Consider the following 230,686-nt stretch of genomic DNA (forward strand, 5'->3'; position numbering starts at 1 on the left):
GGAGGAGCGCGAGTGTTTAAGCGCCTAAAAGATTCGGCCTTGTTATTTTGGTCACTTGAGATTTTAATTGTGGCGACCTTGATCTGGGTCTGCACGAACATTGGCTTTTTATTTCAGCCGATTGGTACCTTTTTAAGTGTCGTGTTCATGCCAATTGTGATTTCAGGATTTTTATTTTATATGTTGAATCCCCTAGTCAAATTATTGACGAAGGTTCATTATAAGAAGTTTCGGATTTCGCGAACCGGGGCTGTTGCGATTGTATTTGTGCTATTATTTGGCCTATTAGCGTGGGGGGCCGTTTCCTTGTTGCCGCGGTTAGTCAGTCAGGTCACCCAACTGATCTATAACCTGCCAAGCATTGCGACTGAAATGCAAAAGGCCGCGACTAAGATGATCAACAATAGTTCGGTGTTACAAAAAATCGACATCTCTTCGTATACTAAGCAGTTTAATGGGGAAATCAGTAAGTACGCCCAGAACTTTTTGTCATCATTGTCAAGCAGTGTTGTGACCGTGATTTCCACGGTGACGAGCGTGACAATCATGGCGATTACAATTCCAGTCGTGTTGTTCTACATGTTGAAGGATAGTGAAAAGTTCATCCCGGCCATTAGTCGGTTCTTGCCTAAGAAGCAACGGCCCGAAGTCATTGGTTTATTACAAAAGATGGGCGATACGATTTCAAGTTACATTAGTGGTCAAGTGATCGAATGTCTATTCGTGGGGACGTTTACGGCTATTGGTTATATGTTAATTTCCCAGCCATACGGGTTATTACTCGGGGTGATTGCTGGGTTAACGAATATTATTCCATATGTTGGTCCGTACATCGGGATTGCGCCATCATTAATTGTGGCGTTTACCAAGTCACCGATGCAGGTAGTGTACGTAGTCATTGTGGTGGTGATTGTGCAACAGGTTGATGGTAACTTGATTTACCCGAATATTATTGGGCGAACACTCAAGATCCATCCGTTGACAATTATTATTTTGTTGCTGGCGGCGGGAAATATTGCCGGTATTTTGGGCATGATCCTGGCGATTCCATTCTATGCCGTGGTACGGACCGTGGTCGTGTACCTCTATAATATTGCTGAGCTACGTAATGAGGAGCACTTGCGTAAGCAAACAACGGTCTATCAACCACAGCCACCCAAAGCGACTAAGGCTGATTTGACGGCGAACTCAAAATTAAAGAAGTAGCCTGTGCTATAATGGGTGAATTAATCTTGAACGCGTCACAAGGAGTGATTTTTTGAAGAAAGTAATTACGTACGGGACATTTGATTTGTTGCACAAGGGTCATATCCGGTTACTCAAACGTGCACGCGCTTTGGGTGATCATTTGACGGTGTGCGTCTCAACCGACGAGTTTAATGCCGAAAAGGGAAAGCATGCGTATACGTCGTATGAAGACCGCAAGTATATTCTACAGGCGATTCGCTATGTTGATGAAGTGTTACCTGAGAAAAGCTGGGATCAGAAAATTAGTGATGTTGCCGATAATGATATTGATGTTTTCGTGATGGGAGACGATTGGCGCGGTAAGTTCGACTTTTTGAAAGATTATTGTGAGGTCGTCTATTTGCCCCGCACCGCGGGTATTTCATCAACGCGTATCAAGCATGATTTAGGTAGTCATCTAGACGAACAGTAGCATCGTTTGACATTGAATTAAGCGACTATCAAATACCGTCGTTACTCAGCAAGTGGATTGTGAGTAACGACGGTATTTGATTTAGTGCGGTTTAAGCTGACATAATGGTTAACTGGTTACCAGATTAACTGATATGTAGCTGTCACCAGGCTGGACTCATAGATTTAATGGAAAATAGCATTTAAGGCCAACACGCCACCGAGACCACAGAAGGCAATAATGGTTTCCAACATAGTCCACGTGAGCAAAGTCTGCTTGACGGTTAGGTCGAAATATTCTCGGAACATCCAGAAGCCAGCATCGTTAACGTGTGAAGCGGCGACACTCCCAGACCCGATGGCAATTACCATTAAGGCCGGATCGATACCTGCTTGAGTCATTAATGGGGCAACCAGACCGGCTGCAGTTAAGGCTGCGACGGTCGCTGAACCGAGTGAGACCCGCAAGATGACGGCGACTAACCAACCTAAAATCAGTGGTGAGATGCTGCTGCCGCTAAATAACTGGGCAACGGCTTTGCCGACACCACCATCGATTAGAATCTGCTTGAAGGCCCCACCACCACCAATGATTAGGAGCAGCATGGCGATTGATTTCGTAGCATCTTCAATAGTGGCTGTCATCGCTTTATTGGTCTTGTGTTGATGAATCCCCATAGACCAAAGTGCGAATAAGAGTGAAATCAGCATGGCGATACCTGGGGCCCCAATCAAACGGATGATTTGATCCGTTGTTGAGGGGTTCTTAGGTGTGACACCATGGTCGACGACCAATTCATAGACAGTAGTGATCGTCATTAAAATCACGGGGAACAAAGCAGTCAATACACTCAGACCAAAGCTTGGTGCTTCGGATACTTTGAATTGCCGTTTATTACTGTTGAGTGGTAAGTGTGGTTTGGCTGCGAAGGCCTCTGGCACCATTTTTTGTGCCCACCGTGAGAAGAGTGGGCCCGCAATATAAACAGTGGGGATCGCGATAATAATCCCAAATAATAACACGTGCCCAACGTTAGCATTTAACGTAGTCGCAATGGCCGTTGGTGCCGGGTGGGGTGGTAAGAAGCCGTGGGTGACGGATAGGGCCGCCCCCATAGGTATTCCTAGGTAGAGAACTGGAACTTGGGCTTCAATGGCAATGGCAAACACGATTGGAATCAACAGGACGATACCCACTTCAAAGAATAGTGCAATCCCAATAATGAAGGATGCAATCACAATGGCAATTTGTAGACGTTTGCGACCAAAGATATCAATCAACGTGGTCGAAATTGTATACGCACCACCAGCATCTGCCACTAAGCGGCCAAGCATCGCGCCGAAGCCAAAGACGAGGGCCAATTCACCGAGCTGTCCGCCAATGCCGTTTTGGATACTAGTCGCAATCTTTGTCAGGGGCATTCCTAGACCGATCCCGACGACAACCGCCGTAACGATCAAGGCGATATAAGTATTCAATTTGAACTTAATAATGAGAATTAATAATAATAAAATGCCGAGTGTCAGAACAACGAATGGCATGATGGTCACTTCCTAACGGTTTAAAGTTGCAATTTCATGGTATAAAGGTGCTAATTGCGCCGTAACGTGGTCAAAGACGACTTGATGTTGATGATAGCGTTCGTGGTTGACGGCATTAGGTTGATACGTTTCGGTAGCCCCAATCATGGCATGAATGGCATTTAAATCATCAATGTGGCCAAGTGCTTTTAAACCAATGACCGCAGCTGCCAAGCAGGAACTCTCAAAACTAGCCGGGATCGTGATTGGTTGGCCTAAAACGTCCGTTAAGATTTGACGCCAGAGACTTGAACGTGCAAAGCCCCCGGTCGCCCGAATCGCGTGAACGGGTTCGGCAGCGGCGGTCAGTTGTAAGACGGTGTTCAAGTTCATCACGATGCCTTCCAAAACAGCCCGGGCAATGTCAGCTTTGCTCGTCGTGGTCGTCACTCCGAGCAAAGAACCGCGCGCATCGGCATTCCAGAGTGGTGCCCGTTCGCCACTTAAGTATGGGTGGAATAATAGGCCATGGGCACCGACGGGAACGGTCGCGGCAAGCGCTGTCAATTGATCATAAGGATCTTGTTGATTAGCACGGGCCGTTTGACTTTCCGTGGTAAATAGTTCGTCGCGAACCCAGCGAAAGACTTGGCCACCGTTGTTGATCGGTCCACCGACAATCCAGTGGTGGGGGGCGACGTAGTAACAAAATAGACGTCCCTCGGGATCTAAGTACGGCTGCTTAGTCATCACACGCACTGCCCCAGAAGTACCGATCGTAATAGCCGCGACACCAGGTTCATCGGCACCAACGCCTAAGTTAGAGAGGGCACCATCGCTGGCTCCCATGATGATTTTAGTGCGGGCTGTCAAGCCAAGGGTTGTAGCGGCGTCAGGCGTTAGACCATCAATTACGGCATCAGTATCAACTAACGGTGGCAGTTGAGTTCGGGTGATGTGAGCATAGTCTAGGGCAATTGGTTCCCAGTCAAAATTATAAAGGTTGAATAAACCAGTGGCGTTGGCCATCGAATAATCCATTTGAAGTTGACCAGTCATTAAGTAAATCACGTACTCTTTGATGCCGACCACGTGGCAGGTTTGTGCCAGTAATTCGGGTTCATGGTGAGCTAGCCAGTGTAATTTGACGAGTGGACTCATCGGGTGAATCGGCGTTCCTGTGAGGTGATAAAGCTGGTCACCGAGTGGTTGAGTCTTCAGCTTGGCCGCGTCTTGGGCCGCACGATTATCTGCCCAAGTGATGACTCGGGTCAGCGGTTGTTTGTTGTCATCTAGCAAGATCAAACTGTGCATGGCGGATGAGAAGGCGATGCCCTCGATTTCATCAGCATCAATGCCAGCGCTCACTTGATGAATTGTTTGTTGAACCGCCCGCCAGATTTCACGGGGGTCTTCTTCAGCTGTCGTAACGGTATCGTGATAGAGTGGGTAGCCAACGTTGGCACTCGCAATTACGTGCCCCTGATGATCGTATAAGACAGACTTGGTACTAGTCGTTCCTAAATCAGTTCCAATTAGATAAGTCATGGTGCTAGGTTCCTCCTATTCGTGATCGACAGCGTGCCCGCCAAATTCGTTGCGTAACGCAGCGACAACTTTACCAGTGAAGGTATCATCAGTCTCTGAACGATAACGCATCATTAAGGCCATCGCAATAACGGGAGTTGCAACTCGCTGATCCAAGGCGGTGTCTAAGGTCCAGCGGCCTTCTCCGGAAGAATGCATGACGCCTTTGATTTCGTCTAAGTTGCCATCCTTGCTGAAGGCATCTTCTGCGAGGCCCATGAGCCAGCTGCGAATAACCGAGCCGTTATTCCACATCTTGGCAACGGCGGCGTTGTCGTAAGTGAACTGGCTATGCTGTAAAACATCAAAGCCTTCACCTATTGCTGCCATCATACCATATTCGATTCCGTTATGGACCATCTTCAAGTAGTGACCACTACCAGTAGGACCGGTGTACAAATAACCATCGGGGGCGGCGATTGCTTTAAAGATTGGTTCAACTATTTTGAAGATAGCGAGATCTCCACCAATCATGAAATTACCGTCTTGCCGCGCGCCAGCTTGACCACCGGAAGTACCGACGTCTAAAAAGTTAATATGGTGCGTAGCTAATTGTTCGCCATGGCGAATGCTATCTTGATAGTGCGAGTTACCACCGTCGAGGACGATATCACCAGCACTTAGCGTAGTTGTTAATTGATCAATGACACTAGTTGTTGCTTTGCCAGCGGGTACCATGATCCAAATAATCCGGGGTGTTGGCAATTGGTCAAGTAAATGACTGAGATCGGTTGCCGTTGCAATCCCCTGATTGGAAGCGGTCTGGAGATTGGTTGGATTTAAATCCATACCGACGGGCGTGTGTCCGTTGTCTTGCATATTCAATGCCAAGTTCATACCCATTTTTCCTAAGCCAATCAATCCTAATTTCATAATGAAACCCCTCTTTTAATTGAAAATTATAAGTGCTTTTTGTATTCGCTTACATTGTAATAAAATTATTTACATAAATCAACCTTATATTTGTAAAATGTTTTCATGCTCAGCCAAATAATGGCAACTAAGCCCAATTTGACGGGCTTAGTTGCCATGTGGATTTTTTGTTAGATTGCTGACCAAACCGCTGCGCCGATACTTGGGAAGAGGGTGACTAGTTGTTCACGTTGTGCCGGAGTCAGTTGATATTGAATAGCTGGTAACAACGCATTGATGGTGTTTTCAGCTTGTTCACCTAATTCGGCCGCACCAATTAAGCGCTGTTCGTTATCGGTGACAAGTAGGTTATGGCCCACCACGTCGCGCGTAGTTTGCCGGAACCAGTCGTCTTTTAGATCATTGACGGTCACCGTTGCGTCGCTGGTTGTATCGGTCGGAATGGTGCCGACTTGGGCTAGGCGTGGTGACGTAAAGACGACCGATGGAATGGCCGGATACTTGATAGGGGCAGAGGTATCGCCCGTAAACAAGTGGATTAGATATTGTGATTCGAAGATGGCCGTCGGGGTCAGTTTCGGTTGGTCTTTAGCAAGGACGTCACCAGAGGCGTAGATCCCAGCAACACTCGTTTGTAAATGATCATCAACGGTAATACCGGCAGCGGTGTAATCGACACCAATCTTTTCAAGACCTAAGTTGGCTGTGTTCGGTTGGCGACCGGTAGCATCTAAGATCCAATCAGTTGTAACCGTATCATCGTCACTGATCACAGCTAATTGATCACCTGCAGGCTGGATGGCAGTCGGAATCCATTCCCGTTTGAGATTCAAGCCCTGGTCAACGAGCTTGGCCAGTAGTCGCTCAACAAAGGGTTGGTGGAAACTACGGAGCGCTTGATCGCCACGCATAAGGAGCGTAACTTGACTGCCCGCGGTCAACGCCATGTTGGCAAATTCAAGACCGATGTAGCCGGCACCAATTACCGTAATGTGGTGCGGTAAAGTCGTTAAGTTCAAAAAGTCATTACTATCATGAGCGAGGTCGGACCCTGGAATATCGAGGCGGTGAGGGTGCTGACCCGTTGCAATGACGATCTTATCAGCGGTGTATGTCTTATCCGCTACTTGGACCGTGTGGGTATCGACAAAGGTACCACGGCCATGAATAAGCGTGACGCCAGCGCCAGTCATTAACCCAGCAATCATATCCGGTAAGCCTTCAATGACAGCCCGTTCGTGTTCGAAGTTCGCTTGCCAGTCGATCGTTGGTTCACCGGTCAGACCGTAGCCTTGAAAGTTGGCAACTTGGCTTTTTAACGCAACTGGCTGGTCTAAGGTGATTTTGGCATTGCAACCGCGGTTGGGACAGGTACCACCAATCAGATCAGTTTCGATGACGGCTACTTTTTGACCACGTGCCGCTAACGGAATGGCCCCGTCAAAAGTACCGTGACCACTACCTAAATATAAAACATCAAATTTTTCTGACATATTAAAATCCTCCTCGTTCCCAAGTGACACTTAATTTAAAAACAAATACATTGTACACAACTTAATTTATAATGCCAAATAGAATGCAACATTAATTTAGTTTGATGGTATGTAAACCGGTTACAAACAGATGATAACGACTTAGTAAGGTGAATTCGCAATGAATCATCGTAAGATAATGGGTGGTACTGGATTTTTTAGTCAAATATCAGTAAAATATGTAAGGCTATGTTTTTTTACGGTGGGACGGTACCACCGTGCACGTTGAATATACAGGTTATGATGAAAGGAATTTTTAATGAATAAGACAGAACTAACCGCCGCGGTCAATACCCGGCGTACCTTTGCGATTATTTCTCACCCGGATGCCGGGAAAACGACCATTACGGAACAGATGTTATTGTTTGGTGGTGTCGTTCGTCAGGCCGGTACGGTCAAAGCCCGTAAAAGCGGTAACTTTGCTAAGTCTGACTGGATGGAAATCGAAAAGAAGCGGGGCATCTCAGTGACGAGTTCCGTGATGCAATTCGATTATGATGGTAAACGGATCAACATCTTAGATACCCCCGGACATGAGGATTTCTCTGAAGATACTTACCGGACGTTGATGGCGGTCGATTCCGCAGTCATGGTCATTGACTCGGCTAAGGGGATCGAACCCCAGACGAAGAAGTTGTTCCAGATTTGTAAGATGCGGGGCATTCCGATCTTTACGTTCATGAACAAGTTGGACCGTGATGGACGTGAACCATTGGATCTGCTGAACGAAGTCGAAGAAGTCTTAGGGATTGAGACGTATCCAATGAACTGGCCAATGGGCATGGGTAAGGGACTGAAGGGCTTATATGATCGTTATAATCATCGTGTTGAGCTTTACCATAATGAAGCCCATGGTGAAACGTTCTTACCATTAGATGATAATGGCGAACTTGATCCTAGCAATGAATTAACGAAGGATAGTATTTATCGTGATACGTTGGATGAAGTCGAATTGATCAATGAAGCCGGTAATGACTTTGACGAAGCTAAGGTCATGGCCGGAGATATGACACCGGTCTTCTTCGGTTCAGCCCTGACTAATTTTGGGGTCGAAACGTTCTTGAAGACTTATCTCCAGTATGCGCCTAAACCAGCGGCTCATAAGACGCGCGATGATCAAGTGATTCAACCAACTGATGATGAATTTGCCGGTTTTGTCTTCAAGATTCAAGCGAACATGAACCCAAATCACCGTGATCGGATCGCCTTTGTCCGTATCTGTTCTGGCGAGTTTGACCGGGGGATGGACGTGGTCTTGCAGCGAACTGGCAAGAAGATGCGCTTAAACAACTCTACGCAATTCATGGCCGATACCCGTGAAACGGTGGAAACAGCCGTGGCCGGTGATATTGTCGGTCTTTATGATACGGGTAACTTCCAAATTGGAGATACGATTTACGCGGGCAAGAATGCGGTTCAATTCGAAAAATTGCCACAATTTACACCAGAATTGTTCATGCGGGTCACGGCCAAGAACGTCATGAAACAAAAGTCTTTCCATAAAGGGATCGAACAACTGGTTCAAGAAGGGGCCGTGCAATTGTACACGTCGTATTCAACCGGTGACTACATTCTCGGGGCGGTCGGTCAATTGCAATTTGAAGTCTTCAAATTCCGGATGCAAAATGAATATAATTCGGAAGTTGTCATGGAACCAATGGGTAGCAAGACGGCTCGCTGGATTGATCCTGAACAATTGGACGAAAAGATGTCCAGTTCACGGAACTTATTAGTCAAGGATCGCTACGGTGCACCGCTCTTCTTATTCGAGAATGCCTTTGCGGAACGCTGGTTTGCGGATAAGTACCCAGATGTGAAGTTGACGTCGAAGCTGTAGGATCTAGCTAATGCTGCCGGATTTGAGTCAATCGTGATAAGTCACTTTTGGCGCACGTTTTGACAATATTGATAGAAAAATCGTCTCGATTTCTTGAGACGTTATGATCTGAATTAGTCCTTGTCAAGCTGACAGATGAAATAATATAATTTTGTGCTTCACTAAACGGCCTTATTCCAGTATTCTGCTGGGGTAAGGTCGTTTTTTGCTGATGAACGGTCTAGGTTGTTGAATATAGTAGATGCCTTCCGCAACTAATTGCGCTTAGAGCCGGCCTGGTTTCAAGTTGGAACTAACGGAACGGTATCGACGCTTCATTTGATTGTGTTTTAATACAAAGCTGTTATCAACACATGAGACGTTTGTGCCAGTTACTGTTTGGGATAAATCATGATTAAAACGTGCCAGTTAGTTGAATTACTATTCGTCAGCACGTGTGCATCCTAATCCGACCTCCGGGGCTGGGTGCCAATTGCTGGAACGCAGCCGACGTCGATTTGAGCTAACGCCCAACCCGCGTCATCTCAAATACGAGTCTTATTCTAAGCCGGAAGTAACCCACTTCCAGCTAAGAATAATTTGGCTACTGAGCATTGTCACCCAGCCCCTCCGGTCTAAAAGCCTGTGAGGGACCACGGGTTGAAGCCGAGCATTGGCTGGCCAACGGATTAATGTGGTCTTGGCATTAGTCCGTTGGCGTAGCAAGCACAGGCTTCAGTGGCACAGAGCACGTTTCGGTAAGCCGCTCGAATGGCAGATAAACGGCCACTTAACTTGGTACAATTGCTCGTGGTATATTCTGATATTGGAACTTCAATTAAACACTAAGTTATCATTGACTATTTTTAATACTAGTATCGTAATTTAGAATCAGACAAACTATCACAATAGCATTATCAGTCTGACAGTTGAATGACAAAATTACTGATCGTGAAAAGCAACGACTAGTTCATCAAAAATGGGTACATTTATGTCTGCCATTCGAATACTATCCCGACTGGAAGGCGTTTCGGCCAATGCTCAGCATTTCAAGAGTGTGAGGTCCAACCGGGTTGGGTTGAGGATTAGCCTAGCGATGTTGCTAAGCGGGTGGTCTTCCCCGATTGGCAATATTGTGTAGCTAACCGCAGACCCAGGTTGGCCCGAACACGTTTCGACAATATGGCATGCCTATAGAAGACCAGTATTTAAGACGTGGGTTTCGGCTTAAATCTGTGTCCACCGCGTTCCAGCAATTGGCAGAAATGCCTGGAAGTCGGCGTAGGACGCAGTTAATTAGGCAGGTTTACGCTAACTCGAATTGTTTCCAGCGGGCCCAAACTGGCTGCTTTTGACCTTAACTGTTTGGCACGTTTTAATCATGATTCATGACAGATTAATTAGCACAACGCGTGGGCCACTGATCATTACTCACAAGTGGCTGTCATATGTACTCGGATGTGACCATGCCGGCGTAAATTCACCGTGTAAACCAACATTGTAGCTCTGCTAACTTATTAGAATTACGATACAATCGACCTGCAACTCATATTGTGTAGGGGGCGATGAGAGTGAGATTAAGAGGGCGCTGGTTATTGGGACTATTATTAGGGATGGGGTTATGGGGTGAAATAACGGTTCAAGCGGCGACTGACATGGTTCGTTGGCCGGTGGTACAAAGCTTGACCCCTCGTAATTGTGAACTTAAAGCTAAACAAACCCGACTATATCAACTAAATTATGCAACCATGCAAGTTACACCACGCGGGATTGCCCGGACTACTAAAAAATGGCAACGAACTGGGCAAGTGATGCTAACCCAAAACGGTCGGCTAGTGACTTACTGGCAAGTACATCAGCTGCGTTCTAATCAATCCGGTTGGGTCATTGCCGCCAATGTTCAAGTAACTGGGACGCGTGCTAATGATATTGTCACGCCTAAGCGACAACCAATGCATCCAGTGACTCAGTATCAACAAGTAGCTGCGGTAACTAAAACGGTAACTAAAACTAGCTACTTGTCACTGAAAGGTGCGGGGCGTTATACCACCAACCGGATTTTATTCCACCCAACGGCTGCGTACGTGGCAACGCAGGGAATGCAAAGCCGACCAGACAAGTTGATGCAAAGTGGCGGCTACCGCGACCATTATCATTTTAAAACGGCGCTATATTTGCCTCAACAACTGGGAAGTCGGACGTTAAATGACCCTCAGAGTGCGACCTTTTCAGCTGATAACCGCTACTTGTACGTTATGTACGTCAATGATCAGCAAGTTGCGGGTGCCGACCAGACTGGCTGGGTCGTACGCTATGATTGGCAACGGTTGATGGCTTTAGGTGCGGGGCAATCAGGTAAGATGGCGATGTTAAGAGTTGCAGCGGCCCACCAATTTGATGGGACCATGACAGCCTTTGACCGGCGGGTATTGGCTGCCATTGAAGTGGGACCGGAATTTACGGCTGGGCATGTGCAATCCTTGGCTCTGAATCCCAAAACGAACGAACTTTGGTTTATTGCATCTACGGCAAGTAATCAGTTAGCAAGCGTTGCCCGATTAAATCCGCAGTCCTTAACGCCGGATCTTAAGATTGCTTTCGCAACGGGTAGCGGGCGCCTAGGTGACGAACTAACTTTTGATCGCGCCGGTCGGGCCTATTACTGGACCCATGCGAGCCAGTTGCGCAATGGAAAAGTTAATCTTTATCGGGGGACTATTAGTCCGTCGACCGGTGTGCACTTTGAACAAGTGTCACAAGGACTGGCTAATAATCCCGGCTTTTTTGCACAGTCGATGGGCTATAACGAGGTAACGGGCCGCCTATATCTCGTTGCTGATGAGAGCATTACGTCTATTCCGGCGGCTCAATTGGGTCATTTGACGGCTAGTCAGGTCGGCGAGGCTAATTTTGCTGGTGATCGTGAATTTGAAGGGTTAGTCTTCATGCATCGTAAAGATGTGGGCTTCTTGCTGACGAATCGTGGGATTGAAATGATGCGGATTGTCGTTGATAAGTAGCCGTTTAAGCATATAAAATCGCCATCATCTAGACATAGTGAAACTAGATGGTGGCGATTTTTAAGTTGGTTTAAAATAGCGAGAAGACTACTGGGAAAAATATTAATGCCCGTGAATCTTAAGCAAAGGGTGGGTCTAATTTAGTTAAGTAGCGACCAGGCAAGTAACCTTGGTCCTGAAGTCGATACCAGACAACCCCATTATCATCAGCCATTCGTTCAATAAGATTGACGGTGTCGCCATGGCTCACAGTCGTTAAGTAACGACCATACGGTTCAATGTAGGTATGGACCTGTTTGCCAGGGACAAAGCTGACGACGCCAGTCTGCCGCACTGGGCGTTGATTTTGGACGCGATAGCCGGCTGGTAGTTTGAGCAATAAATTATCGCCCGTGGTTAACTGCAGATGGGTCTCCGGAATCCACTGGTCATCACCAATCGAATACCAAGTTTCATGGGTAACTAGGCGCACTCGCATGTACGTTTTGTAAGTGCTGCCGGGTTGGAGCTTAGTCAAATAGTTGGTCGTGGTCGCCCCAGGATAAGGGTAGACCGCAGTCAACTGATTGATTTGGATAAAACCAGTACTAAGGTCCGTTTGCTGCCAGTTTTGATTACGGTAGAAGAAGAGCACTGTCTTTGAGGTGGTCGTGTATTCACCGGTGACGTCCCCAACGGATCGGAGCAGTTTAAAGCCAGCAACAGTTGGCGCGGTGACTTCGTAAGGGGTTCCTAATTGCCCCCGGTACATTGTCGGCCGACCAATCAGCTCGCGTCGGTCAATATCGTAGGCGTACATCCAGATCGGTTGGCCGGCTTGACGTTCGTAAGTTAACGTAATGCTAGCTTGCGGCGTTGTAAACCAGCGGGTCAGTCCTTCAATATGGACGAGGTGATAACCAGCGATATTAACAGCTGGTAAGTGAATTTCTTCACCGATAGTTCCAGCAATCATATCGGCAGCCTGTAATTCGTTACCGTCTTGGTCAAGGTGATGGACAAGAATTAGCGCTTCCGTTTGGTTAACAGCGGGAGTCGCAGTATCTTGAGCGGTAATCGCCCGTGGCGTGGCGGTTGTTTCGTCAACGACTTCTGTGCTATTTAAGGCTTGTAGCATATTTTTGAGCCGATCGAGAAATGACACGTGACCACTCCTTTCATTAATAAATTAATTATCACTAGTATAACGCATTCACGACGGTTCTGGCACGTCTTAAATAAAATGTAAAATACCGACTTGATAAGACGTGTATACTGATATTTAATTACAGGGGGCGTTAACGGATGAACTTGAAACAATTACAATATTTTTTGGCAGTCGCCGAAGAAGGACAAATGACGGCCGCTGCTAAGCGATTACATGTTGCACAGCCACCGTTGAGTTATCAGATCAAGCAACTAGAACTGGAACTGGGGGTCACGCTCTTTAATCGGTTGCCACAAGGTGTGACGGTCACCGAGGCTGGCAAATTATTGGTGGGATATGCCCAACAACTTACCCAACTATCGGCGACGGCAGAAAATAAGGTGCGTGCCTTGGCGCATGGCATTACGGGGACGATTAATCTGGGTACGGTGTCATCGTCGGCAGGAGTGATACCCAATCCAGCATTATTAAAGTGGTTGGCCCAACATCCAGATGTGCAACTAGCCATTACAGAAGGCAATACGTATGAATTGTTAGATGATTTGCATAAGCGGTTACTGGACGCGGCGGTGTTACGAACGCCGTTTAACGCGCAGCATTTAGTCTGTCGTTATTTTCCAGCAGAACGAATGGCGGCGGTTATCCCTAAACGATATACTCAGTTTGAAAAACGGCGGCAATTACGATTAAGTGACCTCGCAACGTTACCATTGATCAAATACCGGCGTTTTAATGAATTATTTCACGTCGCTTTTCTGGAAGCTGCGGTTACGCCAACCTACATTATGACTTGCGATGATGCCCGAACGGCGATGCACTGGGCGAGCCATCAGGTAGGCGTTGCCCTTGTTCCCCGTTCATTAGCAGAGACGTATGACGGTGGTGATGTCTTGATTCGTTCATTGGCCGACCATCGTTTTGAGACGCGGCTTGCCTTGACGACTACGACTGAAGCGTTGGCGACACCGTTAGTAGCGGGCTTGATGGCTCAATTTAAGCAGGCGCAACCGCTAGACAAGTTTAATTAATTTGCCATCTAAAAATTTAATCACAGTAAAAAGACGAATACCCGATTTGACGGGATTGTTAACGCTTGCGCTGGCGATTAATTGTTAGATCACTTGAATGTTGAATTGTCGCTAAGGCCTTTCACATCAGTCAGTAGCGTACCTTCATTGAATAATTAGATGTGGTCACCATTAAATGGTACACTAACAGTTGAAACTTAAAGGGTGAAGGTGAATAAAATGATTTATTCGTTAGGGCTGATGCTCGGTGTTGGGGTAATTGCCGGGATTTTTGGGGCCATTTTAGGTATCGGTGGTGGTATGATCGTTACGCCGATTCTGACACTGGGTCTGGGACTAGATATCAAGTATGCGATTGGGGCCAGTATTATTGCCGTGATTGCAACGAGTTCCGGTTCCACGATTGCTTATTTACGTGATGAGATGTTGAACTTACGGGTTGCCATGTTTCTTGAAATTGCGACCACGGTTGGTGCCGTCCTCGGTGCGGTACTGACTGGGGTGCTGAACGCGACTTTCTTATATTTCTTATTTGGTGCGCTACTAGTGTTTACCACGTACAATATGATTCGCAAGTTAATGAGTAAGAACGGTGAATTACCGTCAGTCAAAGACGATAAGTTAGCGACGCAGCTGAATTTGAATGGGACTTATTACGATAAGGCGCTCAACAAGCAAGTTGATTATCAGGTTGAAAACGTGCCGGGTGGCTTTTCCATGATGTTCGGAGCCGGCTTTGCCAGTGGTTTGCTCGGAATCGGGAGTGGTGCTTTCAAGGTACTCGCTATGGATACGATCATGCATATGCCGCTTAAACCATCATCAGCGACTTCTAACCTGATGATGGGTGTTACGGCAGCAGCGAGCGCGATGGTCTACTTCTTTAATGGCTCGATCAAGCCCGGAATCGCGGCACCGTTGGCAATCGGGATTATCGTCGGTGCCTTGATTGGCTCACGGATCATGACGCGACTCAAGCCCCGGTTGATTCGGATGATTTTTGTGCCTGTGATGCTCTATCTGGGGATTCAAATGATTGCTAAGGGATTCGGGGTGACGATCTAATGGATAATCAAAAACCAACTAAAGCCCAAGAGATGCATGCCGTTGAAATGATGATTGGTTATATTTTAAGAATTGGTGTCATCGTGTCAGCGATTGTGATCATTATTGGGATGCTTCTGATGTTAATTGAAGGCAATGGCGGCTACGCGAATGGTATGGAACCCCACACGGTTGCTGATATTCTAGCCGGTATTGTGGCGCTTAAACCGTATGCCGTGATTATGTTAGGTCTATTTCTATTGATTTTAACGCCAACATTGCGGGTCGCCGTTTCGATTTACGCTTTTGCAGTAGAAAAAGATCAGCTATATGTTTGGATTACGACGGTCGTTCTGGTTATTTTAATTGTAGCGTCAGTAATTGGCTATTTAGGTAATTAAACCTAGAATTAAGCGTTTGAAAGTGTCCCGATGATTTGAGCTTGCCGCAGGTCGATGTCAGATTGACCGTTGTTAATAAACGGGAAAGCATTCAAAAGCTGTTGCAATAATAATTGGGGGGCCATTGGGCTAACGTCATGGATGTGCTGACAATTGTTAGCGGTTGACGATCACGTTATTATAATTAGTAAAGTCATTTAAATAATAAGAGAATGCTGATAAAAAATCAGCATTCTTTTTTTATTGACGTGCTTTTAGCTGTTTTGACTAACCCTAAAAAGTCTAATTATCGTCAAAATTGGATTGATTTGAATTATTTATTAAGAAAAATTGCCGATTGTGTTCACTTGATAATTGAACATTTATATGGGACTATAAACGTTGATAAACATGTGTTTTAAGTGATGCTTGATAAAGCAGATAATATCGATTAACCAGAATAATTAAGACAATTATGACGAAATAATGATAAAAATTAGAGTTTGGGATTGATTTTAATTTATTTATAATATACAATTACTTTAACTTTTCGAGGGAAAAGCACACACAGACTATTTTAAAGTTAGGGGTTGGGTTATATGAATTTCAAAACAGCTGCAAAAGTAACCGTCGTTGCCGGCGCATCCGTACTATTCTTAGCTGCTTGTGGCTCAAGCAAGAGTTCTTCAAGTTCTAAGCAAACGGCCAATTGGACCGAATCAGCGGAATTACCAACAATGGACATTTCTAAGTCCACCGACGTGGTTAGTTCGAACGCGTTGAATAACACCAATGAAGGGTTATACCGTCTCGGTAAGAACGGTAAGGTTACACCCGGAATTGCAAAATCCACTAAAGTTACTAATGGTGGGAAGACATATACGTTCACTTTACGGAAGAACGCAAAATGGAGTAACGGGGATAAAGTTACCGCTAAAGATTTCGTTTATGGTTGGCAACGAACCGTTAATCCTAAGACTGCGTCACAATACGCATACTTATATTCAGGGATTAAGAACGCCGACGACATCGTCAATGGTAAGAAGCCCGTTTCAAGCTTAGGGATTAAAGCCGATGGCGATTACAAGTTGACGGTCACGTTGGACAAGCCAATTGCTTACTTTGACAAACTGATGGGCTTCATCAACTTCTTCCCACAAAATGAAAAAGTGGTTAAGAAGTATGGCTCTAAATATGGGACGAGCAGCAAGGCCATGGTTTATAACGGCCCTTACAAGATGACTGGTTGGACGGGGACAAACCTTTCTTGGACCTTGAAGAAGAACAATGATTACTGGGATAAGAAAGCTGTCAAGATGGATAGCATCAAGTACCAAGTTGTCAAGGATGCTTCGACTGGCTTGAACTTGTTTAACTCTAATAAGGTTGATTACACAACCCTTTCGAGTGAACAAGTCAAGAACTATAAGAATGATAAGAACTACTTAGTTCGGAAGACGGCCTCGACTTTCTATATTGAATTTAACCGTAAGGACAGCGATGCGACATTGGCGAAGGCTTTCAAGAATCAAAAAATTCGTCAAGCCTTGTCATTGGCTATCAACCGGAAGTCATATGTAAACAATACCTTGGGCAACGGTTCAACCGTTTCTAAAGGGTATGTTTCTGAAGACTTAGCTAAGAACCCAACGACTGGTAAGGACTTTACGACCGATGCCGCTGTTCCTTCTGCAGTCGACTACGACTTAACGAAAGCTAAGAAGTTGTGGAAAGAAGGAATGAAAGAAATTGGCGAAACAAAGCTGAATGTTAAGCTACTTTCTGACGATACTGATGGTGGTAAGAAGACGACTGAATTTATTCAAGGTGCTTGGGAGAAATTGCCTGGTCTGACTGTTACTAACCAGAACGTGCCATTCAAGACCCGTCTCCAACGGTCACAAAATGGTAACTTCGATACAGTGGTCTCTGCCTGGAACGCTGACTTCACTGATCCAATTTCCTTCTTGTCACTCTTCACGTCTGACAACTCATACAACAATGGGAAGTACGACAGTGCCGCTTACGACGCTGCTGTGAAGAAAGCTGAAGGGGCCGATGCCAACAACAAGACGGCTCGCTGGGCTGACATGGTCGCTGCCGAAAAGCAATTGATGAATGATCAAGGGGTCATCCCAATTTATCAACAAGCTTCAGCAACGTTGACACGAAGTGATCTGAAGGGCATCATCTACAACACTGCGGGCTCTAACTACAACTTCAAGTACATGTCCGTTAAATAATGATGTAAATCCACAAAAAAGTGTGTGTGCTTTAACTGAATGAATGTGAAGCAAAGGGGTAAGGATTGACACATTGTTAATCCTTACCATTTTGTTTTATAATGAGGGATGTCATTATTTTTTAAGTTGATTTTAATAGAATGCGAGGAATTCTCATGAGAAAGTATCTTTTAAAGCGGATATTTTACTTGTTCCTGACATTATTCATTGTGGCGACTGCCACGTTCTTCTTGATGAAGTTAATGCCCGGAACACCGCTGCAAAATGAAGCTAAATTGACGCCTAGTGAAAAGGCATCGATTTTAGCCCAATATGGGTTGGATAAGCCCGTATGGTTGCAATACTTCATTTATATTGGCGGAATCTTCAAAGGGAGCTTAGGTTTATCCTTCCAGTTCTCTGATCAAGCCGTTAGCTATTTAATTGGTAGCCGGATGGGACCATCCATGCAATTAGGTGGTCAAGCCATGGTTGTTGGGATCATCTTTGGGATAATCCTTGGGGCCGTTGGGGCCATCAGAAAAGATACTTGGGCTGACCGCTTAGCAACGATTTTATCGATTCTAGGAATTGCGGTACCAAGTTTCGTATTGGCAATCTTGCTTCAATACTACCTTGGTTTGAAAGCCGGTTGGTTCCCAGTTGCTGGTTGGGAAGGCTTTGCTTACACGATCTTACCAACGTTAGCTTTGGCCGCCAGTCCGTTGGCCGAGACGGCGCGGTTTATCCGAACCGACATGGTCGACGTGCTAAGTTCGGATTATATTGAACTAGCTAAGGCGAAGGGGCTTTCTAAGTTCGGCATTGTTTACCATCATGCGTTACGGAATAGTCTGATTCCAATGGTTACTTTGATTGGGCCACTAGCTGCCGCACTGATGACGGGTTCAATGGTTGTTGAAAACATCTTCTCAGTACCTGGGATTGGGGAACAATTCGTTAAATCAATTCTGGTTAACGACTACCCAACGATCATGGGTGTGACGATTTTCTATTCAGCACTCCTTTGCTTACTATTATTGTTGACCGATATTGTCTACGGAATTATTGATCCGCGGATTCGTTTAAATGGAAATGGGGACTAGTTAATGGCAGAAAATCCAAGCAGTATTGATATTAAGCCCGGCGACTTCGAGCCGTTAGACAAGCAAGCGGGTCCTGACAATGAACGGATCGCAGCGCCTTCATTGACGTTCGGCCAAGATGTCTGGCGGCGGTTGAAATCAAATAAGACTGCCTTTGTCAGCTTTATCGTGTTAGTATTCTTGTTCTTAGTGGCGTTTGGTGGCCGCGCAGTCTATCACGTTGATCCTAACGCACAATCACCACGGTACGCGAACTTACCACCGAAGATTCCGGGTGTTAGCATCCACGGTTTGAATGGTCATTTGACCCAATCTGGTAAGGATGTCGATGCGTACGCGGCAGCTGGTGCCAAGTCGGACGTGCATTATCTTCTTGGGACTGATTATCTCGGCCGGGATTTACTTGCACGGATCATGTATGGGACCCGGATCTCACTTGAAATTGCGCTGATTGCTACGTTGATTGACCTGACGATTGGGGTCGGATTCGGGATACTCTCCGGTTGGAAAGGTGGGCGCGTCGATTTGTTCATGCAACGTGTGATCGAAATCCTCTCGTCCATTCCACAATTAGTTATCATGGTGTTAATGGCTACTGCCTTTACAAAGACTGGGATGGCCTCGATCATTGCAGCCATCGCAATCACTGGTTGGACGACGATGGCGCGGCTGACCCGGGCACAGACCTTGCAGTTGAAAAACCAAGACTTTATTTTGGCCGCACGGACACTCGGTGAGTCGCCCGTCAAAATCGCTTGGAAACACTTGTTACCAAACCTTTCAAGTGTCATTATTATTCAAACGATGTTCACAATTCCGAGCGCGATCTTCTTCGAAGCGTTCTTGAGTTATATCGGGATTGGGATCAGTTCACCACAAGCTTCATTGGGGACGTTGATCTCTGATGGGCAGAAGAACTTCCAATTCTTGCCATATCAGATGTGGTACCCGGCTATCGTGCTGATTATCTTGATGCTCGCCTTTAACTTATTAGGTGACGGGATGCGCGATGCGTTTGATCCAAAGTCGAAACGTTAGGAGGACGGCAGCACTATGGAAAAACCAGAAAATGTGATTGAAGTTCGCAATTTGGAAATTAATTTCCATACCTATGCGGGCGAAGTTAAAGCCATCCGTGACGTTAGCTTTGATTTGCGTAAGGGTGAAACCTTGGCAATTGTTGGTGAATCAGGCTCTGGTAAGTCAGTGACGACCCGTTCACTGATGGGCTTGTTAGCACCCAATGCTGAAATTAAACGTGGGAGTATCATGTTCCACGGTGAAGATATTATTAAAAAGTCCGAAAAAGACATGCAACACATTCGTGGTAAGGATATTGCCATGATTTTCCAAGATCCGATGACTTCGTTGGACCCAACGATGCGGATTGGGATGCAGATTGCGGAACCTTTGATGAAGCATAAAGGGTTAAAGAAAAAAGAAGCAATCGCCCAAGCGTTGGAAATGCTGAAGCTGGTTGGGATTACTAATCCTGAAGGCCGCATTAATGATTATCCGTACCAATTCTCAGGTGGGATGCGGCAACGGATCGTGATCGCGATTGCGTTAGTATGTTATCCAGAAGTTCTGATTGCCGATGAACCAACTACGGCCCTGGATGTCACGATTCAAGCCCAAATTTTAGACTTGATGAAGGATTTACAAAATCGAATTGATACGTCGATTATTTTCATTACCCATGATTTAGGGGTCGTCGCCGGTATGGCTGACCGAGTCGCCGTTATGTATGCCGGTAAGATCGTGGAATACGGAACGGTCGATGAGATCTTCTTCAATCCACAACATCCATACACGTGGGGGCTATTAAATTCGATGCCGACCTTAGATACTGAAAGTGGATCATTGTCAGCGATTCCAGGGACGCCACCAGACTTATTGGAACCCCCAGTTGGCGATGCCTTTGCAGCGCGGAGTGATTACGCAATGAAGATTGATACCGAAAAGGAACCACCGTTCTTTAAGGTATCAGATACGCATTATGCAGCAACTTGGTTACTGCATCCAGATGCACCTAAAGTCACGCCACCGGCTGAGATTGTCCGACGGCAACAAAAGTTTGCGGCCATGCAAAAACCGCAAGCGCCAATTTCAGATCCTGCAGTAAAGGAGTAAGTAGACATGCCTGATGAACGTAAGAAAATTTTAGAAGTACGCCATTTAAAGCAATACTTTAATGTTGGCAAACGTGATGAAGTTCGGGCCGTTGATGACGTCTCCTTTGACATCTATGAAGGTGAAACATTCGGTTTAGTTGGTGAATCTGGTTCCGGGAAGACCACGACTGGTCGCTCCATCATCCACTTATACGAACCAACTGATGGTGAAATTATTTTTGACGGCAAGGACGTTTCTAAATTGCACACTAAGAAGGAACGCCATGAATTCCGGCGGGAAATCCAAATGATTTTCCAAGATCCATACGCCTCACTGAATCCGCGGATGAAAGTTAAGGATATTGTTGCTGAAGGCATCGATATTCATGGTTTAGCCAAGGACGATGCTGACCGAACGAAACAAGTAGAAGACTTGCTTGAAACCGTTGGGCTCAATAAGGATCATTCTAGCCGGTATCCACATGAATTCTCTGGTGGGCAGCGGCAACGAATCGGGATTGCCCGGGCGTTAGCCGTGGAACCTAAATTTATCATTGCTGACGAACCGATTTCAGCGCTGGACGTTTCGATTCAAGCGCAAGTTGTCAACTTAATGAAGGAACTTCAAGTTAAGCAGAATTTGACGTACCTATTTATTGCCCATGACTTGTCGATGGTCAAGTATATTAGTGACCGCATCGGCGTCATGCATTACGGTAAGATTCTTGAGATTGGTCCAGCTGATGAAGTCTATAATCATCCGCTGCATAAATACACCGAGAGTTTGATCTCAGCAGTGCCGGTCCCTGATCCGGAATTTGAACGTAATCGTAAGCAGGTGCCTTATGACGAAACGACCGAGCACGACGGCAAGAAACGTCGAATGGTTGAAATTGCTCCGGGACACTTTGTACGAGCTAGTGAGGAAGAGATTCCAGTCTATACGAAGCGGGCAGTTGAGGCCGGCTTAATCACAGAATTTTCTGAATAGTGGTTAGTAAAACAGACATCGAGTGCGAATGCTCGACGTCTGTTTTGTTATTCAGTAAAATGTTTGAATCGACTGTCTTGATAAGTTAATTGATTGATAACTATTATAATTAACTCATGTTAACTGGATATATAAAATTAATATATATAAAATATTCGTAATGAATGACGATTGAAATACTGATGGCATAAGGATGGTGAACGCTCCTTGATTAGATAAACTGTGACCCGTAGTCAAAGTTATTTGTGTAAAGCGTGTAATTATGCAATAATAATAACGTTAATAAAGTTTATTAACAAATATAACTATTCATCTTAATAATTGATTCGCACCATTTTTAAAAAAATATTGCGAGTAAAACGGTGATCTCATTGAGGTTATCTAGGATGCGGTTAGCAACAAGCAATGACCAATTACATCAAAAAGGTTGATTTAATAGGAATCAGCTCGCACTATTTTTTTAAAAATCATGCGAATGGCGGTTTGATTGTGTGGATGGTTAGTGAAAAATGACAACTTTCAGGAAGGATGCGATTAATATGCAACAATCTATTAATTATATTATGAATATCATGCACCTTGAACGCGACTTAAAACGACTTACATCTAACTGGTCGTCCGCTACGGGGCTTAGTTTGAATGAATTACGGATTTTAGTCTACGTTGAACAACATCCAGGCATTCAAATTGGTGACGTTGCAGATGCCTTGAACGTGGCTAAGGCCTCATTGGCACAAAATATTGGGACTCTGATTACCCAGGGATGGTTGAAAAGCCAACCAATTAAACAAGACCGGCGTTTGCGGGTGTTAACACTCACTAAAACTGGTCAGGAACGAATGAAAGAAGTCGATGCCCAGCTGACCCAATCACTCGATACAACGCCGGCAACGCAATTAGCAGATCAATTATCGGCCTTACAACTATAGACTGACGTACACGCTCACGGATGATTAAGTGAAGGTATAACCTTAACGCGGGACAAAGGGGAAGACTCTTTGTCCCGCGCTTTTATTTTGAGATTTACTGATGAGGGGAGCGTTATAAGTTAATAATTACTCAGCTTAGTTTACGCTAGGTTAAGTAATTTGGAGTTAATAAAACTGATTGAGGTGTAATAAAACGTATGCATTATAATGTTGAACCGCTGCGAACTACGCAAGAAATCGATGATTTTTTGTGGGCTGTGTCGCAAGCGCGTTATGGGGAACGTAACCGCATGATTGTTTTGGTCGGTATTAATACCGGGTTACGAATGAGCGACATTTTAAGACTAACGGTTGGGCAAGTTCGAGGTAGAGACCGCGTCATGATTATGGAACAAAAGACTGGTAAGAAGCGTTGGCTGTTCTTGAAAAATCTAAAGACTGAATTGGGCCGCTTTACGCGCTATCGGGCCACTAGTGAACCATTGTTTTGTAGTGATCGGGGTGGTGCGTTGACTGTGAATGGTGTCTATCGGGTCTTCCAGACTGCTAGTGAGTATCTTGAACGTGATGATATTGGGACACATACATTGCGTAAGACCTTTGGATATCACTATTATCAACAGACGCATGATATTGCTGGTTTGATGATGATTTTTAATCATTCTAGTGAACAGGTCACAAAGCGCTATATTGGAATTGAACGGGACAACTTAGAGCGGCAGTTATGGGACTTTAAACTAGGGGTTTAGTTGCTCATTGACTAGCTATTGGGATTAGGAGACACTAGATTTGTGATAGAAGCAGTGGTTTACGTGAGGCTATAGTAATAAAAATATTTTTATGGAACGTTTCACGTTTGGATGATGCTAATATGTTGTAAAATACAGATGTATTCATATCGGAACACTACCATTTTAAAATAGTGAGTGGTGTATGATAAATGTGAGAGACAATGGTTTACGATTGGAGGGCAAATTATGTTAATGTACGTTAATTCAAATCTTTTTGATAGCCCCGCCCAAGTGTTGGTGAATACTGTTAATACAGTTGGTGTTATGGGGAAGGGAATTGCACTTCAATTTAAAAAACTTTATCCTGAAATGTTTAGGAACTATCAACATTTCTGTGAGAGCGGTGCTTTGACGGTAGGAAAATTATATCTATATAAAGCACCAGGAAAATGGATCTTAAACTTTCCAACTAAAAAGAATTGGCGAAATAAATCGCAATTGGCATACATTGAGGCCGGCCTACAAAAGTTTGTAGCGACCTATCAGGAAAAGGAAATCGAATCTATCTCGTTTCCACAATTAGGGACTGGAAATGGTGGCCTTGATTGGGAACGAGAAGTTCAACCGTTAATGGAAAAGTATTTGCGAAAATTGCCAATTAAAGTCTATGTCCATATTTATACTGGATGGGAAAAACAACCAGAGTATAAGAATATCAAGGAAATGCGTACTTGGATCGAGAGTGAGCCGGATTCTTTGAGCTTTACAGAATTTAAGCGAGATTTCATTACGGCTCAAACAGGGACTAACTTCGTTGAAAAAAATCGACGTATTCAGATTGTTGATGATGATGAACCGGTAGATGCAACCGCAGGAAGTTTTATGAAGATTACACATCAGGATACCAATATAGCTTATGCGATTACACAGACTAATTTCACTGACATCTGGACTCGACTTCGAGATCAAGGAATACTTTTGGATGTTGATTTGCCACAGTCGGTGCTGGAACATCAAGATAATGGTCTTTTAAAGCAATTATTAGTGAAAATACCCTATATTACAACGCTATCGGTCAAAATAGGCGAGGATAAGACCACGGCGCTATCATTACGTAAGCGGGCCCTATCAGAGCGTGCTACCAAGAAGTCGGCTGCTTACTCTGAAATTCTAATGGAGGGGTAGTATGTTATATCAAGATACTGTGGATCGTCTACTAAGTGGCAAGATTGATATTGGTCTTAATCCAACTAAACGAAAATATTGGCCACGTTTTGCTTTTCACTTCACCGATATTGATAACGCAATTGATATTTTAAATCAAGGTTTTTTAGTTTCGAGGGAATATGCTAAAAAGTATGGTGTAATGCGCAATGATAATGCTAGCAATGTGGTGATTAGTCAGACTAACGAGAATGTTAAGAGTATGGTGCGGCTGTATTTTCGGCCGCGGACGCCAACGCAGTATTATAACGAAGGTTTTCAGACTTCGTATAGGTGTAACCAGAGTGATCTTCAAGCGAATTGTCCGGTACCGGTGTTCTTTCTGTTTGATCTGGTAAGTCTTTTAAAGTGCCCTGATGTTCAATTTTCAGATCGGTCGTTGGCTAGTAGCGGAACTTCGCTAATGAGAACACCGACAGAATTTAGTCGATTGCCATTTGATAAGATTTATCATGATTCAGGGATGGCGGGACTAGATAGTTTGCAGCGAAGAAAGATTACGCAGCATAAACACGCGGAAATTGTTGTACCGCAAAAGCTTGATTTGAGTTTACTTAAACTGATTTATGTTCGATCAATTGCTGAAAAAACGACCTTATTGGAAAAATTACATGCTGATTGTAATTTTCGGTATGATTCGCTTATACAGGTGGGTGATGAATCTACTTTTTATATGGATAGAAATTTCATTCAGAGCGTTAATATGAACACTAGGTATCTGCATATCAAGAGTAATGTTAAAGATCCTTATCCTAAAGAATGGGGCAGAGAGACTAAATTTGCCATCAATCCTGACAGTGAAAATCGTTACTTGAACGTGGTTGTTAACATCTCTTTGCCAAGCGGAAGGATGGTTAGTTGGCCGGGATCTGATCATCGGGCAGTTTTACACAATAAAATGGATTTTAGGTGGCCTAATCCTTTAAATAACTATCAAGTAGAAGTTTTGATTGATGGTCATGTCGCTTACTATAATCACTTTGAACAAATTGATGATGCGCCATTTTAGACGCGAGACGGGCTGGCTTTTATCTAAAATGACGATTGACATTGGTCGTTAAAAAATAAGGGAAGTATCCGGATTAATCCGAATGCTTCCCTTATTTAGGTCTGTTTATTCAGTCTTAGTTTCAGCCGCCAAAACAATCTTGCCGTCTTCAACTTTTGCGACCATATTCTTAACGTCGCCATGGTCCAAATAGAAGTCGGCGATGCGATCTTCGATTTGTTCCTGGATAACGCGCCGAAGTGGCCGAGCGCCCATTTGTGGGTTGTAACCTAGTTCAACGAGCTTTTCCTCAACGGGTTCTGTCACGTGAACATGTAAGCCTTGGTTAGCTAACATGCCGTTGACATCTTCGATCATCAAGCCAACAATCTTCATCAAGTTTTCCTTGGATAGCGCGTTGAATTGAATGATGTCATCAAACCGGTTTAAGAATTCTGGTTTGAAGTAATCTGTCAAGCGGCTAGTGATGTCGTGGGTCTTACCTTCAGCAGCAGCACCAAAGCCGACATTAGCCTCACTGTCGCCAGTTCCAGCGTTGGAAGTCATGATGATAATCGTATCCTTGAAGCTGACCGTCCGGCCTTGTGAGTCGGTTAAACGGCCATCATCGAGAATCTGTAAGAACATGTGCATGACATCCGGATGAGCCTTTTCAACTTCGTCTAGTAGGACCAAGCTATAAGGATGACGCCGAACTTGTTCAGTTAACTGACCAGCTTCTTCATAGCCAACATAACCAGGCGGTGAACCAATCAACTTAGCCACTGAATGGGGTTCCATGTACTCACTCATATCAAACCGAATCATGGCATCTTGTGAGCCGAACAGTTCTTTAGCCAGTTGTTTAGCCAATTCAGTTTTACCGACCCCGGTTGGGCCGACAAACATGAAGGAGCCGATTGGCCGACCAGTCCCATTGAGACCAATCCGATTACGCCGGATGGCCCGGGCAACAGCTTCAACCGCTTGGTCTTGGCCGATGACCGTACTCTTAAGATCAGGCGCTAAGGTCTTCATTTGGGCTTGTTCCTTAGCCTGCAAGTCACCAACTGGAATACTTGTCTTTTCTTCGACAATTTGTTCCATATCCTTGACTGTTACAGTGGCAGTGTCGTTATTAGGCTGGTCTGAACTTTCATCGGGCTTAGCTTTTTCTAACTTAGCTACTTGATCACGATAGTAGGCCGCTTTTTCGTAGTCTTCCTTCTTCAAGGCGTCCTGTTTCTGCTTTTCGGCCTCATCGATCTTTTCTTGGATCGTCTTTGGATCAACCGTCTTCAATGTTAAGTTCTTACGTGAACCGGCTTCATCGAGTAAGTCGATGGCCTTGTCGGGTAAGAAGCGATCTTGAATGTAACGGTTTGATACCTTAACTGCCGCTACGATAGCATCTTGATCATACTTAACGTGGTGATAGTCTTCATACTTCTTTTGAATACCCTTCAGAATCTTGATGGATTCTTCGACACTTGGTTCGTTGACCGTGACCGGTTGGAACCGGCGGGCGAGGGCGGCATCCTTTTCGATGTCGCGGTATTCATTTAATGTCGTAGCTCCAACTAATTGGAAGTCGCCACGAGCAAGGGCGGGCTTTAAGACGTTACCCGCATCCATACCACCTTCAGCATTGCCGGCACCCATGATTTCATGGATTTCGTCAATGAAGAGAATGATATTCGGATTACTTTGAACTTCCTTCATTAATTGCTGCATTCGTTGTTCAAATTGACCCCGAATACCAGTCCCTTGAACAAGGGAAGCCACGTCCAAACGAATAATTTCTTTATCTAACAGTTTTTGTGGAACTTGACCAGAAACGATTTTCTGTGCTAAACCTTCCACGACCGCCGTTTTACCAACACCAGCTTCACCAATCAAAACGGGGTTATTCTTGGTCCGGCGATTTAAGATCTCGATAACACGATTGATTTCGTTATCGCGACCAATCACTGGATCAATTTTGCCCTGTTTAGCTTGCGCGGTTAAGTTGAAACCGTATTGACCAAGGAGGCCACCGCCGTTGTTATTGCCACGACGATTACCGCCATTAGGACCAGCTGGCTGGGTCGGTGGGGTCTGTTGTTGCCGGTACGCGTTAGAATCAACGCCGCCCTGCATTGCACGGAAAATGTCGTCAAGACCACCAAAACCGAATGGATCTTGTGCCATATCAGCACCTCCAACTCCGTTATTTGGTTGCTGTTCCTGATTCTTTAGCAGTTGATAGCAATTTTGACAAAGGTTGATTTGTCGCCGCTGACCGTTGACGCTCGTATATAAATGAATCGTCGCTTCGTTCTTATGGCAATTGTCACAAAGCATTATGCTGTCACACACCTTTCGCATCAGAAATATAACTAAATCGATTAGGATCATAGTTAAAGGTTCATCGGCTCTTTGACCTTTGTTGACCTTTGATTATTAGTATAGCGAATTTATGGACTGTTGCAAGTGAAAAGCCTCAGGGTCAAAACTGGACGTGCGGCCTAATTAATTCGCAACGACTAATTGATTCAAATATTTCTGAAGAGTCTGGATAGTTGCAACTCATAGCTTGTCATGTAACCGGATTCGTTGTATATTAATTATCTGGCTAGGATAAGTTATGTGTGCAACTGTCTGTCTATATTATAGTACAAAGCGGTTTTTTTGCATGCATCGAGCCTGACCAGTTTTGATGTTTGTTAGGAATGGCCTTTCATTGGCAGTCACCAACTGTCAGTGAGCGGCGGAGGGCCTTAACCAACGGCATTGATTGTGATGCAGCAATGTGTCAACCTAACTTTGAGGAGGCGGTAATTGTTTGGCAACGGATTATACTCAATTAATGGAAGCGTTACGTCATGGCGAACGCGAAAGTTTTACCGTGACGCCGGATGAATTTATGGCTTTTCACGATGCTTATATGAAATATGAGTATCGGAAACGAGTCATTGGTATGGCGGACTTAGATGGCCGTATCGTTTACCATTTCGAGAAGGATGGTAAGACAACCAATTAATAGGCCTAGCTTGAATGAAAGGGCTTGTATTTTAATTGGATAATTGCTATCATCATTATTAAGGGCTCTTGAGCATACGTGTTGGCGGCAACTCGAATGGACTCGGAACCAATTTTAAATTTATTTATCTTGAAGGAGATCGAATAGTTATGGAAAAGAAAGAATTTCACGTAATCGCAGACACTGGTATCCACGCACGTCCCGCAACTTTATTGGTACAATCAGCAAGTAAGTTCAACTCAGAAATTACGTTGCAATACCAAGACAAGTCCGTTAACTTAAAGTCCATCATGGGTGTTATGTCACTCGGTGTTGGTAAAGATGCTGACGTTACCATTTCTGCTGAAGGTGCCGACGAAGCCGACGCCATCGCAGCTTTAACTGATACGATGAAGAAAGAAGGATTATCTGAATAATGGCTGAAAAGGTACTAAAAGGAATTGCGGCCAGTGATGGTATTGCAATTGCTAAGGCCTATATGCTAGTTGATCCAGATTTATCATTCGAAAAAACAACGGTTTCTGATACGGATGCCGAAGTTGCACGGTTACATGACGCTTTCGATGCTTCCAAGGCTGAACTAAAGGTCATTAAAGACAAAGCGGTTGAAAACTTGGGTGAAGAAGAAGCGGAAGTTTTTGAAGCTCATATCACCATTTTGTCTGACCCAGAGATGCTTGGGCAAATTGAAGGTAAGATTAAGGATGATAAAGTCAATGCTGAAGAAGCGTTGAAGGAAGTTACTGATACTTTCATTTCAATGTTCGAAGCAATGACGGACAATGCATATATGCAAGAACGAGCTGGTGATATTCGCGACGTGACGAAGCGGGTCTTAAGCCACTTGTTAGGGGTAACCTTACCAAGTCCAGCTTTAATCGACTCCGAAGTAATCGTGGTTGCCCACGATTTAACACCTAGTGATACGGCTCAACTTGATCGCAAGTATGTTAAGGGCTTCATTACTGACATTGGTGGTCGGACTAGTCATTCGGCTATCATGTCACGGACGCTTGAAATTCCAGCGGTCGTTGGTTCTGAATCTGCTACGACTGATATCAAAGAAGGCGACGCGGTTGTCTTGGATGGTATCAATGGTGACGCTTTAGTTACGCCAACGGATGCTGAAGTTGCCGATTACCAACAAAAGGCTAAAGACTTTGTTGCGCAAAAGGCCGAATGGGCGAAGTTGAAAAACGAAGCCACCGTTTCTAAGGACGGCAAGCACTTTGAATTAGCTTCTAACATTGGGACACCGGACGATATGGACGGCGTTTTGGATGCTGGCTCTGAAGCCATTGGGTTGTTCCGGTCAGAATTCTTGTACATGAATAGTTCAGAATTACCTGACGAAGATACCCAATTCGAAGCTTACAAGAAGGTTGTCGAAGGAATGAACGGCAAACCGGTTATCGTTCGGACCATGGATATCGGTGGTGACAAGGAATTACCATACTTGCCATTACCTGATGAAATGAACCCATTCTTAGGTTACCGGGCTATTCGGATTTCCCTTGATCGCGATGACATTTTCCGGACCCAGTTACGGGCGTTATTACGGGCGTCACATTACGGTCAATTACGGATCATGTTCCCAATGATTGCTACGCTTGATGAATTCCGTAAAGCTAAGGCCATTTTTGAAGAAGAAAAGGCTAAGTTGGTTGCGGCTGGTACGCCAGTTGCTGATGACATCAAGCTTGGTATCATGATCGAAATTCCAGCAGCAGCTATTTTAGCTGACCAATTTGCTAAGGAAGTTGACTTCTTTAGTATTGGGACTAATGACTTGATCCAATACTCCTTTGCTGCCGATCGTGGCAACGAACAAGTGTCATACTTGTATCAACCGTACAACCCATCGTTGTTACGCTTGATCAAGCATGTCATTGACGCTGCTCACGCTAACGGTCGCTTCACGGGGATGTGTGGTGAAGTTGCTGGGGACCAAATTGCGGTACCATTATTGATGGGCTTAGGCTTGGATGAATTCTCAATGAGTTCAACTTCCGTGCTTAAGACACGTTCATTAATGAAGAAACTTGATACTAAGGAAATGGCTAAGTTAGCTGATAAGGCACTTAACGAGTGTGTCACTAACGAAGAAGTCAAGGAATTAGTTGAAAAGAACGTCTTTGGTAAATAAACGATTAAGCTAAGAGCAAATCTGCGGATTTGCTCTTTTTTTGTGCGCCGGCATTGGTAGTACGTTAATCCATAATGACTGCAATGGTTGGTGAAAATTAGAACGTCCAGCCAGACATTACATTTGTAAGTGGCGTCATAAGGCTGGCGTTCTTAAAGATAGTTTTTGGCGCTTACCTTGGAAGTGTGCATTTCTAGCTGACATAATTTCAGTTGGGGTATATCCGCCTAGGAGGATGGCCAGGATTAGCATTGGTTAAAAGGCTTGTGGCGGGCTGTCAGCTGATAGTGCTGGAAAGCAAAATGTCGTAGCACGCATTTTGACGAGCGAGGAGGTAGCCGCTTGCTACGAGCTGGCATTGATGGTACTAAGGGACTTACAACGTGCTTACATCGTGGAGACAGAATATGGCTTAACATTTTCATAATCTGTGACTAATTTTCAGTCAGCGCTTAGATGGGACTTCTTTGCCACGAACTCTTAATTTATATTAAGATTATTTGCAACTCGGATATTTAACCAATATAATGTTTATAATATAGGCATTAAGTCGTATTTCGTCACGACCGTGTATTAATGGTCTAAAAGCGGTTAAGCAACATCAGTTAACGACATTGTTGATTGATGGAGATAAGGGGAGAATCTACGTGAATATCGGGATATTTACAGACACATACTATCCACAAGTGAGTGGGGTCGCAACGTCAATTAAGGTGTTGCGCAATCAACTCGAACGGGCTGGTCATCAAGTCTATATCTTTACGACCACGGATCCCCATGTTGATAAGAATATTTATGAACGAAATATTTTTCGATTTACGAGCATTCCGTTTGTTTCGTTCACGGATCGGCGAATCGCTGTTCGGGGACTGTTTAAAGCTTACCAAGTTGCTAAGGATCTCGGACTAGATATTGTTCATACTCAGACAGAGTTCTCAATGGGGATGATTGGTAAGTTTGTTGCCAAGCAATTAAAAGTGCCATGTATTCATACCTATCACACCATGTATGAAGATTATTTACATTATATTGCCAATGGAAAACTGTTAAAACCATACCACGTTAAGGAAGCCACCCGAGCGTATTGTTATCATCTCAATGGGATTGTCGCACCCAGTGAGCGAGTAGCCAAGACACTTACTGGCTACGGGGTCAAGGCACCAATTCGGATTATTCCCACTGGGATTGATATTAATCAGTACGAACAGCAATCGACGGCTGATTATCGACAAAAACTTGGTTATCAGCCCGAGACGCCCGTGTTATTGTCATTAAGTCGGTTGGCGTATGAAAAAAACATTCATGAAGTCATTGCGGCGTTACCGGCGATCTTAGCGCAAGTGCCAACTGCCCAATTGCTCATTGTTGGGGATGGTCCGGCACGTGAAACGCTGGAAAATCAAGTTCAGGATGCTGGGCTAACGGCGCATGTTCAATTCACTGGTGAAATTGATAATGATGAAGTTTATAACTACTATCAGATGGCGGACTTGTTTGTTTCGGCTTCTAATTCGGAATCACAGGGGCTGACGTATATTGAAGCGCTAGCTGCAGGGCTTAAAACGGTGGTTGCATCTAGCCCGTATACGGATCAGTTATTAGATGATCCATCACTGGGAACGACATTTACTAGTGAGGCCAGTTTGGTTAAGGACGTGGTGCGCTATTTACAGCACCCTAACACTTTTAATGATCCCAAACCTCGTCAAAAGAAGCTTTATCAAATTTCAGCGGAGTATTTTGGCAAGCAGGTCATCAACTACTATCAAGACGTGCAGTTGGCATATTCTGAATCAACGGATAAGTCGGCCAACATTAGCAATTAACGTGTGTCGAGAAACGAATGAGTATCACTGATAGTTCAGGGATGCTTATTCGGTATGGGCCACGTGTGAGGGGACGAATTATGTTAGACATTACCATGTTTTCAAAAGCCGACTCGGTCAAGGGTCAGGGGGTCGGCAGCGCCTATTTAGAATTAATGCGGTTGTTACGAACCCATTGGCAGGATGAATTTAATATTAAGGTTAATCGGTATGGTCATGCGGCAATTTCACATTACCATACGGTTAATCCGATGTTTTATTTATCCACATTTATGCCCAACCGTGGTCGTAAGATTGGCTACGTGCATTTCTTACCAGAGACACTCGAGGGGAGCTTGAAGCTGCCACGACCGTTTCAAGTAATTTTTAATCGCTATTTGATCTCTTTTTACAAGCGGATGGATCACATTGTGGTCGTGAACCCGACCTTTATTCCAAAACTAGAAGCCTATCATATCAAACGGGCGGATGTAACCTACATTCCTAATTTTGTTAGTAAACGTGAGTTTTATGAAATGACCAAGGCCAAACAGTTGCGCTTACGCCAGCAGTACGGTTATGATCAAAACAAATTTATGATTATTGGGACTGGTCAGATTCAAGACCGGAAAGGTGTTCCTGACTTTATTACGTTAGCGAAGCAGAATCCAGATATCCAGTTCGTGTGGGCCGGTGGATTTTCATTCGGCCGGATTACGGACGGTTATCAAGAGTTGAAGCGTGTGGTGGATAATCCGCCCGCTAACCTGTCTTTCCCAGGAATTGTGCCGCGTGAAAAATTGGTGGATTATTATAACATGGCGGACTTATTCTTGCTGCCTTCTTATAATGAACTATTCCCAATGTCGGTTTTAGAAGCCTTTAGTTGTGGTACCCCAGTCTTGTTGCGAGATTTGGATTTGTACCGGGCCATCATTGATGGTTACTACCAAGCAGCCAGTGATGTCGATGATATGCAACAGCAGATCGACCGCTTACGACATAATCCAGCTGGGTTGCAATTTTTACATGACAAGGCAGTGTTAGCTGCTCAGGATTATTCTGAGGAACGGCTGGCTAAGATTTGGCATGATTTTTATTTGCAACAGGCAAAAGAGGGGTAGTCAATGACAAGAAAAAACATCTGGTCATTACTCGTGATGGTTGCGCTTGGTGTCGGCATTTCTTGGTACTCGTTGCGCAACGTTAAGTTAAGTAATCTGATGGACGACATCCTCACCTTGAATTGGTGGTGGTTGTTAGTGGCTTTAGGCTGTGTTGGACTGTACTTTGGCCTAGAAGCGGTGGTCGTGCAAAAGTTTGTCAGACATCGCTATCGGAATTATACGTTTAAAAATGCCTTACGTGTGCCTTTAGCGGAGCAGTTATTCAACGGTATTACGCCGTTTTCTTCAGGTGGTCAACCGGCTCAGATTTTTGTGATGGCTCAGTCAGGAATTGATGCGGGGCGTGCAAGTTCGGTCGCACTGATGAAGTTCGTTGTCTTTCAAGCGATGGTGGTTTTAAACTTCCTATTTGCAATGTTAATTGGGTTCCATTACTTGGCTGAGAAGTTAAGCTACTTATCGTTATATGTACTGTTAGGTTTTCTTATTCACTTCGCAGTGATTGTTGGCCTACTACTGGTAATGTACTGGTATAACTTTACGAAGCGGGCAGTCAAGGTTGTATTGGCACCCGTGGGTTGGTTTATGAAAGCCGAACGATTTGCCAAGCTTGAAAGCAATATTAGTGAAAAAATCGACTCGTTTTACGAAGAAAGTGTTCGGATGACCAAGGACTGGCGGATGCTGGTCGAAGTTTGTATCGTGACATTTTTGCAGTTGTTAGTTTACTACTTGATTCCATATTTTATTATGCGGGCAATGGGGATTGATGACGTTAATTTGATCATGGTGACGAGCCTGAATGTTTTGATCTTCTTAGTCACATCTCTGTTTCCAATTCCCGGTGGGGCTGGCGGCGCTGAGTTTGGCTTTACCGCCTTGTTTGCAAAGTTTATTCCTAGTCATAGTAAGTTAATTCTGGCGATGTTAATTTGGCGGATCTTGACGTACTATCTAGGCCTATTTTTGGGGATGATCGCAATGGCGATGCGACCCGAAAAAGCTGAAGAAATTCCGATTGTTGCGCCTGATCAGTCGGATTCACAAGAACAGTAGTTTGAATGAGTCGACGTTATTGTTCGGCTCATTTTTCGCGGTTATTTAATTAGAGGAAGGTACTATGTTAAAGTTAATTAAACAGCGGTTAGTCTGGGGATTAGTGTTGATGACAGCTGTCGGCGGTTGGTTAAGTAACAGTCAAACGGCTCAAGCGGCCAGTAGCAAGGCTGATGAAGTCAAAGCAGCTTACGTAATGGATGCCAAGACTGGTCAGGTGGTCTACGCCCAAAATGCTGATCAGCAGTTGCCAATTGCATCATTAAGCAAATTGATGACACTCTATTTAGTTGAACGAGCCATTGAACGTGGTCAAATTAAGTGGACGGATACGGTGCCTATCAAAAAAAATGTTCGTAAGATGGCGACTAGTGCAACATTGTCAGTGATGCCAATGCCTGCTAAGGAGAACTTTACGGTCAAGGAATTATTCGCGGCCACCTTGGTCGGCTCCTCAAATAGTGGGGCAATTGCGTTGGGCGAGTATGTTGCTGGTAGTAATGCTAAGTTCATTAAGCTAATGAATCAACAAGCAGCCCACTGGCACCTAGATGCCAGTTTTATTAGTGCATCGGGGCTGGATAATACGGATTTAACCAATTACAATCTCAAACTCAAGGGGACCAGTGAGCAGGGGCAGAACTTAGTGTCAGCACGGGCAGTCACGATTATTGCGCAACATCTAATCAATGACTATCCAGAAGTTATCGATGTTGCTAACCAACGTTCAGTTAAAATTCATAAGTATACTGTCCCGACTTCGGTAGAGATCCTAAAGGGAGAAAAATCCTATGATCCCCGAGTACCGGTGGATGGATTGAAGACGGGATATACGAATCAGGCAGGCGCTTGCTTGGTGGCGACTTATCAACAAAATGGTCGGCGGATGATTGCCACAACGCTTGGTGGTGCTTGGCAGTTTACAGCTAATAACAACTTGCGACTGATGCTTAAAACGACGGAGCGGTATCAGTCAGTTGTTCCAAAAGAGATCAATTATCAGATTCCAGGAACAACAACGAAGGTTCGCCTGGTGACAAAGCGCAATACGACAATGTGGGCTAATAGTAAGCAACCATTGACGCAGACGAAGATTGCTTTATGGCCACTGCATCGAACGGAACCAAACTATGTGGCCGCGAACACGGCAGTTCTCAAAGTACGGTTGACTGACCCGCTATCGGGAACCACGCAAGAAGTGGTCTATCGGACACCGGAAGCATTAACAATGCTAGGGCCGCTACAATGGGCAACGACGCCGGCAAAAAGGACTGTGACGACGCCGACTGGTGCGTATGCGTTTGCAAAGTAAGTTGTCGTAGCCATATGGTTATGGATTGTAATAATGAGAATGAAAAAAGGGACGCCAACTGCTGGTAAACAGTAGTTGGCGTCCCTTTTGGGGATTACAGGATTGGATTGGTCATTGGCTAACGTTTCCGTCGAGTCCAAGTATTGACTGTCACGACACTAGCTGATTAAAGCATGGTCATGATTAGTTGACATGGTTAGTTGGATTTTGCATATAAGCGGTTAAGCGGTCCATGGCTTGATGAAGCTTTTCCATGCTGGCGGCGTAGCTTAGCCGAACGTACCCTTCACCCTCGGCACCAAAGCCGGTACCAGGAATAATAGCGAGTTGATTTTTACGCGCAAGGTCTTTGCAGAAGGCCATCGAGTCTTGTTGGAAACCAGCTGGAATCTTAGCAAAAATGTAAAAGGCCCCAGTCGGACGAGCAATTTTGAAACCAAGCTTCGACATCGTTTGGTAGACGAAGTCTCGACGTGCTTGATATTCTTGCCGCATTGGTTGTGCATCATCGATTCCGTTGGTAAGGGCTTCAACCCCGGCTTTCTGAGCAATCGTGGTCGCAGCGGTGACGTAATACTGGTGGACCTTCTTCAGTTGTGCGGTCATTTCCTTAGAAGCGAATAGGAATCCGATCCGCCAACCGGTCATAGCATGCGACTTGGATAAACCATTGATTAAGATCACTTCATCAGGAATAAACTTAGCAATTGAAACGTGGTCACTGCCATAAGTTAATTCACTGTAGATTTCGTCGGAAACGACCCATAAGTTGTGGCGATGGAAACAGTCAGCAAGTGCTTTGATTTCATCTTCAACGTAAGTGACCCCGGTTGGATTGTTGGGGTAGTTCAACACGATACCTTTGAAGTTTTCATCAGGATGGGCAGCGATGAAGTCATCGACCATCTTAGGCGTGATGACAAAGTCGTTGACGCCAGTATCCATGAAGAGTGGCTTGGCGTGCGCTTCTTGAATGATCGGAATGTAAGCTGGAAAGATCGGTGATGGGATAATGATGGCATCACCGGGGTTGCAAATCGTTGTCAAGGCAGTGGCAATGGCTTCCGTAGCACCTACAGTCACTAAGACTTGGTCATCAGCGTCGTAGTGGATACCGTACTTTGTCTCTTGAAAGTGTGCCGCTGCTTGGCGTAGTTCCAATAGACCAGCCATGCCAGTGTAGTGAGAATAATTATCGTCGATGGCTTTTTTAGCAGCAGCCTTGACGTGTTCAGGGGTGTTGAAGTCAGGTTCGCCGAGTGTTAATTTAACCATGTCAGGAATCGCACTAACTTCCTCATCAAATTGACGGATGGCGGAAACTTGAATGTGACTGATTGTTTCATTAAGATCGTCTCTAAATAATGTCATATATCCGAACTCCCTTTAATTTATAAGTTGTTCTAATTTTAGCACAACTTCTCATCGTCTTAGCAGGAAGTTAGGGTATAATTATAAGTGTGAAATTTTGTGTTAAAAATAGGTTTTCTATGAAAAAACGTGTTATTAGTCCTATTTTTTGCTAGAATGTAAACAAAACTTGAAGGAGCGAGATTAGTATAATGGATAAATCTGAACTATCAGCAATTCTCAAACGATTAGAAGCCATGCGGACAACTGAAGCAACCGAAGTGCAATCACGACGGTTTGAAAAGGAAGGCGTTCAACGTGGGCAAGTAGCGTACGATCCCGCCACCTCGACATATACGTTGCAAGAATTTAATCCGGACCAAACGTTTGAGTTCGATAACATTGATCTAGTTGCCATTGAATTATACGATTTACTAACGGATAACTAGTATTCCCCCAAAATCCAGATAGGTTTTCGATAGATCCATATTATGACGCGTTGTAATGTTGAAGAATTTTTGAAGAAATCTTCAAGATATTGCTAAGTAGGACGCAACCGTTATAATATGGATTTGTTAATAGCAATAACGGAGGAAGAAATTACCATGCCTAAATTTATAAAAAACACGGTTGGGAAGGTCAACACGACGTTGGGCTTTTACCTCCTAACCGTGGTCTTATTTTGGCTAAAGACATATATCGCTTATAAGAGTGAATTTACTTTAGGGGTTAAGGGACCCGTTCAGGAGTTTATCTTATTCTTGAATCCATTTCCGACAGCAATTGTGTTGCTCGGTATTGCCTTATATTTCCGGGGCCGATTAAAGTATTGGATCATGATGATCATCGACGCTCTACAGACGACGTGGTTATTTGCCAATATCTTGTATTACCGGGAATTTTCTGATTTTATGTCGGCAGGGGTAATTAAGAGTTCTGGTGCTGCTAGCAATAATCTCGGCAAGAGTTTAGGGCAGATTATTCACGGAACTGACTTTTTAGTTTATGCGGATGTTGTGCTATTGATTCTGTTATTAGCCTTCAAGGTGATTCGAATCGATCCGCGGCCCTTTAAGATTCGGTATGCGGCAACGCTGACCATGATTGGGGTCGCATTATTCGCTGTTGATCTCGGGATGTCCGAGCACGACCGTTCAGATTTGTTGACGCGGACGTTTGATAACAACTACATTGTTAAGTACTTAGGGCTGAACACATATGCAGGGTATAGTTTTTATCAGACTGAAAAGGAAAGTGCCACGCGTGCACAAGCAAGTAGTAGTGATATGAAGAGTGTCCTTGCTTACCTGAAGAAAAATCAGGCTGGCGAGAACGTCAAGTACTTTGGTAAAGCCAAGGGGAAGAACGTTTTTGTGATTCACTTGGAAAGTTTCCAGCAATTTTTAATTGATTATAAGGTTGATGGCAAGGAAGTCACACCCAACCTGAACAAGTTTTATCATGATAAGAGTACTTTGAGTTTTGATAATTTCTACCACCAAGTGGCACAGGGAAAGACCTCTGATGCTGAAATGATGATGGAAAACTCATTGTTTGGGTTACCAACTGGGTCAGCGATGACACAGTATGGGACGTCCAATACGTTCCAGGCGGCACCAGCAATTTTGTCGCAAAAGGGTTATACAACGGCAGCCTTTCATGGGGACGTGGCTAGTTTCTGGAATCGGGATAACGCCTATAAGTCCTGGGGGTATAATTACTTCTTCTATTCTTCTTATTACAAAGAAAAGTCAGACTATAACATTGGTTATGGCTTGAAGGATAAAATCTTCTTCAAAGACTCGGTTAAGTACTTGGAACAGTTACCGCAACCGTTCTACGCGAAGCTGATCACGCTAACAAACCATTATCCATATGAATTAGATAAGAAGAACCAGACGATCGATAAGACGACGACTGGGGACTCAACGGTTGATGGCTATGTGCAGACGGCCCACTATCTTGATCAAGCCTTTGCAGAATTTATTAGTTACTTGAAGAAGGCTGGCCTATATAAGAATAGTATGATTGTTTTGTATGGCGACCATTACGGTATCTCGAATAATCATAAAGCGGCAATTGCACAGTTATTAGGGAAGAAGTCAGTGACTAGTTTCGATCTGGCCCAATTCCAGAAGGTACCATTCATGATTCATTCGGAAGGAATTCAAGGTGGTGTCAACCACACGTATGGTGGTGAGATTGACGCATTGCCAACAATTTTTGATCTGTTAGGGATTAAGAACAAGGGGTACATTCAGTTTGGGACCGACTTATTGTCGAAGCAACATAACCAGACCGTGGCCTTCCGAAACGGTGACTTTGTTTCACCGACGTATACGAAGATTAGTGGGACAGTCTATGACTCGAAGACCGGTAAGAAGCTGACCGATATGACCACTAAGCAGAAGGATACCGTTAAGCAGATGCAAAACCATGTGACAACGGAGCTCTCGCTATCTGATCGTGTCATCCAGGGTGATTTACTACGTTTCTACACGCCTAAGGGCTTTAAGAAGGTCGATAAGTCGGATTACAGCTATAAACTGACAAAGACTCTGAAATCATTGAAGGAGATTCAAGCCGAGAACAAGACTAGTGTGCTTTCTAAGCACAAAGGGAAATCGACTGAGAGTCTCTATAAGACGGATGCACCAGAATTATCTAGTTCAAGTGACAGCAGTAGTAGCTCAAGTAGCAGTTCGGATTAAGTGAAGTAGTTTGGTATTAAGGATAACGCTAACGGCGTTATCCTTTTTTTTGTGATTGTAATGCGGCAAATCCGGTATTAAATATATAGTGCAGGCTAAGTGGAAAGGTCATGCGTTTAACTAGCAGGTCGGGTGGCGCCATATATTTGAGAGATATTGTAAGCTAATTATGGTAGGGCCAATTGTTAGTTGAGTCAGAGCTGTTGCTGAATACTAGGTTAATGATGCTAAGACGATGAACAGCGGTTGTAGGGAAGTTGCTGAGGGATGAGGCCAGGAGTGCGATGTTCAGCGAGTAGCTTTTGCTGTTGGCGCATTCAAAGACTGATTAATGAAAGTAAAAATATTCATTGAGGCTGGTAGGGCGAGTTGTGAAAAATAATGATTGAAAATTAAGAAAGTGGTTTGTTAAAGTTTTACTTGCTATCTTGGTGAAAACCCCGTAAAATATAGTCTATTGCGACATTAATCGGTGTTTAAAACTTTTCTGAAATTAATTCATAAAAAGGGTTGACCCGGGTCGTTATTCTTGGTATTATATTTCTTGTCGTTAAGAGCGATATGCAACATTACTCATTATTATGAATATTCAAATTGATGTGAGCATTTACATTGAATAGTTATTCAAAATAATTTATAAAAAGATGTTGACAGCTTGTTCTGATGATGATAAACTTTAATAGTTGCGTTGAGGTAATCAACGAACGATTTAGACCTTTGAAAACTGAACAAAGTTTCGACGAATCAAATGTGTAGGGTCTCTTGATTTTGAATCAAGAGCAAAAACATTTGCGAAGTCAATTCGCTAGCAAATAAATTTTAGTACAACTTTAAATGAGCTTTTTAAAACTCATCATTAATTTGAGAGTTTGATCCTGGCTCAGGACGAACGCTGGCGGCGTGCCTAATACATGCAAGTCGAACGAACTCTGGTAATGATTGGTGCTTGCATCATGAATTACATTTGAGTGAGTGGCGAACTGGTGAGTAACACGTGGGAAACCTGCCCAGAAGCGGGGGATAACACCTGGAAACAGATGCTAATACCGCATAACAACTTGGACCGCATGGTCCGAGTTTGAAAGATGGCTTCGGCTATCACTTTTGGATGGTCCCGCGGCGTATTAGCTAGATGGTGAGGTAACGGCTCACCATGGCAATGATACGTAGCCGACCTGAGAGGGTAATCGGCCACATTGGGACTGAGACACGGCCCAAACTCCTACGGGAGGCAGCAGTAGGGAATCTTCCACAATGGACGAAAGTCTGATGGAGCAACGCCGCGTGAGTGAAGAAGGGTTTCGGCTCGTAAAACTCTGTTGTTAAAGAAGAACATATCTGAGAGTAACTGTTCAGGTATTGACGGTATTTAACCAGAAAGCCACGGCTAACTACGTGCCAGCAGCCGCGGTAATACGTAGGTGGCAAGCGTTGTCCGGATTTATTGGGCGTAAAGCGAGCGCAGGCGGTTTTTTAAGTCTGATGTGAAAGCCTTCGGCTCAACCGAAGAAGTGCATCGGAAACTGGGAAACTTGAGTGCAGAAGAGGACAGTGGAACTCCATGTGTAGCGGTGAAATGCGTAGATATATGGAAGAACACCAGTGGCGAAGGCGGCTGTCTGGTCTGTAACTGACGCTGAGGCTCGAAAGTATGGGTAGCAAACAGGATTAGATACCCTGGTAGTCCATACCGTAAACGATGAATGCTAAGTGTTGGAGGGTTTCCGCCCTTCAGTGCTGCAGCTAACGCATTAAGCATTCCGCCTGGGGAGTACGGCCGCAAGGCTGAAACTCAAAGGAATTGACGGGGGCCCGCACAAGCGGTGGAGCATGTGGTTTAATTCGAAGCTACGCGAAGAACCTTACCAGGTCTTGACATACTATGCAAATCTAAGAGATTAGACGTTCCCTTCGGGGACATGGATACAGGTGGTGCATGGTTGTCGTCAGCTCGTGTCGTGAGATGTTGGGTTAAGTCCCGCAACGAGCGCAACCCTTATTATCAGTTGCCAGCATTAAGTTGGGCACTCTGGTGAGACTGCCGGTGACAAACCGGAGGAAGGTGGGGATGACGTCAAATCATCATGCCCCTTATGACCTGGGCTACACACGTGCTACAATGGATGGTACAACGAGTTGCGAACTCGCGAGAGTAAGCTAATCTCTTAAAGCCATTCTCAGTTCGGATTGTAGGCTGCAACTCGCCTACATGAAGTCGGAATCGCTAGTAATCGCGGATCAGCATGCCGCGGTGAATACGTTCCCGGGCCTTGTACACACCGCCCGTCACACCATGAGAGTTTGTAACACCCAAAGTCGGTGGGGTAACCTTTTAGGAACCAGCCGCCTAAGGTGGGACAGATGATTAGGGTGAAGTCGTAACAAGGTAGCCGTAGGAGAACCTGCGGCTGGATCACCTCCTTTCTAAGGAATATTACGGAAACCTACACACACGTCGAAACTTTGTTTAGTTTTGAGAGGTCTAACTCTCAATTTAATAAGCGTTTTTTGGGCCTATAGCTCAGCTGGTTTAGAGCGCACGCCTGATAAGCGTGAGGTCGATGGTTCAAGTCCATTTAGGCCCATTGGAACCGAACCAGTTGGTTCCAATAAGTTGAATACCTCATGGGGAATTAGCTCAGCTGGGAGAGCACCTGCTTTGCAAGCAGGGGGTCAGCGGTTCGATCCCGCTATTCTCCATTGACGACGTTGGTCGTCATTGAAACTTGTTCTTTGAAAACTAGATAATATCAAATATATTTTTTCATAATGAAACCGAGAACACCGCGTTTTTTGAGTTTTTTATTGAAGTTTAATTATCGCTAAACTCATTAATCGCATTTACCGTTAGGTAAATGAGGTTAAGTTAACAAGGGCGCATGGTGAATGCCTTGGCACTAGGAGCCGATGAAGGACGGGACTAACACCGATATGCTTCGGGGAGCTGTACGTAAGCTATGATCCGGAGATTTCCGAATGGGGCAACCCAGCAGTTTTAATCAACTGTTACCACTAGATGAATTCATAGTCTAGTTGGAGGTAAACGCTGTGAACTGAAACATCTCATTAGCAGCAGGAATATAAAGAAATTTCGATTCCCTAAGTAGCGGCGAGCGAACGGGGAACAGCCCAAACCAAAGTGCTTGCACTTTGGGGTTGTAGGACTGAACATTTGAGTTACCAAAGAATTTGATAGTCGAAGGATTTGGGAAAATCCGCCATAGATGGTGATAGCCCAGTAGATTAAATCAAGTTCTCTCAGTTCAGGATCCTGAGTACGGCGGAACACGTGAAATTCCGTCGGAATCCGGGAGGACCATCTCCCAAGGCTAAATACTACCTAGTGACCGATAGTGAACCAGTACCGTGAGGGAAAGGTGAAAAGCACCCCGGAAGGGGAGTGAAATAGTTCCTGAAACCATGTGCCTACAATAAGTCAGAGCGCGTTAATGCGTGATGGCGTGCCTTTTGTAGAATGAACCGGCGAGTTATGATCCCGTGCAAGGTTAAGACTAAAAAGTCGGAGCCGTAGCGAAAGCGAGTCTGAAATGGGCGTTTTGAGTACGAGGTTGTAGACCCGAAACCAGGTGACCTATCCATGTCCAGGTTGAAGGTGCGGTAAAACGCACTGGAGGACCGAACCCGTGTAAGTTGAAAATTGCTGGGATGAGGTGTGGATAGTGGTGAAATTCCAAACGAACTTGGAGATAGCTGGTTCTCTCCGAAATAGCTTTAGGGCTAGCCTCGGAATTAGGATCATGGAGGTAGAGCACTATTTGGACTAGGGGCCCGTCTTGGGTTACTGAATTCAGATAAACTCCGAATGCCATTGATTCATATCCGGGAGTCAGACGATGAGTGATAAGATCCACCGTCGAAAGGGGAACAGCCCAGACCATCAGTTAAGGTCCCTAAATGTATGCTAAGTGGAAAAGGATGTGGAGTTGCATAGACAACTAGGATGTTGGCTCAGAAGCAGCCACCATTTAAAGAGTGCGTAATAGCTCACTAGTCGAGTGATTCTGCGCCGAAAATGTACCGGGGCTAAGCATACTACCGAAACCATGGATGCGACCATTAGGTCGCGTGATAGGAGAGCGTTCTAAGGGCGGTGAAGCAAGATCGTGAGGACTTGTGGAGCGCTTAGAAGTGAGAATGCCGGTATGAGTAGCGAAAGATAGGTGAGAATCCTATCCACCGAATGACTAAGGTTTCCTGGGGAAGGCTCGTCCTCCCAGGGTTAGTCGGGACCTAAGTCGAGGCCGAGAGGCGTAGACGATGGATAACAGGTTGAGATTCCTGTACTAGTTAAGTGCGTTTGAGCAATGGAGGGACGCAGGAGGCTAAGATGTGCATTCTGTTGGATTAGAATGTCCAAGCAGTAAGTCTTGTGAAGAGTCAAATGCTTTTTACTTTAAGGACAAGCTGTGATGGGGAGCGAAATTTAGTAGCGAAGCGTCTGATGTCACACTGCCGAGAAAAGCTTCTAGTGAGTACTTAACTACCCGTACCGCAAACCGACACAGGTAGTCGAGGAGAGAATCCTAAGGTGAGCGAGTGAACTCTCGTTAAGGAACTCGGCAAAATGACCCCGTAACTTCGGGAGAAGGGGTGCTGATCGCAAGATCAGCCGCAGTGAATAGGCCCAGGCGACTGTTTATCAAAAACACAGGTCTCTGCAAAATCGTAAGATGACGTATAGGGGCTGACGCCTGCCCGGTGCTGGAAGGTTAAAAGGATGGGTTAGCTTCGGCGAAGCTCAGAATTGAAGCCCCAGTAAACGGCGGCCGTAACTATAACGGTCCTAAGGTAGCGAAATTCCTTGTCGGGTAAGTTCCGACCCGCACGAAAGGCGTAACGATCTGGGCACTGTCTCAACGAGAGACTCGGTGAAATTATATTGTCCGTGAAGATGCGGACTACCCGCGACAGGACGGAAAGACCCCATGGAGCTTTACTGTAGCTTGATATTGAGTGTTTGTACAGCTTGTACAGGATAGGTAGGAGCCATAGAAACCGGAACGCTAGTTTCGGTGGAGGCGTTGGTGGGATACTACCCTCGCTGTATGACCACTCTAACCCGCACCACTAATCGTGGTGGGAGACAGTGTCAGGTGGGCAGTTTGACTGGGGCGGTCGCCTCCTAAAAAGTAACGGAGGCGCCCAAAGGTTCCCTCAGAATGGTTGGAAATCATTCGCAGAGTGTAAAGGCACAAGGGAGCTTGACTGCGAGACAGACAGGTCGAGCAGGGACGAAAGTCGGGCTTAGTGATCCGGTGGTACCGTATGGAAGGGCCATCGCTCAACGGATAAAAGCTACCCTGGGGATAACAGGCTTATCTCCCCCAAGAGTCCACATCGACGGGGAGGTTTGGCACCTCGATGTCGGCTCATCGCATCCTGGGGCTGTAGTCGGTCCCAAGGGTTGGGCTGTTCGCCCATTAAAGCGGTACGCGAGCTGGGTTCAGAACGTCGTGAGACAGTTCGGTCCCTATCCGTCGCGGGCGTAGGAAATTTGAGAGGACCTGTCCTTAGTACGAGAGGACCGGGATGGACATACCTCTGGTGTACCAGTTGTGCCGCCAGGCGCATCGCTGGGTAGCTACGTATGGATGTGATAAACGCTGAAAGCATCTAAGTGTGAAACACACCTCGAGATGAGATTTCCCATTCCTTTATGGAAGTAAGACCCCTGAAAGATGATCAGGTAGATAGGTTAGAAGTGGCAGTGCGGTGACGCATGAAGCGGACTAATACTAATCGGTCGAGGACTTAACCAAGTAATTGGTGTTCCGGTTCATATGAAAATATTTGATATTAGCTAGTTTTGAGAGCACAAGTTTCTCAATAGTGTGGTGACGATGGCGAGAAGGATACACCTGTTCCCATGTCGAACACAGAAGTTAAGCTTCTTAGCGCCGAGAGTAGTTGGGGGATCGCTCCCTGCGAGGGTAGGACGTTGCCATGCGATTATTCCGACATAGCTCAGTTGGTAGAGCGCTTGACTGTTAATCAAGATGTCGACGGTTCGAGCCCGCCTGTCGGAGTTATCTACGGTAAGCCATGGAGAGTTGTCCGAGTGGCTGAAGGAGCAGCATTGGAAATGCTGTAAACGGGTTATACCTGTTTCAAGGGTTCGAATCCCTTACTCTCCGTTAGTTAGATATATATAAATATGACCCCTTGGTCAAGTGGTTTAAGACACTGCCCTTTCACGGCAGTAACATGGGTTCGAATCCCGTAGGGGTCATTATGGAGGATTAGCTCAGTTGGGAGAGCGTCTGCCTTACAAGCAGAGGGTCACAGGTTCGAGCCCTGTATCCTCCATCTGATGAGAATTTATTCATCAATAATTTAATAGACTCCATCATGAAGAATGATATGGCTCGGTAGCTCAGTCGGTAGAGCAATGGATTGAAGCTCCATGTGTCGGCGGTTCGATTCCGTCCCGCGCCATTTATGGAGGGGTAGCGAAGTCTGGCTAAACGCGGCGGACTGTAAATCCGCTCCTTCGGGTTCGGTGGTTCGAATCCACTCCCCTCCATTCTTTATAGGGATATAGTTTAATGGTAGAACAACGGTCTCCAAAACCGTCGGTGTGGGTTCAACTCCTACTATCCCTGCCATGATGGCGGTAGTGGCGAAGTGGTTAACGCACCGGATTGTGGCTCCGGCACGCGTGGGTTCGATTCCCACCTACCGCCCTTTGATTGGGTTATAGCCAAGTGGTAAGGCAATGGACTTTGACTCCATCATGCGCTGGTTCGAATCCAGCTAACCCAGTTGGGTTTGGGTAATAAATGATGGCGGTATAGCCAAGTGGTAAGGCAGAGGTCTGCAAAACCTTCATCACCGGTTCAAATCCGGTTACCGCCTTTCCTGAAAAGGTTATAATCCTGATCAGATTTATGTTCCATCTAGTTATTCTTTTGCCGGCGTGGCGGAATTGGCAGACGCGCTGGACTCAAAATCCAGTTCCCGTTGAGGGAGTATCGGTTCGACCCCGATCGCCGGTATCAAACCACGTATATTGTGGTATTCAATACCAAAAAGCAACTATACCTTGTGTATGGTTGCTTTTTTTGCATCATTCGTAATTGATTGGTGGCCAATTGAGTGCAATTAAAAGGAAAATAAACGTAAGCAGTAAATAATCGACCGGATTTCCAGTAGCCGCCATATGTATTATGATTACCTCATCAGATAAATTAGATGTCAGAAACAGGTGTGCAATTCGTAAAGTGAAGCGGGGGTGGCAATGTAGGTGTATCCTGTATTTGTGAGAGTGGATGCCCATTGGGGTGTTGTTAAGATAAACCTGTAATTGAGTTTAGTAGCATCGGTGATTTTGGGCGCTTGGTAAGACCGTATACTAAGCGGTAAAGTATTGAACAAATGACGTTGGCGGTGCTGAGGGGGTGTAACCCTGCTTTTTTTGAGCTCATTGTGCGCGACGAAATACTGGGTCGCTAGCTTAGTCTTGAACGTTACACTTTCCTGATACTTTTACCATTTTGATTGCAATAAGTTATCCTCACGGTCCAGGATGAACCGCGCTTACTAATACTTGCCATAAGTGGTGATTCCTCACAATTCTGTAAATTATTGATGTACTGGCATGATTGTCAAGCACGTCGAAGGCCTAACGCGTGAACCGTCGCTAGCCAAATAGCGGTAACGGTGCTAAAAAGTCGATATCAGTACGCTGGCTGGCGGTGCCTTCTGCTAGAATTGCCATCTGCTTGACCACTTGGGCACCAGCTTGGTGTAGGAGGGCGTTGGCAGCTGTCAACGAGCCCCCACTGCTAATGACGTCATCGATAATGATAACGCGCTTATGATTGATTAGTGCGGCATCAGTACCGTCCAAAACTAGCTGTTGTGGGGTGCTAGTCGTAATTGCGCTTACCGGTTCGCTAAGCGGGTGTTGCATATAATCCTTACGATTCTTACGTAAAACGATAAAGCGGGGGTGGTTTGTGGCCTGGCTTAGCGCCTGGGCTAGTGGAATGCCCTTACTTTCCATCGTGACTAGATAATCAAATTTAGTGGTGGTTAGCCGTTGACTGAGCTGACGGGCAGCATAGTCAGTTAATTCAGCGTCGCCTAATAGGACGAAAGAGGCAATGCTAGTCGTGGCGTTCAATCGAATCAATGGTAACTGACGTGTCAGTGGTCCTAATGTTAACTGATAAGTTTGCATATTTATAACCCCAATCCAATTATTGGTAAGCCAAATTTTAGTAGTGCCCCGGTCATTAGCCCCGCGAATGGATCGACAAGGGCGGTCACGACGAGGGTCACGCCCGCAACCGTGCTTAACGAGCCATGCAGGGCGGTGGTGGCATTTTCTGGGAAAATGACAATGGTTCCTAAGATAAACAAAAAGCCGGTAATTGCAGTACTAGGCACGATTTTTCCTAGCTTCGGCAGCCATCCCAGTAATAGAATCAGCATCATGATCAGCATCATTAGGATACCCGCAATTACTGGTTCAGGCGCGCTGGCTGTCGCGGAAATAATCGTTTCTACTGGTGCACCACCCAGAAGGCTTGTTCCTAGGTCTGCTAGTGCCTGGCTGCTAGTCAATAGATTTAGATTGACCGGGTTCGGGTGTTGCCCCGTCATTTGGCCAGTAATTAAGCCGTACGAGAGGTTAGCGCCGATATTAAGACAGGCTAGACTCAGTGCGCCTCGCAGAATTTTAAGACTGAACTGTGGTTTGACAAATTGTAATTTGCGAGTCGTCACGTGCTCCGGTAGTGTGACACGATAATGTGTCGTCGCTGCGTAACAGCTGGTCCCAATCACTGATACGGCAATTGTCCATACTAAATCTTTACTAATCAAATAAGTCGCACCCGCCAAGCCGATTGACAGCCACCCAAATTGGGGTTGTTCATGCGCCATTTGCAACGCGATTTTAGCCAACATCACGCCAACTCCCGCCATCATCGCTGCCATAAGCTGATTGCCCAGACTGCGAACAATGAGCGGCAGAGTACCAGTCAAGCCAATCACGAACATCAGACTCGCACCTAAAAAGATGATTGACGACCGTTCGCGTAAATTGTGTCCTAGGTGCCCGACCAGTGCAAGGGACTCCGCTTGAAATGAAACCGGCGCAACTGAACCAGCCACTCCGTTGATTAAACCAACTAATCCGAATGAAAATGCAGTCGGAAAGACCGCAAAACCGAGACTCATTGCCATGATTCCTTGTGGGATCCCGTTCAAAACGACCCCGATTGCTGCCAATAGATCCGCCAACCAATGCATACCAATACCGCCTTTTTTTATTTATACGAATAATATACGACTGATTAAGGTTTAAATCCAGTAAATTCGGCAATAAATCGGAACGACTGTGTTTATTAACTATTTATAGTTCGTGTTTATCTGGATGGCGATTAGTTGGCGCATGCTAGCAAGTGAGGTATACTTAGTGCTAATTAGTGAAGGGGGATGGCACCATGCCAACGATTAAAGATTATTACTTGGCAAAGCGGCCAACATTATTATTTTCGTTGCATCCAGAACCAACACAAGCGATTATCAATGGGACGAAGATTCTGGAATATCGTCGACGTTTTTTTGCACGCCCGTTTCAAGCATTTGTCTATACGACGGGGGCTAATGGAGGAATTCAACTCTTTTTGCGTTGTGATCAGGGCCTGCAACTCGCGCCTGAACAATTAGCGCTTGTAGGCGCATTGTTACAGCATGACGCGCCCACAACCACCGCTGCTTATTTTGAAGGCACTCAAGCCGGATTGGCGTTACCGATTACGGCTTTTACAACCTTACCTAACATTCCGTTGGCACAGTTACGTCGTCAGTTTAAAAACTTTGTCACGCCGCGGAATTACGTCTTTTTAGATCAGTCTGACCGGCAAGCACAGTTGGATTGGCTATTAACGCAACCTTGTGAGTCGCTAACTATTTTGGACTGGCGCAAACGGTATGCCGCACTGGCAACTTTGTTACAAAAATGAAGCCCAACTCGTGTTAATCAGGGCTGCACTAGTGAGCTAGTTACAAGCATCAAACAGCTACTCGTTTTGCGTTTGCTGAAAGGACTTAGCTGTAACAGCCGCCGCAAACGGGGGGCTATTTAGCATGGCTGATTGTATTTGTTCGTAAAAAAAGAACCTGCCACAAGTGGTCAGGTTCTAAGATTAATTACAGCATTTTTTCATAGACGTAACAAACATCGTCGACATGGTACACGCCAACCATCTCACCAACACGTTTGAAGTTCATCTTCGCAATCAGATGTTGCATCGCTTGATTGTCAGCATGGGTATCGATACGGATGCTCTTGATTTCGGGATGTTCCGCAGCAATATGGGCGATAATTTTTTCGAACAATTGGGTCGCGTAACCATGACCAGCATGGCTGGAATGAATTGCGACTCGGTGAATCACGACGTAGGGTGCGGTTGTATTTAACCATTGGGCATTAGCCGTATCGTAAGTCTCATCTGGTGATGGCACGACAGCGACGGCGCCGACCGTTGCGTTATCGTCGGCATTAAATAAGTACGCCGATCCTTGCATGATGTCGGCCGTGATTTGTTTGCGAGACGGGTAGTCGCCTTGCCACTGGTTGACTCCAGCTTCGGCAAGTTGATTACGACCGTCACTTAGAATGTCGATGATCGTATCGAGATCATCGAGGGTCGCTTTCTTAAAGTACATAATTCTGGCTCCTCTCTTGAACGGCGATTAACTGTCGAAACAGCAATCGACTTTTAAAAGTATACAGAATTTCCAGGAAAATGAAACTATTTTCTCCCGATTTTTAGAAGATTTTCAGTGATAGTTTTCAAGCAAAATCTTGCGGGCTGCTTGCGCCATATCATGTTGGGTATTGTAAGCAGCGACCGCGCTAGGTGCGTACTGGTAAGCGTTGGTCCGCAAGGTTTGTTCATAAAATTCGACATATGGTAAATGAGCATCATGAGCAATCGCGATGGCTCGTTGCCAATCAAAATCTACGGCGCGGTAATCCACTTGTTGGAGCCCCGTCTCGTCAATGGTCAGGAGCAAGTAATTCGCCCGTGGCTGGCGTAGGTGGGGATTAATAGCAGTCGGAAGGCCAACCGTCCCGGCGTTTAGAATCAGCTGGCCAGTAGTTGCGTAGCGCATGATGGGCTGGTGCGTGTGCGCATAGATGACGATATCGACATCGCCTGCAGCGGCTTGGTCAAAGTTGGCCTGATTGGCAGTCGGTGCGAGCGCGTGGCCACTAACGATAGTTGGCAAAACATGCTGGAGGCGGATAGTTAACGGGCCAACGTGTTTGATGACCGTCATTGGTAAGTTAAGTAACCGTTCAAAGTGTGTCGAACTCAGTTGGCGCCGATCAAAAGCGGTGAGAACCGTTGCCATAATTTGCTTAGGTTTGGTGAACGTGTTGGGGTTAGCAGCCATTACTTTGCGGTAGTTTTCCTCGTGATTGCCGAGAACGTAGGCGGTGGGCTGCACGCGGTCTAGTAAGGTGAGGCAGCGTTCTGATTCCGGTCCGCGGACGGTCATGTCGCCGACTGTCCAGTATTCGTCAACGTGTTGAGACTGGGCATCTGCTAGGACTGCTTCGAGTGCGGTGGCGTTACCATGAACGTCAGATAGTACTGCAATTTTTACCATGTTAAGGTGCTTCCTTTCTACTATGTAAACTAAGAGTTGGTCATATGTTTTATTCGGGCAAACGTGGGTTGTAAAAATTTATGAATGTAACCACTATGAAAAGCCATCGTAACTTTTATCTGTTATAATGGGTATGAAACGAAGTAATATATAGCACGTATATTCAAGCCAATTCGTTTCATGCCGTGATTATCCTTGCGATAATCACGGTTTTTATTTTACCATAGCCCATCGCATAAGTTTGTTCATTGAGACTCATTGAGACTCATTAAGCTCGACTTACGTGTGGTGCTAGTCAGTTTGTTATGAATGATGATCTAATGAGCCATTAGTTGGACTCCTGATCGTCAGTAGTGCCGCATGCTATTTCGACCCCTGGGCTGGGTGCCAATTGTTGGAACGTCCCCGACATCGGTTTGAGGCCACGCACAAGCCGCATGCTTCAAATACGAGTCTTATTCTAAACCGAGAGTAACCTACTGCCGACTAAGCGTAATTTGGCTAATGAGCATTTGACCCCTAGGCTCTTTAGTCTCAAGCCTGTGTGGACGACGGATTAAATCTGAGTATTGCTTGATCAACGTCAACGGGTAGATGGGGATTGGACATTGATGCAGCAAGCACAAGTTAGAGTGTCACTAGGCAATAAAAAGCCGTCAGCTGCGGGAACTGATACGTCCAGCTGACGGCTTCTACCACGTGCTTCAAAACACGTGGTTAAATGAAATTATCAGAATAAGCTATAGACCAAATAAATATTCAATATCGTAATTATTCCCGCTAAACCATACCCTAGCCACGTCACGATCGCCCGATTAACGTGAGTCTTCATGAGTTTGGCATCATTCGTCAACGCAACTAACGGAAGTAAGGTGAAGGGGAGCGCGATGCTGAGTGCAACTTGCGCGTAGATAATTAGATTTTCAAACGCGGCGTCGCTAAAACCGACTATCGCACCAATAATCAGGATGGGAATCAACGTGACGGCTCGGGTAAGCAAACGGCGTTGCCAAAGTGGTAAACGGATGTGCAAATACCCTTCCATCACAATTTGACCAGCCAAGGTGCTGGTGATCGATGAAATTAAACCGGTAATCAAAAGAGCCAATGCAAATAACCAACTCATGACCGGGCTAGCAAGTATGCCGACTACGGCAGTGTTTTTGAGTCCATCAAAGACGGCTTGAAGGCTAGCTAACGCGGTCGTATGACCAAAGAAGAGCGTGCCGCCAAGGATAAGTAAAAGTGCGTTGATTAGAAAAGCGGCAATCAAATGTACGGTCGAATCCCAATTGGCAAACCGCAACGCCTCGGTTACTTGAGCTGGATCATGGTAGTCATAACGACGACTTTGTGCAAGTGACGAGTGTAAGTATAAGTTATGGGGCATGATAGTCGCGCCTAGGATCCCTAAACTTAGAACCAGCGCAGTATGATTCTTGATAATCAGCGGCGTCGGAACTAAGCCTAGCAGGACGTGACCAAACTGAACGTGGGCACGGCCGACTTCGATTCCAAAAATAATTCCGACGGTTAAGATGGCCAGGAGAACGATTACCTCCACGCGACGGATGCCGAATCTTAGAAATAACAATACGACTAAGACATCCGCAATTGTTAGTAGAATGCCGACAAGTAGTGGTAGACCGAATAACATCTTTAACGCAATCGCGGTCCCAATCACGCCAGTCATGTCGGTTGCCATCATTGCGACTTCGTTTAAGAGCCACGCCGCGTAACGCACGGGTCGTGGCAACTTACTGGCAATGGCTTGCGCTAAGTCTTGCCGGGCAACGACGCCGAGTTTGATTGCTAAGTCCTGCATGAACATGGCTACAATGATGGCTAATGCTAAAACAGTTAAGAGTCGGTACTGAAACTGGCCACCACCAGCTAGTGAAGTCAGCCAGTTGCCGGGATCCATGTAACCGACCGCGACGAGCGCACCGGGGCCACTGTAAGCTAAAAATTTACGCCAAAAAGCAGTCTGGTGAACGTCAGGAACCGCCACGCTCTGATTAATTTCTTCAAGGCTCTGATGACGATGCGATTGCATGATTCGATGCCTCCTGTTTTTGAACGGCCAGGTCGGCTAGAAATTGACTGAAAGCCGTATCTTTATTCATCGGCGGCACTAAATCAAAGCGATTACCACCGCTAGCCCGAAACGTTTGATAATTTTGAACATAATCTTCTTCGAGCGTTTCTAAGCAGTCCACCACAAACGATGGGGTGACTATTAATACGTTGCGTTTGCCCAATTCAACCAGCTGCATGAGCTCATTTTTTAAGTAGGGCTTTAGCCAGGGCATCGGGCCGAACTTGGATTGATAAGCGGTAATAACTTTTGCCGCCGGTAATTCTGGCAATTCAGCTAACACGGCCTTGGTTGTTGCTTCGCACTCTTGCTGATAAGGATCACCGTGACGCACCATGGCGGTAGGAATACTATGGTAACTAAAGATAACGGCATCGTAATTGTTAGTTTGGTAGCACTGCCAGACTTTGGCAGCTAATAATTGAATGTAAGTTGGTTGATCATAAAAATGGTCAATGAACGTATGTGGCAACCCGGTCGCTTCGACTTGACGATGAATGCCCCCGTGCGTACTCTGCGTGTATTGTGGAAAGAGCGGTAGAATGAGGGGGCGCTCACAACCGGCGGCAACCATTGTTTGCAAGGTCACGCCAATGTCCGGTTGGCCGTATGTCATAGCCAGCCGAACATCCCAATCAGGTAGGGCCGTTTGCACCTGCTGACAGATAGCCTGACTGTAGACGATCAACGGTGAACCTTGTGGGAGCCAACTATCTTGATAGAAAGTGGCCGAACGCCAGGAACGGGTCGGCAAGATCAGTCCACGCAACAAGGGTTGCCAAAGTGCAGCTGGCATTTCAATGACACTTGGATCACTTAAGAATTCTTGTAAGTATGTTTTTACATCCTTAGTTTGTGGGGATGCTGGGGAACCTAAATTAACGAGTAATAGTCCTGGATGCATAGAAACCCCTCCAATTAATATTGATAAATTAATCATAGCATAATCGAAAGCTTGTATATGGGGTTAATGGTTTATTTATTCGATTATCTAGTGATAATTATTTTAATGATGACATAATAAAATCTCCCACTAGCGTCCGAATTGCTAGCGGGAGATGTCACGTAATTAGTTGGTTGCTTCGTGAATCGAATAACGGCCAGAGTACAATTCAGCAGGGGAATACCAGCTACTGATTTATCGCGTAAGGCTGGCGTGTTCAGGCCTTGTTTCAGGGTAACCTGAACTGGATAGTTAGTAGTGTAGTAAAGCTTGATAAGTTGAGCTGACTAACCGTGTTATTTTGAAGTGTGGGCCCGCCGATAACGCTGGTTGAGATAATACCCTAGGTAACAGATGGCCACAAATGGCAGCGTATAATATAAAGCGATACGCTGATTAGGGTCAAACCAAATCAAAATACAAGAGAGACCGCTTAAGATAAAGGCTAACCACGGGACGACTGGATAGCCGGGCGTTTTGAAGGTTAACTGATCTAATGACTGCCCACTTTTGAGGTAGGCTTTACGGAAGTTGATTTCTGAAAGGGCAATCGCCATCCAAACAATGACGACGGCGAGTCCGGAAATGGAAACGAGCACGAGGTAGACGGAACCGGCGGCATAGACGCTTGATAGTAACGCCAAAATACCACCTAACATACTAGTAATCAGCGCAACTAGTGGGACATCGCGCTTAGTGGTCTGCTTAAAGACTTTAGGAATTGTGCCCTCATTGGCTAGTGACCAGAGCATTCGGGTGGACGCATATAGGCCGGAATTAGCAGCGGACATGATCGCAGTGAGAACCACGAAGTTCATCAAATCGGCAGCGTAGGGAATCCCGATTTCCTTAAAGACAAGGACAAAAGGGCTTTGCGTCACGCCAGCTTGTTGATATGGAATCAGGGCCGCCATGACGAACATGCTACCAATGAAGAAAATAATTAAGCGCCACAAAGTCGTTTTGATCGCAGTTGGAATAGTGTGCGCCGGATCCTTGGTCTCACCAGCGGTAATTCCAATCAGCTCGGTTCCAGAGAACGCGAAGTTAACCGTTAACATGGTGGTGAAGACACCACCGAAGCCGTTAGGAAACCAGCCATTGCGAGTATAATTGCTGAAAAAAGGCGCGCTGGCATGTCCATGTAGCGGCAAGAGACCAAACATAGCGAGGCCACCTAAAATAATAAAGGCGATAATTGCAATGACCTTGATGCTCGCGAACCAAAACTCGGCTTCTGCGAACCAACGGACCGACAGTGCATTGACCGTAAAGATGACCACCATAAAGACGAGACTCCAGATCCAAGTGGCAATGTGTGGAAACCAGGTTTGCATGATCAAACCGGCAGCCGTAAATTCTGAACCGAGGGCAATCGTCCAAGTTAGCCAGTACAGAATCGCAACAGTAAAGCCGGTTCCGGGGCCGATGTATTTTTTGGCGTAGACGTGAAAAGCGCCCGTATATGGCATGGCGACTGATAGTTCCCCTAGACATAACATGACTAAGTAAACGAGGATGGCGCCAATTGTATAGGCTAGTAGTGTTCCAATCGGTCCGGCTTGATGGATCGTATAACCGGAGCTTAAGAATAAACCAGTCCCAATGACGCCACCGAGTGAAATCATCAGGACGTGTCGCGATTCCATTTGGCGACTGAGGTGGGTTTGTTTTGACATAATGTAACGGCCTTCCTTACTTGCAGAATTAACATGATTAGACTATGATTAGAAAATCAGCAATGTTATTAGAATAACATAATGTATTAGGAGAAAGGAAGGCAATTATTGCGATGCTTTCATTAACTGACTTATTAAACCGGGGCCCAGTCGTTTCAGATGGGGCGATGGCCACCGAATTAGAAAAACGGGGTGTGACCACCAATAGTGCACTGTGGTCTGCAACGGCTATGTTAGATCATCCCGAAGCAATTCAAGCGGTCCACCAAAGTTACTTAGCCGCGGGTGCTCAAATTATGACAACTAATACATATCAGGCTAACGTGCCCGCATTTGAACAGGCAGGGATTCCACTGGCGCAAGCGCGGCAATTGATTCAACAAGCCGTTAAGATTGCTCATACTGCTCGGGACGTGAGTGGTGTGACGGATGCCAGTATTGCTGGTAGTATTGGTCCATACGGTGCGTACTTAGCGGATGGGAGTGAATATACGGGAGCTTATCAGTTAACAACAACGGCTTATCAAGAATTTCATCGCAAACGACTGGCGTTAATGATGACTGCCGGTGTTGATGTGCTCGCACTTGAGACCATGCCGCGCTTAGATGAGGTTCAGGCTTTAGTTCAGCTGATTACGGCGACGTGGTCACAGCAACCTTATTGGGTCAGCTTTAGTATTAAGGATCCACAGACGTTGTGTGACGGGACGCCGTTAGCAACAGCAGCTCAGTGGGTCGCGGCACAGCCTAACGTGGTGGCTGTGGGTGTTAACTGCACCACGTTGGAAAATATTGAACCAGCGTTGGCAACGTTAAAAGCGGCCGTTAATATTCCACTGATCGTCTATCCCAACTCGGGCGATCAGTATGATCCGGTCACGAAGACTTGGCAATCAACGAACTTAAGTCATCAATTCAGTGCTTTCGTGCCACGCTGGTTAGCAGCGGGGGCTAGAATTATTGGCGGTTGTTGTCGGACGACACCTGCTGATATTACAACGGTAGCTGAGATGGTAAAATGATAGCGATATTATTTTGTTGAAGTGGTGTTAAGATCCAATCTTGATTACTGAGGCGTCCTGATGTTCGTTACTACTTGCAACAATGAAAAGCTCAGGCAAGGTCGTGTGATCTTGTCTGAGCTTTTTTTGCCATTGCTGGTGTTAGTAAAATCAGATTGTTCATATTTTGGTCAAGTGACTTAAAATATGGTAATGTAATGATAGTATACAGTTATAATAGATGAAGAGGTCAATTATTAGTCTGGATTCTTGATCGTTAAAAGCAATCATATCAAGATACTGATTAAGTTGATTACTTTAAGTTGAGAAGGGAACGGCTGAGTATGTATTATTTTGTTGGCACCGGCTTAGGTTTAAAACTAACGGGTATTGAAAAGGCACAATTGAATCGGTTAGCGTTGTTTGAAGCGGCGGGTTATCAAGCTAAGTGTGTCTATGTAACTTATAATCCACGATTGCATGAACACGCAGCACGTTTTGGCGCTCAAGGAAAATGTTTTAGCTTGTATGACTTCTTTCAAGGCACCATGCCTGGGACGGTCACCAAGATTAATCACGATTGGCTGCATTATTGGCAAAAAATCTGTCAATTTCAAGTGATCAAGGTCGCTAATACGACAGATGTACGTGTATTAGATGCCAATGGTCAATATCTCATGTATGCTCATTTCGTGGCATCTGACTTACAACAACTAGATTATATTAATTATTTCGATCAACACGGCGTTAAGATTCGACGCGAATTTTATGATAATCGGGGCTTTCTAAGCCGAACAAGCTTTTTGGTTAAACACCAGGAAGTGCACACCGAAGTTTATTACGATTTACAAGGGCGAGTTAAGCTTATTAAACAGTATGATATCACCCAGCCAGAACCACGGTTACGGCTAATTACATTGAAGAACTATCAGCAACGGGACTTCTTTTTTGATTCTGAGCAAGCTTTACAAACGTTCTTTTTTGATGAATTAGCAACGGCCGATGATGTTTATTTCTGTGATCGCAACCGGCAAACAGCAGCGGCTCTCAGTAAGACGCGTCCCGCTGTGCGTGTGTGTTCGGTATTGCACAGTACTCATCTGCGAATCGGCGAAGACGTTGTGACGGGCCAGTTAAAATCTGTTTATCGCTATGTCTTAGCTCATCCGGATTTATTTGCCCGCATCATTGTATCGACTGAGCACCAAAAACGGGATTTATTGAAACGTTATGATCACTTACCACCAGTTGACGTGATTCCAGTTGGTTTTACGACTGAACGGCCGGTCAAGAGTGATGGTCGAGATTCACACCGAATTATTAGTGTAGCCCGCTATTCACCAGAAAAGCAGTTACTACATCAATTGGAAGTCGTTCGCCGGTTAGTTGGTGAATTTCCTGATATTACGTTACATTTGTTTGGCCATGGTCAAAAGATTGAAACGCAGATGCGCCAATTTATCACTACCCATCACTTGGAGCGTAACATTTTCATTCGCGGTTTCTTACCAGATTTGGCGCAGGAATATCAGCAAGCTAGTCTTGCTTTGATGACAAGTGTGGAAGAGGGATTCTCATTGGCTACGATGGAAGCTGAAAGTTACGGTGTTCCGGTCATTGGGTATCAGATTGCATACGGTCCCGAGGATATTATTGAAGATGGTGTTAACGGTTACTTAGTGACCCCCAATGACATTGATGAACTCACAATGAAAGTTCGTGATTATTTACAGCATCCTGAACAGCAGGCGAAGTTTAGTGCCAATGCTTATCGTTCTGCAGAGCGGTATAATAAACAGACAATTATTAAAAAGTGGCAACATTTATTGGCAGCGCTTTGAGCTACCAATAAGATATACGTTAAGCCAAGAGCGTCTAACTAGTGTTTTTGAACTAGTTAGACGCTCTTTAGAATGATTATTAATAAAGTAATAAGATCAATACAAGTTGTACGCCGACATTGATCATAAGATGTAGTCGGGTCCGACCAAATGATTGCTGGCTAAACCAAACGGCAATCGTGATGAGAATGGCGAGGATGGTCTGCCACGTTAAAGGTTGTAAAAAAATGGCAATTACGAGCAGGAGCCCAGTGACAGCGGAAATCAACTGATTAATTTGACGTTGGTGACTGAAGCTCGGAACGTACAGAAAGACGTAACTAGCTAGCATCGGGGTCAATTTCCAAAGAAACGTTGTTGATAGGTAATTATTTTGTAAATCAAAGACAGCAACTGGAATCGTGAACGTCATAATGACGCTAAAAACAACTAAGCCAAAGTAGTTTTGCATCCCGAAGCGGGGAACCGCCATGATTAGCAGCCAGGCGCTACACGTTAGTAGTAAATATAATAGTTCGGATTCTTTGGCAATAATATTTGTAAAAGCGAAAGCAACCGTAATACCGATTGCAATCAAACTCCACTGGGGGGCGATACGCCGGTCTAGAATAATGAAGACTGCTGCCGAAACAGCTAGTGTATAGCCAATCAGTGGTAATTGGGATGCTGAAAACGTTGCTGTCTGGAACGAACGCCCGTAATCAAGGGCGGCCCACCAGCTGATGATGCTTTGGACGATGGCGAAAATGATTAATGCCACGTAATCGCGTTTAATATGTAATTTTCCGATTCGAATCATATTGTCAACACTCTCTAATTAGGATAATGCTTTAATCGTACCGGTCGGGGGGGCCGTCGTCAATATTTTCACGGAATTCTTTAAAAAAAATGGTGATTGTGATAACCTTATATAGTTATGAGCCGTTCCCGAAAGGATAAGTTATGTCTGTTCAATTAGAATGGATCGGACTTAGATGCCTTGTAACCGAAATTATCAAGGGGGAATTTATTGTGAGTGAAAGACACTTATTTACATCTGAATCTGTCTCTGAAGGTCATCCTGATAAGATTGCTGACCAAATCAGTGACGCTATCCTGGACGCCATGTTGGCACAGGATCCACAAGCACGGGTAGCTGTTGAAACTTCAGTAACTACTGGGTTAGTGCTGGTCTTCGGTGAAGTCTCGACCAAGGCCTATGTTGATATTCAAAAGGTCGTGCGTGACACGATCAAGTCGATTGGCTATGTTGATGGTCAATACGGCTTTGACGGTGACAACTGCGCCGTCCTCGTTTCATTGGATGAACAATCACCAGATATTGCGCAAGGGGTCGATGATTCCTTAGAGACGCGTACGGGTGATGCTGACCCATTAGATCAAATTGGTGCCGGTGATCAAGGCATGATGTTTGGCTATGCCATTAACGAAACACCTGAATTGATGCCATTACCAATCGCGTTGAGCCATCGCTTAATGCGTAAAATTGCAGCACTGCGGAAAGATGGGACCATTAAATGGTTACGTCCGGATGCCAAGGCCCAAGTTACCGTTGAATACGATGAAGCTAACCAGCCACAACGGATTGATACCGTGGTTCTATCGACACAGCACGATCCTGACGTTGACTTAGATACGATTCGGCAAACAGTCATTGAACAAGTGATTAAAGCTGTGTTACCAGCTGATTTGTTAGATGACCAAACCAAGTACTTGGTTAATCCTACGGGCCGGTTCGTCATCGGTGGCCCTCAAGGGGATGCTGGTTTGACCGGTCGGAAAGTTATCGTTGATACTTATGGTGGTTTTGCTCATCATGGTGGCGGTGCTTTCTCTGGAAAGGATGCCACCAAGGTGGACCGTTCTGCTAGTTACGCGGCACGCTATATTGCCAAAAACGTGGTGGCAGCTGGGCTGGCCGATCAAGTTGAAGTGCAACTGGCTTATGCCATCGGTGTTGCCGAACCTGTTTCAATTGCAGTTGATACTGTTGGAACGGGTAAAGTTAGTGATGAAGCGTTAATTGACGCCATTCGTCAGAACTTTGATTTACGCCCAGCAGGGATTATCGAGATGTTGGATTTGCAACGACCGATTTACCGGCAAACCGCGGCTTATGGTCACTTTGGTCGGACTGATATTGACTTGCCATGGGAACATACTGATAAGGTTGATGCCTTAAAAGTAGCATTTGAATAATCCGGTAATGTTAAGTCATTACGGTCTGTAGGTACTCGACGCTAAAAGCGACCTTGTTTTCAAGGGCGCTTTTTTTGCGGACTGTTTTAATTCGATTAAGTTTTGTAATCGTAAAAGAGAAGGAGAATTGGTAAAATGCAACAACGGAAAACTAACGTCATCGCTGTCACGATTGCAATCTACGTCGCTACGTTTATGAGTGCAATCGAAGGAACCATTGTATCGACGGCACTACCGACGATCGTTGGCGATCTACACGGGGTCTCATTGATGAACTGGGTCTTTTCAATCTACCTGTTAACCAATGCGATGATGACACCGATTTACGGAAAACTCACAGATTTGGTGGGTCGTAAACCCGTGATGCAAGCTGGCTTAATTATCTTTATTGTCGGGTCAATGATGAGTGGCCTTTCTAATTCCATGCCCGTACTTATTTTTTGGCGGGCGATTCAAGGAATTGGTGCCGGGGCCCTGATGCCGGTCTCGATGACAATCATTGCCGATATTTATTCGTTTGAGCGGCGCGCTAAAGTACTTGGTTTCAATAGTTCAGCGTGGGGGATCGCGTCAGTGTTGGCACCCTTAATTGGGGGGTTGATCGTTGACAAACTCAGCTGGCATTGGATTTTCTTCATTAATGTACCGGTCGGCCTAATTACTTTGTTCTTGTTCCAATTCTATTTGCGGGAACCCAAACGGCACAATCATGTTAAGGTCGACTATCTCGGTAGTCTCTGGTTAATGCTCTTTTTACTCTGTTTGATGTTGAGTTTTCAATTGCTAGGTAACGCGACAATTAGTTGGTTAGCGGTTGGGTTGTCTTGGCTTATCAGTGCGCTGAGTTTGTGGCTATTTATTCGTCGGGAAAGTCGTACGGATGAACCAGTCATCTCAATGGATCTGTTTAAGAATCACACGTTCATTATTCAAAATGCGGTGGCTGCACTAGTTAGTGGCTTTTTGATGGCCGTAGAAGTGTATATCCCCACCTGGACGCAGGGGATTCTAGGAGTGCCAGCTTCCTTAGCCGGCTTTGCGGTCACGCCTAGCTCATTAATGTGGATTGTTGGTTCATTTGTGACTGGTCGCTTATTAGCTAAGTGGGCACCACGACGTATCTTGTATTTAAGCTTGTCATTTATCTTAGTGACGAGTATTTGCTTGGCATGGTTGCCAGTATCGACACCGTTCCTATGGTTCTTCTTGATTACTGCCATTGGGGGCATCGGGTTTGGTATTACGATTACTGCCACGACGGTCACGTCCCAACACTTAGTACCAGCAGAAAATGTTGGGGTTGCAACGTCATTTAACACGTTGAGCCGAACAATTGGTCAGACGTTGATGATTTCAATTTTTGGGATTGCCCTGAATGTTGGGATGAACCAAGGAATTCAGCACCATGCTGGGACAAACATGGCGATGATGAATAAGTTAATCAACCCGCAGACAGCGACTGAATTGCCGAGTCGGTTATTACCAACGTTACATCGTATTCTGTACACTGGGCTTCACTGGGTCTATTTGATTGGACTAGCGCTAGTTATTTTAGCATTTGTTGTGAATAGTTTGGACCGGGGAGCGCAAAAAACAGCGGCTCAGCATGCGGCTGATTTGAATCAACATTAGTGATGTCAAAATTAATAGATTTATTGTTAGTAGCGGTTATGGATCAGTGCAAATTTGATGGTCTTATAAAATAATTTTAAAAAAGTAAAATATTTTTTCTGGAAAGTAGTATAAATAAAATTTAAGTCATTTAACGAGTGTTATGGGGTTTGGGAACCCTGTAGCACTCGTTTTCATTAATATTATTTATGTTGTAAAAGTCTGATTAGCTTGAATAGGAAAAGCATAACAAGATTGACGGTGTCAACTATTGGCAAACGCATTTAATCATAGTATTATTAACGTACAACCTAACGATTAACGGTGTATACCAATAACACGCTATATGGATAGTTTGTATCATATATGAACGGGCTTGATTAGGTTAGAGAAGGAAGGCAAAACCATGAAATTTCTGAGACATAAATCTTTTAGAGGAGATCCCAACGTCCACTACAAGATGTTCAAAGTTGGCCGTACCTGGGTATTTACGGCCATGGCATCGTTTGTATTGACTAGTGCTCCCCAGTTGATGGCGCATGCAGATACGGCCTCAGCGGATACTAGTAGTAGTGACGCAACGAGTAGTGCGACAAGTAGTGCGAGTTCGGGGACGGATGCGGTTGCCTCGGCAGCAGCGAGTGCGGCGGCACTGGCTGCTTCAACGGCAAGTAGTACCTCTAGTGTGAGCGCAACAAGCACGAGTAGTACGGTAGCTTCGTCATCTTCTTCCAGTGAAACTGATAATAGTAGCAATTCCGATGCCAATTCATCAAACGAAACTGATAATAGCAGTAATTCCGATACCGGTTCGTCAAGTGTAACGAGTACAACTAGTGCGACGACAACGTCAAGCACAGCAAGTAGTAGCGCTAGCAAGACGACTAGTTCTTCGAGTGATAGCGCTAGTTCAAGTAGTGATAGTGCAACATCTGCTAGCTCAAGCACTGCTGATGACGCTAGTGCTAGTTCAGCAAGCAGTTCGACAAGCAGTACGGATAGTGCGGCCACAAGTAGTAGTTCAAATGCGGCTGATTCGACAAGTACGACTACGACGGCCAGCAGTGTTGCTGCGGCAACTAGCACGACTAATAGTGTAAAGGCTGCTGCTGAAACGGCCGGAATTACGGCATATTCAGCATCTTCAGCGAGTTCAAACACCGATAGTACGGCTGCTAATGCGGCTTCATCATCGGCTTCATTAGCAGATTCATACGCGACACTTGCCAGCAGTTATGCTAGTTTGGTCACCAACCTAACGACGCAGGCTGCAGTCAGTGCCGCACAAAGTGCCTACCAAGAAGCCTTAAATGCGGCTGATTTGGCCCGGCATTATAATAGTATTGCAAATATGTACTTAGATGCATTAGATAATCATGTTGGTTCAGCCATTGAAAATACACTAGCTTATGCGGATGCTAATAATTTAGCAAGTAGCGCCGCCTCTGCAGCTAGTTCATATGCAGCGTTGGCCTCAACGGCGACTTCAACAGCCAGCAGTGCTGCTACCCAAGGTTTAGTTAGTTTAGCAAGTAGCAATTATTCCGCCGCCTCAAGTGCGGCATCTTCTGCCACGGTAGCAGCTAGCTCAGCAGCTGAAGCAGCCAATAGTGCTTATTTGGCAATGCAGTATGATAAAGGCAATACGGCCGTTTCGTCAGCGTATACGGCTGCTTCTAGTGCAGCTGTAGTTGCTTCGACCGCTGCTTCCAATGCAGTTGCGGCCGCCGCAGTAGCCTCATCTGCTTACTTATCAACAAGTAGCAATGCAACTAATAATGACTATGAAGCGACCAGCACCGCATATGCGGCCGTTTCGTCAGCCGCAAATGATGCTGCTAATAACTACGCAACAGGGAGTACCGCCGCAAGTACAGCAACTTCGGCAGCTAGCTTTGCAAACAGCACGGCTATTAGTGATTTAGCTAGTGCAGCCTCATCTAGTGCAAACGTTGCTAACACGGCTAAGAGTACGGCTTCAAGTGCGGCCAGTGTCGCTGCAAATCAGAGCGGGACACAGGCAGCGGTTTATGCTTCTAGTGCGGCTACGGCCGCCAGTTCTGCTTCCTCAGCTTATGCGGTTGCCAGTTCGGCCGCTGTTGCTGCCGTTAGTGCTAGTGACCCTGGTACGGCTGATTCATATGCGCGGGTCGCACAATCAGCTTCATCATTAGCTGCTAGCTATGCTTCAACGGCGCTTTCCAACGCAACGTTGGCAGCTAAGTTTTCTACTAATGTTAGTGGACAACAGGTGGCAAGTTCTAATGCAACATTAACAACAGCGACTAGTACGGAAAGTGTGTCAGTCGGTGATACGATCACGATTACTAACACGCTTAAGAATAGTACGACTTTCTATGGCACTCCAACTTATACTTGGTATATGTCGACTGATGGTAGTAGTTGGACGACTATTGCAGGGGCCAACTCTGCAACATATTCCGTAACTACTACAACCGCAGGGACTTATTATTATCAAGCAGTCGCAACAGGAACTACGGGTGTATTGGGAACAGGAACGTACCGGGCTGCTGGTAATGTAATCACAGTTGTGGTAACTAATCCGGAAGGAAATTATTCCGACATTGCAAGTAGTTATGCTAGTCAAGCGAATAGTGCCGCATCAGTAGCCGCGTCACAAGCGGCCGCAGCAAGTAGTGCCATTGCGGCTGCTAGTTCTTCGGCCAACTTGACGGGTTCATTGGCAAGTGCTGATATGACCAACGCCAACGCATCATATAGCGCAGCTAGTTCGTACGCTTCTGTGGCATCAGGAGCAGCAAGTATAGCGGCCGATGCTAGCTCTAGTGCGGCTTCTTACGAGGCCAAGGGCGCATATATGAGTGCTAGTTTTTGGGCAGCAACTGCTGCTAGCTATGCAAACATAGTGTCCGTGTATGCTAGCTCGGCAAGTAGTGCAGCATCTGATGCGATGGATAGCTTAAATCAAGCTTTGTCGAATGCAGTTGATGAAGATGGTGGCGATTCTGCTGCTGATTACTTGGCCTCCAGTTATGCAACGTTGGCCTCATCGTCGGCAAATGTGGCGGGTGATCAAGCATCATTAGCGGCATCCTATGCTGCTAATGCCGCTAACGCCTATAATGTTGCTGGATCATCATTTAACACTAGCGCAACTAGTAGCTATAATGCGGCCGCTAGTTCTGCAGCTTTTGCTGCCAGTTCGTATGCGGCAGCGGCTAGTGATGCGGCAAGCTTAGCTGCTTCGTACGCAACTGATGGTAACTATACGTCTGCTGCATTGCAACAGCGATATGCGGCGCTACGGTTGTCATATGCAACTGATGAACTGGTTGCCGCTTCAAGTGCCGCCAGCGCTATTACGCAAACGGTAGTGGAAGCACAATCGAGCTATTATAATTCTATCGCGACGGCGGCATCAAGCGCCGCAGCAGTGGCATCATCGGCAGCAGCAGCGGCTTCCAGTGTTGCCAATTCACTAACTACAAAGTATGCTTCTAACACAACCTTGGGTGCTTCATATGTGGCTCAGACCAATAGTTATGCAACGACAACGATGGGGGCCGCTGCGGCGGCATCATCGGCTGCTGCAATGGCTGCACAATATACCAGTCAGGCTTCTTCGGCAGTTGTAGCTGGTGATTACGCAGCGGCAAGCTCATATGTAACTAATGCTTCGGCAGCCGCTAGTGAAGCAGCTTCATATGCAACTTTGGCGACTACGAATGCTTCTTATGGCACTTCTGCTGCAAGTGCAGCGACAAATTATTCGAACAATACTAATTCATATAAGAGTACGAATACAGGCGATGCACTTACCATTCTTGGAATTGTTATTTCAGGTGGAATGAAGACCCAACCAGCGGCGGTGACATCAACCGTTTCCGGTGGGACTTTCACGTTATCTGCATCATCAGCGCTTGGACTTGGCGGCGTGGCCATTTCTTCAAGTACAACTTGGTATGTTCAAGTTAACGGGACTTGGCGTTCGTTGGACTGGGCTGTATCAAATAATGTGATTGATTCTTATACGACTAGTGGCAACGCAGGGTTCTTGTCTACTAGCAGTTCACTGACAGTGGTTGTTAAAGGTAGTTACACTGGATCGTTATTGTTCCAAGCAGTTCAAAGCTATTCATGGGATCTGTTAGGAATAGTTACGCCGTATACCTTTGCAAGTAACTTAGCTGAAGTTGATGTTTATAACAGTAATATTCCAGCAACTGATATTGACATTTCAGGTGATGATTACATTGTTAATCCAACCAACAGCTCCAGTAGTTCCAATGATAAAGTCACCAGTCAGTTTACATCAACAACTAATCCAGGAAATGCGACTGGAACCATCAGTTGGACGACTAGTGATTCAAGTATTGCAACCATTGATGATTCTGGACTTTTGACAGTTGTTGCCAATGGAACAGTTACGATTACGGTTACAATTACTAATGCGGATGGAACGAGTTATTCATCATCGAAGACGATTACAATTGGTAGTGGACTTGATGATAAGACGATTGATGCTGGTAGTGATCTGACATGGGTTCCAGATGGCTCAACTACTGGTACTGGAAACGTAACTTATCAATGGTACTACTCAAAAACTGCGACTGGTGATGGGGTCGCGCTGAGTGGACAAAATGGTGCGACACTTAATTTATCCAATCTAACGGTTGGTCAATCTGGCTACTATTATTTGCTTATCACTGGTACTAATACCACGAACGGTACGACAACGACTTCAACTGTGACGTTAGGTCGCGCTTATCTGACAGTTAATGCTGTTTCAACTGAAGCAGCAGATTCTGCAGCAAGTGAAGCTGCAAATTATGCTGATCAGGCAACTTCATACGGTTCGATTGCTAGTTCGTACGCGAATATCGCAAATGAATATTCGGATAAAAATTCAACTGCTAGTTCATATGCGGAACAAGCAACTGCTGCGGCTTCTGATGCACAATCTGCAGCTACAGCAGCTTCAACGGCAGCTTCTAACGCTGCTACTGCACAGTCAACTGCGGATTCTGCTGAAGCAGCCGGAGATAATTCCGCTGCGTCAAGTTATGCGGAAGAAGCTAAGAAGAAAGCTTCTGAGGCATCTGAAGCTAAGAAGAAAGCTTCTAGCGCGGCTGAAGATGCTGGCTATTATGCGGACTTAGCTGCCAATGTTATCGAAGATGATTCAGATAGCGATGACAGTGATTCGGACTCCGACAGTGACTCTGATTCGGATAGTGATTCCGATTCCGACAGCGATTCGGATAGCGATAGTGACTCCGACAGCGACTCTGACTCTGACAGCGATTCTGACTCTGACAGTGATTCCGATTCAGACAGCGATTCGGATAGCGACAGTGATTCTGACTCCGACAGCGACTCCGACTCTGACAGTGATTCCGATTCCGACAGTGATTCAGATTCGGATAGTGATTCCGACTCCGACAGCGATTCGGATAGCGACAGTGATTCGGATTCAGACAGTGACTCCGATTCAGACAGTGATTCGGACTCTGACAGCGACTCAGATTCTGATAGTGATTCCGATTCTGACAGCGATTCAGACTCCGACAGCGATTCGGATAGCGACAGCGACTCGGACTCAGACAGTGATTCCGATTCTGACAGTGACTCTGATTCGGATAGTGATTCGGACTCAGACAGTGACTCGGACTCTGACAGTGACTCAGATTCCGACAGCGATTCAGACTCAGACAGTGATTCCGATTCCGATAGTGACAGCGACTCTGACTCTGACAGCGATTCTGACTCTGACAGCGACTCAGATAGCGACAGTGACTCAGATTCCGACAGCGATTCAGATAGCGACAGTGATTCCGATTCTGATAGTGATTCCGATTCTGACAGCGATTCGGACTCCGACAGCGATTCGGATAGCGACAGCGATTCGGATTCCGATAGTGACTCCGATTCCGACAGTGACTCGGACTCCGACAGTGACTCCGATTCCGACAGTGACTCGGACTCCGATAGTGATTCCGATTCTGACAGCGATTCTGATTCGGATAGTGACTCGGACTCCGACAGTGACTCCGATTCAGACAGCGATTCAGACTCCGACAGTGATTCCGATTCCGACAGTGATTCTGACTCCGATAGTGACAGTGACTCGGACTCTGATAGTGATTCCGATTCTGACAGTGATTCGGACTCGGACAGTGATTCGGACTCTGATAGTGATTCCGATTCTGACAGCGATTCGGATAGCGACAGTGATTCTGACTCCGATAGTGATTCAGATAGCGATAGTGACTCCGACTCTGACAGTGATTCCGACTCCGACAGTGATTCAGATAGCGATAGTGACTCCGACTCTGACAGTGATTCCGACTCCGACAGTGATTCTGACTCCGATAGTGATTCAGGTAGCGATAGTGACTCCGACTCTGACAGTGATTCCGACTCCGACAGCGATTCAGATAGTGACAGCGACTCTGACTCGGACAGCGATTCTGATTCCGATAGTGATTCCGACTCTGATAGTGACTCAGATAGCGACAGCGACTCAGATTCCGACAGCGATTCTGACTCTGACAGTGATTCTGATTCCGACAGCGATTCGGATAGCGACAGCGATTCCGATTCCGACAGCGATTCGGATAGCGACAGCGATTCAGACTCCGACAGCGACTCGGATAGCGACAGTGATTCCGACTCAGACAGTGACTCGGATTCCGACAGCGACTCGGATAGCGACAGTGATTCCGACTCAGACAGTGACTCGGATTCCGACAGTGACTCAGATTCGGATAGTGATTCCGACTCTGACAGTGACTCAGATTCTGACAGCGATTCCGACTCAGACAGTGACTCAGATTCTGACAGCGATTCCGACTCAGACAGTGACTCAGATTCTGACAGCGATTCCGACTCAGACAGTGACTCAGATTCTGACAGCGATTCCGACTCTGACAGCGATTCAGATAGCGACAGTGATTCGGACTCCGACAGTGACTCCGATTCCGACAGTGATTCTGATTCCGACAGCGATTCGGATAGCGACAGTGATTCAGATTCGGATAGTGATTCAGACTCTGACAGCGATTCGGATAGCGACAGTGATTCGGATTCAGACAGTGACTCCGATTCAGACAGTGATTCAGACTCCGACAGCGATTCGGATTCAGACAGCGACAGCGATTCAGACTCAGACAGTGATTCAGATAGCGACAGCGACTCCGACTCCGACAGCGATTCGGATAGCGACAGCGACTCAGATTCAGACAGCGATTCAGACTCAGACAGTGATTCCGATTCAGACAGTGACTCGGACTCAGACAGTGACTCGGACTCAGACAGTGACTCGGACTCAGACAGTGACTCAGATTCCGACAGCGATTCCGACTCCGACAGCGATTCAGATTCAGACAGCGATTCCGATTCTGACAGTGATTCAGATAGCGACAGCGACTCAGACTCCGACAGTGATTCAGACTCCGACAGTGACTCGGATAGCGACAGTGACTCCGATTCCGATAGTGATTCGGACTCTGACAGCGACTCAGATAGCGACAGTGACTCGGATAGCGACAGTGACTCCGATTCAGACAGTGATTCAGACTCCGACAGTGATTCAGATAGCGACAGCGACTCGGACTCCGACAGTGACTCGGATTCAGACAGTGACTCAGATAGCGACAGCGATTCGGACTCCGACAGTGATTCGGACTCTGACAGCGACTCAGATTCAGACAGCGATTCGGATAGCGACAGCGACTCAGATAGCGACAGTGATTCAGATTCAGACAGCGATTCAGACTCCGACAGTGATTCGGACTCTGACAGTGACTCGGATTCCGACAGCGATTCGGATTCCGACAGCGATTCAGACTCCGACAGTGATTCCGATTCAGATAGTGATTCGGACTCCGACAGTGATTCCGATTCTGACAGTGATTCAGATAGCGACAGCGACTCCGACAGTGACTCAGATTCTGACAGCGATTCGGATAGCGACAGTGACTCCGATTCTGACAGTGATTCGGACTCCGATAGTGATTCAGATAGCGACAGCGACTCTGACTCTGACAGCGATTCTGATTCCGATAGTGATTCGGACTCCGACTCTGATAGTGACTCAGATAGCGACAGCGACTCCGATTCCGACAGCGATTCGGATAGCGACAGCGACTCCGATTCTGATAGTGATTCCGATTCTGACAGCGATTCGGACTCCGACAGCGATTCGGATAGCGACAGCGATTCGGATTCCGATAGTGACTCCGATTCCGACAGTGACTCGGACTCCGACAGTGACTCAGACTCGGATAGCGACAGCGATTCAGATAGCGACAGCGACTCAGACTCCGACAGTGATTCCGATAGCGACAGCGATTCCGACTCTGACAGTGACTCAGACTCCGATAGTGATTCCGATAGCGACAGCGATTCCGACAGCGACTCCGACAGTGACTCAGATTCTGACAGTGATTCGGACTCCGACAGTGATTCCGATTCCGACAGTGACTCAGATTCTGACAGCGATTCGGATAGCGACAGTGACTCCGATTCTGACAGTGATTCGGACTCCGATAGTGATTCAGACAGCGACTCTGACTCTGACAGCGATTCGGATTCCGACAGCGATTCAGACTCCGACAGTGATTCCGATTCTGACAGTGATTCCGATTCTGACAGTGATTCGGACTCCGACAGTGACTCCGATTCCGACAGTGACTCAGATTCTGACAGCGATTCGGATAGCGACAGTGACTCCGATTCTGATAGTGATTCAGATAGCGACAGTGACTCGGACTCCGACAGTGACTCCGATTCTGACAGTGACTCGGACTCGGACAGCGATTCCGACAGTGACTCTGATTCTGACAGTGATTCGGACTCCGACAGCGATTCCGACAGTGACTCCGACTCTGACAGTGATTCCGATTCCGACAGTGACTCCGACTCGGACAGCGATTCAGACTCGGACAGCGATTCGGATAGCGACAGCGATTCGGATTCCGATAGTGACTCCGATTCCGACAGTGACTCGGACTCCGACAGCGATTCCGATAGCGACAGTGACTCCGATTCCGATAGTGACTCCGACTCTGACAGCGATTCGGACTCCGACAGCGATTCAGATAGCGACAGTGACTCGGACTCGGACAGCGATTCGGATAGCGACAGCGATTCGGATTCCGATAGTGACTCGGACTCCGACAGCGATTCCGACAGTGACTCCGATTCTGACAGTGATTCGGACTCCGACAGTGACTCAGATAGCGATAGTGATTCCGACTCTGACAGTGATTCAGATAGCGACAGTGACTCGGATTCAGACAGCGACTCGGATTCAGACAGCGATTCAGACTCTGACAGCGACTCGGATAGCGACAGTGATTCGGACTCCGACAGTGACTCGGATTCCGACAGCGATTCAGACTCAGACAGTGACTCAGATTCTGACAGTGACTCAGATTCTGACAGCGATTCAGACTCCGACAGTGATTCGGATTCTGACAGCGATTCCGACTCTGACAGCGATTCAGATAGCGACAGTGATTCCGATTCAGACAGCGACTCCGATTCCGATAGTGATTCAGATAGCGACAGTGATTCGGACTCCGATAGTGATTCCGATTCAGACAGTGATTCGGACTCCGACAGCGACTCAGATAGCGACAGCGATTCGGACTCCGACAGTGATTCCGATTCAGACAGCGACAGCGACTCAGACTCCGACAGTGATTCCGATTCAGACAGCGATTCGGACTCCGACAGCGACTCCGACTCTGACAGCGATTCAGATAGCGACAGTGACTCAGATTCCGACAGCGACTCAGATTCGGACTCTGACAGTGACTCAGATTCTGACAGCGATTCAGACTCCGACAGTGATTCGGATTCTGACAGTGATTCCGATTCAGACAGTGATTCAGATAGCGATTCGGACTCCGACAGTGACTCAGATAGCGACAGTGATTCCGACTCCGACAGCGATTCTGATAGCGACAGTGACTCAGATAGCGACAGCGATTCGGACTCCGACAGTGATTCTGATAGCGACAGCGACTCGGATTCCGACAGCGATTCCGACTCTGACAGCGATTCGGATAGCGACAGTGACTCCGATTCTGACAGTGATTCAGATTCGGATAGTGATTCCGACTCTGACAGCGATTCGGATAGCGACAGTGATTCAGATTCGGATAGTGATTCCGACTCTGACAGCGATTCGGATAGCGACAGTGATTCAGATTCGGATAGTGATTCGGACTCTGACAGCGATTCGGATAGCGACAGTGATTCAGATTCGGATAGTGATTCGGACTCTGACAGCGATTCGGATAGCGACAGTGACTCAGATTCCGACAGTGATTCGGATAGCGACAGTGACTCAGATTCAGACAGTGATTCGGACTCTGACAGCGACTCAGATAGCGACAGTGACTCAGATTCAGACAGCGATTCTGACTCCGACAGTGACTCGGATAGCGACAGTGACTCCGATTCAGACAGTGATTCAGATTCGGATAGTGATTCCGACTCCGACAGTGACTCAGATTCCGATAGTGATTCGGATAGCGACAGTGATTCCGACTCCGACAGTGATTCGGATAGCGACAGCGACTCAGATTCCGACAGTGATTCCGACTCCGACAGTGACTCCGATTCAGACAGTGACTCGGATAGCGATAGTGACTCTGACTCCGACAGCGATTCGGACTCCGACAGTGACTCCGATTCTGACAGCGATTCGGACTCCGACAGTGACTCGGATTCCGACAGTGATTCAGATAGCGACAGTGATTCAGATTCGGATAGCGACAGCGACTCCGATTCCGACAGTGATTCGGACTCCGACAGTGACTCGGATAGCGATAGTGACTCTGACTCCGACAGCGATTCGGACTCCGACAGTGACTCCGATTCCGACAGCGATTCGGATTCCGACAGTGACTCCGACTCGGACAGCGACAGCGATTCGGATTCTGACAGCGATTCGGACTCTGACAGTGATTCGGATAGCGACAGCGATTCAGACTCAGACAGTGACTCGGATAGCGACAGTGACTCCGATTCCGACAGTGATTCGGATAGCGACAGCGATTCAGACTCCGACAGTGATTCAGATTCCGATAGTGATTCAGATAGCGACAGTGACTCCGATTCTGACAGTGACTCGGATTCCGACAGTGACTCAGACTCCGACAGTGATTCCGACTCCGACAGCGACTCAGATAGCGACAGCGATTCGGACTCCGACAGTGATTCCGACTCAGACAGCGATTCCGACTCAGACAGCGATTCCGATTCTGACAGCGATTCGGACTCCGACAGTGACTCGGATAGCGATAGTGATTCGGACTCCGACAGTGACTCGGATAGCGACAGCGATTCCGACTCCGATAGCGACTCAGATTCCGACAGTGATTCGGACTCCGACAGCGATTCAGACTCCGACAGTGATTCTGATAGCGACAGCGACTCGGACTCCGACTCCGACAGTGACTCTGATTCCGACAGTGATTCGGACTCCGACAGTGATTCGGACTCCGACAGCGACTCGGATTCCGACAGCGATTCAGACTCTGACAGCGACTCAGATAGCGACAGCGATTCAGACTCCGACAGTGATTCTGATAGCGACAGCGACTCGGACTCCGACAGCGATTCTGATAGCGACAGCGACTCGGACTCCGACAGTGACTCGGACTCCGACAGCGATTCGGACAGCGACAGTGACTCAGACTCCGACAGTGATTCGGATTCCGATAGTGATTCAGATAGCGACAGTGACTCCGATTCTGACAGTGACTCGGATTCCGACAGTGATTCGGACTCCGACAGCGATTCGGATAGCGACAGTGACTCAGATTCCGACAGTGATTCGGATTCTGACAGTGACTCGGATAGCGACAGCGATTCCGACTCTGACAGCGACTCAGACAGTGACTCAGATTCAGACTCAGACAGCGACTCAGATAGCGACAGCGATTCCGACTCAGACAGTGACTCAGATTCCGACAGCGATTCCGACTCAGACAGTGATTCTGATTCTGACAGCGATTCGGACTCCGATAGTGATTCAGATAGCGACAGTGACTCGGATAGCGACAGCGATTCAGACTCCGATAGTGATTCAGATAGCGATAGTGACTCCGACTCTGACAGCGATTCGGATAGCGACTTCGACAGCGACTCAAACTCCGATAGTGACTCAGATTCGGATAGTGATTCCGACTCTGACAGCGATTCAGATACTACTACTGATTCTGATTCAAATAGTGGCAGTGGTTCAGGGAGTGACAGCAATTCTAACGGGAATTCTGGTGGCACCACTGGATCTACTGGAAATGGCTCGAGCAATACTGGGTCAACCGGATCAACTGGTTCTGGTAGCGCGACGGCATCAACAGGAGCAGCTTCTGGAACGGCAGGTACAGGTTCGACCACTACTGCTTCAGGGACAACTAGCTTGAGTTCAACTGCAGCTACTAGTGGTATCTCGGCAACTGCTGCGACATTGGCAGTAGCAACTCCTGCAAGTGACGGAGCAGCTACAACAGCAGGGACTACAGCAACATCGGTAGTTTACGCAGCTGCTAATGCTCAGAATGTGGATACGGGTTCGAGTGAAACCTCTGATCACACTGATTCAGATTCAAAGGACAAAGATGATTCTGATAAGGATAAGAAGTCAACTGATGCCGATAGTACGAATGATAAGATTAATTCAAGTAATACTGATGAGAATGGTAAGACTGCATCTGATACAAGCAATAATGCTGGAACAATTTTCGGTGGCTTGTTGACTGCAATCGCAGCTGCCGGACTTGGTGGTTGGTTCTTCTTGTTTGGTCGGCGTCGTAAAGATGATGACGAAGATGAGGAAAATCAGAAATAGTCACATTTAAAAGCCTATTTGATAGCCATTGCTAACGATATACGGTGTAAAATGAAATAAGGCTATTAACCAGAACGGGCGTAAAGCCCGTTTTGGCGTACATAAAAGAAAATTGAAAGAGGTAAGACTGATATGCAAAAATCTACTGTTACTAAGCTCAAACAGGCGCTGATTGAGACGGGAAATTTAAAGGATTATGGTACGGATACAGTTACGTTGGTACTTTCTGTATCAGATCATCGACATCGTGCGGAAGTGAAATTTTATCGTTATAATTCCTTCAAGCAAGCTTGGGTAGTAGTTGCACAGCAATTGGCCAAGACACCTCAGGAGAGTTGGGTTCGGGTTGAGGCCGTACAATCAACCCAGAAGTTACCACATGAAGTCTTTGAAAAGAGGCTTGCAGCAACTTTTCGAATGAATTATTGGCGTTACGGAATTAGCTTTGATGCAGAGTTTAAAACGGCCTTGTTAGAGATGGAAAGTAATGGACAAGCATTCTTCCGTCCAAGCAAGGAACATCGAATTGGTAAAAACCGTTCGGGTTCTTGGGTTGACTATGATCGAGTGGAGCCATATCTTAACAAGCGTGAAGGAGAGTTGACAGTTGACATCCGACACACAGCCAGTGTTTGGGTTTTTACAACCGCTGGTGTGTTCACTGATGGTCAGCAAATCTGGAACCTGTCTGAGCAAGAGGATTGTGGCAAAGGAATTCGGGTAGTGACTAACATACAGAGCGAACTGCAAGAAGTTATTGAACATGGTGAAACTTTCTTGCTCAATCAGTTAAAGGAGAACGGAAAATTTGTCTATGGCTATTTTCCGGCTCGTCAAAGAGTTCTTAGTAACTACAACGTTGTGCGGCACTTTTCGTCGTTATATGCATTGTTGGAAGCCATTCAGTTTACAAAACGAACTAAAGATTTTGAAAAAGTTAAGTCAGCGATTCAATGGGGCTTGGAAAATGCAACGATTGAAAAAGAGGGTGCCATCTTTTTAAATGATAATGGCGAATTAAAGCTAGGTGGACAGGCGCTATTGATGCTTACGTTGAGTAAATATCAAGATGTGACTAAAGATGAGACTTTCATGCCGATATTGATGAAGGCGTTCAAGGGTGTACCATTCTTCCGCGAATCATCAGGAAAGTTAGTCCATGTTTTGAATCCGGATTTGACACTTAAAGCAGCCTATCGAATCATCTATTATGAAGGTGAAGTAGCCTTTGCGCTTTCACGGCTGTACGAGTTGACCCATGATGAAAACGTTATGAATTTGGTTAAACAGATCTTAGATTACATGGTTGCGAATGACTACGGTAAATATCATGATCACTGGATTTCTTATGCGATTAATGAAGCATTGTTAGTATTCCCGAATAATCGGGATTACATGAAACTTGGTTTGAAGAACGTCTTCATTCATTTGAAATTTATCGAGGATCGTGACACAACATACCCGACGCTATTAGAACTGGTCGACGCAGCAGTTAAAATGACCGATATGATTAAACGTTCAGGTAACGAAGATTTAATGGCACCATATGACTTGGTACGTTTGCGGCAAGTATTACGGTATCGCGCGCTATATGAAATTACGACGGGGAGTTTTCTGCCAGAAATTGCAATGTACCTTTATAATCCACAAAAGTTTATTGGTGGTTTTTATGCGCGACACGATAGTTTCCGGACACGGATTGATGACTGCGAACACTTCCTATCAGGTTTAATCAACTACTATAACTACACGTATCGACAAGCATAATAATGAATGTCTGAAAGGGTGACTGTATGTTTTACTTTATTAATGAATATATTCTTGGGAAGAACTCAAGTGTTGAGCACGCGGCAATTAAACGCGTGAAATTATTTAACCACCACAAGGTGCCAGCCCAAATTGTCACGAAGATGTACGACCGCTTGCTACACCAGACAATGGGGACCTTCAAACTGGTGGATCAACAAGTATTGAACATGTTTGATTATTTTCAACAAACGACAACCGTACCAGCTAAAGTACTGCACACGGAAGATTTACAACTACCTGATGAATACGCTGTTGAAGTCGGGGCTAACTTTAGTAAGGTCTTCAACGGTGATGACCTTGTCAGCAATGTCGGGTTCATTCCTGGCACAATTGGGCAAGTCTTTTATCAAGAATTTTTCGATAATCAAGGAAATTTGTCCGCGACCGATTTATGGGACTGGCGGGGCTTTAAGTCGAGCACCCAGTATTTTGGTCAGAATGGCAAATTAACCATGGAGCGCTACTACAACTTGCAAGGTCAGACGGTAATGGAGCAATATTATGTACCCGATACCAACGGCAACCCATTGGCATCGCGATTGATTTTAAAAGATTATCACGGTCAAGCAGAGCGCTTCTTCCAAGATGCTAATCACTTATTCCGATTCTTCTTGGCAGAGCTGAGCCATCAGGACAAGCAAACGACAACCTTCATTAGTGATCGTCCTGGTACAGGGGTGACACCGCTATTGGAACTTCAAGATGATTCGCATAAATACGTGATGGTGCCAATCTATCATGCTAAGGACGTCAATGATCCGGTTCATTCAGCACTGGATGGCTTTTTAACACCGGCTTTCGATAATTTACAGCATTTTGATGGCTTCATTACGGCTACCGAAAGCCAGGCGCAACATCTACGGACCCGTTTTTCGAAAGCGAATGTCACGGTATTACCGACCGTAACAACTAGTCCGCTAGCGCATAGTGAGTTACAGCCAGTGGTCAAGCGGCCAAAAGAATTGTTATACGTGGGTCGGATTGCACCTGATCGCCAGCTTGATCAGATGATTCGAGTGATTGCTTTGGTTAAACAACAGCTGAAAGAAATCCAATGCGACTTTTATGGTTATGGGGATCCTGAATATATCAAGACCTTGATTAAGTTGATTGAAGAATTGAAATTAACTGATAATGTGCACTTATTGGACTACCATCCAGATTTGGAAACACGTTACAATGACTACCAGTTATTACTGAATACGGATATTGTTGATGGGGGCCCTATGAGCATGCCGGAAGCAATGAGTCATGGTATTCCGGTTATTAGTTACCGCTTTAATTATGGCCCTAAAGATTGGATTGATGATGGGCACGATGGGTTCATTATTGATCCTGGTAATCAATTAGCCATGCGCGACCGGATCATCGAGTTAATGACGGATACGAAGAAACTAACGGCGTTTAGTGAAGCGGCTTTTAAGAAGTTGCATACCTCCCAGACCGAGTTAAAAGTTTGGCACCGTTGGCAACAATTATTGGGTATTAAGTAGGAGGGCGCAGCGATGTATTATTTCTTAAATGACAACATGCAATTTTCAAAATCAGGGATTGAACAGGCCGAAATCAATCGGCTGACCTTATTCAAAAAGCACCACGTAGCGGCTAAGATTGTCACGCGCGTGTTTGCAATGAACCTACACGATGTTCTTGATGGGGCTAAAATTGCTGATGCTGATTTTGTTAACTTATTTGATTTCTTTAGTGGGAGCCAATCCGTTAAACGACAGGCGTTTAATTTAGCGGATTTTGAAGTGCCAGCTGATGCCATCAAAACGCGGAAGGACAATCAAGTTCAAGTTGTGGAACGCGGTAAGTTAATCATGATTATTTACTTGCGGGCTGGAACTGACACGGTCAGTAACGTCCAATACTTTGATGTCAACGGCCGGACACTCAAAATGAGCTGGTGGGATACGCGCGGTTTCAAATGTTTGGAACAATTATTCGATTGGGATGGCAAAATTGCGCAGGAAGCTTACTTTGGTCCCGATGGTTTAGTCCATGTCGAAAAGTTGCACTTATTGAATCATGCGGGGCAAGAACGCGTGACTTGGCGGGTTCTCAACTATAATGATCAAAATCATACTTTTAATGGCATGAATGAATTAACGCGGTTCTTTTATGACGAACTGAACCAGTTGACTGAAGCACCCAATGTCTTCATTTGCGATCGGACGGTGGAATGTGCCTGGGGATTGTTCAATATGACGACGCCAGCCAAGAAAGTCTTGCATTTGCATAATAATCATGTCAGTGATGCTAAGGATATTCTTCACTCGACACTTAATAATAACTACGCTAACGCGTTGAATAATTGGCAAGCTTGGGATGCCGTAATTTCAGCGACACCGGAACAAAGCAAGGATGTTGAAGCGCGTTTTGGCAAGTCTATTCCAGCCTTTACAATTCCGGTAGGCTATGTGGATGATGCCACCCTTAAAGCTAAACCCGTTGATTTTGCACGTCGCCAGAAGGACTTAGTTGTCCAAGTGGCCCGCTTGGCACCAGAAAAGCAACAGAACCATTCAATTGAAGCGTTCGTAGAAGTTCATAAGCAATTTCCTGACGCCAAGTTGGAATTATGGGGCTATGCTAATGGTGATATTGAGAAACAATTGCATGCTCAAGTAGCGGCAGCACATTTGGAAGATGTCGTGTTATTCAAAGGTTATACAACGGATGTCAATGCGGTTTACAATCGTGCCCAATTAGGATTATTGCCAAGCCGGGCGGAAGGATTCTCACTGATGCTCTTGGAAGCTCAGGCCCATGGATTACCAATGGTTGCTAATGATGTTAAGTATGGACCGAGTGATATTATTCAGAATCACAAAAGTGGGGTCCTAACGACGGATGGTGACGTCAAGCAATTGACGAACACCATTATTGATCTATTAAAGAATCAAGCGCAACTAGCGTCCTTCAGTGCGCAGGCTTACGAGAATGCGAAGCGCTATTCAGAAGAGGCTGTTTTCAAGCAATGGCAGACCTTGTTAGACTATTTCAAACCGACTAAGGTAATGGCGTAAATCGAGTTAGTGGCTAGGGAGGGCAAATAATGTTAATGATTATGACCATTTATGGGACAGTGAAGATGTTTACCCGGATGATCGTGTACTGTGGCATCGGTGGCCTTGTCCTAATTGTTCGTCACCATAATCGTAAGAAGCGGCGTAAAGAGATGGATGAGGGAACTAAGCGGATTATGCGCAATACCCCTAAAGATGAAAACGGCAAATATCCGTGGGAAAAGTAGTGTTCAATTGTTTTTTAAGCTAAACATCTAATTAAAAAGGTCTGTCAGACGAAAATAATCGTTTGGCAGACCTTTTGGGTTGATTTGTCGTTAAGACGTAAACATATTAACGTTTCTGAATCGCCAATAAATACGGCGGCACATGAACTTGATTAATAAATTGATATTGTAAGACTTGAAATTGATGTTGGTCTAAATTCGTGGCGTAATCTAGCACCGCTTGGGCTTCCGTCGCACCACCGGGATGACCGGCATAAACCAGTAGGATGATTAGACCGTTTGTGACGAGGCGTTCCTGAATCGCCTTTACAGCCGTTAACGTCGTCGTTGGTTTCGTAATAATTTGTTTATCACCACCAGGTAGGTAGCCCAGGTTAAAGACGGCACACTTGATGGGTTGATCAGTGGCAATCTTATCTGCGAGGTGTTCATGGCCCATTTGCCATAAGGTGACCTGATGGCTGAGCGCCGCTTTATCTAAGGCACTCGTTGTAGCTTTGATGGCCGCTGGTTGAATGTCGAACCCATCGACGTGACCAGTGGTACCGACCAACTTGGCGAGGTAGACGGTATCATGACCATTGCCAACTGTCGCGTCAATCACATGATCACCGGGATTGACGACTTGATTCATTAGCGCGTGGCTATAAGCTAATGCCGAACTGAGTTGAATGAGTGTTACCCCCTTGTTGAATTCATGAATTAAGACCGTCGTCGAAGCGGCCCATGCCGATAATGTGTACTAAAACGCACACTTATATATAGTAAAACACTTCCTAACAAAAGGCCACCGATTGTATCACTCGGATAGTGGACGCCCACGACAACGCGACTGATCATCATTAAGAAAATCGCGGTTACGCCGAGCGCAGTGAGCCAACCAGTCAAGGCATTGCGATGCCAATAGTCAAAGGCGAGCACTAGCAAACTACCGATAAGCACGGTCGTTGTCGTTGAGTGCCCACTTGGGTAACTATACCCACCTATTTGGACAAGCCGCCAAGCAGTTGGTCGTGGCCGCATAATGACCTGCTTGATGAGATAATTGCCATAACCCGCAATGACCCAAGTATTGATCCAAAAGAAGAGTGCACCACGCGGATTATGGCCCAGCCAGAGTGCCAGGCCAATAATCAATGTGATGATTGTGATGGTGTGGGGATTGCCGAACTGGGTGTAAGCAACCATCGCGTGTTGAAACCACTGGGGACTGTGATGCCAAAAATTAGCAACCGTGGTGTCAAAGTGCGTCAACCAAGGTGCTCGTTGCCACACCGCGGCCGTCCAGCCTAGCCACACAATAAAAATAAGTAAGATGAGACTGTCCGAACGTTGCCAAGTTCGTTGCTTCAATACAGATTCCTCCGATAAATAATTTATTGCAACCATTATAGCATTTTTTATGATGTCGCCGTTTGTCGACTAATGATAAAATTTGTCGCCGACGGGGCGTGGCCTCTTGAAAAAAGTGTGGTGGTTTGCTACTATAAAAACAATAACTTTACGACTCTGAGAAGGAATAGTAGTGGTTGGTGTTTTACAGAAACTCCGTGGTAGTTGCAAACGGGGATTCACTAACCATGAACTCACCTTCGAGTCTTCCGGCTGAACAAGTTTGTAGGCACGGACGTGGTTTCGCGTTAAGATTCCCAAGAGGCCACGGTGACGTGGAATCATAGGTGGTACCGCGGAACCTGTTTTCGTCCTATAAGCATAATTGGCTTATAGGATTTTTTTGTTTTTTAACCGGATTTAACTGGTTGATAGGTGAAATGGCCGTTTTGAATAGTCAGTTGGAAAGTCGCAATGCTAGCTTTTACATACAAGGCAGCAAGAAAGGGGCACTACTATGGCATACAACCATAAAGTCATTGAACGCAAATGGCAACATTATTGGAAGGAAAACAAAACCTTCAAAACATTAGATACGACGGATAAGAAGAAGTATTACGCCTTAGACATGTTCCCATACCCATCTGGTCAAGGATTACACGTTGGACATCCTGAAGGGTATACGGCCACGGATATTATGTCACGGTTCAAGCGGATGCAAGGGTACAATGTCTTACACCCAATGGGCTGGGATGCATTCGGCTTACCTGCTGAACAATACGCGCTCAAGACGGGTCATAACCCGAAGGACTTTACGGCCAAGAACATCAAGAACTTTAAGCGTCAGATTCGCTCATTAGGCTTTTCCTATGACTGGGACCGTGAAGTGAATACGACTGATCCAAGTTATTACAAGTGGACACAATGGATCTTTGAGCAGCTCTACAAAAAAGGGTTAGCGTACGAATCTGAAACACTAGTTAACTGGGCTCCTGATATGATGGGTGGGACGGTCGTTTCCAATGAAGAAGTGGTTGATGGTAAGACGGAACGTGGTGGCTACGACGTTTACCGGGTACCAATGAAGCAATGGAGCCTCAAGATTACGGCTTATGCTGACCGCTTGATTGATGATCTGGACGATATTGATTGGCCAGAAAATATCAAGGAACAACAACGTAACTGGATTGGCCGCTCAGTCGGCGCATCTATCCGTTTCAAGGTTGCTGGTCAACCTGACGATACTGAGATCGAAGTGTTCTCAACGCGGCCTGATACGTTGTTTGGTGCCAGTTACATGGTCTTGGCACCTGAGCACGATTTAGTTGAACAATTGACGACACCAGAACAAGCTGATGCTATCAAAGCTTACAAGGCTAAGATTGCCAGCAAGTCGGACCTTGAACGGACTGACTTGAATAAGGATAAGACCGGGGTCTTCACTGGGAGCTATGGCATCAATCCGGTTAATGGTGAAAAACTGCCAATCTGGATTGCCGATTACGTTCTGGCTTCATACGGGACTGGGGCCATCATGGCGGTGCCTGCTCATGATGATCGGGACTTTGAATTTGCACAAAAATTTGATTTGCCAATCAAACCTGTCATTGCGGGTGATAATGATTATGACCAACAAGCTTACACGGGCGACGGTGAACACATCAACTCAGGTTTTGTTGATGGTTTAGCGAAGCAACCAGCGATTGACAAGATGATCGATTGGTTAGGCGAACACCATGCTGGTGAAAAGAAGGTCAACTATCGGTTACGTGATTGGATCTTCTCACGGCAACGGTACTGGGGCGAACCGATTCCGGTTATTCACTGGGAAGACGGCGAAACGACGCTGGTTCCCGAAGACGAATTACCATTGCGGTTACCAGCAACTAAGAACCTGGAACCATCCGGGACTGGTGAAAGCCCGTTAGCCAACATCGATGATTGGGTCAACGTGGTTGATGAAAACGGTCGTAAAGGTAAGCGTGAAACCAACACGATGCCACAGTGGGCCGGGAGTTCATGGTACTTCTTACGTTACGTTGATCCGCACAACCGGGAAGCTTTGGCTGATTATGACAAGTTGAAGTACTGGTCACCCGTTGACTTATACGTGGGCGGTGCCGAACACGCGGTCTTACATTTGCTTTATGCTCGTTTCTGGCACAAGTTCTTGTATGACTTAGGGGTTGTGCCAACCAAGGAACCATTCCAGAAATTGGTTAACCAAGGAATGATCTTGGGCGACAATCATGAAAAGATGTCGAAGTCACGTGGTAACGTGGTTAACCCTGATGACATCGTTGAGCAGTATGGTGCCGATACGTTGCGGTTATACGAAATGTTCATGGGACCATTGGAAGCTTCGATTCCGTGGAGTACCGATGGGTTACACGGCGCTAACAAGTGGATCGAACGGGTTTGGCGCTTAATGATCGATGAAAATAATCGGGTTCGTGACCGGGTTACTACGATCAATGACGGCAAGCTGACAAAGATTTACAACGAAACCGTTAAGAAGGTCACGGAAGACTATGAAGCCATGCGCTTTAACATTGCGATTTCGCAAATGATGGTCTTCGTGAACGAAGCGTACAAGGTCGACGATTTACCAATCATTTATATCGAAGGCTTCGTGAAGTTATTAGCGCCGATCGCACCACATTTGAGCGAAGAATTATGGTCATTATTAGGCCATGATGACACGATCACCTACGCCACTTGGCCAACGTATGACGAATCTAAGCTAGTAGAAGACACGGTCCAAATCGTGCTTCAAGTTAACGGTAAAGTTCGCTCACACGCCGAAGTTGCTAAGGATATGGGTAAGGATGAACTTGAAAAGTTAGCCTTGGCGGATGACAAAATTCAAGAATTTACGGCTGGTAAGACGGTTCGTAAAGTGATTGCCATTCCTGGTAAACTGGTTAACGTGGTTGCCAACTAAGTAATGATTAAATATAACTGGTTGAATTTAATTCAGCTGGTACTGAGCGTGGTATCGATTGACGATTGTCAGTTGATACCACGTTTTTGTTTAATTAAGGTGTGACGAATTGGTTCTAGCTAACTGGGGCACTTGGTTAAGTGAATAATAATTCTAGCAGCAGTAAATGAGCTATTTGTAGTGGTTGCGATGTGTTTTTAATGGGCAGCGACTGCCGGGACCATTTATGCTTAAACTACAAGCGTGATTGGTGGCTTAGGTTGCAGTATGGTGGGGCCGATTGTTTTAATATTAGTGTCATGCGCTCAGCTTAGTGAAGGTTAGCGACGTGATATGACCGAAGCAAGTGCAGGTGTTTGATAACAGTATTAATGCGTTGTGCTAGTTAATCGCTCGTGAATCATGATTGAAATAGGCCCGTTCGTTAAGATCAAATGCCACCAGTTGGACCCAGATCCAATGAACAACTAGAGGATACACGCAACGTCCAAACTATAAAATTGTTTATATTAAATATACGAGGACGCGCATATGCTGACGAACAGCAAGCTAGCGTATGAGCCTGTTTTAAACATGCTTCATCCTAACCAACAATTAGAACAATTCGGTATGGCTAGGATGATTTTTAACTTAGTTGGATTTCACAAGTTATCATTAAAGTTCGGTTAAACTCACGCCTAAGCCCGGAATTGAATTGCAACTTGTTTGTTTTTCATCTAAAATGATTAGGATTGAATTAAGAAAGTGGGTTACGAACATGTCTGAGGAATCAAAAGCTAATCAGCCCAAGAACATGCACGTGAATTCCGAAGCCGAAGCGCACCAGAAAATGGTTCGGGGTTCGGCTTGGATGACGGCTGGGAGTCTCTTTTCACGGGTGCTCGGGGCGATTTATATTATCCCGTGGGTTATCTGGATGGGTGCTGACTTTACGCAAGGTAACGCGCTTTATGCCAAGGGATATAATATTTATAGTTTTTTCCTGCTGATTGCGATCGGGGGAATCCCGTCCGCAATTTCTAAACAACTTTCGGAATATAATGCGATGAATGAGTACGCGGTTGGGCAACGATTATTCAAACGGGGGCTGCTGCTGACGTCTGCTTTTGGAATCGCCGGCGCTATTATTTTATGGTTCGGTGCGGGGGTGATTTCAACTGCTTTTGGGGGCTATGATGCCAACCTGATTCCCGTCCTGCACGCGTTAGCCATTGCCTTGGTTATTCTGCCATCGATGTCACTGACCCGGGGCTTTTTCCAAGGATACCAACAGATGGCACCATCCGCGATTTCCCAATTCGTGGAACAAGTCTTTCGGGTTATCTACATGTTGGGGGCTACGTACTTTATCATGCGTGTCGCCCATGGTGATTGGGTGAATGCGGTCACACAATCGACGTTTGCTGCGTTTGTCGGGGCAGCTGCCAGCTTCTTGCTCCTGGGATGGTACTATTTCCGTAAACGGCCGGAGTTGAATGCCTTAGCTGCTCAGAGTGAGAATCAATTAGTCATTCCGGTTTGGCAACTGTTCCGTGACATTATTATTCAGGCGATTCCATTTATTGTGATTGACACGGCCACAACGGTCTTTAACTTGCTGGATCAAGCAACGTTCCAACCGATGATGCGCCTAGTGTATCAGCTTGGTACTAAGCAAATTGATACCTTATACGCGTATTTTGCGTTTAATGCCAATAAGTTAGTGATGATTATTGTTTCGTTGGCATCCGCAATCGCCGTAACGGTTGTGCCGATTTTATCGGAATCATTGGCCAGTCATAATATGCGAAATATTCGTAAGCAATTGGAAGACTCGATTATTTTATTCCTATTTATCATGATTCCAGGGGCGCTGGGGATGGCCGCGGTGGCGCAACCACTCAACACGCTCTTCTATAGTTATGATCAAATTGGTACGTTGATTCTTCAGATCTCAGCGTTTACTGCGATTGCCCTTGGATTTTTCACGGTAATCTCAGCATTGATGCAAGGACTCTCCCGCAATCGGGACATTATTCGCTACTACTTAGTAGGGTTATTAGTCAAAATTATCATTCAATTGCCGTGTATCTATTTTTTATCAACGGCGGGTCCACTGGTCGCAACGGCAATTGGGATGATGGTTGCGAGTCTAATGGCGATGTATGATTTGGAAGTTAACTTTGGGATCCGGTACGTGAAGTTATTACCAAAAATCAACCGAATTTTAGTGTATTCGATCTTAACGTATGCGACGGCTCGGTTAGTCGTTTACGGCTTAAACTTTATTTTGAATGAACACAGTAAGACGCAATCGCTTTTAATTGTGGCCATAGCGGTAATGGCTGGCGGTGCAGTTTATGTTTACTTGGCGCTCCGTTCACGGATGGCTGATTTAATGATTGGAACGAAGGCCGCTGGGTTACGACGGAAATTACGGATTAAATAGGTGAATTATGCGAGTAGATAAATTTTTACATGCAATGCGAATTGGGACCCGAACCCAGGTGCGGCGCTTAATCAAGGATGGACATATTACGGCCAATGGCGAACCGGTCATTTCGGGTAAGCAACAAATCAATCCTGGTAGCGACACGGTTCTTTTGGATGACGTTCAGGTCCGGTACCAACAATACTTTTATTACGTGATGAATAAGCCAGTTGGGGTTATCACGGCCACAACGGATGCTGCTGCGAAAACGGTGATGGATCTGTTCAACACGACTGATTTTCGTGACGACTTGTTTCCAGTGGGTCGGCTAGACAAGGACACCGAGGGGATTTTGGTAATCACAAACGATGGTGCCTTATCCCATGACTTATTGTCGCCGAACCACCACGTGACCAAAGTCTATGAGGCTGAAGTGACCGGTGAAATTACGGCCGCTCAACTAGCTGGGTTTAATGACGGTATTACCTTAAAAGATGGGACCGAATTACAACCTGCCCAAGCAGAGATTGTTGCCTTCCATGAAATCGAGAACTTTACCACGATTCGAATCATGATTCATGAAGGCAAATATCATCAAGTGAAACGGATGGTCGGGACTTTAGGTGAACGGGTCGTTGGCTTACGGCGAATCAAATTTGGTTCGTTGACGTTACCCGTTGGTTTGTTGGCAGGAAACTATCGCGCGCTGACTGACGATGAACTGGCGGCGTTGAAGGCGGATGCTAACCAACCAGTAGGCGAATAGTGAGTTAAAGTCAATTGGCTACTGTAGTGATTGCAAGATTAAATGCGTAAAAGAGCGCGTGACAAGCAATCTTTTGGCGGACATTTCGATAATAGTGATAGAAAAATTGTGCCCAGTTTCTTGAGAAGTTTTTTCTTAAGAAACTGGGCACAATTATTTTTTTAGACGATTTTAGTCGTACACGTCCAGCTAGCTAGGGCGTTCAATCTGACTAAAGCGGTGCATGTAAGTCGGAATGCGGGTACTGATTTGATGCGGTAAGACGACGTACCGGGTCGCGGCGAGATCATCGGCAATGGCACTGTGTAAGTAGACCGCGCTGAGAATCGCTGCGGTGAAGTCATCAAATTGTCCCACGAAGCCACCAATCATACCAGCCAACGTGTCACCCATACCGCCCGTTGCCATGGCTGGGGTGCCTCCCGGATTGAACCAAACCCGTTCGTCAGTATAGATGGTTGTGCGATGCGCCTTGACAACGGCCGTAACGCCTAGCCGTTTTTGTGCGTCATGGTTGGCCGTTGGCGTTTGATCCTTGATAGCGATACCGCTGAGTCGTTGCCATTCCATCTGGTGTGGCGTGACGACGATGTCCGTTGCGGGAAGGGACCGTGGCTGCTGAGCAAGTAATGTCAAGGCCGAACCGTCGATGACCAACCGCTGTGGAGCGTGAGTCGCGGCGATGACGGCGGTCAATAACTGATCAGCGATTGTATCCGTTCCAAGACCCGGTCCAATGATGATGACGTCCATTCCTGTCAGCATGTTCAATAAGGTGTCAGTCTGGTGATAGTCGATGACCATCGCTTCGGGTAGTCGAGCATGCAGACTTGTGAAGTTAGATGGATCGGTGGCGACGGTTACCAGACCTGCGCCACTATACGTTGCAGCAGTGGCGGCCATGATGATAGCCCCGCCAAAATTCTGGTTGCCACCAATCAGCATGACTCGGCCGTAATTACCTTTGTGAGAATCAGCCGGTCGTTTGATAATTGTCCGGCTAACAATTTCGGCTGTAATAGGTTGCATGAGATGACCAGCTTTCTAAGTTAATTTACTTTGAGTATACCATTTTCCAAAAGCGGTTACTTACGATTATTAAGTTGACGACAGCTATGCTAAAATTAAGGTAACAATATGTGGGAGGAATTTAACATGTCAGTTGATTGGAAAAATGAAGCAACTAAGCATCAAGATGATTATCTAGCAGATTTAACCACTATGCTCCGCGTGCCGAGCTTTCGTGACGATAGCCAGGCGACGGACGACGCACCGTTAGGACCAGGTCCTAAGCAAGCGTTAACCACGTTTTTAGCGATTGCGGAACGCGATGGTTTTAAGACTAAGAATATCGATAACTTGGTCGGTTATGCTGAAATTGGTGAGGGGAATGAAACCTTAGCAATTTTAGCCCATGTGGATGAGATGCCTGCTGGTAACGGCTGGGATACGGACCCCTTTGAACCAACTATCAAAGATGGTAAGATGTATGCCCGCGGCGTTTCCGACGACAAAGGTCCTGGAATAGCGGCTTACTATGGCTTAAAGATCGTTAAAGAACTTGGTTTGAAGCTCAATAAGAAGATTCGCTTTATTGTCGGGACCGATGAGGAAAGTAATTGGACGGGGATGAAACGCTACTTTGAAGTTGAACCAGCGCCAACCTTGGGCTTCTCACCAGACGCCATGTTCCCGTTGATCAATGGTGAAAAGGGAAATGTGAGTCTGCAATTACACTTCGGTCATGAAGATAATGGCGACTTTAACCTTGTTTCCTTTGATTCTGGCTTGCGTGAAAATATGGTGCCGCGTGATGCCGAAGCCGTGGTCGCGACGGACGACAACGAGCAGTTTGCGGCCGACTTCACAGCGTTCTTGGACCAACAACCCGTTACTGGTGAATTAACGGTCGTTCCTGAAGGCGTTAAGCTGGAAGTTGTTGGTAAGGCGGCTCATGGGATGGAACCCCGTAATGGGATCAACGCCGGAACCTACCTCGCAACGTTTTTGACCAACTATGCTTTTGCCGCTGATGCCGCTGCTTTCTTAGACTTCGTGGCTAACAAGCTCCACGATGATTCACGGGCCAACCACTTAGGCTTAGCTTACAAGGATGACGTCATGGGTGATTTGACGATGAATGTTGGGTTACTCAGCTTTGACCACCAAAAGGGTGGCGAGCTAACATTGAATTTCCGTTATCCTAAGGGGATCGAACCGGCAGACTTGACGGCAAAAGTCCAAGCACAGCTACCTGCGGGGGCCACTGTTACGCAGGGTGACTTCATGGTGCCACATTACGTTGACCCTGAAGATCCAATCGTTAAGGATTTGATGGACGTTTACCGGCGTCAGACTGGTGACACGGCCTCACAACCACAAATCGTCGGTGGTGGGACTTATGGTCGAATGATGGCCCGGGGAGTAGCCTTCGGGGCGCTCTTCCCAGATACCGAAGACACCATGCACCAAGCCAATGAATTCCAACCAATTGACGAATTGATGGCTGCAATGGCCATTTATGCCGAGTCAATTGCCGTATTAGCAACCGACAAATAAGGATTGTTTGATGGAGGGTGATGGTTATGACGATGGTTCAACGAATTTTAGTCGGCATCGATACAAGTCCCCAGTCCCAACTGGCGTTAACAAAGGCAATCACGATCGCGGTCGAACAAAATGCTACTCTGGATATTGTGACGGTCATTAATACTGAAAAGTTTATTGGTGTTACGCAGGGGCCGATGGGGTTTGGTGCGACGACCCCCCAATCATTGAATGAATTGACGGCCGGGCTTAAAGCGAATCTTGCCACGGCGCGCCAACAAGCAGTAGCCGCGGGTGTTAACGATGTGCGCGTACATCTACACTCGGGCAATTCTAAGTTGTTATTAGCGACGACGCTACCAGAACGCTATGGTACTGATCTGATCGTTGTGGGTGCGACGGGGTTGAATAACGTGGCCCGGGTGCTGATCGGCTCCAACGCGGCTTATGTGATTCGAAATGCCACGTGTGATACGCTGGTCGTACGGACGGATGCTAATCAGCGACCAGTGACGTTGCCGAAACGTTCAACGCGGCGACTGTGATTGGCATAAATAGTGCGAGACCAGTAACAGTTAAACCGGCCTTAACGTGCCGTTGGTATGGATTTGAAAACGCTGATTGTTTTCAGATGTAGTGCCATTAACTGACCGATGTCCCTTTTAGGCCAGTAACAAAATAGTTGCGTCAAGAATTCACGAAATTCTTGATGCGACTATTTTTTATTTCGGGCATTTTGTAATTGTTTATGAAAAAAATACATAACCCATACATTATTTTTACATTATGCCAACGTTTCCGATACGTTCATCTGGCATGATTTAAGTGTAATCCAATGAATTACAAATAAAAGGTCGAGGGGATATGGATATGGGAATTGAGTTGCAGGGCATCACAAAGACGTATGGTAAGGCTGAGCAGCCAGTTTTGCATGATGTGAACGCTGAGATTCAAGATGGGGAATTATTCGTGATTGTTGGACCGTCTGGTTGTGGTAAAAGTACGTTACTACGGATGATTGCCGGTATCATTCCAATTACGAGTGGTAAGCTGGCCATTGACGGTCAGATCATGAACGCGGTCCCGCCTAAAGATCGTAAGTTAGCAATGGTTTTTCAGAGCTACGCCTTGTATCCATTTTTAGATGTGGCGGCCAATGTTGCTTTTGGTTTACAAGCGCGTAAGATGCCGGCCGTAGAAGTCGAACAGCGCGTCAACGAGGCTCTAAAGCTGGGTGACTTGACGGCTTACCGGAATCGTAAGCCGCGTGAGTTATCTGGTGGTCAACGACAGCGAGTTGCCCTCGCCCGGGCGATTGCTAGTGATGCCAAAATCTGTCTGATGGATGAGCCATTGTCTAACTTGGATGCGCAGTTACGAGTCCGGATGCGCACTGAAATCCGCGAGCTGCAACGTAAATTAGGCCTGACACTGATTTATGTCACTCATGACCAGACGGAAGCAATGACAATGGCTGATCACGTGATGGTGCTGCATGAACAGCATGTGCAGCAGATCGATACGCCACTGGATATTTATAACCATCCTGCGAACCATTTTGTTGCTGAATTCTTTGGAACCCCGCAGATTAATTTGTTGCCAGTAACGACTGAAATAACCCGGGAATTACAAGTTACGGCAGGTTTTCAGCTGACTTTGCAACGGCCACTCACAGCTGGTACTTACACGCTTGGTATTCGGCCCAATCAGTTGCTGGCACTACCAGTTGCTGCAGGTGCCGGCAATGGAGTAGTAACTAACGTTGAAACATTGGGCGAGCTGACGATTATTGAAGTACTGACGGATAACGGAACAGCCTTACGAATCGTTCAATCTGGTCAGGTGCAATTCCCCCTTGAACAACGGGTGCAAGTAAGTGCTCAGGGTAAAATTCTTATCTTTGATGAGCATGAACAACTAATTGCCGAAGAGGAGGGCGCGACTAATGATCAATTCGTTTCCGTCAATTAAACGACGGACCCCAAAAGCACCGGATGCTAATGATCAAGCAACTGATCAGGTCATCGGTTTTGAATTAAGACGCAATGATAAATATTATGCTTGGTTATTTCTAGGACCATCTTTGTTAGTACTCAGTATCTTTGTTTTTTATCCGATGTTACGCACGCTGTACCTTAGTTTCTTCTTGACGAATAGTTTTGGTGAACCAACCGTTTTTGTTGGACTGCAGAATTACCTTGATTTGTTAACAACGAAAAGTTATTTAGCTAGTTTACAAGCTACTGGTATCTATGTTGTGGGTGTGACCGGATTCACGCTAGTAGGCGGTTTATTATTGGCAGCGGCGGCTAATCAAAAGATCCGGGGCATTGAACTATTTCGGACGATCTTTACATCAACGATGGGGGTTTCGGTCTCAGTATCTGCGATTTTTTGGCTGTTTATGTTTAACCCGTCAATTGGACTATTAAATAAAGTTGCCGTCTGGCTGCACTTGCCAGCCGTCCACTGGTTAACGTCGCCACATTGGGCCATGGTCGCCGTTATTATGACTAGTGTCTGGATGCACTTGGGATTTACTTTTTTGATCTTTTTCGGTGCTTTACAGTCAGTGCCAAAAACCTTATACGATGCAGCGGACGTTGCGGGGGCCAGTCGGCGTTACCAATTCGTTCACATTACGTTACCGATGATTTCACCGACCCTCTTTTTCGTGGCGGTGATTACGCTGATTTCGGCCTTTAAGAGTTTCGGACTAATTGATCTGATGACTGCTGGTGGACCAACGGATGCGACTAATTTATTAGTTTATCGAATTTATCAAGATGCATTTGTTGATGGTAACTATGCGCTTGCCAGTACTGAATCAATCATACTAGCGGTCATAATTGCAGCCATTACAGTGGTCCAATTCAAACTCTTAGCAAAGCGGGTGAACTACTGATGGAAAATACGCTTGCCACTCAGGCACTAATTCGGCGTCGTTTTGGGATCATCTTCAGATATATTTTATTGACGGTACTCGCATTGATCATTATTCTACCGTTCATTTTAGGGTTATGGACGAGCTTTTTACCGACAACGACCATCGCGAAGGGGGCGTTGAGCGGGACGCTTTCTTGGCAGAACTATCAAGATGCATTTACTAAAACGCCTATTTTACGGTATTTGTTTAATAGTTTGGTGATTTCTTTGATCCAGATGGTCGCCCACTTGTTTTTCGCATCAATTGCGGCGTATACCTTTGTATTTTTAGAATTCAAATACCGGGATGCGTTGTTTTACCTAGTCTTGGCAACGATGATGTTGCCATTTGAAGCAGAAGTGATTCCGAATTTTCACACAGTGCGGGCCATGCACTTATTAGACCACTATGCGGTGATGGTCGTTCCGTTCCTAACTTCGGCATTTGGCATTTTCATGTTACGGCAGGCCTTCCGGCAAATTCCGTGGGATTTAAAGGAGGCTGCTGATGTTGCCGGTTTATCACACTGGCAATTTTATCGTCGTGTTGCCATGCCATACTCACGTATCAGTCTATTGACATTAACGGCCTACAGCTTTTTAGGCAGTTGGAATCAATACCTATGGCCAATGCTGACTACTTTTTCAAATCGGCTACGACCAGTGCAAGATGGCTTACGGCAACTTCATTCAGAAGAGACGGCTACTAACTGGGGACTTGTTCAGGCGAGTGCCGCCATTGTGGTGATTCCCACGTTGATTGTGTTGTTCTGGGGCCAACATTATTTTAAGTCTGGATTGAATGAAGGTTCGGTGAAATGATGAAAATTAAGTGGAAATGGCAATGGCTAGCAGGGATTCTGGTTGTTATTTTGGCATTGGGGACGGTCGTTTATAATCGAACGCAAGTAAATGCTGACAGTGGTCGCATCAAAGTTGTTTTCTGGCATGAAATGAAGGGTCCTGGCCAACAAGCCATTGACGCGTATGTTAAAGCGTTTAATCAACAGCAATCTAAGTATCAAGTTGTTGCTGAATTTGAGGGTGGTTACAATGGCGTCATTCAAAAGATTTTGAATACGCACGGTACCGCTGCGTCACCAGCTTTATTTCAATCAATGGATATTTCTACTAGTCAGATGTATCATAGTGGTTTTACGACCCCCATGCAGAAATTTGTGGATCGCGATCACTATGATGTTGATCAGATCATTCCGGGAGCTAAGGCGATTGTCATGCGTAATAGTCAGTTGTTAGCTATGCCATTCAACGCGTCACAAACGGCCCTTTACTATAATAAAGCCGTCTTGCGGCAGTACGGGATTACCCCACCGCCAGTGGATCCAACTTACGATGATATTACACGCGTTGCCAAGGCAATTCACGACAAATCTCATGGTAAGGTGAAGGGGATGACAATGGAGGCCTATTCTTGGCTGTTTGAGCAATTAGTGGCTAACGCTGGCGTTCCGGTTGCCAATCATAATAATGGTCATACTGGCAACGCTACTAAGGTCGATTTTACGAGTCCAGCCGCGATTAATGCTATGAAGTGGGTCAAAGAAAATATTGATTATGGTGACTTTATGAATTTTGGCTCTGGTGGTAACGCTGCGGCCAATGAAGCAGCGTCCTTTTTAGCTGAGCATTTAGGCATCTTCATGCAATCGTCCGCCAAAACTGGCCAATTATATCAGGTGCTCAAAAATGACCTGGGCGTCACCTACTTTCCGCGGCCAAATGGTCAGAAAGCTAATGGAATTGCGGTCGGTGGCGCGGCCCTCTGGATTGCCAACGATAAACCAAGTGCGGTTCAAGACGGGGCTTGGGAATTCACTAAGTTTTTGGCTAGCGCACAGACGCAAGCCGATTGGCAAGCCAAGACTGGTTATTTAGCCGTTAATAAGGGGGCTAAGGACGAGCCAACGCTGAAAAAGCTATTCAAGAAGTCGCCGGTCCTAGAAGTTTCTGGTAATCAGATGCTACGAACGAAGCCTAATAATACGAACTCAGGTGTCTTTGTCGATGGTTGGGTTCCCGCACGGACGGCGATTCAAACGGCGATGCAGCAGATTTTTGTAGGCCAAGATATTCGACAAGCGTTGCAAACAGCTGAAAATACGTACAATAAAGTGTTAGAATCAAATAACCGTGCGAACGGTCGTCATTAATTGGAAAGAGTTGAAGAATTGTGCCAAATATGTCGTTGATTTATGGTCATCGGGGCGTTCCCGTTAAGTTTCCTGAGAATTCATTGGCCGGGTTTGCCTATGCCATCAGTCATCATATCGATGGTTTAGAGTTTGACGTACACCTCACTAAAGATCAAGTGCCAGTGATTATGCATGATGAGTGGCTTGATCGAACGACTAATGGTCAGGGGGCGATTGCCAATCTGACTTTCAAGCAGTTACGCCGATATGCCTTGGCGAATGGTGAACCGGTCCCCTCATTGCAAGAATTTTTGAATTTGGTCAGTGGTGAGCCAGTCCACCTGAATTTGGAGTTTAAGACGGACCGACATTATTATGTTGGTATTGAACGGATTGTGTTGCGGATGATTCAACAAACCGACTTAGTTTATCCAGTCGTGTTTTCATCATTTAACTTGAAGAGCTTGCAGCGTGCCTATGCGATTGATGCGCGCCAAAAATATGCTTTCTTGACTTCAGCACGGTTAGGTAATCCAGATGAGTTTGCAATCCATGAACACTTAGAAGGTGTCCACCTGGAGCATTACCAGCCGGTCCAACACGTTGCTGAACGGGTGTGGACGGTTGATGAGCCAGCCGTGATGCAACAATTATTTGCGGCGTCAGTCAATGCCGTGATTACTAATAATTTTGAATTAGCACAACAAGTGCGAGCGGCAATGTAATATCATATGGATGTGGCTGATTGTTAGCTAAAGCTTGGCTAATGGTTAGCTACAATTATGAGTTCCAGAATTGCTACTATGGTGGTGAGCCAGCAACCTAATAGGGTGGACTAGTAGTGTGGGGTGAACCAGTGCTGATTAAACCAGTCTAGGAAAAAATTAATGGTGCCCAGTTTCTTGAGTTCTTAAGAAACTGGGCACCATTTTTATATCAATATTATCGAAACGTGGGTCAAAAGGCTGCTGGCCAGCAACCTTTTGACCCACGTTCTTTTAATCTGGCTATTAGACGGTGGTCGGATTACGAATCTTACCTAATTCAGAATCAATTTGGGCAAGAACGGCCTGTTGGTTAGCAGGCTTTTCTAAGTCAAAATGTTGTAAATCGATCTTCATTTTAGGGCTAGCATCGTATTCATCATACCATTTCCGGTAAGCGGTCCACATCTTATAGTAATAAGATTCCAGTTCAGGATTGTGATCGAACTGTTCGTAGTCGCGACCGCGTTTCTTGATCCGGTAAAGAATCGTATCGAAGTCAGTTTCAGAATAGACCATCAAGTCCGGTGCCTTCTTAGGCAGTTCAGTCAATTCGGTCATCATATTGTCTAGTAATTGCAAATAAACATTCAATTCAGTATCAGAGATGTTTCCTTCAGCGTTGTTTTCTTTGGTGAAGAGGGCATCTTCATAGATGGAGCGGTCGAGGACGTTGTTATCGTCGGCCAATGCCTTCTTGATCATTGCAAAACGTTTGTTGAGGAAATAGATTTGTAATAGGAACCCATAATTCTTAGGATCCGAATAGTAAAGTGGCAATACGGGGTTGTCGCCAACCGGTTCGTAAAATGCCTTAGTTCCAAGGTGATCAGCAATTAACCCCGTTAACGTGGTTTTGCCGACCCCAATCATTCCTGCTGTTATTATCACCATGATAGCCCCTCTTTATAAAAAATTGCACAATATATTGTATCTCAAAAAAAGTTTTAATACCATATAGACTTTTAATGAAAAATTTGCTTAGGGGCCATTTTCACTTATTTTTTAGCCTGTTCTTTTAATAAATCGCGAATTTCTTCCAAGTATTGCGCGGAAACATCGACTTCTTCTTCCTCTGGTTCTTCTGGTTCATTTTTAACGACTTTATTAATAATTTTCACCAGAATGAAAACGACAATCGCCACAATGAAGAAATTAATGATGGCATTTAAGAATGAGCCGTATTTGAAGGTGGCATCACCAATACTGATTTTTAAGTTGGATAAATCAACTTTACCTAAGAAAATCCCGATTAATGGATTAATTAAGTTGTCCGTCAACGATTTAACGATGGCAGTAAATGCGGACCCAATAATAACCCCAACGGCCAAATCAATCACGTTACCGCGGGCAATAAATTCTTTGAATTCTTTAATCATGCGACTAGCACTCCTTTATTAATTGACTGTTTTCAGTATAGCCAAAATCAAACGCTGACTCAATCAATATACCAATCTAATTTAACCGTAAGTTTATGTCTAATCAAAGCATACCCGTGTCGATTTACTGAATCATAATGATTAGTTTTGTTTGGATATTGACTTAATTTTGCAAGCAAACAGCGCGCGAAGATGGCGTGAGACGCGTCTTCAGTGATATATGAAGCAAACGCGACCGGGTACGGCGCAGAATTAGTCCTGAGTGTCATCTGACGCCGATGCCCACATTGTCGCTGGTGGTCACACTTAGTCTTGGATTGTACTGGGATCATCAGTGCAAATCACGATAAAGCCCATTTTCAATGGTCACTATACACTTGGTGGTTTAGCTGTTGCTAGGTCTGACGTGATCAAGCTAGCCAGAAGCTATCCTGGCATGGAACGTCATCTAGATGATACGATCAAGAAAAGCGACTTTCTTCGATGTTGAGAAAGTCGCTTGGAAGTGCCATTCTAAATAACTAAGGAGGTGCAAGTTACTAGTTACTTGTGTGACTAATTTTTATCCTGATCAGCTGCTTTTGCCCGCGCTTTTCGCTGAACAAGGGCTGCTAGTTTACTCTGCGTTGCTTTGACTGCTGCGGAGTCTTCAAAGTCGATCTGAGCGAGGCGGGGGTAACGGCGGATAAAGAATAACCACGTTAAGGCAATGAACAGGATCAGAAACAGCCCTAAGACACCCATTTCAGGTAGGGCGGTATTACCGGTCATCAATGTTTGCCGTAAGCCGTTCACACTATAGCTCATCGGTAACCACGGATGAATAACTTGGAAAAAGTGGCCGGATAATTGAATTGGATACGTTCCGGCTGAGCCTCCGAGTTGTAGGACCAAGAGTACCATGCTGAAGAAGGCCCCGGCCTTACCGAGAACTAAGTTAAGCCAGGCGACAATCGTCATAAAGAGTAGCGCCGTCAGTGTGAGTAGCAACCACGTGGCCCAGGGGTGAATCGGGCTGAGACCATTGATCAGCATCATCAGACCAAGCATGATACTGCTTTCCATAATTGAGAAGACAAGCATGATGCTGGCTTTACTGCTCCACCAGTCGAGTGCGGACTTCGGATGCTTGCGTGGGGTATACATATCAAACATCATGTTGAGAGCCAGGGCACCAACAAATAACGAAACACTTAACATATAAGGCGCCATGCCAGTCCCATTATTAGGAACGTCATCACGGTCTGTGTGAGTCGTTGTGACTGGTTTAGCAACTTGTTGATACGTCAGCTTGGATGGTTTGATTTTACCTTTGTCGGCAGCTGCTCCCAGTTTGGTTGCTAAGGTTTGATTACCAGTTTGAAGTTTGCTACCAGCGCTCGTGACTTGGTTAGCCCCACTGGCTAGTTGTTGTGCGCCAGTCGCTAATTGTTTGTTACCGTTAGCGAGTTGGTTACTTCCAGCTGTTAAGGTGTTGCCGCTAGTGGCGAGTTGGTTGAGACCCGTAGCAACGCGTTGACTGCCCGTTGCGAGTTGAGAAACGCCATTGGTTAAACTTGGCAAGTTGGACTGGACATTTTGAAGTCCCGTTGCCACTTGACTAGTACCTTGGGTTAACTGGTTGCCCTTAGTACTGAGTTGACTCGTTCCGGTGGCCAGTTGCTGAGTCCCAGCGGCGACTTGGTTAGCACCGGTTGCGAGCTGTTGGCTCTTCTGATTGAGCAGACTAGTATTAGCGTTGAGCGTCTGGAAGCCCTGGGTTAGTTGCTGACTGTTGGTGGTGAGCGTGTTGGTCCCACTAGCTAAGTTGGTTGCACCAGTGGCAATCGTGGTAATTCCAGTTGTCAGTTGTGGTAACGTGGCATTAAACTGGGCTAAATTAGAACTTAGCTTGTTAGCTGCCGTGCCCGTCGTCTGAAGGCCCGTCGTTAGTGATTGTGCACCAGCGGTCAGCCGCGACACTGTTGAGGCGAGGGCGGTTTGTTGTTGATTGGTCGCACTGAGCGCCTTAGTCAGGGCGGTGGTGTCTACGGTTGGCTGATCGACTTGTGTTAAGGCCGTCGACAAACTAGTTAGGGCCGCGTTGATGGCATCGCTATTGGCCGACTGATCGACCGTTGCCAAGATAGCTGATTTTTGGGCCGCCGTTAATTTTTGACTATCTGCCGTTGCCGCCACGCTTGCGTGGAGGGTGTTGCTAGTTTTAATGGCTGTTGTTAATGTGTTCAGGGCAGTTTTGACCGCTGTTAGGTTGGTCCCGGCAGCTTGCTTTTTCATGGCTGTCACGGTTGCATTAATTGCTGCTTGGTTGTCTTCAGGTTGTTTAAGTTGTGATTGCAGTTTTTGTAAGCCCGTTGTGAGTGTCGTGCTAGCTTGCCCTAGCGTCTGAATACCGGTGCTTAGCTGACTTGCTCCGTTGGTTAGGGCGGTAGTTGCACCAGTTAGACGTTGCGTTCGTGACTGTAATTGATCAGCGCCTTGGCTAAGACTGTTAGCCCCAGTGTTGACCTTATTGACACCAGTGACATAGGTGTTCAGGCCGGTACTGAATTGTTGGGTGCCAGTCGCCAGTTGCGTCGTCCCACTGCTGAATTGCTGAGTGCCACTAGCAACTTGGTGAGCACCGCTGTTGACTCTAGTTGTCCCAGTGTTGACTTGTTGAACGCCGGCGACGTATTGGCCAACGCCCTGATTCAAAGCTTGAGCACCATTACTAAGTTGCGCTATTCCGGCGACTAGTTGGTTGCTCTTAACGAGTAGCTGCGTTAGACCAGCGACAACTTTTTGATTGCCAGCTTGGAGTTGTGAGGCCCCGTTGATATATTTGGTCAACCCAACGGTCATTGTTTGACTACCCTGCTTTAATTTCAGTGAGCTGGCGGCTAAGGTGTCTAGGTTAGTTGCAATTTTTTGATTGGCGGTTTGTAGTTGCTTGCCGCCCGTTGCTAGCTTCTGATTATTAGTAGCTGCTGTTTTAAGGCCGCTGTCAAGTTGTTTGATGGCTGCAAACATCGTCTTAGCATAACTGGTCGTGATGGTCTGGGCCACGGATGTGCGGATGGAAGTTACTGCGGAGTCAGCCATCTTACTGGCAACGAAGTTATGGCCGGCACTCGTGTCATAGTGTAAGACCATGGCTTGCGGATGCTGGTCAAGCAAGGTGGTTGCGTGGCGTGAGAAGCTTTTTGGAATCGTTAGGACCATGTAGTAATGGCCGTTTTTTAAGCCCGTTGCCGCTTGATCAGCGCTGACTTGCTTGAACTTTAAGGCATCGGATTTTTTTAAGGTGGTCGTCAAATTCCGTCCGACGCTGAGCTGTTTGCCCTGATAAGTGACGGCCTGATCGTGATTAACGACGGCTACTGGCAGGTCATTTAAACGCCCATATGGATCCCACATGGAGCGAAGAAACGTGACGGCATAGATTGATGGGATAAACATGATGATGGCCATCACGATAATCATCAGTTTGTGCTTTCGCATATACGCCCATTCTGCTTTAATCATTATAATGTACGCCCCTTTAATTGAATGTTGATTTGAATTGGCACAGAAGTAAATCCCCATATGTGCATTAATGAGAATAACAGGTTTTAGAAATCGTGCCACATCAACTTAGGACAATGTGAGGCTTAATCCACAGATTGGGAACAAGTGGGGTTTAAAATCTGGACGATGATTATTAGAAACGGCAGTGCGCATGATGATGACCTTATGGTGTGGGCAATCTTATGAGATTCAGTTGGTTAGTTTTGTAATCTTTAAACGGATACGATGTTTTCACGGAATAGTATTACTGACTTGTGTCTGCTAGAGTCTGAACAGACAAGTTAAAATTTGTTCTTGAATTTCAACCAATGTAGATAGCGGTCATGCGTTTTTTTCAGCCGCTGATAGCGTCGTGGTTGCTTACGGTAAAAGTCTTGATGGTAATTTTCTGCGGGCCAAAATTGCTGTAGCGGTTCAATGGCCACGACAATTGGTTTTTGATAACGTTGCGCGTCGATAACGGCTTGTTTGGATGCTTGGGCAATGGCTAATTGACTTTGATCGGCATAGAAGATAACTGGTCGATACTGGCTACCACGATCGTTAATTTGGCCAAAGCGGTCAGTGGGGTCGATCAATTGCCAATAAATATCGACCAGTTCCTGGTATGAGATTTCACGGGCATCATACTTAATTTCAACGGCTTCAACGTGCCCAGTATACTGCCCGCTAACTTGTTCATAAGTAGGTTGTTCCCATGAGCCACCCGTGTAACCAGAAATGACGGCGTTAATTCCGGGACGCTGATCAAAGGGCTCAACCATGCACCAAAAACACCCGCCAGCAAAGACAGCCCGTTCTTCATGAGGTGATGCTACCGTCGGCCGGGATGTTGTCACTGTTGTTCGCGTCGGGGTAGGCGCATTGCCAGTGATTGCGAGATAAAAGTCCATGACATCCGGAGTTAAGTTGTCGCGGATAGCTAGTGGCCGCAAATCAGCTTCCAGTTGTTTTAATTGGCCAGTCGGTGACAGTTGCTGATGATTGTCCTTGGCTTGGACTAATAAGTGGCGTTCCCAGTCCCGCGTCGCCGGGTTGATAATTAGGTTGTATAATTCGCGTAGTAAGTCTTCGCTGTTTGATTTCATCTGGATTGCGATGCAAAATATGAAGAAATATCGTAAGTCATGACTAATTTCTACATTTATGGCGATTGCATATTTCCTTTCTTTAGCTTGTTGATTGTTGTAGCACCTGACCCGGTTATAGTGGCACACTGAGCAACTCTGGAGACGTTAAGCGTAGTTAGAACCGGCCTTTTTGAATACTGGTGTCTATCGTTAGAAGATAGTTAATTTAAGTTGATTCTAACATGATGGTTTCACCGGTACATAATGTTATGATTTGAGATTTGGTTCCGATAATCTCAAAGTTAACTGGCTGATGTTCAAAACGTCATGCGGTAAGTGTGACGGGTCAAGAAAAATTTCCGCGAGTTTCAAATTCAAAAGGAATTCAAAAGTGAATACTTTTAGTAAAAACAATCACCGATAGAACTTAAAAGAAGACAATACTTTCAGTCAAGAATGGCTATAAGTATTGTCTTCTTTTGATACTGACCATATGAATTACGCCTTGTTGTGCTGCCGGCTATCAACCTTAATGAATTCGTGTAAAAAGTCGGCGACCTTTTTACCAGGAAATTTGGTACTTAAGAGTCCGTACGCTACCGTAACATCCGTTTTTAATGGAATAGTAACCAGGTTAGGGTGAATGTTTTTCCATGGGGTTAGGCTAATCATTGCAATATTTTCTTCAACCGTTTGATTGAAGGTATTGATGTCATAGCGACCACTAGTATCAATGGGATGAATACTTGGAACGGTGGCCAACATTTCTTGTCGCAAAATATCGTTTTTCTCACTGATACCTACCGGAACCATCAGGACTTTCTGATCAGCTAAATCTGCAAATGAAATTTCATCTAACTGTGCTAACGGGTTGTCACTTCGCACAGCGATACCAAATTGATATGAGCCTAACTTTACGGCACTAAAGGCGTGTTTCAACGTGGTACTGTCAAACGTTCCAACGATTAGGTCGCTACTACGGCCCAACATCGCGTATTCACGATTACTAGAATTAAGATCTTCTTGTAGTTGGACTAGCCGAATTTGAAATTTATCCATGGTCGGTGCAACTTGTTGCCATAACTGCATAAATGGATCAGCGGGATGTAGTAGTGAAGTCCCAATCGTAATAATTCGCTTATCATCCGTACGAACCCGACGTGTTTCTTCGACAGCCGTATTTAATAAGTCTAAAACTTGTTGCACGTACGGCTTGAACTTTTTACCTTGTGGCGTCAATTGCACACCGGTAGCGGTTCGATCAAAAAGTTTAAGGTTGAGTTCGATTTCAAGTCGGTTGATTTGTTTCATGACGGCTGTTCCGGAAATAAAACTCTGCTCGCCGGCTCTAGTAAAGCTACCGTACTCGCTAACTCGTAAAAACGTTTGTAGTTGGTTAATATCCATGACAATTCCTCCAATAACTGGAGTATAAACCAATAGTTGATAGTCGGTCAACGATTGGATTCTTCAAATTAGTCCATATCCGACTATACTAGTATTTGTAGTTAAGACACATGAGTTGACGAAAAGAGGTCACCAATGAACAAAAAGGTAAAGGGTATGGTAATCGGAATCATCGTAGTTTTAATCGGCGTCATGGGATTGGGATTTAGTTTGGTCCATCATCCAGCAACTAGTAGTCGAGCTAAAACAGCAACGAATGCCACAGTGATTAGAAATAAGACAAGTTCAAGCAGAGTTGATCGTTCAAGCCAGACCTCAACAATTAATGACGCTGATGTCGTTGGGGTTTGGATCAATCATCATAACAAAGAAATTCATCAAAAAATCACCTTCACTGCGGATCATAAGTGGAAAGAAAATCAACATCATGTGACTAATATTTATTCTGGAACCTGGAAACGAATTGGTCATAATCAGATTCTGCTAGCGCCTTATAACGAAAAGATTCGTCTTTACGGTGCGAACTTCCAGACAATGAACGTTTTGAGCTATGATCATATCTTAAATAAACAAATTAATTAGGAGGAAACAAATTATGTCAGTAGAAAATAAAGTTATTGTTATTACCGGTGCTTCTTCAGGAATTGGCGAAGCTAGTGCCAAATTATTAGCAAGTCATGGTGCGAAGGTCGTTTTAGGCGCGCGTCGCGAAAGTCAGTTACAGGAGATTGTTAACGATATTAAAGCTAACGGTGGTCAAGCTGTCTTTCGAGTAACGGACGTTACGAACCCGGCTGATTTGACGGCATTAGTTGACTTAGCCAAGACTGAATTTGGTGCAATTGATGTAATCTTTAATAACGCCGGTATTATGCCAACCTCACCAATTAGCGCCTTAAAGACTAATGAATGGAACGCCATGATCGACGTTAACTTAAAAGGAGTCTTGAACGGGGTTGCCGCAGTAATGCCCGATTTCACGGCACAAAAACACGGACAGATCATCACGACTTCCTCAGTTGCCGGTTTAAAGAGTTTTGCTGGTTCCGGTGTTTACGGTGCGACTAAGTTTGCAGTTCGGAATTTAATGGAAGTTATTCGAATGGAGAGTGCGCAGGAACACACGAATATTCGGACGACCAGCCTTTATCCAGCAGCCATTAATACTGAACTTTTACACACCATTACTGATACCAGTTCCAAGCAGGGCATGAATAAGTTATACGCAGCCGTCGGTATTACCCCAGACGCCGTTGCCCGGGTCGTTGATTTTGCAGTTGCCCAACCAGACGAGGTCAATGTGAATGAATTTACGATTTATCCAACGAAACAAGCCTAAGGTATTTAAATAGGGAAGAAGCGATTAGCAAGTGCAACGGTTGATTAATAAAGAAAATATTTATCGCGGCTTGGTGGCAGGACTAGTATTGATCCAGCTATTAGAGTTAGTGGTACCACTCAAATTAACAATTTTGGATGCGTGCTTTGCCATTGGTGTCACAATTCTAGGTATCCCAAGTTTGAGCCGTTCCTTTTAAATCGCTACCTTAATTTTCTTTGGCACAGGATTAGGTTTGCTAAGTACAACTGGGTTAACGCTAGTCAGCGTGGCAACTGCCATCGTTTCGATGGTCGACATTGTGGTTTTACTGGTCGTGATGCAACTTTTTCTCATACCAGTCACGGTCGGAAACTATCAAACGGCGGTTGAGAAATTTATGCAAGGCCATGTCCATGGGCCTAAACAGACCTATGCATTTGTCATGTTAGTAACCCATTTACTTTCCAGTATTCTTTCTATGGGAACCGTCGCTATCGTCCTATCGATCTTAAGTGACAGCATTAAACGCCAAGTCAAGGATTCGGTTCATTTTTCGGCGACTGCGGTTACTCGGGCATTTACTCTTGGAACATTGTGGGCGCCAGGTGCGGCAACTATTTTCTTGATCAGCTCTGTAACAAAAGTCAGTTGGACCCGATTATTTATTCCATGCTTGATCTTAGGGTTGTTAGGTTTAGTGCTCGCGTATGTTATGGAGCATAGCCAAGCTTACATGCAGGAAACATCAACCACGGTTAATCAGGATGTTCAGCGTAAAAATGAGACACATGCGTCTTTATTGGAACTGGTACTCGCAGTGGTTGCCTTACTGATGTTGAGCTTTGTATTGATGGAAAACAAAGTTGCGAGCTCGATGGATTCAGTGACGCTGGCTGGTTTACTGATTGTTCTGATTTGGACCGGCCTATTAAGTTTTAAGCGTGGGAATAAGATGGCGGTCTTTAACCCCATTTTAAAAAAAGCCGCCACGTCTTATTGGCATCAAGGAATTGCTAGTGGCGCTTCGTTAGCGCCATTCTTTGTTGGTATTGGGACCTTCACGTATGGGTTTCAGCATTCGATCATTAGTACCCAGCTGACGACAACTTTAACCCCGTTATTTTCCCATCTAGGCTGGTGGTTAGTACTACTAGTTCCTATCATTGTTGTTTTGGTCTCACTGATTGGCATTCATCCACTAGCATCAGTTGCTTTAATTGGAAAAGTTATTATGGCAATGCACATTTCGTTGTCGCCATTACTGATTGCGCTTAGTTTAAATATCGGAAGCGTTGCAGCGTACATGTTATCGCCGTTTGCCGGAATTGTCATGATTGTGGCGACGTTGTTGAATGTTGGCCCAGGGACCGTTTCGATTCGTTGGAACTGGAAGTTCTGTTCAGTATTTCTATTAACCAGCCTAATTGGCGCAGTATTGTTGAACTTAGTATTTTAGAAAAGGAAGCTATTATCATGAAAAAAGTCATTTTATTAGGCGCAACGAGCAACATTTCCGCCTTCTTAATTCCACGTTTGTTGGAAGAATCCGACATCGAATTAACCTTGTTTGCACGGAATGCTAGCCGGCGGTTATTGCAATATTCAGATCATAACCGGGTGACGTTGATTGATGGAAACTGGAATAATTTATCTGATTTAGAAACCGCAATCAACGGCCAAGATATTGTGTATCTTGCAACCGGTCATTTCACGACAGCCAATCAAAATGTGGTCAGCACTATGAAGACCGACGGGGTCGACCGGTTGATTGTGGCTGGCGGATTAGGTATTTATGACGAGGTTGCTGGTAAGTTTGGCATCTGGAATGCCCAGATGATGGGAGATTACACGGAAATCAAGCGGGCGGCACAAGTAATTGATGATAGCGGTTTGAACTATACTTTTCTCCGTATGGCCTGGTTGTATAACAATGATCAGCACCTTGATTATAAAGTGATTCCGCAGGGGACGCCGTTCAAGGATACGCAGGTTACGCGCCAAGCCGTTGCCAAGCTGATTGCCGATATTATAAAAGATCCAGTGCTCTATCAGCGTACTAGCATTGGGGTGGCTGAGCCAAATACTGCTTGGGACAAACCGAGCTTTTATTAGGAGATGAAATCAATGCAGATTACAGTTGGACTAAAAGACGGCTATTTGCCAATGATTTATACAAGTCAGGCAAATGTCAAACGTGGTAACCAGCCAATCATGTCGTTTCCAATCGAAGTTCGTGGTATTCCGGCTAAAACGAAGTCCTTAGCGATTTCGTTAATTGATTATGATGCAGTTCCGCGGACCGGTTTCCCATTTATTCATTGGTTAGCGGCAAATGTGCCACCAATGGCCGAAATCCCAGTTGATTTCAGTCGCAACTTTGAGGGACCCCAGGGTCAAAATTCATGGATGTCGCGATTTTACGGCATTAATGATTCGTATTTTGCGAATCACTATGCTGGTCCGAATCCACCTGACCAGTCACATCATTACACTTTAACCGTTTATGCACTCAGTCAGGACATGCAACTAGAGAATGGCTTTTATTACAATGATTTTCGCAACCAGCTAGCTGATCGAGTCATTGAAAAAGCAGGGCTGCAAGTGTTAGCTAAAAATTAGTTGTTTGAAGGGATGAGTCATTATGGATCAAAATAAACAAAGTATTCAAAGCGGGCTGGTTACGATGGGTGAATGGAACATCGCATTTCAGTAATGTTTCACGGGTAATAGTTATCATAATTCACTCGTAAAAGACAGTGATGTTGATGTGACCGTCAGCAATGTCAGCTTCGAACCCGGTTCACGCAATAACTGGCATATTCATCATAATGGATACCAGATCACAGGTGACTGGTGGTGCGGGCTGGTATCAAGAAGTAGGTCAACCAGCGGAACGGTTACATCCTGGTGATGTCATTGTCACCCACGATGGGGTTAAACATTGGCGGGGCGATCAAGGATAGTTGGTTTAGTCATATTGAAATTACTGCCGGCATGTCAGAATGGTTAGAACCACTTAGTGACGCTGAATACGATACTTTAAGCTAGATAGGGAGAATGATTTGATGCAAACAGTAAAAATAACGGTTAATGGTCAGGTAATGACGGCGAACTTTGATGAAAATGCAACTAGCGCGGCGTTGCTCGCACAAATGCCAATGGAATTACCAATGTTGAACCTGTATTCACGTGAATTAACTTATCGTTTTGACTCGGCATTACCAGCAAACGAAGTCCACACGTCTGGTTACGCGGTGGGTGACATTGCCTACTGGACACCGCGTCACAGCTTTGTCATCTTCTATAAGCAAACTGGTGAGGTCATTAGTGATTTACAAAAGATTGGCCATATTAATAACGGTGATTTAACACAATTCCGATCTTTGGGCACTGTTGTAATGGAATTTGAAAAAGCTTAATTACTGTAATAGATAGTCACAACCATTAGTCAATATGTGACAACTATAGGTTCATAGTGATTCAACTTTTGGATCCTTCAAATGTTTTAATAGACTGATAAACTAGTGATTGTAATCAAGTAATTGGTGTCAGGGAAATTTGAGAATGAATAAAAAGTTTTAACATTAATTTAGAAGGATGAACTTATGTCAGTAGAAAAACAAGGTTATTGTTATTACTGGAGCTTCATCAGGTATCGGTGAAGCTATTAGCCAGTCATGGTGCAAAAGTCGTTCTAGGCGCTCGACGTGAAAATCGGTTACAAGAACTGGTGAAAACTATTGAAGAGGATGTAGGTGGTATGGCTTTTACGCTAGTCATTACTTAATTTGATAACAGTGTTCAGTTAAATGAGGTCCTTCGATTGAAGGGCTCTAATTAAGGAGATATGTTAATATGTTTGATTTTACAGATAAAGTTGTTATTGTCACGGGTGCACGTACGGGGATTGGTCTGAGCGCCGCGACTTTATTCGCAAAGGCAGGAGCTCACGTCGTTCTGGCGGGCCATCATGAACCCAAAGATGAAGCACAGCATTTAGTTGATCAAGGATATTCAGCAGTGTCGTTTCAATGTGACGTTGCTCAGCCTAAAGACGTTGAAGTCATGGTCAAGTTTACCGTTGCCCAGTTTGGCCATCTCGATTATGCCTATAATGATGCCGGAATCCAAAGTCCGGTGATGGATACGGCGGACTTATCAGTTGATGAATATGATCATGTTATGGATACCAACCTTAAAGGGATGTTTTTGAGCATGAAGTACGAGCTCACACAAATGCGTACACAGGGAACCCCGGCCGCAATTGTTAACTGTTCTTCAATGGGCGGGTTAGTTGGAATTGCTGATCGGACGGCCTACCATGCTTCTAAACATGGGGTTCTAGGTCTGACTAAGAGCAGTGCACTGGAATATGCTGACCGCAACATTCGCATCAATGCGGTTTGCCCAGGAATCATTGATACGCCAATGGTTGCACGGATGGATGATACTGAGAAGAAGAAAATGGATGACCTTATGCGTGAAATTCCAATGGGCCGGCTTGCTAGACCAGAAGAAGTTGCGCAAGTAGTCCTCTTCCTCTGCAGCGATGCGGCTAGTTACATGGTTGGACAAGCCGTTGCGGTTGATGGTGGTTACACGATTCATTAGAAAATTGGGAGGAACTTGATGACGAATGTCTTAATTTTGGGTGCCAATGGACGGATTGCTCGAATTGCAGAACAACGATTGTTAGCTGAGACCGAAGTGCAGCTAACATTAGTTTTACGCCATTCTGAACGTTTAAACATTGTGAATCCTGAAAGAGAACAAGTTGTAGAAGGCGATGTTACCGATAGCCAACTGTTAGAACAGGTCATGCCTGACCAGGATATTGTCTATGCCAATTTGGCTGGTAATATGGAATTGTTAGCTAAAAATATTGTTCAAGTTATGCTTAATAATCAAGTTAAAAAATTGATTTGGATAACTGGCTCCGGACTATATCATGAAACGCCAGCGCCATTCGGTTCTTGGGTGGAGCAAGTTGTTGGTCATGCTTCAAAAGAAGATACACGCCGGGCTGCGCGGATCATCGAAAGTTCTGCGCTACAATATACGATTATCCGGGCAGCGTACATGACCGATGACTCTAAAGTGGATTATGAAGTGACACAAAAGGGTGAAACCTTTAAAGGAACCATGGTGTCACGAGCGAGTATTGCGGACTTAGTTTTACAGATTGTTAGCAATCCATGTGAGTATGCTCGGACTAGTCTAGGTATCGCTCAGCCTGGGACCGATGATATGTTGCCACAGATTAAATTAATGGAACGTAATCGTTAGGCAATTTTTGAAGTGATTGCCATGAAAACTTAATAAATAACGCAATAATTCTTGTTTCTTAAATCAATTATTGCGCTTTTTCTTCCCGAATTGTTAAAACTGATAAAGTTAACGGCGAATTTTATTTATTGAATCAAAATCAACACCCTGAAACGGTTTTAATGTTTTTGCGCATCATTAATTTAAAGTGACAGTTTATCATTTAGACATACGCCTTAGAAAATAATGTCTGTAATAAAGCGGTTGCATTTCCAACCATCTTTCGCTAGAGTGGAATAGTAAACCTAAACTGACCAAGTTCTAGCAGGTCAAGCGGATGAGAGGGAACCTTAATATGTATAAAATGATTGTTTGTGACTTAGATGAAACCTTAATGAATGACAATGGTACGTTGTCAGAAAAAAACGCGGCGGCGATTCAAGCAGCCGCTGCTAAGGGCGTTTACTTCGTGCCGAACTCTGGCCGCAGTTACACGTCGTTTCAAAATGATTTAGAGACGATGGGCTTGCGTGATCAACCGCACCAATATTCTATTTCTTATAATGGTGGCTTGATTTTAGAAAATAAAGATAACCGACCGATTGCGGTCAATGCGATGCCTCATGACGTTGCGAAGGGGGTTTTTGCAGCCGGTATTGCAAACAAGCAGGCGGCTACGCATGTGTATACGCAAGACGCGTTATATATCTATAATCCGATTTCAACGGATTCGGATTATCTTCAAAACCGTGGCGTGACGTTTACAACGATGACAACGCCTGACTTTGGCCAATTCAAGGACCTGAATGTGATGAAGATTATTATGGCATTGCCAACGATGGCGGACCGCAAACAAATGCGGGCGGATGTTGAAGCCATCGTCGATCCTAGTAAACTGGCCGTAACTTACTCATCTGATCGGTACGTGGAGTTCAATCCAGCCGGAGTCGATAAGGGGAGCGCCGCGGTTCAATTGGGCCAACTGCTGGGAATTAGTGCGGATGAGATTATTGCAGCGGGCGACAATAGTAATGATTTACCAATGCTGAACGCGGTCGGGCTACCAGTGAGTGTTGCTAATGGTATCGATGCCGTCAAAGCAGCGGCAAAGTACGTGACGGTTGGCGATAATAATCATGATGCGTTGGCGGAAGTGATTAACAAATTTGTTTTATAGCACTATATTTATCATAAAAACAAAAGTCCAAGTTTGAATTCCGGCTTTTACAAGTGGTATCATGGTAACTGAAAATATGATAATATGAGAGCATTATTGGTTACAAATTACCGAATGGGGGAACACGCATGAGTGCGATTCGTGACGATTTAGCTAAGGCGATTAAAAATAAACACCTGGTTGAGATTTATTCAAAGGGAACCAATGAACAGTTCAGTGTCGGTTACGTCATTCAGCAGGATGAAAAGTTTGTGCTGGTTAAGGCCGTTAACGTTGATGGTGAGCTTGATGGGTTAGTCGTTTTTCGTAAGGCATCGTTAGCCCGCGTGATTAGTGACACGGATTATTTGAAGAGCATGGCGACCATTATTACGTTAGCTAAACAACGTGGTTACTATGATATTTGGAATACTGAACGCTTGATGAATAAATTATTGAAGAAACAACATAAAACTAAGCATTCGTTGTTAAAGACGTTGTTAATGCAAGCGTTCCATCATGATCAAGTCATCCAATTATCTGGACGAATTAAGAAGCACGGTGATAGTTACGCTGGCTTTATTCACAGTGAACATAAAAAGTATATTGAATTTAATTACGTGGATATGTTTGACCTTGAAAAGCGGCCACAAATTGCGATTCGCTATGCTGAAATTGATGAGGCCAGTTTTCATAGTTTCGAAACCTTTAATACAACTGCCGTTATCGAGAGTTTTATGCCCGGTGACTTTCACTAATAACAATCTTTGAGCGACGCCAATAATGAATGGGGGTCGCTTTTTTGTATTCGTGACTGTTGCGACGTGTTGCTATTTTTCAGGAGCCGAAAAATAGCATTAAAGCTGGCTTTTCTGATGTTTATGAGTTGTAGCAAGGAAGTCAGTGATTCAGTAAAGATTGTTAAGTTTTTACCGCGCAAATATACAAATCACATTTATTTCGCTACAATAGTAGTATTGAGCATTATGCGGGGGAGGGGAGCAGTTATCGTTTACGTTTATTGGTATATCGCGGCTTTTGACCATTGGTATTCGGTTATGCTGATATTCTTATTACAGATATTAATTAATCGTGAATTGCGTCAGAAGCGGGTGTATCTCAGTATCGCGGTGATGACCCTGTTCTTAACGGCAATCTACATGTTATATGACGATTATTCGGATATCATTACGTTTATCGTGAACATGGGTTTATTGGCGTTTGTTCGCCGTAAAAAATACTTTATCGTAACCAGTTTAACGGCCACATTAGCTTATATTCTCTTTAGCTTTTTTGGTAATTATGCGACAGAATCCATTTTTCATCTGCTCAACCTTGGTTTGAATGATTGGAGTGGCTGGCTGTTTGAAGTTATTGGTGAGTCGATCGTTACGGCGTGCATGTTGGCCGTCGTGGTTAGTTTTAAAGTTTTACAAAAACGTTACCCGCGTCAATTTAGTGACGAGGTGACATTGAATGTGATTGTCAGTGCGCTGGCAGTGGTGGCCGTTGCTTTCTTCACGATTACGGTGGCTGCAGATAATTATAATATTGGTTCCGGCTTCTTGGGTATTTTGATGCTGATTCTAGTTGCGATTTTAATGATCAATGCGGGAACCTTTATCTACCTGTTTTATAGTTATACCTTGCGGGTTCAAAGCAATCGACAAGCGCTAGAGCGCAAACAATATGATATTTATGTTAAGAACTTGGAAAACAGTTATCAGAATTTGCGCAAGTTTCGCCATGACTATCAAAATATCTTGCTGTCATTAGGTGAATATATTCAGACGGCTGATGATCCTGAATTACAGCGTTACTTTGCCCAAGTTGTTACAAAATCAAAACAGAGTCTAAGCCGTGATTTTGGTCATTTTGATAATTTGGAGCAAATTAAGGACAAATCTTTAAAGGCCATTGTTCAGAGTAAATTTTCAGCGGCGCGGCAAGCTGGCATTCAGGTGCGCTTAGAGGCGAATGATCCAGTATCAGGTATCGCAATTGATCCGGTAACGCTGGCACGGGTCAGTGGTATTTTATTAGACAATGCCATTGAAGCCGTCAATGGTCAGAGTGGTGGTCAGATTACGGTGGCGGTTGTTAAATACTCTCGAATGGTTGAATTGATTTTTGCGAATTCGTTAACGCATCCCATTGAGCGACTGGATGAATTAATGGTCGCAGGACACACTTCTAAGGGTGCCGGCCATGGTCAAGGCTTGGCCACCGTCCGTGAATTGTTGGATCCACTAGCTAATGTGACTTACGAGGTGAGTTCACGGCAGCGATTTGAATTTATTATTAGTATTGAAAGTGAGTGAGCAGCGTGTTAAAGACCTTTGTTGTGGAAGATGATCCTGAACAATTAGCAACATTAAAGCAAATTATTAAAAATCATATTATGATTAATGATTTCGATATGGAACTAACTTTGGCAACTGGTCAAGCACAAGAATTGCTGGATTACGTCGAAGCGAATACTAATGTCGAGGGCTTGTACTTTTTGGATATTGAGTATCCAGGTCAAAAATTGAACGGTTTGTCGCTTGCAACGCGGATTCGTGAAACGGATGTGAACGCCAAGATTGTCTTTGTATCGACCCATTCAGAGATGGCTTTTTTAACTTTTGAACGCCGCATCGAACCACTAGACTTTATTGTTAAGGATCTTGGTCAGGAGACTGTTAAGGCTAAAGTTGAAACGGATATTCGAGTTGCTTATGAACGATATACGAAGCAAGGTGTCACGAGTAAGGCAATGTTCTCCTATTCTAAGGGGGGCCAACTCTTTAACGTCCCGTTGGAGCAAGTCTTGTTCATTGAGACTGGGACGAGTCGTAATAAGTTGGTGCTACACTTAATTGATCGGATCGTTCAGTATAACGGTAAGATCAGTGATGAGACGATCGCCCACCCCGAGTTGTTTCGGGTGCATAAAAGTTTTTTAGTGAACCCACAAATGCTTGTTCGAATTGATAAGCAACAACAGCTGGGATACTTTGAGAATGGCGAAGCCGTTGATATTGCTATTCGCAAGATGCATGACTTAGTGGCACTGATCAAACGTTCGGAATTGAGTGTCACTGTTAATTAATGTTTCGAGATAACTCTAATGTAACAAAATCGTCAAATTAATATGGATTTTAATGACGTTGGTGCAAGCTATTCAAGGCTTTGCACCTTTTTTGGTTTTTGATGTCGATTTACGATTATGCTAAGACTATCAAAAACACCAGTTATGGGGACTGGCTTGGAGGTGGGGTAATGAAGCAGTTTTGGTCATTAGTATTAATGATTCTGGCTGGTTGTCTATTGATCTTTGGTTCGGAATATAGTCTTCAGGGAGATTATCATCGGCACGTCAATCATCTGACCGTGTCGAAGGTCGTCTATCACCACAACGCCACCTCCGCAACGATCAGTGGGCGAACAAAGCACGGTATCATTGTGACCTTAAGAAGTGGTAAGCATGTTCGGCAGGTCATTTCAAATAAGCAGAGTGGTCAATTCTACGTTAAAATGCCAGTTAACAAACGGGTGACGATCAAGGTCGTTGGGCTAAAACCCAAGACGTTAACGGTACCAACTGGGACAAAGAGTTAGATTGGGGCGAGCGGGCATTGCCGGCTCTTTTTTTGACCCGAATTGTCAGCGGTACGGATTGCTAAAAAACGGTTAAGCTTCATGTTAAGTAGTAGGCGACTTCTGAATTTTAGCGTACAGTAAAATTCAGAAAGAAAAGGAGCAGTGGCTGTATGTTAGTGGTTGGCATTATTTTAGTGATTGGGATTGTGGGGACGTTTGTTTTGAGGTTGCGGTATCATTTTCGGTTATCAATGGGGACAATTACTGAAACCGCATTTGCTTGTTCGTTGTTGAATATCGGGGTATTCTTACTGTTTATCTTGTTGGGGCAATTAACAGGACCAGTGTTATTCTCAGAACAAGCTTATTTGCCAATCTATCGGTTGTTACAGGGGGGCTTAATCCCAATTATTGGCATTGTTTTAGCAATTATGGGAATGGTGCGCGAAAAAGGGCTGATGAATTGGTGGTTATTACACTTTAATATCCTATTTTTAATTTTTGATGTGCTATTAGTTTGGATGGGCGGTTACACGAGCTGAACAAGCGATACACTGGTGGCTAGCGATAAATAGCGCCTGAATAAGTACTTGCGCAGTTGATAGCACTAGTTGGCAGTGGTTGATAGGAACCACTGATATTTTTGTGAACGCATTATTTAGTAGTAGTTGGAATTATTAGGATATTAATATGAATCAAAAATTAAATGAGCCATTTTGCAACGGAATAACAGGATATGGACCAATCATATAAAGGTGGCTGAACAGGCAATAATTTGGCCTGAGGATGCCCTGTTAGTGTATTTTAAATAAAAAAATGACTCTACCGCCAGAAGCAGTAGGGCCAAAGAGTTAGGTTTAAGTACAATATGGGGGATTGTACTTGCTTGTCCATCCACTTTGGGGGAGTAAAATGAACAAGTGTATAACTATTAGGTACAAGTATATACTATTACATAATTGTGAAGAAAGTGTGAAGATTTATCCGAAATAGTCAAAATTATATTTTATTTTTTAAATATATGATTGTTTTTCGATAATTTTAAATGAACAATACAGTTCTTATTAATAATATTTAAATTCAAATCGAACAATTATTGCCAATTACGACTTGCAATTACGTGTTTGATTATTAGGACTGCGGTAAAATTATGCCGAGAGGTGAAGTCCAACGGCGTTATTTGACCGTAGCTTGGGATGGCTTGCAAGAGTTCTGATGATGACTGGCTTAGTGGTTGGTGTTGTCATCCCACCAATGTTACTTAGATTAATTAACCAATTGAATCAGTGTCCCAACACAACGACATGGCAAGTATTATTGGTAATTAGCTATCTCCTTGTGTTTGCGATATTGGCCGTGACAGCTAATGCCCTGATGCGGCACTATACTGGTGAGTATGAGTCGCAGCCCTTAAAACGTCGTGATTGGGCAATCATTGCAGGTAGTTACGCCGCCATTTTGATCTTAGAAGGTGTCTTTCAACTGATCAATCAGATTATTTACCATCAAAGTCAAACTCAAAATAATATGGTCATTCAGGACTTGATGGCCGGTAGTACGCTCTCCTTGTGGCTAATGGCGCTTAGCGCAGTTTTTTTAACACCAATTACCGAAGAACTGGTCTTCCGTGGTGTTCTGACGAATTTATTTTTTAAACAAACTTGGTTAAAAGTTTTGCTTAGTGGTCTGGTTTTCGGTAGTTTACACAGTAGTTCGACGGTGCCTAGTTTTCTGATCTATGTGACAATGGGGCTGGTGTTAGCGACAGTTTACCAGCTGACTGGCAAAATCCGAGCAGCAATTGTCCTTCATTTTATAATCAATGCGTTTGCGATGAGCATTTTGTTATTACACGGATCAGCCTTGAATTAGATTGGTAATATTAAATCATAAGATATTTAATTAAGACGACCGGCAATGATTGATTGGAATAGCAAAAAGGTCGGCATTAATCGCCGACCTTTCTGACTATTAGATCTCAATACGTGTAACTGATTAGAAAGCTTCACCAGAATAGTCGATCTTTTTAGGATCGGCGTTTTTGATGTGTTCGGAAGCAAAGTTAACCGTTTCACGAATTTGATTGTACGTTGATTCATCGAGACCAAGTAAGTCCATGCAAGAATTAACGTGGGCAAAAATCTCTGGCTTGGCATCGATAGCTTTTTGTGACAATGAAATATTGACTTGCCGTTCATCATCCGTATCGCGTTTGCGTTCGACCCAGCCTTGCGTCTGCATCCGCTTCAGTAGTGGTGTTAAGGTACCACTGTCAAGGTTGACGTGTGAACCGAGTTCGCGGACCGTCATCGGACTCTTTTCCCACAGTGCCAGTAAGGTAATGTACTGGGGATAAGTCAGCTTAAAGGGTGCTAAAGCTTCAGAATAAAAGTGATTATAACGTTTGCTGGCGGTGTAAAGCGCAAAACAAAGCTGTTCGTCTAGCAAAATGTTTTTTGTTGGGGTTGCCATCAAACCGCCTCCTTTACTATCTATTTTAGTACATTGTACGCAATTAATTCGTCAAATGCAATTAATATTACGCAAATACATCGTTTTCAAGCAATTTAATTATAAGTGACGATTAATTAACCAACCTTGTTAAGGGCTTGTGATTGGAATTCCTTCAGAAATAAGGTGGCCAGTGCACGTTGGTTGATCGCCAACTGGTGATTGTCCGTAAAGATGTAGAGCGGAACCTGAGTGGGCAGGTTCTGAGCGTAATAGCCGGTGACGGGTACCGAGTAGGCAGCATGAACCTGCTTATGAACAAAACCGTGGGAGGCCTGTGGTGTGGCTTTGATGGTCAATGAGGCTAAGATATGATAACTACTCGGTACCAAATGACGCGCGTGTTGAACGTGCACGCCGTGTAATCGCGAGCGTAGTTGTAAGCCGGTGGCAGTAGTCAATTGTAAAGCTTGCTTGAGTTCCAACAGATAGCTTTGTTGACTATTAATATTCTTCAGTCGAATCTTAAAATGGCCGAATGGAATGGCACGGTCTTGATGCTGGATAGCTAAGCTATGTTGTTCGACCCGTAGCTTAGGCTTGACGGGCTCAAAAGTATATTGTTGTAAAAGTTGTGTTGCAGTTTTCAAATTCTCACTCCCCATGCTTAACTTAGTCCTTTGAAAACTGGTGGTCAAATAATTGGTTACATTTGCTAGTCATGGTCTTTTCAAGTAGAATTATAATGATAGGGGGTTGGGATAATGTTTATGACAACCGGTGATTTACAACGCTCGCACATGATTAAAGGCGTTGTCTCCGTTACCAAACACTTGATGTTTGAATCCGATGGCATCGATCAGTTCGAGCGGTTCGATGATTTAATTGAACAAGTCAAACCGTTACTGTTGGAAAAGGCGGAAGCCCAAGGTGGCGATGGATTGATCTATGTGAACTTTAATACCGAAGTGGCTCAAATGAGTGTGGCACCCCGGTTTTTAGTGGTGACAGGCTATGGGACCGTCGTCAAGCTCGTTGATGAATCTGTTTAAACCTCAGGATCTGAATTTTCAGGTCCTTTTTTTGATGTTACAGGCTTATTGAATAGAAAGGAAGGTTGGATGACGAGTCATTCATTTACTAAGGGTGCCATTGAAGTTTTCGATGCAACTCAAAATAACTTACAACATGTTAATTTACGAGTACCCAAGTATGCAACGACGGTGTTTGTTGGTTTATCTGGTTCTGGAAAATCGTCACTGGTTTTTGACACAATTGCCGCGGCATCACGTCGGGAACTAAATGAAACGTTTCCCAGTTTTACGCAACAGTATTTACCAAAATATGGGCAGCCACACGTCGGCCATATTGAGCACTTACCAGTCGCAATTGTGATCGCACAGCAACGACTGGGCAAAAATGCTCGCTCGACTTTGGCAACTTACACGGGAATTTACTCCTTGTTACGACTGTTATTTTCACGTGTCGGGCAGCCGTTTATTGGGTATTCGGATACTTTCTCGTTCAATTTGCCACAAGGAATGTGCCCAACTTGTCAAGGATTAGGCTACGTTGATGATATTGATGAACAACAATTGATCGACCCGGAGAAGTCATTAAATGAAGGGGCCATTACGTTTGTGAGTTTTGCGCCGGATACGTGGCGCTGGCGACGTTATGCGACCAGTGGGTTGTTCGACAATGATAAACCTATTAAGGATTATACGGCCGCCGACTATGACCTGCTGATGCACGCGCCACAACAGAAGCTAGCACATCCTGGGGAAGGGTTTCCCCGAACAGCATTATACGAAGGTGTCGTGCCACGGATTCAACGGTCGATCATTGGCAAGAAGGAAGCGGAACACCATCGTGATGCGATTGCGGCGATTGTGACGCGTAAGGCGTGCCCAACGTGCGGTGGTACTCGGCTCAAGCCAGTGGTCTTAACTAATCATATTAACGGGGTCAACATTGCTCAGGTGACGGCCATGGATTTGAAGCACGTTTTGGCTTTTTTGCAGGGGATCGATGCGCCGTTAGCTCAAGACATTGTGCGGGAACTGACGACTAAGATTCAGTCGTTGGTCGATATTGGTCTAGGTTATTTGACATTGGACCGTGGGACAAGTTCTTTATCTGGCGGTGAGGCGCAGCGGATCAAGATTGCTAAGTATTTGACCAGTGCCTTGGTGGATATGGTTTATATCTTAGATGAACCAAGTGTTGGATTGCACCCACACGATATCCAGTTGATCAAGCAAGCATTGACGAAGTTGAAGGATAAGGGAAACACGATTCTGATTGTGGAGCACAATCCGGCCATGTTTACATTAGCCGATTACGTTGTCGAAATGGGTCCCGCGGCTGGCCGTGCTGGTGGACAGGTGACATTTACTGGCACTTATGACGAGCTATTAGCTTCTGATACACTAACAGGTCGGTGGTTACGGCAACCGCATGTTTGGGGACTGGAGCGACCAGTCAAGACCGTGTTAGCGTTGCGACATATTAATGAAAATAATCTGCATGATGTTAGTGTGGACGTACCGCTTGGGGTGATGACAGTTGTTTCGGGTGTGGCCGGGTCAGGGAAGAGCTCCTTGATTACTGCGCTAAAACAACAATTAAAGACGGCTTATATTGATCTGGCCCAGACGCCCGTGGGCTTGAATATCCGGTCAACGCCGGCGACTTATTTAGGGGTATTAGACCAAATTCGGCAATTATTCGCGAAGGCAAACGGTGTCGCTACAAGCTGGTTCAGTTATAACGGTAAAGGCGCGTGCCCCCGTTGTAAGGGTAAAGGCGTGACGATTACGAATATGGCCTTCATGGACCCGGTCGTACAGACTTGTGAGTTATGTCATGGACAACGGTATAATGCAACGGCGCTCAGCTATGCGTACCGAGGTAAGACAATTGCGGACGTCCTCCAGATGTCGGTCACAACGGCCTTAGCCTTTTTTGCCGCGGTGGACAAGGTGGCTCGGCCACTGACGAATCTAGATCGGGTCGGTTTAGGCTACTTGACATTGGCACAACCATTGACGACCTTGTCAGGCGGCGAACTACAACGGTTGAAATTAGCTGTGGAATTAGGTAAGAAGGGGACGGTGTACTTGTTGGATGAACCGACTGCGGGTCTGCATTTAAAAGACACCCAACGCTTACTAAAATTATTCGATGAGTTAGTGGCGGCCGGTAACTCATTGATTATTATTGAACATAACTTGTCGGTAATTAGTCAGGCGGATTGGCTGATTGACGTTGGTCCCGATGCAGGGCAGTATGGTGGCCAAATTCAGTATAGTGGGACGCCACGCGAATCCGTGCATGCCGCAGCTTCGCGGACGGGTACGGCACTGAAATCCTGGCTGGCAATGTAAAACTTACTAAAATTGAGCAAACAAAAAGCACATGCAATTGCACGTGCTTTTTTAGAAGGGCGGTAGGTGGGAATCGAACCCACGCGTGCCGGAGCCACAATCCGGTGCGTTAACCACTTCGCCACTACCGCCATCACGTTAACTTTTCGTCAACATACCTAGTATACACTAAAATCGAGGGTTGCATAGTGATTTTTACTAATTTTCAGAAATTAGTGGTGTTTATTTTCGTGTAGACAGGTATGACTGACATTAGTTCCCAACCAGATATTATTAACACGAATGCTCAGCAAGTGACAGCCACAAGAAGGTCACTCACTGCTATCAATCATCATGATAATGGTGCCGTTAGTTCAACTATGGCACGGACTGACTCACGTGATCTGGTTACTACTGATACGGTCAAATCGACTGAAACGCCTCGTATCGGGACGCCGACGCAACTGCCACAAACTGATGAACAGACTCCGGCTACTGCAAACTGGTGGGGCTGGCTCGGTTTGGCACTGACCGGACTGATTGCGATGATTAAGCCAAATAAGAATAAGCAGGATTAGTAGTATAGTTCATTTTGAAAACAAAGTCGCAGGGCCCACAATTGTTGGGTTCTGCGACTTTGTTCTACATAGAATTAAGCAACTGTTGAGTTACTAATATCAGTTTTCGCTGGTATGGAACTTTGATTGGAGGCCGATATAAAAGGTATACATGATAACATCGATTAATATTTGGGGACCGATTATTAAAACTTGCACAAATAAAAAACCCGGCAAATTAATATTTACCAAGCTTTTCCGTTGAACCAAGATGTTCAATTATGCCCCAGGCAGGATTCGAACCTGTACATTGTTTCCAATACAGCGACCTGAACGCTGCGCGTCTGCCAGTTCCGCCACTGGGGCAGTTGCGTTAACAACAATATTCATTATAGCGAAAAGTGACGAAAAAATAAACCTTTTTCTATATTTATGCCATTTATCTTAGTTGTGCCAGCCAATTACATAACGAGTTGCTAATTATTTTCTGCTCAGTATCGGTTACTTGTGGAAATGAGCCTTGAATGGGCTAATTAAGTCAGCTGATAGAAGCATGTGAAAATTAATATAAAAAGTCACCCATCAAAGCATCCTCAACAGCAATGCTTTAACGGGTGACAACTTGGCAGCCAATTAATTCGCTTGTTTGGTTGTAATACTACCATCTAAATAAACAAAGTAACTATTCAAATAATGACCGCGACCACCATTAGCCGTTTTCTGATAGGTATCGACTTGATAATAGTGATGCCCATGTGCATCCTGATTCGCAGTTGGAATGACACCAAACGTCTGCTGCTTAGGCTTGTTAAGGACCTGATCCACGGCCGCCACGGCGCTAGTTGCGCTGGTGATATGATCGTCAGTTGCTTGGTAGTGGTCACCCGACTGCTTTTTGGCGCTGGCATCCGCAGCTTGATTGGCACGACTGGTCTGTTCTGCCCGATTAGCTGCTGCGACTGAATTTGCCTGTTTGGTTGAGATACTCGGCTCAGCGTTAGAGGTGCAGCCAGCTAAAAGCAGTAGCGAACAGAGACTGATTAAAATTGCCCGGTTCACGTGTGGGCCTCCTTATTTTATTTGTTCTTGGGACAAGCTCGGATAGGGGGCTTGCCGGATAACGTTCAAATCGACGACGGTCATCACACCGATTGATAAAAGTAACAATACTGCTAAGATTAATTTTTTCATTAAAATAACCTCACTTGATCATCCCGCTGCCCTTATTTCCAGTTTGGAACCCAGATAACACGGTCAATTTGTTCTGGAATGACGGTAATCTTGGAACCAGTCTGCGGCCCAGCTTGAACATCAATGACATACGAGACCGGCCCGGCATCGACTTCAACGATCGAGCCGCGTTGACCGTCGACCGTGTCGACTAAACTATAGAGCGGAATCTCGTCGTTGCTGATTTCCATTTCATATAATGTAAATTGCAAGAAGTAGGACTTCTTACCAGTTTTGATTTTTAATGGCGTATCAATGGCACCATAGTCGGGTAGAGCCCGATTTTGGGCATTCGGATCATTCATATACTGCATTTCGTCAACGGCATCAATAGCCATTTTCCATTCGCCACCGGTCAAGTTAGTTTTGGAGGAAAGTGTCATGACTGAATTAGCATAAATATCGATTACGTTGAAAGCTTCGTCGACCTGCTTTTTTGGCAGATAACCAATGGTATAGCCGTGTTCAGCAACTTTTAATTCAACCCGCACTGACCGCTGAGGACCGTCGACTTCTTCAACCAATTGAATTTCACCGATATTGGCATTGGCGTCCACCCGATATTTTTTCGCATAGAGATAATCCGCTTTAAGGCCAGAATCATTATAACCACCATAAGGTTTAAAGTAACCTCGGGCACTGGCATCGGCCAAAGCAGCTTCAAATTCTTTTTGGTAGTAATCCAGCCCAATGACGTAAGAACGGAAAATTGCCCGTGAATTGGCATTGATTCGCCGGGTTTGTGGTACGGCTACGGGGTGGGGGACGGCTTGATTAAGTCGGTTACGAAAACCGTTATTTTGGGTCTGCAACTTGGTAATCTGACGATCTTGTTCCTGATTAGTTAACGTCTGGTGGACCAGCCGCTGCCGAATCGATTTTAACAACGCAGCCTGTTTGTCCGCTGCCTGATTGACACGGTGGAGATGGACTAACACCGCAATTAAGATAATAATTAAAATTAGACAGACGAAGACCGGTCCAGCGACAAATAAATAAGTTCTCATAAATAATTCACTCCAAAAAGAATTGCAGATTAGTTTAAGTATAAGCGACTAGCTTGTTAAGCGCCAATTTAACGGCTGTGCTTGTCAGGTAGCCGATAACAAGGTATGATATTGCTATTGTATAATATTTTCGAGTTAGAGGAAACGGTGGCGAACGGCGTGCAGTGGTTGATTAAAATCTACCATCAATATCAATATTTTTGGAAATACGCACTGTTTGGCTTTATGGCCGCATTAGTGAATGTTTTAGTATTCTGGGTACTCCATTCAGTTCTGGCGGAACACTATTTATTTTCCAACACAATTGCGTGGGTGTTAGCAACTTTGTTTAGTTTTTTTACCAACAAAGCGGTGGTCTTTCAATCTAAATCCCAAGATTTTGGGCACTGGTGTCGGGAGTTCATTAGTTTTATGTTGACCCGAGGATTATCGTATTTTTTCGATACTTTTCTAATGTTCGTCGGCATTTCACTGTTGTTTTGGGCACCGCTACTAGTTAAAATCATTGACCAAGTTCTGGTGGGCCTATTTAACTACGGGACATCGCGATTGATTTTTATGGAAAGTAATCAGAAAATGCGGATGCGCCAACAAATCATGAAACGCTTGAGTGATCGCAATAGTTAATGATAGTAAGGAAGGCAAGTAGTCAGTTATCAAGGCTGCTTGCTTTTTTAGTATGCAGTTAATCACGTTCATCGGTAATCACAACGCTGCCGGCCAATAGGAATTTTAGATCCAACTACCAGTCAGTTGCCAGTGCAAACCGATACCGCAAATAATGGTCAATAAGGTGCCACAAATTAGTAAGGTGAGAAGGCCATGGTTCAAGTGGCTTTCTTGCTTACGCGCAAAGGCGACTTCGATTAGACCGATTGTACCTAATCCGAGAATAGCTTTGAAAAGTGTCAACCACCAGTTGCCGGATAACGTTCTGATCGCCAGCGCCACGCCCGTTATAATAATCAATAAGTATCCTAAACGACTAAGAATCAAAAAACGATTAGCTGATTTGACTGAGTGCCGACTGAGACCAATCGTGACCGTCAGCATGAGCCAGAGCCAACCAATAATGTGTCCTAATAAGTACATGACAAAACCGCCTCCACATTTACAGTTCATGTCTAATTTTAGCATGAAAGTAGGCGTTGGCGGCGGTTTCTTTTATTGTACTTTGATTAAGTTTTTTGCTTGGACATAATTGACTAATTCAATAACGGTTTTGAAGCGGTTGAATGGGGTGACGATATGCACACCATTGAAACAGGCGCAGATGCCATCAATTAATTCTTTGGCAATCGCGATACCCGTGGCCCGTTCGTGACCAGTCCGCTCGGCTTGTGCCATGCGGTCCAGAATAGCCTGTGGGATTCGAATCCCGTGCACTTCATGGTGTAAAAATTCAGCGTTGCGTCGTGAGACTAGTGGCATGACACCAATAAAAACCGGTACATCCACGTGATTAGCGGCCAGCGTATCTGCCAAAGCGTCGACGTTTGCTAGATCGTACACGGGTTGGGTAATAATATAGTCACAACCATAACTCAACTTTCGGCTGATCGACTTGGTCGATACCGCGGTACGATAAGCGTTAGGATTAAAGGCGCCCGCAACTCGAAAGTCACTGGCTTCTTTAAGTGATTTACCCGTAGGCCCAATGCCACTATTGAACTGCTTAATTAATTTCATGAGCTCAACAGAGCGCACGTCACCGACCGATGTGGCCCCTGGAAAATCACCAAGCTTAGCTGGATCACCCGTGATGGCCAAGATGTCCTCAATACCGAGACTGTGCAAGCCCATGATTTCTGATTGTAGACCAATTAGATTATGATCGCGGGTCGTTAAGTGGACGATGGGTGTAATGCCATAGTTTAATTTGAGTTGGGCCGCAATCATCGTATTAGCGATGCGGACCGTTGCTAACGAATTATCAGATAGCGTGATACCATCGACGCCCGCAGCTTTTAATCGTTCGGCACCACGGAAAAATTTAGTTGTATCAAAATCACGGGGTGGGTCGAGTTCGACTAACGCCGTTTTTTGCGTAGCGACTTTTTGCAAGAATCGATGCTGACTTTTAGTCGTGACGAGCGTTGGCGGCTGTGGTTTAGCAGTCGGCTGGTTATGGGCAACGATGCTGCGACTACTTAAACCACGTACGGTTGCGCTAGTATGCAGCGGGGTAGTTCCACAGCAACCGCCAATAATATTCAGACCAAGCTGGCGAAACCGTTCGGCGTATTCCTCAAAGTAACTGGGTTCGCCATCGTAGACGACCGCGCCGTCTTGATCAGTACCAGGTAGACCAGCATTAGGATAGACGGCCAGTTTGACGTTGGTCGGAATCGCTAGATTTTCAAATGACTGGGCCAAATAATAGGGCCCTAACCGGCAGTTGGTGCCAATGACATCAGCGCCAGCGGCATTGAGCTGCACGATGGCATCGGTAAAGCTCGTGCCGTTTCGTAAAACGCCTGCTGCTAACATCGAAACGTTCGTGATTACGGGAAGCTCGGTGTGGGCTTTCACGATTTTTAATGCTGCAAGTAGTTCTGGTAAATCATAATATGTTTCTAATAAGATACCATCAAGTTGTTCCGTTGCCAGCAGGGCGGTGAGCTGCTCGGTGACACTGGCCGCTATCATAGCGGGAGTTGCCTGCTGGATGGTCGCATCGGTATCCCCCGCTAGCCCGCCAATCGTTCCCAGAATGTAAACGGGGTGATCAGCATGTTCACGCGCGGTAACGGCAATTTTAACTGCCGCTTGATTGATAGTGGTGACCTGATCTTGTAGATCATATCGCGTTAATTTTAGGCGATTTGCAGCGTACGTATTGGTTTGGATAATATCTGCCCCGGCCTGAATGTAGGAACGGTGGACACGTAAAATCGTATCGGGATGCGTCAAGTTGAGGTTTTCGAAGGCAGAATTAATCCCATAGTTACCATATAAAAGGGTGCCCATCGCTCCATCCGCAACAAGGATCCGCTGTTGGAGTGCTTGTTTAAGCTTCATTGAGACCACCTCCTTAGTGCACGTTGGTGGTCAGTTGGGCCTGAATGGCATTGCGTGCGGCCACCATGTGCTTTAAGGCTGCCAGTGTTTCGGGTTCTTGACGCGTTTTGAGACCACAATCAGGATTGATCCAGAATTGCTGAGCATCAATGACGCGTAGTGCCCGCTGAATATTAGCTTCGATTTCGGTCACACTTGGCACCCGGGGACTGTGAATATCGTAAACGCCCAGACCGATTTCCTGATCGTACCCGGTTTGTTCAAAGGCACTGATGATTTCACCATGACTACGGGATGTTTCAATCGAAATGACATCTGCGTCTAGGGCTTTGATCGTATCAATGATATCGGCAAAGTTAGAGTAGCACATATGGGTGTGAATCTGGGTGTCATTTTGGACGCCAGTCGTGGTGATCTTAAATGAGTACACGGCTTCGTCCAAATAGGCTTGCCAGTGGCGTTGTTTGAGCGGTAAGCCTTCCCTAAGTGCCGGTTCATCAACTTGAATAATCTTAATGTCAGCTTTTTCCAGATTTTGGACTTCCTGCCGGAGAGCTAACGCAATCTGATTTTGAACTTGCGCCCTAGGAATGTCATCACGAACAAAGCTCCAGTTGATAATGGTCAGCGGTGCTGTCAGCATCCCTTTAACCGGTTGATCAGTTAAACTTTGCGCGTAAACGGACTCAGCAACGGTGATTGGTTCAGTGTAGGCGACATCGCCAAAGATAACGGGTGGTCGGACCCCCCGTGACCCGTATGACTGAACCCAGCCATTCTGGGTCGCGTAGAAGCCAGTCAGTTTTTGACCAAAATATTCAACCATGTCAGTGCGTTCAAATTCACCGTGCACCAGAACGTCGAGTCCCAAGTCTTCTTGTAACTTGATCCACCGTTTAGTTTCGGCATGCAGAAACGCCTGGTAGTCTGCGTCTGATAAGTTACCTTTACGCCATGCCGCGCGTTTGGCCCGGACTTGTGCACTTTGTGGAAAGCTCCCAATCGTAGTCGTTGGCAAAAGCGGCAAATGCAACCGCTCGTGCTGTAGCTTGATACGCGTTGCGAATGGGGCTTGCCGTTCAAACTTTTGATGAGCCAACTGAGCTTCAGCGGCGCGAACTGACTGGTTATTGCGATGACTGGACTGGTTGAGAGCGGCCAGATTGGTCTGATTACGGTCAAACGCCGCTTGAACAGCGGCAACGCCTTGATTGGCAGCGACAGTCAAGGTATGCAGTTCGGTTAACTTCTGATCCGCGAAGGCCAGTCCCCCGAGTAAGACGGGGTCGGCTTTGGTTTCGTTCTTCGTTGTAATGGGCACGTGTAATAATGAGTTGGCTGGTTGTAGCCAGAGTTGGTCATTGGTGACGATTTGGCGCAATTGCTGAATCAGTGCGAGTTTGGTTTGCAAGTCACTAGCCCAGACGTTATGACCATCAATAATACCAGCTGCGAGAATCTTGTCAGCTGGGAAACCGTGGTCGACTAAGTGGGCCAGGTTTTCACCATGGTCGTGTACTAGGTCCAGTCCAATTGCTTGAACGGGCCAGGTCACGATTTGATCATATTGATCGAGGCTATCAAGATAAGTTTGTAGTTCGATGTTTAAGGTCGGCACAGCCGTATGCAAATGCGTCAGCACCGTTTGGTAAGGGATGAGTTCAGCGGTTGTAGTCGTCTTGACCAAGGTAGGTTCATCTAACTGAATCCACTTGGCACCAGCCGCAGCTAGTTCTTCAAATACTTGCTGGTAAAGCGGCAATAAGTGTGGCAGTAGTTCGCTGACTGCGGCGTCATCTAAGTATTGTCCATGACGCTTACCTAGTTTGAGGAAGGAGACGGGGCCTAAGATTACTGGTTTGCCATCGATGCCAAGTTCTTGCTTAGCTTCTTGGTAGTACCGTAACCAACGATTATCTAATAATTTAAAGGAAACGTCATCGAATTCAGGAACAATGTAGTGATAGTTGATATTGAACCACTTGGTCATTTCGGCCGCCACGGCGGTCTCAGTTCCACGGGCAATTGCATAGTAGTCGGGCAAGTCCAACTGGTGATCAAAGTGACCAAAGCGATTTGGAATCGCGTTGAATGCGACTAGTGTATCTAAAACGTGATCGTAATCTGAATTGTCAGCGACCGGAATATAGTCGACTCCGAGATCGCGTTGCTTTTTTAAGTTCGCTAGGCGTAATTTTTTAGCAGTTGCGTGGAAGGTGGTGTTGTCTAACTGACCTTTCCAAAAGTGTTCCAACAAGTGTTTCCATTCACGGTGTTCACCCAAACGCGGGTACCCCAAGTTACTATTAATAATTGTCATTAAAACCCACTCCTTATATTTATCGCATAATTTAAATAAAAAAACGGCAACCTCATCCTGATTAAAGGACGAAGTTGCCGTTCGCGGTACCACCTTAAATTTGCCAACACCTCACGATATTGACCTCAACCCGTACGTTTCATACGGAAGCTTAGTAACAGTAGCTAACTGTCATCACCTGGCGAAAGCTCAGTGGTGCCGTTTGGAGGCCATTTTCGTCAATCGATTTCCGGTTTGGTTTCCACTGTTCCAAACTCACTGCACGGGTAGCGACGATTACTTTCCTCTTCGAGACGTTTGCGTGTTTTATGATTGATTAGAAAATACCACCAAATTCTAATTTAGTCAAATTATTTTTTAACCTTTTACACATATTCAAGCGATGATGTTGCTTACTCGTCACGATGCGCAGGATAGTGTGGAAAATGGCACGATGCTTACAATCAAATGCAGCCAATTTCGACCCATTAGAAAAATTGGCTTGATGTAGATAGGCCTAATTAATACATCAGACGCCGACCTACAAGTGCTTTTGCCAATGCTGAAACGTGGCGGATACAGCTAAGTATTCAATCAAGGATTAAGTTGGTTAAGGGTGCTGACGATAATTAGTAAAAATAAGCCTTTAGATGAGCAATGCTCCGGTATACAAGAATCTCAACAGTCTTAAAATTTGAATATTTGGCTAAAATGATAGGTGAATACCGCTGCCTAAGACCCGACAGATTACCGGGAATATACTTGCTAAAAGGCTTTGATTTCATGAAATCATCACATTTTTTTCGAGTTATGGATACTTATTTTCACAATTAACTTGCTAGTATAGTTGTTGAGCCCACTAGCGAAGCACTAAAGAAAAAATAAATAACAATGATGAGGATGATGAAGAATGAGTCAAAGCTTATGGCAACGATTATTTAATCACCGACAACCTAATAAACAGGCAGTTCTGATTCTTGGTAGCGGTCGTTCTGGAACGTCAGTCATGACTAAGTGCATTAATTTGATGGGAATTTCCCTTGGTACTGATAATTTACTGGCGCCTAGCAAGCGGATTAATCCGAAAGGCTATTTTGAAAATAAAGACGTCATCAATATCCACAAGTCACTTGGAAGTCGTATTCGGTACCGACCAGCATTCAAAGGCTATTATGACAGTCCGAAGATCAAAAAGGACCGGGCAGCGTTAACGACGTACTTACAAACCTTTTTTGAAAATGAACAGTATTTAGCCATTAAAGATCCACGGATGAATGATTATATTGAATTGTGGCAACATGTTTTAGCCGATGTGGAGGTGCTACCTGCCGAAATTGTTTTGTTACGTAACCCGATGGATGTGGTTAATTCGAATGAACGCGCTTGGCATCGTGATACAACGTTGGCGATGCGTCAGTGGCAAGTCCGGACGCTGCTTTCTTTACGTGATACCGACCGTGATCACCGTATCTTAGTCACGTACGAGGACTTATTTGGACAGACATTAGCAACGTTAAAACGAATCGCTACCCAATTTGATTTACCGTGGACGAACGATGAGGCCGCCTTGCAAGCGCAAATTGATGACTTCATTGATCCAGGACTACAGAAGAGTGATAGTGGTGAAAGCTTGGCCGACTTTGAAGCGCGGACCGATGTAGATCCAGATGTTAAGGCACTTTACTTACTTGGCCGCCAAGCAGCGGCTGATCCAGCTTACTTTGCTTCAGCTGAGTTTCAACAGCGAATTGATGACTTGACAGAACAATACTTAGCCAAATACGGGGCCTTGTACCGTGACTTTAATGTCAAAATCAACAGTAAGACGTTTTTCGTATTTGGTGAAGATCAAGATCAAGTAAATCAAGTTAATGGGTTACTTGAAGACGGTCAAGTCAAGATGGTCGGAACAGAGGCCGATAGTCATGTGATTGCCGAAGATTTGAGTGAACGATTGAATAACAATACGTTGGCCGTACAGACCTACCCCTTAGATTATTTAGTCGTTGAACAGAAGGAAGCTTTAAATAACTACTTACGTAAAAACGCCAAGCGTGAAACGTTATGGGGCGTGGGTGATGCTCAGAATAATGAGATTGTTGAAATGCTAACAACGGTCAGCGCTGAATTGGGCGCTGACACGCATAACGTGGTGATTGCTGACGATCTGACAACGATTGACGATCGACGAACGTTACGCTTAGCTACTCAGCACTTGATACGGACGTTACATGCAGTTGAGCAACCACCATACTTAGTACTGATGGCCGACCAGCTGGATACACCCGCAACTCAGGCCGCAATTGCAGCCTTTATTGCGGCCGAACCAACTAAGGAACAACCAGTTCATGATTCGCAGCCAGACGAAACCTTTAAGTTACGTACGCCACTGGACTTAAATGAAGCGGCGGCAACCTTAACGGCATTATGTCAACGTGCGAGTCAGGATGAACGGCAGCAAGCTGCTTTAAACCATTTTGTAAGTCTTAATTATGATGAAATCTTAAACGTGAAGGGTGATCAATATGCAAACAGTGTACGGAATTAAAGCTCATGGTGGTAAATTAGTGAATTTAGAGGATTTTAGTGAGGAGACACGGCAGGCAGCTGAACAGCTGCCGAGTTTAACAATCAATAACTGGAATATTTCGGACTTGGAGCTAATCGGTATTGGCGGTTTCAGTCCTTTGACTGGTTTTATGGTTAGTGATGATTACCATTCAGTTGTTAACACGATGCACTTAAAGAGTGGTGTTATTTGGAGTGTGCCCATTACACTTGGGGTTGCGCAAGCCGATGCTGATCAGATCGAATTGAATACTGAGATTGCCCTCAAGGGTGCTGACGGTGTGATTTATGGCACGATGCAGGTGGAAGACAAGTTTGTTCCAGATAAGCAGCTAGAAGCCCAAAACGTCTACAAAACAACTGATGAAGCTCATCCTGGTGTCAAACGGTTATATGCCAACGGCGATGTTTATTTGGGCGGCGCAATCAAACTATTGCATAAGCCAGATCACGGTGCTTTTAGTGATTATTACATGGAACCATTAGAAACGCGGAAGATGTTTCATGATCTTGGGTGGAAACGAATCGTTGGGTTCCAGACCCGTAACCCAATTCACCGGGCACACGAATATATTCAAAAGTTAGCTTTAGAAAATGTGGATGGGTTGTTCTTAAATCCCTTGGTTGGTGAGACTAAGGCTGACGACATTCCAGCGGATGTTCGGATGGAAAGTTATAAGACCATCTTGAAGTACTATTATCCAGAAGATCGTGTTCGGTTAGTCATTTATCCGGCCGCAATGCGGTATGCTGGACCAAAGGAAGCCATTCTGCACGCGATTGTTCGTAAAAACTATGGTTGTACCGACTTTATTGTTGGCCGCGATCATGCCGGTGTTGGTGACTATTATGGAACCTATGAAGCTCAAGAATTAATCACATCAGTTGAAGACGAAATGGGCATGCACTTCTTCAAGTTCGACAATTCTTTCTATTGTAAAAAGTGTGGGTCGATGGCAACGCAAAAGACTTGTCCCCACAGTGCCGAAGATCACATCTCGTTGAGTGGTACGAAAGTTCGTAAGATGCTCGCCGAGGGCGTTGTACCACCAAAGGAAGTATCACGGCCTGAAGTTGCACGGGTGCTTATCGATGGCTTGAAGCGTAAACGTGAACAGCAACAGGAGGTCTAAGATGACAAAGTCAGATAATATTACTTGGCATCATTCACAAGTTAGTAAGGCTGAACGCCAGCAATTAAATCGGCATAAAAGTGTTGTCTTATGGTTTACCGGCCTGTCCGGCTCAGGAAAGTCAACCATTGCTAATGCCGTCGAAAAAGCGTTATTTGATCAACAAATCGGTAGTTACGTTTTAGATGGTGACAATATGCGTTTTGGTTTGAATAAGAATTTAGGCTTTTCAGCTGAAGATCGAGAAGAAAATATTCGTCGAATTGGTGAAGTTGCAAAGCTATTTGTCGATGCGGGTGTTATTACGTTGACCGCCTTCATTTCCCCATACCGAGCTGACCGCGATAAAGTTCGGGCGAACTTAGATACTGACGAATTTATTGAAGTTTTCGTCGATACGCCCCTTGAAGTCTGTGAACAACGGGACGTTAAGCAGCTATACGCGAAGGCTCGTCGGGGTGAAATTAAAGGCTTTACGGGGATTGATGATCCGTATGAAGCACCAGTTACACCAGAAATTACGATTGATACTTCTAAACAACCACTAGCCGATTCCGTTCAACAGGTGTTAACATATCTTGCTGATCATGATTACGTTAGTTTGGTCACTGCCAATGAAAACTAGTGCAATTGTCAGTGCAATTACACAATCAATTGCTAAGATGGACCGGATCTTGGTCTATCGTCATACGAATCCGGATCCCGATGCTATCGGTGCCCAATTTGGATTAGTTACCTTGCTCAAGGCGGCTTATCCGGAAAAATTCGTTGTGGCGATGGCCCCAGTTCCGGGCCATTTGGCGTGGATTAATCAAACTGACCAGCAAAGTGTAACGCCCCAAGCAACAGATTTGGTCATTATTGTTGATTGTGCGAATCATGAACGGATTGCGGAGACTGTGCCGACAGACGCTTTTGTTATCAAAATTGACCATCATCCTAATCATGATCCGTATGGTCAATTGAACTGGGTGGATGAAACTTATAGTAGCTGTTCTGAGATGATCTATGAATTGGCCCAAACGGCTGCTTTCTCATTAACATCAGCCGTGGCTGCTAAACTGTATGCCGGCATTATTGGCGACACCGTGCGCTTCTCAGTTCCAGAAACGTCGGCGCGAACTTTGAAAATTGCAAGTGAGCTGGCTGCTTCGGGAATTGACCTTGCCACCATCAGTCATCGTGAAATGGACTTGACCCCAGCGTTAAGCAAATTGTACGGCTATGTGTTGAGTGCGCAAAAAATTGAAGCGTGCGGATTGGCGCATGTTGTCATCCCCCAACATTTATTTGCCGATTTTGGCCTAGCGTATGGTGATGAAGACGCAATTGTTTCGTTACTTGGTAACTTGACGGTGGTCAAGGTGTGGTTGTTATTTATCGAGACGCCGCAGGGACAGTTTCGGGTTCACTTTCGGTCCAAAGCCATTAATGTGAATACGGTCGCAAAAACGTTCAATGGTGGTGGCCATCCGTTAGCCAGTGGGGCGTTTGTCCCTGATTTGGCGACAGTTAGACAAGTTATTGAACAAATGCAAGCGCAAGTGGTAGCTCAGGCCACAATGAATTGAGTATAATTAATGTAATAAAAATAGTGTGATAGGGTCGGTGAATGGTAAATGAAAAAGCGAAATTGGTTGATTGCGCTGATTGTTATTGTGATTGTTGCAGTTGGCGGTGGTTGGGGGTATTACAAGTACCATCAGTCAACCACCACTACAACGACGACTAGCAAGGTGCGCTCGGCTAGTGCAACAAAGAAAGATATTAATACACGGTTAGTTAAGACCGAGATTAAGGCGCAGTCTAGTGAGACGGCCACTCTTAAAAAGGCGGTCAAGAATAAGAACTATACCGTTAATAATATGTATACTAAAGTTAATCCATATGGTGTGTCACCCTTGTCAGCGAAGGTTATTTTCCACACGACTAAGGCTGCTAAGGTAAGTTACACCGTGGTCGGCAAGAGTAGTAAGACTTCGATTTCAAATACGGTCAGCAAATACACGACGAGTCACGATCTGACAGTACTCGGGTTATATGCCAATACTAATAATCAGGTCAAGATTAAGGTGACTTATAAAGATGGCACGTCAACAACGAAGACTATTCGACTTAAAACGGCGAAGCTACCATCTGCGTTAACGGACTTCAAGATCAATGTTAAGAAGGCTAACAAACAGAAAATGGTCTTGGGGACGGGCAATGCCAAGTTAACCTTCATGGTGAGGACAACAATTTCGGGTAGCAAACAATCGAAAAATTTATCGTTTGGGATGGATGCTGACGGAAATATCCGTTGGTACACGACGCGACCAACCTCACACATTTTTAAACAACTTAACAATGGGCACTTATTGATTTGGACCAAATCCAATGCTAAAAATTCGTATTTTGATGAGTTAGTTGAAATGGACTATACGGGTAAGGTTTATAAGACTTATAAATTTAATCATAAGGCCTGGGGTAAAGCAAAAGGTTCTAAGAAGCAGAACCATAACCAAGTCCATCATGATGTAACAGAGTTGCCAAACGGTGATCTGATTGCGACGGTTTCCGACGGCGGTCGTACTTATGTTGAAGATACGATGATCGTCATTTCGCATAAGACGGGCAAAATTACGAAAGTTATCAATATGAAAAATATTTTGCCAGCGAAGTTCTACACGAAGTACAACGCGACGAAGTCTAACAAATACATGGGCAAGAAGGATTGGTTCCACCAAAATTCGGTCTATTACGATAAAACAGATAAGAGCTTGATTATTTCCAGCCGTAATCAGAACTTAGTGATGAAGATCGATTACAAGACTGAAAAGATCAAGTGGATCTTGTCTGGTAAAAAGACTTCCGCATGGACCAAGTCATACCGCAAGTACTTATTGAAAGCGAGTGGTAAGATTGCCTGGCCGGGTGGTCAACATGCAGCAATTGTTGATCCAAGCACATTGGGTAAGAAAAACTCACTTAATGTGATGATCTTTAACAATAATATTGCGGTTGGAACAACCAAAAAATCGTTGGCGGCTTCATCTGGTAAGTATTCAGAAGGCGTCGAATACCATATTAACGAAAAGACCAAGATGATTTCTCAAGTCGGTAGTTATGGTAAGTCGTTGGGTAAGAAGAATTTTGCCAACATTATTGGTTCCAACCGTTACTTGAGTGCTTCCAATCGATTGATTGATTTTGGTTGGCTGAATAATGGTAAAACAGCTAACATTATTGAATATGATTTGAAGCGCAAGCAACAAGTATTTAACGTTGAATTAACAGGCCTTCCAAGTGGTGGCTATGTCTACCGAGCGGAACGGTTCTCGTTATATCCAACGAAACACACGTATGGAATTAATGAATAAGTCAGCTTAATTGTAAAGATTAAAAACAAGCTCTCAAGGTCAGATAGAATCTGATCTTGGAAGCTTGTTTTTCATTTGGTTGATCATAATTAATATGAAAAATTGATAAAGCCTGTCAAGCTAAAAGCGGCTAGCTGCGGCCCACTGACAATAGTTAGACATTAGTCAGTACTTAACGAATGCTTGGCTAAAGAATTATTTTTTCGGTTAGCAGTAATTTAGAAAGTAACTGTCGGCTTGATATTGATAATGGCACCACGATTGTTTTTTAATCATCGCAAGACGTTTCAAAACGACTTAGATCATCAATTGCACAACTTAATGAATGAAGATTGAAATCAAAATGGACGATGGTTCTGATAAATTAACGGGTGTTAGCTGTGAGCGGCTGTATTTAATTATTGCGAGCCCATTGATTAACGCCGAATTAATAAAAAAGTCACAATTTAGTCGCAGAAATATCCGTAAATCAAGAATAAATTCATACCATGACGCATTTATGTTCACACTCCAAGTCTACAATGGTTCTTATGTTGAACGGCGCTAACTGATACCGACAAACTTATGGGTGGGAAGCACGTCTCAGCGAGATGAAATTAGTTGAAGCGGAGCGATGACGATGACCTTAAATATTGCAATTGTTTTAATCACATTATTAGTATCGTTTATATTAATGGCCATGGAAATTACGACACCAAACGCCGTAATCTTGTGTGCGCTGGCATTCTTAATGTTTGTTGGCATTTTGTCCCCCACGGATGCCTTGTCAGGTTTTGCCAACGATGGTTTAGCGACGATTGCGCTAATGTACATTATTGCTTATGCCATTGCTAAGAGTAATATTATTACGCGGCTGTTTGATCGAATCTTAGGTGATGGTCATAGTGAAAAACGGTCATTGATCCGATTGTTAGCAAGTGTCAGTGTTATCTCGCCATTTATGAATAATACGCCGATCGTATCAACATTAACCCCGATGATTCAACGTTGGACGAAGCAAAAGGGAATGGCAGTTTCAAAATTCTTGATCCCACTATCCTATGCAACAATTTTAAGCGGGCTATTGACTGTATTAGGAACATCGACTAACTTAGTTGCCCAAGGCCTGCTTTCTAAATATAAATTACAACAATTTGGGACATTTGACCTGGCGGTAGTTGGCATTCCAATCACGATTATTGGCTTGCTTTATTTACTGACAATTGGCTACCGATTATTGCCGACCTATTATGGCAGTAGCATTGATGATGTGGTCGCTGAACCTAATGACTACCTGATTGAAATGACAATCAGCGATAATTTTGAACATCTCAACGAAACGGTGGCGGCTGCCAAGTTGCGAAATCTGCCGCGTTCGTTCTTAGCTGCTATTAATCGTCGCGGTCAGGCCATCGTGCCAGTGACCGATGAAACGATTTTACGGCTTGGCGATCGGCTCTATTTTACGGGAACTTTTGACTGTATTAATGACTTGATGAATATTAAGGGACTAGTCCCAAGTACGCAAAAAATTAATATGGCTGATATTACGAATGAACGCGTGCGGCTAGTTGAAGTATCAATTCCTGATACCTCAAGTTTAGTAAACCAAACCATCAAATCAGCTCGTTTTCGGAACGTCTTTGGTAGTGTTGTTGTCGCGATACGCCGTAACGATGTTAATCTAGAGGGACGCCTGGGGACGATTCGTCTCAAGGGTGGCGATAATCTGGTCATGATTACAACGGGCGAACCTGACGAATTAGCCAGTCTTAAGGATTTGCATGTTTTTAACTCGCAGCAAGTACAGTCACGCAAACACACGTATAAAGATGTGTTACCGATTGTCTTACTAGTAGCCACGATCATCGTATCTACGATGGGACTCATTGACTTATTTGTGGGGTTAGCAGCTTCCTGTGTGGTGTTATTTTTAACGAAGTGTGTCTCAATCAGTGATATTGTGAAAGCAGTCGACATGAATGTATTGTTTCTAGTGGCTAGTAGTTATGGACTAGGACTGGCAATGTCGAATGTTGGTGCCGATAAGTTTATTGCTAAATCGTTAGTAACGATTACCGGGGATGCCTCACCGATTATTTACATGTTCTTGATTTACTTTGTGACAAATTTCTTAACGGCGATTTTGTCCAATGCGGCTGCGTTATCATTGATGTTCCCAGTAGTCGTTTCGGCGGCCAAGTTGGAAGATCTACCCGTGATGATGCTCGTGATGTTGATTACGATCGCGGCTACGGCGGATTTTTCCACCCCAATCGGTTACCAGACGAATTTGATCGTTTATGGTCCCGGTCATTACAAGTTTACCGATTATTTTAAAGTTGGGATTCCATTGAATCTGATTTGTATGGTAGTTTGTGTGTTTGTCTCATATTATTTCTATATGGTGCTTTGATAAACTGATTAGTAAAGCTTGTGGGTGCTATCCTGCAAGCTTTTTTGCGTGTCCAAGCAGAAAGCATTTGTGGGTCCTCACATATTTAAGTTAGCCATTGCTGCGGGTTTCAACAAGGCTAACAAGAGCAAAGCTTGAAAAAAACTGGCGGTCTAAAACCGACTAGTAACGGCTGTAATCAGCATTTAAATAAATTATTTAATATTTGCGAACAAAGGGCTAGTATTATAAATCTAAAGTTGATATACTAGCAAAGTTTGCTTGTATGTCTTAATGATTGGAAAACGATTACAAGTACGTCATCTTAATTAATGAAAGGAGTGCGAAAATGAACGATTTAACAAGAGGGAAGCCGTTAAAATTAATTTTTTGGTTTACAATTCCGCTACTAATCGGTAACATTTTTCAGCAATTTTATAGTTTATCGGACACATTGATCGTTGGTCAGACACTCGGGGTTAAGGCTTTGGCTGCCGTTGGATCAACTGGGAGTGTTCAATTTTTGATTATTGGGTTCGCGCAAGGATTAACGGCCGGCCTATCGATATTGACCGCGCAACATTTTGGAGCACGTGATTTTAAAGCGGTGCGTCGTAGCTTTGCAATCAGTATCGTGGTCAGTTTAATCGTCGGCATCATTTTGACGATTCTCTCGTTAGTCTTTGTGGATCATATCTTGCTAGTGATGCAGACGCCAACCGATATTATTGCGGATGCACGAACGTTCTTGCAAATTATGCTGGGCGGGATGTTAGCGCCAATTGCGTTTAACCTATTGTCGAACATCATTCGCGCACTCGGTGATAGTCGGACGCCTCTATGGTTTTTGATTATTAGTGCCTTAATTAATATTGGCTTGGAACTGTTATTTATTTTGGTTTTTAAATGGGGCATTGCCGGGGCGAGCTGGGCGACGATCTTAGCGCAAACCATCGCAACACTCATGTGCGTGGTCTACATTATTGTTAAAGTACCCATCTTGCATATTGGTCGACGACACTTCAAGTTAGTTTGGTCAGAAGTGAAGGCACACCTGAATGTTGGGCTACCAATGGCCTTTCAGATGTCGATTATCGCGATTGGGACGATCGTATTACAAGCGGCACTGAATAGTCTTGGGACGAATTCAGTGGCAGCAACGACTGCAGCACAAAAGATTGATCAGGTTGCGACGCAGCCATTAATGTCGTTTGGTGTAACGATGGCGACATTTGCAGCGCAGAACTATGGCGCTCACAAGTATGAACGGATTATTACCGGGGTCAAACAAACCATGTGGTTGTCGGGGAGCTTCAGTGTGGCGGCCGGCTTGATTGAAATTATTTGGGGTAAACAGCTTGTAGGGTTCTTCGTCGGTCATCAAGACATGGCCGTTTTGAATCTGTCACAAACGTATTTTAACGTGATTGGTAGTACTTATATCCTATTGTCAATGTTATTTATCATGCGTAATACCTTGCAAGGATTAGGGCGCAGTGCAATTCCGACCTTAGCGGGTGCGGCGGAACTCTTCATGCGGGTCTTTGCAGCGTTGATTTTGGTCCGGATTTTTGACTATGCGGGAGCTTGTAGTTCGGAGCCGTTAGCTTGGTTAGGGTCATGTGCAGTGCTGTTACCGGCCTACATCAAGTCGGTTCATGATCTACGGCAGCAGGCACGTATGGAAGCTACTGTGGCTGAAGGTGCGGTGCCAGTATTAGACGATTCTGAAAAATCGTGATTAGGGCTTGCAACTAGCTTGATTTTTTGATAATATTTGTTATCAATTTTATTTTAAAAGTCTCATAATCAGTAACTACGATAACTGTGAACCGGGTTATTGGTTAGAAAATGTTAAGGAGTTTATACATGGCCGTAGAATTAAAAATTGGCGATTACGTCGCTGGTAAGAAGTTTGCTTCGTTAGAACATGATTTCAAGGGCGAAATTGAAAAAGTGTATGAAAATTCAGTTTTGATCTTAATTAAAGAATTTCAAAAAGCTGACGAACCAATTGTTAATGAATATAATCACCGGGCAGTTGTTCGGAAGGACGAGGCCAAGCTAATCAAAGCAGCGCCAAAGGTGGAAGTCGCACCAGAAAAAGAAGACTAAAAATTTATAAATAACCATGACAACGGAAAAAATGTATGCTATACTAATTTCTGTTGTCAAATGCGGGTGTAGTTTAGTGGTAAAATTCAAGCTTCCCAAGCTTGCGTCGCGGGTCCGATTCCCGTCACCCGCTTTGTTATTAATCATTATGATTAATAACCGTAGTACTCTCAAGCTCCTTGAGCGCATGGTCCGTTGGTCTAGTTGGTTTAGGACGCCTGCCTGTCACGCAGGAGATCACGAGTTCGAGTCTCGTACGGACCGTCAATAGATGATGATAATCAAGAACGTCAGTCAGCGATGACCCGTTCTTTTTTATTAGTCAAAAAAAGATCGTGACTAATGAGTGACTAAATTTGCGGTCAAAAGCGATAGTTAAGGAGAACAAATGCAATTTACAACAATTCCTTTTGATGAATTAACTGTTCAACAGTTACAACAGATTTATAAGTTGCGAGTGGCCGTTTTTGTGGTTGAACAGACGTGTCCATATCAAGAAGTCGATGATACGGATTTGATTGCTTGGCACTTGCGGGGACAAGATTCAACGGGGCAACTCTTAGTGTATGCACGTTTAATGCGTGAAGCAAATCACCAGGCGCGGATTGGTCGAGTGATTACTAATCCGGAAGTGCGCGGGCAGGGCTATGGGCAACAATTGATTCGGCAAGCTATTGATCAGATTAAAATGTTGTGGCCGACAACGACCCAAATTAACATTCAAGCGCAGCATTATTTGGATCGCTTCTACCGTGGCTTTGGTTTTCAACCAGTTTCTGAAGTTTATTTAGAAGATGGCATTCCCCATCAAGACATGATTTTGATGTTGAACTAGTCAAAAACAACAAAGTCTGTTATACTAACGCATGGTAAAAATTTATACGTCTAATGAGAAAGAATAGTACAATGAAATCTTAGGCTAGCGAGTTCGGGATGATGGAAGCCGAATCTAAGGATCATTGGAAGCGCGCTTTTGAAGACGACAATTCGATAATAAGTGGATGTAATATCAATTAGAGTGGTACCGCGGGAACGTCTCGTCTCTTACATGTTTTTAAATATGTAAGGGACTTTTTTTGTCCCGCAAGACAATCAAGGAGGACAATATGGATTATAAACAACTTGTAGCGGCGGCTTTAGCACCAGCACTACCAGATTTAACACAGGATGCGATCTTAGATAAGATCGAGCAGCCCAAAACGTCGAAGCAAGGCGATTTGGCCTTTCCAACTTTTACTTTAGCCAAAACGTTACACAAAGCACCACAAATGATTGCGAGCGATATTGTTGAAAAGGTTGATGATAGTGACTTTGAAAAAGTTGTTGCGATGGGCCCGTATGTCAACTTCTTCTTCAAGAAGGCCGCCTTTGCGGCCGATATTTTAGGTCAAGTATTGACGAATGGCGGGCATTTTGGTGACGGCAAACTTGGCGAGCAGGGGCAAGTACCTATTGATATGTCATCGCCAAATATTGCTAAACCAATTTCGATGGGCCATTTACGTTCAACGGTGATTGGGAATTCCTTGGCGAATATCTTAAGTAAATTGGATTACCAACCTGTTAAGATCAATCATTTAGGTGACTGGGGCACGCAATTCGGTAAATTGATCACGGCCTACAAGATGTGGGGGAGTGAAGCCGAAGTTAAAGCTGATCCTATCAATAATTTATTAAAGTATTACGTGCGTTTCCATAAAGAAGATGTTGATCATCCTGAAATGGACGACGAAGCCCGTGAATGGTTTAAAAAGTTGGAAAATGGGGACGAAGAGGCGACTCATCTTTGGTCATGGTTCCGGTCTGAATCGTTGAAAGCTTTCAAGAAGATTTATCAGCGCTTAGATATCGACTTTGACTCGTTCAAGGGAGAAGCCTTTTACAATGATAAGATGCAAGAAGTCGTGGATATTTTAGAAGACAAACACCTCTTACAAGAAAGCCAGGGCGCGGAAGTTGTTGACTTAAGCAAGTATGACTTGAACCCAGCCTTGATCAAGAAGTCGGATGGTGCGACCCTATACATCACGCGGGATTTGGCTGCTGCGATTTACCGGAAGCGGACTTACGATTTCGTGCAATCATTGTACGTGGTCGGTAACGAACAAACTAATCACTTTAAGCAATTAAAGGCTGTTTTAACTGAAATGGGCTTCGACTGGGCTGACCAGATCCACCACATTCCATTTGGTTTGATTACTTCGGGCGGTAAGAAGTTGTCAACTCGGAGTGGTCGGGTCATCTTGCTTGATAAAGTGTTGGATGATGCGGTTACTTTAGCCCATGAACAGATTGAAGCTAAGAACCCTGACTTGCCTAACAAGGATGAAGTTGCGGATGCTGTTGGGATTGGGGCCGTGGTTTTCCATGACTTGAAGAACGAACGAATGAATAGCTTTGATTTCAACTTGGAAGAAGTGGTTCGCTTTGAAGGTGAAACTGGTCCGTACGTTCAGTATGCCCACGCCCGCGCTGAAAGTATCTTGCGCAAGGCTGGTAGCCCTGAAATTGCGGCAACTGACCAGACATTAAGTGATCCTGCTGCTTGGGATACCTTGAAGCTATTGAGTGAGTTCCCAGCAACGGTGGTTCGTGCCAGCACGGAATACGAACCATCGGTCATTGCTAAGTATGCGATTCATTTAGCCAAAGCTTTTAATAAGTATTATGCGAATACTAAGATTTTGGTTGAGGACGATGAATTAAATGCTCGTTTAGCTTTAGTTAAGAGTGTCAGCATCGTCTTGAAGGAAGCTTTACGTTTGCTTGGTGTTAAGGCACCAGATGAAATGTAATTGAAAACTAATTAAAAGGTAAATTGTACAAGCGAAAATGCCACTCATGATAAGTCAGCCGTTAAAGCTGTTTTATCATGAGTGGTATTTTTGGGATCGGATGACTGATACTTCCAGAAATAGGTGACGCACGGATTGTGTAGTTTGATATGAATTATTGTTATTGCGTGGTAAAAAGGTCAGGTCAAAAGCAGTCAGTTAAAAAGCTTTGCCGGCTCATCGTTTGTGATGAGCAATGAGCTGACGAATGAAGTAGCTACAACTACGACTGAGTAAAATAATGCCAATCAGGGGCCAGGAGAGCAGTAATAAAAAACCATGGATGGCAAAGGAGACACTAATGGACGTCATATCATCACGATATTCGTTTTGAGAAAGCAGCATGTCACGACTACTGACAGGATTAACGGCGTTATGGTAGATCTGAGACAAGGACTGATGTTGTTGACCAGCTGAAGCGGTTAATGAACGTGAAGCGATGGAAATCATTTGAAAGGGATTGTGTGTGAGCCGAGGAATTAATCTCATCAAGATGGGATGGCCGAATAAGTATGCTGACGTCAGATAAATATTGACGGGTGTCCAATAAAAGTGAAAGCGACCACTAGGATCAGCGGTGACGGCATAAAAAGCAATAATGAAGAAAATTGCACAGCGAAGATAGTCTGCGCCAATTAAGATTAAGTTTTTTCTCATGTGTGAATACCCGTTGCGGCCAGGCCGTTCCTTTCGCATTAATTGCTATTTTCACACCTCGCAAGTTTGAGATGACGTATTATAATTTTAGGACTGATTATAAGCTATGCTGGCCGTCAAGCAGGTATTAAAATCTTAATAAGGCAACTTTCGATACTAAAATTTTAATAACCAGTTTAGTGACCCCGAGTGGTATTCTGAAAGCTAATTCAAAATGCCATATTGGGGGCTTGGTGATGAGTTACTTAGAATTGACCAATATTTGTAAGAACTATCAAATTGGAAAACAGACATTTAACGTTTTGAAGGGGATTGATCTACAGTTTGAACTTGGTGAATTTGTCGCAATTGTTGGTGAATCTGGCGGTGGCAAGACCACGCTGATGAATATTATTGGTGGGCTAGATCATGACTTTGAAGGTACTGTCAAGATTGCGGGCCAGCCCTTAGATTACCGCCATGAACGCCAGTTAGACCAGTATCGACGCGAGATTATCGGTTATATTTCGCAAAGTTATAACTTAATTAGTCATTTGACAGTACTAGAGAATGTCATGTTAGCACTAGATATGACCAAGCTGAGCCATGGTGAACGTCGCCGTCAAGCGCACGAATTACTAGCAAACGTTGGCTTGGCTTCACAAAGCAAAAAGTATCCGCAACAATTGTCAGGTGGTCAAAAGCAACGGGTTGCGATTGCTCGCGCCTTAGCTGGCGATCCTCGAATTCTGATTGCCGATGAACCAACTGGGGCCTTGGATGCCGATAACACGGCAGATGTTATGAGGATACTACAAAAAATTGCCCATGCCGGCCGCTTGGTGATCTGTGTAACGCATTCACAGCAAGTTGCTGGGGCTGCCACACGGGTTGCCCAATTAGTGAACGGAAAAATCAAGGCACGATCAGGGGATGTGAAAAAGCGCGCTGCTGAACCAACTCGACCGCAACTTGCGGCCCAGCCATTACCTTGGTGGGCATCTGTTATGATGGCTTTTAAACATATGCGGCATACTTGGACTTGGAACACGTTAATTGTTATAGGAACGGCGATTGGGCTATTTGCGGTCATGCTTTTTAACGGCCTAGGAACGGGTATTAAGGGCTACATTGGCCATGAAATGAACACTTTGGTGGATCCACAGTCAATTATGGTCATGCATCAAGCAGACAATGCCAAAGACCGGGATGAGCAAGCGGCGGCGGTCTATGATCCGGCCGTGGCTGGCGGTATTGCAGCGCGTATGCCGGTCTTTACCAATTCCCAAATTAAGGCATTACGTGATCTTAAACACGTTGTAGCCGTGGAACCAGGCATCTCAGCAACCAATGCAACGATTGCGATTGGTCAAGAGAAGTTTGCAGCGCCTGAATTGACGACTTGGACAAGCAATGATCCAACTAGCCAGTTAAAGGTGGGCCACGTGGCTGGTAATAATCAAATCGTATTAGATGAGTCATCGATTGCACAAAAGTGGTCAGCGACGAATTGGCGGCAGTTGGTTGGACGGACGGTGACGGTGAGTTATCAGACATTTAATCAGAAGGGGAAGCCCGTAACGGTAACGCGGCCGTTGACGGTAGCTGGAATTGTGGACGGTTCATCTGAAGTTGGGTTAAATGCGGTCAATTATACAACGATGCAGGCGATGCGTTCGGCAGCCCAAGTATCGAGTCAGCCGACGTTCGTAACGGTTCGGATTACGAGTCGGGCGCAAAACCAAGTCGTTGTTAATGAAATCAATCACTTGATGATTAATGGTAAGCGCCCATTTGCAGCGACTAGTATTGCAGCCACCTTGGATTCATTCAATACTTATGTCAATATTGCCACCAAAGTATTAGCGGCAATTGCGGGTACCTCACTAGTTGTGTCCGCATTAATGATTATTGTGACTATGTTCATGTCAGTTAGTGCTCGTATGCGAGAAATCGGTATTTTACGGTCATTAGGGGAGCGCCGCCGCGATATTCGCCGGTTATTTACAAGTGAGGCGTTGATGTTAGGTGTTATCAGCGCAACCTTCGCGACTGGATTGGCCTACTTGGCAGCGCGAGGGCTGAACCATGGTTTGTCAAAACTAACCGGGGGCTATGCCCTGGTTCAGATTCAGCTTGGCAATGTGCTGACGATTTTTGTATTAGCACTAGTCATCGCGTGGCTTGCAGCTATTTTACCAGCACGGCGCGCCGCACGGGCTAACCCAATCAAGGCACTTGCAGCAGAATAGTGGCCTAATTGACTGGCTCGATCTGCATTTGGACTGTTATTTAATCAGTAATAAGCGTAAAACGTGAGTGGTAGGTTAACCATCATCTGTGATTAAGTGCCTTAAGCAGGTTATCATTCATCATTGTCACTAAGTTCTTTATCAAGTGAGGCTTAAGGAGTTGCTATGAAGTGCTTGGATCGAAATTGATCTAGGTGCTTTTTTTGGCGACACAGTTTGGCGTTAATGTATCTTTTGATGGCGTGGGCCTTGTTAGTTGGTGTGGTCATTACTGACTAAATGTTGAAACCTGTTTTCGGAGAGAACGGAGAGCTGGTTAGTTAATTGACGGAACTAAATATTATTAGTGAAAACTAATTTTTATTGAAAATAATAGTGATTACAAAATTTAATTGTAATCATTTAAATTTAGCACCATCAATGGTGGCGCTTACTTTATTTGGGAAAAGTGTGTCTTGTCAACCGTGAACTCAATTATTACGTCATACACTTGACTCATTTAACGAGTGAATTAATTCGCCAACAAACTTATCAGTGACTTCTCATAATAAACCCTAAATCACCCCACTTATACATGTAAAACACTAGTAATTCGATCAATCTACGGTTATGCTGTTGGTGTAAATTAAGCTAGGGAGGGTTTTGCTTTGAGGAAACAACCACAGACACTAGTCATTGGTGGAACACAAGCTGCTAGTGGTAAGAGCTTGTTGACACTAGCATTGGCTAACGTATTAACCAATTGGGGAACGTCAGTCACCATTGTTAATTGTAATTATCAAACGGTAACGTGGCGGACTATTCAGAAACGACGTTGGCACGAGTGGCAATCAGATATTCGGACAACTAACGAGCTTGATGATTTTTGGCTGGCACTACAAGGTGTCCAGACAGATTATTTATTAATAGACTTAGAATCAACTGGACCAAAACATGATAATTATACGTGGTTACTCAATGAATGTTGGCTACCTTTAGCACATCAGATTATTTTGACGTATTCGGCGGAAACGGATATCAGCACGTTGTTATATCAGGACTTGGGGGCATTACAGTTTAGTATGGAGTATACGGTTACCAAGCCTAAAATTTATACCGTGTTAAATCGTTACCCAGCACCGATCGCAGTCAGAGCGGCCATGCCTGCCAGTGAGCTAGTGCCATTTCACCGCCAGTTTCAAACGCGACACGCAGAATTTGCGGCAATGGATTTACAGCCACTTGGAATGTTGACGGATGCGCGTCAGCATCCAGAGCAGGTGCTAACAGATGCAACCCAAATCTTGACCAAACTAGTAGCCTAATTGAAGACAATTTATAGTTGGAAGCGACACGCGCTGTGATGAGCAACGGGTGCTTTTTTGGATTAATCGCGTTGCAAATAACAGCTAATCATGTATAAATCTGGTATAAAGGTAGCAGTGGGGATTTTATGGGGGAAAGTAAAATGGAGACAACACGGGTACTTATCTACGATTTAGTACGTAAATTAGTTTTAACAGACGAACGTTATCATGATGGGGTGACGGCGATGGTCGTTGCAACGCATCTTGACATGCAGCGAACGAATGTCAGTGCTGCCTTGAATGGCTTAGTTCGTGAGCAAAAGTTGATTAAAACTAAAACACGACCAGTGCGGTTTTTACTCGCCGTATCAGATGTCCAGAAGCCATTTCTTAACTTAGTTGGCCATTTGGGGAGCTTGCAGCAGGCAATCAAGTTAGCTAATGCGGCTGTTTTATATCCGAACGGTCCGTTGAATATTCACGTTGCAGCAAATAGTGGTGTTGGTAGCACGACGTTTGTACATGAAATTCAAAACTTTGCATGGCAGCAAGGAATCCCAGCAGCGGATGGTGCCACAGTAGTTATTAAATGTCGGGACTACGCGGATGATAGCCAACAACTTGACCGTCAACTATTTGGTGATCAAGCCGACCTTGAAAGCAGTTGCTGGGGAAAGGCTCAGGGTGGTATTGTTGTGATCGATCATTATGAATATTTAGCTGGTCCCCAGCGAGCGAAGCTGACGACCGCTTTGGAGGCCGTTAAGAACCTTAAGCGGCCGCCATTAATTATTCTCATTAGTGGGTTGACGCAACAAGTGATGACCATGCCTCAATTGATGGTCAAGATTGAGTTACCAGATTTTAAAGAGCGACCGTGGTCAGAACGATGGGCGTTGATTCGACACTTCTTAACCATAGAGGCGCAACAATCTAAGCGGACGATCCGGGTAACGTTACCTGCCGCACGGGCACTCATATTGGCAACTTACGATCAAAATCTGAAAGCATTGAAAACAATAATCACAATGGCTTGTGCCCAGGCCTATGTCCGGTTTATGGGTGATACTGACCGGGAAGTTCGGATTTACCTAGCAGATCTAGCACTGAGCGTTCAGCGGGCCTTGGCACATGAGCGCGAATATCAACGAGAATTGACGACGGTCTTTGAGTCGGCTGACTTATTGATGACATTTGACATAGCGTCAAATGTAGACCGCAGTAGATTTAGAAAAATGCCAAAGGTCAACCAACGGCAATTGGATTCTGGCACACACCCAGCAGTAGTAGAAGCATCACCATCAGTAAATACTCAAGCACGGTCTATCAAGAGCCGCGATACTTTACCGCAGTCAGTGACTAATGTGGAAAGATTAGCTAAAATCGTATCACCGGACATTATAAAAATTGTGACGGCCTGGCAACCAGATTGTGAACGATTACTAGGTCGACCTTTATCCGCGAGTGTCTTTAATGGACTGTGCTTACATATTAATGGGTTGTATCGGCACATGCCGGCGTCAGAACAAGCGACAAACGAGTCGCATTTACAGCAACAGTACGTGGTAGAATATGAGGCTGCCGTTAAACTAGCACAAATTTTGGCGACAAAACTAGCGCTGACTATTTCAGTGGCCGAAGTTAGTTTACTAGCAACCTTTTTAGTAGCTCAAGCACCAACCACTAGTCGGCATCCAGTTGTTCTATATGTTATGCATGGTGAGGGGACGGCACAAGCCTTGATGCGAACAACTAATATACTCAGTCAAGTGGACAATACCTATGCTTATGATATCGATTTAGCAGCTCATAGTAAGCATGTGATGCAAGCGTTGAGTCGTAAAATCTGTGAGATCGATGATGGTGCCGGCGTGTTAGTTATTTATGATATGGGGTCTATTAAGTGGATGCTAGCTGCGATTCAGGCTAAAACAAAGGTTAAAATTCGGATGATTCAAATGCCAGTTACTTTAGTTGGCCTAGAGGCGGCCCGTAAAAGTGCCCGTGTAACGGACTTAGATGATGTTTATCATCTTGTCACGCTGGCATTACAGCAGTTGACTGCCGAAAAGACGACCAAAGATGAATTGATCATTACCCTTTGTCATAGTGGTGAAGGTGGGGCGGCACAAATAAAGGATTATATTGATCAATATTCACGACTACAGATGCGCGTCAAGTCATTGGCGGTCGGAACTCGAGATGAGTTAGTGGCGACCGTGTTGCGATTGCAACAAGTTTATCAGATTCACGCGTTTGTTGGTACTTTTGATCCCCAGTTATTTGGCATTCCGTTCATTCCGATGACCATGATTTTTGAGCATTCCCATCAGCAGTTGGATCAGGTGCTGATGTTTCAACCGGTGTCCGGGCGGTGGGGCGCGTATAATCAAATTTATCGATATTTTAAAGCACAGCTAGAACATGCTGAAGTTACAAAGCTGCAGCGTGTTTTACCGCCGCTTATGGATGAACTGACAACTTTGTACCAATTAACTGAAGATCAGCAAATTGGATTATTTGTTCACTTAGGAAGTATGATTGAGCGTATTTTGGCAGGCAAAGTTGTTGCAGCTACGGAACAAACACGCCAGCTATTGGCCAAGTATCCAGAAGATTATCAACGGCTACGGCAGTGTTTACGACCAGTTGAACAGACATTTAAATTGATTGTGAACGATGAGATGGTGGCTACTTTGCTCATTATTTTAAAACAGTTGTGTTAATCGGTCGGGACAGTTGCTTACGATGGGCAGACTGAGTATTAGTCGAATGGTGTTGGTGATTTGATATTGGTGGTTACATTCAGTCACAGGGTTGCTAGTCATTGGCTATTGATAATGAATAAGTACGCATGATGCTAGTTAATTTGTTATGAATCATGATTCATGCATGCCAGTTAGTTGGCTTACGATTCGTCAGCATATGCGCGTCCGATGCCGACCTCCGGGGCTGGGCGCCAATTGCTGGAACGTAGCCGACGTCGATTTGAGCTAACGCCTAACCCGCGTCATCTCAAATACGAGTCTTATTCTAAACCGGAAGAAATTCGCTTCCAGCTAAGAATAATTTGGCTACTGAGCATTGTCACCCAGCCCCTCCAGTCTAAAAGCCTGTGCGGAGCCACGAGTTGAAGTCGAGCATGGATTAATGCGGTCTCGTTGGCGTAGCAGACACAGGCTTCGGTAGGCCGCTCAAATGGCGGATAGACAATTACGCTCCTTGGTACAATTGATTGTGGAATAGTTGTTGTGTGGAACTTTTACCTAACCATGGCGTTAAGTGGCGGACTTCTATAGCGTAGCTACCCGGAAGTTCCAGTCTGACCCGAATACGTTTCGACAGTATTGCCTTGAAGCCGGCGTGGAACGCGTTAATTAAATGATTTTTCGCCAAATTGCACGGTTTTCAGTGGGACTCGGCTGATAGACTTTAAACTTAGAAATAGCCATTTTTAATCATGATTCATACTAAATAATAACTAGCACAATGCATAATAAGTATTCAATCAAATGCGTTTGATTAACGACCTAAATAGTCGCTTCAAGAAGTTGTAAATTCTTGAAGCGACTATTTAGGTTTTACGATTGTACTAATTGTCAAAGCCAACTGGTAGACACACACTTATCATTCGGTGAGATTAGCAGGCACTACTCGGTGATCAATAATTTGTTGTTCGAGCTGCAATAGATTATCAGACATGCGTCCGAGTAACAAAGTTTGGCTAAAGGTTCGTAGTAACCAATGATGCCGTTGTGGCTGATAGCTATCAATCTCTTCTAAAAATGTCACCGTCGTTTGTGCGCCTTTAGCCGTTGTTAAATAGGTCACGGTCACGGTGTCTAGCGGTGAAATAGCTGTCATCTGGTACTTAATGCCGCGCTGGTAATCGTCAATCATAATTTTGAGTTGAGCAGCCGATTTGGTAGTCGACTTAGTGTAAGTGAGTCCTTTCTTGATTGACGTTGCGGCCAGCACTTGCCCAGTGGCAGTCTGAATTTCAGCAAGTAATTGTTTTTCTAACCAGTTATAGAATTCTGTGCTCGTAACGTTAAGCGTTCGAATAATTTGCATGGCTTGATTATAGCGAGACTTTTTGACTAGTTCAAGCCTGAAAAAAATGAGTTAAAAACAACATGCTATACACTTGCCAAACTAGCTATACACATTGAAAAAAACAATCATTAAACCTATACACTAAAGGTGATTAATACGGTTAGTGGTTTGATTCGCCCACTATGGCGTTGATTTTTAAAGAATAACGTTAATTACTAGGAGTTAAATTTATACACAAGGCTATGTAAGCGCTTTTGTAGTTGCCGTTGAAACTTGTTACGATGTGGTTGTCGACAAATATAGAAAGTAGGTAACCGGATGATGACTCAAAACGATAATTCAGCAATTCAAGATATTGCGATGGCAATGATTGCCTATTCTGGTGAGGGACGGACGTTGGCTTTTAACGCCTTAGATGCCATGCATCGTGACGACTATCTAGAAGCACAAGCATTATTAAAACAATCTAGTGAAGCGTTGGTGAAAGCCCATGATGTTCAAACCAAACTGCTTGTAGCCGAAGCAAATGGTCAGCAGGTCACCATCAATATCTTATTGATCCATTCTCAGGATCATTTCATGACAAGCCTGTTAGCCAATGAGTTAATTGCGGAGATATTAAAGGTGTATCACAAGTTTGAAGGGATGGTCATATCATGAAATCAATGAACATATTATTAGTTTGTGCGGGTGGCATGTCAACCAGTATTTTAATGAAAAAATTGCAACAATATCGTGATGAACATGGTGCGACGGGACAAATCAAAGCCGTTGGTCTATCAGCCTATGAAGATGTCTATCAAGACTATGATGTTATTTTAATGGGCCCCCAAGTGGCGTATCGACAAAGTGAAGTGCAGACGGCCACCGGGTTGCCAGTTGCTGCGATTCCACCACTCGATTATGCGGTTGGGGATAGCGCACATATTTTTGAGCTAGCGGCCAGTCTTGTGCAATGACCAGTTGAGTGAGCATATGGAGGTGAAGAACCATGGAACGTTTTTTTAATAGTAAATTGATGATTGGTTTGCAACGTGCTGGTCAGGGACTTGGCAATAATAAGTTTATCACGGCATTGCAAGCAGCAATGATGTCATTAATGGGAATTCTAATGGTTGGTGCGATTTTTCAGATTGCGATGTCAGTGCTGGGACCGACCATGTTTGGCGTGTTATCTGCAAAGAGTATCTTATTAGCATATTTAAAAATTCCATTTCAGTTTTCAATGAATTCAATGTCAATCTGGGTCGTTTTATTCCTAGGTTTTCATTATGCCAAAAATTTAAAAATGACGGCCCCAATCATGAATGCAATCGATGCGTTATTTGGGTTTTGGATCGTTGCGGGTGGACTGCTTGTCAGTAAGACTGGAACCATCAGCATTGATACGACTTATTTAGGCGCGCAGGGGATGTTTATTGGCTTTGTCGTAGTTTGGATTTCGGTGCGAGTTGAGAAGTTGTGCACGGACAAAAATATTCGTATTAATATGCCTGACGCAGTACCACAATTTTTACAAGACGGTTTTGCTTCAATTGTGCCGTTACTATTTAACGCGGTGATCTTTTTGAGTGCCTCGTTGCTAGTCACAATTGGCACGGCTGGCAAATACAATATCTGTTCAGGTTTTATGGAATTACTGGCGATTCCACTGAGTGCGTTAACGTCCACAGTTGGCATTTTTGTCCTCTGTATTTTGGGAGCTTTGCTTTGGACCTTTGGAATCCATGGCACGATGATTCTAGTGCCAATTGTGATGCCACTAGTGATTCAGGCCGTTTCTGAAAATGCTGCGTTGCAGGCTGCTGGCAAACCTGTTGTATTTGCACCAGTGATGCTATTTTCATTTATGGCGGTAGCTGGTGGAACCGGTAATACGTTGCCGCTAGCGTTAATGGCGATGCGGTCTAAATCTAAGCAATTAAGTGCAGTTGGCAAGCTGTCAGTGATTCCTGGATGGTTTAAAATTAATGAACCGATGACTTTTGGTATCCCAATCATGTATAACCCAATTATGAGTATTCCGTTTGTCTTAAATATCCCGGTCGTAATGCTCTGTGCACTGATTCTGTATAAAATTGGCTTTTTAACACCCGGTTGGATTGTCATTACTGCCATTTTATCAATGGGGTTTGGAAGTTATTTAAGTACATTGAGTTGGCGTAATGCGCTGACTGACTATTTAATGTTGATTCCGTCAGCTTTAATCTGGTATCCGTTTTTTAAGGTTTATGAGAAGCAATTGATTGCTAAAGAAGCGGCAGTCGCAGCGCAAGAAAAGCAAACTGTGACTCAAAATGAAATTAAGGCGTCTATTCAAGAAGACGATGTCGACATTGAAGGTGAGGTGTAAGTATGCGATTTCCAACTAATTTTTATTGGGGTGGGGCCACTGCTGCCAACCAGTGTGAAGGCGCTTATGATGTTGATGGCCGGGGCCTGACCTTGAAAGACGTTACCACGATAGGGGGACTGAAAAAACGCCGGCAAGTGACTTATTTGCAAGCTGACGGTACTCCTGGAAAAGGTCTTGCAATTCCTGACGGTGCACATGGAGCGGTATTGCCAAATGAATATTATCCTAATCAAACCGGTATTGATTTTTACCATCGTTATCAAGAAGATATTGCGCTATTCGCGAAGATGGGTTTCAAAATGTACCGTATGTCAATTTCGTGGTCACGAATTTTTCCACGGGGTGACGAGGAAGAGCCCAATCAAGCTGGCCTTGATTTTTATCGCCGCGTGTTCGAGACGTTGAAAGCCCATGGAATTGAGCCGTTAGTAACCATTTCACATTTTGATATGCCCCTACACTTGGAAACGGTTTACGGTGGTTGGAATGATCGCCGGATGATCGCTTTTTATCAACACTATGCGGAAACATTATTTACAACGTACCGTGGGCTAGTCAAGCATTGGATCACCTTTAATGAAATCAACAATACAATTATGTTTTTGGCGCTACGTTCTCAAACTAGTGCTGCCGACTATCAACGGGCTTATCAGCAGTTACATTACCAATTCGTAGCTAGTGCTTTGGTAGTGAAGCGGGCTCACGCGATTGATCCTGAAAATCAAGTTGGTTGTATGATTTGTGGAATCACGTCGTATCCGTTAACTTGTGACCCGGCAGACGTCTTAAAGAATCGGTATGCTTGGGAACAAAACATCTATTACTGTGGTGATGTGCAGTGTCAGGGGCAGTATCCAACGTATGCTCAGCGCTTATGGGATGAATACCAAGTTGATTTAGACATGACGGCGACTGACCTAGAAATTCTTAAGGCTGGCACGGTTGACTGGTATACATTCTCCTATTATATGTCGACAGCGATTACGACCCATGAAATTACCTCAGCGGTTGGTGGCAACTTTTCGATAGGCGCCCGGAATCCGTATTTGCAATATTCTGAATGGGAGTGGGCCGATGACCCAGATGGCTTACAGTACTATTTGGAATTGATGAATGATCGGTATCATTTGCCACTAATGATTGTTGAAAATGGCTTGGGTGCCAAAGATCAACTAACAGCTGATGGTCAAATTCATGATCAGTATCGAATTAGTTACATGCGTAAGCACATTCAAGCGATGGCAACGGCGATTCAACATGGCGTTAACTTGATTGGCTACACCAGTTGGGGGTGTATCGACTTGGTTTCCGCGGGTACGGGTCAGATGTCCAAACGATATGGATTAATTTATGTGGACCGTCAAGATGATGGCAGTGGGACGTTAGCACGAATTCCCAAAGACTCCTTTTATTGGTATCAACGGGTCATTGCGTCGAATGGTCAAGCTTTAGAGTAACCAGGATCGCGATAGCTATGACCAATCAACAGTCTTCATCAATATCAGATGAAGACTGTTTTGGGTGGTGTCGTAAGCTGATCAGTCGAACGAGACAAAATAAAAGGATGCTGATGCCAAGGATTGGCAGTGTCCAGGAACCTAGTGTCAAAATCAAGCGAGGGGCAAGCAGGTTGCCAATGACAGTGCTGGTATCAATGATTGTCAGTACCCACATCATCAATGTATTACGATCAACCGTGGTCGCTTGCTGGATGGTGGTGAAAAAAGAAATATTGGCTTGTCCGCGCAATAGGCCAATCAAGAACATGGTGAACATGAGGCTGCTTAGGTGGGCCACATGAAGATTAAGCAGCCGCCAGTTAATGCGGTTAAGGTTAATAGTGATTGCTGAGACCACTGTTTTAGTAAGAGCGGTGCACATAAAATACCGGCCGCATTGGCAGTCAAAAACCAGCTGAGTTGCCAGTGGCCGTGTAACTTACTGACGACTAACCAAGGAATTGCAACGGCAATGGTAGCGTCGACCAAGTAACCAAGGACGGCGTAAACCAATGACCAGGTAGGACGTTGAAGTCGGCCGTTAGCCTTAATTGTCGCCGAGGATGATGAAGTTGTGTCGTGCGTCCGGAATTGCCAATCGAAGCCAGCTGAGATTAAAAAGGCCACGCCCATGACTAAAATCAGTGTGGTTGGTCGTTGCATGATTAACGTTGACGATTGGTCTTGCACGGACGGTTGCTTGGTGATGACGGATAAATAAATGGCCGAAGCCGGACATCATAGTTACACTAATGGCACCCATCGTTAACCAGATAAGTTGTTGAACACTGATTTTCAAAATGACATCCCTCACAAGAATAATTTTAATGGCTTTAGTTTACTCAGCAAACGAACGTTTGTTTATCAAAATTGTGTAAACGTTGCATATTATTTTCGTAAAACTTTCAGAAGCCTATTAAGACGATGATAGTGTCCGGATTAGATAATGGGTCGCAAGCCGTAAAGCTAACGTCAGCCATAACCGTCAAATCAATTTTCTGAGTCAGGCTAATGCATACTTGACCATTTTTTAGTCAACTAAAAAACCGCCGTTAAGCAATCAGCTTAACGACGATTTCAGTTTAATTATTGTAAGCTCGCGACCTTAGCCACGATTTTAGCGGGCGTTTCCCATTCAGAACGTTCAAATTCGGAAACGGGTACTTCAATTCCGAGTTGGTTTTGAAGTTCTAGTAACAATTGTACGGAGCCCATAGAATCTAAAATACCTTCATCAAATAAGTTAGCGTCCATATTGCTTGAAACATCTTCCCCAGTTAAATCTTGCAAGATCGATAGTACTGTTGCTTTAACATCATCCATGATCAAAATACGCCCCTTATCATTATTATGGATCAATCAATGTTATTTTAGCATAGTTTCAATTTGAATGATGGTTAATCAGGTGTATTAATGAAATCTTTACCTGATCAAATATTAAAATTAGCGTGAATCAAATCAGTTAGAATTTTAATTCCCTGTTCAAAACGTGCGCTAGACTCATAAGAAAAGCTCAGGCGAATATACTGATTCGGCTGAAAATCGTAAATGCTCCCTGGGTTAAAGAGCACGTTATTAGCGGTAGCGAGGTCGAATAACTTGGGAATATTAATACTGTCTGCTAAGCGTACCCAGAGATAAAAGCCCCCGGTTGGCGTCTCCCACGTGGCAAAGTCGTCCCAATAATGGTGAAGGATTTGTTCCGCGATAGCTGCTTTTTTAGCAAGTACAGATCGGAAATTTGCTTGATATGTTTCATATTCAGGATCAGCTAAGATTTCTGCCAGTACTAACTGGGATAGTGAACTGGCACCATAATCAGTTTGCATGCGGACGTCGGTTAAACGCTCGATGACTGGTTTAGCAGCAACAGTCCAGCCGATTCGTAATCCCGGCGCTAGCGACTTTGAGATACTACCGAAGTAAATCACGTTACCGGTCTTGTCTAGGGCCTTCAACGGACGAGGCGGTTGTTGAGTGAACCAGACATCTTGATAAGCCGCATCTTCTAAGATCGGGAGTCGGTGTTCTTGTGCGATCTGTAGAACTTGCTGACGCCGTTCAGCACTCATGACGATACCCGTGGGATTGTTAAATGTTGGAATCGTGTAAAGAATTGCGTGTTCGCCTTGAGCGGGCGCAGCCATCTGCCAGTAAGCTAAGCCTTGATTATCCATGGGAATGCCGGCTAAATGAGTGTGAGCGGACTGAAAGACATGTAACGATTTGACGTAAGTTGGGGCTTCCGTATAGATCGTGGCGTCTTTTGGAAACAATGACATTGAGACTAATTGCAAGGCTTGCAATGATCCAGAAGTAATCAAAATGTTTTCAGGATGCGTGTGAATGCCGACTTTTTCTAAATGTCGTGCGATTTGTTGTCGTAAAGCTAAGATGCCAGCGGGCTCGGTATAATTTAGACTCGTCAGTTGGTCACCTAAATGGGCAAAAGCGCGTTGGAAGAGTGGGCGTGGAAATTGTTCTGGTGCGGGCTCCCCAGTGCTCAAACGAATAACAGCATCCGTTTCAAATTGGTTGATTTTCTGGAGTGCGTGTGAATTTGGCTTGAATTGACCGGCCTTAACATATTGTAACCAGTTGACATGTTCGGCTAGTAAGCTGGACCAATGATTACCAGAAACGACCATGCCAGAACCCGGATTGCTTGTAATTAAGCCGACCGCCATTAATTCGTCTAGCGCGGTAATAAGCGTACTGCGATTAACGCCAAATTGTTCAGCTAATTTGCGTTGGGCGGGTAACTTAGCCCCGACCGACCAGTTACCCTTGGCGATTTGTTCCTGAAAATAATTGGTGATTTGTTGGTAAATTGGCGTGGCAGCCTGCTTATCCGGTTGCCATTTAATAGTTATAAGTGCCATAACTGAAACCTCCTGAGTGCCTATGAAAGCGAATTAAGACGGTGTTATCAAAATAATTAAAAAGATACCAATCGCGGGTGGTTGGGTAAAAAATAGCAAATTGGTTGGCTACAAATGAAATTATCTCTATTATAATCATCTCTGAAATAAAAGCTAGTCGGAGATGACCAATGGATTAATCAATAATTGGTTGGTAAAATGATTTAATTGGCTGGTATCAAGGAGGTCAAAAGCATGCAAGTGTTTTTACAAGGTTTATTATTTGGGATTGTCTACATTGCACCGATTGGGATGCAAAATCTATTCGTGGTTTCAACAGCGATCGAACAACCCTTACAACGGGCGCTGCGGGTGGCTCTAATTGTAATTGCGTTTGATACGTCACTGTCACTGGCTTGTTTTTACGGCGTGGGTAAGTTATTACAGGCGACGCCTTGGCTAGAGTTAGGGGTACTACTTATTGGTAGTTTACTTGTCTTTTACATTGGCTGGAACCTATTGCGTCAAAAGGAGGCGACCATGGGCACGCTCGATGTTGACTTTTCGTATAAGGCAGCGATTTTGACCGCTTTTTCGGTAGCCTGGCTCAACCCACAGGCACTGATTGATGGTTCCGTGTTGTTGGCGGCTTTTCGGGTATCCATTCCTGCCGCACTGACCCATTTCTTTATGCTAGGGGTTATTCTGGCGTCAATTATTTGGTTTATCGGTCTGACAAGCTTGGTTAGTAAGTTTAAACATCTCATGCGGCCGCGCGTTTTACTCTGTATTAATCGGCTTTGTGGTTTGATCATCATTTTATACGGTGTTAAGTTGCTGGCGACGTTCATCACTAAAATATAGTTGCGGTTGCCCCAGACAATCGGTATGCTAGTCGTATTGGACTTTTTATGAGAGGGACGATATGCATGAAAATTGCTGGTTTTGGGGTGGAAGCCTGGCTGAACGCCCATGAGCGAGAAGCAACCACCGATATTAGTCAAAGCTCAATTGCGGCTTTAACTATGGCAGAAATCGCAGCTTTAGACGACCAACAAGCACCACAGGATTTTTATCAAGAACTAGGAGCAGCGCGGCTAGATTATGGTTGGATCGAAGGTTCGCCAGAATTCAAGCAGCTGGTTAGTCAGTTGTATCATCAAGTGCCGGCCGATAATGTTTTACAAACTAATGGTGCCACTGGGGCGAATCATTTGGCGATTTATAGTTTGGTGGAACCCGGCGATCATGTGATTGCACTGTATCCGAGTTATCAGCAGCTGTATGATATTCCCAAGTCGTTAGGCGCCACCGTTGATTATTGGCATATCCATGAGTCGGCAGACTGGTTACCAGATATTGCGGAATTAAAACGGTTGATTCGGCCTGAGACGAAGATGATTTTACTCAATAACGCCATTAATCCGACGGGCAGTCTATTAGATCAAGCGTTATTGGAACAAGTGGTCACATTAGCCCGGTCAGTTGACGCCTATGTCTTAGCTGATGAGGTTTATGAGCCGTTAGACGAGACGCCCTTTGTCTCAATTGCTGATTTGTACGAACGTGGTATTGCGGTTAATAGCTTGTCAAAGACTTATTCCGCACCTGGTATCCGGATTGGCTGGACGGCGACGCCTAGCCGAGCCATTGCGGATATATTTCGCAAGTACCGGGACTATACCATGATCTGCGGGGGCGTGTTGAATGACCAACTAGCGGTTCGGATCCTGACACATCGGGCAGAAGTGCTAACTCGTAATCGGCAAATCGTGAGTCGTAACTTAAAAATCTTAACAGATTGGGTGACTAAGGAGCCCCGTGTCGAGCTGATTGCACCACATGGCATCTCGGTCTCATGCATTAAATTAGACTTGCCAATTGATGATGAAACATTTTGCCGGCAATTGCTCAAGGATACCGGCGTCTTGTTAGTGCCGGGATCCCGCTTTGACTTACCGGGACATGCACGTTTAGGCTACTGCACGGATACGACCACTTTACGACGCGGCTTGGATTTGTTGGGACGGTATTTACGGCGTTTCGATTAGCGGCTGATTGTTGGGTGAGCAGATGAATTCACGTTACGTGGCTGCTAAATAATTATACAAACTGGTCTAAGCGCATTTTCCCGATAATCGCGGAAAATGTGCTTTTTGAAGTTCTGCGCGTAGTTTGCCAAGTGAATATTTGCTATAATGTATTCATTACATGATTTGGGGAGGTTTCGCGAGATGAAAAAGTCTGAGCGCCAAGCAGTTATCGAGCAATTGATTAGTGAATATCCGATCGCTACCCAGGAAGAGTTAATGGCCAAGCTAAAAGCGGAGGGCATTGCTGCGACGCAAGCGACGATTTCGCGCGATATCCGGGAGATGCAGATCGTTAAGACGCCGGATGAACACGGTCAGACGCGCTATGCGATTTTTAAAGCCGCTAACAAAAATGAACAAGATCGGTTATTCGAAACGCTACACGATGTTGTGACCAGTATTGACCGAGTCGAGTTTATGAATATTATTCATACGCTGCCTAGTAACGGTAATTTATTAGCTGCGATTATCGATGATTTGAAGTTACCAGAAGTCAGTGGGACCTTGGCGGGACATGATACGATCTTTATCGTGAGTCCCAACACCACGGTAGCCAAGCAGCTGCATGAATCATTTGCAAGTCACATTGCCAGTGAAGACTGACCTGAAATAATCGGTCTAATTGGTTGCGTCAGCTCATGGGTCACGGTATGATAGTTACCACTAAAAGAGGTGTGAAATAATGAAGTATACGAAGAAACGGGCGCCTCGAAAGAATCAGAAACAACGCGATGCGACCTTTGATAAGTTTAAGCAACAACAAAATGAATTAAATGCCAATCGTCGGGGTGTCCGACGTAAATAATGGTTAAACAAGCTAGCTTTCAGAAATGTCTCACGGACGTCTTGAAAGCTTTTTTTGTTAGCAATTGTTTCACTGCCAGCGATGAATGGTTACAATTGAGAAATGATTGGATTGTTGAAGTTTTTTTCAAGGTTATGGCCAATTACTGAGCGCAGGAAAATTTATGATACAATTGTAAAAGCTAACAAGTAACGCGGACGTCGTGACAGGTCGTCGGCTGAACAAGGGGAAGATTATGCAAAGAAATGGTTTTTGGGCCACGATCAAAGACGGCTTGCGAGTCATTGGCAATTGGTTAGCACCATATTGGCAGCGATTTGCCGCCGTGGTGGGTTATCAATGGCACCGGCGGCAAATAACGCGGTGGTTAATTGTACTCATCTTGACCGTCATCCTAATTGGGAGTGCCTATTTAACATATGAAGCCAAAACGGCCAAAGTTGGTAATTTACAGGCGGAATTGGAAAAGACAACTGAAATCTATGATAAGGACAGTAAAAAAGCTGGTTCACTATATTCGCAAAAGGGAACCTACGTTCATTTGAGTAGTATTTCGAAAAACTTACAGAACGCGGTCATTTCTACCGAAGACCGAAATTTTTACAAAGAGCATGGTTTTTCAGTTAAGGGGATCGGCCGGGCGTTTGCCTTGTTGGTCGTCAATAAGCTTTTGGGTCGCGATTACATTAGTGGTGGCGGGAGCACACTAACGCAACAATTGGTCAAGAATGCCTACTTAACGCAACAACAAACTTTTTCACGTAAGTTACGCGAAATCTTTTTGGCGATTGAGACCGAAAACGTTTATTCTAAGGGCCAAATACTGGCGATGTATTTGAATAATGCCTACTTTGGACATGGTGTGTGGGGGGCCGAAGATGCATCTGAACGGTACTTTGGTGTCCATGCTTCGGAGTTGTCAATTGATCAAGCGGCGACTTTAGCGGGCATGCTAAGTTCACCAAGTGGCTATGACCCAATCAATCATCCTAAAGCCTCAACGGCGCGACGTAACGTGGTATTAAACAACATGGTCAACAATAATAAGTTGTCGAAAAGTGAATACAATATTTATTCACAAAAGGCGATGACGTTGGCGAATAATTATCATTATGAAAGTGGTTATAATTATCCATATTACTTTGATGCGGTGATCGATGAAGCGATTAATAAGTATGGGTTAACGGAATCTGACATCATGAACCGAGGGTATAAAATTTATACTTCACTCGATCAAGATGACCAGACACAAATGCAAGATTCTTTTAAGAATAGTACGCTATTTCCAGCCAATGCGGATGATGGTACGAAGGTCCAGGGAGCCTCAATCGCGGTTGATCCGTCGACAGGTGGGGTCTTGGCCGTAGTCGGCGGCCGTGGCAAACACGTCTTTCGGGGCTTCAATCGTGCGACTCAGATCAAGCGGCAGCCAGGTTCGACCATCAAACCACTGGCAGTATACACGCCGGCATTACAAAATGGGTATACGTATGATTCGGATCTCTCTAATAAGAAGCAAACCTTTGGAGCTAATAAGTATGCGCCCAAAAACTATGATAATGTCTATAGTAAATCAGTCCCAATGTATACTGCACTATCTCAAAGTATGAACATTCCAGCGGTCTGGTTGTTGAACAAAATCGGTGTTAACAAAGGGTATCAATCCGTGAAGAAGTTTGGCTTACCCGTTACCAAGTCGGATGATAACTTAGCGTTAGCTCTGGGTGGTTTGACAACCGGGGTATCACCCGCTCAGATGACCAGTGCTTATACGGCGTTTGCCAATGGTGGCAAGAAGACCACGGCCCATTTTATTACCAAGATCGTGGATGCTAGTGGGAATGTCGTTGTCGACAATACAAAGACCAAGACGAAGAAAATGATGTCAGCAAGTGTTGCTAAAGAAATGACAAGTATGATGCTAGGCACGTACAACAGTGGGACTGGGGCTGCTGCTAAGCCGTATGGTTACTCGGTTGCTGGTAAGACTGGGAGTACGCAGGCCGATTACAGTACTGGTTCAGGAACTAAGGATCAGTGGATGATTGCCTATACACCAGATATTGTGGTGACAACTTGGATCGGATTTGATACAACGAATAGTACCCATTATTTGAAGAGTTTATCTGAAAATCAGTTATCGTCGCTATTCAAGAATGAATTACAAAACATTTTACCTAATACGAATAACACGAGCTTTGGGACGAAGGATGCCGCCACATTGGCAACTGAATCTGATAGTAACGATTCGGACAGCTCGGACAGTGGCTCATCAGTTTGGGATAACGTTGAGAAGGGTGCTAACGCAGTCAAAGACAAGGCTAAAGATTGGTTCTCCAAGGCGAAGAGCTTCCTTGGCAACTAGTAAAGCTAGCTTCTGAACGTACTAATGCTATTCAAGTTCAGTTAAAAATGCTAAAATAATGACGACACATACTTCGAGGAGGAACTCACGATGGCCGTAAACATTTACGATACTGCAAATCAGTTAGAACAAGAATTACGTCAGACTAAAGAATTCAAGGAATTGAAGGTCGCCTATGACACGATGAAGACCAATGACAGTGCCTTTTCACTGTTTAAGGATTTTCAAGAAGTGCAGATGCAATTATCACAAAAGCAAATGAATGGCGAAGAGTTGACGGATGACGAAGTTCAAAAAGCCCATGATTTAGCCGATAAGGTTGGTAACGTTGACGAAATTAAATCGTTAATGGGTAAAGAACGTAACCTGAACCAGTTGATGAATGATTTGAATCAAATCATTACCAAACCAGTTCAAGAATTATACCAGAACTAAGTAAATTAAAAGTCGAGGGGCAATGACGGAATCTGTTCCGTGATTGCCCCTTTTTTGGTGGAGGATATCATGAAATTTCTACACGCGGCAGATTTACATTTAGATACACCGTTCCGCGGATTAAGCGGTTTAACGCCAGCGTTAAGAGAACAATTAGTGACGGCACCATTAAGGGCACTCACGCGATTAGTTGATTTAGCGGTGACCGAGCGGGTCGATTTTGTTTTGCTTGTTGGCGATTTGTTTGATCAGCAGGGCCAAAGTGTTCAGGCCCAAGCTGCATTGATGGCAGCGCTCGAACGATTAAATACGGCGGCGATTCCCGTAATCTTATCGTTTGGTAATCATGATTTTCAAGCTGATCTGGGGCGGTGGCATTTCCCAGCTAACGTACACGTCTTTGGTTCGCAGGTGACCACGGTCACATTAACGACGGTGGCGCAAGAACGTGTGGCTATCAGTGGTTTTAGTTATGCCCAACGATGGGTGACGACTGATCCAATCGCTGATTATCCCGTTAAAACGGCTACCGTTGATTATGAAATTGGCACCTTACATGGTCAGATTGGTGTGGCTGGCGACCACTACGCCCCGTTCAATGTTGGTGAACTACTAACGAAGCGTTATGATTATTGGGCGCTCGGACATATTCATCAGCGTCAAACGCTTAATTCGCAGCCACCAGTCGTGTATCCTGGCAACTTACAGGGCCGCCATCGCGGTGAAACTGGGGCCAAGGGTTGCCTGATTGTGGATAGTCAGGCCGATCAGACATTACAACCGGTATTTCATACTTTAACTGATATTGAATGGGCAGACTGGACGCCGAATATCACTAGTCAAGAAACCATCACTCGTTCAGATCTAGTTCACCAGTTGGCGGATCAGCTAACATTGTCCATGAATACGGGCTTAAAATTAGTAACGATTACTTTGCCGGCGAGTCTCCGCTTGAATGCGACGGTAGAATTGGCTCTAAATCAAGGTGCCATCCTAGCCCAATTACAGGAACAAGCGGGCGAACATTGGTGGCCCGTGGCGATTGAACAAGCGACGATCACTGAAGCGACACCATTGTTTGGGATTAACGCGGCGACTTGGCAACAAGTTGGCGATAAGGTCGTGACTGATCAAGCAGTTGCCGAACTTGCGGGGAAGCTCCTGGACGAAGACTTTTTGAATACAGCCTTACTAGAAGATATGTCATCCGCTGCTTGGCAGCAACAAGTGGTGCGGCTCTTAAATGATCAGTATCACCTAACGATGGGGGTGAGCGACGATGCAGATTAAACGGCTTGAAATTGCGGGTTTTGGTAAGTTTCAACAACGCCAATTTGAGTTTGGTGACGGCCTACAAGTGATTTATGGGTTAAATGAAAGTGGCAAATCGACGTTGCGAGCTTTTATTCTCGGGATGTTATTTGGTTTTCCATCCCGTCGCTATCCGCTTGAGCGTCGTGAGCCACAAGGCACTAATCAGTATGGTGGCACGATGGACTTAATTGTTGATGAGACAAATTACCGGTTGACCCGTTTAGGCGATGAGCCCGCTACCTTGATGAATGTGGGAACGCAGACGATGCAGCCACTGACGTTACTTGATAAGTGGTTGGCACCTTATGATCGTGATCAGTATTTACGATTATTTACGTTTAACCAAGCCGAACTGACGGAACTTAAAACATTACGAGCCAGTGATTTAAACGTACAGTTGCAACAAGTCGGGTTGGTGGGTAGTGCACCATGGCGAGAAACGGCGGCAACGTTACGGGCGGATGCGGAGGCGCTATATAAACCGCGGGGACGTAAACCAACGTTAAATCAGGCCTTGCAACGTTACCGGTTGTTGATGACACAAGTCAAGACGGCCAAGCAACGCTATCCAGAATATGAGGCGCTACAAAATCAATTACTAGATTTGCAGGCACAGCAGATGAGTAGTAAACGTGATTTAACTAAGTTGGATCAACGACAACAACGGCTGGCTAATTTGCGTAATCAGTGGCCAGTTTATCAGCAGTTGCAACAACTGCAGGCAACTGTTGCAAACAACACGTTGACAGTGCCAGTTATGACACAGTACCGACAGTTAATCCAAAAACGGACCGAATTACAACACACGTTGGCTAGTGCCCGCCAGCAACTCAGTCAGCAGCCAGTTGATACACAGTCCCAAGGGCTAGTTGGTTTTTACGTCCAACATCAGGAACAGTTTGACCAATTAGAAGCACAGTTGCCCACGCTACAGCAGGCCTTAGGTCAGTATCAAACGTTAGCCCAGCAGGGGACGACCCTCAAAGCTGATTTTCAGGCACAAAGTAATGCGCATCCTGAACTTTTAGGTTGCTTATCGCCGCACAAACAAGCAGCAATCGCAACTTTAAAACAAACGTTGGCAACGACGGCAAACACGCGCAGTCAACGACCAGCACCCACGAGTTCGACGTTTGATTGGCGACTAGTCGGTGGTGCGGTGGGAATCATAGCCGGACTGTTGTTACCGTTAGGCGGTTTTAAGTGGGTTCTAGTCTTAGTGGGAGCAGCCTTATTTGGTTGGTTTGGTCTGACACGCGGTCAAGCAAAGCCGGCCCAGGAAAGCGATCAATTATCGGAGCAGCTAGTCGCAGCCGGGTTAGCACCGGATTTAACCGCCAGCGAAGCCCTACAACAGTTGGAACTGGTGGCGGCGCTACAACGAGCACAAGCAGCGGTAACAACTGCTGACCAGTCGCTCGCAACGCAGGCGACCAAACTCTGGCAAATGATTCAAGCTTATCAGTTTGCGGCGGGGTGGATTCCCGTTGATCAGGATCATTTGACGACGAGTGTTACCCGCATTGCCCAATTCTATGAGCAAGTTCATCAAGTGATGCAAAAGCAAACTATGGCGGGGCCTGATTTTGCCTTTGTTCAGCGCCAAGTGCAGCAATTGACGACGCAAGTTCGGGACCTGAGTGAACAGTTGCAGACGTTAGCGACAACGAATGGTTTAGCGGATGTGGCGGCGCTAACACAGGCTGTTAGTGATTCTGAAACACAAATGACGAATGCTACGAGTGCGGAACAGTTGCAGCGGCAACTTAGCACAGCTGAGTTGGCGGCGTTGAAGCAGTATGCAACGCTGGAAACACTGCAAGCAGCGATTACCGAATTGCGCCAGCAACGCAACCAAGCAGCTCAGCGACTCACTCAATTAGCGGCGGATATTGTCACGGCGCAAACGCAGCTTCAACGATTAACGGCTGATGGCCAGTATGCGACTTTGCGTCAACAACAGGCAGATTTGCAAACGGAAATCACAGTTATGGCGCGCCAGTGGGTGACTCGGCAGCTGGGTGCGAACTGGATCGATACGGCATTACGGGCATTGACGCAACAGCAGTTACCGACTGTTTTAGCCGCGGCAACCACGATTTTCGCGCAATTAACGACACAGCGGTATAATAAGATTGACTTAGATGGTGATGAAATGGTTGTTAAGACGGCGACCACGCAGTTCATGGTTGCTGAGCTTTCGACGGCAACTAAGGAACAATTATACCTAGCTTTGCGATTGGCGTTAATCAATCATTTGGGTGCCGAAGCGCAATTACCATTAATGATTGATGATGGGTTAGTAAACTTTGATGATCAACGTAAACAGGCCACTTGGCAAGTCTTAACTCAGGTTGCACGTCACCACCAAGTACTCTACTTTACAAATGAGACGGCGGCACTGACGCAACTGAAGACAGCAACCGTACAGCAGTTAACCTAGGGGGGATAATATGGCAAAAAAATTATTTGATTATCAACTGGATGAAACCGTGGATGGGTATTTCTTGTTAAAGGATTCAGAAGTGCGAATAGCTAAAAATGGTAAAAAGTTTTTAGCCATTAATTTTCAGGATACTTCCGGCGAGATTTCTGGCAAGTTTTGGGATGCAAGCGATACGGATGTCGAAAACTTTCAGGCTGGTCGGGTCGTTCATCTGAAAGGTAAACGCGAAAACTATCAGGGTAATCCGCAAATCAAGATTCAACAAATGCGGCTCACTCATAGTGGCGAACCGCAAGAAGTGCAACAGTTTGTTGAGCACGCGCCACTGAAGACCGACACGATGGCGGATGAGATCAATCAGTTTGTCTTTGAAATTACCGAACCTAACTGGAATCGAATCGTTCGTCACATGCTAACGACATTTCATGACCGGTTCTTCAGCTATCCGGCGGCGAAGAAAAATCACCACGCGTTCGCCGGTGGCCTGGCCTATCACACATTATCAATTTTACGCTTAGCCAAGGCGGTCGCTGATCAGTATCCTCACGTTAACCGGGCCTTACTGTACGCCGGGGCGATTTTGCACGATATGGGTAAGACGATTGAAATGTCGGGACCGGTCTCGACGACTTATACGTTGGCAGGGAACTTGGTCGGTCACATTGTCCTGATTGATGAGCAAATCGTGGAAACTTGTCAACAGTTGAAAATTGACGAGCAGTCGGAATCGGTATTAGTCTTGCGGCATACGATTCTCGCACATCATGGTTTGTTAGAATATGGGTCACCGGTTCGGCCTCATATTATGGAAGCTGAAATCTTACATGACTTAGACGAGTTGGACGCGTCAATTCAAATGATGCAAACTTCACTTGGCCACGCCGAACCGGGCACGTATACGGAGCGGATCTTTGCCATGGATGGTCGTAACTTTTACCGGCCAACTGGTGATCAAACGAAGGGCGAATTGCCAGACGAACAAAATTAACTTAATTCCCACGCATTGTGCTGGTTATTATTTGTCATGAATCATGATTAAAAATAGCCATTTAGTTGGCTTACTATTCGTCATTATATGCGCGTCCGATCCGACCTCCGGGGCTGGGTGCCAATTGCTGGAACGCAGCCGACGTCGATTTGAGCTCACGCAGAAGCCCACTGCGCAATCTCAAATACGAGTCTTATTCTAAGCCGGAAGCAGGTCACTTCCAGCTAAGAATAATTTGGCTACTGAGCATTGTCACCCAGCCCCTCCGGTCTAAAAGCCTGTGAGGGGCCACGGCTTTGGGCCTAGCCAACGCAGGCTTCAGTGGCACCGAGCATGTTTCGGTGCCATTCGAATGGCTGATAAACGATCACGCTGCTTAATACAATTGATTGTGGAATAGTTGTTGTGTGGAACTTTTAGCTAACCATGGTGTTAGTCTAAGTCAGTTGTTTGAAACGCTTAATTATTAGCATGGTAACTAAAAACCGAATAGCTGATTGCAGCTTAAGCTGTTGCTGTATATGAAACAACGACTAGTTTAATTAAAGTTGAGTCCATCAATAACTGCATTCAAACACGATCCCGGCTGGAAGGTATTTCTGACAATGCTCAGTGATTTAAGAGTGTGCGGTTCAGACGGGTGGGATTGAGGATTAGCCTAGCTAGGGCGTTAAGCGGCGGGCTTCCGCTTGGCGTCATAGCGTCCCTAACCGGAAGTCTCAGTCTGACCCGCACACGTTTCGTCAATATGGCATTAGGGCGTGGAAGACCAGTATTTGAGACGTGGACTTCGGCTCAAATCTGTGTCCACCACGTTCCAGCAATTGGCAGGAATGCCTGAAAGCCGGCGTAGAACGCGCTAATCAAGTGATTTTTCGTTAAATGTACGATTTTCGGCGGACTCAGCTAGTAGCTTTTAAACTTAGAAATGGCTATTTTTAATCGTGATTCATACTAAACAATAACTAGTACAATGTGTAATTTCCATTCGTAAAAAGGACTGCTAATCAATTAATTTGGCAGTTCTTTTTGTTATGGTGAGCAATCATAGTATTAAAAACCGTTCAACCATTGGAAATACCAGCTGGGTTGAACGGTTTTTAATGCTTTATGAAATCGTTGATGATTGTGCCAGATCGGCTTCTAACTGGGTTAAGAAGATCGTCACCAAGTCTTTTTCTACCTTATTCAGTGAATGCTCAGCCGGAAAGGCAATGAAGTAATTCAGCGACATTAGTGCTTGGGGCAGGGGTAAGATGTTATAACGCTCCGGATCAGGTGGCGTATGGACACTGTCTGGTAAAAAGGTAACACCCAATCCAGCGGTGGCGAGTTTGGTGATGGTGGCGGTATTCGTGCTCTCAATCACGATATTCGGTGTCACGCTGTGCTTTTGTAATAAATAGTCAACTTGGCGTCGAATCGATGACCCGTGGGGCGACAAGACTAGCGGCGCTTGTAGCAGGTCGTTAAGCAGTAACGCCCCCGGGTTAATGAAGGGCTGATGTGGTTGGTACCATTTAACGGTGTTCGGGATAATCGCGTAGTAACCGTCACGCCCACGATCATAGCTTTCAAGTCCCGGCGCGATGGTTTCAGGATTCTGACCAATCCAAAAGTCCAGCTCACCGTGTAGCACCCGTTGTTCATTGCGAGCTGCGATATCTTCCGTTAATTCGATTTTGGTGGTTGGGTGAACCTTCAAAAAAGCAGGTAAGAATAAGGGTAATAAGTAATAGCCGAGACTAGATAAGACGCCCAGCCGAATCACTTGTTGGTTGGCATGCGTGTATTGCCTAATTTGTTTATTAAAGTGATCCTTCTCGTTTTCAAGTGCCGTCAAATATTGATAATAAGTGCGCCCAGCCGTGGTCAGGCGCAGCGGGGTAACCTCACGATTGATAATGGTGATGCCCAGTTCCTTTTCAACGTTGCGAATGCTTTGGGTGAGGTAGGGTTGTGAAATGTAGAGATCTTTGGCCGCTCGGGTAAAGTTGCCATGTTTGAGCAACACATCTAAGAACCGTCGCATTTCGCTGGAATCTGATTTTGGCATGAAGAACCTTCCTCTCGCATTGTGATTAGGTGAGTATTTGTTTGATTTCTGATTTGGTCATGTTGAGTTAGTTACATAACCATAAGTACATTCAAAACATGTTCAATAAGTTCTGTCAACATTATGACGATAGTGGCTAAACAGCATTATGACCAACCATTTTAACATGATTAATTTTAACGCGAATCATCGACATAGTAAATTTGTTATCAAGGTATAGATAAATAAATATTTCACAAGCTTAGCGCTTTCACGTACACTAATCAGTATTAGGAGTGGCCGACTATTTAGTTACCGCTCGTCAATAATGACTGATTAAACCATCATGGGAGGACCTGAAATTATGAAATTTATTGGGATTGTTGGGACTAATGCAACCAAATCCACTAACCGGCAGTTATTGCAATATATGCAACGGCATTTTCAACAACAAGCCACTGTTGAAATTTGTGAAATAAAAGATTTACCAGCTTTTAATGAAACGGAGGACCGGACGGCACCGGTTGCGATTCAGCAGCTTAGCGATAAAATCGTCGCAGCTGACGGGGTGATTTTTGCCACACCAGAATATGATCATTCAATTCCGGCGGCACTGAAAAGTGCAATCGAATGGCTGTCTTATACCACGCGGCCGTTAATCAATAAACCCGTCATGATTGTTGGGGCCTCCAATGGTTCGCTAGGAACGTCACGAGCACAGGCGCACTTACGCCAGATTTTAGAAGCGCCGGAATTAAAGGCATTAGTCATGCCAAATATTGAATACTTACTAGGCCGCTCACTACAAGCTTTTGATGATCAGGGTGACCTGACCTATCCGGATAAGGTTCAGGAATTAGACAATGCGTTTGGCGAATTCGTCGATTTTGTGGATTTGACGAATAAGATTATGCCATCGAGTCAGTTCTTCGAAAAAAGTAAGCAGTTCTCATGGCGACAAGTGACTGGGGAGGAATAGACATGAAATTTGTTGGAATTGTTGGCACGAACGCACGCCATTCTTATAATCGGATGTTACTGGAATTTATGCAACACCACTTTGCGACGCAGGCTGAAATCGAAATTTTAGAATTGGCTGATGTCCCAATGTTTGATGAATCGAACGATCAAACTGACAGTACCGTCATTCAAAAATTTGCCACCAAAATTGCGGCCGCTGACGGGGTTATCATTGCCTCACCGGAACACAATCATTCCGTGCCTTCCGCATTGAAAAGCATTATTGAATGGTTATCGTTCAAAATTCACCCATTAGATGGTCAAGCGGTGATGATTGTTGGCGCTTCATACAGCGTTCAAGGCTCATCGCGCGCGCAACTGCACCTGCGCCAAATTTTGGATGCTCCCGGCGTTAACGCCAGTGTTATGCCTGGTTCGGAATTCTTATTAGGTCGGGCCCAAACGGCTTTTGATGACCAGGGTAACTTAAAGGTTCAGGGCACTGTCGATTTCCTTGATAGTTGTTTTGCAAAATTTCAGAAATTTGCAACTATTGTGGCCGAGATGCGCGCACCAGAAGCCTTGAGCTTTGCCCCTGGAACGTATCAAGTGACGGCCACTGGTCATAATGGTGAATTGCCAATGCGGGTGATCCTCTCCGCTGACCGGATTGAAAATATCGAAATTGATACCAGTAGTGAAACGCAGGGGATTGCCGATGTTGCCTTTGAACGCATTCCTAAGGAAATTATCGCGGGGCAAACGCTAGCTGTTGATGCGATTTCTGGGGCATCAATTACTAGTCATGGGGTTATCGACGGGGTCGCCCGTGCGGTTAAAGAAGCTGGCGCCAATCCCGATGATTTGAAGAAACGGCGTGCGACTAAGCAAACAGTCCAATCAGCGGTCAAAGAAGTGACAACTGATGTCGTGGTAGTTGGTGCTGGTGGGGCTGGTTTGACGGCGGCGGCCAAAGTATTACAGGCTGGTCATCAAGCCGTTGTCTTAGAAAAGTTCCCAGCCGTGGGCGGTAATACCGTTCGTGCTGGGGGCCCCATGAACGCAGCTGATCCGGATTGGCAACGACAATTTGCAGCCTTGCCGGGTGAAAAGCAAACGTTGAAGGATCTGAGTGAGCGTGATGAAAGTACGATTGCTCCTGAATATCGGGCTGATTTTCGTGAATTGAAACAGCAGATTGAAGCATACCTGACTGCCAACACCAATCAGCAGGGCACCTTATTTGATTCAACCTTGTTACACCGGATTCAAACGTATTTAGGTGGTCAACGGACCGATTTGAATGGTCAAGAGATTCATGGTCAGTATGATTTGGTGAAAGAATTGACTGACAATGCCCTGGATTCAGTCAAGTGGTTACAATCGATTGGCGTGAAATTTGATGAAAGTCAAGTGACGATGCCAGTTGGTGCGATCTGGCGCCGTGGACATAAACCAATGGGCGATTTAGGCTTTGCTTACATTAAGACGTTGCGTGCCTTTGTTGAACAACAGGGTGGCACGATTATGACGGAAACCCCAGTGCAAGAATTATTGGTGACGGATGGGCAAGTTCGCGGGGTCATTGCGACTAATGTGGCTCATGAGAAAGTTATTATCCACGCTGATGCGGTGATTTTAGCTTCGGGTGGTTTCGCTGCGAATACTAAAATGTTACAAAAGTACAATACGTACTGGACGGCCATTGACGATGATGTCAAGACGACTAATTCACCGGCGATGACTGGTGATGGAATTCGGCTAGGAACTAGCGTTGGTGCAGCATTAGTGGGGATGGGCTTCTCACAAATGATGCCGGTATCTGATCCGGAGACTGGTGAATTATTCAGTGGGCTACAGGTGCCACCGGCTAACTTCGTGATGGTGAACCAGCAAGGGAAGCGATTTGTCAATGAGTACGGCAGTCGTGATGAGTTAACTCAGGCGGCCATTGATAATGGGAGTCTCTTCTATCTAATTGCCGATAATGAAATTAAAAAGACGGCCTACAACACGACACAAGCTAAAATTGACCAGCAGGTGGCGAATGGTACCTTGTTCCGTGCTGATACGTTGGCAGAGTTGGCGCAACAAATTGGCATGGACCCGGCGGTCTTGACTAAGACGATTGCAGACTACAATCGTTACGTTGATGCCGGTAAAGATCCTGAATTTCATAAGACGGCCTTTGATTTGAAAGTTGCCGTGGCACCATTTTACGCAACGCCGCGTAAACCAGCTACCCACCACACGATGGGTGGCTTGAAGATCGATACCGATGCCCACGTCTTAAATACGGACGGTCGGATTATCAACGGTTTATACGCGGCGGGAGAAGTAGCCGGCGGCATTCACGCAGGTAATCGGCTAGGTGGTAACTCGCTTAGTGATATCTTTACATTCGGTCGAATCGCGGCTGCTCATGCTGTCGCTGAGCACGTTGATTCGGTGACGGCCTAAGGTAATTGTTAAGTCACTGCGTTGGTTCAGTTTCGTTAGTGTATAATCGACCGTAGAGAGAAGCAAATCGACAAGGGAGATTATCATATGCAAAAACCAATGCCAGTCGCGGTGACGAATATCGCGGGTAATATTACGCATCAACCAGCTTATATGACGATTGTTTTAAATGATCATAAGTATTCGACTGCGCGTAAAAAGACGCCGTTTATCTTGAAAGCCTTAAATGAGGGTGCGGCTGCGCATGGGCGTTTGACGATCACGCCTAGTAGACTGAGTTTTGCTGATGAGCGCGGCCAAGTCTTTCAAACCTTGGCACCAACCCCCGCGGTTATCACGGATGTTCAACTGGGCTTATATCGGTCGATTGTGCGGCAACTGGGTAATGGCGTACGAATGAAGGCCCGCTATACGTTGGCGGTGACGTTAACTAGTGATACTGCCGCCTATCAAATGTTAAATACTGATTTGGCTGTTCTTAGACCGCTGTTGGCTTGGATCGCAGACTTTCATCTGCACTTAACCGATTCGTTACACTTGGCAACCGGTGACCTCGATTGGCCCAATTTGACAGCTGATCAATTTGAAGCATTGACAAAGGGCACCCCGTACTTTGCTTGGCAACAGACGATTGGGGCCCACTGGTAAAAAAGTTAAAAACTAAAAAAACGAAGCCAGACTTTCGAAAATTAAAGTGAACCCCTAAGGTTGGACACCAAATCTAACCTTGGGGGTTTTACTATGTCAAAATTTAATTTAGAACTTCGAATAAAGGTCGTTACTGAATACTTATCTGGTAAAGGTTCACCGTCTCTAGCTAAGAAGTATCGCATTAGCAATCATGCAATCATTCTGGGTTGGGTTCATCGATTTGAGCGGCGAGGTATTGAAGGTCTAAAAGACCGGTCAATGTCCCAAGAATATTCTAGTCAGTTCAAAGTCGATGTATTAAACTGGAGGAAACGAAATCAAGCTTCGCTTCCAGTGACTGCCTTACACTTTGACTTGTCGTCGCCAAGTACGATTTGGCAGTGGGAAAAACACTTCCAGGAATCTGGAATAGCGGGACTTGAGTGCAAACGAGGGAATCCTAAGACCATGGCCAAACACAAGCAGAACAACCCCAAACCTGAAAAACCACAGACTCCAGCCGCAGAATTGAAGCAGCTAAAACAAGAGAATCAAATGTTAAAAATAGAAAATGAATTCTTAAAAAAACTCGATGCCTTAGCACGAAAGAAGTCAAAACACACGAACTCATCGAACTAGTAGACGAGTTAAGGCAGAATTTTCAAGTTTCCATCAAACTAGTTCTTAAGGCTGTTCGTATTCCTCGCAGCACGTATTATTATGCTAAGGAGCATCGTGGTCGTAACTTAGATGATTCACAAATTATTCAGGCAATTGATGAGATTCGTCAACAAGATCCAAAATATACTCGGAAATACGGGTACCGACGAATAACCGGTGCTTTACATGACGCTTATGGCTTTAAAATCAATCATAAGCGGGTCTTACGGATTATGCGGGAACAAGACTGGCTATGTGGCGCCTTTAATCGGCAGAAACGAAAGTATAATTCTTACAAGGGAACTGTTGGCGTCATCGCCCCAAATCGACTTAAGCGACGATTCAAAACAGATCGGCCTTACCAGAAGTTAGTCACCGACGTCAGTGAATTTCGATATGGGAACCAAAGCCAAAATGAACGGGTTTATTTAGAACCAGTCCTCGACCTCTTCAATGGAGAGGTTCTGGCTTTCAATATCAGTGACCACCCGACCGTTGAATTCGCTTTAAAGCCTTTGAAAGAAGCCCTAAATCAAATACCGGTGTTAGATTATCGGACGACTGTCCATACTGACCAAGGGTTTCAGTATCAGCATCGCCACTGGCAAAACACGCTTAAAGAGCACCATGTATTTCAGAGTATGTCGCGTAAAGCCACTTGTCTCGACAACGCCGCCATGGAGTCGTTTTTTCACATTATGAAAGTCGAGGTTATGGATGAACATTTTGAGACCAAAACAGCGCTTATCGAAGCTATGAACGAATGGATAGACTTCTACAATCATCGGCGCATCAAAACAAAACTGGACGGCAAGTCCCCGATAAAATACCGGGAACTTACCGTCCAGAAAGCAGCTTAATAAAGTTGTCCAATTTTAAGGGTTCACTTTAAATATTCGAAAATCTGACTTCGTTTTTTATTATAAAATTTCTCCGACAAAGTCGCCTTGGGGCAATTGTTTGAAATCGTAAGTTTTGAAATCACGCACTTGTTTCGTATACCAATGCAAACTTTCAGTAATCATCAGGTTAACGGCCTCATCCTTTTCTTGCAAGGCCAGGATGGGCAAGTCGCGCATGGTGGCCACGCCCAGTTCGTAGGCAGTGCCAGAATCCAAGTTTTTGGCCTCGAAGTCTAAGACGGTCACGATGACTTGGGCGGCTGCAATCTGAGCCATATCACGGTGAAAAATTTCCGTGGCCCAAGTCTTGGTAAACTGTTCGGCTTGAGCGTCTTGGTGTAGACGTGGCGAATAAAAATCAGTGACCGTTGGATTTTGGGCGAGGGCTTCCTCAAGTTGAGTGACCCGCGTCACTTGTTCAGGACTGAAAAATGGACTAGCAATATAGATTTGTGCCATGAAAATACCCCTTAAAGTTAATTTAGTAAAAAAGACTAATGGCTTAATTTTAGAGAGTTTGAGGGCTAACGTCAATTCATTTTTAACTACTAAGCTAAGTTGCGTTGCAAATACTTATCATCGCTAGCAGCCGAAAATGGTTAGCACCGATGTCTTAACATTAAGTGAAAATGTGCTGCACCAAAGTTAGTGACTACGATCTGCTGGGCCCACAACCTAATTAAAGCGGAGTGGCTATCTGGTCAAGAGCCATTCGTTTGTAAATTTACCGATGACAACTTATTAATAACACTGATGAAAAAGATGGGCTTAATATGAGGTGATAATAGAGCGATTAAAGCTTTTAATTAACGTTCTAATTATCAATGTTGGTTGTGTTTGGAAGAGAGTGGAGGCGGTTTTATGCGAGTTAAATTGTTTTCAGTCCTACTAGGTCTGTTAACAGTTTTAGCAACAGTCTTAGTGTTAGGACGTACCGTGAAAGCAGATGTGATTCCGGCGACTGGTTTGACCGGGAGCGCGGCTGTAGTTACTGATCGTGATGGTAAGGTGATCACGGATACAAGTACGTTGAGTAAATGGGAGGATTTTACCGTTAAGTATGATTGGTCCGTACGTGATGGTCAGCCGATTGCTGCGGGTGATACGGCGACTGTTGAATTACCTGCTGGTACGGTGGCACCTGTCGATCTGAGTTTTCCATTGAAAGATGACAACGGTCGAGTCGTTGGTAATTTTACGATTAAAGCGGGTGAAACGTCCGGGGTGATTACTTTCAATGAGGCCTTGGCACAAACGGGGACGAACCGTGCCGGCGTGTTACAATTTTATGTTAAAGGAACCGCTGATTCTGACGTTCATTTTGATTGGAAACTCAATAAAATTGGCTGGATTGGGAGTTACGATGAGCAGGGGTTGCCCGCAACTTTAACGTGGAACATTGCCTTTAATCCGACTGGTCAAAATGTTGGAACGGTGGTTGTTAATGACACGCTGGGACCTAACCAAAGTTATATTCCAGGTTCAGTGGTTGCCCAGACCGGATCATATAATAATGCTGGGAATTTTGTGCAATCGGGTACCATTGTGCCAAAAGTTGTCGTTAATGGTAATCAATTGACTTTTACTTTCAGCAACGTCACAACTGCAGTTAACATGGTTTATAACAGCAAGCTGACTAAGGTTACTGAAGGAAGTAATAATTGGAATAACTCGGCATCCATGAACGGGACAACCGTCAGTGGCAATGTCAGTTATGGCGGTAACGGAACTGGTAATGGCGATAATCAGCTTGGTAGTGTAACGCTGACCAAGCAAGATGCAACGACTAAAGCAGCCTTAAGTGGTGCTGAATACCAGTTACTGGATAGTACTGGTGAAGTGATTCAATCTGGTTTGACTACCGATGAGAATGGTGATATTAATATTACCGATTTAATCCCTGGTCACTATCAATTCGTAGAGACTAAAGCACCCACGGGCTATACGTTGAATTCAACGCCTATTGATTTTACGATCGATGCTGATACGGTCACAACGCCGGTGAAAGTTGCGCAATTTGATGAAAAAGCGGTGGTTACTGGTTCAGTTATTTTAACTAAAACGGCTGCCAACGATGGTCAAGCATTGGCTGGAGCAACTTATGATTTGAAAGATGCCGCGGGACAGACGATTCGGCATGGGTTAGTGACTAACACGCTGGGACAAATTCAGATAGATGAACTAGCCCCCGGTCGTTATCAATTTGTTGAAACTAAGGCACCAGCAGGTTATGAGCTGAATCAGACACCGCTGGACTTTACCATTGTTAATGGTCAGACAGCAGCAGTGACAGTGAAGGCTACCGATCAGCCAGAACAGCCGGGAACAACGGCACCGGAGCAACCGGGAACAACGGAACCAGAACAGCCGGGAACAACGGAACCAGAACAACCGGGAACAACGGAGCCAGAACAGCCGGGAACGACAGCACCGGAACAACCGGGAACAACGGAGCCAGAACAACCGGGAACGACAGCACCGGAGCAACCGGGAACGACAACACCGGAACAGCCGGGAACAACTACTGGCCAACCGGCAGGCCCTGATAACGGCGCTAGTGATGCAAGTGCAAGCATACCAAATGGTCATAATCAAGTGAGTTCAAACGGACATGGCACATTAGGGCTGCCAGCGGACCAAGCCGGTCAAACTTCACAGGCAACCACGTTACCACAGACGAATGAGAGTCATCAGAGCTTAATCATTGCAGTATTGGGACTTGCCTTATTGTTACTAATGATTGTATGGGTACCTTTTAAATAAGGTATTGGTTGCCTTGAATTAGTTTGAAACTAGAGAAGTAAGTGGGATAAAAGTCATGGTTTTGTAGCATTAACGTGAATTTGGCGATTATTTCTAGGCTTGAAATCGTCATCGGATTGACGTTGAGCAGAACGAATTGACTTTTGGCGCACACTACGGCACTAATACCGTGGAAAACAAAAACGCGTAAATTACTCAGTGAAGTGATTTGAGTAATTTACGCGTTTTGCATTTGTGTCCCAGCCCGGTTATTTTTGGAATCTTAAGCTTAGTTGTTAGATAGTGTATTAAAAGTAAATTGGTTGTTAATACTAGCTGGAACAACTATTCAAACGTCAATCGCTGCCGCAATGCCGGCCGATAAAATAGTACGGCAATCGGAAACTGAATAGTGGGTGATGTGCGCGAACTAATCTTGATGTGGTTGAATAATCGTGAGTAGTCCCCCCATGACTAGGACGATTATCAACGTGGCTAATAGGTATGATAAGTCAATTTTATCAATGCCTAACCCAGTTAAGGATAAGCTAACTGTAATCAAGCAATTGATCGTAATTGCAACAGCTACAGGAACACTAGGTCGTTGCCGCCAAAATGGTTTGGTTGAACGGGTCATTAAAATCGTGAGCATTGCACTAAAAATCAAGTAACAATATAACACCGTACTGATTTGTCCCGGCGTCAAGCCGAGACGAGTTGTTTCATACAGTACGCCCATTCCAAGTGTCGTCCACCCAATGGCTAAGACACCGGCAACTTTACTTAGGCGACGTAGGTTCCAATGTTCGGGATGGTGAGTAATATTTGTGCGATCGGTCCCCAAGACGAGTGTGACACAATCATTCAAAATGGCTACTAGGATCATGGCATTGAGACTTAACGGAATTGAGCGCCAAATCAGAAAACCAAATGTTAGTAGCATCGTTAATTCAGCCGTTCGTGATAGCTTGGTAATGGTCCAAGTCATCATACGCTGATAGACACGGTGGCCACTATCCAAAATCTGAATAATTGGTGTTAGACCTGGGGTAAGCAAGACGAGTTTGGCTGAACGTTTGGCGAGGTCAACCGCATTTTGAACTGCAATTCCCACATCAGCCTGCTTTAAAGCCGGCGCATCATTGACACCATCGCCGGTCATGCCAACTACGTAACCCATTTTTTGAAATCGTTGGACAATCGCTAATTTGTTTTCTGGAACGACTTCGGTAATCCCTGCCAATTGTTGTGGATCCGTGTTGGCAGTCAAGGTATTAAATGGTGTGACGTTACCGGTTAACCCAACTTGTTTCGCAACTGAGGTCGCCGTTTTTTGGTTATCACCGGTCAGCATGATGACCTTGACCCCACGCTTAGTGATGTTTTGGAGTGCCTGCAGACTGTCAGACCGTGGTTGGTCCTTGACAATGAATAGGCCAACTAATTGATCATTGATCAATAGTGCAACGGTGCGACCGCTACCAAAGTCGATTTGATTGGTTAGTTTTGGCGCGTTGTGATCCAATTGATACAGACGTTGATAAGCCCCTAGTTTGACATTAATAGGTCGATTGGCCATGATGGTTCCTTCAGAATAACCACGTTGGGAATTGAAGGATTCAAAATGTGCCGGCGCCTGTACGGGAATGGCCTGTTGCCGGGCGTAATTAAGAATCGCCGCATCAATGACACTTGTATTTTGCTGATTGGTGGCACTGGTTGCCCAGCGAATTAACGCTTGGTCCGAATACTTAGAAAAGTTGTGCAGTGCCACGACCTTGGGTTGATTAGTAGTGATGGTGCCCGTCTTGTCAATCAACAACAAGTTGAGATTGGCGGCAGCTTGAATACCTGATAAATCACTAACTAAGATATGTGCTTGACCTAATTGTTTGGCTTCCACTGAGTTGGCGACTGCAAAGCTAGAAGGCATTGCAATCGGAATCGTTGCGATAAACAACATAGCTAGAAATGGTAACATTGTGATCAGGTTAGTGCCACGTATCAGTGCGGTGAGTACCAAGATGATAACGAGCACCGTGTCTAAGATTGCCAAGTAGTCAATGATTTTACTGAGTAATTTCTGAAGTTGGCCGGGTGCCGCTGATTGATTGATCAAGCTGATCGTTTTGCCAGAGCGGCTATTTTTACCCGTACTAATGATGACTGCTAAGCCGTGTCCACTCTTAATCTCAGTACCAGCATAGACGATATCACCGGCTTGGTGGCGAATTGTACGGGATTCACCACTAATACTGCTCTCGTCAACTTCTAGTGTGCCATCCAGTAGTTGAACGTCTGCGGGTAAAAGCTCTCCGTTATTAAGGCTAATAACATCATTGGGAACGATTTGAGTTGCTGAGATATGCTGCCATTGATTGTTTCGCTTGACAGCAACGGTTAGCGTTAACTTATTCGTTAAGGTTTTGAGAACTTTATCGGCGCGCCAGGCTTGAATTGCACCTGTGACGGCCGCAAATAGGAGCATTAAAACAATAAAGCCAGCTTGAAGTGTTTTCCCTAGCAGAATTTCAACGAGTAGGGCGGCTTCAAGAATCCAAGCTGATGGTTCCCAGAGCCGGGTAAGGATGGCATGGGCAAAGTTAAATTGTTGCTGAGGAACCACGTTACGGCCGTATTTTTTAAACGTTCCTGGACCTCGATCGTTGTGAGTCCGGTTAGCATATCTATGGGTGCTTGCATGATTAACCACCTCCGCTCGATTGTTTGCGACGGACTTGTTTAGAGGTCGTAATCGACGCTATCTGGAAAATGTGCTAAACGGGTGCCCGTCGTGCCAAGTTCTTCTTCAATTCGCAATAATTGATTGTATTTTTCAACACGTTCTGACCGGGCTGGTGCGCCAGATTTAAGTTGAGCCGTCCGAGTTGCAACTGTAAAATCAGCTAGGAAAGTATCACCAGTTTCACCAGAACGATGCGACATCATCGTGGCATACCCGTTTTTGCGTGCTAAGCGAATTGCCGTGAGCGTTTCAGTAACGGTCCCAATTTGATTTAGTTTGATTAGAAACGCGTTGGCCATGCCCATCTTGATGGCTTTTGCAAATAACGTGGGATTAGTGCAGACGTTATCATCCGTCACGATTTGAACCTGATCACCATATTTTTTAGTGAATTTGACAAAGTTCTCCCAATCATCCTCGCTGTAAGGATCTTCGATAGAAATGATTTCAGGAAATTGGGCCAGTAATTTGGCATAGTAATCACTTAAAGCATCTGGTGAGAGGTGCTGGCCTTCAAAGTCATATTGTTTAGTTTGAGTATTATAGAAGTAGGAAGCGGCGGCGTCAAAAGCAATCGCAATCTCTTTGCCAGGAACGTAGCCAGCTTGTACAATCGCATTGTGTAACATTTGTAGCGCGGCTTCTGAGTTATCTAGGTCGGGGGCGAACCCACCTTCGTCGCCTAGGCCAGTTGTATAGCCAGCTTTTTCAATGACTTTTTTTAACGTATGGTAGGTATTCACAATCTTTTCAAAGCCATCCCGAAAGCTAGAACGGTCTACGGCAGTGATCATGAATTCTTGAATGTCGATCCCATTGTCAGCGTGTTCGCCACCATTGATAACGTTATGAAATGTTTGTGGTAATTCTAGGTCTGTGCCACCGAGATACCGGTAAAGCGGCTGGTGAGTTTCAGCGGCTGCAGCCCGGCAAGTTGCCATTGAGACGCCTAGAATCGCATTAGCACCTAGACGTTCTTTGTTAGGCGTTCCATCCAAATCAATCATGATCTGGTCGACTTGAGCTTGATTAAACGGACTAACCCCATGTAAAGCGTCGTTGATTTCTGTATTAACATTATTGACGGCTTTAGTGGTGCCTTTACCTTGAAGTCGTTGACCACCGTCGCGTAATTCAACGGCTTCGTTAGCGCCGGTTGATGCCCCTGAGGGTACTTCAGCACGACCAAGTGTGCCATCGGATAAAATCACATCGGCCTCGACCGTTGGATTACCTCGTGAATCAAAAACCTCGCGTGCTTTAACAACATCAATTACAACTGACATTTTGAAAACCCCTTTCAAATTTGGCTACCAAGTTGATAAAAAAAGACGTCTACTTTCAAGAAGCCCCATTAGGAGACTTCTTGAAAGTAGACGTCATCAAATTGATAATCAATTAGTTACGGCGAACGTCATCACCATTTATTTTTAACGGTTACAGCATACCGCGCTTGAAAAATAAACACAAGTGTTTCTCAGCCATAAATTTAAAACCCTTGATAATTAGCGGATGCGAAAAGTTAATCAAGTTAAGCAACGGCACCGGTTACATAAAAGTGGCTAGGAGGGGGCGTTGGCTTGCAATATCATTATTTAAATTCGAAATTGGATGTTCAAATTATAATAATGATGATAGTAGTGGGATGATTAGATACCTGAAATTAGTGCACTGGTTGGCGTGTGAAATTTTATAGACAATTTGTACGCTTCATGATAATCGTGCGCTGTGACCCCGTGATTGAGTTCGGATAATTTGTTAATGATTGGTACTGAAATCGTTGCTTTGTTTGAATTGCGAGGAAGATATTGGTACTATCAGTTTGAACCATTAAGTCGTGTGACCACTGACAGTTGCTTAGGTCAACGATCGGGTGGTTGCGTTAATGATCAAAGTAATATTAGCGCGTTGAGCCTTTGAAGGTTGCGATGTCAGGCATTAATGGTTATAAAATTAGTTGTGTATATTTGTGGGGGCAGGTGTACATGTAATTGATGGTATGGCAGTGTTATCTGAATTCTTTTCAGTAAATGTCCAGTTGGGATTACTATCGAGGAGGGCTGACAATCCTGAAAAGTGCAAATTACAATTATTATTTCGTAAAATTATTTGAGTAATATGGGGGTATTATCATGCAAAATCCACGGTTAACGATTATTGTGCCTTGTTATAACGAAGAAGCAGTGCTACCTAAGTCCGCCCAAGTCTTGGATGGTATCTTGACGAAGTTGATCCAACACAAACAGGTCAATGAAGAGAGTAAGTTATTATTTGTTGACGATGGTAGTCAAGATAAGACTTGGACACTGATTAAGTCGCTTGAGAAACAGCACTCAACCGTGACTGGCCTTAAGTTTAGTCGTAATTTTGGTCACCAAAACGCGTTGATGGCTGGGATGCAGGTCGCTAGCCCGACTGCTGATATGGTCATTACGATTGATGCTGATTTGCAAGATGATCCACAAGTGATTCCGGAAATGGTGGCACGCTATCGTACTGGTAGTGATATTGTATTAGGCGTCCGTAACGATCGTGGTAGCGATTCGCCTTTCAAACGATGGACTGCGGACGGCTTTTATCGGCTGATGAATCGTATTGGTGTACAACTAGTGCCCAATCACGCTGATTTTCGATTACTTAGTCAACGGGCAGTTCAGGCACTATTAGCCTATGAGGAAACCAATCTATTCTTGCGTGGAATCGTACCACAGCTAGGGTTTCCAACAACTAAACTTTATTATCACCGCCAACCACGTTTTGCAGGTGTTTCAAAGTATCCGTTGCGTAAGATGTTGGCCTTTGCTTTTGATGGCATCACGTCATTTTCAATCGCACCGATTAAAGTAATTTTATTGTTAGGCATGGTGATTAGTGGCGGTAGTTTGCTTATGATGTTGTATGCGTTAGTACAAGGATTACTAGGGACCGCAACGAGTGGCTGGTCCTCACTCATGACAAGTCTATGGTTTTTAGGTGGGATGCAATTGATTGGTATTAGTATTGTTGGCGAATATGTGGGTAAAATTTTTGCGGAAGTAAAGCACCGGCCCCGCTATATTATTGAAACGGATGATTACACGGCGACTCAACAGCCGGCCATCATAGAGTCACAACGGGTGCACGGATGAAGGCTCTGGTTAGGAGTGTCAATTGGCTGGCAGCAGCGGTACTCGTTGTTGCCATTGGCTTTGCCTGGTTACAGCCCATTCGCTTTTTTGGTAATCCTGATTGGGCCTCACCAATCGTTCAGTTTGCAATGGTACTGGGGTTACTGGTCATTATCAATGTGGTATGGCAGTGGTTGTGCCAGTTACCGGATCGACAGTACCGCTGGCTATTGATTAGTCTAGTAGGCTTAATCATCATGATCCAGGGCTTGATTGCCATCAATTTTGTAGACGTCGCGCGGGCCGATCCATTCTACGTTCGGCAACAAGCGTTGCGATTGGCTCAAGGCAGTCAACACTGGCAACATTATTTTATGATTTATCCGAACAATGTGAACTTTACGTTATTAGAAGCTAGCCTGATCAAACTACTTTTGAGGTTCACCCAGATACCATGGTCAATTCTGAATGTCCTCCGGTTTATCTGGATCGATACTGGACTGATTAGTGGGCTATATTTATTAAGACGCTGGCACTACTGGCAACCAGGTGCCGTTGCTTTAAGCTTGATGTGGTTGGTCAGTGTTCCAGTAGTCGCATTTGGTCTGTTTGCATATACGGATGGGCTTGTCTTGCCCCTAGTCTTGGATAGTCTAGCTTTGCTGACATTGGGATTGCGGCTGACAGTCTGGCAACGCTGGAGTATTTTGATTAGTGATGGGCTTCTGGTTGCGCTAGGTGTTGTTATGAAGACCAACTTGATTATTCTCTGGGTAGCACTTGGGTTGATTGGCCTGGTTTTGTGGTGGCAACACCAATTTACGGGACGACAGTTATGCGGTTGGTTGATCAGTTTAGTTATGACGATCGGCTTAATCTTTAGTGCGATGCATGCCGCTCAACAGCAGGCGGGCTATACGCGTCAGGCCGATGCGGCGCTACCCGCAACGAGTTGGATTGCGATGAGTTTGAATCCTAAAGGTGATGGTCAGTACCGTCATGATGATTTTGAACGCGTCAATCAAGCTCCCACGGCAACCGCCAAGCAACAACAGACGCAGCAAATGATTCAGCAACGGTTGCATCAAATGGGGGTGACCGGGACACTGGTTCATTTTCTGAAAAAATTGCGGGTGTTTTGGGCTACTGGGGATTTTGACAGTTTTAAGTTAACGACCCAGTGGATTCAGGCCCCACGGTGGTATTTGAATCATCAACGGCAACTGCAATTCTGGTTGGTTTTGATGACCCAGACGATCTATTTGACGATGTTAGTACAAGGTGTCGTAGCGTTGTTGAAGCGCTGTGATTGGCCAGTGACGTTGTTGGCGTTGACCATCCTAGGGTTGACAGCTTTTCACGTTGTCATTTGGGAAGTGGAAGGTCGCTATGCGCTGCCATTGTTACCGGGAGTGATGTTACTCAGTATTCTTGGTGGTCGTGAGCTACCAACGTGGCACTTTAGCCAACCAATTCGGCGACAGTTGACATGGCTAGCGGTTATCATGGCTACCGTTAGTGTCGTCAGTTTGTGGCAAACGAGTCAAACGACGCGAGTCAATGACGTTGTTCTTGGTAGCCAGGGCAATGGGACGTATGTTGAATCAATGACACAAACACTGCGTCCAGGTCACAGTGTTCAAATGACACTAGTGACGGGTGGCCGCAATAACGTCTTACAATTGAAACCAATAGCGTCACGGGGAGTCGTCACAATTTCGTTGATCAAGGGAGAGCGGACTGTGCAACGTTGGCGGGGACCTGCTAATAAATTAGCAACGTTAAATTACCCGATGACTGCCGCGGGACGGATGCGGGTAGTGGTTCGCAATACCGGTAAGCATTCCGTGACTTATGGTGTCATGACGGCCAATTACAGTCCAGTGACTGGCCGGGTAACTGCCAAGCAACACGATTATTTGCAGTACGTGGTGAAGCGGCATACGTCTAAGCCGCAAACGCTAACGACTGGGACGATTAGTTTGGCGGTTGTTTTATTGATGCTGGTGGCAACTAGTCTAGCGTTGCATCGATTACGACCAGCAACCGAAGCATAAATAGTGAAACGGGACCCTTAACGGCTGGTGCTTACCCCTTTGGTTAAGGGGGGTATTAACGGTAGACACGGGCAATGCTTTTCGAAATTAAAGTGACAGCCCTTGCCTAGCTATATCGCAAAAGTCGCTCCTACTAGTTAGTGCTGGGCTAATTCATTGGCCTTAAAATTGGGAGACTAAAAACCACCGTCTTACTGAGAATCATGATTCTCAGTAAGACGGTGGTTTTTAGTTTGGTAATATTAACTGGTGACCGGGTGGCGATGCTGCCAAATTCTGAGTCCGCAAAAACTCAGTACACTAATTAGCGAAATTAGTAAACCTGCAAGCAATCCGGGAACGTGGTAAGTCAGCTGAATCTGATTCTGACCCGCACGGATCGGTAAGGCCAGCATGCCGCCAATAACAGTCCTAGGGATGACGCGTGTGCCATTAACAGTTGCAGTCCAGCCTTTGTCTGCTGGGATCGCGACGTACAACCATTGCTGATGTGACCGATTCGTGACCTGGCCACTGACGATTGTGTGAATTCCAGAAACGTGGTAGGTCGGGGTGAAGCGGCTACTCATCAGTTGTTGTTTGACCTGGTCGAACTGGGACTGGTCAAGGCTGGCCAAGTGGACGTGCGGTCCTAAGGTTGGCTGGTCGCGCTTAACTGTTAATGTAACTATGGCACCTTTATCGAAATAACCAAGCGAGCGGAGCACTAGCTCACCGTTGGCATTGAACTTGGTTGGTACCAGATGACCGTTGACCCGCATTGTTGTAAACTTCGACTGACTTAGGGTGTCATTATAATACAGCGATCCAGTCCGTGTCATACGTAGCTTAATCGTATGCAGATAAGGATACCGGCTAGCTTGCGGATCATGAAACACATGATCGGTGAGCTGAACGGCGTTGCCAAAATAGGTCTTCTGAGTTGGTCGCAGGCTTTGTAAGATCCGTTCTTGGTTAACAATCGCACTATTAGCACGCAGTTTTAGTTGACTGAAAGCAGTCGGAACTGCAAAGCCAAGTCCGTTTAAACTCCGATGGCTGGTCCTAGACTGACCGACTGCGTTGAGTTGTACGTCGTATTTCACATCTAAGAGCAGATCAGTGACGGGGTTCAATCCCTCAGAACTAACCCGACGCGCGTTTTTGGAAAATAGTCCCAGCGATTTTAACATCAAACGCGTCTGGTTGGCGAAAGTGGAGCTGTAATAGGTGATGTCATGAAAATTGAAGAGCATTGGATCGTTATAGTTGCGGTATTTACTATCGTAATTATAGGCTTGGTTGATCAAGGTGTTCTGATTTTCAACCCGGTATAATTGACCGTCGGGATCGTTGACAGCTTGCATCTGTCGGTATTCGGTACGATAAGCCGTCACGAATTTGGCCTGATTACCTAAGGGCGACTTAGCCATCATGAGTGTACTATTTGTTCCTAGTTCAAGTGCAACGATACCTGCTAAACTTAGCGCTTGCCATCGTTTGGTAGTGACAAATAAGGCACTAGCCGTCAATAGCACGGCAATTAGGCTAAGAGCAAGATTCAAAGTCGCAAGTGGATGCTGAGCTGATCGTTGGCTCAGCCAACCAATGATCAGCGCCAGCGCAACTAGTGTCGGCAGCAACCACTGCCAATGGGGCGCAATCTGACGTGGCCCGGCCAACCAGGCTTCAAAGCCCATCATGATTAGGACGAAGCTGAAGAAGAAGGCGTTGCGGTATGGAAAACCAGCTGGTGTTTGCAACATGTGCCAAATTGTATCGAGGGTGCGGATGTCCATACTAAGAAAAAGTGCTAACAAGAGGCCAAAACCATGCCATTTGTGCGCTGTGGTGATATGCGGATGAACAAAAAACGCTAAGACTAGTAGTAATACAAAGGTACTACTAAAGACGGTAGGTGCGTGTGTCAGACGCGTTGCAAAATTGGCTGCGCCCACCCCAAACTGGCTGAACACTTCTGATCCGAACTGGGGAACTGGCCAATAATTAGACAATTTGACGGCGGTTTTGGCAGTGGTCAACATTCCTAAACCCGTCGGTATCAGAATGAACATCGTGCTTAGACCGCTGAGTATCATGGTCACCAGGACGCGTCGAATGAGCCGGAGTTGGACACTAATCATGTGCCACAGGCTATCTTGGGGTTGTTTATGTTCAAATAGTTGATAGATCAGATAGTAAATAACAAATAGGCAAGTCATGTAGCCTAAGTAATAGTTGGTCACAATACTGACCCATAGCCAACCGAAGAAGCGGCCAGAATGACCGGTCCTGATCAGATAATCAAGCCCTTGGATGACGAGTGGTAACCAGATAAGTGCATCTAACCACATGATTGTAAAATAGTTTAGGGCAACGAAACCCGATAGGCTGAATGCGACCCCAAAGATGGCCGTTGACCAGTAGTTTGTTCGAAAATGATCTTGTAAAAACCACGTCATGGTGACCGCAATCAGTCCAATTTTTAATATGATGAGCAGGCTCAAGCCAGTTGGCAAATTAACGGCCGGAAAGAAAACCATTAAAATGTTAAATGGGCTTAATAAATAATAAGCAATCGTAGGCAGCGCATTACCACCTAGTGATTGTGAAAACGAATATAATTGAAAACTATGCGTTAAAATTGCATGCCGGTAAGCGGTAAAAAATGATAAGTATTGGCCACCCATATCACTAATTAATAAATTATGGTTACCAAAGGGCGTCACTCCTTGAATTAGGAAGACAAAGCCAATGATAACAAGAGATATCAATCCTGACAGCGCTGGCACTTGCCAACGTCGTGTCTGATAATTATGCCACATTTTACCCAACTCCGATACTAAGAATAATTCCATTGTAACTTACTGAGACGTGAAAATTAGTTAAAAAAAGCCCAAATTTTTCTGAAAAACATTAATTATTAATGTTAAAATTTGTCATTTTTATTAAAGTTTGCAAGCAGTTTAACACAGTAGTTAATGGGGTTGAAATAAAGTGACTGATTGACAATTGATTAAGAAAGTGTTTTTATTAAGACTGAAAACTGAATACGATTTCTTCGGGGCAGGGTGCAATTCCCGACCGACGGTAACAACATAAGTTGAAGTCCGTGACCCGCGTGAGCGGTGGACCCAGTGCAAGTCTGGGACCGACAGTATAGTCTGGATGGGAGAAGAAAATTATTGCTTGAATTTTACTAGGCAGTAGTGGCTACTAGTGACCTCTAAGCAGGTTTATTTAGCTGGATCCTACTGGTGAAATCTATTTGGCGAACATTCACACCCGATTATCGATTATTGATAATTGGGTGTTTTTTTATCTTGTTGGAGGTGAACCAATGTTAACTGATTTTATGCAATTCGCGGTCGATCAAGCCAAATTGGCTGGCGTGGCAACGTATCAAAATCCGCGGGTCGGTGCCGTATTAGTCAAAGATGGCCACGTGTTAGCTCAAGGTTATCATCATTATTTTGGTGGCGACCATGCTGAGGTGGATGTTTTGCGACAGGTCACGCCAGAACAGGCACGCGGGGCCACGTTATTTGTCACTTTGGAACCGTGCTCACATTATGGGAAGACACCGCCGTGTTGTGAACAACTTGTCGATGCTGGAATTCAGCAAGTCGTGATTGGCCAATTGGATCCGCATCCACTCGTTGGGGGGCAGGGCCGCCAATATTTACGGGACCATGGCGTCAAAGTCATCACAGGTTGCATGTCAGATGTGGTTCGAAAGCTGAATCCGCATTATAACCATTTTTATACGCAACAACGACCATGGGTCACCCTTAAGACCGCGATGACACTGGACGGCAAAATTAATTCGGGAGCACCACGTCGAACATTGATTTCTAATCATGCCAGTTACGTTGATAGTCAGCGATTACGGTCACAGTTTCAGGCCATCTTGATTGGTGAGCGGACGCTGACGATTGATGATCCCCAGTTGACCGTCCGGCTAATAGCGATGTCTCAGCCACCGGTTCGATTAGTGGTCTTGGAGTCGAGTACGGTGGCCCTACAACACCGACTCGTTCGTGATGGTCAAGCGCCCACATGGTTGCTTTGCCGTCACGCCGCTGCTAGTGATGAGCAACTCCAAGCTAGCGCAAATGTGCACGTGTTAATTGGTGACTGGTCACCCGCAGCCATCAGCCAGTTGTGTGTTGAACAAGGCTGGCAGTCGCTGTTAGTTGAAGGCGGAGCCCATATCCAAGCAGGGTTTGTTGCGGCTGCACTAGTTGATGAATGGATCAGCTATTTGGCGCCGACCATGATTGGCGGTGCGGGCTTGCCAGCCGTGACGGGTGCGCCCGCAACGGAATCGTTAGTATTTGAACGACCGGAGCTAGCGTGGTTAGGAACTGATTTGCGGCTACGTGCCGTTCGAAAGGAAGGCGAGTAAATGTTTTCAGGAATTGTTCAGACGAAAGGACGGGTCAGCCAAGTCCATCAGCAGGCATTGGAAATGACACTTACCATCACAGCACCGACTATCGTGACACCTAGTCTTAAAATTGGCGATAGTATTGCAATTAATGGGATTTGTCTGACGGTAACGATACTGCAGCCAGATGCATTTAGTGTCGCAGTAATGCCTGAAACGATGCGCCGAACAAATTTAATGGCGCTGGTGGTAGGTTCACAAGTAAATTTAGAACGGGCCTTGCAAGTTAACGATCATTTAGATGGCCATATTGTTCAGGGCCACGTTGACTATTGTGGTCGGGTGCAACAGCGTATTCCCGATGCGCATGCACTTCGCTTGCTGATTAGTTTACCATCAGCGTATCGAGCGCTAGTTGTGACTAAGGGATCGATTACCATCGATGGGGTTAGTTTGACGGTCGTGACCGCTACGGATACGGCATTTGAGGTGGATCTAATTCCACATTCGCAAGCGGTCACGACGTTAAGTAACTTGCAAGTTGGCGATATGGTCAATGTTGAAACAGATATCTTGGGCAAGTACTTGGCCCGACAGTTAGCTTTGGAAGGGAGTCATTAAGATGGATACGATGAATAAAGTGGAGCAGGCACTAGCTGCTTTGAAACGCGGTGAATTAATTATTGTTGCGGATGATGAGACACGTGAAGCGGAAGGTGACATGGTCGGGTTGGCAGCTCAAGCGACGACTGCAACGGTAAATCGAATGATTACGTCAGCACGAGGCTTACTCTGTGTCCCGATGGCTCCAAGCATTGCTGAACGACTTCATCTAACCCCGATGACGAGTGGACACGATGCATTTGGCACGGCATTCACGGTCTCGACAGATCATCATACGACGTCAACGGGAATTTCTGCGGCTGATCGTGCGACGACGATTCAGGCGTTAGCCGATCCAGATAGCCAAGCCACTGATTTTTACCATCCCGGACATGTATTTCCGCTGATTGCACGGTCTGGTGGTTTGTTAGCTCGACGGGGGCATACTGAGGCGGCAGTAACGTTGGCTCAACTGGCAGGCGGGACCCCTGCGGCCTATATTTGTGAAGTAATCAAAAAGAATGGTTTAATGGCTCGTCGTCGTGATCTGAAAGCTTTGGCAGAGGGGCTACAATTGCCACTGATCACCATTGAAGATATTACCACTTATGTTATCCAGACGGGGGCTCTTCAGTTAACAACGACACCAACTGTTAAGTTACCAACTGAGGACGGCCAATTTGTAATGACTGGTTTTGAAGTTCCTGGTCATGAAGCGTTACCAGTGGCACTACAGACTGGTGATATCAGTGGTGATGAACCAGTGTTGGTACGGTTACATTCGGAGTGTTTTACAGGCGACGTTTTAGGATCGCAACGGTGTGACTGTGGGAAACAATTACATGGCGCGCTTCAAAAAATTGGTCAGGCTCAGCGTGGCATTTTCCTCTACTTACGGCAAGAAGGTCGTGGAATTGGTCTAGCTAATAAATTGGCGGCTTACGCATTACAAGAACAGGGTGTTGATACGTATGATGCAAACGTGCAGTTAGGCTTTCGGCCTGATGAGCGGCGGTATGATATTGCGGCGTTAATTTTGCGACAAATGGGTGTTAGTCGGGTACGGCTGCTCACTAATAATCCCGATAAGGTTGATCAATTGCGTGCAGCCGGTATTGACGTGGTCGAACGGGTGCCGTTAGAAGTTCCGGCAAATCAGTATGATCAGGCTTATTTAAAGACGAAACGTGATCGGTTTCATCATCAACTCACACTTAGGGAGGCCAACTAATGACTACTTTTAATGGTAAAATCGGCGGTAATGAGTTCAAAGTCGGAATTGTCGTGGCCCGCTTCAATGCGTTTGTGACGCAGCAATTACTAGCTGGGGCACAAGCAAGCTTGGAACAGCACGGCGTTAACGCGAAAGATATTGATGTGGCCTGGGTGCCAGGTGCGTTTGAGATACCATTGACGGTTCAAAAAATGATTGCAACCAAGCGCTATGACGGCGTGATTGCACTTGGCGCAGTTATCCGCGGAGCAACTGCCCACTTTGACTATGTCTGTAGCGGCGTAACGACGGGGGTGATGACCGTTAGTTTAGCAACTGATACACCAGTGATGTTCGGTATTTTAACGACTGATACGATCGAACAAGCAATGGACCGCGCTGGTTTTAAGAGTGGCAATAAGGGGGCTGATTGTGCGGTCAGCTTGTTAGAAACACTGGACGTGCAGCGGTCATTGGAAGCTTAAAGAATGCGAGTTAAGTGATTATCAGGGTCGTGATGATTCATGATGGCCGCCAACTGGCAGTTTAACGCAAAATAGCGCGACTAGTCTCGGTCGTTGGGCACTACACCCTGTCAAGTACACAGTTTAAATAATATAAATTATGATGCTTTAAATCGGAGGGCATGATTTCGACATTCTGTCGGGGTCATGCCTTTTAATGACTTTTGACGTCGACCGTTGTTGTACCAGTCAATTGCTTTGGTAATGTTTTGAAGTAATTCTTCTTTGGTCAATGCGGTTTTAAAACTTAAGTCCTCATCTTTTAAATGACTCCAGAAACTCTCCATAGGCGCGTTGTCTCCAGGTGTCCCCGGTCTTGACATGCTATGGCAAATGCCATAGCTATTAAGGGCCCGATTGAATTCTAATGATGTATAGGCCGAACCTTGGTCAGTGTGTAAAATTAATTCGTTGGCGGCCAGGTCATTACTTTTCATTGCTTTATTAACAGTTGCTGTCACCAGTGTTGTCGTTTCGGTATCATCGATCGCCCAGGCAACGATACTGTGATCGTGTAAATCCTTGATGGCACTAAGTCGTAGTTTGTTGAGACTTTGATTACCGTATTTTAATTCAGTACAGTCGGTTGTCCAAACCTTATTAGATTCTTCCTGATTAAAATCATGCTTGATGATATTGGCTGACATCATTTCTTTATATTCCGCTTTACGATCATGTTTACTAATGCGAATCGATGATTTGATATGGTTAACTTGCATTAATCTTCTGATACGTTTGGCATTCACATGGTACTCAGTCTCTTCGTTGATGTGCATAACTAAGGTTTCAACACCAAATATATAATTATGGCTAATTTCTAATTTAAGCATGAATTTAACTAGCTCATCATTTAGTCGTTCATTAGCGGTTAATGTCCGGTTCAACCATTTATAATATGACCTCCGCTTGATCCCGACTTCTTGACACAACCAACTTATGGGATATTTACCGGCTAGTTCTTGAATTGCCTGATATTTTGAGATCCGGTCGATTGATGACCAACCACTTACTTCACTCTCCTTTGAATCTCTTTCAATTTTTTTGACAGGTCCTTTTCCATTTCCAAATGTTTAGTTCTAGCTTCTAATTCTTTTATTTTCAGTTTAGCGATATCTAACTCGGTAAGTGGCGTAGCTTTACTTTTCCCACGGCGGTCGGCTAAAGCGTCCACACCGCCGTTATTTAGCTTCTTGACCCAGGTATAAACTTGTTGATACGAGACCTCAAAATGGCTAGCGGCCTCGTGGTAAGCATAGTCGTTGGCGATAGTCCATTGAGCTATTTCAATGCGTTCAATTTGGGTTGTCTTGCGTCCGTCTTTCATCTTTCGGTTCCTCGGATTTCTATTGGAATAAGTTTTCTTTCCAATAGTATAATCTCTAAACCAATTAGACACCATCCCGGCGCTACTCAAACCATACTTGGTGGCTAATTTTGGAAAAGACAGCTTTTCTTTGATATGTTCCTGTACAATCCTTTCTTTGAATGCTTGAGAATAGCTGCGATTTTTTCTTTGATGCCTTAAGCCTTCACTTCCATTGAGATCGTACAATCTTTTCCATTGATGAATAACGTTTTTATTTATTTGTAGATCCCTGGCAATTGATTGCACCGTATGGTTATTATCAATCAGATTAAGAATGTTAATCTTTTCATCAAATGAATACTTTCTATTTGAACGCATACAAAAACCCCTTAGGTACACAGATTTTTTATTATTTAATCTGTGTACCTAAGGGGTAGTATATCCTTGGCACGACGAGGACTAATTGTGCTATTTTTATTGTATAGGTCGATCTCTCGATAAAACGGAACTAAACGTTAAAATGACCGTGGAATCGTCATACGTTTAATGAAATTGACGATGGCAGTTGGTGTAACATGCTCTGAATCGGCCCCCCACAAGCTAACTAAGATACCGTTAGTTGTGACGCCATCTTCAATGGTCCAATCCTGATTATGCCCATTGGTGTCAATTTCGTTAAAGATATTCGGGCGAAAGGTGTGATTAAGATAATTAATAAAGTAATCGTCATCATTGACATTGCCAATATTTTTGATTTGATAATAGGTCGCATAACTATTACAGTTCACGATCGGATGCCCAGAGGCTAAAATGTCGGGAACGGATACACGGTTGGCATAGCGGTCGGCAATGATAGCCACATCGGTATTGTTACCAGATTGTGACCAGTAATTGATTGTAATGTTTGAATCCAGACGAGTGAGTTCATTTTTTAATAGCGAATCATTCCAAATACTAGTGTTGAAGCCGTGTTGATTTTGAAATCGACTGACCTGATTGATAAAGGTGGTCAGTTCGATATAGGCGCTAGCGCTGCCAGGAACCTCATCAGCGCCGAGCATCAAATCGTGCTGGCTTTGATTGTTAAAACTAGCATCGAGCTCGCCATAAAGTGTGGTAGCGAGACTGATTGCTGCCGGTTTAGTATAGTCGATGGTTTCGTCATCCAACTTAACGGTATTGTAAATATCGGGATGAGTTTGTTGCAATTGGCGTAAAATGGCTCCCGCGTGCGAGGGAAGGTCAACATCAGGAACTAGTTCAATGTTCAACTGATTGGCATAAGCAACTAGCTGTTCTAAAGTCGTCGCCGATAATACGGTTGCCGATGCGGCATTACCTAAATAAGCCGATTGAAAGCATAGATGTTCGTTATCTGATAAGTGTAGTTCGACGTATTGCATGTGTTGTTCGGCAGCAGCACTAATGACGGCTTTAATTGCAGTTTCATCTAACGGATGGCGGCCTAAATCTAACATGACCCCTTGACTAGTATTCAATGTTGATGAATTGGCAGTTGCCGTACGGGGCTGGCTGAAGCAAAGAAGAATCAGCGGGCTAATAAATATTAATAGTTGTGTAAAGTAATGTCGGTACTTCATAAAATAATCGCCTCGATTATTGATAAGATAACGTTTGTTGATACTGAATCCGAATTAGGCGACCGCGAGTAATGCGGTAAAAACCCGTGCGAATATGTTGATGATAAACTCGACGGATACCGCGAGTGAAGCTATGATCATATTTTGGAATCACCACGTAGTCATACTGAGACAGTTTGTTGCGGAATGTGTGAACAGATTTGCTAAAGCGAGCTTGACCACTGGCGTTGTTAGTGAAGAAATAGTAATTCGCTAAGTAGCCCGCATAATAGGTGGTAACCTCAACTTTTTGGGGGTCAACAATCAGAATCTTGGTGTCGTTGGGCTTGGTCCACGGTCGGGCAACGTTGGTCAGGGTAACTGGCAGTGAATGTCGATTATAGTGATTCGTGAACGTTGTCCCATTGATTTCAGAGTACATCATAATAATAGCGAAAAACATCACTAAAAACGTCGCGAGCTGATAGCCATTCTTAGTCCAAATCGAGCGAAACGTCCGTGGGCTTCGGTCTGCCAAGTTTTGTTCATAGAGGGTCTCGTCAATGACACGAACCAGAACCATCATACCAATAAATAAGTTTAAAATGACAACGGTCGACATGTACCGTTCAAACCCATCTAAGGTAATTGCTTCGGCGTAAGGCATGGACAGAACGTACATACCTAATAAACTACCATAATATAATCCGGTAATTAGATCGAGCACTCCCAAAAGTTTGACTAGTGGATTGGGGTGGTGGCAGCCATACTTAATGATTGCCCATGCACTGATCAAACCAATGTTTAGTACTAAAAATCCCTGTGTTGATAAGGAGGTCCAATTGAAGATTTGTTGCAAGAAAGCCTGACCAATCTTCAGGAATCCACGGATACCATCATGTGCAAGTTGATTTTGATAGGCAGTAGCGCTGATTTCATGTTTTGAAGTTGTAAAGGTTAAATGAACATGGATTTCCCAGCAAATAAACGGCAGGATTGCGACGGACAGTGTTCCTAAAAACTGACCTGTGATTGTTAATATTTGCCGAAACCAGTGCCTGTGTACCCGTTGTTGGATCATTGTGACGAGGTAGTCGATGATCAAAATGGCAACGAAAAAGGCAGCTGAATTTTTGACGAGTAGTAGGGTGCCACAAAACAAAGCCACGTGTGCTGCCAACATTTTCGGCTGGCGACGGTAGACAAAAATACCCACAACACCAGCAACCGTTAAAATGGCTAGAACGTAATCAACCAGTAGATTATTAAGACGAATGTTAATATTAAAGACATATGAAATAGCAATTGTTAAGCACAGTAACATTGAGTTTAGGCCCCGAGTACGGTCACGTAGGGTAGCGAACACGGCGTAACTCGCCGCCCAAATCAAGATAAATTGGCCAACGAGCATCGCTCCGGCACTGAATCCAGTAAAGGTTACCAGTTGCGTTAGCCAGAGTGCTGTTGCGGGTGGGTAGGAGCTGAATGAAATAATTGTATCGGTGGCTCTTGGTAAGTGCCCAGTATATGTCAAGAATTTGACGATGGTTGCCCAGTGAGAAAAGTTGTCATAATGAATGAGTGGACTCTTGAAGAGTACGATGGCCATTACAATTCCTAAAAAAGTCATCCAAATATCAAAGAGGTGGATACCTTCATAATGAATGCTAACTTTGCCTAAGTAACCAAGTATGATGCGAAGAAGTAAGAGGATAACGCCCAAACTGGTAACAACCCAGATTCCAAGTCGTAAGAGTTTGATCATCGCAAAGCCATACAATAACATAATCTGAACTAAACTACCGGTGATCCAAGTTAAGTAAGGATTGACGTGGCAAAGACGGAGGGTGCTGCTATAACCGACTAATGCTAAACTAAAGAAAATGAAGCCGAAGATTGCCAAAATAAAACCTACTTTCGTATTGTTAGTGCATGCGAATTAACCGCTTCTTCGTGACTTTAAAGAGTCCGGTCACCACGTGTTGATGGAAGACTTTCTTAGTCAGCACCGTGAAAGTTCGATGGGTCTCTGGGATTGCAACGTACTGGTAACTTTCAACCGTTTGTTTGAAGACTTTAGGGGTCATCATGAAGTTTTCTTGACCGACAGCCTTATCGGTGAAATACCAGTAACGGCCCACATAACCGGCATAGTAGTCATTGACATCTACAACTTCGGGATCAACAATGAGGACTTTACGATGATTTAAGTGGTGCCATTGTTTAGAGACCCGGGTCATCTGAAGCGGTAACGTATTATGATTCATTTCATTAGTAAATTTAGTCCCTGTAATTTCTGAATACATCATAGTGATGGCAAAGAAGCCGGTAACTAGTGTCGCCATTTGGTAAATGTTTTTAGTTGTGGCACTCTTAAAGGCTTGCGTGTTGCGCTTTTGAAAATTCTGCTCAAATTGTTGACGATCAAGAACACGGACTAATGCAATGGCACCGATAAATAGATTCAAGATAACAATACTGGCCATATAGCGTTCGAAGCCATCAAGCAAAATGGCTTCGGCATAAGGCATAGATAAGATGTACATGCCAAATAAGCTACCGTAATAAACAATGAAAATAAGGTCTAAAAGTAGGGCCATTCCAAGTAAATTATTACGCTGGTGTTGACGAAGGCGAATAAATAGCCACGTTAGAATCAAGACAACATTAATCAGTAGAATTCCTTTAGTCGAAAGCGAGTTCAAACTGAAAATTTGTGTTAAGAACTTATGACCGATTTTGATTAAGGCTTGCTGACTCTCACCATGTAATTGTTTGGCATAGGCCTGGGTACTGATTTGATGCTTAGAAACGGTAAATATGTGCTTAACATGCCATTCCCACCAGATGAATGGTAAAACGCCCGTGCCCAATGTGACGGCAAATTGAACGGGAACGGTGAGCAGTCGCCGCCATTGCCAGTGATGATTGGTGATTAGGGTGTACAAGAAATATCCACCAATCATGATGACGAAGAATGTGGCCGAATTTTTAACAAGTAGCAGAGCTGCGATAAAAATTGCAACGTGGGAGCACAATAAGATAGGGCGCTGGCGATAGACGAAGATTCCAACCAGGGCTGCAATCGTGATGATGGGTAGGACGTAATCGACCAACAGGTTATTGAGACGAATCGCGACGTTGAAAACGAATGAAATCGCTAGCGTAAAACATAATGCAAAACTTGTTAAGGCACGGGAGCGGTCTCGGAGACCAGCAAAAATGGCATAAGCGGCACCCCAAATTAAGATAAATTGGGCAACCAGCATAGCTCCGTCACTAAAACCAATCCAGTGAACAAACTGGGTGATAAAAAGGGCTGTTGCTGGCGGATAGGATGTAAATGAAATTAAGTGGTCACTAGTGCCAGGTAGACGGCCGGTGAAAACCATGAACTTAACCATGACCGCCCAGTGAGAAAAGTTATCGTAGTGTACGAGGGGGCTGTGCCACAGTGTCTGACCGGTCGCAATACCCAGGCCAATCATCCAAAAGTCAAATAAATGAATTCCTTCAAACCTTAATTGTGCTCGCCGTAGAAAACTTAATCCCAGCCAAAGTAGTGCCAAGCCAATTCCTAAGTAAGTTACAATTTGAATCCCAATCGTTAACCACCCCATCATGGCGAAACCATATAAGATTAAAATCTGGACTAGCATCGCAGTAATCCACGCTAAGTACGGACAGACACCGAGACGTCGTAGTGTCCCATTGTAACCTAATAAGCCAATGGCATATAAAATAAGCCCAATCCAAGCAGACATTCTGATTGATTCCTCCTAAAAGCGGTTAAACCGTCGACTGAGTTTACGTTCATAGGTACGTGCGCGCACTACTAAGTTCATGTAGAGCTCGTCAAACGGGGTGACCCAAGTATCTTGAACACTAGGCAGTGTTTTGTTAGCACCATCGTAAATTAATTGTAAATAATGATCCCGATTTTTATCAGGAGCCACGGTCACTTGGACACTGTAGATAGTTGTATCATCTCGATGACTGATGCGGGCAACTTTACCACTTAGTTGGACATCAAAATCTTGATGTTTAACCGTTAATTTGATTGTGTCGCCTTCCGCAATATCTTTAACGGGGCCATCGGTGGTTTGAAATGCAACCCCGCCTTCAGAAACATCTTCTGTCAAGATGGGATGCCATTGGCCGTCACTCGATTGAACGGAACCAGTTACTTGACGAATAAAACGTTCATTTTTGCGGTAAACGGGGCGCCCCATGGAAATAAATAAACACATGCTGAGATTAACAAAGTGCATTAAAAGCCAGAAGGTTATCACGCTACCAACCAGAATTTCGGAACCATATTTACCATAATTGAACTTAACAATGGCGACTAAGGTGATGGTCCATAATGTTAGGTACGGTAAGATGTACAATTTATCTTTAAGTGAGTAAGTCACATTCTTGGCCGTGACCTTGAATTTTTTGGCTTTAATGCCAAGACTTTCAAGAATGACAGGAATGAATAGGTATGGTGCGAAAAAAGTCTCTTGAACTTCACCCCAGCGTTCGTTACGAATCTTAGCTGTGTCACCCATACCAGAAGTGTCACCCATGACATAGTGTAATAGGAAGTAACCGGGTGCCCAAATTACCATTAAGATCCAAAAATTGGCATTCACAACTTGAATTTTAAATAACGCATATAAGATAGGTGCAATCATATAAATCATTCGACGGAAAAAAGCCCACCAATAAAAGTAAGTGTTGAGCAGAATAATCCGATTGATAAATGATAGGTGCCGATTGGTGAAAATGTGCAAGTTGCGACAGCTCTGAATAACGCCCCGAGCCCACCGTGTCCGTTGCTTGATAACTCCTTTCATATCAATTGGCGTGATCCCACTGGACTGTGGAATCTTGGTGGCTAGACTGATATAACCAGCCATGTTCAACATGGTTCCTAGCTCGAAATCTTCGGTGATTGTATCAGTGGGAAAACCACCGACTTCATCTACAGCCTGGCGCAGAAAGACGGCGTTGGAACCAGTAAAAAGAGCGCGCTGATTACCACCGTTTAAAATATTAACGTCGCGTGAGAAAAAGTCTTGTTCGTTTGGAATAATCTTCTCAGAAAACAAATTAAATTGAAAAATGTCCGCGTTGTAAAAGCTTTGTGGGGTTTGAACAAAGCCCAGGGGATCGGTATGGTCAGGATCATCCGTTAACTGTTGAAAATTTTCTGTAAATAACGGTACCGTGTTACGTAGAAATCCAGAGAACGGAATCATGTCAGTATCGAAGATGGCAAACAGTGGCGCGTGTAATTTGGCCAACGTGTGGTTAATATTACCGGATTTTGCTTGCTGATTATTTTCCATTCCAGAATAACTAACGTGATAGTGCTTCGCGAGCGCCATAACTTCAGGACGGTTCCCGTCATCTGCTACGACGATGTGAACCTTACTTTTATCGGGGTAGTCGATATAAGTCGCGGCATTGATGGTCTTTCGCAATAAATCAACGTCTTCATTATGTGTAACGATGATTAGATCAACATCTGGCAGTGGCTGACTAGTGGAGTAGTCTGGAATGACTAAATTCCATTTTTTCTTAGTTGACAACATACGAAAGAAAATTAGAATAAAGCCGGTCAGATTCGAGAGAATCTCACTAATCACGAGTAACAGGGCGAAAATCAAGGTAAAAATATTAGCCTGCCATGGGATAGTAAAGAAAATTCGCCATAATAAGTAAATAATCGATAGCGCAATAGCTAGAAAATAAAGAAAACGCCGCTTATTGGACATGTTGAGGCCCCTCTTTAAAGATGAAATCTCGTTGAATCTGATAACTAATCATGAATAAGATAAAATCAACAATCATTTTGGCAATGGTCGGCATGAGTTGACCATTTGATGTTGGCAAGATCGCAGTTAAGGCATCTGTCAAAAAGCCAGATGCGAACATTTGCACGATAAATAAGCAAACATATTTGATCAATGTTTGGTGGCCAGCCCGGTTAAAGACAACGCGATGATTGATGGCGTAGTTAACAACGGAAGAAAGCACTCGCGAAACTATCGTGGCTACTAGGATACTGTTCAAGATGTGATTGCCTATTAAGAATAGAACAATATAAAACAAACTAATATCAATGGCAAAGGAAATCAACCCACTGGCCGCAAACTTAAAAAAACGAGCATAGATCGCAATTGAATCCCGAATGACTCGAAAGTGGGAAGATGAATTGCCATCGAGATAAATTGTCGGAATTGGTTGTTCGATAACTTGAATATGATATTTCTTAGCTTGGAGGAGCATGTCGAATTCAAATTCAAACCGATCACCGGGAATGTGAATGAGGACTGCCAAGTATTTCATGGGAATAATGCGTAGCCCCGTTTGGGTGTCAGAGATATTCTGGTGAGTTAGTAGTCGGACCAAGCTACTTGTCAGTACGTTTCCAAACTGGCTACGAAATGGAATCTTATTAGTAAAGTGTCGGACACCAATTACGAGTCGTTGCGGATTATCGGTGAATTTATTTAGACAACTATTAAGTGCTACGACAGTGTGTTGCCCATCGGCGTCCATGGTGGCAATACCAGTCAGCATTGGAAAGTGAGCTTGAATATAACTAAAACCAGTCTTTAAAGCGGCACCCTTACCGCGATTAGTTGAATGGTGGAGGATGGTTAAATTCGCTAGTGGCAGTGACGCTAGCTGAGTAAAGATTGACTGATGAGCGTAATCACTACCGTCATCCACAATAATTAATTCTTTTACGTTTGTCATCAAAGTGGGCGCGTTAATAAAATCCCGAATTAAAGCAATCAGCTTGTCATCTGGATTGAGCGCCGGAATGATAATTCCAATTTGTAACATGATTGCCCCCAAAAATTGTTTATTAATCAATTATGTTTATATGTTTTAACTTATCACATTATCAGGGGAAAGTATATACCGTTGATAATTACTTTCATCAATCACGAATAGAGGTAACTATAAGGAGTCGGGTGAGAGGTGCTCGGTATTTTATGTGGGTAAACTATTTAGCTAACAGTAGTTCCGACTGCATCGCACCAATCTGTACCACTATACCAAATCGTCTTTTTAAGGTCGGTATCGTAATATTGATAGCCGACAAAAAGATTAGTGGTAGGTCGATTGGATGAAGCGCCTGACTGACCGACTGTGCCAGGTTGTAAATTAACAGCTGATCCGAGACTAGGGCTAATCAATGTGACGTGGGTATTTGAATCGTCAATAATACTGTTTGCACAACTACCAATATCTTCATCAAGTGAATTTAGGGGGAAGGCAGTCCATAATAACGTTAATTAGAAGAAATTAGGAGTGGTGACAAAAACAGATTTTGAAACTGTCCTCGGTCATCCACTGATGCCATTGGCTAACGCAACTAAGTCAATTTTGTGAATCAATGAGTGGCCAATCAATTTGTGTAAAGCATCAAGCACACGTTTTGGTGATTATTAGAACTAATCATGAGTAATTAAAAATCGATTATCTTTAATTGATGCCATTGGTGCTGCCACTGTTTTTGGGCCATTCGTTGCTGATAGATTGCTAGATGCTTGGTATCTTGGCAATAATAGGGAATAGGTCGGCAATGAAAGTTTACTAAGTCATCCACGCCATGTGGAGCAATTAATTGGACGCGATCTCCATCTAAGAAGGCACCAATACAAGTTGGTGTTTCGACAAAGTGGCCAATTGCATCCGTGACGGAAGTGAATTCAGGATTATCAGCAAAATTATAATGGGCCATGTAGACTTCGTTTTTCACTTGCCACTGATACTCAGGGGCTTTACTAGTGAGGTGTTGGTAGATCTGTAAATCATCACTGGCTGGTCGTTCGGGATCAAAAAAGACGACGTCAATATCACTGCCGAGTTGTACTGGCTGCCCGCTAAGCACTTGCCAAACCGTATTGCGAATGCTACCGGCTGCCAATGCACCTTGCTTTAGGTGGCAGTCTTGAATTAGATGAAGAATGGTCATTAAAGTGGGAGTTGTTTGAATAATATGAATAATTTGTTGTTCGTTAGTCATGAAAAAGGCCTCATTTTTATTTTATTATTCAAAATAGCGTACCACACTAATAACGGTAGCTACCGATAATTATGAATTTAATTTAGTTTAAAAAGTAAACATACTAAGATTAGCTCTGTAAAACTGAAACAGTTTTACAGAACTTGGAACAAAACTAAAAGTGTTCAGTCCCTTAAGAAAAGACTTCTTCTCAAGAAACTGAACACAATTTTTCTATCAATATTGTTGAAACGTGCGTTGTGTCTAGTCTTCTGCCACTTCAATCTTACCAACCGCGATTGGTAAGGTCACGTGAGCATCATACATACCCACTTCACCAGCGACTGATGCAGGTAGGGCTAAGTCTTGTGGGACGCCGTGAATATAAATGACTCGCTTGTCTAGTTCTAAGTCATCGGTACCGAAGACTTCTTTGAACTTAGCCTGTAGGTCGGCTAAGGGCACATCGATTTCATAGGCGAAGTGGCCCTGCGCGTCGGCAACTGGGTAATTATCATTTGGGACGTCCATGTGATGGGGCGCATTGTCAAATGGGACCATCGTCGTTCCAGAAACGGGTTCAGTTTCAGGCAAGTCTATAAAGCCGTCGTGATTGACATCTTGGGCCATAGTAGCGATCTGGGCTGCTTTGCCATCTGGAAAGCCGTGGAAATGTTCCCAGTGTTGCGTGTTGGCCGGGGTATCGAACATTTCAATGGCGACGTGTAATTGGTTCCCAGTTTCAGTGAAAGTCGCCGTGCCGTGGGGTGCAGTACCGATTCCTGCAGCATTTAATGGCACAATGTTCGCAACGTATTTTTTAGTCATGATTAATTCCTCCAGTTCTTCATTATATGGTCAGTATATGCTATTCTAATCATATAAAAATTGACATAGATCAAGAAAAGGAGAAAATATGCATTCAAAAATGGATTGTGTGAGTCGCTCACCATTATTCGCACCGCTAACCCCAGCGGTGAAAGCCAAATTAATCACGGTGACCCATCACCGGAAGTTTTATCAAAAAGGGCAGTTGATTCGCCAGCCACTTGACCATCAGGAAGGCATGCTCATTCTTGATGAGGGTACCGCCAAAATCTATGCACTGGCCGTTAATGGTAAGGAGAAAATTATTGAGTTGTTGCGTAGTGGTGACGTGGTCGGCCAACACTGGTTATTTGCCCCGCATGAAAATCAAGGCTTCATTCAAGCAACGAGTGATGCGTGGGTCTGTTCCATTCAATATGATGATTTTCAGCGGTTATTAGGTGAATCAGCCAGCTTGTCGTTAGCAATGATTAATAATTTTGGCAACCAATTGATTGAAGCTGAGAAAAATCAAACTCGCCGTGATTTGTTAGATGCCAAAGAACGATTGATGGCGTATTTGCGAGATTGTGCCGTTGAATCCGGACAAGTCGAGTTTGAATTGTCGTTGAAGAAGAAGGAATTGGCGAATATTTTGGGGATTACTCCCGAAACCCTGAGTCGTCAGTTCAGACAATTGGCGGCTGAAGGGCAGATTATCGTCAATAAGCGCCAGATAACAATTTGTTAGGAGGACAAGTCCATGACAACAGATTATATTAGTTTCATCCGTCAACAAGTTGGCCATCAGCCCGTGATTTTAGTGTTTGCTGGTGGCGTTTTAGTTAATGAACAGTAACAAGTCTTGCTCCAAAAGCGGACCGATTTTAATCAGTGGGGATTAATTGGCGGCGCGCTGGAATTTGGCGAGACCGCTGAACAGGCTTGCGTGCGTGAGTACCAAGAAGAGACTGGTTTACAAGTGGCCGTTCAGTCGCTGATGGGCGTGTCAAGTGGTCATGTTCAACGTTATCCGAATGGTGATGTTGCTCAAACGGTGGTGGTTGAGTTTGTGGTTAAAGCAATTGGTGGCCACTTGAACGCGTTTAATAAGGAGACGGCAGCGTTGGCCTATTTTGATGCGGCACACTTACCCCCAATCTTCAATACGCAGCATCGTCAAAGCATTCAGCGCTACTATGCAGGTGCGTATCCTTATTTTGACTAGCACCCATCAAAATAGCGTCTGATTGCCGGCATAGGAGCGGCAATCAGACTTTAGTTGCCTTCCAAAGAGACGCTTTTCAATGATGAAAATGCCGGTTAGCAACACCACTTGCTCGCAATGCTGGCAAAACGACTTGATCCACAAGGTCCGTAAGTTGCTGAACAGTTATCACGGGCTGATTGATGATGTCGTAGTAGCGTAATTGTTGAAATAACACTAATTGTGCAGCCTGGTTGGGTCTAAGTTGGAGTTCATCGTGATTTTGTGCGTTTGTCAGAATGGGATCAATCAAGGCCAAGTTAGCGTGATCAATTTGCGTAATTAGCTGGGTAAGTTCCCGCTGATTTTGCGTATTCATGGTCGTTGCAAATAATAGTCGGAAATATTGAAAAGGTCCAGTACTGGACTGCTGAATGAAGTGTTGGGCCAATTGAATAAGGTCAGTGCGGAGACTGCCAGTATTTAATGGTGAGGTCGTTAGCTCAACGGGAATTTTTTGAATTTGATAAATGATTGTGTGGAAGATGAGGTCAAAGGTCGAATCCCAATAGCGATAAAGGACACTGCGACTAGTCGCTGCCGCAGCGGCTACTCGTGAAAAGGTAACATGATCGAGGCCATGCTGACTGAGTAGTGTATAAGTGGTGTCATAAATAGCTTTTTCTAGCTGATCGCCACGTCGACGTTGATTGAGTTGGGTCACAAGAAAATCTCCTAAATGGTTTTAGAAACAGTTTACTGCTTTTTGTGCCTTAATAATAGTGGTTTCCGTAGCCAAACGATTGTTGTAGTTAAAGACAACGTGTATCTTAAATAGCGTTGTTAACAATAATTTAAGTAATCAGAGGCGGAAAATATGGCAAAAATTATTATTGTCGGGGCTGCACATGGCGGCCGCGAAACGGTCAATGGCTTATTAGCAGCTAATACGGATAATGAGATTCATTGGTACGAGCACGGGCAATTCGCGACGGCTTTGGATTGGGATCCGGCGGATGCTGAAAAAGAGCGGTTGGCCTTGTCCCAGCAGGTGACTTTATTCGACCAAACGACGGTCACAAAAATTACCCCGGCGACCCACACAATCACTGCCCGTAATCAACGGGGGCAATTACAGACTGATCATTACGATCGATTGGTATTGAGCATTGGATCGCTACCAATCCAGTTACCGATTCCCGGAGCCGAATTATCCGGTGTTCGATCGATTCAAAACCGTGCCAGCATCAATGAGTTAAAATTGGCCGCTAAGTCAGCAGCAATTAAAAACGTGGTCGTGATTGGAGGCGGCTATATTGGGATGAATTTTGCAGCCTTATTTAAACAAACCGGCAAGCAAGTAACTGTTATTGATGTGAACGCTCGGCCATTCAGTCACAATCTTGATTCAGAATTCACGCAAATTTTAGCTGCAGCGAGTGTTGAGAATGGGCTGCAATTAAAGATGGAAGAGCGGGTGACGGCCATATTAGGTTCAACACACGTGACAGCGGTACACACGAATCGTGGTCAGTATGCTGCCGACTTAGTCCTTGTCGCAGTCGGCAACCGACCGAATACTGCATGGCTACGGGGAACTTTGGCGCTAGATTCTGAGGGATTAATTGAGACGGATGATTATTTTCAAACAAGTGTTCCAGATATTTACGCGATTGGCGATGCGACTAAAGTTCGGTTTACGCCCACGGGTACTAAAGAGCGGATCACTTTAGGCAGCGCGGCCAGTCATGCCGGTCGGCTATTAGCGCATAACTTGTTAACGAATCAGCCAATTGTGTTTCCCGGCGTTCAGGCAACTTCCGCGCTTAATGCGGCGGGATATTACTTTGCTGCTACGGGCCTAAACACGCAACTAGCTGTCCGTATGCACCAACCAGTGTTAGCGACTTACATCGCGGTTCCCCGATTGGTGGCAGCAGCACCGGCTCGACTGAATGCGATCGTTCATTTTAAGTTGTTTTATGATAAAGCTCATCGAATACTAGGTGCACAAATAATGTCAACAGCAGAATTAACGGCGGTCATCAATACCGTTTCGCTCGCAATCCAGATGGGGGCCACGCTTGAGCAATTAGCCTATGGCGACTTCTTCTTTCAACCGGGATTAAGTCAACCGGTGGATGTGCTCAGTACGGCTAGTTTACAGGCGTTACAAACTTTAGCCACTAACTAGGTTGATTATTGCCAAGCCCATTATACGGACTTGGCAATTTTAAGTTGATGTGTTGCTTAAGCTCAGTATATGACATGGAAAACTAGTGGTTACTGATGATTAGCTCATTAGGAACTCACAGGAAAAAACCGTCGCGTCATCAATAATGATGGGCAATCCAGCGACGGTCAAATTTAAGTGATGAAATCGACAATTATTGTGGTGGTCTAATGGTGCTTTGAAGTCGCGCTTCCAATTGCTAGAGTTGGGGCCAGTACTTAAGGTGTACGGCCGAGGAGCCTCAGTTTGGCATATTTAATCGTTAGTTCGTCACGTTAGCCGTTAGTGTCCAAGTTACGGTTGTGTTATAGGTTTGGCCCGCTTGAGCGGTGTTGCCAGGAACGGTCAATTGAACTTGGGTGGGCTGCCAGACGTTGGTTGAAAGGTCCTTCCCCACGTCGGCCGTTGCGGGGGCTGCAAAGACGGGTTGTTCGGCGGTTGTGAGATCGACTGCGTAGCTTTTGAGCTGGCCCGTAGCGCGTTCATTATAGGTCTGCCCGGCAGGAAGGTGCAACTTGGCGCCGGTGAGTTGGGCGCCACTAGTACTAGTGAAAGGACTGTTTTGACGGGCAGTGACGGTCCAACCGTGAGTTGATAACCGATTATCGGAAACTTGGAGCCACTGTTTCGCGACGCCATTAATTGTCTGGGCTGCGTAGGTTTTGGGCTGCATACTTGTTGTGACACTGCCAAAGTTAAATTGGCTGGGCGCGTAGTCTAAACGAAGTTCGCCCGTATTACCGGTCCCAGTGTTTTCGCTCCCACTGGTATTGGTCGTACCAGGGTGTTCGGGTTCAGTTGGTGCAGTCGGGCCGATTGCCGGTGCGACGGTGTATTGGGTAGCGGCGGCAAACGTGGCATCATGATAAGTTGTACTGGTGACCGGATTCTCGTTTCCCGCACTATCTTTCGCAAAAATCTGAATGACGTCATTAGCTTTTAATTTAGTGGCTGGCATCGCAAGGGACCAACTCCCATCACTGGCAGCGGTTGCTGTGATGGCATTGCCGTTGCTATCATCTGCGGAGGTCCCGTTAACCGTGTAACGAAGTGTGTTACCAGCCGTCGTCGTGGAACCGCTGGCAATCGCTTTTTGGTCGGCAACGATTTTTCCATCTTTAACGGTTACCGGCGTCGGCGGCGTTTTATCTTGGACGGTGATGGTGACGGGATCTGAAGTATAGGTGGTTGTTGCTTGAGCTGTCATAGTCGCGCCGGCCGTTGGAAAATGATCTAAGGTGAAATTAACGTAACCGCTGCTGTCAGTCGTACCACTTTGCGTTGCGCCTTGATCATCTGTTAACTTGACGGTTGCCGTGCCCGTTCCAGCGTAAATCGGCGTTTGTGTGCCATTCGATTCTGTATAACCGGTGATAACGCGAACGCGGACCTTCTTGTCGGCATTGGTGACGAGCTGGGCGTTCAAGTCACTCGTATACGGTGAGCTGAATTGCACAGTCGGTAATGAGAGGGTGTTCGCAATTCGGCGCGCAGCCGAGAAGGTGAGTAGTCCCGGTAAGACGCTACCGCTGTTGGTAATCAGGACCCCGTTCTGTTCGATGGCGGTGATCCCTTGATAGGTCACACTGGCGCTCAACAGGTTCAATAAGGACAATGACCACATACTCAGGTTACTGTTCGTGATTTTGAAACTTTTAATGGTCGTCTCGACGATTGACCCCGTTTGAACGAGAATCGCAAAGTCCGTATTTTTAATGTCGTAGGCCTTAGGGGAATCTAGCAAGACGCTCAAACCGGACATGTAGCCACCAAAAATAGGGGCTGAGCCACTACTAGTGATATACAACTCGCCACCCGTCACGGTAAACGTACTGTTGTTGCCAAGCGGAATCAACGGGGTAACGTAGTAGAGCGCATTACTACTAGTTGTGGCTAAGTTCTCAAACGTGACCTTACTGCCAGCGTTGGCGGTAAACGTGTTTGCTGTTTCTGCCCGATAGACGTTACCGTACATCTTGGCGGTTAGGATAGCGTTGGTACCCACCGTGACGGCATCATACTGGTCATAGAAAATACCCCGAGTCGCGTCTGATGCGCTACCTAGCAAGTTAACATTAGCTGCGCTGCCAATGGTGACTTTACGGTCTCCAGTCCCGACTGTACTAGTTGCCGTAAAGTTGAAGAAAGCTTTGTTGGCGGCACTACTATTAGCCTTGCGACCGATGTACGTGCTGTTGGCGGCAAAGGTCATTCCACCAGTAATCATGTTTTCAGCGACAGTTGTTGCGGTGACGGCGCCGCTGACATTGACTTGATTACCAGGAGCGTTGACTAGGCGGTACACGTCGCTGGTAGTGATTAAATCGGTCACTGTAGTCGTCCAACGGGCACCACCAGCATTAGCCCCACCATCGGTCCCACTTTGAATGATTCCGGCGGCGCCACCACTACTCGTTCCACTCGCAATTGCGCCACGAATACTACTGAAGTTTTTTACTGTCATTGTCTGGGCCGTGGTTGTGGAACCCAATGTGAAGTTGCCGATGCCGAGATCGAGGCTGTGATTTTGCCCGTCGATTGTCAGGCTGGTGGTACGAGTGCCTAGTTCTGTGGCACTTGTTGACGTGTGGGTAATGTTGGCCCCCAATTTAATCGTCGTGACGGCGGTATTAGTATACGCTGATTTTAAATCATCGTAAGTTGAAACGGTCGTACTACCATCTGGATTGATCACGATTGCGGCGGTCGTGATGTCACTGGCGGCTTTGGTGGCAGTCGCTTTAGTCGCTTTCGGTGTCCGTTCTGCTTCCGAATCAGCCTGCGCTGTGCGACTAGTAGCAATGTCGTTGTCAGCAGTCGTGTCCGATGTTGCGGTAGTACTAGACGACTGTTCGGACGATTTGTTCGTGGCATTGTTGTCATCATGTTTCGTGGTAGCCGCTTGTTTTGCTGTTGCTGACGAATCGTCAGTGGTCGGGTCTTGACTGCTTTCGGCATCATTGCTGACCTCACGTGCTGATTCAGTGCCGGCTTCTTCAGGAGGTGAGTCAACTGCGGAGCCCGCGGCCACGGTGAAAGTTATTGGTTCAGCGGTCATGGTGTGGGTCGTCGGTTTTTCACTACTGGCGACGGCTGAATTGGTAGTGGTCGCTAATGCCGGCCCAGTAATCAGTGCTTTCGCGGTCACTTTGTAGGTTTTTGCTTCACTGGCGCTCAAGACCAAATCGAACGTGGTACTGGCTGTCGAATCAGATGGTGTCAAAGTTAGCTTCCGGTTGTCAGCATCAAAATCCAGCTCAGCGAGGTTCGCTCTGTTGGCTTGCCGGGTTTTAGTTTGGTCAACGGTGAGGGCCTCAGGAATAGTGACCATGACTTGGTGTTCATGGGAACCTGGTACGGTCAACTGAAGTGTAAAAGGTTGGCCAACCACTAATTCCGTGGATGGTTCCTCGAATTTGATTGGTGTGGCCGTGGTGGTCGTTGTCGCATAAATGGCACCGCCGTTGACAACGAGTAGACTCATTAAGAGAACGAGTAACCCGATCCAAGCCATTATTAATCTTCGTGGTCGTTGCAAATTGATCACTCCCTTCGGCGTTGCATGAGCCACACGAGCCAACCAGTCAAGCCAGCTGTCAACAGACCTAACCAGACTAAGAGTTGGCGGGCCTCATCCGTTTGTGGTAACACTGATTGATCCGGCTGTATCGCCGCGGCTGATGGCGTCTGAGTCGAGACTTGTTGAGCAGCGGTGGCGATGATATTGGGTACCGCCAGATACTGATGGGGACGGGGGTGTTGGAAATTTGTCAGATCCGTCCCGGCTTGCCAGTCGGTCAATGTTACACTAGTGTCAGTTGACGTTGCCGCTAGGGCATCGGGACTCCGACAGCCACCAGCGAGGGCTAGTCCAAGGCTTAATGATAGTAAAACTAGCCGCCTGAATTTAGCCATAACGATAACCTCCTTGTTTGAGTACCAAGTTAGAAGATAATCTAAAATTAACTGCTTATTTAGGTTCTGCGATTGTGTCGTTTCATAATTAGATAAACGATTCCGGCGGATAAGCCAGCAATTACAATGACGATTAGGACGTACCACCAGATACTGATGGGGGCGGCCGGGTCATTCTTGGCTTTTTGATTATTTTGACGTGCTTGTTCAGTCGTAATCTTAAAGTCCCGGGACCAATGCCAAGTTTTTTTGGCCCATTTGGAGTCGTTAGTCGTTGCGGTGACGGATAAGGTATAATCACCCGCCCGCATGACTTGATCGTCTAAAAAAGTGGGGTAAGTGAAGTTCGAATTGGGGGCCATGATCAAGTTGTCGCTACTGTTCTGATAGAGTACCTTGGAACTGCCTTTTCTCGTGACCTTAGTGGTCAGTTTTAATTGCGAGACCACTGCTGGTTCTGGGTTCCGAATGGTCGCGAGCACGACTTTGCGATAGTTGCGTAATCCGGGAGTGACCGTCCCCAAAGTCAACTTAGGCTGTGCAATTTCTTTGGCCGTCAGTTTAACCGCTAACGCATAACTATATTTTTGGTTAATATTGACGCCCTTGGATGCTTTTTTCGCGCCTTGCCCCATTTTTTCGAAGTACCATGAGCCTAAGATTACACCGGTATCGAATCCTTTGGGAATGTTGATTGTGGCGCTGACGACCCGGTTACTTTTGGCGGGGACCGTGACTTTATCGGAACCGGCTGCCAAAGTCGCAATTTGATCAAAACGATATTTTAAGCTGGCATCGTATCGTTTGGCTGTTTGGGTGTAAGCGATTTGGCCTGAATCATTCGTAAATGTCGTGAGTAGCTGGGTCTTGACCGTAATTGCTTGGTCAGTCGGGTTATAGACCCGCGCCTGAATTTTACGAGTGGTGCCCGCCTTGGCCTTAAGGTCGAAAAACGGACTGCTAGCATCGACTTCTTGGCCCGGACTGATTTTATTAACACTATATTGAACTTCGGCATTGGTAGCGGTGGCCTGGATGCTTGGTGAGGTCAAACTCATGAAAACCAAGCCACCAATTACGCCGAATAAGCACATCAATTTTTTCATGATTACCTCCTAGTTGGTGGTTGCAGCAACTAACGTCCAAACTAAGTTGTTCGTATAGTTACCGACTTGGGCCGTCAGCTTGGGGATTGAAAGGGTCACTGCACCCGCGTTCCAAGTATTTGTGGAAGTGGCTTTACCGACACCCGCCTGATTTGGGGCGCTGAAAACGACTTGGTCAAAGCTGGAAACGCTTACGCTCGGTGCAACAGTTAGTTTGGTGTCGGCTACCGAAGCTGGCTCATTCAAAGAATTACGGGCTGTTCCTTGTGGTAGATGAATAACAGCACCATTAAGCACGTGATTGTTACTATCGTTAGTTAACGTGCGATCCTGCTTCACGTTGACCTGCCAGCCATTGGCAGTCGTGCGTTTGTCTGAGACTTGTAGATATTGATTATAGGTGCCAGTTGCGGTATAAGTTTTGGCAGCGTTGGATGTTGTTGCGGTACCAAAATCGATGCTTTTAGGAGCCACGTCAAGTGTTAATGTGCCGGTGTTATTAGTAGCTGGGTTATTTGGATCAGCGGGCGTTAATGGGACGTTAGGACTAGTCGGGTCGACTGGTGCTGTGGCACTAGTATCATCTTGGAAAGTTATTGTGCCATCAGTCGTTGCCCCCATGGCTGTCATCCCACTTGTCATTAGTCCCAGAATCACTAAACCAGCGCTAAGACTAAAACGAGTAAGCATAAGCGATCCCTCCTTATGACTAACTAGTGGTAGCGGCTGTCAAGGTCCAAGTCAAAGTATTGGTATAAGTTCCTGGTTTGGCCGTGTTTTGGGGGATCGTTAACGTTACGTCGGTTGGGTTCCATGCTTTAACTGATGTTCCTTTACCAGCACTCGGGGTAGTTGTGGTACTGAAGACAGTCACGGCACCACTAGTATTGGTCACATCGGCAGTTTTCACATCCAGATTGGTGTCAGGGTCAACCGAGCTGGATGCGAGACTATTACGTGCAATTCCGGCAGGCACGTGAATGGTCGTTCCAGTCAAGACGTGCGTGCCACTCTCAGCAGTTTCAGTTAAGTCTTGATCTTGCTCAACGGTGACGGCCCAACCTTGTTCGTCAGTCCCCCGGTTGTCGGTGACCTGCAAGTATTGATGACCACTATCTGTCGTAGTAGCCTCATAAGTGTGCTCGGCAGCATAGGTCTGGACAGAGCCAAAATTAAAAGTTTTGGGGGCCACGTCCAGTGTTAGGGCGCCCATATTACCGGTAGCCGGGTTGTCTGGATCTGCTGGGTCTTGTGGATTGGCTGGATTAGTTGGGTCCACTGGAACAGTTGGTCCCGTATTTTCTGTTAATTCCAAATTAGTGTCTGTGCGGGCAGTTGAGTCAGCCGTTGCCATGACGGCGGGCATTCCCAGTAAGCTTAACAACATGGTTGCAGTAATCACTGTTTTTTTCATGATGGATCGCTCCTTTTTGGTTGTGCGGCCTGCGGTGATCAACAAACATTAGGTAACGATAATAAACTTCCGGCCGGAATATTATATATCTCATATCGTTGTCATAAGACTATCATGAACTGCCGGAATTCAGCTAGTTTTATGCATGCTGGTTAATACATATCAATTAGTAACAACTTATTGTTTTAGGGGCTACTTGTGAGCTTGACTGATTTTAACCGATGTATGCTGGAAAAACTCTCAAGTATAAGATGATTAAACTATCACTTATACTTGATAAATATTTATGTTGACATTATTTCTATTTCTTTAAATCTAAAGGGGGGCTGTGCGGTGAAAAGCAATTATTAATGGACTGCAATGGGCATTGGTATTAGATGACTTAGGTCTACCAGCTGAGAACAGTGTGTGTGGAACGTACCATTCAATTACAGACGCGATTGCTGGTAATTTTTGGTAACAGCCAGCTGGTAGTTGCTCTGACGATACGTCGCTTAGTTGAGGGGTGATTGAGAACTTGGTCGTAGGTGAAAATAATGATAGTTTATTTGTATCCGACTTTGACCAGACGGATGCGGTGTCATTTTTCAAAATCACCATACAAATAAGTCAGAAATGACACAGTGTGAATCACATGACAGTTCTAACAAGGTAGTTTAAGCACAAAAAAAACATCCTGACGTTTTAAATGCCAGGATGGTTTAGTTTTACTTAACTTAGTTAGAACTTGATGAAGATGAGGTTGAAAGGTATGACGATAAGATATCCTTCAAATCGCTATCCTTGATTGAAACGTTCCCACCTTTAAGCACTTTAGAAACAACACTTTGTAAGACAGTGGAGTCGCTCATGTCATTGTCCCAAATTTGTTTCTTCAAATCAGCGGTGTGATCAGACATCTTACCCTTACCAGGGTTCTTGATCATCCGAATGATTTCGTAACCGTCGCTAGTCTTAACAGCAGAAGTGGTGTATTCGCCGTTCTTCAACTTGAAAGCGGCCGTCAAGAATTTAGAGGTGTGCGTTGTATCGGTGTTATCAAAGGCTGATAACTTACCACCATCGTTCTTAGTCGTCGTATCAGTTGAATACTTCTTAGCTAACTTAGTAAAGTTGGCTTGGCTAGAATCCTTCTTCAAAGCGTCCAAGACTTTGTCAGCAGTATCAGACTTGGCAACTAAGATATGTTGAACCGTGACTTTAGGTTCGTATGACTTCCATTGCTTCTTCAAAGCTTTGTCAGTAATCTTAACCTTGTCTTTAACGGCTTCTTTCAACAATAAGTTAGAACGTAATTGTTCTTTGAAGGTCTTAGTCGTCAAACCATTTTGTGATAAGACCGTTGAGAAAGAACTACCATATTGTGACTTGTAAGTATTATATTGCTTCGTCACTTGTTTAGTAGAAACCTTTGAGCCGTAATCCTTTTCGAGCACCTTGTTCAGAATCATTTGTTGTAAGACTTGCTTACCTGAAGAGGTTCCCTTCATACTACTGTAATATTGGCTTTCGGTAATCTTACCACCGGAAGTTGATGCAACGGTCTTGCTACCACAACCAGCTAAGGTGAAAGTTAGTAAGACACCAGCAAGGGCAATGAGCCATTTCTTCATTCCTAAAACACATCCTATTCTTGAAATCGTTCTGCATTCGCAGACTTCACAGACTACTATACCATATCTATGAAAGCTTCTGCAGGCATATAGAAATCTTTACAAAATTTTCAGAGATTTCACAGCCTCTTCATAAATTCTACCTAATGTGTCAGTAGATTTAAACAAAATGGGCTTGTAAAGATAGCAAACAAAAGAATCGCGTGCCTGCATGACAGACACGCGATTACGTTATTAATCCGGTGTATTAGTTAAGTGATCTAAGGTTGCTTGTAGATGATCAGCTCGCGTCTTCATAATTGCCATATGGGGCTCAATTTTGAATTGAAATTTGTCCAGTTCAGTTTGAATATCATCAAAAACTTCGGCTGCGTGGGCCATTTGGACACTCAGGTTACGCTGCGCATCACTAAATTCTTCCCGTGCATCCTGTAAATCATCCGCGGCATCTAAAACCTCTTGCACATAACTTTTAATGTCAGTATAGAGTGCTTTGGGTGTTTTCTGGTTGATCAACATGTAAGCCGTGGCACTGAGACCTAAGCCAATCAGACCGTTACGAATAAACTTTGCCATGTTAAGCCTCCTAGTGTGCTAATTCAGTTTTGATGGCGTTTTGTAAACGGGTGTAGTCGGTTTCATCATACTTTTTGGCATTATCTTTAAAAATCATCCGAAAATCATCTTTATCGCTGTAACGTGGGATGAGGTGGAAATGGGAGTGGAAGACGGACTGATAAGCTACCGCACCATTGTTGTTAACGATGTTCATGCCAATAATGTTGTCGTCAGAAGCTTTAATGGCGCGGGCAATTTCAGGAATTCGGGCGAACACAATACTAGCAAGATCACGGTCATAGCCAAAGATATCAGCAACGTGTGTCTTGGGTACTACGAGGGTGTGCCCAGGGGTGCCTTGGGAAATGTCGAGAAAGGCTTTGACCATGTCGTCTTCATAAACGGTATAGCTCGGAATATCGCCCTTAATAATTTTACAAAAGATACAATCGTCATCGAGTTTTGGTTCAAAAGCTGTCATGTGATAACCTTCTTTATTTATTAGTTAGCTTCATTATACACTATCGGTGTTACCGCAATCAAAGCGCGGGCGACACTGAACAGTAATCGTGAAGTTTCGGTAAAGTTGACGTGCCACGAGATGGCCCGATAGTGGCTGAAGTAGTTGCTATGCTATAATAGGAACACTTATACCAACACAGAAAGAGGTTAACGTTATGGCATTAGCGGTACAGCACTTAATTGGTGGGTATTCGCAAATTCCCGTCCTAAAAGATATTAGTTTTCAGGTGGAACCCGGTGAGTTAGTTGGCTTGATTGGACTTAATGGGGCTGGTAAATCAACGACCATTAATCATATTATTGGGCTGTTGACCCCCATGAAAGGCACGATCGCGCTTAACGGCGTGACGTTGGCACAGGATCCGCAAAGTTATAAAAGTCAGATTGCGTACATTCCAGAGACCCCAATATTATATGAAGAATTGACTTTAAAAGAACATTTAGAAATGACGATGTTAGCTTATGGTTTAGATCAAGATCAGGCTTGGCAACGCGCTCATGACTTATTAAAAACCTTCCGATTAGATAATAAGTTGGATTGGTTTCCCGCTAATTTTTCAAAGGGTATGAAACAAAAAGTGATGATTGTTTGTGCATTCATCACTAACGCTAAGTTGTTTATTATTGATGAACCGTTCTTAGGGCTTGATCCGTTAGCAGTACACGATTTATTGGCGCTAATTGCAACGGTCAAAGCACAGGGCGCTGCCGTGTTGATGTCAACTCACGTCTTAGACACGGCTGAAAAAGCTTGCGATAAGTTTGTGTTATTACACGCTGGTGAAGTACAAACACAGGGGACTTTTGCTGAAATCAAAACGAATTATCCGGATGCCGGTGAGTCGTTAAATGATATTTATCTTTCATTGACCGGGGTGACCCGTGATGAATGAGTTGTTTCAAACGCGGCTACAGCGTCATTTACGCCGGATGCTACGTTACTTACGGCTGGTTTTTAATGATCATTTTGTGATTGCCCTGATGTTTTTTGTTGGTGGCCTTGGTCTAGCTTATTCGAATTGGCTGAAGTCTCTCGGCCCGCAGCAGACGTGGATCATTGTGCTCCTGGGTCTCTTATTGTGGATTGGACTAAGTGTTAGTCATATCGCGACGTTATTAGAGCCGGCCGATGCTGTTTTCTTATTACCACGTGAACGTGATGTTCATGCTTACTTTGTCAAAGCATGGCGGTATAGTTGGTGGCTGGCGCAAGTCGTTCAAGTGATCTTCGTGGGGCTGACCGTGCCGTTACTCATGATTGTCGATCAAATGACAGGGTGGTCACTGCTAGCATTATTAATTACTCAATTGGCATTAAAAGATGCCCAATTAACCTTGAGCGTGACGAACTTATATCAAGTGTCGCCAACGATTAAGCGCTGGTTGCGTCCCCTATACTGGTTGGTCGCGTTAGTAACGTTAGCGCTGGGCTTAATGGTGACACCGTGGTTAAGTGCTTTGATCGCCATCGTTGTCGCAATTGGGCAACGTTATTTGCACCAGCGAATCTGGCCAACAACGGTGGTGGCTTGGCGTGATGATATTAACGCTGAGGCGAACCGCATGTTAGGTATTTACCGGTTCTTTAATTTATTTACTGATGTGCCGATGGTTCAAGGAAGCGTCAAACGGCGTCGCTATTTGGACTGGTTATTACGGTGGTTACCTAAAGATCAGCAACATGCATTTGGTTATTTATACACGCGTGGCATGTTGCGTGGGACCGAGTTTAGTGGGTTAGTTGTCCGGTTGACATTGATTGGTGCGGTATTGTTGTACTTTAGTGGTCATGGCTGGTTGGCGATAGCGTTGGATGCCTTGTTTATTTATTTGATTGGGTTCCAACTGTTGCCGTTTTACAAGCAATACGATAATATAGTTTTTACGCACATTTATCCGTTGACGACTCAGCAACGGTTGCAGAATTTTCAACGGTTATTACGAAATGTGCTGAGTGTGACCGGCGTTGTCTTTTTGATTGCCTTTTGGTTAAGCAACGCATCGTTAGCTCAAGTCGGAATTTTACTTGTGGTTAACGTGATTGAAATCTATCTCTTAGTTACTTGGTATCTTAAATTACGATTAGCCTAAAACCTTGTTGTATCAAGGCTTAAAAAGGACTTGACGGATTCAACTTTCGTCTATAAAATGTGATTGTTAAGTCAAATAATAATGAGTCATTAAATAAATTTTGAGAGGAGTGGGGCTGATGGATTTCGAACTTGATGATGGCTGGGACGTCTACCCGATCTATGGGAATACGAACAAAGCTTTCATGGGCAAAAAAAATCACCAACGATTGTTCTTAAAGCGAAACGCCTCGCCGTTCCTAGCGGCGCTGTCGATGGAAGAAATTACCCCGCGATTGATCTGGACAAAGCGTATCTCTAGTGGTGATACGCTGACTGCCCAAGAGTGGTTGAATGGTCAAACTTTAACGAAGCAACAAATGCGGCTGCCTGAAGTGGCGCATTTATTGGCACGTGTGCACAATTCCGAGTTGCTTCATCGGATGTTAAGAAAAGTCGGTGGTCAGAGTGCTCGGCCGCAAGACTTTATCCAGCAATATTTACAAGATTTACCAGATGATTTACGGCAGCACCCGTTAATGGCCCGGGTACTTAGTGAATTAAAAGGAACTGCACCAACTTTACCAGTCACTGATTATCGTGTCTGTCATGGTGATCTTAACCATAAGAACTGGTTGTTATCTGATCGACAACAACTGTACTTAGTTGATTGGGACTCCGCACGGTTTGCGGATCCGGCTTCAGATATTAGCATGTTGCTATGCGAATATGTGCCATTGAAAGATTGGCAACAGTGGTTTAGTGAGTATGGCGAGACCATGACGACCGCCTTACGAACACGGGTCGTATGGTATGCAAAGATTAATTTACTATTGAATATTAAGGATAATTATTATCGGAATCAGTACCATCAGATGAACCATGAAATTATCTTTTTGGAAGAACTATCGCAATACGAAGTTTAATAACGACCAACCGATAGCCGCGAGTCCCAGTCGGAATTCGCGGCTATTTTATTGAGTCAGCCGATGAAGAAGGAGTCAACAAGATGCGTGTGAGAAATAAACCGTGGGCACCCAAGTTAATTGCCGCCCACCCAGAACTAATTACCGAAGATCCAACGCAATATAAAGGGCATTGGCAAAGTCGTTTTGCCAAAGCGCAACCGCTCCAGATTGAAGTTGGTAGCGGCAAGGGCCAATTCATTATTGAGATGGCCAAGCGCCATCCTGAAATTAATTATGTGGCGATTGAGATTCAGACCTCAGTGATTGCGATTATCTTAAAGAAACTAGTTGAAGCGCCGTTACCTAATTTACAATTAGCACACGCAGATGGGCAGGCGGTGACGGCCTTTTTTGAGCCTCATGAAGTTGACCGTTTGTACTTGAACTTCTCTGATCCCTGGCCCAAATCTCGTCATGAAAAGCGCCGTTTGACGTACAAATCGTTTTTGAGTAGTTATCGAGAAGTCTTAAAAACCAACGGCCAGATTGAATTTAAAACCGATAATCGCGGCTTGTTTGAATTTTCGTTAACGAGTATGAATAATTTCGGCATGCGGTTTGAACAAGTCTGGCTGGATCTACACGCTGTTGCAACGCCTGAAGATAACGTCGAAACTGAATATGAACAGAAGTTCAGTGTGGCAGGACCCATTTACAAAATTATTGCAACTTTCCCAGCTGAATAGATTGAATGAGAACGGTGAGCGTCGATACGCTCGCTGTTTTTTTGTTTTAGATATAATTATCGTGGAATATAAAAATTGAGCTGCGGAATCGGAATTCTGCGGCTCAATTTTATGTTATGTTGGTTGCTAGTTATTAAAGTCGATAAATGTCTAAAATACTACCAGTATTCGCATCTGCTAAAAATTCGTATTGTACCAGCTGACCATCCTCGTAACGGGTAATGCCGCCATAGTAGACGTCTGTACGTAACGCGAATTTTTGTAGTGGGGATTTTTTCATTTCGATCCACGAGCCTTCAATCGGTGCTTCCTTCAAGAATGCGCGCTTGACTTGGCTAAGAATTTGGTTAGGGGTGGGGCGGCGCAACCGCTTGAACAGTCCGCCAACGGAAAAGCCCCCGGCGATGCCAGCCATCCCAACTGCTAACAAGCCGCCATATTGTAATTGTTTATTCATGATGTTGCGTCTCCTTTCAGCTAACTTGACTAGGAAATGTTTTATTTAAATTTAGTATACCAATGATTGACGAGAATACAAAGAAAAGTCATAATTAATCAGTATGATTTAAGAAAAATACGATATAATATAGTATTGAACGCTAAAATGAGAGTAAAGGGGTTTCACATGTTAATTACAAGTTATAATCCATCAGAATTAGGTGACACGTTAATCACCATTTTACGACCAGATACGGCCACCCAAACGATTGAGACACATGCCAATGTGACGCGCATTAGCGACGCTGACAGTGGGGAAACCTTAGGCTATAATTTCTTTGACGTTTCCAAGACGTTAGGTGACTTAAACGCTAATGGCCAAGTTCACTTAACGACCGAACAAGTTGAACAATTAAATAATTTATTAAAAACCAATGATTTTGAACCCGAATTAGTGTTAGACACTGACCCTAAGTTTGTGGTCGGCTACGTGGAATCGGCCGAAGCACATCCTAAATCTGATCATTTGCAGATTACCAAGACCAATATTGGCTCAGATCAGCCGCTTCAGATTGTGAGTGGTTCCCCTAATATGCAGGCGGACATTTTAGTTGTCGTGGCTAAAGTCGGTGCAATGATGCCTAGCGGTTTAATTATTTGGCCGGGTGAATTACGAGGCGTTAAGAGTGACGGCATGATTGTCTCTGGACGAGAATTGCATTTACCGAATGCACCACAACGACCAGGCGCTTTGATTTTGCCAGCCGATTATCAACCAGTGGGTGCAGCGTTTGATTTCAAACGCGCCCAGACATTATTTACCGCTTAACTTGCAGACATTAAAAACTAGGATGATTGAAAATGAACCATTATGATGGCCCGGCATTTTTCCGGAAATATCGATTTAATAAACCACAAGTGAATAATTCAGCGGCCAGTCAATCAACTTCTGCAGTGGCGTCGGCTAGCCCGCAATCCGCCGCTAGTGCGGTGTCTAAGCGACCAACTAGTCAAGCAAAGGATTCCAAGCAGGTAGCCAGTCAAGCTGCTCGGCCAACTAGTGATGCTACGACTAGCTCAACACTTTTTAATGGTGGGACGCACGGGACTTTTCATCCGTCTCGGGTACCGTCACAACTTAGTCCGGCTTTAACGAATGGTGGTATTATTCAGGATCACGATGATCGTAATTACTTAGAGATCGAAGCGAGTTTGCATAAACGGCCGGAAACCTTCTTGTTATTTGCAGATACGACGGCAGCTGATTTACCAGTTGTTGACTTGCAACGCTCATTGGATGCTAGCCCGGCGGAGACTAGTCGTACTGAACAATCAGCTGGTCAACAGTCAACGACAGTAGCGGTCACTAGCCATGCCGAACATGCAATCGCGGCTGTTTCTGCCAGTACGACGATCGCTAGCCAAGCAATGCGGGCTGTAACGGCTGAATCGGACGCGACTGACTCGTCACAGACGGGGATGCCGGCGACGTTGCCAGCAACATCAGCAACCAGTGTGCGGCCGACGGAAGTGTTTGAACCGACTGAGCCTGAATTAGCACGTTCAGCGGCTGCAATTAATACGCGGCCAGTCGATAATTCAGCGGTATCAACGGCTCCTACAGAAGTATTTGAACCGATTGATCCAGCTCTAGCAGCGTCTGCAGCGGCCGTTAATGCGCCAAAGGCAGTTAGTTTGGCATCAGCAAGCCCTACAGAAGTATTTGAACCGACTGATCCAGCTCTAGCAGCGTCTGCAGCGGCCGTTAATGCGCCAAAGGCAGTTAGTTTGGCATCGGCAGGTCCTACAGAAGTATTTGAACCGACTGATCCAGCTCTAGCAGCGTCTGCAGCGGCTGTTAATGCGCCAAAGGCAGTTAGTTTGGCATCGGCAGGTCCTACAGAAGTATTTGAACCGACTGATCCGAGTCTAGCAGTATCTGCGGCGAGTGCCAATGCTGCATCTGATCTAACTGAAATAAAATCAGCGGCAACCAGTACAGCACCTAAGCCAACGCATGGTTTAGGATTGTCTTTAGGGGATATTATGACTGCTGAACACGATGCGCAAGCCGATTTGGCCTTGTTTAAGGATCAATCAGCAGCGGCCGTTTCAGCAGCCTCAAAATCGGCTGCTATTGAGCCCCATTCGCAGGTTGATGAAGAGCCCTATCAACCCGTTGGGATGCGCCCAGTCAGCACGAGTCCCGCAGCAACATCGACGGCCATAGTGTCAGTTAGTGCTACCGCCACCATGCCGGTTTCACAGGGGAGTGGGGGTGCTAATGCGACAACGGAGCCAGCACAAGTTGCTACTTCGGCGGTCACAACTAGTCCTGCATTGTCGGAGACACCAGCATTGGATTCACAACCCGAGTTAGTTCACAGTGGGGGTTCGGCTGCTCCGGTCCTTGAAGATAAGGAATTAGCGGCATACCATTTACCACCGTTGAATTTATTAAAGGCACCAATCGTTGCGAATGAATCAGAAATGGACGATTGGATCGAACAGAAGGCCAGTGCTTTAGACGAATCACTTGACGCATTTGGTGTCAACGCTAACGTGGTCGACTGGACGATTGGTCCAACTGTTACCCAGTTCCAAGTAAAACCGGCTCGAGGCGTCAAGGTCAGCAAAATCACCAACTTAAATGATGACTTGAAGCTGGCCTTGGCTGCGAAGGATATTCGAATTGAAGCGCCGATACCAGGTCGTAATACAATTGGTATCGAAATTCCAAACAAGAAGTCCCGACCAGTTATGTTGTCTGAGGTATTGGACTCGGATAAATTCCGTGATAGTCAATCACCACTGACTGTAGCACTCGGTGTCGATTTGTTTGGTCAACCACAAGTCACTGACTTGCGGAAGATGCCTCACGGATTGATTGCCGGGGCAACTGGTTCTGGTAAATCAGTTTTTATCAATAGTATTTTGGTTTCAATCTTGTATAAGGCTAATCCGCAACAGGTCAAATTATTGTTAATTGATCCAAAAGCGGTTGAATTAGCACCATATAACGAGATTCCACACCTACTAGCACCTGTGATTTCAGAACCTAAAGCAGCCTCAGCAGCGCTAAAATGGGTTGTTGATGAGATGGACAATCGGTACGACAAACTAGCGGCTGGTGGTGCTCGTAATATTGAACAATTCAATAAACTAGCTGATGAACATGGTGAACCTGCCTTGAAGATGCCGTATATTGTGATTGTCATTGACGAGTTAGCTGACTTAATGATGGTTGCCTCTAGTGAAGTCCAAGACTACATTGCCCGGATTACCCAGAAAGCCCGAGCGGCAGGGATTCATTTACTAGTTGCGACCCAGCGGCCAAGTGTTGATGTGGTCACTGGTTTGATCAAGAATAATATTCCAACGCGGGTGGCCTTCATGGTTGCTAGTCAGATCGATTCGCGGACAATTCTGGACGCGAGTGGGGCGGAACGCCTGTTAGGACGCGGGGATATGTTGTATCTTGGTAACGGCCAACCCGCGCCGCTTCGGTTGCAGGGGACGTTTGTGGATAGTGAAATTGATAGTATTACCCAGTTTGTTCGTGATCAGGCGGCGCCGCACTATGAATTCCAGCCAGACAGCTTAATGAAACATGAGGAAGCAGCACGCAATGAAGATGATCTAATGCCTGAAGCCTTGGCTTATATCGCCGATGAAGACACTATGTCGACATCAAAATTGCAACGAAACTTCTCAATCGGGTACAATCGAGCGGCTAATATTATTGATGATTTGGAAAGTCGCGGCTATGTTTCAGCAGCTAAGGGATCCAAACCACGCGATGTATATTTTACGGCAGCAGATTTAACTAAATTACAAGCCAATTCATAATTAAAAATAAACGATTCACCGCATGGTTGATGAATTGTGAATATGGGAGATTATTAATATAATGGATAAAGCAACGGTTTATTATTTTGTTGGGATCAAGGGCTCTGGTATGAGCTCATTAGCTTTAATTTTGCATGACAAAGGTTATCAAGTTGAAGGCTCAGATATCGAACAATACACGTTCACGCAAAAAGGACTGGCTGCGGCCGGTATCAAGATGTTGCCGTTTTCGGAAGCTAATATTCGTGAAGGCTTGACGGTGATTGCTGGGAATTCATTTACTGATGATCATCCTGAAATCAAGAAGGCTCGTGAGATGGGCCTACCCGTTTACCGTTATCATGAATTCCTTGGCAAATTAATGGAGGGCTTTACAAGTATCGGTGTGGCTGGTACTCATGGTAAGACGTCGACAACTGGCTTACTATCACACGTGTTGAGCCATATTGCCCCAACGAGCTACTTGATTGGTGATGGAACTGGCAAGGGTACGCCTGATGCGCGCTTCTTCGTCTTTGAAGCGGACGAATATCGGCGGCACTTTGTCGCTTACCACCCCGACTATGCGATCATGACGAACGTTGACTTTGACCATCCTGACTATTACAAGGATTTGGCTGATGTTCAAGCCGCTTTCCAACAATTTGGTAATCAAGTAAAGAAGGGCATCTTTGCTTGGGGTGACGACGAAAGTCTACGGAATCTTGACGTTGATACCCCAATTTACTATTACGGGACGAATGACCGTGACGACTTTCAAGCGGTGAATATCAAACGGACGACTAAGGGGTCTTCATTCGAAGTGAAGTACCACGATGAGTCGTTAGGGGAATTCGAGATTCCGTTGTTTGGTGAACACAACGTCTTAAATAGTACGGCTGTCATTGCGGTATCCTATTTTGAAAAAGTAAACTTGGATGAAATTCGGCGGGAACTCCTCGACTTTAGTGGTGTTAAGCGACGTTTTTCAGAACAGCAAGTTGGCGATATGGTTATGATTGACGACTATGCACATCATCCATCTGAAATTAAAGCAACGTTGGATGCTGCCCGCCAAAAGTATCCGGATAAGGAAATTTTAGCAGTCTTCCAACCACATACGTTCTCACGGACGAAAGCATTGATGGACGGCTTTGCAGCCAGCTTAAGCAAGGCCGATCACGTCTTTTTGACCAACATTTTCAGTTCCGCCCGTGAAAAGTCCGGCGATGTCTCATCTAAAGATTTAGCCGCTAAGTTACCTAATGGTGGTGAGATTATCACGACCGATGACATGTCGGCTTTAACGGCTTATCACAATGCTGTCGCTGTCTTTATGGGTGCTGGTGACATTCAAAAGTACGAAAAGATTTATAAAGATCAAATGAAATAATGCTTAAAAAGCGTTCCTGGTGGGGGACGCTTTTTTAGTCCGTCTTTAAATTGATTTGTCATTAACCAGCGTTAGCATCCAAGATGACATCTCAATGGGGGAGATTATTGGCAAACAGCATTTGCGCGTCCTATTTCGGCCTTACAAGTTTTAATGAAACTTATGCAGTCGATAAATAAAGCACCAATGAGGATAATTCACTGGAATCTCCGTCATTGGTGCTTTATTAGTGTGTATGATTTTCAGGTGTTAACCACGTGGCTAGTGGGGCAGGTGCTACAATCTTAGTTTTGTTGTTTTTGGGCCTTGTTTAACATTTTTTTAGCTTCACAATCGTAGTCGCAGGCCGCGCACTTGCCTTTTTTAGCACGTTTGACCACGCGATAAATCTGATACCCAGCAGCCCCAATAATTAGTGCGATAATTAAGAAATTAATGAATAATGCCATGTGAATCAAACTCCTTTCAGATAAACAATTGGCCAATTTGGTAAATAATGAAGGCCAAGGTGTAGGCAATGACTAAACTCGAGAAGACGGCGTAAACGGCCCACTTGGTTGACCCAGTCTCGGACTTAATGGTCCCAATCGTGGCGAAGCACGGGACATATAGCAGGATGAAGACGAGCATCGCGTATGCGGATAGGGGTGTAAAGAAACGCCCCATCATGGCAATCAAGCCGGCCTGATTAGCGCTATGGAACATCACCATCATACTAGAGCTGATGACTTCTTTGGCTAGAATCCCAGTAAAGAGCGCTGAGATAACTTGCCAAGCAGTCACACCGAGTGGCGCGAACAGCGGTAATAGTGTTTTACCAAGTGTCGCAGCAAAGCTGTTGTCGATATCGCTGACTAAGCCACTGGTGCCGAATGAGGAAAGTAACCAGATCAATACCGTACCGGCAAAAATGATCGTACCAGCCTTTTTAATGAAACCCTTGCCCTTGTCCCAGGTGCCACGCCAAATAATGTCAACTCGTGGAATATGATACTGTGGCAACTCAACGATGAAGACGGAACTATCATCGACGTTGAAAATCAGTTGATAAAATTTAGCCATACCAAGGGCGACGGCAATTCCTAAGAAGTAAATCGATAAGACGATCAAGGCCTGATTTTTGGGAAAGAAGGCCGCTACGAATAAGCTGTAGATTGGCAGCCGGGCCGAGCAACTCATAAATGGGGAAATCAGCGTGGTAATCAAGCGTTCTTTAGGTTGTTCGATCGTCCGGGCGGCCATAATACCAGTGACGTTGCATCCAAATCCAATAATTAGGGGGATAAAGGCCTTCCCATTGAGACCAATCATCTGCATCAAACGATCGGTGACTAGTGCTGCTCGCGCCATGTAACCCGAATCTTCTAAGATTGAAATACAGGCAAATAGGACGAAAATTTGGGGGATAAAGACCAACACGCCACCGACCCCGGCAATTAAGCCGTTAACAATCAGTGAGCGCAAGACCGGGATGGCTCCAGCCATGGTCAACCAGTGACTCACGGTGCTGGACAGTGGGCCGGAGACAAAGCTATCTAACAAATCTGACAAGGGCGTGCCGACCCAATCAAAGGATAATTTGAACATCAAGTAGAAGATTCCTACAAAGACGGGCAACCCCAAGAATGGATTGGTGACCCATTTGTCAATTTTGGCGGTCATTTCCACATGACTAGTACTCGCCAAGTTTTGACTAGCGCTGGCTAAGGTCTGTTCAATAAAATCTAGTCGGGTTTGGAAGATCTGCTCATCGAACTTTTGCGCATCGTAGTAAGCGGCTTGACTAGTGAGTGGTGTCAAGCCCATGTGTTTCGCGTAGGCTCGAATGGGCTTATTTTGGTTAATAAATTGAATCGTCAGCCACCGTGCGAAGTCTGCTGTCAAATCAAACTTTTTGATGAGCTGTTGGCTAGCCTGACGAATGGCTTGCTCAATCATGAAAGGATAGTTGAGTTTGAGCGGTGTCGCGGCCGGATGGGGTCCTGCCAATAAGTCTTCGCGTAGCTGCTTCAGCCCTTCTTTATTGCGGGCGTTAGTCGCCTTGATCTGACAGCCAAGTTGTTCAGCTAGCGTGTCAAAATCATAATAATGGCCCGTCCGTTTGAGGTCATCAATCATATTGAGTGCGATAATCACTGGTGCACCAAATTCCAACACTTCGATCGACAGCAACAAGTTACGCTTGAGCTGACTCGCGTTGGTCACATTCAGAATTAGGTCAGGATGGTTATGCAGCAGGTAGTTGGTGACGACTGCTTCATCCTTGGTAATCGGATTAAGCGAATAGACCCCGGGTAAATCGACCATTTCAACTTCGGAATGCCGAATCCGGCCCATCTTCTTCTCAACGGTCACGCCAGTCCAATTGCCAACATACGCGT

General features: G+C 45.0%; 173 protein-coding genes, 17 tRNA genes, 3 rRNA genes, 4 pseudogenes, 3 riboswitches and 1 other annotated feature (1 of these 201 only partly in view). Of the genes and pseudogenes, 134 read left to right on the plus strand and 63 right to left on the minus strand.

Translation table 11 applies throughout. The features are described from left to right. Nucleotides 1-12: 12 nt before the first annotated feature. Both LP667_RS05050 and tagD read left to right on the plus strand, forming a co-directional pair. On the plus strand, nucleotides 13-1,206 hold the full coding sequence (locus LP667_RS05050) for an AI-2E family transporter (RefSeq protein ID WP_021732366.1): 1,194 nt from the start codon (nucleotides 13-15) through the stop codon (nucleotides 1,204-1,206). Nucleotides 1,207-1,258: 52 nt separating this feature from the next. After that, nucleotides 1,259-1,660 carry a glycerol-3-phosphate cytidylyltransferase gene (gene tagD / locus LP667_RS05055; protein WP_021732365.1) on the plus strand — a complete coding sequence of 134 codons (402 nt, stop codon included), beginning with the start codon at nucleotides 1,259-1,261 and terminating at the stop codon, nucleotides 1,658-1,660. Nucleotides 1,661-1,824: 164 nt separating this feature from the next. Here tagD and LP667_RS05060 read toward each other — a convergent pair whose 3' ends face one another. The 4 genes from LP667_RS05060 to LP667_RS05075 all read right to left on the minus strand — a co-directional run bounded on the left by LP667_RS05060 (nucleotide 1,825) and on the right by LP667_RS05075 (nucleotide 7,112). Further along, entirely contained in the window at nucleotides 1,825-3,180 is a 1,356-nt protein-coding gene (locus LP667_RS05060) for a gluconate:H+ symporter (RefSeq protein ID WP_021732364.1), read from the minus strand. Nucleotides 3,181-3,192: 12 nt separating this feature from the next. Then, entirely contained in the window at nucleotides 3,193-4,707 is a 1,515-nt protein-coding gene (locus LP667_RS05065; RefSeq protein ID WP_021732363.1) for a gluconokinase, read from the minus strand. A 15-nt stretch (nucleotides 4,708-4,722) separates the two neighbouring features. Next, nucleotides 4,723-5,619, minus strand: coding sequence for a phosphogluconate dehydrogenase (NAD(+)-dependent, decarboxylating) (gene gnd, locus LP667_RS05070; protein WP_021732362.1), 897 nt, complete (start codon nucleotides 5,617-5,619; stop codon nucleotides 4,723-4,725). A gap of 170 nt (nucleotides 5,620-5,789) precedes the next feature. Beyond that, nucleotides 5,790-7,112 (minus strand): dihydrolipoyl dehydrogenase family protein, encoded by a 1,323-nt coding sequence (locus LP667_RS05075; RefSeq protein WP_021732361.1) that lies wholly within the window; start codon nucleotides 7,110-7,112, stop codon nucleotides 5,790-5,792. 298 nt (nucleotides 7,113-7,410) lie between these two features. Between LP667_RS05075 and LP667_RS05080 the strand changes: the two genes are divergently transcribed. Both LP667_RS05080 and LP667_RS05085 read left to right on the plus strand, forming a co-directional pair. Beyond that, nucleotides 7,411-8,988 (plus strand): peptide chain release factor 3, encoded by a 1,578-nt coding sequence (locus LP667_RS05080; RefSeq protein ID WP_033610088.1) that lies wholly within the window; start codon nucleotides 7,411-7,413, stop codon nucleotides 8,986-8,988. Between the two features lie 1,544 nt (nucleotides 8,989-10,532). After that, nucleotides 10,533-11,987, plus strand: a complete 1,455-nt coding sequence (locus tag LP667_RS05085) for a hypothetical protein (protein ID WP_033609602.1) — start codon at nucleotides 10,533-10,535, stop codon at nucleotides 11,985-11,987. A 118-nt stretch (nucleotides 11,988-12,105) separates the two neighbouring features. Here LP667_RS05085 and LP667_RS05090 read toward each other — a convergent pair whose 3' ends face one another. Beyond that, nucleotides 12,106-13,131, minus strand: coding sequence for a MucBP domain-containing protein (locus tag LP667_RS05090; protein WP_021732358.1), 1,026 nt, complete (start codon nucleotides 13,129-13,131; stop codon nucleotides 12,106-12,108). A gap of 140 nt (nucleotides 13,132-13,271) precedes the next feature. Here LP667_RS05090 and LP667_RS05095 point away from each other — a divergent pair, with 140 nt between their 5' ends. From LP667_RS05095 to LP667_RS05150, 12 genes are all read left to right on the plus strand, one after another. Continuing rightward, nucleotides 13,272-14,162: a LysR family transcriptional regulator gene (locus tag LP667_RS05095; protein ID WP_021732357.1), complete on the plus strand. Its 891-nt coding sequence runs from the start codon at nucleotides 13,272-13,274 to the stop codon at nucleotides 14,160-14,162. 219 nt (nucleotides 14,163-14,381) lie between these two features. Continuing rightward, on the plus strand, nucleotides 14,382-15,227 hold the full coding sequence (locus LP667_RS05100) for a sulfite exporter TauE/SafE family protein (RefSeq protein WP_003644203.1): 846 nt from the start codon (nucleotides 14,382-14,384) through the stop codon (nucleotides 15,225-15,227). Continuing rightward, on the plus strand, nucleotides 15,227-15,607 hold the full coding sequence (locus LP667_RS05105; RefSeq protein ID WP_021732356.1) for a DUF1634 domain-containing protein: 381 nt from the start codon (nucleotides 15,227-15,229) through the stop codon (nucleotides 15,605-15,607). Before LP667_RS05100 ends, LP667_RS05105 begins: the two co-directional genes overlap by 1 nt. A 578-nt stretch (nucleotides 15,608-16,185) precedes the next feature. After that, on the plus strand, nucleotides 16,186-17,829 hold the full coding sequence (locus LP667_RS05110) for a peptide ABC transporter substrate-binding protein (protein ID WP_021732354.1): 1,644 nt from the start codon (nucleotides 16,186-16,188) through the stop codon (nucleotides 17,827-17,829). 155 nt (nucleotides 17,830-17,984) lie between these two features. Beyond that, nucleotides 17,985-18,914, plus strand: a complete 930-nt coding sequence (opp3b, locus tag LP667_RS05115) for an oligopeptide ABC transporter permease (RefSeq protein WP_021732352.1) — start codon at nucleotides 17,985-17,987, stop codon at nucleotides 18,912-18,914. A gap of 3 nt (nucleotides 18,915-18,917) precedes the next feature. Further along, nucleotides 18,918-19,952 (plus strand): ABC transporter permease, encoded by a 1,035-nt coding sequence (locus LP667_RS05120; RefSeq protein ID WP_021732351.1) that lies wholly within the window; start codon nucleotides 18,918-18,920, stop codon nucleotides 19,950-19,952. 15 nt (nucleotides 19,953-19,967) lie between these two features. Next, entirely contained in the window at nucleotides 19,968-21,047 is a 1,080-nt protein-coding gene (locus LP667_RS05125; protein WP_021732350.1) for an ABC transporter ATP-binding protein, read from the plus strand. Nucleotides 21,048-21,053: 6 nt separating this feature from the next. Next, nucleotides 21,054-22,019 (plus strand): ABC transporter ATP-binding protein, encoded by a 966-nt coding sequence (locus tag LP667_RS05130; protein WP_021732349.1) that lies wholly within the window; start codon nucleotides 21,054-21,056, stop codon nucleotides 22,017-22,019. A 539-nt stretch (nucleotides 22,020-22,558) separates the two neighbouring features. Next, nucleotides 22,559-22,948 carry a MarR family winged helix-turn-helix transcriptional regulator gene (locus LP667_RS05135; protein ID WP_021732348.1) on the plus strand — a complete coding sequence of 130 codons (390 nt, stop codon included), beginning with the start codon at nucleotides 22,559-22,561 and terminating at the stop codon, nucleotides 22,946-22,948. Between the two features lie 197 nt (nucleotides 22,949-23,145). Next, complete coding sequence (locus tag LP667_RS05140) at nucleotides 23,146-23,697, plus strand: tyrosine-type recombinase/integrase (RefSeq protein ID WP_021732347.1); 552 nt, start codon at nucleotides 23,146-23,148, stop codon at nucleotides 23,695-23,697. 228 nt (nucleotides 23,698-23,925) lie between these two features. After that, complete coding sequence (locus LP667_RS05145; RefSeq protein ID WP_021732346.1) at nucleotides 23,926-24,864, plus strand: macro domain-containing protein; 939 nt, start codon at nucleotides 23,926-23,928, stop codon at nucleotides 24,862-24,864. 1 nt (nucleotide 24,865) lies between these two features. Then, nucleotides 24,866-25,912, plus strand: coding sequence for a DarT ssDNA thymidine ADP-ribosyltransferase family protein (locus LP667_RS05150; RefSeq protein ID WP_021732345.1), 1,047 nt, complete (start codon nucleotides 24,866-24,868; stop codon nucleotides 25,910-25,912). Between the two features lie 105 nt (nucleotides 25,913-26,017). Here the strand turns inward: LP667_RS05150 and LP667_RS05155 are convergent, their stop codons facing one another. Continuing rightward, the gene (locus LP667_RS05155) at nucleotides 26,018-28,234 is read right to left on the minus strand and encodes an ATP-dependent Clp protease ATP-binding subunit (RefSeq protein WP_021732344.1); all 2,217 of its coding nucleotides are present in this window, start codon (nucleotides 28,232-28,234) and stop codon (nucleotides 26,018-26,020) included. Between the two features lie 481 nt (nucleotides 28,235-28,715). On the opposite strand from LP667_RS05155, the gene LP667_RS05160 reads away from it, so the two are divergent. The 7 genes from LP667_RS05160 (at nucleotide 28,716) to LP667_RS05190 (ending at nucleotide 36,359) form a co-directional block, all read left to right on the plus strand. Then, complete coding sequence (locus LP667_RS05160) at nucleotides 28,716-28,913, plus strand: hypothetical protein (RefSeq protein ID WP_021732343.1); 198 nt, start codon at nucleotides 28,716-28,718, stop codon at nucleotides 28,911-28,913. Between the two features lie 149 nt (nucleotides 28,914-29,062). Next, nucleotides 29,063-29,329 (plus strand): phosphocarrier protein HPr, encoded by a 267-nt coding sequence (locus LP667_RS05165; RefSeq protein WP_021732342.1) that lies wholly within the window; start codon nucleotides 29,063-29,065, stop codon nucleotides 29,327-29,329. Then, on the plus strand, nucleotides 29,329-31,059 hold the full coding sequence (gene ptsP / locus LP667_RS05170; RefSeq protein WP_021732341.1) for a phosphoenolpyruvate--protein phosphotransferase: 1,731 nt from the start codon (nucleotides 29,329-29,331) through the stop codon (nucleotides 31,057-31,059). The genes LP667_RS05165 and ptsP overlap by 1 nt, the downstream gene beginning before the upstream one ends. Before the next feature lie 647 nt (nucleotides 31,060-31,706). Then, complete coding sequence (locus tag LP667_RS05175; protein ID WP_021732340.1) at nucleotides 31,707-32,885, plus strand: glycosyltransferase family 4 protein; 1,179 nt, start codon at nucleotides 31,707-31,709, stop codon at nucleotides 32,883-32,885. Between the two features lie 80 nt (nucleotides 32,886-32,965). Continuing rightward, the gene (locus LP667_RS05180; protein ID WP_021732339.1) at nucleotides 32,966-33,988 is read left to right on the plus strand and encodes a glycosyltransferase family 4 protein; all 1,023 of its coding nucleotides are present in this window, start codon (nucleotides 32,966-32,968) and stop codon (nucleotides 33,986-33,988) included. 3 nt (nucleotides 33,989-33,991) lie between these two features. Further along, nucleotides 33,992-35,047 (plus strand): lysylphosphatidylglycerol synthase transmembrane domain-containing protein, encoded by a 1,056-nt coding sequence (locus LP667_RS05185; protein WP_021732338.1) that lies wholly within the window; start codon nucleotides 33,992-33,994, stop codon nucleotides 35,045-35,047. Nucleotides 35,048-35,111: 64 nt separating this feature from the next. Further along, nucleotides 35,112-36,359, plus strand: coding sequence for a D-alanyl-D-alanine carboxypeptidase family protein (locus LP667_RS05190; RefSeq protein WP_021732337.1), 1,248 nt, complete (start codon nucleotides 35,112-35,114; stop codon nucleotides 36,357-36,359). 183 nt (nucleotides 36,360-36,542) lie between these two features. Here the strand turns inward: LP667_RS05190 and LP667_RS05195 are convergent, their stop codons facing one another. Beyond that, nucleotides 36,543-37,730 carry a pyridoxal phosphate-dependent aminotransferase gene (locus LP667_RS05195; protein ID WP_021732336.1) on the minus strand — a complete coding sequence of 396 codons (1,188 nt, stop codon included), beginning with the start codon at nucleotides 37,728-37,730 and terminating at the stop codon, nucleotides 36,543-36,545. A gap of 191 nt (nucleotides 37,731-37,921) precedes the next feature. Between LP667_RS05195 and LP667_RS05200 the strand changes: the two genes are divergently transcribed. The 18 genes from LP667_RS05200 to LP667_RS05285 all read left to right on the plus strand — a co-directional run bounded on the left by LP667_RS05200 (nucleotide 37,922) and on the right by LP667_RS05285 (nucleotide 47,436). Next, nucleotides 37,922-38,158: a YkuJ family protein gene (locus tag LP667_RS05200; protein ID WP_003643297.1), complete on the plus strand. Its 237-nt coding sequence runs from the start codon at nucleotides 37,922-37,924 to the stop codon at nucleotides 38,156-38,158. Nucleotides 38,159-38,314: 156 nt separating this feature from the next. Beyond that, complete coding sequence (locus LP667_RS05205) at nucleotides 38,315-40,420, plus strand: LTA synthase family protein (RefSeq protein WP_033609600.1); 2,106 nt, start codon at nucleotides 38,315-38,317, stop codon at nucleotides 40,418-40,420. Nucleotides 40,421-41,277: 857 nt separating this feature from the next. Further along, nucleotides 41,278-42,844, plus strand: a 16S ribosomal RNA gene (locus LP667_RS05210). Between the two features lie 86 nt (nucleotides 42,845-42,930). Continuing rightward, nucleotides 42,931-43,005 (plus strand) — tRNA-Ile (locus tag LP667_RS05215). Nucleotides 43,006-43,047: 42 nt separating this feature from the next. Next, a tRNA-Ala gene (locus LP667_RS05220) sits at nucleotides 43,048-43,120 on the plus strand. 159 nt (nucleotides 43,121-43,279) lie between these two features. Then, a 23S ribosomal RNA gene (locus tag LP667_RS05225) occupies nucleotides 43,280-46,200 on the plus strand. A 71-nt stretch (nucleotides 46,201-46,271) separates the two neighbouring features. Next, a 5S ribosomal RNA gene (rrf, locus tag LP667_RS05230) occupies nucleotides 46,272-46,388 on the plus strand. Together the 16S, 23S and 5S rRNA genes with 13 tRNA genes alongside form the textbook arrangement of a ribosomal RNA operon. Nucleotides 46,389-46,394: 6 nt before the next feature. After that, a tRNA-Asn gene (locus LP667_RS05235) sits at nucleotides 46,395-46,467 on the plus strand. Between the two features lie 18 nt (nucleotides 46,468-46,485). Further along, nucleotides 46,486-46,575 (plus strand) — tRNA-Ser (locus LP667_RS05240). A 22-nt stretch (nucleotides 46,576-46,597) separates the two neighbouring features. Further along, nucleotides 46,598-46,670: transfer RNA gene (locus LP667_RS05245), tRNA-Glu, on the plus strand. A 4-nt stretch (nucleotides 46,671-46,674) separates the two neighbouring features. Beyond that, nucleotides 46,675-46,747: transfer RNA gene (locus LP667_RS05250), tRNA-Val, on the plus strand. Nucleotides 46,748-46,803: 56 nt separating this feature from the next. After that, nucleotides 46,804-46,876, plus strand: a tRNA-Phe gene (locus tag LP667_RS05255). Between the two features lie 5 nt (nucleotides 46,877-46,881). After that, nucleotides 46,882-46,964: transfer RNA gene (locus tag LP667_RS05260), tRNA-Tyr, on the plus strand. Between the two features lie 8 nt (nucleotides 46,965-46,972). After that, a tRNA-Trp gene (locus tag LP667_RS05265) sits at nucleotides 46,973-47,046 on the plus strand. A 5-nt stretch (nucleotides 47,047-47,051) separates the two neighbouring features. Beyond that, nucleotides 47,052-47,124 (plus strand) — tRNA-His (locus LP667_RS05270). A 7-nt stretch (nucleotides 47,125-47,131) separates the two neighbouring features. After that, nucleotides 47,132-47,203, plus strand: a tRNA-Gln gene (locus tag LP667_RS05275). A 22-nt stretch (nucleotides 47,204-47,225) separates the two neighbouring features. Beyond that, a tRNA-Cys gene (locus tag LP667_RS05280) sits at nucleotides 47,226-47,296 on the plus strand. Between the two features lie 55 nt (nucleotides 47,297-47,351). Then, nucleotides 47,352-47,436, plus strand: a tRNA-Leu gene (locus LP667_RS05285). 644 nt (nucleotides 47,437-48,080) lie between these two features. On the opposite strand, the gene LP667_RS05290 is transcribed toward LP667_RS05285, so the two are convergent. Together LP667_RS05290 and LP667_RS05295 are read right to left on the minus strand one after the other, a co-directional pair. After that, on the minus strand, nucleotides 48,081-48,623 hold the full coding sequence (locus LP667_RS05290; RefSeq protein ID WP_021731280.1) for a phosphoribosyltransferase family protein: 543 nt from the start codon (nucleotides 48,621-48,623) through the stop codon (nucleotides 48,081-48,083). Nucleotides 48,624-48,625: 2 nt separating this feature from the next. After that, nucleotides 48,626-49,699, minus strand: a complete 1,074-nt coding sequence (locus tag LP667_RS05295; protein ID WP_056988371.1) for a hypothetical protein — start codon at nucleotides 49,697-49,699, stop codon at nucleotides 48,626-48,628. 194 nt (nucleotides 49,700-49,893) lie between these two features. On the opposite strand from LP667_RS05295, the gene LP667_RS05300 reads away from it, so the two are divergent. Beyond that, nucleotides 49,894-50,415 carry a hypothetical protein gene (locus tag LP667_RS05300; RefSeq protein ID WP_021731282.1) on the plus strand — a complete coding sequence of 174 codons (522 nt, stop codon included), beginning with the start codon at nucleotides 49,894-49,896 and terminating at the stop codon, nucleotides 50,413-50,415. Nucleotides 50,416-50,602: 187 nt separating this feature from the next. Here the strand turns inward: LP667_RS05300 and LP667_RS05305 are convergent, their stop codons facing one another. From LP667_RS05305 to LP667_RS05325, 5 genes are all read right to left on the minus strand, one after another. Beyond that, on the minus strand, nucleotides 50,603-51,121 hold the full coding sequence (locus LP667_RS05305) for a GNAT family N-acetyltransferase (RefSeq protein WP_021731283.1): 519 nt from the start codon (nucleotides 51,119-51,121) through the stop codon (nucleotides 50,603-50,605). A 114-nt stretch (nucleotides 51,122-51,235) separates the two neighbouring features. Continuing rightward, complete coding sequence (locus LP667_RS05310; RefSeq protein ID WP_021731284.1) at nucleotides 51,236-52,072, minus strand: metallophosphoesterase family protein; 837 nt, start codon at nucleotides 52,070-52,072, stop codon at nucleotides 51,236-51,238. Nucleotides 52,073-52,802: 730 nt separating this feature from the next. Then, the gene (locus tag LP667_RS05315) at nucleotides 52,803-54,128 is read right to left on the minus strand and encodes an Nramp family divalent metal transporter (protein WP_021731286.1); all 1,326 of its coding nucleotides are present in this window, start codon (nucleotides 54,126-54,128) and stop codon (nucleotides 52,803-52,805) included. Beyond that, complete coding sequence (gene hemH, locus LP667_RS05320; RefSeq protein WP_021731287.1) at nucleotides 54,100-55,074, minus strand: ferrochelatase; 975 nt, start codon at nucleotides 55,072-55,074, stop codon at nucleotides 54,100-54,102. The genes LP667_RS05315 and hemH overlap by 29 nt, the downstream gene beginning before the upstream one ends. A 335-nt stretch (nucleotides 55,075-55,409) precedes the next feature. After that, nucleotides 55,410-56,792: an amino acid permease gene (locus LP667_RS05325; RefSeq protein ID WP_021731288.1), complete on the minus strand. Its 1,383-nt coding sequence runs from the start codon at nucleotides 56,790-56,792 to the stop codon at nucleotides 55,410-55,412. A gap of 113 nt (nucleotides 56,793-56,905) precedes the next feature. Between LP667_RS05325 and mmuM the strand changes: the two genes are divergently transcribed. Further along, on the plus strand, nucleotides 56,906-57,814 hold the full coding sequence (gene mmuM, locus LP667_RS05330; RefSeq protein ID WP_021731289.1) for a homocysteine S-methyltransferase: 909 nt from the start codon (nucleotides 56,906-56,908) through the stop codon (nucleotides 57,812-57,814). Nucleotides 57,815-58,137: 323 nt separating this feature from the next. Next, entirely contained in the window at nucleotides 58,138-59,634 is a 1,497-nt protein-coding gene (locus LP667_RS05335; protein WP_056988372.1) for a glycosyltransferase, read from the plus strand. A 79-nt stretch (nucleotides 59,635-59,713) separates the two neighbouring features. Here the strand turns inward: LP667_RS05335 and LP667_RS05340 are convergent, their stop codons facing one another. Further along, nucleotides 59,714-60,433: a hypothetical protein gene (locus LP667_RS05340; protein WP_021731291.1), complete on the minus strand. Its 720-nt coding sequence runs from the start codon at nucleotides 60,431-60,433 to the stop codon at nucleotides 59,714-59,716. 110 nt (nucleotides 60,434-60,543) lie between these two features. Continuing rightward, nucleotides 60,544-60,648: riboswitch (SMK box riboswitch) on the plus strand. Between LP667_RS05340 and metK the strand changes: the two genes are divergently transcribed. From metK to LP667_RS05375, 7 genes are all read left to right on the plus strand, one after another. Further along, a complete protein-coding gene (metK, locus tag LP667_RS05345) occupies nucleotides 60,646-61,833 on the plus strand; it encodes a methionine adenosyltransferase (protein ID WP_021731292.1) in 1,188 nt (395 codons plus the stop codon). It overlaps the preceding riboswitch by 3 nt. Nucleotides 61,834-61,968: 135 nt before the next feature. Continuing rightward, the gene (locus LP667_RS05350; protein ID WP_021731293.1) at nucleotides 61,969-63,465 is read left to right on the plus strand and encodes an MDR family MFS transporter; all 1,497 of its coding nucleotides are present in this window, start codon (nucleotides 61,969-61,971) and stop codon (nucleotides 63,463-63,465) included. A 385-nt stretch (nucleotides 63,466-63,850) separates the two neighbouring features. Continuing rightward, on the plus strand, nucleotides 63,851-76,294 hold the full coding sequence (locus tag LP667_RS05355; protein WP_121018926.1) for a KxYKxGKxW signal peptide domain-containing protein: 12,444 nt from the start codon (nucleotides 63,851-63,853) through the stop codon (nucleotides 76,292-76,294). Between the two features lie 132 nt (nucleotides 76,295-76,426). Continuing rightward, nucleotides 76,427-78,061 carry a hypothetical protein gene (locus LP667_RS05360; RefSeq protein WP_021731298.1) on the plus strand — a complete coding sequence of 545 codons (1,635 nt, stop codon included), beginning with the start codon at nucleotides 76,427-76,429 and terminating at the stop codon, nucleotides 78,059-78,061. A 26-nt stretch (nucleotides 78,062-78,087) separates the two neighbouring features. After that, nucleotides 78,088-79,596, plus strand: coding sequence for an accessory Sec system glycosyltransferase Asp1 (asp1, locus tag LP667_RS05365; RefSeq protein WP_021731299.1), 1,509 nt, complete (start codon nucleotides 78,088-78,090; stop codon nucleotides 79,594-79,596). A 12-nt stretch (nucleotides 79,597-79,608) separates the two neighbouring features. Then, nucleotides 79,609-81,135, plus strand: coding sequence for a glycosyltransferase family 4 protein (locus LP667_RS05370; RefSeq protein ID WP_021731300.1), 1,527 nt, complete (start codon nucleotides 79,609-79,611; stop codon nucleotides 81,133-81,135). 29 nt (nucleotides 81,136-81,164) lie between these two features. Next, nucleotides 81,165-81,362: a hypothetical protein gene (locus tag LP667_RS05375; RefSeq protein ID WP_021731301.1), complete on the plus strand. Its 198-nt coding sequence runs from the start codon at nucleotides 81,165-81,167 to the stop codon at nucleotides 81,360-81,362. Nucleotides 81,363-81,468: 106 nt separating this feature from the next. Here LP667_RS05375 and mnmM read toward each other — a convergent pair whose 3' ends face one another. Continuing rightward, on the minus strand, nucleotides 81,469-82,035 hold the full coding sequence (gene mnmM / locus LP667_RS05380) for a tRNA 5-(aminomethyl)-2-thiouridylate-methyltransferase MnmM (protein WP_033609426.1): 567 nt from the start codon (nucleotides 82,033-82,035) through the stop codon (nucleotides 81,469-81,471). A 29-nt stretch (nucleotides 82,036-82,064) separates the two neighbouring features. Further along, nucleotides 82,065-82,751 carry a phosphatase PAP2 family protein gene (locus tag LP667_RS05385; RefSeq protein ID WP_050584263.1) on the minus strand — a complete coding sequence of 229 codons (687 nt, stop codon included), beginning with the start codon at nucleotides 82,749-82,751 and terminating at the stop codon, nucleotides 82,065-82,067. 111 nt (nucleotides 82,752-82,862) lie between these two features. After that, nucleotides 82,863-83,073, plus strand: a binding site (T-box leader). 138 nt (nucleotides 83,074-83,211) lie between these two features. On the opposite strand from LP667_RS05385, the gene leuS reads away from it, so the two are divergent. From leuS to LP667_RS05400, 3 genes are all read left to right on the plus strand, one after another. Continuing rightward, entirely contained in the window at nucleotides 83,212-85,638 is a 2,427-nt protein-coding gene (leuS, locus tag LP667_RS05390) for a leucine--tRNA ligase (protein ID WP_021731304.1), read from the plus strand. Nucleotides 85,639-86,395: 757 nt separating this feature from the next. Beyond that, the gene (locus LP667_RS05395; RefSeq protein ID WP_021731306.1) at nucleotides 86,396-88,066 is read left to right on the plus strand and encodes a putative polysaccharide biosynthesis protein; all 1,671 of its coding nucleotides are present in this window, start codon (nucleotides 86,396-86,398) and stop codon (nucleotides 88,064-88,066) included. 7 nt (nucleotides 88,067-88,073) lie between these two features. Continuing rightward, complete coding sequence (locus tag LP667_RS05400) at nucleotides 88,074-88,814, plus strand: 16S rRNA pseudouridine(516) synthase (RefSeq protein WP_021731307.1); 741 nt, start codon at nucleotides 88,074-88,076, stop codon at nucleotides 88,812-88,814. Between the two features lie 189 nt (nucleotides 88,815-89,003). On the opposite strand, the gene LP667_RS05405 is transcribed toward LP667_RS05400, so the two are convergent. Next, nucleotides 89,004-89,843, minus strand: coding sequence for an NAD(P)H-hydrate dehydratase (locus LP667_RS05405; protein WP_021731308.1), 840 nt, complete (start codon nucleotides 89,841-89,843; stop codon nucleotides 89,004-89,006). 126 nt (nucleotides 89,844-89,969) lie between these two features. Here LP667_RS05405 and pepV point away from each other — a divergent pair, with 126 nt between their 5' ends. The 7 genes from pepV to LP667_RS05440 all read left to right on the plus strand — a co-directional run bounded on the left by pepV (nucleotide 89,970) and on the right by LP667_RS05440 (nucleotide 97,164). Then, nucleotides 89,970-91,373: a dipeptidase PepV gene (gene pepV, locus LP667_RS05410; RefSeq protein WP_021731309.1), complete on the plus strand. Its 1,404-nt coding sequence runs from the start codon at nucleotides 89,970-89,972 to the stop codon at nucleotides 91,371-91,373. Between the two features lie 26 nt (nucleotides 91,374-91,399). After that, entirely contained in the window at nucleotides 91,400-91,906 is a 507-nt protein-coding gene (locus LP667_RS05415; RefSeq protein WP_021731310.1) for a universal stress protein, read from the plus strand. A 325-nt stretch (nucleotides 91,907-92,231) separates the two neighbouring features. Beyond that, nucleotides 92,232-93,332: an ABC transporter ATP-binding protein gene (locus LP667_RS05420; RefSeq protein WP_021731311.1), complete on the plus strand. Its 1,101-nt coding sequence runs from the start codon at nucleotides 92,232-92,234 to the stop codon at nucleotides 93,330-93,332. Continuing rightward, nucleotides 93,307-94,266, plus strand: coding sequence for a carbohydrate ABC transporter permease (locus LP667_RS05425; protein WP_021731312.1), 960 nt, complete (start codon nucleotides 93,307-93,309; stop codon nucleotides 94,264-94,266). The genes LP667_RS05420 and LP667_RS05425 overlap by 26 nt, the downstream gene beginning before the upstream one ends. Further along, nucleotides 94,266-95,108 carry a carbohydrate ABC transporter permease gene (locus tag LP667_RS05430; protein WP_021731313.1) on the plus strand — a complete coding sequence of 281 codons (843 nt, stop codon included), beginning with the start codon at nucleotides 94,266-94,268 and terminating at the stop codon, nucleotides 95,106-95,108. The genes LP667_RS05425 and LP667_RS05430 overlap by 1 nt, the downstream gene beginning before the upstream one ends. Next, the gene (locus LP667_RS05435) at nucleotides 95,105-96,457 is read left to right on the plus strand and encodes an extracellular solute-binding protein (protein ID WP_021731314.1); all 1,353 of its coding nucleotides are present in this window, start codon (nucleotides 95,105-95,107) and stop codon (nucleotides 96,455-96,457) included. The genes LP667_RS05430 and LP667_RS05435 overlap by 4 nt, the downstream gene beginning before the upstream one ends. A gap of 20 nt (nucleotides 96,458-96,477) precedes the next feature. Further along, a complete protein-coding gene (locus LP667_RS05440; RefSeq protein WP_033609428.1) occupies nucleotides 96,478-97,164 on the plus strand; it encodes a glycerophosphodiester phosphodiesterase in 687 nt (228 codons plus the stop codon). 285 nt (nucleotides 97,165-97,449) lie between these two features. Here LP667_RS05440 and LP667_RS05445 read toward each other — a convergent pair whose 3' ends face one another. The 5 genes from LP667_RS05445 to LP667_RS05465 form a co-directional block, all read right to left on the minus strand. After that, nucleotides 97,450-98,097: a deoxynucleoside kinase gene (locus tag LP667_RS05445; protein WP_021731316.1), complete on the minus strand. Its 648-nt coding sequence runs from the start codon at nucleotides 98,095-98,097 to the stop codon at nucleotides 97,450-97,452. A gap of 104 nt (nucleotides 98,098-98,201) precedes the next feature. Further along, the gene (gene mscL, locus LP667_RS05450) at nucleotides 98,202-98,582 is read right to left on the minus strand and encodes a large-conductance mechanosensitive channel protein MscL (RefSeq protein ID WP_021731317.1); all 381 of its coding nucleotides are present in this window, start codon (nucleotides 98,580-98,582) and stop codon (nucleotides 98,202-98,204) included. 555 nt (nucleotides 98,583-99,137) lie between these two features. Next, the gene (locus LP667_RS05455; RefSeq protein ID WP_056988373.1) at nucleotides 99,138-102,089 is read right to left on the minus strand and encodes a YhgE/Pip domain-containing protein; all 2,952 of its coding nucleotides are present in this window, start codon (nucleotides 102,087-102,089) and stop codon (nucleotides 99,138-99,140) included. A gap of 323 nt (nucleotides 102,090-102,412) precedes the next feature. After that, complete coding sequence (gene msrA, locus LP667_RS05460; protein WP_021731319.1) at nucleotides 102,413-103,219, minus strand: peptide-methionine (S)-S-oxide reductase MsrA; 807 nt, start codon at nucleotides 103,217-103,219, stop codon at nucleotides 102,413-102,415. Between the two features lie 480 nt (nucleotides 103,220-103,699). Beyond that, the gene (locus LP667_RS05465) at nucleotides 103,700-104,608 is read right to left on the minus strand and encodes a LysR family transcriptional regulator (protein ID WP_056988374.1); all 909 of its coding nucleotides are present in this window, start codon (nucleotides 104,606-104,608) and stop codon (nucleotides 103,700-103,702) included. A gap of 135 nt (nucleotides 104,609-104,743) precedes the next feature. Between LP667_RS05465 and LP667_RS16980 the strand changes: the two genes are divergently transcribed. The 18 genes and pseudogenes from LP667_RS16980 (at nucleotide 104,744) to LP667_RS05555 (ending at nucleotide 117,807) form a co-directional block, all read left to right on the plus strand. Then, nucleotides 104,744-105,190: a hypothetical protein gene (locus LP667_RS16980; RefSeq protein WP_021731321.1), complete on the plus strand. Its 447-nt coding sequence runs from the start codon at nucleotides 104,744-104,746 to the stop codon at nucleotides 105,188-105,190. A 13-nt stretch (nucleotides 105,191-105,203) separates the two neighbouring features. After that, the gene (locus LP667_RS05475) at nucleotides 105,204-105,947 is read left to right on the plus strand and encodes an SDR family oxidoreductase (protein WP_021731322.1); all 744 of its coding nucleotides are present in this window, start codon (nucleotides 105,204-105,206) and stop codon (nucleotides 105,945-105,947) included. Between the two features lie 31 nt (nucleotides 105,948-105,978). Further along, nucleotides 105,979-106,146, plus strand: coding sequence for a hypothetical protein (locus tag LP667_RS16985; protein ID WP_021731323.1), 168 nt, complete (start codon nucleotides 105,979-105,981; stop codon nucleotides 106,144-106,146). A gap of 36 nt (nucleotides 106,147-106,182) precedes the next feature. Continuing rightward, nucleotides 106,183-107,385, plus strand: a complete 1,203-nt coding sequence (locus tag LP667_RS05480; RefSeq protein ID WP_021731324.1) for a hypothetical protein — start codon at nucleotides 106,183-106,185, stop codon at nucleotides 107,383-107,385. 17 nt (nucleotides 107,386-107,402) lie between these two features. Next, nucleotides 107,403-108,041 (plus strand): SDR family oxidoreductase, encoded by a 639-nt coding sequence (locus tag LP667_RS05485; RefSeq protein ID WP_021731325.1) that lies wholly within the window; start codon nucleotides 107,403-107,405, stop codon nucleotides 108,039-108,041. 12 nt (nucleotides 108,042-108,053) lie between these two features. Continuing rightward, complete coding sequence (locus LP667_RS05490; RefSeq protein WP_021731326.1) at nucleotides 108,054-108,548, plus strand: YbhB/YbcL family Raf kinase inhibitor-like protein; 495 nt, start codon at nucleotides 108,054-108,056, stop codon at nucleotides 108,546-108,548. Nucleotides 108,549-108,612: 64 nt separating this feature from the next. After that, nucleotides 108,613-108,977: pseudogene (locus LP667_RS05495) on the plus strand (cupin domain-containing protein). A 17-nt stretch (nucleotides 108,978-108,994) separates the two neighbouring features. Next, nucleotides 108,995-109,348 carry a cyclophilin-like fold protein gene (locus LP667_RS05500; protein ID WP_021731329.1) on the plus strand — a complete coding sequence of 118 codons (354 nt, stop codon included), beginning with the start codon at nucleotides 108,995-108,997 and terminating at the stop codon, nucleotides 109,346-109,348. A gap of 208 nt (nucleotides 109,349-109,556) precedes the next feature. Next, nucleotides 109,557-109,695, plus strand: a pseudogene (locus LP667_RS16990) (SDR family NAD(P)-dependent oxidoreductase); the annotation flags it as partial. An 89-nt stretch (nucleotides 109,696-109,784) separates the two neighbouring features. After that, nucleotides 109,785-110,540 (plus strand): SDR family NAD(P)-dependent oxidoreductase, encoded by a 756-nt coding sequence (locus LP667_RS05510; RefSeq protein ID WP_021731331.1) that lies wholly within the window; start codon nucleotides 109,785-109,787, stop codon nucleotides 110,538-110,540. An 18-nt stretch (nucleotides 110,541-110,558) separates the two neighbouring features. Further along, nucleotides 110,559-111,215, plus strand: coding sequence for an NAD(P)H-binding protein (locus tag LP667_RS05515; RefSeq protein ID WP_021731332.1), 657 nt, complete (start codon nucleotides 110,559-110,561; stop codon nucleotides 111,213-111,215). A 334-nt stretch (nucleotides 111,216-111,549) separates the two neighbouring features. Further along, complete coding sequence (locus tag LP667_RS05520) at nucleotides 111,550-112,371, plus strand: Cof-type HAD-IIB family hydrolase (RefSeq protein ID WP_021731333.1); 822 nt, start codon at nucleotides 111,550-111,552, stop codon at nucleotides 112,369-112,371. Between the two features lie 128 nt (nucleotides 112,372-112,499). After that, complete coding sequence (locus LP667_RS05525) at nucleotides 112,500-113,108, plus strand: hypothetical protein (RefSeq protein WP_021731334.1); 609 nt, start codon at nucleotides 112,500-112,502, stop codon at nucleotides 113,106-113,108. Between the two features lie 228 nt (nucleotides 113,109-113,336). Continuing rightward, nucleotides 113,337-114,671 (plus strand): sensor histidine kinase, encoded by a 1,335-nt coding sequence (locus tag LP667_RS05535; RefSeq protein WP_225428786.1) that lies wholly within the window; start codon nucleotides 113,337-113,339, stop codon nucleotides 114,669-114,671. A 5-nt stretch (nucleotides 114,672-114,676) separates the two neighbouring features. Beyond that, nucleotides 114,677-115,444: a LytR/AlgR family response regulator transcription factor gene (locus tag LP667_RS05540; RefSeq protein WP_021731336.1), complete on the plus strand. Its 768-nt coding sequence runs from the start codon at nucleotides 114,677-114,679 to the stop codon at nucleotides 115,442-115,444. A 170-nt stretch (nucleotides 115,445-115,614) separates the two neighbouring features. Then, nucleotides 115,615-115,953 (plus strand): hypothetical protein, encoded by a 339-nt coding sequence (locus LP667_RS05545; protein ID WP_021731337.1) that lies wholly within the window; start codon nucleotides 115,615-115,617, stop codon nucleotides 115,951-115,953. Nucleotides 115,954-116,105: 152 nt separating this feature from the next. Next, complete coding sequence (locus LP667_RS05550; RefSeq protein ID WP_021731338.1) at nucleotides 116,106-116,477, plus strand: hypothetical protein; 372 nt, start codon at nucleotides 116,106-116,108, stop codon at nucleotides 116,475-116,477. A 673-nt stretch (nucleotides 116,478-117,150) separates the two neighbouring features. Further along, nucleotides 117,151-117,807, plus strand: a complete 657-nt coding sequence (locus tag LP667_RS05555; protein ID WP_021731339.1) for a CPBP family intramembrane glutamic endopeptidase — start codon at nucleotides 117,151-117,153, stop codon at nucleotides 117,805-117,807. Nucleotides 117,808-117,930: 123 nt separating this feature from the next. Here the strand turns inward: LP667_RS05555 and LP667_RS05560 are convergent, their stop codons facing one another. Then, nucleotides 117,931-118,407: a MarR family winged helix-turn-helix transcriptional regulator gene (locus tag LP667_RS05560; protein WP_021731340.1), complete on the minus strand. Its 477-nt coding sequence runs from the start codon at nucleotides 118,405-118,407 to the stop codon at nucleotides 117,931-117,933. Between the two features lie 116 nt (nucleotides 118,408-118,523). Next, entirely contained in the window at nucleotides 118,524-119,036 is a 513-nt protein-coding gene (locus tag LP667_RS05565) for a hypothetical protein (RefSeq protein ID WP_033609436.1), read from the minus strand. 114 nt (nucleotides 119,037-119,150) lie between these two features. Between LP667_RS05565 and LP667_RS05570 the strand changes: the two genes are divergently transcribed. Both LP667_RS05570 and LP667_RS05575 read left to right on the plus strand, forming a co-directional pair. Next, complete coding sequence (locus LP667_RS05570) at nucleotides 119,151-119,438, plus strand: hypothetical protein (protein WP_021731342.1); 288 nt, start codon at nucleotides 119,151-119,153, stop codon at nucleotides 119,436-119,438. 69 nt (nucleotides 119,439-119,507) lie between these two features. Beyond that, nucleotides 119,508-121,775, plus strand: coding sequence for an ATP-binding cassette domain-containing protein (locus tag LP667_RS05575; RefSeq protein WP_021731343.1), 2,268 nt, complete (start codon nucleotides 119,508-119,510; stop codon nucleotides 121,773-121,775). A 58-nt stretch (nucleotides 121,776-121,833) separates the two neighbouring features. Here LP667_RS05575 and LP667_RS05580 read toward each other — a convergent pair. Then, nucleotides 121,834-121,906, minus strand: a tRNA-His gene (locus LP667_RS05580). A 111-nt stretch (nucleotides 121,907-122,017) separates the two neighbouring features. Here LP667_RS05580 and LP667_RS05585 point away from each other — a divergent pair. After that, nucleotides 122,018-122,332: a hypothetical protein gene (locus LP667_RS05585; RefSeq protein ID WP_021731344.1), complete on the plus strand. Its 315-nt coding sequence runs from the start codon at nucleotides 122,018-122,020 to the stop codon at nucleotides 122,330-122,332. A 261-nt stretch (nucleotides 122,333-122,593) separates the two neighbouring features. On the opposite strand, the gene LP667_RS05590 is transcribed toward LP667_RS05585, so the two are convergent. The 3 genes from LP667_RS05590 to LP667_RS05605 all read right to left on the minus strand — a co-directional run bounded on the left by LP667_RS05590 (nucleotide 122,594) and on the right by LP667_RS05605 (nucleotide 124,548). Further along, a tRNA-Leu gene (locus LP667_RS05590) sits at nucleotides 122,594-122,677 on the minus strand. 267 nt (nucleotides 122,678-122,944) lie between these two features. After that, nucleotides 122,945-123,370 carry a hypothetical protein gene (locus tag LP667_RS05595; RefSeq protein ID WP_021731345.1) on the minus strand — a complete coding sequence of 142 codons (426 nt, stop codon included), beginning with the start codon at nucleotides 123,368-123,370 and terminating at the stop codon, nucleotides 122,945-122,947. A 164-nt stretch (nucleotides 123,371-123,534) separates the two neighbouring features. Next, a complete protein-coding gene (locus tag LP667_RS05605) occupies nucleotides 123,535-124,548 on the minus strand; it encodes a hypothetical protein (protein ID WP_056988375.1) in 1,014 nt (337 codons plus the stop codon). A gap of 105 nt (nucleotides 124,549-124,653) precedes the next feature. Here LP667_RS05605 and LP667_RS05610 point away from each other — a divergent pair, with 105 nt between their 5' ends. Further along, nucleotides 124,654-125,175 (plus strand): GtrA family protein, encoded by a 522-nt coding sequence (locus tag LP667_RS05610; protein ID WP_050584264.1) that lies wholly within the window; start codon nucleotides 124,654-124,656, stop codon nucleotides 125,173-125,175. A gap of 105 nt (nucleotides 125,176-125,280) precedes the next feature. On the opposite strand, the gene LP667_RS05615 is transcribed toward LP667_RS05610, so the two are convergent. The 3 genes from LP667_RS05615 to metE form a co-directional block, all read right to left on the minus strand. Further along, nucleotides 125,281-125,640 carry a YisL family protein gene (locus LP667_RS05615; protein ID WP_021731349.1) on the minus strand — a complete coding sequence of 120 codons (360 nt, stop codon included), beginning with the start codon at nucleotides 125,638-125,640 and terminating at the stop codon, nucleotides 125,281-125,283. 72 nt (nucleotides 125,641-125,712) lie between these two features. Further along, nucleotides 125,713-127,569 carry a bifunctional homocysteine S-methyltransferase/methylenetetrahydrofolate reductase gene (locus LP667_RS05620; protein WP_056988376.1) on the minus strand — a complete coding sequence of 619 codons (1,857 nt, stop codon included), beginning with the start codon at nucleotides 127,567-127,569 and terminating at the stop codon, nucleotides 125,713-125,715. A gap of 13 nt (nucleotides 127,570-127,582) precedes the next feature. Next, nucleotides 127,583-129,889, minus strand: coding sequence for a 5-methyltetrahydropteroyltriglutamate--homocysteine S-methyltransferase (metE, locus tag LP667_RS05625; protein WP_021731351.1), 2,307 nt, complete (start codon nucleotides 129,887-129,889; stop codon nucleotides 127,583-127,585). 889 nt (nucleotides 129,890-130,778) lie between these two features. On the opposite strand from metE, the gene LP667_RS05630 reads away from it, so the two are divergent. The 12 genes from LP667_RS05630 (at nucleotide 130,779) to argS (ending at nucleotide 144,212) form a co-directional block, all read left to right on the plus strand. Beyond that, entirely contained in the window at nucleotides 130,779-132,416 is a 1,638-nt protein-coding gene (locus LP667_RS05630) for a sulfotransferase family protein (protein ID WP_021731352.1), read from the plus strand. Then, nucleotides 132,394-133,569: a sulfate adenylyltransferase gene (gene sat / locus LP667_RS05635; RefSeq protein ID WP_021731353.1), complete on the plus strand. Its 1,176-nt coding sequence runs from the start codon at nucleotides 132,394-132,396 to the stop codon at nucleotides 133,567-133,569. Before LP667_RS05630 ends, sat begins: the two co-directional genes overlap by 23 nt. A gap of 1 nt (nucleotide 133,570) precedes the next feature. Next, nucleotides 133,571-134,194 (plus strand): adenylyl-sulfate kinase, encoded by a 624-nt coding sequence (gene cysC, locus LP667_RS05640; RefSeq protein ID WP_021731354.1) that lies wholly within the window; start codon nucleotides 133,571-133,573, stop codon nucleotides 134,192-134,194. Next, the gene (locus tag LP667_RS05645) at nucleotides 134,157-135,140 is read left to right on the plus strand and encodes a DHH family phosphoesterase (protein ID WP_225366505.1); all 984 of its coding nucleotides are present in this window, start codon (nucleotides 134,157-134,159) and stop codon (nucleotides 135,138-135,140) included. Before cysC ends, LP667_RS05645 begins: the two co-directional genes overlap by 38 nt. 48 nt (nucleotides 135,141-135,188) lie before the next feature. Continuing rightward, the gene (locus LP667_RS05650; protein WP_021731356.1) at nucleotides 135,189-136,928 is read left to right on the plus strand and encodes an aryl-sulfate sulfotransferase; all 1,740 of its coding nucleotides are present in this window, start codon (nucleotides 135,189-135,191) and stop codon (nucleotides 136,926-136,928) included. A gap of 619 nt (nucleotides 136,929-137,547) precedes the next feature. Further along, nucleotides 137,548-139,323, plus strand: coding sequence for an SLC13 family permease (locus LP667_RS05655; protein ID WP_021731358.1), 1,776 nt, complete (start codon nucleotides 137,548-137,550; stop codon nucleotides 139,321-139,323). Nucleotides 139,324-139,651: 328 nt separating this feature from the next. Beyond that, the gene (locus LP667_RS05660; RefSeq protein ID WP_021731359.1) at nucleotides 139,652-141,043 is read left to right on the plus strand and encodes an MATE family efflux transporter; all 1,392 of its coding nucleotides are present in this window, start codon (nucleotides 139,652-139,654) and stop codon (nucleotides 141,041-141,043) included. A 128-nt stretch (nucleotides 141,044-141,171) separates the two neighbouring features. Then, nucleotides 141,172-141,417, plus strand: coding sequence for a hypothetical protein (locus LP667_RS05665; protein ID WP_021731360.1), 246 nt, complete (start codon nucleotides 141,172-141,174; stop codon nucleotides 141,415-141,417). Between the two features lie 62 nt (nucleotides 141,418-141,479). Next, nucleotides 141,480-141,550 (plus strand) — tRNA-Gly (locus tag LP667_RS05670). Nucleotides 141,551-141,606: 56 nt separating this feature from the next. Then, nucleotides 141,607-141,681 (plus strand) — tRNA-Asp (locus LP667_RS05675). A gap of 124 nt (nucleotides 141,682-141,805) precedes the next feature. Continuing rightward, nucleotides 141,806-142,252, plus strand: coding sequence for a GNAT family N-acetyltransferase (locus LP667_RS05680; protein ID WP_021731361.1), 447 nt, complete (start codon nucleotides 141,806-141,808; stop codon nucleotides 142,250-142,252). 271 nt (nucleotides 142,253-142,523) lie between these two features. After that, nucleotides 142,524-144,212 (plus strand): arginine--tRNA ligase, encoded by a 1,689-nt coding sequence (gene argS, locus LP667_RS05685; protein ID WP_056988377.1) that lies wholly within the window; start codon nucleotides 142,524-142,526, stop codon nucleotides 144,210-144,212. A 216-nt stretch (nucleotides 144,213-144,428) separates the two neighbouring features. On the opposite strand, the gene LP667_RS05690 is transcribed toward argS, so the two are convergent. Further along, nucleotides 144,429-144,908: a hypothetical protein gene (locus tag LP667_RS05690; RefSeq protein WP_033609430.1), complete on the minus strand. Its 480-nt coding sequence runs from the start codon at nucleotides 144,906-144,908 to the stop codon at nucleotides 144,429-144,431. A gap of 236 nt (nucleotides 144,909-145,144) precedes the next feature. On the opposite strand from LP667_RS05690, the gene LP667_RS05695 reads away from it, so the two are divergent. From LP667_RS05695 to LP667_RS05705, 3 genes are all read left to right on the plus strand, one after another. Further along, nucleotides 145,145-147,139, plus strand: coding sequence for an ABC transporter ATP-binding protein/permease (locus tag LP667_RS05695; RefSeq protein ID WP_021731364.1), 1,995 nt, complete (start codon nucleotides 145,145-145,147; stop codon nucleotides 147,137-147,139). A gap of 647 nt (nucleotides 147,140-147,786) precedes the next feature. After that, nucleotides 147,787-148,443, plus strand: coding sequence for a hypothetical protein (locus LP667_RS05700; protein ID WP_021731365.1), 657 nt, complete (start codon nucleotides 147,787-147,789; stop codon nucleotides 148,441-148,443). A 143-nt stretch (nucleotides 148,444-148,586) separates the two neighbouring features. Further along, nucleotides 148,587-151,151: a PRD domain-containing protein gene (locus tag LP667_RS05705; RefSeq protein WP_056988378.1), complete on the plus strand. Its 2,565-nt coding sequence runs from the start codon at nucleotides 148,587-148,589 to the stop codon at nucleotides 151,149-151,151. Nucleotides 151,152-152,052: 901 nt separating this feature from the next. Here LP667_RS05705 and LP667_RS05715 read toward each other — a convergent pair. After that, nucleotides 152,053-152,499, minus strand: coding sequence for a DUF3284 domain-containing protein (locus LP667_RS05715; protein ID WP_021731367.1), 447 nt, complete (start codon nucleotides 152,497-152,499; stop codon nucleotides 152,053-152,055). A 300-nt stretch (nucleotides 152,500-152,799) separates the two neighbouring features. Here LP667_RS05715 and LP667_RS05720 point away from each other — a divergent pair, with 300 nt between their 5' ends. Genes LP667_RS05720 through LP667_RS05735 form a run of 4 tightly spaced genes read left to right on the plus strand, consistent with a single transcriptional unit; the run spans nucleotide 152,800 to nucleotide 156,294 of the window. Then, on the plus strand, nucleotides 152,800-153,141 hold the full coding sequence (locus LP667_RS05720) for a PTS lactose/cellobiose transporter subunit IIA (protein ID WP_225428787.1): 342 nt from the start codon (nucleotides 152,800-152,802) through the stop codon (nucleotides 153,139-153,141). Next, entirely contained in the window at nucleotides 153,138-153,440 is a 303-nt protein-coding gene (locus LP667_RS05725; RefSeq protein WP_021731369.1) for a PTS sugar transporter subunit IIB, read from the plus strand. Before LP667_RS05720 ends, LP667_RS05725 begins: the two co-directional genes overlap by 4 nt. A gap of 32 nt (nucleotides 153,441-153,472) precedes the next feature. After that, complete coding sequence (locus LP667_RS05730) at nucleotides 153,473-154,834, plus strand: PTS sugar transporter subunit IIC (protein WP_021731370.1); 1,362 nt, start codon at nucleotides 153,473-153,475, stop codon at nucleotides 154,832-154,834. Nucleotides 154,835-154,836: 2 nt separating this feature from the next. Next, nucleotides 154,837-156,294 (plus strand): glycoside hydrolase family 1 protein, encoded by a 1,458-nt coding sequence (locus tag LP667_RS05735; protein WP_021731371.1) that lies wholly within the window; start codon nucleotides 154,837-154,839, stop codon nucleotides 156,292-156,294. A gap of 327 nt (nucleotides 156,295-156,621) precedes the next feature. Here the strand turns inward: LP667_RS05735 and LP667_RS16995 are convergent, their stop codons facing one another. The 3 genes from LP667_RS16995 to LP667_RS05750 all read right to left on the minus strand — a co-directional run bounded on the left by LP667_RS16995 (nucleotide 156,622) and on the right by LP667_RS05750 (nucleotide 159,218). Further along, nucleotides 156,622-156,999, minus strand: a complete 378-nt coding sequence (locus tag LP667_RS16995; RefSeq protein ID WP_225366504.1) for a hypothetical protein — start codon at nucleotides 156,997-156,999, stop codon at nucleotides 156,622-156,624. Nucleotides 157,000-157,422: 423 nt separating this feature from the next. Further along, nucleotides 157,423-157,665 carry a D-alanine--poly(phosphoribitol) ligase subunit DltC gene (gene dltC, locus LP667_RS05745; protein ID WP_080235664.1) on the minus strand — a complete coding sequence of 81 codons (243 nt, stop codon included), beginning with the start codon at nucleotides 157,663-157,665 and terminating at the stop codon, nucleotides 157,423-157,425. 101 nt (nucleotides 157,666-157,766) lie between these two features. After that, nucleotides 157,767-159,218, minus strand: coding sequence for an aminotransferase-like domain-containing protein (locus LP667_RS05750; protein WP_021731374.1), 1,452 nt, complete (start codon nucleotides 159,216-159,218; stop codon nucleotides 157,767-157,769). A gap of 234 nt (nucleotides 159,219-159,452) precedes the next feature. Here LP667_RS05750 and LP667_RS05755 point away from each other — a divergent pair, with 234 nt between their 5' ends. The 10 genes and pseudogenes from LP667_RS05755 (at nucleotide 159,453) to LP667_RS17335 (ending at nucleotide 170,585) form a co-directional block, all read left to right on the plus strand. Continuing rightward, on the plus strand, nucleotides 159,453-160,061 hold the full coding sequence (locus LP667_RS05755; RefSeq protein ID WP_021731375.1) for a LysE/ArgO family amino acid transporter: 609 nt from the start codon (nucleotides 159,453-159,455) through the stop codon (nucleotides 160,059-160,061). 65 nt (nucleotides 160,062-160,126) lie between these two features. After that, a complete protein-coding gene (locus LP667_RS05760) occupies nucleotides 160,127-161,248 on the plus strand; it encodes an aminotransferase (protein WP_033610338.1) in 1,122 nt (373 codons plus the stop codon). Between the two features lie 183 nt (nucleotides 161,249-161,431). Then, the gene (gene argR / locus LP667_RS05765) at nucleotides 161,432-161,893 is read left to right on the plus strand and encodes an arginine repressor (protein WP_021731377.1); all 462 of its coding nucleotides are present in this window, start codon (nucleotides 161,432-161,434) and stop codon (nucleotides 161,891-161,893) included. Between the two features lie 79 nt (nucleotides 161,894-161,972). Beyond that, nucleotides 161,973-162,095: a hypothetical protein gene (locus LP667_RS17225; protein WP_003643109.1), complete on the plus strand. Its 123-nt coding sequence runs from the start codon at nucleotides 161,973-161,975 to the stop codon at nucleotides 162,093-162,095. 235 nt (nucleotides 162,096-162,330) lie between these two features. Further along, nucleotides 162,331-164,460 (plus strand): transglycosylase domain-containing protein, encoded by a 2,130-nt coding sequence (locus LP667_RS05775; protein WP_056988379.1) that lies wholly within the window; start codon nucleotides 162,331-162,333, stop codon nucleotides 164,458-164,460. Between the two features lie 90 nt (nucleotides 164,461-164,550). Next, nucleotides 164,551-164,895: a YlbF/YmcA family competence regulator gene (locus LP667_RS05780; RefSeq protein WP_003643106.1), complete on the plus strand. Its 345-nt coding sequence runs from the start codon at nucleotides 164,551-164,553 to the stop codon at nucleotides 164,893-164,895. A gap of 69 nt (nucleotides 164,896-164,964) precedes the next feature. Next, a complete protein-coding gene (locus LP667_RS05785; protein WP_021731380.1) occupies nucleotides 164,965-166,185 on the plus strand; it encodes a metallophosphoesterase family protein in 1,221 nt (406 codons plus the stop codon). Further along, on the plus strand, nucleotides 166,175-168,652 hold the full coding sequence (locus tag LP667_RS05790; RefSeq protein ID WP_021731381.1) for an ATP-binding protein: 2,478 nt from the start codon (nucleotides 166,175-166,177) through the stop codon (nucleotides 168,650-168,652). The genes LP667_RS05785 and LP667_RS05790 overlap by 11 nt, the downstream gene beginning before the upstream one ends. Nucleotides 168,653-168,662: 10 nt before the next feature. Beyond that, nucleotides 168,663-169,643, plus strand: coding sequence for a 3'-5' exoribonuclease YhaM family protein (locus LP667_RS05795; RefSeq protein WP_021731382.1), 981 nt, complete (start codon nucleotides 168,663-168,665; stop codon nucleotides 169,641-169,643). Between the two features lie 761 nt (nucleotides 169,644-170,404). Further along, nucleotides 170,405-170,585: pseudogene (locus LP667_RS17335) on the plus strand (hypothetical protein). Nucleotides 170,586-170,751: 166 nt separating this feature from the next. Here LP667_RS17335 and LP667_RS05810 read toward each other — a convergent pair. Further along, complete coding sequence (locus LP667_RS05810) at nucleotides 170,752-171,699, minus strand: LysR family transcriptional regulator (protein ID WP_021731383.1); 948 nt, start codon at nucleotides 171,697-171,699, stop codon at nucleotides 170,752-170,754. A 343-nt stretch (nucleotides 171,700-172,042) separates the two neighbouring features. Between LP667_RS05810 and LP667_RS05815 the strand changes: the two genes are divergently transcribed. The 5 genes from LP667_RS05815 (at nucleotide 172,043) to LP667_RS17005 (ending at nucleotide 177,248) form a co-directional block, all read left to right on the plus strand. Continuing rightward, the gene (locus tag LP667_RS05815; protein ID WP_021731384.1) at nucleotides 172,043-172,657 is read left to right on the plus strand and encodes an NADPH-dependent FMN reductase; all 615 of its coding nucleotides are present in this window, start codon (nucleotides 172,043-172,045) and stop codon (nucleotides 172,655-172,657) included. Between the two features lie 2 nt (nucleotides 172,658-172,659). Further along, nucleotides 172,660-175,098 (plus strand): flavocytochrome c, encoded by a 2,439-nt coding sequence (locus tag LP667_RS05820; protein WP_056988701.1) that lies wholly within the window; start codon nucleotides 172,660-172,662, stop codon nucleotides 175,096-175,098. 87 nt (nucleotides 175,099-175,185) lie between these two features. Further along, nucleotides 175,186-175,746: a hypothetical protein gene (locus tag LP667_RS05825; RefSeq protein WP_021731386.1), complete on the plus strand. Its 561-nt coding sequence runs from the start codon at nucleotides 175,186-175,188 to the stop codon at nucleotides 175,744-175,746. A gap of 93 nt (nucleotides 175,747-175,839) precedes the next feature. After that, a complete protein-coding gene (locus tag LP667_RS17000) occupies nucleotides 175,840-176,367 on the plus strand; it encodes a helix-turn-helix domain-containing protein (RefSeq protein ID WP_054519414.1) in 528 nt (175 codons plus the stop codon). Next, nucleotides 176,358-177,248: an IS3 family transposase gene (locus LP667_RS17005; protein ID WP_056988819.1), complete on the plus strand. Its 891-nt coding sequence runs from the start codon at nucleotides 176,358-176,360 to the stop codon at nucleotides 177,246-177,248. The genes LP667_RS17000 and LP667_RS17005 overlap by 10 nt, the downstream gene beginning before the upstream one ends. Before the next feature lie 60 nt (nucleotides 177,249-177,308). Here the strand turns inward: LP667_RS17005 and LP667_RS05835 are convergent, their stop codons facing one another. Further along, complete coding sequence (locus tag LP667_RS05835; protein ID WP_021731387.1) at nucleotides 177,309-177,749, minus strand: nucleoside 2-deoxyribosyltransferase; 441 nt, start codon at nucleotides 177,747-177,749, stop codon at nucleotides 177,309-177,311. 402 nt (nucleotides 177,750-178,151) lie between these two features. Between LP667_RS05835 and LP667_RS05840 the strand changes: the two genes are divergently transcribed. Beyond that, a complete protein-coding gene (locus LP667_RS05840) occupies nucleotides 178,152-180,053 on the plus strand; it encodes a SpaA isopeptide-forming pilin-related protein (protein ID WP_056988589.1) in 1,902 nt (633 codons plus the stop codon). Between the two features lie 409 nt (nucleotides 180,054-180,462). Here LP667_RS05840 and LP667_RS05845 read toward each other — a convergent pair. Both LP667_RS05845 and eno read right to left on the minus strand, forming a co-directional pair. Next, nucleotides 180,463-182,717: pseudogene (locus LP667_RS05845) on the minus strand (HAD-IC family P-type ATPase). A gap of 57 nt (nucleotides 182,718-182,774) precedes the next feature. Beyond that, nucleotides 182,775-184,064, minus strand: coding sequence for a phosphopyruvate hydratase (gene eno, locus LP667_RS05850; protein WP_021731391.1), 1,290 nt, complete (start codon nucleotides 184,062-184,064; stop codon nucleotides 182,775-182,777). A gap of 80 nt (nucleotides 184,065-184,144) precedes the next feature. Then, nucleotides 184,145-184,209: riboswitch (Fluoride riboswitch) on the minus strand. 701 nt (nucleotides 184,210-184,910) lie between these two features. On the opposite strand from eno, the gene LP667_RS05855 reads away from it, so the two are divergent. Continuing rightward, nucleotides 184,911-185,906 (plus strand): glycosyltransferase family 2 protein, encoded by a 996-nt coding sequence (locus tag LP667_RS05855; protein ID WP_021731393.1) that lies wholly within the window; start codon nucleotides 184,911-184,913, stop codon nucleotides 185,904-185,906. After that, nucleotides 185,903-187,942, plus strand: coding sequence for an integral membrane protein (locus tag LP667_RS05860; protein WP_021731394.1), 2,040 nt, complete (start codon nucleotides 185,903-185,905; stop codon nucleotides 187,940-187,942). The genes LP667_RS05855 and LP667_RS05860 overlap by 4 nt, the downstream gene beginning before the upstream one ends. 242 nt (nucleotides 187,943-188,184) lie before the next feature. Here the strand turns inward: LP667_RS05860 and LP667_RS05865 are convergent, their stop codons facing one another. Further along, a complete protein-coding gene (locus LP667_RS05865; RefSeq protein WP_082618938.1) occupies nucleotides 188,185-190,746 on the minus strand; it encodes a YfhO family protein in 2,562 nt (853 codons plus the stop codon). A gap of 228 nt (nucleotides 190,747-190,974) precedes the next feature. Then, a riboswitch (FMN riboswitch) is annotated at nucleotides 190,975-191,105 on the plus strand. 156 nt (nucleotides 191,106-191,261) lie between these two features. Here LP667_RS05865 and ribD point away from each other — a divergent pair. From ribD to ribH, 4 genes are read left to right on the plus strand one after another with little or no spacing between them, the layout of a single operon-like run. Next, entirely contained in the window at nucleotides 191,262-192,329 is a 1,068-nt protein-coding gene (ribD, locus tag LP667_RS05870; RefSeq protein ID WP_021731396.1) for a bifunctional diaminohydroxyphosphoribosylaminopyrimidine deaminase/5-amino-6-(5-phosphoribosylamino)uracil reductase RibD, read from the plus strand. Next, nucleotides 192,330-192,932 carry a riboflavin synthase gene (locus LP667_RS05875; RefSeq protein ID WP_021731397.1) on the plus strand — a complete coding sequence of 201 codons (603 nt, stop codon included), beginning with the start codon at nucleotides 192,330-192,332 and terminating at the stop codon, nucleotides 192,930-192,932. It begins immediately after the preceding gene. Nucleotide 192,933: 1 nt separating this feature from the next. Next, nucleotides 192,934-194,145, plus strand: a complete 1,212-nt coding sequence (locus tag LP667_RS05880; protein WP_021731398.1) for a bifunctional 3,4-dihydroxy-2-butanone-4-phosphate synthase/GTP cyclohydrolase II — start codon at nucleotides 192,934-192,936, stop codon at nucleotides 194,143-194,145. After that, nucleotides 194,145-194,612 carry a 6,7-dimethyl-8-ribityllumazine synthase gene (ribH, locus tag LP667_RS05885; protein ID WP_021731399.1) on the plus strand — a complete coding sequence of 156 codons (468 nt, stop codon included), beginning with the start codon at nucleotides 194,145-194,147 and terminating at the stop codon, nucleotides 194,610-194,612. The genes LP667_RS05880 and ribH overlap by 1 nt, the downstream gene beginning before the upstream one ends. A gap of 137 nt (nucleotides 194,613-194,749) precedes the next feature. Here the strand turns inward: ribH and LP667_RS05890 are convergent, their stop codons facing one another. The 9 genes from LP667_RS05890 to LP667_RS05930 form a co-directional block, all read right to left on the minus strand. Beyond that, complete coding sequence (locus LP667_RS05890) at nucleotides 194,750-195,688, minus strand: IS3 family transposase (protein ID WP_392389831.1); 939 nt, start codon at nucleotides 195,686-195,688, stop codon at nucleotides 194,750-194,752. Beyond that, on the minus strand, nucleotides 195,658-196,335 hold the full coding sequence (locus LP667_RS05895; RefSeq protein ID WP_021730107.1) for a helix-turn-helix domain-containing protein: 678 nt from the start codon (nucleotides 196,333-196,335) through the stop codon (nucleotides 195,658-195,660). Before LP667_RS05895 ends, LP667_RS05890 begins: the two co-directional genes overlap by 31 nt. Before the next feature lie 137 nt (nucleotides 196,336-196,472). Further along, a complete protein-coding gene (locus LP667_RS05900) occupies nucleotides 196,473-197,558 on the minus strand; it encodes a family 20 glycosylhydrolase (RefSeq protein WP_021731796.1) in 1,086 nt (361 codons plus the stop codon). Nucleotides 197,559-197,574: 16 nt separating this feature from the next. Further along, nucleotides 197,575-199,440, minus strand: a complete 1,866-nt coding sequence (locus LP667_RS05905; RefSeq protein ID WP_021731795.1) for a hypothetical protein — start codon at nucleotides 199,438-199,440, stop codon at nucleotides 197,575-197,577. A 22-nt stretch (nucleotides 199,441-199,462) separates the two neighbouring features. Continuing rightward, nucleotides 199,463-201,301 carry a hypothetical protein gene (locus tag LP667_RS05910; protein ID WP_021731794.1) on the minus strand — a complete coding sequence of 613 codons (1,839 nt, stop codon included), beginning with the start codon at nucleotides 201,299-201,301 and terminating at the stop codon, nucleotides 199,463-199,465. Between the two features lie 15 nt (nucleotides 201,302-201,316). Further along, nucleotides 201,317-203,302, minus strand: coding sequence for a glycosyltransferase family 2 protein (locus tag LP667_RS05915; RefSeq protein WP_021731793.1), 1,986 nt, complete (start codon nucleotides 203,300-203,302; stop codon nucleotides 201,317-201,319). Beyond that, complete coding sequence (locus LP667_RS05920; protein WP_021731792.1) at nucleotides 203,292-204,380, minus strand: bifunctional glycosyltransferase family 2/GtrA family protein; 1,089 nt, start codon at nucleotides 204,378-204,380, stop codon at nucleotides 203,292-203,294. The genes LP667_RS05915 and LP667_RS05920 overlap by 11 nt, the downstream gene beginning before the upstream one ends. 628 nt (nucleotides 204,381-205,008) lie before the next feature. Continuing rightward, nucleotides 205,009-205,569, minus strand: coding sequence for a nucleotidyltransferase family protein (locus tag LP667_RS05925; protein WP_021731791.1), 561 nt, complete (start codon nucleotides 205,567-205,569; stop codon nucleotides 205,009-205,011). Nucleotides 205,570-205,812: 243 nt separating this feature from the next. Next, complete coding sequence (locus LP667_RS05930; protein ID WP_021731790.1) at nucleotides 205,813-206,376, minus strand: hypothetical protein; 564 nt, start codon at nucleotides 206,374-206,376, stop codon at nucleotides 205,813-205,815. Between the two features lie 88 nt (nucleotides 206,377-206,464). On the opposite strand from LP667_RS05930, the gene LP667_RS05935 reads away from it, so the two are divergent. Together LP667_RS05935 and LP667_RS05940 are read left to right on the plus strand one after the other, a co-directional pair. After that, nucleotides 206,465-207,106 (plus strand): Crp/Fnr family transcriptional regulator, encoded by a 642-nt coding sequence (locus LP667_RS05935; RefSeq protein WP_021731789.1) that lies wholly within the window; start codon nucleotides 206,465-206,467, stop codon nucleotides 207,104-207,106. A 114-nt stretch (nucleotides 207,107-207,220) separates the two neighbouring features. After that, entirely contained in the window at nucleotides 207,221-207,583 is a 363-nt protein-coding gene (locus tag LP667_RS05940) for an NUDIX domain-containing protein (RefSeq protein ID WP_021731788.1), read from the plus strand. Between the two features lie 76 nt (nucleotides 207,584-207,659). Here LP667_RS05940 and LP667_RS05945 read toward each other — a convergent pair whose 3' ends face one another. Further along, the gene (locus LP667_RS05945) at nucleotides 207,660-208,286 is read right to left on the minus strand and encodes a TetR/AcrR family transcriptional regulator (RefSeq protein ID WP_021731787.1); all 627 of its coding nucleotides are present in this window, start codon (nucleotides 208,284-208,286) and stop codon (nucleotides 207,660-207,662) included. A 153-nt stretch (nucleotides 208,287-208,439) separates the two neighbouring features. Here LP667_RS05945 and LP667_RS05950 point away from each other — a divergent pair, with 153 nt between their 5' ends. Continuing rightward, nucleotides 208,440-209,756, plus strand: a complete 1,317-nt coding sequence (locus LP667_RS05950; protein WP_021731786.1) for an FAD-dependent oxidoreductase — start codon at nucleotides 208,440-208,442, stop codon at nucleotides 209,754-209,756. A gap of 301 nt (nucleotides 209,757-210,057) precedes the next feature. On the opposite strand, the gene LP667_RS05955 is transcribed toward LP667_RS05950, so the two are convergent. From LP667_RS05955 to LP667_RS05990, 8 genes are all read right to left on the minus strand, one after another. Continuing rightward, entirely contained in the window at nucleotides 210,058-213,333 is a 3,276-nt protein-coding gene (locus LP667_RS05955; protein WP_056988317.1) for a WxL domain-containing protein, read from the minus strand. A gap of 5 nt (nucleotides 213,334-213,338) precedes the next feature. Continuing rightward, the gene (locus tag LP667_RS05960; RefSeq protein ID WP_021731784.1) at nucleotides 213,339-213,710 is read right to left on the minus strand and encodes an LPXTG cell wall anchor domain-containing protein; all 372 of its coding nucleotides are present in this window, start codon (nucleotides 213,708-213,710) and stop codon (nucleotides 213,339-213,341) included. Between the two features lie 59 nt (nucleotides 213,711-213,769). Next, nucleotides 213,770-214,816: a WxLIP family cell surface protein gene (locus LP667_RS05965; RefSeq protein WP_021731783.1), complete on the minus strand. Its 1,047-nt coding sequence runs from the start codon at nucleotides 214,814-214,816 to the stop codon at nucleotides 213,770-213,772. A gap of 9 nt (nucleotides 214,817-214,825) precedes the next feature. Beyond that, nucleotides 214,826-215,506, minus strand: a complete 681-nt coding sequence (locus LP667_RS05970; protein WP_021731782.1) for a WxL domain-containing protein — start codon at nucleotides 215,504-215,506, stop codon at nucleotides 214,826-214,828. A gap of 19 nt (nucleotides 215,507-215,525) precedes the next feature. Further along, complete coding sequence (locus tag LP667_RS05975; protein WP_021731781.1) at nucleotides 215,526-216,230, minus strand: WxL domain-containing protein; 705 nt, start codon at nucleotides 216,228-216,230, stop codon at nucleotides 215,526-215,528. Between the two features lie 716 nt (nucleotides 216,231-216,946). Continuing rightward, nucleotides 216,947-217,843 (minus strand): peptidylprolyl isomerase PrsA, encoded by an 897-nt coding sequence (locus LP667_RS05980; protein ID WP_021731780.1) that lies wholly within the window; start codon nucleotides 217,841-217,843, stop codon nucleotides 216,947-216,949. Nucleotides 217,844-218,077: 234 nt separating this feature from the next. Further along, nucleotides 218,078-218,419 (minus strand): YtxH domain-containing protein, encoded by a 342-nt coding sequence (locus LP667_RS05985; RefSeq protein WP_021731779.1) that lies wholly within the window; start codon nucleotides 218,417-218,419, stop codon nucleotides 218,078-218,080. Between the two features lie 10 nt (nucleotides 218,420-218,429). Continuing rightward, a complete protein-coding gene (locus LP667_RS05990; RefSeq protein ID WP_021731778.1) occupies nucleotides 218,430-218,882 on the minus strand; it encodes an HIT family protein in 453 nt (150 codons plus the stop codon). A gap of 196 nt (nucleotides 218,883-219,078) precedes the next feature. On the opposite strand from LP667_RS05990, the gene LP667_RS05995 reads away from it, so the two are divergent. The 4 genes from LP667_RS05995 to trmB all read left to right on the plus strand — a co-directional run bounded on the left by LP667_RS05995 (nucleotide 219,079) and on the right by trmB (nucleotide 222,646). After that, nucleotides 219,079-219,816 carry an ABC transporter ATP-binding protein gene (locus LP667_RS05995; RefSeq protein ID WP_021731777.1) on the plus strand — a complete coding sequence of 246 codons (738 nt, stop codon included), beginning with the start codon at nucleotides 219,079-219,081 and terminating at the stop codon, nucleotides 219,814-219,816. Next, entirely contained in the window at nucleotides 219,809-221,014 is a 1,206-nt protein-coding gene (locus LP667_RS06000; protein WP_021731776.1) for an ABC transporter permease, read from the plus strand. The genes LP667_RS05995 and LP667_RS06000 overlap by 8 nt, the downstream gene beginning before the upstream one ends. Nucleotides 221,015-221,132: 118 nt before the next feature. Further along, nucleotides 221,133-221,918, plus strand: a complete 786-nt coding sequence (locus LP667_RS06005) for a phosphotransferase family protein (protein WP_021731775.1) — start codon at nucleotides 221,133-221,135, stop codon at nucleotides 221,916-221,918. Nucleotides 221,919-222,001: 83 nt separating this feature from the next. Then, nucleotides 222,002-222,646: a tRNA (guanosine(46)-N7)-methyltransferase TrmB gene (gene trmB, locus LP667_RS06010; RefSeq protein WP_056988316.1), complete on the plus strand. Its 645-nt coding sequence runs from the start codon at nucleotides 222,002-222,004 to the stop codon at nucleotides 222,644-222,646. Between the two features lie 133 nt (nucleotides 222,647-222,779). Here the strand turns inward: trmB and LP667_RS06015 are convergent, their stop codons facing one another. After that, the gene (locus LP667_RS06015) at nucleotides 222,780-223,103 is read right to left on the minus strand and encodes a PepSY domain-containing protein (RefSeq protein WP_003640256.1); all 324 of its coding nucleotides are present in this window, start codon (nucleotides 223,101-223,103) and stop codon (nucleotides 222,780-222,782) included. A 168-nt stretch (nucleotides 223,104-223,271) separates the two neighbouring features. Between LP667_RS06015 and ytpR the strand changes: the two genes are divergently transcribed. From ytpR to murC, 3 genes are all read left to right on the plus strand, one after another. Continuing rightward, nucleotides 223,272-223,913, plus strand: coding sequence for a YtpR family tRNA-binding protein (gene ytpR, locus LP667_RS06020; RefSeq protein ID WP_021731773.1), 642 nt, complete (start codon nucleotides 223,272-223,274; stop codon nucleotides 223,911-223,913). Between the two features lie 32 nt (nucleotides 223,914-223,945). Then, nucleotides 223,946-226,933 (plus strand): DNA translocase FtsK, encoded by a 2,988-nt coding sequence (locus LP667_RS06025; protein WP_056988315.1) that lies wholly within the window; start codon nucleotides 223,946-223,948, stop codon nucleotides 226,931-226,933. A 61-nt stretch (nucleotides 226,934-226,994) separates the two neighbouring features. Next, nucleotides 226,995-228,305: a UDP-N-acetylmuramate--L-alanine ligase gene (murC, locus tag LP667_RS06030; protein ID WP_021731771.1), complete on the plus strand. Its 1,311-nt coding sequence runs from the start codon at nucleotides 226,995-226,997 to the stop codon at nucleotides 228,303-228,305. A gap of 284 nt (nucleotides 228,306-228,589) precedes the next feature. Here the strand turns inward: murC and LP667_RS06035 are convergent, their stop codons facing one another. Both LP667_RS06035 and feoB read right to left on the minus strand, forming a co-directional pair. Next, nucleotides 228,590-228,754: a FeoB-associated Cys-rich membrane protein gene (locus LP667_RS06035; protein ID WP_011101416.1), complete on the minus strand. Its 165-nt coding sequence runs from the start codon at nucleotides 228,752-228,754 to the stop codon at nucleotides 228,590-228,592. 16 nt (nucleotides 228,755-228,770) lie between these two features. Then, on the minus strand, nucleotides 228,771-230,686 hold the 3' portion of the coding sequence (gene feoB / locus LP667_RS06040) for a ferrous iron transport protein B (protein WP_021731770.1). Its footprint extends 73 nt past the window's final position; only the last 1,916 of its 1,989 coding nucleotides appear in the window; the start codon falls outside the window, past its right edge; its stop codon occupies nucleotides 228,771-228,773.

The sequence above is a fragment of the Lactiplantibacillus paraplantarum genome, from assembly GCF_003641145.1.
Taxonomy (GTDB): domain Bacteria; phylum Bacillota; class Bacilli; order Lactobacillales; family Lactobacillaceae; genus Lactiplantibacillus; species Lactiplantibacillus paraplantarum.

Coding starts and splice junctions, on each gene's coding strand:
- LP667_RS05525 (WP_021731334.1), top strand. CDS start 112,500: ATGAGTGCGATTCGTGACGATTTAGCTAAGGCGATTAAAAATAAACAC.
- cysC (WP_021731354.1), top strand. CDS start 133,571: ATGACAAAGTCAGATAATATTACTTGGCATCATTCACAAGTTAGTAAG.
- argR (WP_021731377.1), top strand. CDS start 161,432: ATGAAAAAGTCTGAGCGCCAAGCAGTTATCGAGCAATTGATTAGTGAA.
- LP667_RS05355 (WP_121018926.1), top strand. CDS start 63,851: ATGAAATTTCTGAGACATAAATCTTTTAGAGGAGATCCCAACGTCCAC.
- LP667_RS05150 (WP_021732345.1), top strand. CDS start 24,866: ATGTTATATCAAGATACTGTGGATCGTCTACTAAGTGGCAAGATTGAT.
- LP667_RS05875 (WP_021731397.1), top strand. CDS start 192,330: ATGTTTTCAGGAATTGTTCAGACGAAAGGACGGGTCAGCCAAGTCCAT.
- LP667_RS05705 (WP_056988378.1), top strand. CDS start 148,587: ATGGAGACAACACGGGTACTTATCTACGATTTAGTACGTAAATTAGTT.
- LP667_RS05895 (WP_021730107.1), bottom strand. CDS start 196,335: ATGCGTTCAAATAGAAAGTATTCATTTGATGAAAAGATTAACATTCTT.
- LP667_RS05205 (WP_033609600.1), top strand. CDS start 38,315: ATGCCTAAATTTATAAAAAACACGGTTGGGAAGGTCAACACGACGTTG.
- mscL (WP_021731317.1), bottom strand. CDS start 98,582: ATGATTAAAGAATTCAAAGAATTTATTGCCCGCGGTAACGTGATTGAT.
- LP667_RS05650 (WP_021731356.1), top strand. CDS start 135,189: ATGAAAAAGCGAAATTGGTTGATTGCGCTGATTGTTATTGTGATTGTT.
- LP667_RS05370 (WP_021731300.1), top strand. CDS start 79,609: ATGTATTATTTCTTAAATGACAACATGCAATTTTCAAAATCAGGGATT.
- LP667_RS05395 (WP_021731306.1), top strand. CDS start 86,396: ATGTCTGAGGAATCAAAAGCTAATCAGCCCAAGAACATGCACGTGAAT.
- LP667_RS05455 (WP_056988373.1), bottom strand. CDS start 102,089: ATGATTAAAGCAGAATGGGCGTATATGCGAAAGCACAAACTGATGATT.
- eno (WP_021731391.1), bottom strand. CDS start 184,064: ATGTCAGTTGTAATTGATGTTGTTAAAGCACGCGAGGTTTTTGATTCA.
- LP667_RS05350 (WP_021731293.1), top strand. CDS start 61,969: ATGCAACAACGGAAAACTAACGTCATCGCTGTCACGATTGCAATCTAC.
- LP667_RS05465 (WP_056988374.1), bottom strand. CDS start 104,608: ATGGATATTAACCAACTACAAACGTTTTTACGAGTTAGCGAGTACGGT.
- LP667_RS05190 (WP_021732337.1), top strand. CDS start 35,112: ATGTTAAAGTTAATTAAACAGCGGTTAGTCTGGGGATTAGTGTTGATG.
- LP667_RS05900 (WP_021731796.1), bottom strand. CDS start 197,558: ATGAAGTACCGACATTACTTTACACAACTATTAATATTTATTAGCCCG.
- argS (WP_056988377.1), top strand. CDS start 142,524: ATGGATTATAAACAACTTGTAGCGGCGGCTTTAGCACCAGCACTACCA.
- LP667_RS05095 (WP_021732357.1), top strand. CDS start 13,272: ATGAACTTGAAACAATTACAATATTTTTTGGCAGTCGCCGAAGAAGGA.
- msrA (WP_021731319.1), bottom strand. CDS start 103,219: ATGAAATCAAACAGCGAAGACTTACTACGCGAATTATACAACCTAATT.
- LP667_RS06000 (WP_021731776.1), top strand. CDS start 219,809: ATGAATGAGTTGTTTCAAACGCGGCTACAGCGTCATTTACGCCGGATG.
- LP667_RS05715 (WP_021731367.1), bottom strand. CDS start 152,499: ATGCAAATTATTCGAACGCTTAACGTTACGAGCACAGAATTCTATAAC.
- LP667_RS05665 (WP_021731360.1), top strand. CDS start 141,172: ATGGCCGTAGAATTAAAAATTGGCGATTACGTCGCTGGTAAGAAGTTT.
- LP667_RS05305 (WP_021731283.1), bottom strand. CDS start 51,121: ATGTACTTTAAGAAAGCGACCCTCGATGATCTCGATACGATCATCGAC.
- LP667_RS05315 (WP_021731286.1), bottom strand. CDS start 54,128: ATGCAATCGCATCGTCATCAGAGCCTTGAAGAAATTAATCAGAGCGTG.
- LP667_RS05155 (WP_021732344.1), bottom strand. CDS start 28,234: ATGCTTTGTGACAATTGCCATAAGAACGAAGCGACGATTCATTTATAT.
- pepV (WP_021731309.1), top strand. CDS start 89,970: ATGTCAGTTGATTGGAAAAATGAAGCAACTAAGCATCAAGATGATTAT.
- LP667_RS05200 (WP_003643297.1), top strand. CDS start 37,922: ATGGATAAATCTGAACTATCAGCAATTCTCAAACGATTAGAAGCCATG.
- metE (WP_021731351.1), bottom strand. CDS start 129,889: ATGACAATTATTAATAGTAACTTGGGGTACCCGCGTTTGGGTGAACAC.
- LP667_RS05065 (WP_021732363.1), bottom strand. CDS start 4,707: ATGACTTATCTAATTGGAACTGATTTAGGAACGACTAGTACCAAGTCT.
- LP667_RS05550 (WP_021731338.1), top strand. CDS start 116,106: ATGTTAGTGGTTGGCATTATTTTAGTGATTGGGATTGTGGGGACGTTT.
- LP667_RS05435 (WP_021731314.1), top strand. CDS start 95,105: ATGATGAAAATTAAGTGGAAATGGCAATGGCTAGCAGGGATTCTGGTT.
- LP667_RS05165 (WP_021732342.1), top strand. CDS start 29,063: ATGGAAAAGAAAGAATTTCACGTAATCGCAGACACTGGTATCCACGCA.
- LP667_RS05860 (WP_021731394.1), top strand. CDS start 185,903: ATGAAGGCTCTGGTTAGGAGTGTCAATTGGCTGGCAGCAGCGGTACTC.
- LP667_RS05925 (WP_021731791.1), bottom strand. CDS start 205,569: ATGACTAACGAACAACAAATTATTCATATTATTCAAACAACTCCCACT.
- LP667_RS05730 (WP_021731370.1), top strand. CDS start 153,473: ATGGAACGTTTTTTTAATAGTAAATTGATGATTGGTTTGCAACGTGCT.
- LP667_RS05915 (WP_021731793.1), bottom strand. CDS start 203,302: ATGTCCAATAAGCGGCGTTTTCTTTATTTTCTAGCTATTGCGCTATCG.
- LP667_RS05795 (WP_021731382.1), top strand. CDS start 168,663: ATGGCAAAAAAATTATTTGATTATCAACTGGATGAAACCGTGGATGGG.
- LP667_RS05735 (WP_021731371.1), top strand. CDS start 154,837: ATGCGATTTCCAACTAATTTTTATTGGGGTGGGGCCACTGCTGCCAAC.
- LP667_RS05425 (WP_021731312.1), top strand. CDS start 93,307: ATGATCAATTCGTTTCCGTCAATTAAACGACGGACCCCAAAAGCACCG.
- LP667_RS05630 (WP_021731352.1), top strand. CDS start 130,779: ATGAGTCAAAGCTTATGGCAACGATTATTTAATCACCGACAACCTAAT.
- LP667_RS05420 (WP_021731311.1), top strand. CDS start 92,232: ATGGGAATTGAGTTGCAGGGCATCACAAAGACGTATGGTAAGGCTGAG.
- LP667_RS05515 (WP_021731332.1), top strand. CDS start 110,559: ATGACGAATGTCTTAATTTTGGGTGCCAATGGACGGATTGCTCGAATT.
- LP667_RS05990 (WP_021731778.1), bottom strand. CDS start 218,882: ATGACAGCTTTTGAACCAAAACTCGATGACGATTGTATCTTTTGTAAA.
- murC (WP_021731771.1), top strand. CDS start 226,995: ATGGATAAAGCAACGGTTTATTATTTTGTTGGGATCAAGGGCTCTGGT.
- LP667_RS05790 (WP_021731381.1), top strand. CDS start 166,175: ATGCAGATTAAACGGCTTGAAATTGCGGGTTTTGGTAAGTTTCAACAA.
- LP667_RS05300 (WP_021731282.1), top strand. CDS start 49,894: ATGCCAACGATTAAAGATTATTACTTGGCAAAGCGGCCAACATTATTA.
- LP667_RS05820 (WP_056988701.1), top strand. CDS start 172,660: ATGAAATTTGTTGGAATTGTTGGCACGAACGCACGCCATTCTTATAAT.
- LP667_RS05445 (WP_021731316.1), bottom strand. CDS start 98,097: ATGGTGATAATAACAGCAGGAATGATTGGGGTCGGCAAAACCACGTTA.
- LP667_RS05555 (WP_021731339.1), top strand. CDS start 117,151: ATGATGACTGGCTTAGTGGTTGGTGTTGTCATCCCACCAATGTTACTT.
- LP667_RS05125 (WP_021732350.1), top strand. CDS start 19,968: ATGGAAAAACCAGAAAATGTGATTGAAGTTCGCAATTTGGAAATTAAT.
- LP667_RS05910 (WP_021731794.1), bottom strand. CDS start 201,301: ATGTCTGCTTGGATTGGGCTTATTTTATATGCCATTGGCTTATTAGGT.
- LP667_RS05405 (WP_021731308.1), bottom strand. CDS start 89,843: ATGCAACCTATTACAGCCGAAATTGTTAGCCGGACAATTATCAAACGA.
- LP667_RS06025 (WP_056988315.1), top strand. CDS start 223,946: ATGAACCATTATGATGGCCCGGCATTTTTCCGGAAATATCGATTTAAT.
- LP667_RS05570 (WP_021731342.1), top strand. CDS start 119,151: ATGTTTATGACAACCGGTGATTTACAACGCTCGCACATGATTAAAGGC.
- LP667_RS05560 (WP_021731340.1), bottom strand. CDS start 118,407: ATGGCAACCCCAACAAAAAACATTTTGCTAGACGAACAGCTTTGTTTT.
- trmB (WP_056988316.1), top strand. CDS start 222,002: ATGCGTGTGAGAAATAAACCGTGGGCACCCAAGTTAATTGCCGCCCAC.
- LP667_RS05960 (WP_021731784.1), bottom strand. CDS start 213,710: ATGGCTAAATTCAGGCGGCTAGTTTTACTATCATTAAGCCTTGGACTA.
- LP667_RS05835 (WP_021731387.1), bottom strand. CDS start 177,749: ATGGCACAAATCTATATTGCTAGTCCATTTTTCAGTCCTGAACAAGTG.
- LP667_RS05520 (WP_021731333.1), top strand. CDS start 111,550: ATGTATAAAATGATTGTTTGTGACTTAGATGAAACCTTAATGAATGAC.
- LP667_RS05865 (WP_082618938.1), bottom strand. CDS start 190,746: ATGTGGCATAATTATCAGACACGACGTTGGCAAGTGCCAGCGCTGTCA.
- LP667_RS05195 (WP_021732336.1), bottom strand. CDS start 37,730: ATGACATTATTTAGAGACGATCTTAATGAAACAATCAGTCACATTCAA.
- LP667_RS05840 (WP_056988589.1), top strand. CDS start 178,152: ATGCGAGTTAAATTGTTTTCAGTCCTACTAGGTCTGTTAACAGTTTTA.
- hemH (WP_021731287.1), bottom strand. CDS start 55,074: ATGCATCCAGGACTATTACTCGTTAATTTAGGTTCCCCAGCATCCCCA.
- LP667_RS17000 (WP_054519414.1), top strand. CDS start 175,840: ATGTCAAAATTTAATTTAGAACTTCGAATAAAGGTCGTTACTGAATAC.
- LP667_RS05615 (WP_021731349.1), bottom strand. CDS start 125,640: ATGTACTTATTAGGACACATTATTGGTTGGCTCTGGCTCATGCTGACG.
- LP667_RS05975 (WP_021731781.1), bottom strand. CDS start 216,230: ATGAAAAAAACAGTGATTACTGCAACCATGTTGTTAAGCTTACTGGGA.
- LP667_RS05605 (WP_056988375.1), bottom strand. CDS start 124,548: ATGAGAACTTATTTATTTGTCGCTGGACCGGTCTTCGTCTGTCTAATT.
- LP667_RS17225 (WP_003643109.1), top strand. CDS start 161,973: ATGAAGTATACGAAGAAACGGGCGCCTCGAAAGAATCAGAAACAACGC.
- LP667_RS05475 (WP_021731322.1), top strand. CDS start 105,204: ATGTCAGTAGAAAATAAAGTTATTGTTATTACCGGTGCTTCTTCAGGA.
- LP667_RS05855 (WP_021731393.1), top strand. CDS start 184,911: ATGCAAAATCCACGGTTAACGATTATTGTGCCTTGTTATAACGAAGAA.
- LP667_RS05690 (WP_033609430.1), bottom strand. CDS start 144,908: ATGAGAAAAAACTTAATCTTAATTGGCGCAGACTATCTTCGCTGTGCA.
- LP667_RS05145 (WP_021732346.1), top strand. CDS start 23,926: ATGTTAATGTACGTTAATTCAAATCTTTTTGATAGCCCCGCCCAAGTG.
- LP667_RS05950 (WP_021731786.1), top strand. CDS start 208,440: ATGGCAAAAATTATTATTGTCGGGGCTGCACATGGCGGCCGCGAAACG.
- LP667_RS05545 (WP_021731337.1), top strand. CDS start 115,615: ATGAAGCAGTTTTGGTCATTAGTATTAATGATTCTGGCTGGTTGTCTA.
- LP667_RS05385 (WP_050584263.1), bottom strand. CDS start 82,751: ATGGTTGCAATAAATTATTTATCGGAGGAATCTGTATTGAAGCAACGA.
- LP667_RS05180 (WP_021732339.1), top strand. CDS start 32,966: ATGTTAGACATTACCATGTTTTCAAAAGCCGACTCGGTCAAGGGTCAG.
- LP667_RS05965 (WP_021731783.1), bottom strand. CDS start 214,816: ATGAAAAAATTGATGTGCTTATTCGGCGTAATTGGTGGCTTGGTTTTC.
- LP667_RS05430 (WP_021731313.1), top strand. CDS start 94,266: ATGGAAAATACGCTTGCCACTCAGGCACTAATTCGGCGTCGTTTTGGG.
- LP667_RS05120 (WP_021732351.1), top strand. CDS start 18,918: ATGGCAGAAAATCCAAGCAGTATTGATATTAAGCCCGGCGACTTCGAG.
- LP667_RS05815 (WP_021731384.1), top strand. CDS start 172,043: ATGAAATTTATTGGGATTGTTGGGACTAATGCAACCAAATCCACTAAC.
- LP667_RS05500 (WP_021731329.1), top strand. CDS start 108,995: ATGCAAACAGTAAAAATAACGGTTAATGGTCAGGTAATGACGGCGAAC.
- LP667_RS05075 (WP_021732361.1), bottom strand. CDS start 7,112: ATGTCAGAAAAATTTGATGTTTTATATTTAGGTAGTGGTCACGGTACT.
- LP667_RS06035 (WP_011101416.1), bottom strand. CDS start 228,754: ATGGCATTATTCATTAATTTCTTAATTATCGCACTAATTATTGGGGCT.
- LP667_RS05140 (WP_021732347.1), top strand. CDS start 23,146: ATGCATTATAATGTTGAACCGCTGCGAACTACGCAAGAAATCGATGAT.
- LP667_RS05750 (WP_021731374.1), bottom strand. CDS start 159,218: ATGGCACTTATAACTATTAAATGGCAACCGGATAAGCAGGCTGCCACG.
- LP667_RS05980 (WP_021731780.1), bottom strand. CDS start 217,843: ATGAAGAAATGGCTCATTGCCCTTGCTGGTGTCTTACTAACTTTCACC.
- LP667_RS05135 (WP_021732348.1), top strand. CDS start 22,559: ATGCAACAATCTATTAATTATATTATGAATATCATGCACCTTGAACGC.
- ribH (WP_021731399.1), top strand. CDS start 194,145: ATGACTACTTTTAATGGTAAAATCGGCGGTAATGAGTTCAAAGTCGGA.
- LP667_RS05400 (WP_021731307.1), top strand. CDS start 88,074: ATGCGAGTAGATAAATTTTTACATGCAATGCGAATTGGGACCCGAACC.
- ribD (WP_021731396.1), top strand. CDS start 191,262: ATGTTAACTGATTTTATGCAATTCGCGGTCGATCAAGCCAAATTGGCT.
- LP667_RS05060 (WP_021732364.1), bottom strand. CDS start 3,180: ATGCCATTCGTTGTTCTGACACTCGGCATTTTATTATTATTAATTCTC.
- LP667_RS05645 (WP_225366505.1), top strand. CDS start 134,157: ATGATTACGTTAGTTTGGTCACTGCCAATGAAAACTAGTGCAATTGTC.
- LP667_RS05720 (WP_225428787.1), top strand. CDS start 152,800: ATGATGACTCAAAACGATAATTCAGCAATTCAAGATATTGCGATGGCA.
- leuS (WP_021731304.1), top strand. CDS start 83,212: ATGGCATACAACCATAAAGTCATTGAACGCAAATGGCAACATTATTGG.
- LP667_RS05780 (WP_003643106.1), top strand. CDS start 164,551: ATGGCCGTAAACATTTACGATACTGCAAATCAGTTAGAACAAGAATTA.
- LP667_RS05585 (WP_021731344.1), top strand. CDS start 122,018: ATGACTGACATTAGTTCCCAACCAGATATTATTAACACGAATGCTCAG.
- LP667_RS06015 (WP_003640256.1), bottom strand. CDS start 223,103: ATGAATAAACAATTACAATATGGCGGCTTGTTAGCAGTTGGGATGGCT.
- LP667_RS05335 (WP_056988372.1), top strand. CDS start 58,138: ATGTATTATTTTGTTGGCACCGGCTTAGGTTTAAAACTAACGGGTATT.
- LP667_RS05185 (WP_021732338.1), top strand. CDS start 33,992: ATGACAAGAAAAAACATCTGGTCATTACTCGTGATGGTTGCGCTTGGT.
- LP667_RS06005 (WP_021731775.1), top strand. CDS start 221,133: ATGGATTTCGAACTTGATGATGGCTGGGACGTCTACCCGATCTATGGG.
- LP667_RS16995 (WP_225366504.1), bottom strand. CDS start 156,999: ATGCAACGACCAACCACACTGATTTTAGTCATGGGCGTGGCCTTTTTA.
- LP667_RS05785 (WP_021731380.1), top strand. CDS start 164,965: ATGAAATTTCTACACGCGGCAGATTTACATTTAGATACACCGTTCCGC.
- ptsP (WP_021732341.1), top strand. CDS start 29,329: ATGGCTGAAAAGGTACTAAAAGGAATTGCGGCCAGTGATGGTATTGCA.
- sat (WP_021731353.1), top strand. CDS start 132,394: ATGCAAACAGTGTACGGAATTAAAGCTCATGGTGGTAAATTAGTGAAT.
- LP667_RS05760 (WP_033610338.1), top strand. CDS start 160,127: ATGAAAATTGCTGGTTTTGGGGTGGAAGCCTGGCTGAACGCCCATGAG.
- LP667_RS05415 (WP_021731310.1), top strand. CDS start 91,400: ATGACGATGGTTCAACGAATTTTAGTCGGCATCGATACAAGTCCCCAG.
- LP667_RS05935 (WP_021731789.1), top strand. CDS start 206,465: ATGCATTCAAAAATGGATTGTGTGAGTCGCTCACCATTATTCGCACCG.
- LP667_RS05310 (WP_021731284.1), bottom strand. CDS start 52,072: ATGGTAAAAATTGCAGTACTATCTGACGTTCATGGTAACGCCACCGCA.
- gnd (WP_021732362.1), bottom strand. CDS start 5,619: ATGAAATTAGGATTGATTGGCTTAGGAAAAATGGGTATGAACTTGGCA.
- LP667_RS05100 (WP_003644203.1), top strand. CDS start 14,382: ATGATTTATTCGTTAGGGCTGATGCTCGGTGTTGGGGTAATTGCCGGG.
- LP667_RS05080 (WP_033610088.1), top strand. CDS start 7,411: ATGAATAAGACAGAACTAACCGCCGCGGTCAATACCCGGCGTACCTTT.
- LP667_RS05485 (WP_021731325.1), top strand. CDS start 107,403: ATGAAAAAAGTCATTTTATTAGGCGCAACGAGCAACATTTCCGCCTTC.
- LP667_RS05130 (WP_021732349.1), top strand. CDS start 21,054: ATGCCTGATGAACGTAAGAAAATTTTAGAAGTACGCCATTTAAAGCAA.
- LP667_RS16980 (WP_021731321.1), top strand. CDS start 104,744: ATGAACAAAAAGGTAAAGGGTATGGTAATCGGAATCATCGTAGTTTTA.
- asp1 (WP_021731299.1), top strand. CDS start 78,088: ATGTTTTACTTTATTAATGAATATATTCTTGGGAAGAACTCAAGTGTT.
- LP667_RS05775 (WP_056988379.1), top strand. CDS start 162,331: ATGCAAAGAAATGGTTTTTGGGCCACGATCAAAGACGGCTTGCGAGTC.
- LP667_RS05575 (WP_021731343.1), top strand. CDS start 119,508: ATGACGAGTCATTCATTTACTAAGGGTGCCATTGAAGTTTTCGATGCA.
- LP667_RS05325 (WP_021731288.1), bottom strand. CDS start 56,792: ATGTCAAAACAAACCCACCTCAGTCGCCAAATGGAATCGCGACACGTC.
- LP667_RS05375 (WP_021731301.1), top strand. CDS start 81,165: ATGTTAATGATTATGACCATTTATGGGACAGTGAAGATGTTTACCCGG.
- LP667_RS05970 (WP_021731782.1), bottom strand. CDS start 215,506: ATGCTTACTCGTTTTAGTCTTAGCGCTGGTTTAGTGATTCTGGGACTA.
- opp3b (WP_021732352.1), top strand. CDS start 17,985: ATGAGAAAGTATCTTTTAAAGCGGATATTTTACTTGTTCCTGACATTA.
- LP667_RS05610 (WP_050584264.1), top strand. CDS start 124,654: ATGATATTGCTATTGTATAATATTTTCGAGTTAGAGGAAACGGTGGCG.
- LP667_RS05295 (WP_056988371.1), bottom strand. CDS start 49,699: ATGCATTGGTTGGCGGATCTATTGGCAGCAATCGGGGTCGTTTTGAAC.
- LP667_RS05810 (WP_021731383.1), bottom strand. CDS start 171,699: ATGCCAAAATCAGATTCCAGCGAAATGCGACGGTTCTTAGATGTGTTG.
- LP667_RS05535 (WP_225428786.1), top strand. CDS start 113,337: ATGCGGGGGAGGGGAGCAGTTATCGTTTACGTTTATTGGTATATCGCG.
- LP667_RS05755 (WP_021731375.1), top strand. CDS start 159,453: ATGCAAGTGTTTTTACAAGGTTTATTATTTGGGATTGTCTACATTGCA.
- LP667_RS05655 (WP_021731358.1), top strand. CDS start 137,548: ATGACCTTAAATATTGCAATTGTTTTAATCACATTATTAGTATCGTTT.
- LP667_RS05825 (WP_021731386.1), top strand. CDS start 175,186: ATGCAAAAACCAATGCCAGTCGCGGTGACGAATATCGCGGGTAATATT.
- LP667_RS05340 (WP_021731291.1), bottom strand. CDS start 60,433: ATGATTCGAATCGGAAAATTACATATTAAACGCGATTACGTGGCATTA.
- mmuM (WP_021731289.1), top strand. CDS start 56,906: ATGCTTTCATTAACTGACTTATTAAACCGGGGCCCAGTCGTTTCAGAT.
- LP667_RS05995 (WP_021731777.1), top strand. CDS start 219,079: ATGGCATTAGCGGTACAGCACTTAATTGGTGGGTATTCGCAAATTCCC.
- LP667_RS05620 (WP_056988376.1), bottom strand. CDS start 127,569: ATGAAGCTTAAACAAGCACTCCAACAGCGGATCCTTGTTGCGGATGGA.
- LP667_RS05360 (WP_021731298.1), top strand. CDS start 76,427: ATGCAAAAATCTACTGTTACTAAGCTCAAACAGGCGCTGATTGAGACG.
- LP667_RS05930 (WP_021731790.1), bottom strand. CDS start 206,376: ATGACTAAAAAATACGTTGCGAACATTGTGCCATTAAATGCTGCAGGA.
- ytpR (WP_021731773.1), top strand. CDS start 223,272: ATGTTAATTACAAGTTATAATCCATCAGAATTAGGTGACACGTTAATC.
- LP667_RS05085 (WP_033609602.1), top strand. CDS start 10,533: ATGAGAGTGAGATTAAGAGGGCGCTGGTTATTGGGACTATTATTAGGG.
- LP667_RS05725 (WP_021731369.1), top strand. CDS start 153,138: ATGAAATCAATGAACATATTATTAGTTTGTGCGGGTGGCATGTCAACC.
- LP667_RS05695 (WP_021731364.1), top strand. CDS start 145,145: ATGAGTTACTTAGAATTGACCAATATTTGTAAGAACTATCAAATTGGA.
- LP667_RS05110 (WP_021732354.1), top strand. CDS start 16,186: ATGAATTTCAAAACAGCTGCAAAAGTAACCGTCGTTGCCGGCGCATCC.
- LP667_RS05660 (WP_021731359.1), top strand. CDS start 139,652: ATGAACGATTTAACAAGAGGGAAGCCGTTAAAATTAATTTTTTGGTTT.
- LP667_RS05490 (WP_021731326.1), top strand. CDS start 108,054: ATGCAGATTACAGTTGGACTAAAAGACGGCTATTTGCCAATGATTTAT.
- LP667_RS05920 (WP_021731792.1), bottom strand. CDS start 204,380: ATGTTACAAATTGGAATTATCATTCCGGCGCTCAATCCAGATGACAAG.
- LP667_RS05680 (WP_021731361.1), top strand. CDS start 141,806: ATGCAATTTACAACAATTCCTTTTGATGAATTAACTGTTCAACAGTTA.
- LP667_RS05880 (WP_021731398.1), top strand. CDS start 192,934: ATGGATACGATGAATAAAGTGGAGCAGGCACTAGCTGCTTTGAAACGC.
- LP667_RS05105 (WP_021732356.1), top strand. CDS start 15,227: ATGGATAATCAAAAACCAACTAAAGCCCAAGAGATGCATGCCGTTGAA.
- LP667_RS05290 (WP_021731280.1), bottom strand. CDS start 48,623: ATGCAAACTTATCAGTTAACATTAGGACCACTGACACGTCAGTTACCA.
- LP667_RS05985 (WP_021731779.1), bottom strand. CDS start 218,419: ATGGCAAAGTTTATTCGTAACGGTCTGATTGGCTTAGGTCTCAGTGCC.
- LP667_RS05510 (WP_021731331.1), top strand. CDS start 109,785: ATGTTTGATTTTACAGATAAAGTTGTTATTGTCACGGGTGCACGTACG.